The organism is Spirochaetota bacterium (assembly GCA_017999915.1).
In the GTDB taxonomy this organism is placed as follows: domain Bacteria; phylum Spirochaetota; class UBA4802; order UBA4802; family UBA5550; genus RBG-16-49-21.
In genome coordinates, this window is the sequence record JAGNKX010000001.1 from 692058 (window position 1) to 922743 (window position 230686).

Below are 230686 nucleotides of genomic sequence, written 5' to 3' on the forward strand. Positions count from 1 at the left end.
AAGGGATGTATATGAGTCGAAGGTGATCAAGATGACCGGCAACATCATGCCGGTGCAGTTCACCATAAAAACGGAATACGCGCCGAACCTTTTTGTCACGGCTACGATGCAGAGAAAGAGGGCCCTGTACACCTCCTCGGCGGGGATTTCACTGCCGGTCCATGATACGGCCCTCGCTATCTCCATCGAGCCTGACAAGCAGAAATACTTGCCTGGAGAGAAGGCTTCTGTGCTACTAAAGGCTGTGGATGGCAATGGCAAGCCGGCAAGGGCCGACCTCTCCCTGGCTGCGGTGGACGAGGCGATATTCCAGGTCAGGTATGACCACACGCCCCTCATGAGGGACTACTTCTATACCAAAATATCCAACTGGGTCCTCACCAGCTATTCCTATCCCATAACCATGCTGGCCGGCGCAGCAAAGGACGGCAAGGTAAAGGTGCGGGAAAAGTTCGAGGACACGGCATTCTGGTCAGCGAAGATCAGGACCGGGGAGGATGGCACTGCCCGGGTGAATTTTACCTTACCGGACAACCTGACGACCTGGCGCCTCACGGTCCGTGGCCACGACCAAGCCGGCAGGATGGGCGAGAAGAAGACCACCTTCCTGGTCACCCAGGATCTGATAGCGCGCATTGGAAAGCCGCGATTTATGGTGGAGGGGGACACCCTGAGCCTCATCGGCATCGTCAATAGCAATACTGAGCGGGGCCTAAAAAAGGTCGATACTATATTCAAGGCCGATGACAGGGTCCTTGAGGCGGACGAAGCAGTTACTATCAGTCTCCCGGCCTTCGGGTCCGCCAGAACCTATTATCCATACAAGGTGCCGAAAGACAGGAAAGAGGTAACGCTCCAGTACTCCGCCCGGTCGATCGGGGACGCCAGGGACGCGCTGAAATTGACCGTCCCGGTGGAGCGGCGCGGCACGCCCTTCAAGCTCTACGGCATCGGCGACATGGCCGTTAATAGAACGGTCACGGTAACGCCTCTTGCCGAGACCGATGACTTCAGCTTCGTGCCTGAATCGGTGACCGTGTCCCTCAGCCCGTCCCCCATCATACAGATGCTCAGGGCGACGAAATACCTGAGCGAGTATCCCTACGGGTGCATCGAGCAGACCCTGAACAGCTTCATCCCGAACCTGGCGCTGAACCGGATGCTCAAGCAGAAGGGATACGGCCGGTTCATTAACGAAAAGGCGAAGAAAAAGCTCGATGACAAGGTGAGCGCCGGCATCGACCGGATCCAGCGGTACCAGAATGATGACGGCACCTGGGGATGGTGGTCCGGGAGCCGCGGCAACGCCTTTGTTACCGGCTATGTGCTCTACTCCCTGCGGCTTGCCCAGGAGGCGGGATTCACCGTCGATAAACCGGTCGTCACCAGGGGGCTCACGGCGGTGCAGCGCTATTTTTCCAATCCGAAGCTGGAGGAGTGGGACGCCGTTGCGTACCTGATGTATATCAACGCCCTCTGGGGCAGATGGGACCATGAAATTTTCAAGAAGATCATCAAGGTCAAGGACCCGGGCACATACCGGACCGCATGCCTGGTGAAGGCCCTGGCACTGGCGCGGGCCCATCCAAAATTGACCGATGACATGAGGAGCGAAATAAACGCCATGGCGCCGCGCCTGGTTGATCTCCTCCTGCAATCGGCCAGGAAGGACGGCTGCGGCATCTACTGGGAGAGCCGGGGCAATGACCGCTGGAGCTGGCCCGGAGGCGACACCGAGATCACCGCCCATGTCCTCTCAGCCCTGATCGGCGCCGGGGACCGTTCGACGGTGCCGGCGCAGATCGTCCGCTCCCTGTGCAGCCGCTCACGGGGGGATGCGTGGAATTCCACCAAGGAAACAGCAACGGTCATGATTGCCCTGTGCGGATACCTTGAGGCCATGGGAGGCCCTGCCGTGACCAGGGGCGCCGTGAGGTTTTCCCTGGACGGCAAAAAAATAGCTGACATTTCCTACGATCTTGAGGATCCGAAGGTGATGGAAAATCTGACCCGCAAGATCCAGTTGGAAGGAGGAAATGCCCGAAACTCCTTCACTGTGACCGCCGAAGGGGAAGCGGGATCGGATGTGAGCTTTGACGTAGTCATAGGCGGCACCCTGTATTTCAAGGACAAGGGTGCCCTGTCCCTGATACGGTCCGAGGAGCGGGGCATCAGGTCCCTTTCAAACGGCATCTCCATCACCAGGACCTTCGCGTCCATTACGAGGGTGCGCGATTCGCGCAACAATGAATACATGGTGCCCCAGAGCCTGGCGGGCAAGAAGGTCATCCAGATCGGGGACGAACTCCTGGTGAAGGTGAAATTCCAGGCCCAGGACGACTTTCAATACCTGGTGCTGGAGGACTATCTTCCCTCGGGTTTCGAGGTGACGAAGAACAACGCCTATGATGAGTACACGCCCTTTGTCCATATCGAACGGTGGGACAACAGGATGGTTTATTTCTTTACGGATTTGAAAAAGAATGAGATCTACGAAGTGGCGTATATCGTCAGGGCCGAGCTGCCAGGAAATTTCATGGTGAAGCCGTCCCGGATGGAATGCATGTACGAGCCGTCCATCCAGGGATGGTCGGCACCGGTTGTGGTTGATGTGGAGAAGAAATAGGGAGACACCATGTCCCCGCCACTGAGGCGGGGACATGAAAAAAATATGGAGTACCGATGAAACCAAAAACTATCGCCATTATTGTTGGGACCATTTTGCTGACTATTCTGATATTCCAGAATACCCATTCAGTCGTGCTGAATATCTTCTTCTGGGAGCCGGATTTTCCCCTGATCGTTTTGATCGTCATCGTCCTGGGAATAGGTTTCGGACTCGGCTTTTTCGCGAAAAATATCAGCGCCGTGGCGCAGAAGAAAGGCGAAGATTATTAATTAATGTCCGATCCGGTGAGCCCCGGTTAAGCCGAGAACAGATATCCCAATGAACAAGTGCCCGGCCATATTCCTTTTGCTGTTTATCATGTTCCCGGTCTATCCGGCAGGAGCGGAAACTGATAATGATAAGCCTGTGACCATACAGATACTATCCAAGCAGGTCAGGCTGTTGAAAAGCGGCGCCATTAAAAGAATCTCCATTTCGGTAACGCATGGCGCCACGGTAAGGGATGAAAACCATAGGGTGATAGATGGGAAAACCATAAGTTGTTCCGTCACTGCCGGAATGGTTGGCTTGTTCATAGATGACAGGCCCCTGGCGGGATCCGGAAAACTGGATATCGCACCCGCTCCTGAAAAAGACGACATCGTGATCCATATCGACGGAGAGGCGAGAAGGTATCCTCTCCCCCTGTCGGTCCGTTTTGGCGATAACAGCCTGATATTCACTGTACAGGAGAATCTAAACCGGTACGTCGTTGATTCGTCCCTGGCAGAATACAGCGGCGATTATTGGAAAGAAAGGGAAGGTATCCTCGCCCTGGCCCAGGTGATACGGGCCCGATATCATTTCTCCAAAAAAAATCCCCGCCACGGCAACGCGGATTTCTGCGACCTCACCCACTGCCAGGTGTACAGGGGCAGGATGAACAGCGCCATTTCTTTCCATGACGACTGGGTCATCGATCATCAGAAGCTGCGGCACAACCTCTTCTTTCACTCCCGGTGCGGAGGGAGGACCTTCGACCCCGGCGTTTTCAGGGGGAAAGCGATTTCCGCCGGCAATAACAGCCCTGGCGTAAGGGACTGGCTCTACCGCAAGGGAACCCGGCTTTGTTCCGCCAAGGATTCCCGCTGGGAGCGCACCATAGGCAATGATGAATTGGCCGGGATACTTTTTCCCGGGAAAGTGAATGATGGCAACGCATCACTGTCGCTTCGATACGACAGGGACATCATGGTGGTTGAGGTCATCACGCCATCGGGAAAGACATCTTTCCCGGTTGAGACGTTCAGGCTTAAAATAAACAGGGTCAAGGGATGGAACTTTATCCGCAGTAACAGCTTTACCGTATCAGAGAAAACGACTGATAACGAGAGGCTTTTCCTTTTCAGGGGAGAGGGACTCGGTCATGGAACTGGCTTATGCCAGCATGGGGCCATGGCCCTTTCCCGGCTCGGATATAACAGGTACGAAATACTGGAACACTATTTTCCCGATCTTCAGTTTCAAAGCCCGGAAACAGAGGGGGAGTTGTCACCTTATTGCTCGTACTGTCTTTTTGATGTTTCCACGGGAAAGGTTTTAAAGTCAACTCAGGGCGAGGCCTTTTTGTCGAGAACCGTTCCGCCGGGATCGCTATTTAAGGTCATCGTCGCGCTGTATCTTGCCGCCGAGCGGCCCGATATATTTTCTGATTACGCCTATCCGTGCACAGGAAGGAATGTGAATGATCCGAACCTTCCCGACCGCTGCTGGAGGCCCAAAGGCCACGGGACGGTACGGCTCAAGGAGGCCCTGCCCAACTCATGTAACCTCTATTTCAGCTCACTCTATAAAAACATATCTCAAAAAAAATTCAGGGCATTTTATCAGAATTTCTGCGGGTCCCTGGGTATCAGGCAGCCCCTGCCGGAGACCGCAAACGACAGGCAATGGGCGGAGCTCCTGGCAGGTCTTGATTTCAGGATGTCATTTACCATTGGCGATTTGATCAAGCTGGCGCGCTACTGTTATTGCGGCAACGGTGAAGTGAGAGATCAATCAGTTCCAGGAATTCCTGTCCCCTATCAGGAAAGATTGAAGCTATTCCAGGGATTGCGGGATACCTTTGCCCATGGCACGGCTTCCGAACAGAAAAAACGCTCGGGCCCTTCCTGTAATTATATTTCTCTTGAAAACCCAAGTGAAAAAAAATCCAACATGCCTTTAACTGGTCTCTGGGGAAAAACAGCCACTGTCCTGGATGGCACCAATACGCCGTTGAGCTATGGCCTATTCATGGGCGGGAACGGCGCCACCGGCGTTATTGTTGTGTTGAGAAAAGGCACGGGCAACATGGCTTCCCGATGGGCGCGGAAAATCCTCGGCCAGGAAAAAAGAAACGACTGATGCAGTGCAATTCTCCGCTTTCCTCAGGCGGATAACAATTTCAGCGCGTCCTTGATTATGGATTCAACTGGACTGTCGGGCTTGTTTTTTAGCAGCTCTTCAACGATCTTGGATGATTTGGCGTCGTCAAAACCGAGTGTGACCAGGGCTTCGATGGCGTCATTTTTATGAGTTTGCGGGGCATCAATCTGCCCTGAAAGGGTTGTCAGCTTCTTTAATTTCCGCTTCAGCTCAAAAATGAGCTTTTCGGCTTTGGCGTTTCCTATGCCGGGAATCTTCGTCAGAAGGGCCGTGTTTTCCGATTGGACTGCGTCAACGAGGCGGTTTATGGTTATTCCTGACAGGATGGATATGGCCATGGCAGGCCCTATGCCGGTTATGTTCAGCAGAATTGAAAAACACTCCTTCTCGTTTTCCGTAAAAAAGCCAAATAGCTTGAGTTGGTCTTCCTTGTGATGTGTGTGGACGTATAGAACAACATCGGTATGGGACTGAATTTTTTCATAGGTTGATAGGGGAATGGTTAATCCATAGCCCACGCCCTGGACGTCCAGGATAACTTCTGTCGGCTTAAGCTCGTCTATGGTTCCGCGTATTTTTGATATCATATATGAATGTAAACCGTTTATGATAGATTTTCAGTTTTTTAAGAATTAACTAATATAGTTCTCTTATACAATAAAAAAAGAAATTTTTAGATTTTTTTTGATTTTTTCACAATTTCAGTGGCCAAATAAGTTAATATTTATTATATTTAACTAAACAGTTAGTTAAACTAAATAGTTAGTTAACAAGGTATAAATGGAAGATACGACTGAAAAAAAGATAAAAAATGCCGCCCTGCGCGAGTTTGCCCAACATGGTCTGGAAGGAGCCAGGGTGGACCGCATTGCCCAGAAAGCGAAAATAAACAAGGCCATGATCTATTATCATTTTAAAAGCAAGGAAGATCTGTATGAATCGATCTTGATAGAATTTTACAGTAAAATCTTTCCGCGGGTAGCAGGCAATATTTCAAAAGACAAGGGTGTTGAAGAACAGCTGGAATCCATCGTTACGTTTTTCATTGATTTCATCAAGGAAATGGATCAGGATTATATCAGGGTTATGCTCAGGGAGCTCTCCAGCGGCGGCAAGTATTTCAAAAAACTTATGCTCCCCAATGTCATCATCCCCATGATGGGGCTAGTTCAGGAGCTTTTTACCGCAGGCATCAAGCAGGGAACATTCAAAAATATCGTCCCCCATTTAACTTTTATCCAGATGCTCGGATCAATCGTTTTTACCAACGCCATCCGCATAACCCTCTCTGATACTGATTTCGGGAAAATGATATTCAATGATGATTTCTTTGAAGAGTATAAGAAGAACATGCTGACAGTGGTAAAGACCGGGATCATGGCATCGTAAGGAGGAATCAGGAATATGAAATATAAAGCCTTATCAATAATCGCATTGTTCGTTGGATTGGCACTATCAGATCCTATTCCCATCCGGGGTGAAGGGGCTCTTAAAAAGATCACCCTCGACGATGCCGTGTCCATCGCGAAAAAGAACAACCATGATTATAAAATCGCCCTTCAGCGGCACAAGGCTGAATCCGAGAAGGTCAACCAGGCGTGGGGCATGCTCCTGCCGGTCATTGAATCGGAAGCCTCATTGACAAGGCAGGGGGCCCAGTCCGGATTCATGAGCATGGCCGAAGGCCAGTATGATATCAAGATAGTGCAGGTCAAGTTCGGCATCAATCCTGGCATGTTTTATCATTCCCTGCAGATGTCACGAAAGGCCTACGCCGTTTCCACGGAGGAAATGAGGAAGGTGAAAAGCGATATAGAATTCAACGTGATCGAAAGTTATTTCAATCTCATCCTTGCCGAAGAGATGATATCGATACGAAAAGACACGATCAAGCTTCTTCAAGAGAATCTTAAAGATGTGACCAGCCTCTTCAAGACCGGCAGCGTGCCCCGGTACGAGCTCCTCCAGGCACAGGTACAGCTGAAAAGCCAGGAGCCTTTGCTTCTGGAAGCCGAGAACCGGTACCGCCTGGCCCTGGAGATGTTCAATTACCAGCTGGGTCTCGATGAACGGGTATATGCCGCTGACCGGAGCATCATTGAAAAAGACAACTACCGCGTGGCGGAGAAGGATATCGATTCATTCATCCAGCGCGTTGGCGCCATTGCCCTGAAAAACAGGCCGGAGATCATCCAGCTCAAGATGAAGAAGGAGATAGCCGGTCATGCCAAGAACATCACCGATTCCTATTACCTCTGGCCGACCTTCATGGCCGGGGGATACTACGGGTATAACATGCCGCTTACCACGGTCGGCGAAAAGCTTCTCCCCACTTCCAATGGAGGCGCTACGTACATGGACCTGTCGCAGATCGCGGGGGAGCGGAAATGGCAGCCCAACTGGATGATACGCGTCGCGGCCACGTACCGGTGGAGCGCCCTGCTTCCCGTTGATTCCACCCGCGCCCAGGGCCGGGAAGCCAGGGCGCGGGGCCTCGAAGCCGAAGAGGAGATCGCCAAGGTGAAGCGCCTGGTGACCATTTCCATAAAATCATCCTATTCCAATATACTGACTGCAAACCAGACCATATCGTCCCACCGGGAGAATGTCGACAAGGCCAAAGAGGGGCTTCGCATAGCCCGCGAAAGCTACCGTGCCGGCGTCATTAAAAACTCCGAACTCTTCGGAGCGCAGGTTGCCCTTACGCAGGCTCAGGCCGGGTATATAAACGCCGTCAACAGCTACTACCAGTCCCTGGCAAAACTGCGAAAGGATATCGGCACTGACGATGACAGCATAATTTTCGGAGGAGAAGAACATGAATAAAAAGAAGATCATTCCCATAGCCGTTGTGGCGGCGGTAGTAACGCTATCCATCCTGTATTTCGAGGTGTTCCGCCATATTGGGGAGGACGGAAAACGCATTGAAGGGTCCGGAACCATCGAGGTCACGGAGGTTGACATCAGCTCGAAGCTTGCCGGGAGGATCATCAGCATAGCCCGCGACGAGGGAGAGAGCGTCAAACACGGCGAGGTCCTGGTGAGGATCGCCTACGACGAGCTGGACGCCCAGCGCCTTTCAGTGATAGCGAACCTGAACAACGCCAAAAAAAACATGGACCGCGTCAGGGACCTTTACAGGAGCGGGTCTGTATCGAAAAAGGATTTTGACAACATGGAGACCATGTACCGCATGGCGAAGGCCGCCAATGAGCAGATCAACGCGGCCATAAGCAACGCGGTCATCGCATCGCCCGTCGACGGCGTGGTGCTGGAAAAAAACCTGGAGATAGGAGAGATCGCCTTCCCGGGAACGCCGGTGCTCACCGTGGCGGACATAAAGGATACCTGGATCAAGATATATGTCAATGAAAAGCAGCTGGGCCGCGTCAAGCTGGGTCAGAAGGCCGAGATCACCGTGGATTCATTCCCTGATAAGAAATTCATCGGCAAGGTCATATCCATATCGAACAAGGCCGAATTTACGCCCAAGACGATCCAGACCAAGGATGAGCGGGTCAAACTCATGTTTGCGGTGAAGATCGCCGTTCCCAATCCGGACCAGAAGCTGAAGCCGGGAATGCCCGCCGACGCCATAATACTTGCGGGGGACGTTAAGTGATAACGGTTGAGGGCCTGACCAAGAATTTCGGCGATATACGGGCGGTTGACTCCCTGTCCTTTACCGTCAACAAGGGGGAGATCTTCTGCATCGTGGGCCCCGACGGCTCGGGCAAGAGCACCCTCCTCAGGATGATATCGTCGATCCTGATACCCAACGGGGGGAGCATCACTATCAACGGCATCGATGTGAAGGAAAATCCAATTAAAATCAAGGAGAACCTGGCGTACATGCCCCAGCGTTTCGGCCTCTACGAGGACCTGACCGTTGAGGAAAACATCTTCTTCTTCGGCAGGCTCTATCTCCTGTCGCACCGCGAGATCAGGAAGAAGCTCGACGCCCTGTACGGCTTCAGCAGGCTGGGGCCTTTTAAGGACCGCCTGGCGGGGAAGCTGTCAGGGGGGATGAAGCAGAAGCTGGGCCTCGTCTGCAGCCTGGTGCATACGCCGGAGGTGATTCTCCTGGACGAGCCGACCAACGGCGTGGACCCGGTGTCTCGCCGTGAGTTCTGGGACATCCTGTACGAGCTCCTTGGCCAGGGAGTCACCATCGTCGTTACCACCGCTTATCTGGATGAGGCGGAACGAAGCAACAGGGTGGCCCTGATGTACCGAGGAAAATTCATACGCCTGGGTAAGCCGAAGTCGATACGGGACGAATTGCAGCAGAGGATGCTGCATATTATCGTCGATGACCCGCACGGGGCGGAGACCCTGCTGAAAGTTGATGGCGCCATGAAGATCGTCCGCACCGGAAATTCCATCAGGATTTTTACCGGGACAATGCAGAAGACAAGAAAGCAGGCGGAGCGGCTGTTGAAAGGGAAGGGCATCGGCATCCTCAAAAGTGAAGAGGTGATGCCGCGCCTTGAAGACAGCTTCATCGAGATTATAACAAGGGAGGAAGACCGGTGAAAGCCTTTGGTTCCCTCATACGAATGATCGCGATTGCGGACAAGGAATGGATCCAGATACGGCGTGACGGCCGGAGCTTTTTCCTGGCGCTGTTCATTCCGACCCTGCTGGTGCTGCTGTTCGGCTATGCCCTGGTATTTGACGTGAAGCATGTGAAGGTCGCCGTGTATGACCAGGACCGCAGTTATGCTTCCCGACAGTACCTTGAGCGGTTCAAGCATACAGAATATATCTCGATTGAGCGGTATGTCGATAATTACAAGGATATCGACGGGCTCATAAATTCAGGCGCAATCGCGATGGCCCTGGTGATCCCGCCCTCTTTTGAGCGAAAATTCAATTCCGGGAAGTACGCCGATATACAGGTACTGGTGGACGGGTCGGATTCCATGTCAGCCCTGATCGCCACCGGCTACGTGAAGGCCATAAGCTATGAATTTAACAGGGACTACCTGGAGAAGGCTTTGACCAAGAAAGGGCTGACATCGTTGCGGCAGCCTGTAGAGATTAAAAACAGGATATGGTATAATTCGGAGCTGAAGAGCCGCAATTTCATCATACCCGGCAACCTGGGCCTTATCCTGGCCATCATATCGGCCCTGATCACCTCCCTCACCATTTCCCGGGAATGGGAGCGGGGGACCATGGAGACACTCATAACAACGCCGGTGCGCGGACACGAAGTGGTGCTGGGGAAGCTCATCCCCTATATTTTCATAGGCCTTTTCGATGTGGTCTTCGCCCTGGTCGTCGGCTATTTCGTTTTCAACGTGCCCTTCAGGGGAAGCTTCCTTGAGCTGATGCTCATATCCATACTGTTCCTGGTGGGGACCAGCGGCCTGGGCATACTCATTTCCTCGATAACGCGGGTGCAGGTGCTCTCGGTGCAGGTTGCCATTGTCCTTACCTATCTGCCGTCCTTCATGCTCTCTGATTTTATATTTCCGATCAAGAACATGCCGTTGATCATCCAGGCCATCACGTACATCATTCCGGCAAAATACATGATCGTCGTGCTGAAGGGGATCATCCTGCGCGGCGTCGGGTATCCCGTGCTGATAATGCAGATAGTGTTTCTTTCAATATTCTGCATCCTGGTGCTTGCCCTGTGCATTAAAAAGTTCAGGGTCAGCCTCCCGGACAAGTGACAAAGAGGCATAGGCGACATGAAAGCATTCATCAGGCCAAAAGTACTTGTAAGCATGATAAAAAAGGAATTCGCCCAGGTGCTGCGCGATATCCGGATGCGGGGCGTTGTATTCGGGCCGCCGATAATCATGATCATCGTTTTCGGTTATGCCATCAACCTTGACGTTAATACCGTGAACCTGGCTGTCGTCGATGAGGATAAAACATCGATGAGCCGGGGATTGATTGAAAAGTTCACCGGCTCTGGGTATTTTAAGCTGCATTCATATCTGTACTCGGACGATGAATTGATGCCCCTGATGGACCGGGGAACGGTGGAAGCGTTTATCCATTTGAGGCGTGACCTGTCAAAAAACCTTAAAACCGGGAAGGTCTCGGAAATTCAGGTGATCATCGACGGGACTGATTCCAATAGGGGCGCGATCATCACCGCCTATGTCAACGAGATAATGCAGGGTTTTTTCATGGATGAGTACCTCGGAAGGGTCAAGGCGCAGATACTGTACCGCCTGTCGGGCCTTCCGGGCACGCAAACTGGCGAGTCTGCCGGAATGGTAATGCCCCGGGGGGTCCGCATCCTTGACAGGGCCTATTTCAATCCTACCCTCCTCAGCAAGAATTATTTTCTGCCCGGGGTCATAGGTTTCATCGTTTCCCTGATAACGGTCATGCTGACGTCGATGTCGATCGTCAAGGAGCGGGAGTCGGGGACCATGGAGCAGATCGTCGTGTCCCCCATCAAGCCGATGGAATTCATCATGGGGAAGACGATACCTTTCGCCATCATCGGCTTTATCGACATGCTGATCGTAACGATAATAACGATTTTCTGGTTCGGCGTTCCCTTCAACGGCAGTATCGCCTTCCTGTATTTTGCGGCATTTTTCTATATCCTCTGCTCCCTCGCGGTGGGTATATTCATTTCCACGATATCAAAGACACAGCAGCAGGCGATGATGTCATTCTTTCTGTATTTCATACCGGCGATTCTCTTTTCCGGCTTTGCCTTTCCCATCTACGCGATGCCGGAAACGATACAGTTCATCACCTACCTCAATCCGCTGATGTATTTCATGGTCATTATCCGGGGGGTGTTCCTGAAGGGTGTGGGCATAACGGTCCTGTGGAAGGAAGTGCTGATCCTCATGGTCATCGGAATTGTACTGCTGAACCTGAGCGCCCGCAGGCTGAGCAGGAGGATGGAATAATGGAAAAAGTCGTTGAGATCAGGAACCTTACCAAGACATTCGGCGATTTTACCGCGGTCAATAATATCAGCCTCTCGGTGGAGAAGGGGGAAATATTCGGTTTCCTGGGCCCCAACGGCGCGGGGAAGACGACCACCATCAAGATGCTCTGCGGCATCCTGATGCCGACCTCCGGTGAGGGCCGGGTATCGGGGTTCGATATCATCGCCGAGCAGGAGAAGATCAAGACCATCATCGGGTACATGTCCCAGCGATTCAGCCTGTATGAAGATCTCACGGTCGTGGAGAACCTGGAATTTTACGGCAGCATATACGGCCTCGAGGGGAGGAAACTGAAAGAGTCCATCGGCCGGGTGGTCGACATGGCGGGCATCGGCGACCGGAAAAATGACCTGGTGAAAAACCTGCCGGGCGGCATGAAGCAGCGCCTGGCCCTGGGCGGCGCCATACTCCATGATCCGCCGATCCTCTTCCTCGACGAGCCCACGTCAGGAGTGGATCCCCTCATGCGGCGGAACTTCTGGGACATCATATACCGGTTTTCCGAGGAGGGGCGCACCATCTTTGTCACCACCCACTACATGGACGAGGCGGAGCACTGCAACAGGATTGCCCTGGTCATCGCGGGACAGATCATCGCCCTTGATTCGCCGGAAGCCCTGAAAAAGAATTTTGACAATGCCGTATATTCCATCGTAACGGATAACTTTCTCGAGGTATTCGAGAAAATCAGGTACCTTGACTTTATCATTGAAGCGGCCATATTCGGCACCGACATCCATATCCTGTGCGGCAAGGATGTGCCGGCGAAGAAAAAAATAGCGGCTTTTTTCAAAGAGCAGGACATCTCCTCCTATGCGATCCATCGGATAACACCAAGCCTTGAGGACGTGTTCGTGAGCAATGCCAGGAAATACGCCCTCTGAGGCTTTGGGAAAGACTTTTCATTTTTTCCTTGAATTATGATTTAAATCATATGCTGATGGTTTCATGATCGGAAGGATGAAGCATTGGTTCGGTCGCGGAAATCTTCACCGCTGGGTTGAGCCGTTTCCGTTCCGATACGGCAATGAGAATTGATCGGAGTACTATGTCCCTGGCATTTTCAAAAGATGATTTCATGTTTTTCAAGGATCTCCTGATCGAGGCCGGCACAGCCGCGCGGAAATTACAGAAAGATACCATCACCGTCACGAGAAAATCAGACCGGTCCATTGTCACTCAGGCTGACCTCATGGTGCAGGATTTGCTGATGAAAAGGATATCAGCGCGCCATGGCGATTACATGTTTATCATGGAAGAAAACAATTCCGGCGCCTCACCCGATATTAGCGATGATACCGTCACGGTCGTAATCGATCCCATTGACGGCACGGCCATGTTCAGCATGCACCTTCCGGAATGGTGCGTTTCTGTGGGCATATTCAGGGGGAGAATGCCGGTTTACGGATTCGTGTATTCCCCGGGGTGCGACATGTTTTTTTACAATGACGACAACGGCGCCTACTTGAATGACCGGCCCGTGCGCGCGGACCGGACCATCTCGATCGACAATGAAACAAATATCTTCGTTGCATCCGAGGCCGGCAGCAGGTTCGACATTCTTTTTCCCGGTAAGATCAGGAACCTTGGGTCTACGGCGCTGCACGCCTGCCTTGCCGTAGATAATGTCCGCAACAGGACCCTTGCCTTTATCGGCAAGTCCCGCCTCTGGGACTGGGCCGGCGCAATGCCCATCATCCGTAAAGCCGGCTGCATGATGAAGTATATCAGCGGAGAGGATGTCGATGTTCAAGAAGTGATCCGCAATGATTACCGGCTTCTCGATTATGTCATTGTGTACAACTCGGATGATTTTGAATCCGTGCGGAGTATTTTCAGAAAACGACAATGACATACGACCAGGATTAATGCCTGCTGATCGTAGCGCACACAAAACATTATGCGACAAAATACCCTGCAGGATGCCGCGGGGTATTTTGTTATTGGCGATCGGCTTCTTATTCAAAAAAAACCAAATGAATTTTTCCTATTTATAAATTCCTGTTTCGTCCCTGAGAAAATAACTGGAAAAAGTGAAAAGTGTATATGGTCGATTAATATGTTGACATTAATATACAGCGGATTGATCCTGACCCAAGTTGAGTTTCTGTTTAGGATGAGAGTATGCCACGGCCCAGAATTTTCGGTTATTTAGCTGTATTGTTCGCACTGATACTTACGGGATTTTTCATATATTCCTTGATGGCTGTGATGAATGACAATATCAATTACAGCCATGTTGATTTGAACGCATTGAGTTCATTCACATTCTACGCCATCGCAGCCCCAATCGGATTAGTGTCTATGGTCGTCATCGGAACCGGATTCTGGATCGGCTGGACAATTCTCGCAATAAAGGTGGTGCCACCAATGCCTGAGATAGTTGAAAAAAAAGATTTTTCCAAGATCAAAGCCTTTTTCATGTGTATCATTACACTCGCTCTGGGAGTCCTTCTCATTTACGGCCTGTATATCAGGAACTTCTGGGCGCTGGCGATACCCGCAGCGGTCATTTGCATCGTGATACTTGGCGCAGTGTTATGGGTCGGGATCGCCATCATAACAACTCGTTCAACGCTGCCTGAAGAGAAGCAACAGTCTTAATTATTCATGAAGGTTTTGCTGTTATGCTACCGTGGCAGTCCCTTTTGCGGAGGCCTCGGTATTTATCTTTATTATCTGAGCCGCGAGCTGGCACGAATGGGTGTTGAAATCGATGTTGTCGTCGGGCCGCCCTATCCGGACCCTATGGAAGAATGGGCCGCGGTTCATAAAATCGAGAACCTAAATATCTGGATGGTGAAGACGAAGAAATTCGGGTACGATCGGCTGAAGCGCGTCTACTCACTTTGGAATTTCGTCGATTATATCCTGACCCGTTTTCATATTTTTCCTGAAATGGAAACATTCAGCATCAGGGCTTTTTTCAAGATTCGCCGGCTTTTAAAGAAGCGGACCTATGACATCATCCATGATGTCAACGGCCTTGGATGGGGCCTTCTGTTCATGAAGGGTTTCGGCATACCGGTCATATCCACCATACACCACCCCCTGACACGCGACCGCGATGCCGATTTGATGATGGACAAGGATTTCTGGGGACTGGTCACGACGGTGTTGTTCTATCCCCTGATGATGCAGCGCTTTGTCATCAATCGCCTCGACAGGATCATCACATCATCCAATGAGGGGATCGATGAACTGAAGCGGGCCTTCGGTTTGAGCAGAAAAAAGGTATCCGTCGTATATAACGGCATGGACGTGGAAAGCTTCAGGAACACCGGCGAAAAACGGGACACCAGCACCATACTCTTCGTGGGTAACACCGAGGATCATAAGAAAGGGATCCTCTTTCTGCTGGAGGCCCTTGCTGAGCTCCCCGAGGGCATAGGGCTGACCATCGTTGACGAGGGGCCGCCGCTGAAAAAGAACGCCGCTGAGCTGATACGGAAGGTCGGCGTGGAGAAGCGCGTGACCTTCACCGGCAAGGTGGACCAGAAGACGCTGGTGAGCCTTTATAGCAGGGCCGCGGTCCTGGTCATGTCGTCCCTGTACGAGGGTTTCGGTCTGCCGGCGGCCGAGGCCATGGCCTGTGAAACGCCGGTAGTCGTCACCAGGGCCGGCGCCCTTCCGGAAGTGGTGGACACGTCATGCGGGGTCCTGGTGGAGCCCGGCAACGCGAAGGCCCTCAGGGACGCCATCATGGGCGTTCTCAAGGACGCCGATGCACGAAGGCGGATGGGCAAGAACGGAAGGAAAAGAGCCGAGGATAATTTTTCCTGGCCCGTGGCGGCGAGGAACACTCTTGAAGTATACCGTGATGTTATCAACAAGTACAGGAGAGCATAATGAAAATATGTCTGTTAAGCTATCGTGGTAATCCGTATTGCGGCGGACAGGGAATCTATGTCATGTACATAGCGCGCGAGCTGGTGAAACTGGGACACGAAGTGCACGTCATTGCCGGTCCTCCCTATCCCTTTGACGAGGAAGGCGTTATCATTCACCGGGTGAGCAACCATAACTATTTCAATAAGAAAAAGGATTTCATAAAGCCCCATAAGCCCTTCGCGACCCTCCAGCCCCTGAATTTTTATGAATTCGTCGCCGCCAAGATGGGTATCTTTCCTGAAATTGAAACATTTTCCGTGCGCGCATTTTTTAAATTGAAAGAGCTTCTTAAAGAGCACAAGTATGATATCATTCACGACAACCAGTGTCTTGGATACGGGTTCCTCCTGATCCAGAGGCTGGGAGTTCCCTTTATATCAACGATACATCATCCCCTCTCCATTGACCGCTCCACCTGGTTCGAGTATCCCTCGGATTTCAATATCAAGATGAGGCGGATCCTGTACTATCCGTTGCTGATGCAGAAATTTGTCGCGAACCGGATGAATCGGATAATAACCGTCTCTCATAACGCGGCCCTGGAAATAAACAAGGCCTTCGGGGTCAACCAGAAGAAGATCAACGTCATTTACAACGGGATGGATTCGAGCCTTTTCTATCCCGTCAAGGGCGTGCAGAAGAAGAAAAACAGCATTATTTTCGTCGGCAATGTCGAGGACAGGAAGAAAGGCGTTATTTATCTCCTGAAAGCCATGACCCTGACCAAGCACAAGGTAAGCCTTACTATCGTCGACGGCGGGGCCCCCAACCGGAGCACGGTCCCGAACCTGATCGACAAGTTCGGCCTCAACGGCCGGGTGACCTTCACCGGAAAGATCCCCATTGACAAGCTGATACGTCTCTATTCCAGGAATGAGATAGCCGTCCTCCCGTCCCTCTACGAGGGGTTCGGTTTCCCGGCGGCCGAGGCCATGGCCTGCGAGCTTCCCGTTCTGACCACGACAGCGGGAGCCCTCCCTGAAGTGGTGGGGGAGCACATGAAGACCGGATACCTGGTGCCGCCCCGCGACGCCGAAGCCATAGCCGAGGGCATAGATTTTCTCCTGGATAACCCCGATCTCCGCAGGGAGATGGGCAAGGCTGCGCGGAAACGGGTCCTTGAAGTCTTTACCTGGGAGAACGCGGCCCATGAGCTGGTCGCCATGTACGAAGAGGTGATCAATGCTCACCGTGGACTTTGACAGGCTCACTGTCAGAAAGGGCGACATCGTTCTTGACGCGGGATGCGGATTCGGCCGGCATTCCCTGGAGTTTGTGTCCCGCGGCGCCACCGTGTACAGCATGGACATGGACATGGAGAGCCTCCGGAAGACCCGCTTTTCCCTGACCCAGATGAAAAAGCATGTCAAGGGCGGCGAGGTGCGCTACCTTGTCCATTCCGGTGACGCCCTGAAACTCCCCTTCAAGGACGAATCCTTCGACAGGATCATCTGTTCCGAGGTCATGGAGCATGTCAGGGATGACGACCTGGCCTGCCGGGAGCTGTCGCGCGTACTCAAGAAAAACGGCAGGATCGCCATAACCGTGCCGACTGTTTTCAGCGAGCACATGTATAATCTTCTCACCTATGAATACTATACCTCGCCGGGGGGCCATATTCGTAATTATTTTCCCGGCGACCTCGCGGCCATGATGAGGCGAAACGGCATGGAAGTGTATGCCATAGGGTTCAAGCACTCCTTCCATACCATCTGGTGGATGATCCGGTCCGTGGTGGGGCTTCACCTGAGCGACCATCCCCTGACAAGGGCCTACCACAAGTTTCTTCACCTGGGGCTTTATTCAAACATGGTCAGGAAAGCGGAGTCCTTCTTTGATTATTTTTTCCCTAAGAGCGTGGTCATCTACGCCTGGAAAAAATAGCGGCTCATCGCAGGCGCCGGACAACCAGTCAAAGGGTCTCTGTAAATAACAAAAAATAACTTGCTATGTGAATACGCTTCATCTATCTCTGTCTTAAAATTGAATTCCTCCAGACCATGGTATCAATGAAACGTATCGTTGTTGCAATTATTGTCTTGATGTGCTGGACCGCGTCGGAAGGGGCCAAGCCGTACCGGGGTAGAAAGATCAACCTTTTCGGCAATTCGGCTGAGTCCCTCGCCCGGGCCGGGACGGGTGTGACATCGTCAGGGACCGAGCAGTTTTATCTGAATCCCGCCTCCATCGCCGATTCCGAGCGGATCGGGGCAAGCTTCCAGTACGGGTCCCTTCCATTGCCCACGAAATACTACGATGGCGGATTTTCCCTGGCCGTACCGACCTCATACGGCGTATTCGGGGGTTTCTTCCGATACATGAAGTTCCCCGGCAGCGCCATTGATATCAAGGAAGGCTACAGCGTGAGCGTGGGAAGCGCCCGTGACCTGACGAGGCAGCTGATGCTGGGCTTTTCCCTGAATTTTGTATACGGGAAGAACGGCGGAAAATCGTTTTACACCGGCGGGAATCTCGGGTTCATTTATAAATTCCCCGGCACGGCAGCGCGCTACGGCTTCTGTATCCATGACCCGCGGATAGGTTTTTCTGTCAATTTCGGGTATCCCTTTGGCAGCCATCGCAGCTATGCGGATATGAATGCCATCACCCTCGGTTACAGCTTCAAGTTTTTCCATATCAAGCAGTTCTCGCTTGGATTATATAATGATTTCACGGTGCTCAATTATCGGGACTTCCCTCTTAAATTCGGCATTGAATCGGAGATCTTCAATATTCTTATCATCAGGGGGGGCTATGTGATCCCCCATGCCTATAACAGCGGAAACTTCACCACAGGATTCGGTCTGAAAATCGATACGGAGAGTTTCAAGGGCTCCCTGAATTATGCCCTCAACTTTTATCCAAACATGAAGTACACCCATTATATCGGCGTCAATTTTGAATATGGCAAACTGGACCGGGAACCTCCCGAAACGGAGATCGGGGCGGATAAAAACGATATCTCTCCCAATCATGACGGGTCGAAAGACTACGTCCTGTTCAATCTCAGCGTCTTTGACAGGAGCAGGATAAAGGGATGGAAGCTCCAGATCATGGATGCCGGATCCCAGATCATCAAGGATTATTCCATATCGGAACGGGACATCAGCGACCGGCTCTCCGCACAGGAATTTTTTAAAAGGCTTTTTAAAAAGCGTGAATCGATGGTCGTTCCCGAAAGGATTATCTGGGATGGCACCGATGTGAAAGGGAAAACCGTGCCCGACGGCAGATATGGCTATTCCTTTACGGCATGGGATGAAAAGGACAATATTGCGGCCACGAAATCAGGTTATGTCTATGTTGACAATACTCCACCCGAGGTTGTCCTGGAAAAAAGCGACGATCTGTTTTCGCCCAATAAGGATGGCAGGAAGGATATCTATACGATTGTGCAGAAAATAAAATCATCGCCCGAGGATGAATGGTCTGCCTGTTTTAAAGATTCACAGGGGAATGTGGTCAAGAAATACAGCTGGGCAGGCAATGCCGTGCCGGCCCGTGTCGTATGGGACGGGAAGACCGATTCAGGCGATGACGCTCCCGAGGGCCTGTACAGCTATTCCATCTCCTGCGCTGATAATGCCGGCAACAGGGCCCATGCGGACATCAACTCCATCACGCTTACCCGTAAATATGAGATCGCCGACATCACCCTGACACCGGAGTATTTTTCTTTCGCCAAAGAGACGCCCTTGAAAATATTCCCGGCCCTGTCAAGCACGCACGGCCTCGTGGAGTGGAAAATCCTCATACAGAATGCGGGAATGAAGATTATAAAAGAAATCAGCGGGACGAATTCGATCGACAAGATGCTGACCTATGATTGCACCGACAAGGACGGGGCGCGTCTCAATGACGGCGTGTATTATGTCAGGTTCATCGCCGTGTTCAAGAGCGGCAACACGCCTGAGTCCTTTAACAAGATGTTTACCGTGGACAGCACCCCGCCGAAGCTTTCGGTATCTCATTCGCCCTCCCTGTTTTCGCCTGACGGGGACCGTGAAAACGACCTGTTGAAGATTGAGCCATGGGCGAAAGACAGCACGGGGATTAAAAGCTGGAGGATCATCGTCTATGATTCATCCGGTGAATCCTTCAAGACATTCTCCGGCAACGGCGCCGTTCCCGGGGAGATTCTCTGGGACGGTCTCGGGGACACCCTGGACATCGTCGAATCAGCCGCTGATTACACCATCGTTCTCGAAGCCACGGACATGGCCGGGAACAGGGGGGTATCCTCTCCGGACCGTCTGGAAGTGGACGTGCTGGTCCTGGTAACCGAGCGGGGGCTGAAAATAAGAATCAGCAATATCGAATTTCCCTTCGGCAGCAATGAAATCAAGTACAAGGGAAAGGTGATCCTTGACCGGGTCTTTCAGATACTGCAGAAGTATGAGAGCTATGACGTCCTCATCGAGGGACATACCGACGACATCGGCAAGGAAGAGTACAACCTCGAGCTCTCGGAGCGAAGGGCAAAAGCGGTGAACGACTATCTTCTGGGAAGGGGTATACCTCCTGACCGGCTGAAATATGTGGGAATGGGGGAGACGGTGCCGCTCTATCCCAATGACAGCGATGAGCATCGGCGGCGCAACCGCCGTGTTGAATTCATGCTGATCAAAAGGGTCGCCGAATAATGTACCTGGTCTTTTCCGACCTGGACGGCACGCTTCTTGATCATGACACCTATGAGTATCATGGAGCCCGGGAAGGACTGGCCCTTTTGAAACGGCGCGCCGTTCCTCTCATCCTGGTTTCCAGTAAGACGCTGGTGGAGATGGAAACCCTGCACCATGAGTTGAATCTGGAGGGGCCCTTTATATTTGAAAACGGCGGCGGTATTGTGTGGCCCGAAGCAAGGAAAGACCCCGAATATATCGGGACGGCCGCTTCTGAGCTGAAGGAAAAGAGAACGGTCCTTGAAGCGCTCCTGGGAGAGACGGTCCTGTTCATCACGGACATGGACGTTGAAGAGATAATGAAATGTACCGGACTTTCCAGAGAAAGGGCGCTCCTGTCAAGGAAGCGATTGACATCCCTTCCCTTCCTTGTACCATCAGGAAGAAACATTTCCGGGGAAGATCTGGAGAGGATCAATGGCGATTTGATCAGGATGGGTTTGTCGATAACAAAGGGCGGCCGGTTCTACCATTTCCTCTCGGCAAGGTCGGACAAAGGATCGGCTATAATGCGGGTTATTGATTATTACAGGGATAGACATGTAGCCGGGATCGTGACAATCGGCATCGGGGACAACGAAAATGACGTTCCCATGTTCAGGGTCGTGGATATTCCCGTTGCGGTAAGACGAAAGGACGGAACAATAATCGGGACTGCCATGGACAATATCAGAAAAATGAAGGGAACGGGACCGGAAGGCTTCAGTAAGGCGATCCTGTCTATCATCGGCGATAATTGATGGTACGCGCATTTGTGACCGCATACCTGTCATGACGATGCAAAGGTAATAGTTACCCAATAATATTACGGAATAAAGGAAGATCCATGAAATCTCTCATAAACGCTCTCATTGGCGTAATCACATGGGTGTTCAATGTGTTAAGGCAACTGTGCCGCAAGCTGCTTGAACATTTCATGGAGATTAACATATGCGAAAAAGCGATAGTGATCAGCACCATCATCGCCTTTGCGGCCGTGGTCGCTCCCATGGCGCGGTACCGCATATTTGATGTTTATTTTTACATCAATAACCCGATTGCCCATTATATGGTGGGGATCGTTCTGGTCATGATCGTTACCGTATACATCCCGGGCCTTATTGCCATGGCAATTCGTGTCATCCTGAATATTCTGTACCTGGTTGATGTTATCTACCTTCAGGCAGCTCATGAAATCAGCAAGGCGCCCTACGAAGTGACAGTGGGGTATTATTTGAATATTATCATTGCCCTGGTCTATATCGTGCTTTCGCTGGGAAGCTTTTTTCTTTTTCGTGAATCTTAGTTATGAAGATATTCAATGTCTACAAGGGGCAGAACGCCGGTACCTTCTTCTTTTTACAGTTCCGTAAAATTTTTGTAACATGAAAAAAATCGACATTATCTGATAAATTAAATGGTAGATTTGATACAGTCGATCGGCATGTAGTATGGTAACCTGGTCATTTGGTTTATTTGAAATTTTGATGTGCATCATATTCCTGAGGTTTTATGTGTCATTTTCAGGAAATCGAACACTATAAAATATTCTTATATATTAAGGAGAATTCCATGACAAAACACAAATTTCAGACAGAGGTCAACCAGCTTCTGCATCTTATAATTCACTCTCTCTATTCGCACAAGGAGATATTCCTGCGCGAGCTCATTTCAAACGCTTCTGATGCCCTTGACCGGCTCAAATACCTGACCCTCACGGATGAGGCCTACAAGGGCATGGATTTTGAGCCCCGGATCGACATTTATTTCGAAGATAAAAAAGAAAAGACACTGACCATAGCCGATTCCGGCATCGGGATGAGCGACCATGACCTGGAGGAGAACCTGGGCACCATCGCCCGGTCCGGGACCAGGGGGTTCGTCGAGCAGCTCACCGGGGACGCCCGCAAGGATTCCAACCTGATAGGCCAATTTGGCGTCGGATTTTATTCCTCCTTCATGGTGGCCGATAAGGTGGAGGTCATCAGCAGAAAGGCGGGTGAGGACAAGGCGTACAAGTGGACCAGCGACGGGAAAGGCGAATATGATATCCAGGACGCGGAACGGGAAACCCAGGGAACGTCCGTCACCCTCTACCTGAACAAGGAAGGGGAGGAATACGCCAGCCGGTATCAGATAGACACGGTCATTAAGAAATATTCAAACCACATACCCTTCCCGATATTTCTGCACTATGAAAGCACGCGGTACGAAGGGGAAGACGACAAGAAAAAGGAAATAAAGGAGCCGAAGACCGACCAGATCAACGCGGCGTCGGCCCTATGGAAAAGGCCCAAGTCGGAGCTCAAGGACGACGATTACAACGAGTTTTACAAATCCATTTCCCACGACATGGACGAGCCGCTGCTTCGGATCCATACCCACGCAGAGGGAAAACTCGATTACACGACCCTGTTCTTCATACCGAAACACGCCCCCTTCGATCTCTTCAGGGCCGACTACCAGGCGGGAATTAAACTGTATGTGAAACGGGTATTCATCACCGACGATGACAAGGAGCTGATGCCGGTGTACCTCCGCTTCGTCCGGGGGGTGATCGATTCGGAGGACCTGCCGCTGAACGTCAGCAGGGAGATCCTCCAGCAGAACCGCGTGCTGGCGAAGATAAAGACCTCGTCGGTGAAGCGGATCCTGGATGAGCTGTCGAAGCTCCAGAAAAGCGATCGGGAAAAATACAATGAGTTCTACAGGGAATTCGGCATACCCGTCAAGGAAGGCCTCTACCAGGACATGGAAAACCGTGAAAAAATCCTGGAGCTGGTGATGTACAAGTCCACCTCGGTAGATGGGTACACGACCCTCGATGAGTACAAGGACCGGATGAAGCCGGACCAGGACGCCATCTACTATATTACCGGCGCCAAGGAGGGGAACCTGAGAAATTCACCGCTCCTGGAAATGTATAAGAACAAGGACATAGAAGTGCTCGTCATGGATGACGAGGTCGATGATATCATCATTGCCTCTGTGCCGAAATTCAAGGACATAAACCTCAAATCGGTGAACCGGAGCGACGCGGCCGAAAGCCTGAAGAGCGAGGAGGACAAGCAAAAAGAGAAGGAGATAGAGCCGCTCATCAAGAAGATCAAGGACGTCTTGGGAGAGGAGGTCAAGGACGTGAAGGCGAGCACGCGCCTCAGCGATTCCCCGTCCTGCATCGTGGCTGATGAAAGCGACCCGACCGTGCAGATGCAGCACCTGCTCAAGGCCATGGGGCAGAAGAACATGCCAGATTTCAAGCCGATACTGGAGATCAACCCGGAGCATGAGATAATAAAGAAGCTGGAAACCGCTGATGATAAGGCCGTCGTCGAGGACATCAGCCATCTCCTCCTCGAACAGGCCCTTCTCATCGAGGGGGTTGAATTGAAAAGCCCCAGCGAGTTCGTGAAGCGGCTGAACCGCGTCATGGGCAAGGCGCTATAACAAGTAACCGGTATTGAATTCAATGGTAAGTCTTTACGGATAGGGCTCAATAGCGTATATAACGAAAATAATAAAAAGATCAAGAGATAAAAAAAGACGGCCCAACGGGCCGTCTTTTTTTATCAATTTGTTTTTGATAGTTAGAAGGTGAAGGCAGCGGAAGTATGGTACCGGTGATCGATGGCGCTGCCAAGATCGCCTTTCCATTTGGTCTGGTGGCGGGCATATTCAAATCCGACCCAGACATAGTCATTGAGGAACCACTGTGCCGATCCATTGATTGTTTCGTTCCAGAGGATATTGCCGAAGGCGATATTCCTGGTGTTGCTTTTCATGCTTCCGCCGTAACCGGCTACCAGCAGGATCGGAATCGGGCCGATCTTTCTCAGGTCGAACTGAACCTGGGCATAGCCGCCCTGCATCTTTACGCCGAGAATTTTTGTGCTCGAGAGATTCTCAACAGTGCCCTGGCCAAGGCCGCAGGTGAAGGAGTCCATGTTGACGCCGCGCCAGTACGCGCCGACGAAGGTGACAAGGGATATTTGGATTTTTCCGAAAGCATGAGCCGCATAGGACCTTGTCAGCCGTGCCCATCTCTGGTTTAACAGCGCGGCTTGAACGGCAGTAATGGGAGCGCCGGTTCCCCAGAGATTCCTGTTTGCTATGTTGTTAAAAGTCAAGGGGTGTCTTTCCCACTGATAATGGCCGCTGCCTCCCAGTGTCATGCTGAATATATCGTTCGGCTTTATTGTGAAGTAGAGGCGGGCGCGACCGCCGGGGAGCTTGCTTGCCTCGCCGGGTCCGCGGTTGTCAGCCTGGCCGCCATTAACGCCGGGATACAGGTCGGTGGCTGTGCCGGTATCGGCGCCGCTCAAGACCCGCGCCGCGGCCAGGTCCAGCACTAAATTGTAATTGTCATTGCCGAATTTCTGGCCGAACCATATCATCGGCTCCCGGATAAAGATGTTGCCGTTCTCGCCGTAAGGAACGTAGGTCAGGGTTGCCGGCGCTGCCGGTATCGACATGGTCACACCCCAGGTCTGGCCGAAAACAAGGTACGCGGAATACATGTCGGTCTTCCAGTCGAGTTGTAAATAACCGTGGCGGATCATCGGTATCCCCTGGCGGGCGCCGGAACCGGAAACGGCTGTGCCGCCCCAGAAGTCTATTTCGACGTTTGCCTTTGTGTCAGCTCCGATCGCTTTGGGTCCGGTGAGGTTGAGGCCCAGGCGGGAGGTGCGCATGTCGATTACAAATGAACCGTCCCTTTGGGCTGCCGTCTTTTTCAATGAAATAAGAGGCGTTCCTACGGTACCGGTTGTTAATATGGCGGTAGGCGCAGTAGGATTCAGATAGAGCACCTGGTTCTCAACACGGAACGGTCCTGATTCATTGAAAACATCGTTTGAATTGTAAACCATGTCCATCTTGACAAAGCCATAGAGCTGAACTTTAAAATATTCGCCATTGAAGAGCATTATCTTCTCTTTGCCTTTCGGTTTTTCGGCTTTGACGGGTTCAATCAGTTCTACGCCTTTCTTGTCCTGGGCCTTCTTATCCTGCGGTTTTGCCTGCGCGAACAGGGCGGTTGTTGAAAAAATGAATGCCGCAAGGAGGAAAAGCCCGAAAATTCGGTTTTTAAGCATAAATAATCCTCCAAAAAATTTTTATATTTGATGTTCCAAATCAGCTAAAATAAATCAAACATTTTTTTGTAACAAACATTTTTATTTAAGCGGGATTATACATATCAATGCAAATAAGTAGACTTTGACAAAACCGTGCCAAAAGTGATATTTTGTGATAATACTACCGGGGAATCAATCTATGAAAAATAGCCCCTGCAGGGGCTATTTTTTTTCCGTTACCTCAAGGCATTTGTCAATTATGGGCATCCATTCTGAATCCCTGAAATATTTTTTTGTATTCAGGAGAAAATCATTTTCCTGATCCTTTGTGCGTTCAAAGGTGGAATACGTGCCGCAGTAAAAGGTCCCATACATGAAGGATTTCAGCAAATTGTAGTAGTGCAGCTGCGCCTTGTCGCCGTTCTGCTCGATGTTCTGGTAAAGATTCTTCATCCTGTTTTCAATGGAAAGCTTGCCGGCAAAGACGACCTGGTTGGAACCCACGTCTATGACGGTGCTCCTGATGATAGCGGCGTCATAGAAGCTGTTGTAGCTATTGTCGGTCTGGGTGAAAAATGACGCCACCGCCGCGTATTTTCCCGGCCGGGCGTTGATGAGATAGACATAGTCGCCCCGGGCGTAATTGGATGGTATGATCTTGTTTCCCAGGTTATTCTCGTCCTTTTCATCAAGCTTGACGAAATATACCGTTTCAGGCTTGTTGTTGAAAATCTTGAGCGTCAAAGTGCGGATTGAAATGCCGATGACCGAGCTGTCCTTCTCGTCGACGGACCTGAGGTTCTTGGGGAGGCCGCATCCGATCAGTGATAACGAAACGAGTATGAATACGATTTTTTTCATAGGTGCCATCCTTTCTTTATGAACGCAATATCACCCGATCGCCGGCCAGATCGATTGCCGATCCGATAATACGGGGGGATTCTCCCGATTGTTTCAGCTGCTCCACTGCCCTGTCCGCCTGTGACCTGTCAACGAAGATCATCATGCCGATCCCCATGTTGAAGGTAGTATACATCTCCCTGTCGCTGACACCGCCCTCTTTCCGGATCAATCTGAAAATGGGCGGCAATTCAAAGGACGAAAGGTCAATAGTGACGGCGACATTATCCGGCAGGATGCGGGGAATGTTTTCGTAGAAGCCGCCGCCGGTGATGTGGACCAGGCCCTTGAGCTCAACGCCGGAGGAGATACAGTCGATGATGCTGCGCGTATATATCCTCGTGGGAGTGAGAAGGGCAGAGCCGAGGTCGCTCCCCAGCTCGTCGATCCTGTCGGCGACACCGCATTTTTTCATGTCGAAGAAGAGCTTTCTCACCATGGAATATCCGTTGGAGTGTATTCCCGACGAGGGGAGGCCGATGATAACGTCGCCCGGCGCTATGGTCTTCCCGTTGATGATCTTCTTGCGGTCGACCACGCCCACCGCGAAGCCGGCGATGTCATAATCGTCCGGGGCCATGACATTGGGATGCTCGGCGGTCTCGCCTCCCACGAGGCTGCAGTCCGCCTGGCGGCATCCTTCGGCAAGGCCCTTCACGATGTCTACCATGACGTCTTCGATGAGGCTGCCGCAGGCGATATAGTCGAGGAAGAACAGGGGCTTCGCCCCGGATACGACGATGTCGTTGACGCACATGGCCACGGCATCGATGCCGATGGTGTCGTGCTTGCCCATCTGCTGGGCTATTTTCAGCTTCGTGCCCACGCCGTCGGTGCCGGAAACCAGGACCGGATCGGCGTATTCGGGAAAGGAGCCGGAAAAAAGGGCCCCGAAGCCGCCGATGTCGGTTATCACTCGCTTGGAAAAGGTGGACCGAACGATGGGGGCGATGCGCTTGACGAAATTGTTCCCCCCCTCGACATCAACGCCGGAATCCTTGTATGTTAGACCCATGGTGACCTCGCACAATAGTGTGGATTAATAATTGGAACGGGGAATTAAGGCAAGAATTATTTGAGTATTTTCTTCAGCGTTTTCTCGAGCCAGTCTATATGCTCGATGACGGAGGCCTTGGCGCCTTCGGCGTCTCCCCGCTCAATGGCCGTTATCATCTTCAGGTGCTGGGCATAGAAGTGCTCCGAGGCGCCGGCGACGCCGATCAGCTTCTGCCTGCTGTAGGGAAGGGCTCCCTTCAGCAGTGATGAGATGGATTTCATGAGGTGAGCGAAGATCGTGTTGTTGGTGGCGTCGGCAAGGTCGTCGTAGAAACGGGCGTAGAGCTTGCCTCCTTCCTTGGAAAGAAGAAGGGCGGCCATACCCATTTTATCAGCCTCGCTCTTGAAGCGCTTCAGGAGGGCGACCTGGCTCTTGGTCGCGTTCAGGGCCGCCATGCGCGCCGCCTCGGAGTCGATGAGACGCCGCACTGCGAGGAGCTCCCATATCTTGTTGTGGTCAACGGAAATGAGCTCGCCGATGGTCGTTTCCAGCGGCAGGCCGCCGGCGACTTTGACGAACTTTCCCCTGCGGCCGTGCGACTCGATATATCCCTTCGCCTCGAGGAGCTTCATCGCCTCCCTGAGGGAAATGCGGCTTATGCCGAATTTTTTCGTCATGTCATGTTCGGAGGGAAGCTTGTCTCCGGGCTTGAGCGCTCCCGAGATGATGTGCTCGATTATCTGTTTTGCCACCAGGCTCGGGAGATCGGGGGATTTTTCGATTCTATTCAGGACCATGTCGTTATCTCTGTCATTGGGCGTTATGAATATACACGGTTGAGGCGCGGCATCCAGGGGCAGCGCCCCATCAATCGTCAACTCGGTTACAATATGTTAATTAGTAGGCTCCAGCATCAACGATAAATTGTCATTAATTTGGTATTTTCTGCTGTTTTTTTATTGACTTATTGTATTACAAACATATATACTTTGTAATACTGTATGTCAATAATTTTTCCATTTTTTACATTCCGATATTTACCACGTTTGGAGGAGGCATGCCATGGCAGCTAAAGGGTCCCGTATCGCCATCATTGAAGGCTGCAGAACACCGTTCCAGAGATCCGGAACAGGATACCATGACATAATGGGATGGGAAATCGGACGATACGCGGTCAAGGGCCTCGTATCGAAGATCCCCATGGATGTCAATGAGATCGGCCATGTTATCATGGGCACGGTAGTGGCCGATGTAAAAACGACCAACGTGGCGCGGGAGATAATGCTCGGAGCGGGGCTCCCCTATACCATACCGGCCCATACCAATACCGTCGCCTGCATATCGGCCGGCCTGGCCATAGCCAACGCGGCCAATATGATCATCTGCGGCGACGCCGACGCGGTCATTGCCGGCGGGGTCGAGACCTTTTCCGATCCCCCGATCAAGGTTTCCGCGGCCTACCGGCGTTTCATACTGGACATGACCATGTTCAAGAGGCCGAAGACGCTGGGGGGAAAGCTCAAGCTTATCCGCAAAATGAAGCTCATGGATTTTGTGGTGCCGGAGCGTCCGGCCCTGGGGGAATATTCGACCGGCCTCATCATGGGGCAGAACGCCGACCGCCTTGCCAAAAGGCTCGGCATATCCCGGGAAGACCAGGACGCCTATGCGGCCATGTCCCACCGGAGGGCGTCGGAGGCGATGAAGAAGGGAAAATTCAAGGATGAAATTGTCCCTGTCGTGGTTCCGGGACAGGTGAAGGCGATCACCGGGGATAACGGTCCCCGCCCTGATGCGACCGCGGAAAGCCTTGCCAGGCTGAAAGGCGCCTTTGACCGGCGTTACGGCACGGTAACGGCGGCGAACTCGTCCTTTCTCACGGACGGGGCAGCGGCTGTTCTCCTCATGAGCGAAAAAAAGGCCAGGGCCCTGGGTCTCAAACCGAAAGCATACATGCACTCTCAGGCCATTACCGGCCAGGACCTGTGGGAGGAGCTTCTCCTGGGACCGGCCTTCGCCATACCGAAGGCGGTGAAGAAGGGAGGGATAAAACTTTCCGATATCGGCGTGTTCGAGATCCACGAGGCCTTTGCCGCGCAGATGCTGGCGGTCATTCGCAGCCTTGAGTCGGATTCCTTCGGCAGGGAGAAGCTGGGACTGCCGGGGAAAGCGGGCAGGATCAACATGGACAAGTTAAACAAGTACGGAGGGTCCCTTTCCATAGGCCATCCCTTCGGCGCCACCGGGGCAAGGCTTTTGACAACCTGCTGCAACAGGCTGATCGAATCAGGGGAAAAGTTCGGGGTCATCGCGGGCTGCGCCGCCGGCGCCATCGGGGGCGCCGTTGTTATCGAAAACGCCCGGTACTAATGACCGGACCAAGGAGAAAAGCCATGAAAAACATACATATGGAAATCACCCGGGAGCAGGTTGCGGTCATAACCATTGACTGCAAAGACTCGAAAGTGAACAAGGTCTCCAGTGCCCTGCTGGATGAAATAGCCGCCATGGTGGAAAAAATAGACCACGGAAAGGTCAAGGGAGTCGTCATCCTGAGCGGCAAGGAGGACAATTTCGTGGTCGGCGCCGATATCGATGAAGTTATCGCCATGAAGAAAGACAGCGAAATCAGGACATACATCAGCAGGGCCAATGACATCCTGAATCGCATCGATTCCCTTCCCCTGCCGGTGGTCTGCTGCATCCATGGCAACTGCCTGGGGGGCGGCCTCGAGGTGGCCCTGGCGTCGGATTACCGCATAGCCGCGGATTCTCCCAAGACCGTGATGGGACTCCCGGAAGTCATGCTGGGGCTCCTGCCCGCCGGGGGCGGCACCCAGCGCCTGCCGAGGCTCATCGGCCTCAGGGAATCGCTGCCCCTGATGCTGGCGGGGAAAAATGTCCGGATACGAAAGGCCAGGAAAATCGGCCTCATCGACGAGATCGTCGTTCCCTACGGCCTGAAAGAGATCGGCGTACAAAAGGCGATGGAGCTGGCGAAGAAGGGATTCAAGCGGAAGAGGAAGCGTTCCCTGGCGGACGCCTTCCTGGAATCCCCCTTCGGCCGCGGCATCGTGTTCAAGCAGGCCCGGCAGATGGTGATGCGGCAGACCAGGGGGCTCTATCCCGCACCCCTGGAGATCGTGGACTCCGTGGAGTTCGGCTGGCGCAAGGGTGTGCTGAAGGGCGTTGAGAAGGACATCGACCGCTTCGTGAAGCTGGTCTTGTCGCCGGAGGCAAAATCCCTCATGACGATATTCTTCGGCATAACCGATCTGAAAAAGAATCCCCACAAGGACAGGGCAAAGGACGTTAAAAAGCTCGCCATCCTCGGAACCGGATTCATGGGAAGCGGAATCGCCGCGGTATCGACCGGCATCTGCGATACCATTCTTATGAAGGACATGAGCGCCGACGCCGCCGCCCGGGGGATGAATGAGATATGGAAGGGCCTGCAAAAGCAGGTCCGGTCTGGAGCTTTACGGAAGTTTGAGGGCGACGTGCAGTACGGGAAATTGGTTCCCTGCGACGATTATTCGCGCTTCAAGGGGACGGACATAGTCATCGAGGCCGTTTTCGAGGACATCAGCCTGAAGCGGAAGATGGTGAAGGCCGTGGAGGAGGCAGCGGACAGGGACACCATCTTCGCGTCCAACACCTCGGCCCTTTCGATCAGATCCATCGCCCAGGGATGCAGGAGGCCGGAAAACGTGATCGGCATGCACTATTTTTCGCCGGTGCCGCGGATGCCGCTCCTTGAGATCATCAAGACGGAAAAAACCTCTCCCCGGGCGACCGCCACGGCCCTGGAGCTGGGCATCAGGCAGGGTAAGACCTGCATCATCGTCAGGGACGGCCCGGGGTTCTACACCACGCGCATACTGGGACCAATGTTGATGGAAAGCGTCCGCGTCGTTACCGAGGGAGGGGAATTTCCGGACATTGACAGGGCCATGCAGCAGTTCGGGTACCCGGTGGGGCCCATGACGCTCCTGGACGAGGTGGGCATGGACGTGGGGATCCACGTGGTCACGGAACTGAAGCCGGTACTGGAACCGCGGGGCATCGTCCCTCCCTTTGACTTTTCCGTGCTCGCCGAAAAAGGTTTTATCGGCCGCAAGGGCGGAAAGGGGCTGTACCGCTATGATATCCCGAAAAAGAAGGGGAAGAAGCCGGTCAATGAGGAGGCTTACGGCCTGGTCGGGGGCGGACCCAGGAAAAAAATAAACGTTGAGGAAGTTCAGAACCGGGTGAGCCTCATGATGGTTAACGAGGCGGTCACCTGCCTGGAAGAGGGGATCATCGCGTCGCCCCGCGACGGCGACATGGGGGCGATCCTCGGCCTGGGGTTCCCGCCCTTCCGGGGCGGCCCCTTCAGGTATGTGGATGCCCTCGGGGCGGGGACCGTGGTGAAGATCATGGAAGGGCTGGAAAAAACCTATGGGAAGCGTTTTACTCCGGCCCGGATGCTCCGGGACATGGCGTCGAAGGGAAAGAGATTTTATTCAAATAAATAATCAGCCCCCCGTCCCCCGGAGGGGGCGTGTATTAAAATGATGCTCTTTGATACATGTCATCGCGACAGGTTGAATCTTTATATTGTTATTTAAAACGATACGATCTTATTTTCTCAGGTGTTTTTTTCGTATTCGAGATAGAGTTGTAGCTTCAATACTCGCGATGACAGACATTAAATATAATATTACATGCCCCCTCAGGGGGTCAGGGGGGTCACCAGGAGAACTCTATGGATCGCACGATTCAATTCACCGAGGGGCACCAGATCTTCCGGGACACCTTCCGGAGATTCATCCAAAAGGAGATAGGTGACAACTATTCCCAGTGGGAGCAGGACGGCATCGTGCCGCGGGAAATATGGAAGAAGTTCGGCCATAACGGCTACCTGGTTCCCTGGGCGCCGGAAAAATACGGCGGGGCCGAGGCTGACTGGCTCTACTCGGTCATCATCACCGAGGAGCTGGCCCGGTACGGCGCCGGCGGCCTTTTCGTGCCGCTCCATAACGATATCGTCGCTCCCTACATCTATTCCTTCGGCACGGAGGAGCAGCGGGAGCGGTGGCTGCCGGGATGCGTCAGCGGCGACACGATCCTCGCCGTGGCCATGACGGAGCCGGAGGCGGGATCGGACCTGGCGTCGATCAGGACCACGGCGAAGCGCGACGGGAACTCCTGGGTGCTGAACGGCCAGAAGACCTTTATATCTAACGGGCACCTCTCCGACCTGGTCGTGGTGGCGGCCCGCACCGGCGACCAGGGCACGGCGCCGGCCCAGGCCATGAGCCTTTTCGTGGTGGAGCGCGGCGCCCCGGGCTTTTCCCGGGGTGAGCTTATCAAGAAAATCGGCCTGAAGGCGCAGGACACCTCCGAGCTCTTTTTCGACGACTGCCGTATACCGGCGGAAAATCTTCTCGGCGCGGAAGGACAGGGCTTTATCTATCTCATGCAGAAGCTCCAGCAGGAGCGCCTCGTCTGCGCCCTGGCGTCCCAGGCCGCGGCCGAGCGGGGACTTGAAATGACCATCGACTACGTGAAGGAGCGAAAGCTCTTCGGAAAGCCCCTGTCGAAGTTCCAGAACACCCAGTTCCTCCTGGCGGAGTTGGCGTCGGAGATAACCGCCGGGCGGTGCTTTGTGGATACCCTGATCAACAGCCATGTGGCGGGTAAAAACGTCACCGGGGAAACCTGCATGGCCAAGTACTGGGTCTGCGAGATGGCCATGAAGGTGGCGGACCGGTGCCTGCAGCTCTTCGGCGGGTATGGCTACTGCACGGAGTACCTTATATCGCGCTTCTTCGTGGACGCCCGGATCCAGACCATCTATGCGGGCACATCGGAGGTGATGAAACTGATCGTGTCGCGCTCTATGGGTCTCTAGAAAAGTTATTGACAGATAAATAATAAATCTATACATATGTTTAGTATAACCTGATGGAGGTATAATATGAAAAAAGTGATCATTATTCTGGCGGTTCTTATCGTGGCTATACTGGTCTTGATCGGCTATAGCGGGTTCTTTACCACTGTTACCATCACGGAAAAGGAAATAGGTCCCTTCACCATGGTATTAAAGAAGCATACCGGGAGCTATTATAAGACCGGCGCTATCTTTGATGAGGTTGAAGCGGTTTTGAAAAAGAAGCTCGATACAAAAAAATTGAAGGGCGTGGGCCTCTATTATGACGACCCGGCCAAGGTCAAAGAGGACCAGCTTCGCAGCGAATGCGGTTTTATCGTGGAAAAAGCGGACATTGAAAAGCTCGGAGCAATGCCGGAAGAATTATTAATCAAGGATTTCGATAAGACGCAATGCGCAGTGGCGGAATTCCCGATCAGGACTTTTCTTTCCTACATGATCGGGCCGTCCAGGGTATATCCGAAACTGGCGGAATACGGGAAGAAGAAAGCCTTTGCCGGGGATTTCGGCATGGAGATCTATGACAATCAGTCAAAGACAATCACCTATTGCATGCCGGTAAAAAAAGACTGATACCCTCCATAATTATTCGCCCATACAAAAATGCCCTGACTATCAGGGCATTTTTTATACAGGCTAAAATTAATTCGAACTGACCATGTCAAATCAGATCCTGTCAAAGGCCCTGTCCAGAAGGGCCTGGTCCGGCCTGGCCGTGACAAGGCTCACCAGTGGCACCACGATAAAGGGGACGATCATCGCGATGGTTGCGGCGATGGGGGAGTTGGCCGGTCCGAGATAGAAAAATAGAACTATGGACAGGATAAGGCCCGTGGCCATGCCCGCGGCTGCCCCGTACCTGGTGGTGCGCTTCCAGTACAGGCCGTACAGATAGGGCGCCATGAAGGAGCCGGCCACCGCTCCCCAGGAAAGGGACATGAGGGTGACGATGATTGCGAACTCATACCGGGCTATGAAGTAGGAAAGGGCGATGAATATGCCGCTCAGGAACCGCATCATGACCAGGGACCGCTCTTTTGAAATATCCGGGTTGACATGGCCCTTGTACAGGTCTATGGCGACCGATGACGACGATATGAGCACCAGGGAAGAAAGGGTCGACATCGACGCCGACAGGACCAGGAGTAGTATCAGGGCCATCAGGTACTCCGGAAGGTGCGTGGTCAGGAGGCCCGGAATGAGGCGGTCAAAGGCGGGCTTGCCGCCAACCAGGGGAACGCTGTCATAGAAGAAGTGGGACATGGCGCCGGTAAAATAGGCGGTCACGGTTATGATAAGGGAGAACACAAAGGTAACGATGGCCGCTTTTGTAATGACCGTTTCGCTTTTCACGGCGTAGAACTTCTGGACCATCTGGGGCAGGCCCCAGGTGCCCAGGGAGGTCATGAACACCAGCGACGCCAGCATGAGATAATTAGTCGGGGCGGTGATGTGCTCGCCGTATTTCTGTCCTATGGCCGCGATGCTTTCCGTTACGCCGCCGGCCTTTCCCACGAAGACGAAGAGCATGGCCAGGGCCCCGAAGATCATGACCGTGCCCTGGATGAAATCGGTCAGGGTGATGGCGAAGTAGCCCCCCAGGATCAGGTACACGCCGGTGATGAGGATCATGATGAGGAGGGCTATGTCATAGGATATGTGGAAATTGACCTCGAAAAGATGGCCGAGGCCCTTGAACACCGAGGCCGAGTAGGGCAGAAGAAAAATAAAGATGATCATGGCGGAAATGAACTTCATGTACCTGCCGCCGTATCGCTCCTGGAGGAATTCCGGCATGGTCATGACATCCAGGTTCTGGGTCATGATCCTGGTGCGGCGCCCCAGCACGAGCCAGGCCAAGAGGGCCCCGAAAAGGGAATTGCCCGCCGCGATCCAGAGGGCGTTCAGGCCGAACCCCCAGCCGAGTTTGCCGGCGAAGCCGATGAAAAGGACCGCCGAGAAGTAGGTGGTTCCGTATGCAAAAGCCGAGACCCAGGGGCCGATGGAGCGGCCGCCGAGAAAGAAATCGCCCAGGGTCGAGGTTTTCCTCATGCCCCATATCCCTACGGCAACCATGACAACCATGAAGATCGTGATAAGAATTATCGAGAACACGGTGGATTACTCTCCTTTGGTTAACTGTATCAAATGACTGACAGGTACAGGGTGATTTTTTAAATTGTTGATGTCAATGAATTAATGGCGCCCGTCAATGGCGACGCCCGGGGGATTCTTAACCGGTAATTTGGCGCCGCCATAGAACAATTTGGAATTGCAATATTAGGCAGCCTGTGGTTGGATGATGCCATCATGCAATGCGCGGTACGCCTGACGGCAGGGAGTGTCCCATGACCAAGCCCATCGAGGGGATGAAAATCCTTGATTTTACCTATCTTCTTCCCGGTCCTTTCTGCACCATGATGCTGGCCGACCTCGGCGCGGATATCATCAAGGTGGAGAACTGCGAAAGTCCCGATATCGTGCGTTTCCTGCCGCCCCACGTAGACGAAGTGAGCGCCCTGTACGCCCACCTGAACCGGGGCAAGAGATCTCTGGCCCTTAACCTGAAAAACAGCGAGGCACTTGAAATAGTGCACCGCCTGGTGAATGAGTATGACGTCGTAATCGAGCAGTTCAGGCCCGGGGCCATGGACCGTCTCGGGATCGGGTACGGAGAGCTCTCGAAAATAAATCCGTCAATAATATATTGCTCGATAACGGGGTACGGCCAGACCGGGTCCTACGCGGACAGGGCCGGCCATGACATCAATTACATGGCCCTTTCCGGCGTGGAGTCCATATCGGGCCGCAGGGACACCGGGCCGGTGCTCACGGGCATCCAGGTGGCTGACCTGGCCAGCGGCTCGAAGAACGCGGCCATAGGCCTGATGGCGGCATACATAAGCAGGATGCGCACCGGCAAAGGGGAATTCATCGACGTGTCCATCACGGACGGGGTCTTTTCCATGACCGTGTTCGCCGTGGCGGGATTCCTGGCCGGCGGACCCGAACCGGAACGGGGCGACCTTCTCTCCGGCGGCGCCCTCTACGATTTCTACGCCACCGCCGACGGCAGGTATCTGTCGGTGGGGCCCATTGAGCAGAAGTTCTTCGCCGCCTTTTGCGACTGCGTCGGGTGCGCCGACATGGCGGCTACCGGCATCATGAACTGGAACAACAAGGAGCGCCTGGCAAAGATCATAGCCGAAAAGCCCCTGTCCCACTGGACGGAACTGTTCAGGAAGTGCGACGCCTGCGTGGAGCCGGTCTATTCCATAGGCGAGGCCATATCGAATCCGCCCCTGTCGGAGCGGGACATGGTGGTGCCGGTAAAGACCGCGGCGGGCACGGAAGTTCGCCAGATAGGGAACCCGATCAAGTTCAGCTCCGGGCCCTGCTGCGCCCCCTTTGCCGGGGTCACCCTGGGATATCATAACGAGGAGATATTGTCGGGGCTGGGTTATTCCGCCAATGAAGTTCGGAGATTAAGGGAAATCGGCGTAGTGGGAGGTATACTATGAAAAGAACATTCATTGTTATCTTGGTGATTCTGAATTCATCGGCGTTTGCCGATGAAGCCTTCAAATCACGGGGAAATGTCGCATATCTTTTCGGGGAGATCTGTAAAATAAGGGAAAGCCCGTCCCTTGACGGCAGGATCATGGATCAGCTGACGATCGGCACCGCCGTGGAAATCATCAAGGCAACGGACGTAGAAAGCGAAATAGACGGCATGAAGGATTACTGGTTTGAAATCCGCGCGAAAAATCCGAAGGGTGTGACGGTCACCGGCGCAGTCTGGGGCGGCCTCTTATGCAGCCATTATCTTGAAAAAGACATCGATGGCGATGGAAAAAAGGAGATCCTGCTGGTCGGGAATACAGGAAACAGGAATGTAAAAAACAAAAAGAATGTAGAGATACGAATCGTCAAAAACGGCCGGATGGCTTCAAAGTTCGGCTTCAGCCTTTATACGCTCAATAAAATTGGGGCACTATCACCCATGGATTTTGATGATTACCGCATCGGCGATGCGAAACTCAAGGCACCGGGGCAGCTCGGTCCCGATGTGTGCCTTCTTGTATTGACCTATTCCTATGATCATGTAGCATATCCCGGCAGCGGCGAAGTTATCATCGCGCTAAAAGGGAAAGACCTGAAAGACGCCATATACACAGCCAGCTACAGCGGCGAGGCCCTTACCCAGCTGCCGTCGGTGATCTATCCCATTGATGAAGGCGGGAAGAAGGGTACGGTGATTGTATCCTATGCGTGCTCCACATGGGAAGGCCCCGGCACAGAGGCCCGGGACCGAGAATTGAAAGAAACCTATACCTGGAACGGGACCCGTTTCGTAAAAAAATAGCAAAGGAAGTCCGCCGGATAGTGAGATTCAGGGATGGCGGCGTGAAGTAATACTATTTGAAGCTTTGGAAATAATTTTAAAAAGTTAATTAATAATACAAGGAGCGCATTTCTATGAAAAAAACATTCGTAGTGGCATTGTCCGCTGTTCTGCTTCTGGGGATGGGCAAGTCCAGGGACCTGTCATCGGGCAACGAAAAGACCCAGAAGCTCTATTATCCGGACAAGTCCCTCCAGGCCGAAGGGCCGATGAAGGACGGAAAGAAGAACGGCACCTGGGTGTTCTATTACCAGAAGAAGAAAGAGCAGAAGACCAGCCTGCGCGAGGCCCAGGGTCTTTTCAGGGACGGGAAAAAGGAAGGGGTGTGGACGCGCTATTTTGAAAGCGGCAAGCCCATGATGGAGGGTTCCTACGAGGCGGACAAGCAGACAGGCCCATGGAAATATTTCTATGAAAGCGGCCGGGTGAAGGCCGAGGGCCCCTTCCGGGAGGGGCAGCGCGACGGCGAATGGGTGCAGTACGACGAGGAAGGGAACCTCATGGGAAAGATGACCTACGTGATAAAGGAAAAGCTGGTGGCCAACCAGAAGGTGATGGTGGGGGACGTGGACGGCGTGAAGACCATGTATTACAAGAACGGAAAGATAAGCTCCCAGGAGCGGTACAACCACGGCACCCTGGAGGGGGTGACGGAATGGTTCTATGATACGGGAAAGCTCAAAGAGACCTGCCAGTTCCGGAACAGCAAGCGAAGCGGCGCGGCCATTGAATACTGGCCCGAGGGGGCGAAAAAGGCCGAAGGCGCCTACCTTGACGGTTTCAAAAATGGCTCATGGCGGCATTATTATGCTTCCGGGAACATTTACAAGGCCGGCAATTACGTGAAGGTGCTGAAAGAAAGGATGGAAAAGGGCCTTGAGGGCCTGAAAAAGAAGAAACAAAAGGACGAGGGAGCCGGGGAAGAAGGAGCGGAAAAAGCGGATACAAAAGTGAAAGAAGGAGATCAAAAGAAAGAGGATTACATGGAAATATCGTCCACTGACGGCCACTGGATGTTCTATTCGCCGGAGGGCCAGGTGATGAAAGAGGGGAACTATGTAAAGGGGGTCCAGACGGGGAAATGGATGTTCTACGCCTATCCGGGCGGAACGAAGGTGCTCCTGATGAAGCTCCCCCTCCGGTCGGACATGGTGTCCGTGCCGCAAAAGGAGATCCCCCTTACGGGAGAGGAGCTGCAGAAGGCGATGCAGGAGGAGAATGTCCGGGCGGAGCGCGAAAAGAAGAAGGGGGCGCCCTATAAGAAAAGGACGAAGTTCGTCCGGTACGAGCCTGACATGACCATGGTCTGCGAGATATTCAACGATAAGGCGCAGCTCATCGGCAAGGGAGTCATGAGCAACAGGCCCAAGGCGATCTTCGAAATAATAAAAAACGGGTCCAAAACAGGACAGGTTTCCTATCCGGAACCGCCCTTTGTCACGGAGAAGGAGGGCGCGTCGCTGCGCTGGACAGGGAACTGGGAGCCGCCCCAGAGGAACGGCGCCTGGACAGAATATTTTCCCGGAACGAACAGCGTCAGGATCCAGGCGTCATATATTGCCGATAAGCCCAGTGGGGCATATAAGGAATATTTTCAGAACGGCAAAGTGAAGGCCGAGGGATCCTACATGATAGGCAAAAAGAACGGAGAATGGAAGGTCTACAATGCCGATGGGTCCCTCAATGAAAGTGAATCGGGAAAATTCATGAACGACAAAAAATTCGGCAAGTAGAGGCAACGGTAGCCGGGGGCCCGGGGTCCGGGCCCGCCGGTGTCGAACCAATTACAAAGCCCTCCGGAACCTTATACATCAAGGCAGCGCTTTCCAGCCTTTATCTCGATCCAGCCGATGAGCTGCTGGAGCCATACCGGCGGCCTGATCCAGATGCCGAAAAGGCGGTGGCAGATGAACTCGAGGATGAGTCCGGCCTCTTTCTCGGTGTCCATGTATGCGAACTCGATGCGGAGGGGCCCCACGCCGAGCCTCCCCCTGACATAAATGGGGAATCCTGCGTCTGCCAGCTTTTTTGCCCAGGCATCCACGTCGTTCACAAAAAACCCCAGGTGCTGGATCACGGGCCTTCCGCTTCTTTCGACGCTCCGGCGGTAGAAGTCGGAGCCGCTCCCGGGCTCCAGGAGCTCGATCTCTATGCCGTGGTGATATCCGAAGCCGAGCCTGCTCTTCATGGCCCCGTCGGCGCCCCGCTCTCTCCATGACCGGGCTGATCCGCCCATCAGCAGGAACGGCTTGATGCCTTTTGCTTCAAGGTCCGCCGCGGCTGCGACGACATCAGGCACCACCACGCCGAGCTGGCTAACCGGGGCGTCAATGCCCAATTTTTTTCGCGATTCCAGCGCGATGGACTGGACCCGGCTGGTAAAATCAGCGTCGGCCATGACATCGGATAGAAGCATAGGGGAGCCTCCACGGAAATTGTAAATGATGATAATTATTATCAATCACCGCAGGGGAAATATCAATTCTTTTCAGCCTGGGAAAAGAAAAAAAGAAACAAAAATGATTGAAACACCAAGGAGAAAAAACAGGCGCGGCTTTCAATGCCGTGCCTGTTTAATATGAGGCAATATTAATAGGGCCCCCTGGAGGCCGCCGTGATTCTTACTGCCGGATGATGCCGGCTGTGATGATAGGAAAAGGACCTGCCCCGCTCTTACATCAGCAGGGGTGCATCAATTGGCAAAAACACCCCGGTATGCCTTGAAAAAGCTCCTGTTCTGGAACGTGATGTAGGAGCCCCGGTGGATCTTTATGAGCTTTTTCTTTTTGTTGCCGGTGGCCACGACCAGGTCCTTGAGAAACTCGATCCTGGTGACCAGGTAATAGGGGACCCCCTCACGGTCCGCCCTTGTTCTCACCACCCGGACAAGGTTCCTTCTGTCAATGCCTCTCATTGGAAGCGATATAAACATGCCGTAAATTCTCCCCGTGCCCGGCATTGAATTGTAAACATCCTTGTGCTCGCCGCAGTATATGACCAGCTGCTGTTCATAAACGTCTGAATAATAGGAATCGAATAATTCAACGTAGTAGTGGCATGTCGCGGCCGAGTTCGTATAGAGAAGTGGAAAAAAGACCCGGGTGCTGGGCAGGCCCGTCGCCCCGCCGGCATGGCCCGAGAGAATGTAACGGGACGCGCCGGAGTAGGTCGCCACATGCTTCTGCCTGAGATAGTAATCCTCCCAGACTATGCGCCCGCCGGTCGGGGCCAGGCTCAGGACTTTATAACTGTTAAAGTATTCCAGGGCGTGCTTTTTCCCCATGTTATTGGCAAAAGCGGTAAAATTGAAGGGCTTCAGTTTTGTGGAGCCCCGGTAAACGGAATTCACCGAATTGACCGTCCTTCCGACGCAGCCGGCGCAGAGGGCGGCCGCAAGCAATAGGGCGGCGAAGGCGGACATTTTGTTTCCGGGCCGTGGCGCGGGATTCGGGGAACCCGTGGAGGGAATGTTTTGTTCGCGGGTTGCTGTTCCCCTGTTTATAAGTTTTGCCTTTGCAGTGGGATTCTTCATCGTAGCCTCTTTATGGTCGAGTTTTTTGAAAAATTGTAAGATCTCAGTTGGTCGCTTTTATTTTCCCAATAAATGTGCTACAGTCACGGCGGCCCGTACCCTGCCGCCTTGAAGAGCGGCAGGGATTGAACGCTCCTGACTGGTTGGCCGGACACATCACCGGATGATGCCGGTTGTGATGACTGAATCAGGACCATCTCCCGCAGTTACAGCAGTGCCGGCTGTGAGGGCACCGGTAGACTGATTTATTGTAAAAACTGAAATGCTATCACTGCCTTTATTAGCCGCATAGACAAACCGGCCAGAGGGGTCCACTGTGACAGAATATGGGGTAACTCCAGCAGCCACGTCAGTGCCTGCGGTCAAAGCCCCGGTGGACTGGTTAATTCTATAGACTGAGATATTGCCAGTGCCGATATTTGCCGCATAGGCAAATCGACCCGAGGGGTCCACTGTGACAGAATATGGCATATCTCCAGCAGCTATGGGAGAACCAACTGCGGTCAAAGCCCCGTCGGACTGGTTAATTCTATACACTGAGATATTGTCAGTGCCGTAGTTTGCCGCATAGGCAAATCGACCCGAGGGGTCCACTGTGACAGAATATGGCATATCTCCAGTAGCTATGGGAGAACCAACTGCGGTCAAAGCCCCGGTGGACTGGTTAATGGTATAGACTGAGATTGTGAAAGAGGCCATACTTGTCGCATAGGCAAATCGACCCGAGGGGTCCACAGTGACAGAATATGGGCCCGGTCCAGCAGCCATGGCAGTGCCTGCGGTCAAAGCCCCGGTGGACTGGTTAATGGTATAGACTGAGATATTGTCATTATTGCCATTTGCCGCATAGGCGAACATCGGAATGTATTCCACGGCGCTGGTCCCTCCCACGATGGCCATGCCTGTCGGGTCCTTCTGTGTAGACACGGTAGCGGTAAGGGTAAGTGTGCCGTCACCATTTCGTGTGTAGGTGGAGATGGTGTACGATATGTTGTTCACCGTGAAGACGAATTTCTGCGATGGGTCGGCCTGAACGACACTCGGCCCGTCTCCCGCCGCGGGCTGGGTCTCTATCGACAGCTGGCCCGTGGATCTGTCAATCGCGAGCACCGCCGTCATGTCGGTACCTTTGTTGGCCACGTAGGCGTAATCTCCCGAGGGGGATACCTGGATCGACATGGGGGTGCTGCCGCTGCCCAGGTCCAGGGGCGATCCGGCCAGGGGGGTGAGCTCACCGGTGGTCTTGTTTATCTGGTACATGGAAATGCTATCCGAGCCGGTATTTGCAGCGTACAGGTACATCCCGGAGGGATGGATCGCGATATAGCGCACATTTGTTCCTGCAGTCACTGGAGATCCCACGGCGGTGAGGTTCCCCGTCGTGGCATCGATGCTGTAGACCGTGATGTTGTTCGAGGTGAAATTCGTTGCGTAGGCAAATTTTCCATTGGGCTCGACGACAATGTGCGTTGTCTGGGTGCCGGGGCTGGTGATGCTGTTAACGTAGGTGAGGCCGCCCGTGGTCACGTCGACACGGTAGTTCCAGATCGTGTGGGGCATCGAGTTGGTCACGTATAGGAACATGCCCGAGGGATGCAACGTCACCATCATGGGCCCAGTTCCCGTGGCCACGGGGGACCCCACGGCCGTGAGCCTACCGTCACTACCGATGGAATAGACCGATATGGTGCTGTCGGAGTAATTGGGGACGTAGGCGTAAGTCCCGGCTGGGTTTACTGTGATCGAATAGGGATTAGCCCCAGTAAGCACGTATCCGTTATGTCGCAACTGACCAGTGGTTGCGTTCACCGTGTACATTGACACGGTGTTGTTGTTCAAGTTGGTCACATAGGCGAAGCGCGGCTTGATGGAGCTGCCGCCGCCAAAGAGCGCCAGAACGGCAAGAAGCGTGCTGTCATCGCTGCTGGATTTGGAACAGCCGGTACATCCGATCCCCAGGAATGGGCAAAGAATGATGAGGAAGCCGATGAGAATACGATTGAAGAGATTAAGTGGATGCATCATGAACCCCTGTTATTGAGGAATTACAAATTTTTTTGTTTATACAGCCATGATAATGAAATAAGGGTATATTTTCAACGATTAATATTAATTAACTACAAACCGGGCCGGGGCGCCATCGTGGGAATTACGTAGATGGGCACATTTTATTATTGACTCTTAAATTTTTTTGAATTTTATTGATGCCGACAGTGAAGTGATGATGCAAGATGAATGAGGTAATCCTCATCATGAGCGGTGCTTTCGCCAGCGGGCTTACGGCCGTGGTGGCCGGTATCTGCTCCGCCTCCTATTTTTTATTTCTGAATATATATTGCGTTCACGGCCCGGAAAGACGGGCGTTTCCGGTCCATGGCACAGTCGTTTTTATTTTCGGCTGCCTGATCCTTCAGTTACATAAAGGAGCACTGTCTTGTAGAACATTAGTTCTGGCGATATGGAGAAATATCAGGTCCAACCGGGTTAATCTGGAATATATAAACGAGGGGGTATTCACATGAAAAAATTTTTGCTGATTTTTATCTGTTGTGCCGTTTTGGGCTGCTACTCTGTGGACGTAAAGAAGGAGAACCCGAAAAAGCTTAATCTGGCCAAGTATAAAACGATACAGCTGGGATGGATAGATTTTCCCGCCGGCCTGTGGAAGCAGTTTCGGTTCAACAATCAAGGGGAATGGCAGAAGGCGATATATCAGCTCAACGCGGGCGATCTTAAAAAATATTTCACAAGGGCCCTTCCGGGAAGCAAAAAAATCCTGGGGCCGACGCGGGGCAATCCTATGCGCGGCGATCTGCTCATCAAATTCGATTATTTGAGCTATGAGGCTAACTTCGTCACAGGACAAACGGCCCCTGACCGGCTCAATCTCAGGGTGGAGATGTACGATGTTAAAAGGGGCAGGAAGATCTACAGCGCCCTCCTGGGCCTTGACTCCTACCGGCCGGGGCCCGGCGACTGGAGCGTATACCGCCTTGAGGGCCGGATCGCCATGGAGATACGGAACCTTGCCGATTTCATCGGCGACAAGTTTTGATTGAAGTGTAGGAAAACAGCATGCAAAAATACCCCGCAGCTCAATGCGGGGTATTTTGTCAGGATACGTATTTCGACACCCGGTCGCCGACCTCGGTCGTCGAAATTCCCATCTTGCCCGCTTCCATGGACTTCATGTCCTTTTCGATGACCTGCATCACGCCCTTTTCGATGCGGGACGCGGCGCTCCTTTCACCCAGGGTCTCCAGCATCATGGCCCCTGCCAGGATGGCCGCCAGGGGATTGATGGCGTTCTTGCCCGTCCACATCGGGGCCGTGCCGCCGATAGGCTCGAACATGCTCACGCCCTCCGGGTTGATGTTGCCGCCGGCGGCGACCCCCAGGCCGCCCTGGGTGATGGCCCCCAGGTCCGTGATGATGTCGCCGAACATGTTTTCCGTGACGATGACGTCGAACATCTCGGGGCTGCCGATCATGTAGAGGCAGGTGGCGTCAACGTGGTAGTACTCGCGCTTCACGTCCGGGTACTCGGCGCCGATCTCCGCGAAGACCCGGTTCCACAGCTCGTACATGTAAGTGAGGACGTTGGACTTTCCCACCAGGGCGAGCGTGTTCTCGGGGCCGACGCCCCGGGCCTTCTTGCCGTGGGTGCGGGCGTAGTCAAAGGCGTAGCGGAGGCACCGGGCCACCTGCTCGTAGGTGTAGACCATGTTCTGGATCGCCACTTCGTCCGCCGTGCCGGGACGGGAGAGGCCCCCCATGCCGGTGTACATGCCGCCGCTGTTTTCGCGGATGCAGCAGTAATCTATCTCCTTCGGGCCCTTCCCCTTGATGGGGCATTCGACGCCGGGATAGAGGCGCACGGGGCGGAGGTTTATGTACTGGTCCAGGGCAAAGCGGATCTTCAATAAAATGCCCTTTTCGAGGATGCCCGGCTTGACATCCGGATGGCCTATGGCCCCCAGGTAGATGGCGTCGAATTTTTTCAATTCCTCTATGGCGCCTTCCGGCAGCACCTCGCCGGTTTTCATGAAGCGTTCCCCGCCGAAATCGAAGGTCGTAAAATCGAGGGATATCTTTTCGACAGACGCCGCCGCCCTGGCCACCTTGAGGCCCTCGGCTATGACCTCGGGACCGGTGCCGTCGCCGGGAATGACCGCGATGTTGTATGACTGTGCCATGGGTGGACCCTCCGGATTTTTTCGGTATGGTGCTGTCGTTTAAACCATGAGGTTAAATTGTCAAGAGAAATCGCTGAAAATCAGGATGCATGGAATAGGCAGCGGTCGTAAATTAGGGGGGGGCATGGAGCCATGCCCGGCGAGCAGGCGACATGGATGTCGCCGATTCCGCCGAGTCAACATGGTGCGCTGGCCAGGAGGGCCGAGTGCAGAGCCGCGACAGGATGTCGCATTTGGCTCTGCTTATACGAGGCGGACGAGCGGGATGGCCCATGCCCCCCTAAAAATATACTGATGGAATATTTATATGTCAGAAGAATATTTTTTTCACCAGGAAGACGCCGAGAAGGAGAAGCACCAGCAGCGCCAGAAGCCGGATCGTGGCGGTATCATCCATGTCGCTCCCCTTCTCCATCATGAGAAAGATACGCGTTGAAAGGGTCGCCGTTATTGATATGAAAGCGGAAAAAAGGAGAATTGATATCGAAGTAAAAAGGACGCCTATGATGATGCCGCCCACGGCATGGGTCATGAGGAGGTTATCCAGCAGGGATTTATACAGGCCGGAATCGGAACCGATGATGGTCAGGTCCGATAACTGGAGCAGGGTTGACGGAATGGATGAAAATGTCTTCAGGCCCTCGTCCCCGAGAACCGTTTTTGACAGAAATATCGAGAGGGCAAAGGAACCGTAATGAAGCAGGTAGATCGCCCCGAAGGTCACCGCCGTGATTATGGTCATGAGCGGTATAATATAGACGAGGCTGAAGTTGCGCCTGCGGATAAAGCCCATAAGAGCAGTGATGGGCGATTCTCCCCGCGGGATGGAAACAGCAATGATGGGCGGATAAAACCAGAACCCGATGGCCAACAGGATGACGGCGCAGAGAGAGGTGAAATATATGGGGAAAAAAAGCAAGGCAAAAATGACCGGGCCTATGACCGGTATCTTACCGAAAAGTATGAAAACAAGATCAATGACGAGAAAAATAATGATGTTGGCCAGGAAAACAGGGACCAGCGACTCTGCCAGAAATCGGGAAATACGCGGCGGCGATGCCCCGGTTGCGATATGCATTGTATCCAGGGTCATGCGGGAAATGATGGACGCCCCCATGAGGTATAAGAATAAAAGGATGGCAAAGGGAATTATGGTGAGCAGGGATTTGACATATTCGTTGGCGCCAAGGTCCACAGCTCCAAGGGCCACGCCCACAAGCCAGTTCCCGATCAGCAGAAAGATGAAACCAATTACTATAACAATGGAAGCGGTGGCGAGCTTCGGCGCGGTAAAGGCGGTTCCGCAGATCGACAGAAGCCCTTCCAGTGTGAAATTCGAGGAGCGATTTTCCCCCGGAACAGGCCTGTCCCACGAAGGGGCGCGATCTTCCTTTTGGGAAAGCGCCGGCTCACCGGAATCATTCTTTTTGGAAGAGGATAAAAGCTTTTTGAAAAAGGATGGCTCCGGGGGCTTTTTCTTTTCCCGCTTCGGGGTGTCATCGGCTATGACGCCTTCCTTGATTACGGGAAATTCTATTTCAAATTCCCTGGAACAACGCTCGCAGGAAAGACGGTATTTCGTCTGCTGTGACGATGAAAATGTTATTGAATAATAGGATTTGCAGTGCGGACACGTGGTGATCTTGATATATTTATTACAGGCATTGCAGGGCAGTATGGAACTTGAAAGACCCAGTATCTGGTCCATGGTCAGGTTGTAGGATGTTTTGCAGCTGGCGCAGGTAATTTGCATTGTAATCCCGGTCGCTTAAATTAGTCGCAGTTCATTGTAATAATTATCATGGAATTAGAATATTCGATATATCAACATTGAAAAATTCTGTTTTTATACATTGAAAGTGCCCCCAAGGGAACATTCAAATTTGATTTTCAGGATCCATTATAGTATATATAGTTTATCGGAATAATATTCCATGAGTAAAAGAATTATCATTCATATTATATTTTATGGCAAATGCACCAAATCAGCATTGATTGTGTATTGAGATGAGGTTTATTATATTTTTGTGAAAATAATTATTCAATAGTAAAAACACTTGAAAAAATTGACATATTTATATTAATTGTAATAAATACACAAATGTTTACTTTATAAATTAAACTGTCATAGATGAAAAGGCATACATCATGGACGGTTCAATAATTCTCGGGGGGGAATTATGATCGTTTCGAAGACATCACAGATGGCCTCTGATTTCGATAAGGGCGAAACCATTGCGCTTTCTTTAAGCTACCATAATAAAGCGGTCATCCGCTTTATCAGCTCGGTCATCACCAAAATTCTGGCCAGGAACAACATGGTCTTCCTCCAGGACGCGGTCATTACCATTCTCAGGGAAATAATTGTCAACGCGGTCAAGGCGAATTCGAAGCGTCTCTATTTCAGATTCCAGAACCTTGATATGCTTGACGAAGAGGAATACCTGCAGGGGATGGAGGGCTTCAAGTCATTTATCATCGATAACCAGGGTTTCGTCGAAGACGAGCTGAAAAAGAGCGATTACAAAGTCGTCATCTACCTGAAAAAATTCGAGTCCGGCTTCAGCATCAATGTGCAGAACAACGCGCCGATCCATCCGGAGGAAATGAACAGGATAAAAACGCGCCTGCAGAAAGCAAAGTCCTACAACGATTTTTCCGAAGTGTATTGCGACGTGTCCGACGATACGGAAGGCGAGGGTCTCGGGCTGGTCCTCACGATCCTGTTCCTGAAAAATACGGGCATAGGGGTCAATTCGCTGCAAATATCCTCAAATGAGCGCATCACCGACACCTCCCTGGTGGTGCCGTTCCAGCTCAAGCCCGTGACCGTGATAAACAAGATCCAGCAGCAGATCCTAAACGAGGTGCGGGATCTGCCGACCTTTCCGGAGAATATCCTCGAGCTGGAAAAGCTGTGCACCAACCCTGAAGTCGATTACCGCATCATAGCCGAGAAAATATCGATCGACCCGTCCCTGTCAGTATCGGTGCTAAAGCTTTCGAATTCAGCGGCCTTCATCACAAGACGGCGCATCGAGACGATCATCGACGCCATAAGCCTGATCGGCATGAAAAATCTCAGGGCCATAATCATAGCGTCGAGCGCCCGCCGTATTCTGGACGAGCGCTATTCCTCCTTCCGCCAGGTCTGGGATCACTGCAACAAGACGGCGTTTTACGGCCGGCAGCTTGCCATGACCCTGGGGTACGGGAAGATCGCGCAGAACATATACCTCGCCTCGCTCCTCCATGACCTGGGGAAGATCGTTCTCCTTTCAACCAGCTCGGCGCTTTCGGAATGGATGTTCACCCTCGTGCACAACCGGGGCATGAGGACCTCAACGGTCATCGAGGAAGTATCCATCGGGATCAGCCATTCGAGCATAGGGGAGCAGATCGCGAAAAAATGGAACCTGCCGGATTACCTGGTTGAGGCGATCCAGTGGCACCACGCGCCCTTGAACTGCAAGAGCGAATTTCAGGATATCGTGTACATCACCTATCTCGCTAACAAGATGTGCAGCATTGAAGAGAAGAAATACGATTATTATTTTCTCGAGGAAGACGTTCTGCAAAAATACAAGCTCGATGACGAGAAGGCCTTCAATGCCCTCCATGAGCGAATGAAGGTCATGTATAACGACCAGAACGCGCCGAAACGATGATGCCGCTCGTTATGCCCTCGGCGTCACATTCCCCCGCTGCGCCGTACTATGGAGGCTTCGTCCCCGGGCAGTTACGGGCGCGCCGTTCAATGAGCGGGTGAAATCCGCCTCTGGGCAATTCTGCGATTTGCCGTTTCGATGACCCGAAGATCGCCGGGCGACAGCCTACGGTCCGGGATCTTCCGCCGCTCTACGAAGTTCTCTTTCAAGAAAGACAGTTCCGGACTTATTGTTTCCTCATACATTGAATCGATCACGTCATGATAATGATCGTTTATCGCGTTTCTCCGTATCTTTAACGTGGGGGTCAATTCATCGTTATCGATGGTGAACTCCGGCACTATGGTGAATTTCTTGATTGTCTCAAAGGAGGCGAGGGATCTGTTCTTTTGCTGAATTTCACCATGGATCAGCATGATGATCCGATCATTCTTTATCAAATCATCCATTGATCCATAGGGAATGCCGCTGCCAGCCGCATATTCCTTGATGTTTTCCTGGTCAAGGGTCACCAGGGCGGTGAGATAGTTGCGCCTGTCCCCGATCACGCAGCACTGGTTGATATATTTTGAGGTGATCATCAGTCCTTCGATGGCTGAGGGAGCGATGTTTTTTCCCCCGGACGTTATTATCAGGTCTTTCTTCCTGCCGGTTATTCTGAGGACCCCGGTGGAATCGATTTCACCGAGATCTCCGGTACGAAGCCAGCCGTCGGGGGTGATGGTCTCCATGGTCTCGGCCGGCATTTTGTAATAACCCATCATGACGTTCCTGCCCCTGACGAGGAATTCCCCGTCATCGGCTATGGACTGTTCGATACCTGCGCCGGGAGTGCCCACCCAGCCGAATCGGAAATTGTCTACCCGGTTGACATGGGAATAGGACATGTTCTCCGTCATGCCGATACCTTCCAGGATCAGAATCCCCGCTGCATGGAAAAACCTCGCGATGGACGGTTCCAGGGGCGCCGCGCCGCTGATGCAGAACCTGACCCGCCCGCCCAGGGCGTTTTTAAGCTTGCTGAATACGACCTTGTCTGCGATGAAATTTTTAAATGACAGCAGGGGCGGTATCGCATCGCCGGAAATTATTTTATCGCTCACCCTGTATCCTGTGGCAAAGGCCCATTTGAATATCCTGTACGCCAGGCCTCCTTTTGCCTCCGCGCCGCTGGTTACTTTCGAATACACCTTTTCATAAACCCGGGGGACACTGCAGAAAAAATGGGGCCTGGCGATTTTTATATCATCAATGATGGTATCCATGCTGCGGCAGAACGTGGTCGCTATGCCATGATAAATGCAGGTATAGGTTATCAGGCGGGCATAGATATGGGCCAGGGGAAGGAAAAGAAAGGTTTCCTCTCCTTTCTTCAGGTCGCTGCTCATGATGACCGACTGCACGGTAAAGGTTGCGTTGTCATGGGTCAGCATGGCCCCTTTGGGCACTCCGGTGGTCCCCGACGTATACACGATGGTGGCTAGGTCGTCGGGCTGCACCGCGTCGGCCATCCTCTGGAACATCCGGTCGGGGACGCTGTCGCCAAGTTTAAGAAACGAATCATAATTGATAATAAAATCGTCGTTGTCATAGGTCCCGTTCATGAGAATGATTTTCCTTACCCGGGGAATTTCATTTCGTATTTGCAGGATCTTCTTCAACTGGGTGATGTCTTCCACAAAGACGAGAACGGCGTCGGAATGATTGATAATATAGCCGCAATCCTTTGCCAGGTTCGTATGGTAGATGCCCACGGTGCAGGCGCCGATGCTCATGATGGCCTGGTCGGTCAGGAGCCATTTGTAGCTGGTGTAGCTGATGATGTTGACCTTGTCATCCTTCTGTACTCCCAGGGCAATGAGGCTTTTCGCCGCCTGCAGCACCTGGCTGTAAAACTCACGCCAGGTGACCGACTCGGTTTGGCCGGGCGAGGGGATCCACGCAAAAGCCTTTTCATCAGGGATCGCGGCCGTGGTCTCCCGAAGTAACTCATGGATATTTTGATAGTCTCTGAATTGCATATGATTCCTCCTTGCATGAATGTTCATAAAGAAAGAATAAACCGCACCGCGGGGACGGATGTAAAATAACTGTGGGAATGAGAATGATGTGTTTATAGTATATCGCAGGGTGAAGCTCAAATCAAAAAAAGGAACGGAAATTACCGCAAAAAATATGATGCGTTATTATTGTATAGACATTGATTGGGCAATTGTTTTCTTTTTTAAACGACGGCCCTGAGATGCAATTCACCTGGACTTTTTCACTTCACCATCAAAAATCTTTGATTTTTCTTTGATGAGCAGATCCCCTTTTTTCTTCCGCACCAGGTCGAAGATGCTTGTCATTTCGTCATGATCGGAATTGCACTTTTCACGCGGCTCGGTTCCGGCGATAAAAAACTCAGATTTAACGGGACAGCCTTCAACGGGGATTTTACCGGTCTTTCCGCAGATCGCGCGAACGGTGACACCGTCAGGCTGCGCCTTGAATCGTCCCGGCTTCCTGAAGGTATAGACCTGGCGCATGAAATTGCCCCATATCGGCGCCGATACCACGGCCGCGCTCTGGCCGCTGCCGAGGGAAAATTTCTGGGAATCACAGCCCATCCATACCGCCGCGACAAGGTCCGGCGTGAACCCGACGAACCAAGCATCTTTGAATTTTGTGGTGGTGCCTGTTTTCCCCCCGGCGGGGAGATTGAACCCGGCGGTTCCCCTGACGCCGCCGGTGGCCGTGCCGGAATCCACGACACTCCGGAGAAGGCTTGTCATGATAAAGGCCGTCTGCTCCGAAATGAGGCGCTTTCCGGCGCCCTCTGCTTTCGAGCCGCCGTACAATTTCTTTCCCTTTTTATCCGTAATGGACCGGATCGCGCGGGGTGTTACCTCTCGGCCGCCGTTGGCATAGACCGCGAATCCCCTGGCCATTTCCAGGGGCGAAACTTCAGATGTGCCGAGTGAAATGGTCGGATCAACGGCAAAACGGCTTCGTGGTATTCCCATGAGGCGGGAAGCATAGTCTGCCACCAGCTTCGGCTCGACTTCGTCGGCAACCAGTACCGAGATGATGTTAAGGGAAGCGGCAAGGGCGTTCCGGACGAGGACCCTGCCTTTGTATGTTTTTTCATAGTTGGAGGGCTTCCAGGTCGTTCGCGTGCCCTTGAACAGGACCGGCACGTCGTAATAGGCCGTGGCGGCGGTGATGCGCTTTGATTCTATGCCCGCGCCGTAGACAAAGGCCTTGAAGGCGGACCCGGGCTGGCGGGCCGACTGCACGGCGCGGTTGAGCTGGTTGGCGGCGTTGAAATCGCTTCCTCCGACCATGGCGGTAATATCGCCGGTGGACGGGTCAAGGGACACCAGGGCCCCCTCGACCCGCGAAGAGCGCTTGAGTTCTTCCTGCTGATTGAGGTATTTCATCAGGCTGCGTTCCAATCCCTCGACGCCGAAGAGCTGGGAGCAGAGCAGCAGGTCATCAATGGACCCGATACGGAAGGTGTCAAGAAATCGCATCCTTGTTTCCGCCTCTTTCCTTGATATCTTTTTGTCTTCTATCAGCTTCCGCGTCATGAGGCGGTCCGGTGAATCGTAGCTGGAGGCGTTGCGGGAAAGGGCGACCTGATTCTGCTCTTCGATGCCCTCGACCAGCGCATCTTCAGCCGCCTTCTGGTGGCGGAGGTCAAGGGTCGTATGTACCTCAAGACCACCCCGGTAAACAAGTTTTTCCCCGAACGTATCAATGAGATACTGCCGAATGAACTCGGTGAAGTAGGGAGCACGGTCAAAGCTGCTGCCGCGCACTCCCAGGGTGGGAAATTTTGTTTTTATCGCATCAAGATAGGATTCCCAGAAAGCGTTGAACTGGCGGGTAGCGTCGCCTTTTTCAATAGTGCCGGCGTCGATCATGGTATAAAGGACCTGCCTGCTCCGCCCAAAGGCGGCGCGGGGGTTTTTGAGGGGCGAAAAATGATTGGGGGCCGACGGTATCGACGCCAGCAGCGCCGCTTCAGGGACCGTTATGCCTTTCATCTCCTTGTCAAAAAAGAAGCGGGCAGCGGCCTGGACCCCATATACGCCATGGCCGAAATATATCTGGCTCAGATACATCTCAAGAATCCGGTCCTTGGTAAATTTTTTCTCGAACTCCCGGGCTATGAATATCTCTATGATCTTTCTATGTAACGTCTTCTCGCCCCTTGTGTAAAGCTGCTTGACCAGCTGCTGGGTTATGGTGGAGCCGCCCTGCCTGATATCGCCGCTCAGGACGTCGACGATCAGGGCCCGGACGATGCCGGGAATATCAAAACCGGAATGGAGATAAAAATTCCGGTCCTCCGCGGCGCAAAAGGCCTGTTTTACAACGAGGGGGATTGTGCCACCGGTGACGATGGTGCGGTTTTCCTCGAAGAGCTCCGATATCAGCTCGCCGTTGCAGTCGTAGATTTTCGTCGAAACGCTGGGATCGTAGGTGAGCTCCCCGGAAAGTATGGAGTAGCTGGAAGTATAGGCTGAGAGTATGTAGGCGAAGGGAAGGATGATTATCCCAATGAGCAGTAATTTTGCCGGCAATGCCCTGGTCAGTTTCATACAATGGCCGAAATAATTCTTGAAATATGGTCCGGTGAATAATTATATGTGAATGAGGCCTATTGTTCCAAGTAAAAGTAAAGTATTATTTGTCATTCCTGTCCTTCAGCGGATTGCGCTGGCTCAAGACAGGAACCCAAGATGAAGGCGGGTCCTGGCGATCATTGGAACAAATAATACAGCCATAATTATCAAGCATACCAGGGGACCGTTATTGAAAAAAATCGTATTGATAATCCCTCTTCTAGTGATGTGCTGTACGGCCCATTCATCGGCTAAAATATCGGAAAAAGCATTGGCGCAGTATAAATCGGCATTCATGGCCTGCGTGATTGAAGATAATCCGGATTATGAAAGCAGGATACGCAAATTCATGAAGGGGATGGTGCTGGACGGCCGCGTGGGTATAGCCCTCCTGGATAAATTCGGATTGTTCCTCCACAACATGGAAAAAAAGGGCATTGATATAACACGGATACGGTGCTACGGCAGGGATGATCTGTTCAGCCTGTTTTTTATCATGAGGGACCGCAATGACGACCAGCTCTATACCCTCTTTCTCGAGTATGAATACGGTAGAGGGGGGAGGTGCACGCTGAAGGACCTCTATTTTTCGATCGTCTTTGAGGATCGCATGAACGATATCAGGAGCTTTTTTGAAACCAGATGATATCCCTCCATGAATCAGTTTACATCATAGCGGACATTGAAGGCAGCTCCGGATGCTGGGATTACCGGTCATCTCAGTTCATGACCCCTGAATGGGCCGCAGCCTGTGTTGAAATGTCCAGGGACATGAACGCCGTTGTCACCGCCCTCTTCGACGCCGGTGTCAGGAACATATATATCAAGGATTTTCACCGCACCGGTTACAATCTCCTGCCTGAATGTATCGATGGTCGCGCGCGCATTATCCATGGATATCGAAGGGGACCGGTGCCCGGTATTGGAGGCACCTATGGGACGAAAGCCCTTCTCATGATCGGAATGCACGCCTCGTCGGGCAGCGGCGGGTTCCTGGCCCACACCTTCACGTCGAGGATAGCGCGCCTCGAGGTGAACGGCAGGCTCATGTGCGAGGCGGAGTTCTTCGCGTCGTCCGTGGCCGGTCAGGGGCTCCGGCCCCTTTTTCTCTCCGGATGTCCCGTGGCATGCTGGCAGGCGCGGGAGGCCATCACCGGGATAGAGACCTGCGTCATTGACAAGTCAGGGGCCGGGGAATCCTTTGATTACAGCGGGTGGAGAAACAGACTGTCCGATGGGGCCGTGCGGTCCCTTGGGAACGGATCGGCGGAGCCCCTCAGCATAAAGGGCCCCTTTAACGCCCTGGTGACCATGCGGGACGGCGAGGATGAGGCCCGAAGGATAGCGCGGCGATGGGGCATAGAATGCTCGGGGGACACCCTGCGCATCTCCGCTGGCACCATTGATGACCTGTACCTCTCCCTGATACGGATGTGTTATTTCACGCCGCTCATAGAAAAAATACTTCCCCTGGGGCTTGTTCTCTACAACGCCATGGGACGGGCCGGTCTGGCCTGGGCAAGGCATGGGGCGCATCGGTTGGATCCTTTAAATAATTGACATTGAGCCGGTTCTTGACATCATAGGTTTATAAATGAATGGAACAGGATACAGGATGGGCGCGTAACCTCTATGAAAAAACTGGAATCGACCAGAAAAATAATCAACGGAAGCGACATCAGGATATACAAAAAGGGCTTCGGGTATTCGAAGATCACCGTTATCGACTCCACCGATTATTACCTCGCGGCCATGGCCGACGATGACCTGTATCGCGCCATACGGGAAGGGGACCGGGTGGATTCCTACCTCTGGGTGGAGGACGTGGCGTCCTATGAATTCGAACTGGCCTATATCGGGAAGATCACATCGGGCCCGCCGATTATTTTTTTCGGTCATACCGATGCCATCACCAGGAGCCCTGACCGCAAGTGCCTCACCGCAACGGTAAAGATACCCTTTAAGTTCTTCATGTTCGATCCCGGCGACACCAAAAAGGGGATAACGTCGGAGCATATAGTGTATCATGAGGGGACCGTAGTTCTTCTTTCCGACCGTGAAGCGACCATCCAGACAAAAGAGAAAATCGGCGGCTCCAGGTTCCTCAAGGGACAGGTGGCGATTCAGGGCCAGGTCATCGAACTGGTGGGAATGGTGGATGAGTTGAATGAATCGAAGGGGATTTACAATGTCCTCTTTGCCGGAATGCATGAAAAAGAGAGAAAAGCGATTCTTGAATTCATATTTGCGACCTATCGGGAGTAAATGGCGATGGTCCCAGGCGTCACAAACCGAAGGGCAATGATTTTTGATGATTTCTAGACTCACCCCCCGATGATCCTTCTCTGATTATTTTATCATATTTTAGCCAATTTTAATAACAAAAGTCTCGTTTTATACCGAAATTGTTAAATAGATATATCTGTTTATAGCGCCTTACAGAGGATGCGTCATTTTCCCATGAAAAAAAGAAAAATAGTTCATGCCCTGATTCTGCCAGCGATGATCATGTTTTTTATCGGCCCGGCGCTTTCCGCCGTGTATGAACCAGACAAGTTCCGCGTTCACCTCAGGATGGACAAAAAAATATATTATGCCGATGAGGATGTGACGCTTCATATCCATGTGAAAAACATATCAGAGAAGAAGAATTATTTCGAGGTGTATGATTCGCTGGAAAATGAATCGTCCAATTATACGACCTTTCAGCCCCTTGTCTTCGACATGAAGGGCCGGGAAGCCGAGATAACCGTTCCCTACAGGATTGAGAAGAGAGACCTTGCCGATATCGTCAGGGGCCTTGAAAAGCGCATGGTGGAGCTTGCTCCGGGGGAATCCTTCGTCCATACCGTAAACCTCAAAGACCTGTTCACCGTAAATCTCAATACAACCTACCGTGTTCAGAGCCTGTTCTATCCCGCCTTTGAGGAAAACAGTATCATTAAAAGCGACAATGAACTCTCTTTTAAGATCGTGGAACAAAAAAGGTTGAACAAGCCCAGCGAGGTTGATTCGATCGAGCGGGGCATTTCACCTAAAGAAGTAATTTTGTTGACACTGAAGGCTGAAAAAGATAGGGATTGGGACAACTGGATCAAGTTCATTAATGTTGAAAAATATATCAACGCCTTCCCGGAATTTGTACAGAAGTATATCCGGGCCAACTATGAGGAAAAGTCTCAAATAGAAAAAGATTTTATAAAATATGTCACCAGGAACAGGGACGATTACCTGATAAATTACAGAATCGTGCGAGAGGCAGTTGAAAAGGAACGGAAAACTGCCTATGTTGATGTCATAGAGGAGCGGTTCGGAATCCGGTGGACCTACCGGTACAAATACCGGTTCACGCTGGAGCAATACAAAAACCTGTGGCTGATAACCGATGAAGAGGCCACGGTTATGAAGGGTGCCAGAAAATGACCGAAATCCTATCACAAGATGAAATTGATGCCCTATTGACCGCAATTTCAACGGGCGAGGTGGACACCACTGACTATTCTGCAGCCAAGGAGCAGAAGAAGGTCAAGATATACGATTTCCGCCGCCCGGACAAGTTCTCGAAAGACCACATCCGCACCCTCCAGATGATGCATGAAACCTTTGCCCGGTTGACCACGACGGCCCTTTCGGCCCAGCTCCGGGCCCTGGTGGGGGTTCACGTGGCCTCTGTCGACCAGCTTACCTACGAGGAATTCATACGGTCGATCCCAAACCCCACGACCCTGGCCGTCATCAACATGGATCCCCTGAAGGGTTCGGCGGTCCTTGAGATCGACCCGTCCATCACCTTTACGATCATAGACAAGCTCTTCGGCGGCATGGGAGAAGCCACGAAGATCAGCCGGGAGCTCACCGATATCGAGCTTTCGGTCATGGAAGGCATCATTGTCCGCATCCTGGGGAATCTCCGGGAGGCATGGTCGAACGTTATCGACCTCCGGCCGCGGCTCGGCAATATCGAGACGAACCCGCAATTCGCCCAGATCGTCCCTCCCAACGACATGGTCGTTCTCATCACCCTGGAAACCAAGGTCGGCGAGGTGGAAGGGATGACGAACCTCTGTATTCCCTACATCTCCATCGAGCCGGTGATCTCGAAGCTGTCGGCGCAGTACATGTATTCCAGCATCAGGAAGGGCGCCACGGACGAAAACCTTTCGGTCATCCAGAAACGGCTCGAAACCGTCATCCTTCCCGTGGTGGCCGAGCTCGGCGAGGTTCAGGTCGCCGTGCAGGAAGTGCTCCGCCTGAGCGTCGGCGACGTCATCAAGCTGCCGGACACCAAGGTCGGGTCCGACATGACCCTGAAGATCGGCGGCCGCAAGAAGTTCAAGTGCCGGCCCGGCGTGGTGTCAAGCCGCATGGCGATCAAGATCGGCGAGCGCATAGAGGAAGTGCCGGATGAACTGCTGATTTCGAAGAGAAGCGACGATGATTTTTAATTAATTTGAACTGTGCCATGTCACACACAAGGCCCATGGAGCACCATGGGCCTTGTTGCCTATTCAACTTCCCGGCGCAAACACTTTCCTCTGTCATTGCATTGTTTAAACCGATTGTGCAACCGCTGATCCTATGTCAATGCCCGAAGGATACGGTCAGGCAGGTCTTTTTCCGCCCTTGCGATATCGACAGCGGGATCACCGTCCAGCCAGCGCCGCGCCGTTTCTGCAGCCGGACCGATGATGATCATTTCGTACATGAATTCAGGGAGCTTTACAAATTGCCCCGTATCGGCCAGGGAATGGATTGCGGCTGCGATTGTTATCATGGATAAATTTCTTGCGGCTGCGATTTCGTCGGCATACTGGCGGACATAAGGCTGGAACGTGGACGCATGGATAAATCTTGCCTCGTCCGGATTCTTTCTTGTCCATGATAGATACGCCTTCACCAGGGACCGGATGACCAATTCCGGGGTATTTTGCCGTTGGACCGCCTTGGCGATGGTTTTGAGCAGGCCTGAGAGGGACCGTATATAGAGAGCCGCGGCAACGCCGTTCATGCATCCATAATGATGGTAGATGGATCCGGCAGTGGCTCCGGAACGTTCGCTCAGGTCCACCACGGGGATGCGGGTCGTGCCTGTTTCGCGGAAGATATCCATGGCGGTATCCAGGATTTTTGCCGCGGTTTCGTTTCCCCGTTCCTGTTTCCAGCCCATCGGTTATCTGCCGAATCCAAGTTTCATGGCCTGTTCCCGGAGTCCTTCATTGAAAGCGCCATCGAGGGCGATGGGCGCAAGATCCTTTTCCCTGAATCGATCAAAATATTTGCCGGTGACCCCGCTGAATTTCGCATTGTCCGCCAGCCTTAACGGCGCCCTGGCGCCTTCCTCGGGTGTAAGCTGCAGCAGTTTTGCGCAGCGCAAGAACAAGCCCAGGGCCCCGCCGGTGTCTCCCAGGCCGGTCCGTACAACGCCGGGATGGACCGCGTTAAAGGTTACGCCCTTCCCCTCCCAGAGCCGGGCGAATTGCATCGTGCATATCAGATTAAAGAGTTTTGTCGTGGCATAGGTTCTCAAAATGCTGAAGTTTGTGCCGGCGGCGGCAGCCTCGTAGTCCTTCATGCCGATCAGATAAAGCCCGGCGGAAACCTGGACCAGCCTGCAGCGGTTCGCGGTGAACAGATCCTCCAGGAGGATGTTTATGATAAAAGGTCCCAGGTGATTGGTGACAAAGGACTGTTCCAGGCCATCTTCGTTGAATTCCAGTTTCAGGGGCCACATACCGGCATTGTGGATGAATACCGATAGGTTTGGGCACTCTCTTTTAATCCGTTCCGCGGCATCCCTGGCGCCGGCTATTGAACCCAGATCACCCGCGATCCATTCGATGGATCCAATTCTCCTGGCAGCGGCTTCCTCGATAAAGGTCCGAGCACGCTCGCCGCTGCGGCACATAATTTTGACATGGTAGCCTCTTTCAGCCATTGCCAAGGCAATGGCCGCTCCTATCCCCCTGTTCCCGCCGGTCACCACCGCCACTCCTTTCATGGCCCCTCCGTAATTAGAAAACATTATTAGAAATATTTTCTAATTTTATAATACTCCAGCGGGGTGTCAACTTTTTTTACAATACCGAACGCGATTGCCTTTCACCTTTTGCGTGCCGATACGAGGCGATGCGATTTGTGTTGCTTGGCACTGTTCTTCATTGGAATATGACTCATCGCGTGTTCCGCCAGGGCTGTTATGGTGTGGCTTGGATTGACGCCCAGATTCGCCGTAATCATGGAGCCGTCGTCTTTTACGGAAAACCCTGATGCTGTCGTCCAGTGCCTGCGTGATGAGAAAAATGATGGTGCGTCTCGCCCATTTGAAGGGAATTGGACGGTATTCAAAATCCTTTAGTGAGAGCCCCTTTTCTCCGGAGATATCTCCCGGGGCCGAAAGGAGTTATGGTATTTGAATAACGATTACTGCCGTGATATCTTGTTCAGGTACGGCATGGGATCGACGAATTCGGTGCCGATGATGATCTCATAGTGGCAGATATAGCGCGCCGTCTTTCCGGTGCGTCCCACGTAGCCGATGACCTCTCCCTTGGCGACCTGCTGGTCCGGCTCTACCGATACCCGCTGGCAGTGGGAGTAGGCGGTGGTAAAACCGTATTTATGCTTCACTGAGACAACAAGCCCAAGGATCGGGTCCCAGCGGATTTCGCTTATCTTGCCCGGTGCCGTGGCCCGTATCTCTGAACCAGGGAATGCTTCGATATCGATCCCATTATGGTGCTCACTTTCGGCGGCGTTAACGGAATTGCGCTGTCCGAAACGGGAGATGATATAGCCGTTGACCGGCCATATTGACGGGGTGGTTTCGATTATTTTTTTTCGGTATTCCAGGAATACTTTTATTTTAGAAAGGACCTTCTTGGTCGTTTTCAGCTCCCGCTCGATTTCCTGGATGTTCAGGATCTCGATGGGCGGGGCGGTCACGCTGGTGTTTCCATTTTCGCCGCCATCACCGCTTTCAAAGGCCGGCGGGTCCGGATTGGGGACACCGCCCTTGGCCCATAATGAATCAATGTCGCTGCCGGGAGTAAGCGAATACAGGTGGGTGATTTCCGGCTTGAATTTCTGGAAGATGTCATAGAGTTCGTTGATCTCTTCCTTGTATTTTTTTATCTGGATCTTCGAATTGGAGCCGTATTTTTTCAGCTTGGAGACTTCCTTGATGGTCGACGAGTGATTGATGATCAACACGGACGTCACCGTGACCGTCGCCGTCACCGCTCCGGCTATAATGGCGATGGCGAATATGGATACGTGGAAGTTAATAATTCTCTTTTCGGAGTGGGGGATGAACATTATGGTGATGCGCTCATTTCCCTTGGTGACAAAGCGCTTCCACCAGTCTTTTAGCATCGCCTGTTTGGAGCTCAAATGGTCTGAGAGGAACTGCAGAATATTCTTCTGCAAATCATTCAGATTTGTTTCTTTAAAAGGATTCAGGTTCATGACCAGTTTGGTTTCGTCTGCTGTATAACTTGATTAATAAAAAGGCTTATTATTGCTATATTTATCGGTTTAATTGGAACTGAAAAATATTCAAAAAAAATTAATGGATAAAACCCTTTTGTATATAATATTTATTCGATATATTTATGTCAAGTTTTTCTTAATTATAATTAAAGTGAAGGACTTACAAAAATAATGGTTTTTACGGTATATTCATACTTCATAGTCAGTAGAAAATGGCGATGAAAAAGTTACAGGCGCTGGCCATTATGGTTACAGTTTGCCTGTTATGTCTCCCGCTGCCGTCGGTTTAAGCCCGGCCGGTGGATGCGGAGATGCCAGGTCCGCAATGATTTGGATTGCGGTGCGGAATTATTGTTTTATCCTACCCTTGCCGTGTCCGGGTACAGGTCCTTCCTTATCGGTGATACCGGAAAGAGTGATCCGGAACCGTACACTGAATGCTCAAGGAAAAATCCGGACCAGGTGGCGGGTGTTTGTATTGTATTTGGAACGTCACCGATGAATCCCGAGACAGTCAGCGGATGATAGGGGCTTTCAATGGAGTGCCCGCAGGGTTGTGGCGTTTATTCAAGGAATGCAGGGATATAAAGCTGATGTCATTCAGGAGAGTGATTTTTTTTACGTGTAATTAATTATTGACAGGTTCAGGGTATTGGATGGAGATACTTCTTCAGGCAATAGAGAGTTTTCAGTAGGGCATGCCTGTTAAATTCATATATTTTGGAGGGATTCCTGTGACTTTCTGGCAAGAGTGGGGCGGTTATATATTGATCGTTATAGTGCTGGCGGTCGTTGCCGCCGGGGTAGTTGTATATAGGATTCTTAAAAACAAGGTCAAGAAGAAGATGGATGACCAGCAGGAGCTGGTCAATCAGCACAAGGTCCCGGCGTCAATACTGGTGCTGGAAAAGAGAATGGATAAGATCGCCAATGCGAACATTCCGAAATCCGTTATTGAACAGATTCCAAAGGTCTATAAAATAAAAAAAGTTCCCATCGTAAAGGCAAAAATAGGAGCCCAGGTCATGGATCTCCTCTGCGATGAAGGTGTCTTTGAAAAGCTTCCTGAGAGGAAAACCGTACGGGTGGATCTGGCGGGTATATTCATCGCCGCCGTTAAACCGGGAAAAAAGTAGGCCGTGGAACGTTGCATCATTGTTTATTGCACTGTTCCATCCCAAGAAGTGGGAATGAAAATAGCCGGGGATCTGGTTTCAGGGGGATACGCCGCCTGCGTCAATATTGTTCCAGGCCTTACATCGGTTTATCGATGGAAAGGGGATATCTGTAAAGATAATGAATTGCTTTTAGTTATCAAGAGCCGGGGTTCGCTCTTCGATGCGATTTCTTCACGGATAAAGGCAATGCATCCCTATGAAGTGCCTGAAATAATCTGCTATGATATAACCGGGGGGAGTGAACCCTATATACAGTGGCTTATAGATAGTACTGCCTGTTTATAATACAAAATTGCATATAATTGTATTGAATGAACGTATTCCCCAAATGGTGTACAGAAATTTGATTCAGTGTAGAATTGCCAATTGTTTTACCGAATTATTCATTGAATTCATAAAAATTGAATTTTTTTAAAAAATTTATTGATAATTTGAAAAATTTATTTTTATTAAATATTATAAAACAGCGATAAGTAATTTATTCAATTTTGATTCCTTTTTATTTGGAAGGAGGAGAGGTATATTTTATTTCTGATTAAAAAAGTGCAAAATTAATGTTGATTATAGCAATTATCATAATTACATTATAAGGCGGGCGAAATGAACAGAATCACTAACAGCATTATTACCAATAAGTTTGTTAGGCTCATAGAGGAGAATCATCAGGAAATAATTGAACATTTCATGAACGATGTTCTCCGGAACAAAAAAACAGTCGCCTACCGGAAAATGGATCCCCATGAATTATATGACATAGGGATTCGGGTTTATAGGGAATTGTCTAGATGGGTCGAAAGGGGTTTGCCTAAGGAAGAAGTGAAGGAATATTATGCCAAATTAGGCAAAATCAGGCATAATGAAGGGGTTCCGGCTTCTCAATTTTTCCAGGCCCTGGTTCTTTTAAAACGTCACATGTGGCTCTTTGTTAAAGAGAAATTGGAAAATGAAATGACTGATTATAAGCAGGCATTGGAGGTAAGCGATCGGGTTATTCTTTTTTTTGATAGGGCGGCATATTATATGCTGACAGGCTATGAAGAAGAAAACTCTAAAAAATGGTAATTTTAAAAAAATTTAAAATAAAAAATTTTTTTTCGCAAAAACTCTTGACAAAATTTAGCATAAAAAATAATTTCACATTCTCACTGAGTGAGTGTAGCATATTGTTACATCACTTAATAAATCAAAGGGTTACTAAAACGGTTACCTAAAGATTTGAAATAATTAAGCGCCTGTGATCAGGCGAACTGATTGTTGAAAAATCTCCAAAAGCGACAAGGTTGGGGATTTTTTTGTCATATGTGATAGTTCTTTGAAAACTGGGTAGTATATAAAAACTACCTCTGTTAATTTCTTAAATTCAAAATTTGAACCAAATTATCTTTATGATAAATTATCATGGAGAGTTTGATTCTGGCTCAGAACGAACGCTGGCGGCGCGTCTTAAACATGCAAGTCGAACGAGAATCCCGATGCTTGCATTGGGAGGAGAGTGGCGAACGGGTGAGTAACACGTGGATAATCTGCCTCTAGGATTGGGATAACTACTCGAAAGGGTGGCTAATACCGAATAACATGGCACGCTACACAAGTAGTAGCCATTAAAGGTGGGGACCGCAAGGCCTACTACCTGGAGATGAGTCCGCGGCCCATTAGCTAGTTGGCGGGGTAATGGCCCACCAAGGCGACGATGGGTAGCCGGCCTGAGAGGGTGACCGGCCACATTGGGACTGAGATACGGCCCAGACTCCTACGGGAGGCAGCAGTTAAGAATCTTGCGCAATGGGGGAAACCCTGACGCAGCGACGCCGCGTGGACGATGAAGGCCTTCGGGTTGTAAAGTCCAATAAGCGGGGAAGAATAAGCAACGGGTAATATTCGTTGTGATGACGGTACCTGCCTAAAGCCCCGGCTAACTACGTGCCAGCAGCCGCGGTAATACGTATGGGGCTAGCGTTGTTCGGAATTATTGGGCGTAAAGGGCGTCTAGGCGGGGGATTAAGTTGGGTGTGAAATCCCTGGGCTCAACCCAGGAACTGCATCCAAAACTGGTTCTCTTGAGTTCGGGAGAGGAGAGCGGAATTCCCGGTGTAGCGGTGAAATGCGTAGATATCGGGAAGAACACCAGTGGCGAAGGCGGCTCTCTGGCCTAGAACTGACGCTGAAGCGCGAAAGCGTGGGGAGCGAACGGGATTAGATACCCCGGTAGTCCACGCTGTAAACGTTGTGTACTAGGTGTTAGTGACTTGTTCACTAGTGCCGACGCTAACGCATTAAGTACACCGCCTGGGGAGTACGGCCGCAAGGCTTAAACTCAAAGAAATTGACGGGGGCCCGCACAAGCGGTGGAGCATGTGGTTTAATTCGATGATACGCGAAAAACCTTACCTGGGCTTGAACTGTGCCTGACAGGTGTAGAGATACACCCTTCTTCGGACAGGTATAGAGGTGCTGCATGGCTGTCGTCAGCTCGTGTCGTGAGATGTTGGGTTAAGTCCCGCAACGAGCGCAACCCTTACCCCTTGTTGCTAACAGGTAACGCTGGGCACTCTAGGGGAACTGCCGGTGATAAACCGGAGGAAGGTGGGGATGACGTCAAGTCATCACGGCCCTTATGTCCAGGGCTACACACGTGCTACAATGGCCGGTACAAAGAGATGCAATGCCGCGAGGTGGAGCAAATCTCAAAAAACCGGTCTCAGTTCGGATTGGAGTCTGCAACTCGACTCTATGAAGCTGGAATCGCTAGTAATCGTAGATCAGCACGCTACGGTGAATACGTTCCCGGGCCTTGTACACACCGCCCGTCACACCATCTGAGTTGGCAGCACCCGAAGTGGCTGATCTAACCGCAAGGAGGAAGGTTACTAAGGTGAAGTCGGTGAAGAGGGTGAAGTCGTAACAAGGTAGCCGTATCGGAAGGTGCGGCTGGATCACCTCCTTTAAAAGGAAAGTCATATTTAACAGGGGAAATTTAATACTACCCAGTTTTGAGAGAACTGTCATACAAGCCTATTTATCCTATAGGCCTGAACATCATGAACCAGGGCCTGTAGCTCAGATGGTTAGAGCGTACGACTGATAATCGTAAGGTCGGTGGTTCGATTCCACTCAGGCCCAATGGGATGAAATAGGGGGTGTAGCTCAGTTGGGAGAGCGACTGCCTTGCACGCAGTAGGTCATCGGTTCGATCCCGTTCACCTCCAAATGCCTCTGGTAGCCCCGGGTTTAAACCCGGGGCTACCAGAGGCCCGGATCTTTTAAAACGGTTAAGCCAATTTTAATTACAGAAATCAGGTTTAACAATTTCGTCGAAAATCAAATGAGAACATGAGTGCCGAATGCTGACCAGCATTAGGATTCGTGAGGGAACGTTATGTACCCTCGCTCCGAAATTATGAAAATGCCTAAAGCATTTTCATGATAAAATAATATGGTCAAGCAAGTAAGGGCGTACGGTGGATGCCTTGGCATTGGTAGGCGATGAAGGTCGTGGCAAGCTGCGATAAGCCTCGGTGAGGAGCAAGCATCCTTTGACCCGGGGATCACCGAATCGGAAAACCGACTATGGGTGAACCCATAGTATCTGTAACTGAATTCATAGGTTGCAGAGGCTAACCTGGGGAATTGAAACATCTAAGTACCCAGTGGAAGAGAAAGCAATAGCGATTCCCTGAGTAGTGGCGAGCGAAACGGGAACAGCCTAAACCGGTCTTTACGTTACAGCCCAGGAGCGCTGTAGGATCGGGGTAATAGGGTGTGGACGGAGGGTGTCCTGGAACCTTCGGGAAGTTACAAAGTTTTAATCTAGTTGAAGCCGCTGGAAAGAGCGCCAAAGAGGGTGATAGCCCCGTAAACGAAAGATTAAGACCTTCCTGGTTCACACTCCTGAGTACCGCGGGACACGAGAAATCCTGTGGGAATTCACGAAGACCACTTCGTAAGGCTAAATACTCACCAATGACCGATAGTGGACAAGTACCGTGAGGGAAAGGTGAAAAGAACCCCGAGAGGGGAGTGAAATAGAACCTGAAACCGTATGCTTACAAGGTGTGGAAGGGCTATGCTTGCATGCCTGACCGCGTGCCTTTTGTAGAATGAGCCGGCGAGTTACTCTATATAGCGAGGTTAAGTGATAGTAATCACGGAGCCGGAGCGAAAGCGAGTCTGAATAGGGCGATTAGTTATATGGAGTAGACCCGAAACCGAGTGATCTAGCCATGACCAGGTTGAAGTACCGGTAAAACGGTATGGAGGACCGAACGGTTGTGTGTTGAAAAACGCTCCGATGAGTTGTGGCTAGGGGTGAAAGGCCAAACAAACTCGGCAATAGCTGGTTCTCCTCGAAATATCTTTAGGGATAGCCTCGTGTGTTTTGTTACGGAGGTAGGGCTCTGACTGGGCTAGGGGGTCAACAAACTTACCAACCCCATTTAAACTTCGAATGCCGTAACTTTAGAACACGGGAGTCAGACTACGGGGGCTAAGCTCCGTGGTCAAAAGGGAAATAGCCCAAACCAACAGCTAAGGTCCCGAAATGTATGCTAAGTGATAAAGGAGGTGGAGTTGCTTAGACAGCCAGGATGTTGGCTTAGAAGCAGCAACCATTCAAAGAGTGCGTAACAGCTCACTGGTCGAGTGACTCTGCGCCAAAAATGATTGGGGCTAAGCATACTACCGAAGCTTTGGACTCAGTAATGAGTGGTAGAGGAGCGTTCTATACGGGTTGAAGGTCGATCGTGAGGACGACTGGACTGTATAGAAGTGAGAATGCCGGCATGAGTAGCGATAAAACATGTGAAAAACATGTTCGCCGAAAGCCTAAGGTTTTCTGGGCAATGTTAATCAACTCAGAGTTAGTCGGCCCCTAAGGCGAGGCCGAAAGGCGTAGTCGATGGGAAGCAGGTTCATATTCCTGCACCACCCGGTGGAGGTTATCGTGATGGAGTAACGTAGAAAGATATGGGCGCAGGGCGTTGGTTGTCCCTGTTCTTAAGTGTAGGCTTGGGGTTCAGGCAAATCCGGATCCCTTTAAGCCGAGGCTGTAGGGGAGTGAGCCTTCGGGCGAGCGAAGGTCCAGAATCTAGGCTACCAAGAAAAACTTCTAAACGCGAAACTGGGTGACCGTACCACAAACCGACACAGGTAGGCGTGGAGAGAATCCTAAGGCGCTCGTGAGAATCCTCGTTAAGGAACTCGGCAAAATGGTCCCGTAACTTCGGAAGAAGGGACGCCTCACTAGTGTGACACCCCTGCGGGTGAAGCATGAAGAGGCCGCAGAGAAACGGATCAAGCGACTGTTTACCAAAAACACAGGACTCTGCTAAATCGTAAGATGATGTATAGGGTCTGACACCTGCCCGGTGCCGGAAGGTTAAGAGGAGGGGTTAGCCGCAAGGCGAAGCTCTGAATTGAAGCCCCGGTAAACGGCGGCCGTAACTATGACGGTCCTAAGGTAGCGAAATTCCTTGTCGGGTAAGTTCCGACCTGCACGAATGGTGTAACGATTTGATCACTGTCTCAACGAGGAGCTCGGCGAAATTGTAATGTTCGTGAAGATGCGGACTACCTGCAGAAGGACGGAAAGACCCCGTGAACCTTTACTGTAGCCTGACACTGTAGTTTGGTGCAGTATGTGTAGGATAGGTGGGAGACTTTGAAACCGGGACGCCAGTTTCGGTGGAGTCAACCTTGAAATACCACCCTTATTGTATTGGGCTACTAACCGGCACCCATTATCTGGGGCCGGGACACTGTCTGGTGGGCAGTTTGACTGGGGCGGTCGCCTCCTAAAGAGTAACGGAGGCGCCCAAAGGTTCCCTCAGCACGGACGGAAATCGTGCGCAGAGTGTAAACGCATAAGGGAGCTTGACTGTGAGACTTACAAGTCGAGCAGGTACGAAAGTAGGGGTTAGTGATCCGGTGGTCCCGTGTGGAAGGGCCATCGCTCAACGGATAAAAGGTACTCCGGGGATAACAGGCTTATAGCGCCCAAGAGTTCATATCGACGGCGCTGTTTGGCACCTCGATGTCGGCTCTTCGCATCCTGGGGCTGGAGAAGGTCCCAAGGGTTCGGCTGTTCGCCGATTAAAGCGGAACGCGAGCTGGGTTCAGAACGTCGTGAGACAGTTCGGTCTCTATCCTCTGCAGGCGTTGGAAATTTGAGGAGATCTGTCCCTAGTACGAGAGGACCGGGATGGACGAACCTCTGGTGTACCAGCTGTCGTGCCAACGGCACCGCTGGGTAGCTATGTTCGGAATGGATAACCGCTGAAAGCATCTAAGCGGGAAGCCAACTCCAAGATGAGATTTCCCTTGGCCTTCGGGCCACTGAAGACTCCTTGAAGACTACAAGGTTGATAGGCTGGAGGTGTAAGCGCAGTAATGTGTTCAGCCGACCAGTACTAATCAGTCGTGAGGCTTGACCATATTATAATACGCCCAAGGTGATAACCTTGGGCGTATTTTTTTGCATTTTTTGGAAAGGATAAGATAATGTTATTTTTTATGGAACATTTTTTATAGTAAAATGCTTGTTTTTATATATCGGATATATACATTATCAACATGTAGCTGATAGTTAAAAAAATGCTGGTTATAATTAATGGATATTCATTTCCGAGATTTGAAAGAACATAAAATAATCGAATTAAAGGGCGATATTGATTATTTTAGCGTCAGTGAATTGAAGAATGCTATATTTAAATTAATTCATGAAAAAACGCCCAGCATCATCCTGGACCTCCAAAAGGTTGAATACATGGATTCCTCAGGTCTTGGCTTGATTGTGACGGCGCACAGGGTCATGAGCAATTATGACGGAAAGATCAGCCTGGTTAATGTCTGCGATGATATACGCGTAATACTGAAACTTGCCACTGTCGATACGCTGTTAACGATATACAGCAATAATGCTGAAATAGAATAAATCCTAAAAAGCTTATTATTACTGAATAAGCGCACCCGGTAGCTTTTTCATAGGGAAGAGCCTGTAAGGCGGGAATATGAAGGCGCTGAAGTCCCTATGAGCAGGCCGGTTTGCTTGACAAACCGTATGTAAGGGAATTTGATGAAAATAAAATATAAGCTAATACTGATTTTCATACTAATCATTCTCTGTGCATCTCTGCCCATATCTCTATTTATACTCCACAAACAGGAAGAGGAAAAAATAGCCTCGGTTACTCACCAGGGTTATATATTCAGCAAGTTTTTTGCTCAATCAGTTTTGACCATAATTCTCGCCAATGGCGGTGATATTAAATCCACGCAGATAGACACGCAGGAAATGATGTCGGTGCTGAAAACACTGACCAGCGAGGGAATGGTCTATGCGGATGCCATTGTAATTTCTTCAAAAAAAGAATTTAACGGATTCATCCTTGCTTCGTACAAAATACGAGGGTATGGAATTCCGGTAAAAGCTGATAATGCCCGCATCAGTAACGAAGAAGTCGGGCTGCTTATATCGCAAAAAAAAATGAGCGAAATAACGATGGCAGGCACCGGTGATGTATGCTATATGTTCGCCGCAACAGGGTCACTGCCGGGTAAAAAGCCGCTCTGCATTGTCAGGCTCATATTCTCAAAAACGATCATCATCGCTCCTTTGCAGAAATTGCATCGCCTCATTTTCGGCGTTACAGCCATTGCCATCCTGATCGTTGGCATGGCAGGATATTTTTTCAGCAGGTTCATCTCGAGGCCCATTGATAATCTTGCCGCAGCCGCCCAGCGCATTGAGGATGGGGATATGGGGTTCCGTATCAATGTTTCGTCCCACGATGAAATCGGGCGCCTGTCGGATATGTTCAATCACATGGTGGGGATCATCAATCAGAAGATCCATGAACTGGAACGGACGAACCTTCGGCTGACGCAGCTTGATGTCCTCAAGGATGAATTTCTGGCTAATATATCCCATGAGCTGAGAACGCCCCTGGCGGGAATCATCGGTATTTCCGAATCTCTCATAAAGGGCGCCGCCGGACAGCTCAATAAAGAAGTGATACACGATCTTTCGCTGATCGCTGCCAGCGGCAGCCGCCTTGCGGGTCTTGTCCATGATATCCTCGACTTTTCCAAGCTCAAGCACGGTGACATATTGATAAACCGCGAGCCGGTGAACCTCTATGATGCGACACAAGTCGTTATTTCAATCACGCGTCCTCTTGTCGAAAAGAAGTCACTGGCCATCAGGAATTCCATCGATCCGCTGTCTATGATCGCCCTGGGTGATGAAAGCAGAATTCAGCAGGCGCTCCTTAACCTTGTCGGCAATGCCATACGCTTCACCGAGAAAGGCGGGATAACCATTAATGCGGTTGCCGGCGGCAATGACGATAATCTGATCACAGTATCCGTTGAAGATACGGGGGTTGGCATACCCCCTGATCAGAGGGAGCAAATTTTTGACACCTATGAAACGACCGCGCAGCCCGCGGTACGGCATCTTGCCGGTTCCGGGCTGGGTCTTGCCATTACCAAAAAAATCGTTGAGCTCCATGGCGGAACGATCCGGGTGGAATCGGAGCCGGGGAAAGGATCTCGGTTCTATTTTACCATTCAAAGAAGCAATGAAGAGAAAAGTATGAAGGCGTCGGAAAGCGTTATCATTCCCGTCTCGGAGGATATGGATTATTTTTCCGGAGCTGATGTCATGGTTCATCACCCTGCACAGCTTGATGCGGCGACGAACGAGCGCAAGAAAATACTGGTCGTCGATGATGAACCGGTGAACCTTCAGGTGATCATTAATCATCTGTCCGTTGAAGGATATGATGTCATCCCGGCGGAAAGCGGTTCAAAGCTTTTTGATGAACTTGACAGAAAAAATATTCCCGACCTGATACTGCTCGATATTATGCTTCCCGGGGATTCGGGATATGACGTATGCAGGAAGATCAGGGAGCGTTTTTCCATCCATGAGCTACCGATCATCATGCTAACCTCGCAGAGCAGTACCAGCGCTGTCGGGACCGGTCTCTCGGCCGGCGCAAACGACTATATCATGAAACCGGTCAACAGCGATGTGCTTATTGCAAGGGTACAGAGCCTGATTTCCATGAAGGAGTCATTCATGATGCAGAGTAAGTTCTGCATTCTGCAAAATGAGCTGGAGATCGCCATGGACATCCAGAAGACTATTGTTCCCCGTGAAATGCCGGAACTTAATAATATTCGTTTTGCCGTCAAATATGAAACATCAACGCAGGTGGGCGGCGATTATTACGATTATCATTTGATTGATGACAGGCATGTGGGCGTGCTGATAGCAGATGTGGCGGGCCACGGCATCCCTGCGGCGATAGTGGCAGCCATGATGCAGGTGGCCTTCACGTTCTATAAAATAGATTTTAAGGATCCTTCTCTGTTGTTTACAAAAATCAATTCTGTCATGGAAAAATATCCTCACGGCATATTCATGACCGCCTGCTGCGTCTACATCGATCTTGATAAAAAAAAGATATATCATTCGAATGCCGGACACCGGCCTCTCCTTATCTGGCGCAAAAAGAGCGATAAGATCATTTCCGACAAGATCTATGACCGTCCCATCGGTATCTTCCCTGATTCGAGATATTCATACAATGAAATTGAAATTTTCGATCATGACAGGATCATATTATATACTGATGGAATTGTTGAAGCGAGAAATCACACGAGGGAAATCTTCGGCGAAGAACGCCTGTATGACCTTATCCGAGATAACAATGAAAAGAATGGCGCAGACTTTACCGGAAGTATAGTCGATGCTGTGAAAAAATGGGCCGGAATCGCCGAAGGCCAGACGCTGGAAGACGATATTACACTGATTGTAATCGATATTATTCCCGACAGCGAGGCCGGCTGACGGCCGGTCCTAGCTGCTTTCTTTCGGTGGCCCCAGGGGAAAGCGGATGGAGAATTGAGTCCCGTTGCTGTCGGATTGAATGCCTACTGTCGCGTTGTGATCTTTCAATATCTTATTGCAGATTGAGAGGCCGATGCCGGTCCCATGGTCGCGTTTTTTCGTGGTAAAAAAAGGCGACCAGATTTTATTCATGATATCTTCCGATATGCCGCTTCCATTATCCTGAATGATCATCGTCACGGAATGTTCATCGGAAAAGGTGGTCATCTGTATGGTCCCGTTTTCCTCCGAGGAAGAAAATTGCTTTTCCAGTATCGCGTCCTTGGAGTTCATGATGATGTTGACGATAAGCTGCTCCAGGGAAAGCTTATCGCCGAGTATTGGTGGAATGGCGTCATCAAGGACGAATATCAGGTCAATACTGTTCTTTTTCAACTGAAACTGAATCAGATCGATCGCTTCGAGTATCACTTTATTCAGGTCAATCTGCTTGATCGAGAGGGTGCTCTTTTTCGAGAAGTTCCGTATGTGATCGATAATCAAAGAGGACTTGTCCACTAGAGCGCAAATTTTCATGAGCTCCGAGACGCCTTGGAGATTCTCGAATTCCTCAGCATTTATGTCGTCGATCATATTCTGCGATATGCCCTTGATGCCGGTCAGGGGCTGGGACAGCTCATGGGCTATACCGGTGGTAAGCTCGGCGAGGCTCGCGTGCCGCGCCATCTGGGAGAGCTCCAGGTCCTTTTCGAGGATGATCTTCCGGCATGAGTCGTTGCTCTGCTTCAACCGGGCCAGGCGGTGGTAGAGCTTGGTGTTAAGCTCGTTTATCATGTTGAACTGGTTGAGCAGGCTTACGATCCTGTTGCGCAGGGTGTACCCCAGGATAAATGTTACCGAGATATTCATGATACCGGCTGAGATGATAAAATGGATTTCATTCAGGGTATAGACCGTCACGGATATGTAAAAGAAATTCATGAACAGGATGGCCAGGAGGAGCACGGAGGTCAGCTCGTGCCTGCCGGGAAAAATGATGTACAGGATGTAGACATAGAATAAAAAATACGCAAGGTAAATGATCAGGCCATTGTAGCCAGGGAACACGATCAGCATGAAAAATGATGCCGCCGATAAAAGGCTGACCGGTACCAGCGATGTCTGGCTGTATTGAATATAATAATGCCGTATCATGACCGTAAGGGTGATGGGAAAGAGGCAGAGTCCGATCAATGTCGGGAATGACAGGGGAATGACTTCGATGATTTTATTATATTTCAGATAGAGCGGCGTTATGATGAGGAGCATTGAAAAGGAATTGAGGAGCAAACGCCTGGATAATCCCAAAAAAAAGAATAAGGCGCCGATAACAATCTGTATGATTATGACGTAAAATATGAGATTAATGAAGATTGAATATATCAGTTCCATGATCTGGCTGCAAGAAACCTCAGAAGATTATTGATTAATTAAAATTAATGAGTTTCATATAACTTCATTTGACATGGAAATCAAAAATTTATATCATGTCAATGTTTTATTATGGTACGGCACTTGGGGGGCATGTATAACCGATTTTCGGGGGCGTTAACCATTAACCACTATGTAATAGGAATTGTGTTATGAGCTTTTCCTGCGGAATTGTAGGGCTTCCGAATGTCGGAAAATCGACCATTTTTAACGCCCTCTCCGGAGCAGGGGCGCAGATGGCCAACTATCCCTTTTGCACCATTGAACCGAACAAGGGCATCGTCCCGGTCCCGGATGAGCGGCTGAGTAAAATTGGAGAGCTGCTCCACAAGGACAATCCGATCCCGACCAGGATAGAATTCATCGATGTGGCCGGACTGGTCAAGGGGGCTTCAAAGGGCGAGGGACTGGGGAACAAGTTCCTCGGACATATCCGGAATGTCGACGCCCTGGTCCAGGTTGTGCGCTGCTTTTCCAGCGAGGACGTTGTCCATGTGGCGGGCGATGTTGACCCGATCCGGGATATTGAAATTATAAACATGGAGCTCATTCTCTCCGATATCGAGATCCTTGAGCGGGGTCTTGAAAAGGAGAATAAGATGGTGCGCAGCGGCGATAAAAAAGCCAAGGCCCTGAGCGGCATCATCGAAGATATAATCAAGCATCTGAATGACGGCAAAACCCTCCGCACCTATCCAATGGGGGAGGAGGAGCGCCATCTCCTGGCCGACTTCGGCGTCATAACCGACAAGCCGGTCATCTACCTGGCCAATATCGATGAGGAAGAATCGTCCAAAAAACATCTCGATGCGATAGCTCGATACGCAGCGTCTCAGGGCGCCCAGTATCTGTACCTTGTAGGGAAACTTGAAGAGGAGATATCGGAGCTCTCGGCCGGGGAAAAGAAGGAATACCTTGAAGCAATGGGCTTGGCCGAATCAGGCCTGGACCGGCTCATCAGGACGGCCTACGGACTGCTCGACCTGATCACGTATTATACGGCAGCGACGGAACTGCAGGCCTGGACCCTGCTCACGGGGACCAACGCAGCCAGGGCCGCGGGCAAGATCCACACTGATTTTGAGCGGGGCTTTATCCGTGCCGAAGTGTTCCGGTATGATGATCTTGTGAAGTTCGGCTCTGAAAAGACTGTGCGGGAGCATGGGCTTCTGCGATCCGAGGGCAGGGAGTATATCGTGCAGGACGGTGATATCGTCAGGTTTCTCTTCAACGTGTAAGAAATCTGCTCTATGCCATGGGCAACACTTGTCCAGGAACAAAAAGACCATATAAAAAAATGAGGAAAGAAGTATGACCGAGTATCAAATCTACAGGATAATTCTTTTTGGTTTCATGGTCGTGGCGATCGTGACCTTCATATCGCTATTTTTCATCACGGCGCCGTACGGCAGACACGCGAAAAAAGGCTGGGGACCTCTGATACCGAACACGGCAGCGTGGATCATCATGGAGGCGCCGGCGTCGCTTCTCTTCTTCTTCTATTTTCTCGTATCGGATAAAACTATTACCATGACCCTTATCGTGCTCCAGGTCATATGGCAGATACATTATTTTCACCGTTCTTTTATTTTTCCTTTCATGCTGAAAAGCGATGAGAAGGTATCGCTGTCTATCATCGTATTCGGCATGATCTTCAATTCCATAAACACCTATATCCAGGGACGCTGGGTGTTCACCTTCGCGCCTGATAGCGCCTATACGGCGGCATGGCTGGCGGATCCGCGGTTCATCATCGGGGTTCTCATTTTTGCGACAGGCTTTTTTATCAACAAACAATCTGATGCAATTACAAGGAAGCTGTGGGACCCTCGGAATCCGGGTTACAAGATCCCTTACGGCGGGATGTACCGGTATCTTTCCTGCCCCAACTATTTCGGCGAGATCATAACCTGGATAGGCTGGGCTGTGATGACATGGTCCCTGGCTGGCCTTTTTTTCGTGGTCTGGACAGCGGCGAACCTGGTGCCGCGGGCCCGCTCCAACCACCGGTGGTATCTTGAGAAGTTTCCTGATTATCCGAAGGAGCGCAAGGCAATCATCCCGCTCCTGTTCTAAGGGGCGCTGAACGGCGTAGCGGTGCAGAATTATCCGGATGCCGAAAATTCCTTGAGTATCAGTGATTTGAGTTTTTTCCTGCTGCTTCGCGGCGATTGGGCCGGGTGTCCCATGGCTATGACAGCCATGAGCTCATGGTCCGGGCCGATGTCAAGGAGATCATTCACCTCGGTTTTGCGGTTTAAAATCTCCCCGAGCCATACCGATCCTATTTTCAGGGAATGGGCCGCAAGGAGCATGTTCTGGATGCAGGCGCCGATGCTCAGGATGTCCTTGTCGCGGTTATATCCTTCCGAAACGTCATAAAAAACGTATATACAGGCATTACATTCCTTAATGATGCGGCTGTATTCAGTAAGAGCCGACAGACTATTTCTAATGCCAGCGTCCTGTATCGTCACAAAAGACCAGGGCTGGTTATTCAATCCGGAGGGCGCCCACCGGCCGGCTTCAAGAATGGCTTCAATGCAGTCCCCGGTGATGGTGTCTTTTGTGTATTTTCTGATGGATCTTCTGGTTGATATGGCATTGATAATTGTATTGGTTTTCATAGGCGCCTCAAGGCAGGTCGGGATTAATATTTGATTTACATGGCGTGGGGCAATTGCAGGTTATTCAGTGACGCTGGCTTTTTTCTGAAATTTCTGATAGGTTGCCATAAGCTCATTCAGTTTCTGTTTCTTTGCCTTAACGCCGGTGCGGTAACCAGAGATGATCTTGCCGAAATCAATATCGCCCAGGATGATCTTTTTTCGTTCCGTTTCAATGAACCCGAGATCGGTGGTGATCTTTACCTGGCTTGCTTTTTCCGCATATTCCCTGGCCCTATCCCAGTAGGGAAGGGCCTCGGCGTAAGATTTTTCCGCCGTGTCAAGACTGTCGCTGATCTCCTTGGCGTAATCCCAGTGATAGAAGCGGATATTGTGCATATCGTACCGAGCTCCGATGCTCAGGTAGCTGCGCATGATGATGAGATTGATATGCATGAACAAGAGGTTGCGGTATTTCAGATATTCCGGTTCCGATTCGATTTTTACCAGGGCCTGGGAGGGGTGGCGGAACTTGCACTGGAGGGCCGTTTTCAGGCGCTCTATGTTGAGCCGGAGGGTGTTCTCGTTGTAGTACATCTTTAAACCGTACAGCTCGTAGTAATCCTCGAGATAATGAGGCACGGTCTGGTAATGGAGCCTGATCTGCGGGATATAATCTGAAAAGGGGACGTATTTGCCCCTGTCTTTTTTTTTGCTGAAATATTGGTATTGATAATCCTCACCGTGAAGATTAACGGCTGCCATCATAATCAGAAATGATGCTATAACAATACGGTTCATAATTGCCCGGGGTCTATAGTTTGGAGGCACTATAATTCTTCTTACATTATCGGTTTTGTTGTCACAATAATGAAGCACGATATGATTCAGTTTATGATCGTTTTGTATTGAAATGGTGAGCGTCAGGATTCAGAGAAAAATAGCTCCAGATATTTTTTCAACGACTGGGCATAGTCGAGTTTTATCCTGGTTTCAACCGCCCAGGTGGAATCGGGAAAGATCTTAAGATTAGCCAGGAATATCTTTTCGGCTTCGATAACATAGGTAAAGGCCATTTCTTTTTTAAAGTATCCCCGATTGTGACGGTCATAAAAGATTTCCCTATGCGCATCATGGAGATGCTCGTCACCCTTGCGGTAAATTCGGTATGATTCAACATCATATTGGTTGTTGTAGGAATCTATGATATTAAGACATTCAGAGGCCCGGTAGAAATGAAATATCATGGTCGAGAATACGTCAAAATGCTCAATTAATTCCATATCCTCGGTTTTCTCTTTCAATTGACGGATAGCATGGTAGTTTTTTCGCAAAGAAAAGACGATTTTATTGAACACAGCCCTGTTCGCTACTTTTTCCCTGTTCGGGATGTTATTCAAATTATATTGAAAATAACGGTACAGGGCGTCCTTCGCGGTTTCACGAAGATTGATAAACTGCTTGGTAAGAATTTCAGAATCGATAATGTCTTTGTGGGGCTTCCGCGGAGCCTTGGGTTGATCATGTCTTTTGTCCTGGGATTCGACAGTCGATTCATCCTTGAAGCGGTAGCTCATGACAGCGGAATAGGCGACATTGAGCTTTGTCATGGCATTGGTGGCCCATTCAACGCGGTGTGGGTTTTTGTCTGGATGAAATTGGAATGCCAGTTTTTTATATGCCGCTGATATTTGCTCATCCGATGCCGAAGGGCTTACGTTGAGAAAATTGTAGTAATCATTGATATTCATTTAATGATTCCAAAAAAAATCATGTTAGTATCTCTCAGGGATAAAAGAATGCATGGTTTCCGTTCTTTTTGAATAGCGTATTCGAGAGAAGAATAATTGTAAATAGCAAAAAAATGAATTTTTCCTTGACATATAAACTAATGTATGCTTATTTTATGTTTAGATTATAAAAAGAGGGGAACAATAATGACGCCGAAAGAATGTATAAGACAGCTTACATTAAAACAGGAAAAAATACTGGATTTTATCAAAGAGTCGATCAAAGAATCCGGGTTTCCCCCAACGGTTCGTGAAATTGGCGAAAAATTCAATATTACGGTTAAGGGCGCCTATGATCACGTCAAGGCCATTGAAAAAAAAGGCTATATCAAAACCGAGCAGAATAAATCTCGCGCCATAGTTGTTTTGAATGAAGAAGAGGAGGTGCCAGTTGATGCAATCAATATTCCCCTTCTTGGCCGAATTGCCGCAGGCTCCCCTATCCTGGCTGAAGAGAATATCGAAGAGTATTTGAGCTTTCCCAAGTCAATGTTTAAAAGCGGTGAATATTTTGCCCTTAACGTTAAAGGCGATTCGATGATCGATGGCGGCATTTATGACGGCGACGTAGCCATCATTAAAAAACAGAATACAGCCAATAACGGAGAGGTTATAGCAGCTCTGCTAACAGACGAGGCTACCTTGAAAAGGTTCAAGATGACTGGTAATAAAGTACAGCTCCTGCCGGACAATCCCGCCTATGAACCGATCGTTGCGGAAAATGTCGCAATACTCGGCAAGCTCATAGCGCTGTTCCGCAAGTATTGATCCGGACTTTTTTTAAAACTTCACTTTACTTTCTCCGCCATATATCATAAAGGTGTTCCATCAATAATTCACCTTGATAACAGGAATGAATGATGGTACAAAAAATTATCATCACAGCTCTGGTCGTGTGTTTTTCAGTTATAGGTGGAGCCAACCAGTGGCATGACGAAGCGGATAGATACTGGAATGAGGCGCAGAAATATAAAAAAGACCGCAATTATAAACAGGTAATCGAATACCTTAAACGCGCTGTCACAGCTGAAAGAAAAAATGAAATCCCCCGCACTGAAGAACTTATCGCCCAGCTCAATGAGTTGGGCCAAACCTATGATGTTCTCGGCGATTACAATAAGTCCCTCCATTATTACAAGCTGATGCTTTCAACCTGCAGGAAATACAAAGTCGCGGATCAGGAAGCGATGGCAGGCAATAGCATTGGCCAGGCCTATTTTCATCTGGATCGTTTTGATGAAGCAATGGCATCATACAGAGAGGCCCTTGAAATATCACGCAAAAATGCATTCAAGGACAGGATGGTGCTCGTGCTTAATAACATGGCACTGGCGCACAGGGTACAGAAGGATTTTATCGGGGCCAGGGAGTGTTATGATGAAGCTCTGAAATATGCCAGGGAATCGAAGATCGGCGATAATATGGCTGTCACAACCAGCAATGCCGGCACGATGTACTATTTCATGAAAGAATATGACAGGGCCCTTGAATTATACTCCGAAGCTCTGGCAATCGATCGGCTCCGCGGCAGTGACGAATATCTTTCAGTGGATCTAAGCAACATCGGCAGCGTGTACGCCGCATTGGGGAGGTATGGAGAAGCCCTTAATTATTTTGAAAAAGCACTTGAGATTGACGGGCGATACAAAAACGAGAAGAACATGGCGTCTCGCTATTACCGGATCGGTGATATATATTTCATGGTAGGCGACAATACCCGGGCCGTGGTATTCTATAACAAGTCCCTGGAAATCAATCTCAAGCTGAACAACACCATGAATGCCGCGCGGATCCAGAACAGCATAGGCCAGGTCTTTGATTCCATGGGCAAATACGAGAAGGCCCTGGATTATTATGTGAAAGCCCTTGCACTGAACAAAGATATCGAGCTCCAGGAAAATATAGCTCTTCGGCTATCTGATATTGGTCTACTCTATGAAATCAGGGAGCGCTATGGCGAAGCGGTCGACTACATCGAGAAAGCCCTCCAGCGCGATAAAGCGGCTGAAAAGAAGAACAGGATAGCTGATAACCTGAGCAACCTGGGAAGGGTCATGGTGTCACTCAAGCGACATGAGAAGGCCCTGGAATATTTCAACCAGGCTATGGAGATGTACCGCGAATTAAATGATACGGTATCACTGGCCGATGATTCAAAAAACTGCGGTATTGTCCATTACAACATGAAAGAATATGAGAAGGCCATTGAACTGTTCGAAAAAGCCAGGCAGATCATTGAGTCAGGGACAAAAAAACAGGGTTTTTCCATAACCGATGTCAGAAGCGATATATACCGGTGGCTTATAGCATCATACGCCAAGGCTGATAAACCTGAAAAGGCCTACGAGGCCAATGAGCTTTTTTGCATTGGAAAAATCAAATCTGTTCTGCCTGATTCCGCTTTACCGCTGCAGACGAAATCAGTGAGCTATGATAAACTCAAGAAGGAAATAGGGGATAAAACAGCGCTGGTCATTCTGGCCAATATCCTGTGGGACAATCCGTTCCTTATCTATATAGATTCTGAAACAGCCATGACCTACGAACTGGATAAGGCCGCGACAGTCAATACGCTGTACAATCTTCTTGGGAAAGAGATAGAACGTTTTGTCGGCAAGAAAAAGACTGATATCATTTTCAAGATATCTCAGAAGTCCCGCAAGGATTACTATTACATCGAATTTGAAAAGATCATCAATTATTACCGGTCGCTGCTGTCAAAAAAATATATCAGCGGCAGCGAATATGCCATTCAGAGGTCCATCAGCAAGGTCCTGTATCAATTCATCTTTCAAAAAATTGAAAGGAATATCAGCGGGAAGGATACATTGATAATTCAGCCCGACGGGGTGCTGAGCACCGTTCCTTTTGAAACACTGGCGACGCCTGACGGCAGGTTTTTGATCGAGAAGGCCGGGATCAAGTATACGTTTTCACAGACCTGCGACGCATATTTTTCAGAAAGATTGTACGGCGCCGGGAGAAAAACGATGCTTCTCGTGAACGGTATCAATGCATCGCCAAATCCGTCGGAAAAAAACATTGAATCTTCCCGTCATTTTGAAGTAATAGTGGAAGGAATAAACAACAAATTGCTGGAACATAAGAGCCTCCTGGAGATGTACGGTTTTTTCAGCGTCAATGATCTGTCAGGGCTGAAATCAAGCACAGCGGAAATGAATTCTCTCAAGGCAATTGCAAAGGATGGTGATGTCATAACGGGAGATCGGGTGACTGAAACCGCACTGACTGCCATGGCAAGGGCCGGATCACTGGCGACGTACAGGATAATTCACATCCTGTCGCGGGGCATAATCATTCCCGAGGTGCCCCAGCTCAGTTCACTCCTGGTTTCGTATAAAAAAGATGAGGAAGGCGGCAAGGACGGGATCCTCACCGTGAGAAAGATCGCTTCACTGGGCATACGCTCGGATGTCGTGCATATTTCGTCGGTCACGATTCCCATGGCGGGATACAGCCGCGGCGAGGGGTTATGGCATCTGTGCGGATCCTTCATGGCGGCCGGTTCACGGGGAGTTTCATTGTCTTTGTGGGAAGTGGACGAAGCGGAGCGGTCATATTTCATGAAACAGGTTTATGAAGCGGCAATTAACAAGAACGTTCCTTTCGAAGGCGCTTTTACCCAGGCGAAAAGAACTTTTATCCAGGGAAAAATCGATCAGAATAGCGCTGTGTCAACAGCCGCTGAAGGCGAATCCGGCATGAAAAAATCAAATCCCTATTTCTGGGGTTCATTCATTTATTATGGCCGCTGATAGGGTCGCTGCGCCTGGGAAAACTGTTCTCATCGATTCGTCATCGGCCATCATCATTTTTAAAGCAGGAATCATTGAGCATGTTATTGATTTTTATTCAGTTGCCATTGCGACATCTGTCTATCACGAATTGACCCGCGAAGGATATGCCGGAGCCGATGAGTTCAGAACATATTGCAATGAAAGTAAAATATGGGTCCTGAGTGATGCGCGTGAAATCAGAAATATCACAGAAAAACATGAGGCAATGGAAGGACTCGGAGCCGGAGAGAAGGATACAATCCTGCTCTATCAAAAAGGTTTTGGCGAATTTATAATCATAGATGACGGCAGGGGCGCTCAGTATTGCAAAAAAAACGGTATCCCGTATATTAATGCGCTGCTGGTGCCGCGATTGTTTTTCAAGGTCGGCTGGATCGATTTAGAAGAGAAGAATCGATTCATGGATGGAATAATCGAACACGGCAGATACGCATCATGGGTTATCGAGTATGCCCGTTCTTGCGATGACAAAGAGCTGGCGTACTTCGGATAACCGATCAGATCGATTTGATTATATCAGGGGTGATGTCTCCGATGGTCTGACACCCCGTCAGGATCATGGCCTTTTCAAGGTCTTTTTTCAGGTGATTGAGGTAGAATGATACCCCTTCAGCGCCCATGCCGACGGCTGCAATGGCTATGGGGCGGCCGATGAGAATTGCGGTCGCTCCCACGGCAAGTGCCTTAAGTATATCGACACCTTCCCGGAACCCGCCGTCCACCATTATCGTCAGGTTGTGCTTCACCTCGCGCACTATTTCATCGAGGACATCCATGGATCCCATCATCTCGTCCAGAACTCGTCCCCCGTGGTTGGATACTATGATGCCATTGGCGCCCGCTTCAACAGCCGCGGCTGCGTCTTTCACGTTCATGATGCCTTTAAGTATAAAGGGGAGCTTCGTGGAAGATATGAGGTCCTTCAACTCTGAGAAGCTTTTGGGACCTACAGATTGATTTTTCATGGCCATGGTTTTGAATACCACGGCGTCAATGTCCATTCCCACGGCCATGGCCCCGGCTTTTTCCGCCGCCTTTATGCGCATGATGATGTCTTTATTGTCGCTGCGGGGCTTGAAAATGGGTATTCCCATGCCGCTCGATTCTGTAATGGCCTGCAAGCCGATCTTGTACTTGTCCGGAGTGGCGCCGTCGCCGACGAAGGCAATGGTGCCGGCTTTCAAACATCCGTCGATCACGGCGCGGTTATAATCGAGCTCGTCGATGGCGCCGGCCATGTTGGTCACGGTCCCCGTGATGGGAGCGGCCAGCACCGGAAGGGACAGCTTCCGGTTCATGAACGCGGATGTCGTGTCAGGCTGCGTGACATCATGGATGAGCCTGGTGTTGATCTTATACTTTTTCAGCGACGCGATATTCCTGCGAAAAGACTCACCGGTGCCGGTCCCTCCCATGCCGGGGACGCCGGTAGGACAGTCCCGGCCGTCGCAGTTTTTGCAGACATAGCATATCTTTTTGAACTTTTCCTTTGCGGATATATGTATGGTCTCCATCGAGATTTCAGATTCCTCGATCATGTCGAATTTTATGATATCACGGCACTGCTCATAGTGCTGTACGGCTTCAGCGAGGGTCTTGCCGACGGAGATGATATGACCGGCCTTCTCAACATTCGACCGGGGCTGTATGACCTTGTCCCCCGGCTTTACGTTGAGAAAAATCTCCTTGATGCCGGGAACCTTCAGCGCTTCTTCGAGGCCGGAAATTTTTTTGACGATGCCGGGCTTGGTAATGATGGCGCGCTCAATGCAGAACCGGTTAATAACAGGCTCCAGGTTGCCCGGTTCCTGGCCAAGGGCAACTTCAACGGCTGCCTTCATTAAATCGACGCCGGACGAGTAGGGAAAGGTATAGGCGGACATGAAACCGCCAGAGAGCCTGGCGGCGAGCTCCCCGATCATGGGCCCGTCTTTTGTAATTTTGATGTCGCCCTTGGCGGCGCCGATATCCAGGCCCAGTGCGTGGATGCCGAGCTTCATGACATTACAGGCGGAGTCCTGGATTTCCCTGGACAGGCTTGAAGGCATATTATGGCCAGTTTCGATAAAGAAAGGCGGGTATTCAATGATTCGGTCAGCCACGCCGGTGAAGGTGATCTCACCATTGTAGATAATGGCATCGAGTGAAAGCTCGGGGCCTTCCATGAATTCTTCCATGATGAGTTCGCCGCTCGGGGACGCGCTCTTTGAAAATTTGAAGGCATCCGGCAGCTGGTTAAAGTTTTCAATGCGCATGACCCCGCGGGCGCCCATGTTGTCCGATGGCTTAATGACGACGGGGAATTTTAGAATCTTTCCGGCTTTTTTCGCGTCAGATAAAGACCATACGGGAAGAAAATTCGGCGAGGGTACGCCATGCTCCTTGAAGCGCATGCGCATTTTTATCTTATTGGTGGCAGCCTCCGCATCCTCAAACTTGATACCGGGTAGGTTTAGAGCGTTGGCTACAGCCGCCACGGCCATGGAGGCGTCGGTCCCCACGGTGAGGACACCGCTGATGGAGGTCAGCTCATTCTGCGCCTTGGCGACCCGTACGGATCCTTCTATATCGCGGGTGCTCATGACGATGGGAATGTCGGCATCCTTCATGCCGAGGGCATTGGGATTGTAATCGGTCACAATGACCTGAAGGCCCATCTTTTTTGCTGTCAGAATCACCGGCATCTGGAGTAGTCCGCCGCCGATAATCATAATTGTCTTTTTCAATTGGAGCTCCTTAATCAGTGGTTTTGTTAATGCCATTACGATGATTGTGCCATGGGAGTTACATGGCGTGATAGCAGATGCGCGGTGCCGTAACGGCGATTTAAGTCTCTGCCGGGTGTTCCGATTGCAAATTCGCAATAATAGAGCCAGGAACAGAACCCATGAGAGAATGAAAAACCTGATTTTGAAAGATCTATTATGTCACATTATACACCAATCTGTTTTATTAAGTCAATAATTTAATTTGACTTGTTGGATAACTGAATAGAATTACTCATATTTGCGGCGGCATTCCTCGGCGGCGGGGCAAATATCGTTAATTTTATTTCAATATGTCTATAATTATTAGACATCTGCTATGGGCTTATCTCTGGTTTTTATCAAAGAAAAAAATTAATGGTGTCAGATAACAATGATATGATTGACAATGTATTGAAAAGGAATTGAAATTGTATTTGAACAGATTTCTGTTATATCATACATCTGAAATCATGCCATACTGTTCATAGCGGGAGGAAACATGGATCGCAATCTTACCATCGAAGCAGTTCGCCTGACGGAAGCCGCGGCTCTCTATGCCAGCAGGCACATGGGGAAGGGTGATGAGGAATTGTCGTATCATACCGCTGCTGAAGCGATGAACAGGGTCTTTTCCACCATGGATATTGACGGGGAGGTGGTAATAGGCGCCGATAGTTCCGATACGGCCCTCCATGACGGCGCCTTGGTGGGGAGCAAGACCGGCGGGGCAGTCGACCTTGCCGTGAAGCCCCTTGACGGAAAAATGACCTGCGCCCGGGGCGGTCACAACGCCGTGTCAGTGGCGGCAGTTGGAACCAAGATGACGTTCATGCGCACCCCTTCCTTTCATATGGACAAGATCGCCGTTGGGAAGGAAGCGAAAAACCTGGTTGATATCAATCAACCTCCGGCGATCAATATAAAGCGGGTGGCCCGGGCCAAGGGCAAGTATATAGAGGACATAACCGTGTGCGTCCTTGATCGTAAAAGCAACGAACATCTGGTCAAGGAAATCCGTCAGACCGGGGCGAAGATCAAGCTGATTCGCGACGGCGACATAAGCGGAGCGGTCGCGACGGCCTTCCCGGAAAGTTATATCGATATACTTATGGGGATAGGCGGCGCAAAGGAGGCAATCCTCGCGGCGGCTGCGTTAAAGTGCATGGAGGGGGACATGCAGACACGCTATGTCGATCTGAGCGGCAAGGAAAAGGAACAGATCAGGGAATACGGCATTACCGATCCCGACGGAATATTCACGATTTCCGAAATGATCAGAGGAGACGAGGTCATTGTCTCCCTGACCGGCGTCACCGACGGAGTCCTTCTGCCAGGCGTGCAGTATATTTCGGGCGGAGCGAAAACGAGCTCCATCCTGTTCCGCCAGAAAACACACACCCTGCGTTATATAAACGCGATTCACCAGTTCGACTATAAGCCTATATTTTAGCGTATTTCAATTCATCAGACGGGAGCAACCGGTATAAAAGATAAAATCGACATATCAGTTATCAGGTCAATTAACGAAAAGATCAATTCCCGCATGTCTCTCGCAGAGTTGCTGAAATCGATCATGGATGCGGCCAAGGAACTGCTGCAATCTGAAGGGTGCTCGCTTCTTCTGGCGGATCAGAAAACCGGCGATCTTATCTTTGACGTGGTCATCGGCGACAAGGGGGATATCATCCGGGGGGAGCGCGTGCCGAAGGGGAAGGGGATCGCCGGGATTGTGGCGGGGACGCTGGATCCCATCATAGTGGATGACGCCCACAATGACGACCGGTGGTATCATGATATCGACCAGAAATTCCATTTCAATACCAGGAACCTCCTCTGCGTGCCGATGCAGGTCAAGGGGGATTTTGTCGGGGTGCTGGAGATCGTGAACTCTATCGGACGCGGGCGCTATGACGAGCATGACCTGGAACAGGCCAGGTATATAGCCAACCAGGCGGCGATCGCCATCAATAACCGCCGCCTCTATGACGAGCTTACCAACAGGATCAACGAGCTGACCGCCCTGTACGAGGTGGCCCAGGCAATATCCCTTTCGGGGCCGGATAATGATATAATAGACAATATCTGCTCATCCCTTGCCAAGTCCATGATGGTGCGACGGGTCTCCATCATATTTTTCGATGAAAAAGAGGGCCGCCTTGCCATTGAATCCGCCTTCGGGCTTCCACCGTCGGTGGTCAATTCCCATGATATCAGCCTGAACGGGTCCATCGCCGGCCATGTTTTCAGGAGCGGCGACCCGATGATGGTTTCCGATATCAGGAAGGAGATCCCCAATGAAATGATCTCCGGCGATCGCGGCTATACGACCGATTCCTTCATCTCGGTCCCGATCCTGTACAAGAATAACACCATCGGCGTACTTTCCTGCGCGGACAAGATCAACGGCAAGAATTTTGACTCTTTTGACCTGCGGATCGTGATGACGGTATGCAGCCAGGTATCTCAGGTTTACAACAATATACTGAATCAGAGGGTCGCCGAAACGCAGCGGTTACTGTCCCGCGACATCGATATTGCGGCTGAGATCCAGAGAAAGATTCTCAGGGGTATTCCAAATGAGTTCGGGAGGCACGTCCTGTCGGTTTTTAACAAGCCGGCGCGGTCCGTGGGCGGCGATTTCTATGATTTTTCCAGGTTGAACGAGAATAAGTATTCTATATTGGTTGCCGACATATCGGGGAAAGGGATTCCCGCCGCCCTCTTCATGGGATCGGCGCTGAACGTGGTTCGGGCCGAGCTGCGGGTTGACAGCTCGCCCTCTGGATTGCTGAAAAACGCGAACCGGTACATATTCAAGGATTCTGAGTATGGCATGTTCGTAACGCTTTTTTATGCCGTGATCGACGCCCACAACAACCTGATCACCTATGCCAGCGCGGGACACAACGACCAGATGCTGGTGAGGGCCAGGACGCGGGAAATAATCATGCTGAACGCCGAAGGGAAGGCCCTCGGCCTCGCCGATGAGGAGAGCTTTGAAGAGCGGGTTATACTATATGAACCGGGTGACCTGCTGGTCCTTTTCACCGATGGCGTTACGGAAAGCTTCGGCGGCGATCGGATGGATATAGAAAACGGAGAGCGGCGCCTCGCTGAGATCGCCCTTCGGTTTATTGATGCCGGTCCCCGGGAGTTCATTGGTTACTTGAAAGAATATTTTCACTCGATAAGCAAGAATGTTGATTTAATTGACGATATTACCCTTATCGCAATACAATTTTAATAAGAATATGAAACAATATGAATGATTTAGAAGAGCTTCTCAATACCATTTACGTGGATATTCGAAAAAAGAACACGGACCGCGGCCTCCAGGCCATACCGCAGTCCGATGATTTTTTCGAGTACCTGGCCGGAGCATATTCACTGATACCGTACGGCATCCCGAAGCTTATAAAGATCCTGGTCGACTCGCATAAAATATTTTCATTTATAATAGTCGAGGCGGACCGGAAAGAACGGGTCCGCCGCGTCGATGGCTTTGTCGTCGCCGAGGGTAACATCATAAAGACCCTCCTGGAGCGGTTCAGCGATGAAATGATACGGGCCTATTCGCATGAATTTTCGACAAAATATTCCGTAGAGAGAATTATCAAGGAATTCATACCCAAAATACAGGATTACAACAACAAACCCCTCGGGAAGATAGCCAATGTCGTCATCAATCTCATGAACATTCAATCGATACTCGAGCGGAATATCATGCTGTACGGGGTGAAGTGGCAGGAAAAACAGCTTAAGACCGAAATTGAAAACAGCGATCCCCTGAACTGTTTTATCGAATTAAAAGGCGCGGGGGCAGAGCCGGGACCGGATAAAGAGGGGCGGAAAGAACCGGGCGAAGGGGGCCGTCGCTCGGCCGATGCGGTAAAATACGAGGATATCAGCAAGTATTTAAGCAAGAATTCCATCGAAAAGACACTGGCGGTTTATGGTGTCGAATTCTATTCGCGATTGTGCTTCAGGGAATACCAGTTTCCCCTTGTCCAGAAACTGATCGAGGAAGGAATCATTCACCTTAAAGACGATCTCAAGCTGGTCAAAAAGATGCTCCAGAAGACCCGGGCCAATTCCGATCAGGACCTGAACCTGCAGAAATTCGCCAAAGACATCAACAGTCTTGAAAAGCTCATCAACGAGAAAATCAAGCAGAGCGAGGGACATTGAAACGGGTTGCCGTTATCGGCGGGGGCGCGTCGGGGCTCATGGCGGCGTGCTTTGCCGCCGGCGGCGGCAATGAGGTCGTCATCTTTGAAAAGCAGAAAAAAATCGGAAGAAAGGTCCTCGTCAGCGGAAACGGGCGGTGCAATATCACCAATCGTAACATTTCCGTTGAAAAATACCATGGCGGCAACACCCGCTTCGTGCACAACCTTTTCGCCCGCTTCGGCCTTGATGAAACGATTGAATTTTTCGCCTCCATCGGCCTGCCCCTCGTCGAGGAACAGAACGGAAAATTATTTCCAGCCTCGCTGCAGTCCGCAACGGTCGTCCGTCTCCTGGAATACGAGCTTGTCCGGCGCGGCGTTGACATCCGGACCCATCGAAAGATAGAGCTTATCGAACGAGCCGGCACGGGGTTCAAGGTCACGACAGCCGGCCATGAGGATGAGCTGTTCGACTCGGTTATCCTCGCCGCAGGGAGCTGCGCTTATTCTCCGGCCGGGGGGTCCCGGGACGGCTATGACCTGGCAGGGCAGCTGAGCCATACCGTTCATGAGCCTTTTCCCGCTATCCTGCCCGTTACGGTACCGCTGAAAATAGTACATCGCCTCCAGGGGATAAAATGGGACTGTGCGGTTTCGGTCAAACACAGGGGCTCCGTGATCGCGTCATCGGAGGGAGAGCTCCTGTTTACCGCCTACGGCATATCGGGTCCGGCGACCCTGGATGTTTCGAGGGCGGTGAACGAGATTCTGGTCAGAAAGAGCACACCGGAAATAATTATCGATCTGTATCCTTCGTACGGGGATCGGGAGCTCCTGGATCTCCTCGAATCGCTCTGGGCTGATAAAGCGAAAAGCGTTTCCTTCAGCCTGATCGGCATAATGAAGAATCCGATGCCCGATGTGCTGTGCCGCATTGCCGGCATTGATCCGGAAAAACCGGTAGGGAGGCTGTCATCTGAAGAAAAAATGAAGATCGCGGCCATTTTGAAAAATCTTAACATTGAACCGGGAAAACCCCGCGGTTTCAACGAGGCGGTCGTAGCGGCCGGCGGCGTGGATGTCGATGAAATTGATCCGACGACGATGGAATCGCGCCTGGCCAGGGGCCTGTTCATTACCGGGGAGCTTCTTGATATCGATGGCGAGAGCGGGGGGTACAACCTTCAGTTCGCGTGGAGCACCGGCGCCGTGGCCGGAATGGCCCAGCACTGACGGCACGGTCATATCATCATGATGAATCCCTCAATGGACGTGATGCGCGTGCAGACCTCGTTAAGGCGGGTTTCAGATTCGAATTCTGCCGTTATGGTGAAAGAGATGAACCTGCTGTTTTTGCTCGGCCGGTGGGTTACCTGACCGTCTATGCCGTGCTCTTCCAGGACAGCTTCAATAATCTCATGCAAGTCAGGGCTGTGGGAAAAAACAGATTTAAATGTAATTTCCGCCGGATACTGGATTTCCTTTTTCATTGGTCACGGATGCACGATGCCGTGGTATTTGTCAACACTATCTGGCGGTGGTCAGCGATCATATTAATCTTGACTGGACCGCAGCGAAGGGCCATGGTGTCAATGGTGATTCCGCATGGAAATGATAAATCTGACACTGCTTCAGCCGTTCATTATAGCCATATTCCTGGGGGCCCTCCTGGGATTTGAGCGATCCTACACCTCGCGCATGGAACATGAAGCCCTTGACTTCATCGGCGGCATCCGGACCTATGCCCTGGTGTCGCTCTTCGGCGCCCTCGCGTCTTTTTTGGGGGAGAAATACGTCCAGGAGCTTCTCCCCATAGCCTTCGGGGGAATCATCATCCTCGTGGCGGTATCCTATTTTATATCGTACTTCAAGCACGATGAGAGCGGCATCACCACCGAAATAAGCGTACTGATCTGCTTCTTCATAGGGGTGACGGTTCAGAGAAACCACCTGGTCCTGGCCCTGTTCATCGCCATCGTATCAACGGCGATACTCTATCTGAAGAGATACATGAACCGCCTCGGGGAAAAGGTTGAGAACGAGGACATACGGGGGACACTTCTCTTCGCCATCATAACTTTTATTATCCTTGTTTTCGATCCGGACTATAACTTCCATGTGAAGGATATCGGAGCCCTGGGAAGCGGCATCTTCGAGCAGTATCCTGAAGTGGCGGACGTGAAAGTGATCAATCCCTACACCGTGTGGCTCATGGTGGTGCTCATATCGGCCATCAGTTTTTCGGGCTACATCGCCATCAAGATACTGGGATCGCGGAAGGGCATAGGGCTTACCGGTTTCCTGGGCGGCCTTGCATCGAGCACCGCCACCACCGTGACTTTTTCAAAACGGAGCGCCGTGGCCGGCCATGAGAATCTGCATGTTCCCTACGCGCTGGCGGTGCTCCTGGCCTGTTCGACCATGTTCCCCCGGATCATCGTGGAGGTCCTTGTGGTAAACCCCAACCTGGCGCCCAAGCTTTTCATCGTCATGGGTCTCATGATGGTCGCGGGCTTTTCCTTCTGTTTTTTTCTCTGGAAGAAAAGCGGTGAAAAGAAAGCCAGCGATGTCACACTCACGAACCCCTTCAACATCATGCCGGCAGTGAAGTTCGGCGTGATCTTCGCCCTGATCATATTCATAGCCCGGATCACGGAGGTGCTCGCGGGAGACAGCGGGGTGTACGTTATAAGCGTGCTCACCGGATTATCCGACGTTGATCCCATCACCCTTACGATGAGCAAGATCTCGCGGGACGATCCTTCGAAGCTGAACCAGGCGACGGTAGCCATTACCCTGGCCGCCTTTTCCAACACCATCATGAAAGCGGGGATGGCGTTTTTTCTCGGTTCAAAGCAATTCAGAAAAACGGTTCTGATCGGCTTCAGCATCACCATCTGCGCCGGTATCGCCGGACTGGTACTGGTGTACCTGCTGTGACCTGCGCCGGGACCCCGGCGGGACGCTATTTCGGGATCTTCCCGTAATCCTCCAGGAACTTTTTCAAGCCGATATCCGTCAGCGGATGCTTTATTATCTTCTGGAAAACATCGAAGGGGATGGTGGCTATGTCCGCGCCGATCAGCGCCGCATGCTTGATGTGCAAAGGGTTTCGTATCGAGGCCACTATGATTTCCGTGGGAAAATCGTAGTTCGCGTAAATGGCGGCTATCTCCTCTATCACTTCCATTCCTTCTGAGGCAATGTCGTCCAGGCGGCCGATGAAGGGGGATATGAAGGTGGCTCCGGCTTTCGCCGCCATGAGGGCCTGTAATGAATTGAAGCAGAGGGTCACGTTGGTCTTAATTCCCTCGGAAGAGAGGGTCTTGACCGCCCGGAGGCCCTCCTCGATGAGGGGGATCTTGACATTTATATTGCTCCGTATCTTCGCCAGGTCCCGAGCTTCACGGACCATGCCGTCGTAATCGATCGATATTACCTCGGCCGATACGGGACCGTCCACTTCCTTGGCCACCTCGGTGAGCACGTCGCGGTAGGGCCTTCCGATCTTGCTTACCAGCGTCGGGTTCGTGGTTACGCCGTCCAGAATCCCCAACTCCTTGGCCCTGCGGATCTCCTTGATATCGGCGGTATCTATAAAAAACTTCATAAAGCACCTCTTTCCTGATTGTGAATGAAAAGGATATTCGTATAAACCCGGGATTATGTCAAATAGTTTCTCTATACAGCGGGACCTGTTGGATCAAATAATATTGACATAGGCGGTTGTTTTTACGACCATGCGCATGCCATGAAAGCGTTTATACGAAATTGCTGCCGTGAAATGTGCGGTATTGTCAAGTCACCGGCCGGATTCATCTATATCCTTATGCAGGCCCTATTGTTGGGAATTAATTGCTACAGCGCGTTGGAAAGCTACAGCCGTGGAAGCGCGCCCCTTGACAACGGCCTCGGGCCTGTTGCTTCTCTGGAGCCTTTAAGGGACTTCTTTGTCCCCATTCTTCGTTTCAGTTATTTGTATCCCTCGGTTCTTCTGCCGGTGGTTTTTTCAGGAATTATTTCCCGCCGGGATACGCCAGGGAGATTTAATTTCATAGGCCAGTTTCTCGGTATCGGCCGCACTCTGGGCGCAAAAATCATGGCCGGGATGCTGTTCTACCTGCTGCTCCTTGGCCTTTCCCTGCCGGTAGTCTATTACTGGATCATGGTGGGAGGCGAATGCTACCGGGAGGAGCTGGCTCTCCTCTATGGCGGCTACGTTTTATACGGATTCTTCCTGCTGGCCCTGACGATATTTTTTTCATCATTTATTAAAAATCGTTTCGTTGTATCTTTCATCGGCGCGGTAATTATAGGATTACTGTTAGGCCATGATTTTTTCGTGGAAATGACATCATCCAATTCCTACCTGAACGGGTGGACCCTGTCATCAATAATGGGCTTTTTCGAAAAAGGCGCACTTTTTTTGCCGGCAATGGCATATTTCGCAATCCCCTCGGTCATAATGTTTCTCCTTGGCAATGCCTTACTGATGATAGGCGGCAGGAAAAAAAATATAATACTTACACTGATCCTTTTCCTTGGGATCTTCGCAGTCGGCGGTGCGGTCACAGCCGTCAATCTGGGCATGGCCGGTGAAGCTATAGATGTTTCCAATCATGAACACATCGAGGCGGTTTCATGGGTTTCTCTCAATGGGGAACAACAGGCGGCCCAGTATCAGCCTTTTGCCGTAAATGTCACAGAATTTAAGGCAGTCATGCCGGAGCAGTATGGTCATCCCCTGGTCATTTCTGAGTCAGATCAGAGAGATATCCTTGTGCTTTACTGGGGGGTGATGCCGCTTCTATTCGTTTTTTTTCAACTGGTGAATATATTAAAGAAAACAGGCATATCCAGAACGGGGAAAAGGTTCATTGCGGCCCCGGCAACCTGGCTTGTCATCATGATTTCCCTGGCCCTGGTGCAGGATTTTTACATTAAAAACAGGCCATGGAAAATTTTTCCGTCAGCCAAGGAAGTGGTTCCCCGCACCGTCTATGACTTTGGTTCAAAATTCATTTTTTCCCGGGATATGTTATCAGAAAAGAAAGCACCCGTGGAAAAGACCGTATCAGGGAAAAGCGATCCCAATTATATATACGCGGGCAAGGAGTATCAGCACCTGCAGCGTTTCTTTAAAAAGCTTTCTGACCTGCAGGCGCACCGCCGCAATAAGGTCCATATCGTCCATTACGGCGATTCCCTGATCTGGGGCGACTGCTATACCAAGACCATGAAACGGCAATTCCAGAATGACTTCGGCGACGGCGGCAGGGGCGTGGTGCCTCCGGTCGAGACCATGGCCACGGCCCTCCATGACCATGTGAACAGGACGCGGGCCGGCGGATTTTCACAGCACGCCATCAGGCACGAGTTCCGCTACCTGGGAAGGTTTTACATACGGCCTCAGATGAATCCGCTGATCGGTTTTACCGGAGAGGGGACCTTTGTCAGGTCCCCGCAGTCGGAGATACGCATGGAGGCTCCGTCCGGATCGGCCCGGTGGAAAGAGGTGAGGCTTTTCCTGCGCAGCCCGGAGATCGCGGCCGGTCCGTCGGAATGTCGTGCCACCCTCGATTACGGCGGAGGCAAAGAAGAGAAAATCCTGAAATTGAATCCCGGCCTTACCGGCGCACTGGCATGGACGATGCCCGGATCTGAAAAAATCAGCATCAGTTTCAATGGAACGGCGGGGCCCCTTCCCTCGGTCGACGCCGTTTCCGTCGAAAGCGGCGGCGGCGTGGTATACAGCACCATCGTCAGGATGGGAATCCACATGGCCTGGATGAACGCGGTGCCGGAAAGCCACCTGAAGCCGCTGGCGGAGATAAAGCCTGACCTGCTCATTTTCCAGTTCGGCATCAACGAGGCCGCGTCTCTGGGGGCCTTCCCGGAGTTCACGAAGGAGGAGCTGCGGAGCCAGATGAGGGAATGGCTGGTGAAAATGAAACGGCTCCTGCCCGAGACGGACATCCTCCTCATAGGCCCGCCGGAGCGCCTCCAGAATTACCAGGGGGGCCTGGCTGTCATGAAGGAGACCCTGGCGGTGCGGGAGGTGCAGCGCGAGGAGGCTGAGCGCGCGGGCATCGCCTTTTTCGACACCTACGAGAGCCTGGGGGGCGAAGGCCACATGCTTACAATGGCGAACACCGGCCTGGCCATGAAGGACTATACGCATTTTACCATGAGGGGGGGCGATACTGCGGCGGAGGGGCTCTACACTTCCCTCATGAACGCGTTCAGGAAAAAGAGCGAGCGGCCGAAGATCGATTTCAAGGCCGAGGAGAAAACGGCGATTTTGTTCAACTCCGCCTCCTTCGCCTATTTTTTTGGCATTGTCATAATCGTCGCATTTCTCCTGAGGCGGTGGCCTGTGGCGCGCTTTGGCTTCCTCCTTGCCGTTTCATACTATTTTTACGCCACATGGAAGCTCTGGCCGCTGGCCTGCCTCGCTGCCACAACGGTGACCGACTATTCCATGGCGCGCCTGATAAACAGGTCCCGGGACCGGGGCGGCAGGGGCACGGCGTATCTGGCCGTCTCGGTGGCCGTCAACCTGGGTATACTGTTCACGCTGAAGTATTTCGATTTCTTTTCTGACCTTACCGGCAAGGCGGTGAATCTCCTGGGATATCAGATGTCGGTGCCGATCCTGAACATACTTCTCCCGGTGGGGATATCCTTCTACACGTTCCAGTCATTGTCCTACACCATCGACGTGTGGCGGGGCAATCTCAAGCCCGAAAAGAACATCATAACATACGCGCACTACGTGTCCTTATTCACCCAGCTCCTGGCGGGCCCCATCGTCAAGGCGCGGGATTTCCTCCCCGCCCTGAAAGACCGGGCCTCCCATTTCCTGGTGACCCATGAACAGGTGTCCACCGCCCTGTTCCTGATCCTGACGGGACTCCTTAAAAAGACCGGGGCCGACTGGCTGGCCGGATCGATTGTCGACAGGGTCTACGCGAGCCCCCACATGTTCCTTCCCCTGGAGACACTGACGGCCGTGTACGCCTACGGCCTGCAGATCTACGGTGATTTCTCGGGGTACAGCGACATGGCCATCGGGGCCGCCATGCTCCTGGGCTACAATCTCACCGAGAACTTCCGGAGGCCCTATGCCTCGTCGTCAGTGACGGAATTCTGGCAGCGGTGGCACATATCCCTGGGGGCCTGGCTCAGGGACTACCTCTACATCAGCCTGGGGGGCAACAGGAAGAGGACGCTCCTCAACATAGGGATCACCATGTTCCTGTGCGGGCTCTGGCACGGGGCCGCCATTCCCTTCGTCATATGGGGACTCTATCATGGCTTCTTTATGATCGTGGAGCGCATCTTCAAGCTGAATAAAATGAAAACCGCCAATCCGCTTTTTCACGGTGTGAGGGTCTTTATCACCCTCCACGCGGTCCTCTTCGGCTGGATCATCTTCAGGTCCGATTCCTGGGAAACCTTCACGGGCATTTTGAACTCGCTCGTGCGGATCAAGGCCGGAGCTCCCAACGTGGGTATCGTCCTGGTCCTGGTCATGGCCGCTTTTTATGCCATTCATTTTACGCCGGTTGCGTGGAAGGAAAGATTGAGATCGTCGTGGGCCGCGATGCCCGCCACGGTCCAGGGCCTGGCGGCGTCCTGCGTCACCTTTTTTATTTACAATATCGCCATTGCCGAGGTCAAGCCCTTCATCTACTTCCAGTTTTGAGGGATGCTTCCTGAACGGGAAGATTCCGGGCATTGCGGGGCTTTGCCGAAGGGGACATGGCGCCTTTCGAGTTTGAGGCGTTTTTCTGCGCGATATCAATATAACCGTATCCGCCCATGATGTCCATGTCCGTGTTGAGTCCGCGGCAGAGGTTCCTGATCAGGCCCAGGAACCCGTCAGCCTTTTTCCCATTAAGGATGAAAGGCTGGAACCGTATCTGCCTGTTCCGGCCCGCCAGGGGGACCACCTTGATGCTTTCAAGGGTCCTGTCATTATAGTACAGGCCCACCGCGATGTTGTCGCGCTCGATCGGGTTGATGTATCCGTTTATGAAATTGCCGAGGGAATAGACAATGGGCCTGCCGCGGTAGAGCTCTATTCCCTGGGGCCAGTGGGGATGGTGGCCGATGACGGCGTCCGCGCCCGCGTCAATGATGGCATGGGCGGTGGCAATCTGCTCTTTCTGCGGAACATGGGTCTGCTCGATCCCCCAGTGGAGGGAGATGACCACGATGGCGTTGTCACGCCTGTGGGCGGCGATATCTTCATGGATGAGCTCAAGGTCCAGGGGCGCTATGCCCGGATCGTCATCCGTGGCGTAGTATTCGTCCGGCGGCCTGTTGCAGTAGGCCAGGATTACAATGGACGTGGCGCCGTACCTGATGACGGCCGGCCTGCGCGCCTCGTCAAGGTTCCTGCCGCCGCCGGTGTGGCGGATGTTCAGATCGTCCAGGGTGGCGATGGTGTCCTCCATCCCTTCTGAATTGTAATCCATGAGGTGGTTGTTCGCGATGGAGACAACGTCGATCTTGAGGTCTTTGAGGCACACGGCGTCTTCGGGCTTAACCCGGAAGATGTAGGGCTTTTTCACGACGGGCGTGCCGCGCTTCATTATGGGGGATTCCATGTTGGCGAAAATGAAATCATATTTCAGGAGCTCTTCCTTGATTTTCCAGAAGGGATAATCGACGCCTTTTTTATGTATATGACGCTCAGCCTCGTTGGCGAGAAGGATGTCGCCGACGAAGAGTATCGAAAAGCGCTGGCTGTTTTTTGCCGGCACACTCTTGGTGATAAATAAAAGAGCGGCAAGAAGAAGCATCGAACAGGATAACACGGATAGGGCTCTTGATCTCATAGGATTATTATCCAATCGCATGGTCGCTCCGGTGTCAAATCTAATTGTTTCCTGAAAAACTCCCTCCGTGGATTTTTTCAGGGTCGGTTTTGAGAAGTGAATTCTCAAAACCTCATATTTTTCTCGGCTAAAGCCTCGAAAAATGTCGATACATCCTTGTATCGCTTAGCAGTTTGCAGTTTTTGAGCAAACTGCTAATATTACATCACGGACAAGGGCGGCAGCGGTCTCGCACTTGTCATTGTTCAGGGAAAAATATCCAGTTCAGGTACTTGCGGATTTCAGCCGGTCCCAGGCCTGTGCCGAGATAGGACCCGTCAATCCATATCTCGAAATGAAGATGGATGCCGTAATCCTTTCCCTCGGCTTCACCGGCCAGGCCGGAGTTCCCCGCCCAGCCGATACGGTCTCCCTGGGAGACACGGCCGCCGACCCGGATGGACCGGTCGATTTTTGAAAGATGTTCGTACACGGTGACAATGCCGTTCCGGTGATCGATCCATACTCCCCTGCCTCCGAAGGAGCGCTTCACGAAGGTCGTGGGGTGGGACATCTGGTGGGCGGAGCGCCTGTTCCAGTCGGACATGTCCGGGGCCCTGTAGTCCCGGTCGGCCTTGATCACGGTGCCCGCATCGGCGGCGTAAACGGGCGTATCCTTTGTCACCGGCAGCGGGGTATAGGAATTTTCACCGTGATGCCTGTAGATGTCGATGCCGGCGTGGCGGCCGCCGCGGTACGCCCGGGGGGCATTGGGATAGCAGTAGTCTTCCGCCGGGAGAAAGGCGTTTTTGACCGGGAGGCTGAGGCCCCTCAATCGCTCGTCGTAGCACCGGACCCTGGCCGAGCCGAGGTAGATCTCGATCTCGGCAATGGACGCGAAATTTCCCGCCAGCGCCTCGGGGGGAATGAAGATGCGGAAGGTGCTGGCGTCGACGCCGCCGAGATTGATTTCCACCGCGTCCTTATAAGACCAGGCGCCGCCTCTCCGCGAGGCCGTGTCAACAGCGGCGAAATCAAACCAGTCTCCGTCGAGGAACTGGAGCTTGAAATGCCTCAGGGTGTGATAACCGTCCTTCCTGCCGGGCCGTACGATGATAGAGGTCATGAGGCGCTTGGCGCCGAAATCCACGGATATCCAGTGGGGTCCGGGACCCTGGGCCGATATCCAGCAGGTGCCTGCTCCGTCGTCAAAGGCCTTGGCCGCCCTGTAGCTCGCGCTCAGTGCAGAGCTGGACCTGATAATGACTTTGCGCGCCGTATTCTGGCCGGCTATGATGTAATCTTCATCAATAGCGTTAAGGCCTGTAGTGGATGATAGGATCGATATCAGGAGAAATGGGACAAGTTTGAGCGACCGTGGCAAGATCATGGCGGCGATATTCATAACGATCTTTGTTTGATTGATCCCATTATCAGCGGTCTGCAGGAATTTTATATCAGCCGGTAACGGCCGCCGCCGGCTTCAGGGCCGGCGGCTCCGGTAAGATTCAGAATGGCATGTTTCGTATTATTTGGGAACGACCTGGAAGGTCACCCTTCTCTGCTCAGCGCCCTTTGGATCGGCACCCGAAAGAGGCTCCGAGGAGCCGACGCCGCGGTAGGTGAGCTTCGGGGAGGTTATACCGGCCTTGCCCAGGGAATCATACACGGCCTTGGCGCGGTCAGTGGATATCTTCGTGTTCCCCGGCTTGTTCCCCTCGGCCGATTCCGGGCCGCGTCCGTCGGTATGACCGCGCACTTCAAGGACATAGCCGTCGGGAAGCTGGGCGATAATGCCCTTCACCACCGGCGCCGCCACTTTCGCCCAGTTGTTCCATGACTGAGGGGGAACCTTCGAGCTCTTGTATCCGAACCCGGTAACCGGGTATTTCGCCAGCTGCTCGTTTGAAGAAGAGACCAGTGCTGAATTAGCGCCTACTTTATCAGGCTCTTTTACCTGTTCTTTCGCGCAGGATACAATGAAGACCGCTGATATGATAAGTGTGATTGCTATAAATACTTTTTTCATTGCAGTACTCCTTTTGTTTGTGATTGTTTGAATAGAATAGGATTAATCATATTTGTCAAATAGATTTTAACAATAATTTTTGGCATGGATTGTACCAAATAACCGGTATAATGTCGAAAACAACCTGTTTATTGGCATTCGAATGACTGTCGGGGGACTCTTCGCAATGAGGAAATGAATCAATAGTTAATAATTGCGAGGTGGCGCATGGTATCTGTGAATGATAAAAATCTAATTTTCCGCGAAGACCTTAAATGATTTGACAGGGCCGGATCGGAAAAGGTATATGCAAAAAGGTTTTACTTCATTATGAAAACGCGGACGCTGCAATCATATCAGATCACCAATGCCGTGGTGGACCTTATCTACAAGGCAAGCTTCATCCTTCCCTACGGAGTGGAGCGGCGCATTGACGAGATGCTGAAGAACGAGGATTCGGAGCTGGCGCGGACTACGCTGAAAATTCTTCAGGAAAACAGCGACATCGCCGGAACCGAGGGGCTTCCCCTGTGCCAGGACTGCGGTATGGCCATAGTCTTCATCGAAATCGGCCAATCGGTTCTCGTCGAAGGGAACTTAATCGCGGCGGTCAACAGCGGCGTGGAGGAGGCCTATCGAAAATTCAGCCTTCGCAAATCGATCGTTGCCGATCCTCTGAAACGACAGAACACCGGGACCAACGCCCCCGCCTTCATACATACCGATCTTGTTGAGGGGGACACATTCACGATCACCGTGTATCTCAAGGGCGGGGGGTCGGAGAACATGTCTGCCCTCAGGATGTTCAGGCCCACCGACGCCATGGAGGCGATCATTGATTATATTGCCGATACCGTGGTCGCGGCCGGGCCCAATCCGTGTCCGCCCCTGTTTCTCGGCGTGGGGATCGGCGGCACGGCGGATATGGCCATGGCCAACGCTAAAAAGGCGGTTTTACGGGAGGTGGGAACCCGCCACGGCGATCCGGTGTACGCGGATCTGGAAAAGCGCATAGAGGAACGGCTCAACGCCACCGGCGTGGGCCCCCTGGGCTTCGGCGGCAGGTCCACCGTGGCACAGGTGTTCATCAGGGAAGCTCCCACCCATATCGCCACGCTCCCGGTGGCCCTTAACCTGAACTGCCATTCATTGCGATACGGGACGGCCGAGTTATAATGAAAGAGTGGAATAAAATAAAGACTCCCTTTGACGCGTCGCTGATAGAGTCGCTCAGAAGCGGTGGCCGATTTCTTTTAACCGGCACTGTGTACGCCGCCCGGGACAAGGCGCACCAGCGGCTCTGCGCCATGGCCGCCCGGGGCGAAGAGCTTCCCTTTGATCCCGCGGGCCAGGTCATCTATTACATGGGGCCGAGCCCGGCGCCGCCGGGGAGGGTCATCGGATCGGCGGGGCCCACCACGTCGTCCCGGATGGACCCTTTCACCGCGGAAATCCTGAAACTCGGCGTCAAGGGGATGATCGGCAAGGGAAAGCGCGACGCCGCGACCCGGGCTTTGCTCCGGGAATACCGGGCGGTGTACTTCGCCACCTTCGGCGGAGCCGGCGCGTACCTGGCCAGGCGCATTACCGGATCGGACCTCGTGGCCTTCGAGGACCTCGGGGCCGAGGCCATATACCGGCTCCGCGTCGAGGACTTTCCCATAATCGTAGTCAATGATATTTACGGCGGCGACCTCTATGAAGATGCGATTCGAAAAAGACAGTGATTTCACCGAATTCAAGGAAGAGCTCCGGCGCCGTCTCGCGGCGCGGCCGAACCGCGACCTGGAGGAGAGCGGACTGAAGCATTCCGCGGTGATGATGCTTCTCATGAACAAGGGAAACGAGGCCCACGTGCTCCTCACGAGGCGCACGGACACGGTGTCCACCCACAAGGGGCAGGTGGCGTTTCCCGGCGGCGGCATGGACGACCATGACGATGACTACCGGGCCATCGCGTACCGCGAAACCCGGGAGGAGGTGGGCATCGGCCCCAAACAGATCGAATACCTGGGCCGGTTTGACGACTACATATCCATTTCCGGCTTCCACGTCACCTGCTTTGTCGGCGCCATAGGCTATCCCTACGGGTACACCCTGAACCGGGACGAGATCGAGAGCCATTTCGAGGCGCCCCTGTCCATGTTCGTTGACCAGAAGTACGACCGCTACGAGATATACAACTACAAGGGGACCGATTACCGGGTTTTCTTCTACTACCATGAGGGATACGAGATCTGGGGCCTCACAGCGCGGATCCTTACGGACTTCGGGGAGAAGATCTGCAGGGATTAACCCGGGGTTTAAACCCCGGGTTAGCGCAAAAAAAGTTTTTACGATACATCATCCCCGTTCGTATATGCTATAAAGGCATATGCCAATCATGAGCCACACGTACAGCACATTGATCTATCATCTTGTTTTCGTTGTCAAATATCGTTCGCCTTTGATTACGCCGGAGATACTTGAACGGCTGCGGGCATTGTTCGGGAAAAAGTCAGCTGAACTGGACAGCTTTATACACATAGTCAACGGCCACAGGGATCATGTCCATGTGCTGATATCATCATCGCCGAAGGCGAGCGTGTCCCATCTGGCGAAGCATTTGAAAGGCTATTCTTCGTTCATGATGAAGGATTTGCGATGGCAAAACGGATACGCTGCCTTTACCGTTGATGAGAGATCATTTCAAAGGGTGTTTGGATATATCAAGAACCAGGAGAAGCATCATGCGGCCCCCTGGCCCCGGGTTTAAACCCGGGGCCAGGGGTTTAAATCCGGGGCCAGGGGTTTAAATCCGGGGCCAGGGGTTTAAATCCGGGGCCAGGGGTTTAAACCCGGGGCTACGGATCTATCGGAGCCTAAAGATTAACGTTTGATTTTATACTTCCGAAGCTGCCGTTCTGTCCTGGTCTGTTCAATGAGATTGCTATCAAATAAATATCTATCCGAATAGACTCTCTCTACCAACCTGTTGCAGTCATGGACGAAAACATACCCCTTCGTTTTTACCAGATGTGAAGACATGTATATGCTGGACATCCTTCCCGGCGGTTCAACGCCATGCCGTCTGGTATAATTCGGATAATCGCCGGATGGCCCGTCGACCAGTATTACATCCCACTGCACACTTGTAATTTCAGGTGGAAGATTAATTGCCAGACGATCATGGTTATCTAGCAATTGCTCCCATTCAGATATGCGGGTATTATACGCAACCAGGTATGATTCCGCCCCGGGGCACAATTCCATGACTTTACTGTACCATTCGGCATTATCCTCTATGAAAGCAGTTCGTCCCCCTGAGTTAATATCCATCCAGAGGGATGTGTCGTTACCCATGCCGAAAACAAGGAAATTGCATGGGTGGAATTCCATTAATCCCTTTGCAATGAGCAATATTTCCGGCGGTTCGAGCAGTATTCCCGGGTGTTTTAGCAGCAAATTTCTAATGGCACCTATGTTCATCGAGCAATTTATTCAAAATCTAAATTCAATATGATTGATATCATTCATTGTTTGATATTTCATTAGTGTCAATACATATTAGGCTCATCATTCAGCAGGAGAGATTATCCGGTTTCAATAAAAAATTACATTGTAATCCAAATTTCATTTTTTATAATGGATCAATAAACAATCATTGCCGGTTTTCTTTGATAGCTATGAGTAAAAAAGTACTATTGATTCCTAATATGCCCGGATGGTCCCTGGAAAAAAACGCCAGGGATATTATCAATTTTAACCATTCAGACCTCTATTTTGAGATATGCCAGTTTGGTGATTTCATACATAATAGCGCCGACTTATACAACGAGTTTGATCTCATTTATCCAATGACGAATCGTCTTTTTGATGAATTCCTGATTCGGGGCCTGCCTGTTGACAAGGTCATCACGGGCATACGGTCCTTTGTTTCGTGGGATAAAGGCAAGACAGTGCCTCCGGGTTATAATGCGAAGCCTCCCGATGGATTCATCAGGCGCATGAAAAAAGCCCTCCTTGTCAATACCAACTGCCTCAAGCTCTGGTACATATTTTCGCGGCATCTGCCTGTGGTTTATACAAAATACACCTGTGACCTTGAAGTTTTTTATCCTGATAAGCGCAAAAGAGACACGGATAAACTGGTGGTCGGCTGGACCGGGAGCCTCACAAATAATGAGAATGAAAAAACACAGTACAGGGGCTTTCATGATATTATCAAGCCGGCCTGCGAAATGGTCGATGGAATCGAGCTGCGCCCCCAGATTGCCGAGATGGAATGGATCAGGGACGACCACAGGATGCGTGAATATTATAATTCAATCGATCTGTACATCTGCGCTTCAAAGAGCGAGAGCGGCCCACGGCCGGTCCTGGAGGCGGCTGCCTGCGGCGTTCCTTCACTCACAACCGATGTGGGACTGGTTCCGGAATTGATTGAAAACAACATAAACGGCATTGTTGTTGAAAGAAGTGTGGAAGCAATGGTGGAAAAGCTGAAATACCTTTCCGCCAACCGTGAACTTCTCCCATTGATGGGAAGAAAGGTTCGGCAAAAAATGGAGGAGGATTTTCAATGGAAAAAAATCATACCCCAGTGGATAGATTTTTTTCAAAGGGCTCTGAATTTACATGATATTAAAGAAAAATTAGCTATAAAATAATGAAGATTTACGTCCCGTAATAAAACTTAAAATAACCTGTCCCTGCAGACATGCTATATGAACCATAGGTTGTCCACCCATCTCCATTAATGTTGTCCATAGAAATCAGTTTATCAACATCAGCTGCATCATCGTCATCTATTATAGTAATTTTTCTATTCAGTATTGCCAGAAATCTTCTTGGTCCGTAAAACCAACCCTGAGTGGTATTGATGCTGGTTGTTCCATTTCCATATCCCTGAAGGAAATCCAAATTTTTATTAAACATTAAAATCCTGTATCCATTAGCTCCATTCAAGTTGGCCACATAAATATAGGGGTCTTTTATCAATACATGCCAGGGTGCATAAAGCTGTGTAGCGTTTACATAAGTGTTGATAACACTCAATGTATTGAGGCTGTACTTGAAAATGGCTTGTTGACCTGAATTATTGACCCCTGCCATGTAGAGCACATTTTCACTTCCATCAAAGGCCATACCCCTGATTGTTTGTATGGGTGCGGTTGCGGTATAAAGCGCGGTTGGTGTTTCACCGGTATTGCATCTGACCCGGTAGAGGGCGCTTGTTGTCGCTGAGGTGGCATAATAGAGATAATTATTGCTTCTGTCGATAGCAATGGCGTTCACACCCGTTGAGGAATTGACAATTATATCATAGGTCGAGCTGTCCATATTATTTATTCTTATCACCACGTAATTGTTAAGCCCTGGACTGTATCTGCCAATATATATTCTTCCTCTTGCATCGAAATCAACATCATAAAAGTTAGCATTAAAGCCATAACCGAGGGCGTTGATTTTCCAGGTGGCATTTCCAGTTTCAAGTGAATCTATTTGAACCAGTTGGGCCATGCGATAATCGGGAATAACTATTTTTGTCTCGTTCACGATCATGATCACCGGCACGGTCACGGTCTGGCCGGCAGCAAGGTCAAGCGTGGTTATACCCCTGAATGACAGGGCCGCGCTGGGATCGCCGGCGCTGACGTTTGCAATGACCTCAAATCTACGGGCGCTCCCGGCCGGCACGGTGAAGGTCAGGGTGTCGGTCGACGTAAAGGTTTGGGTCAGGATCGGAATCCCGGCGGCCGTTACGTTCACCGTATAAGAGCTGAAAGCGGCAGGCGCAGTCTGGGCCATGGCGTCACGGGTAAAAAAGCGTAATATGCGGTCTACCATGGATCTGTTCGTTGCTGTCTCTTCACCGGGAAGGCTTAATTGTATGACAACCGTTGCCGCATTCTTGCCGACATAGGGCAAATGCCGCTCGGAATCGGAGCAGGAGAAAGCCAGAGAAAAAATTATAGACAGCGCAAAAGGTAATACTGAAGAAACAGTACGCTTCATAGATATATCTCCGTCAGATGAAGGTTGTATATTTACTTATTATGATAGCATGATTTTTGTTTTCGATCAACTATTTTTTATCATATTGGCATGAAATGCTTAACACATGTTAGATAATATATATAATATTTTGGGAAAATTATTATAGATATACTGGTCTCCAAGCAATGATGATCATAATGACAAAATGATATTCGCCAGCTGGTCCGCGCCGTTTACATCGAAAGAAAAAGCTTCGCTTGCTTCTATCCTCAGTTTCTGGTCGCTGAAGTTTGCCTCCAGAATTTCAAAAAGGGCCTTCTTGCCGAAGAAGTTCGCTTCCCACACCTGGTTGTATCCGCCGCCGCATACAAGGAGATCCACTGCGTTGAAATAATCCACGACCGGGAACAGGCCCCCCTGGTAGGTCCCTGAATAGATCACGTCGTATCCTTCATTTTCGAGATAGGCGTACTTGTCTTTAAACCGCTCGAAGTATTCGGGTCGGCCGCTGAGTCCGTAGAAGGCCACGGGCTTTGTACCGTCAAGGCCGAAGCGCCGGAGGGCCGTTTCCCGGGGAAGGATTTCGTCGTGGTTTTTAAGGATAACAGGGTTGACGGTCTCCATGGGCACCGCGGATCGAAACGGCTCAATGGCGATCACTTTATCGTAGCTGCCCGGCTCAAAGGCAATGGCGCCCGAGGGGAGAGGGACCCTGAAGTGGCTGTCCAGGGCCTGGTCTGAAAGATAGATCTTTTTGCCGGGGAGCTCTTCAATGAAGTGGTGTACCATGAACCACTGGTGGTGAACGATGAGCAGGTCCGGTTTGAGCTTTCGCAGCGTCTTGTACAATACCGACCTGTGCCATTTTCCCGGCGCCAGGTCGTCCTCGGTTTCCACCGGCACCCACAGGGTGTTGAAGTTTTCGGCGAGATGTCCGAAGGGCGACGAATGTATGATCGTGTATTTACAGGAAACGCCCTTGCGTTTCAGGGCGTTTCCTATGGCCATTCCGGTCACCAGGCGTCCCACGCCGGTGGTGCTGGAGGTGTAGTATGCGACGCGCACGGACCTAGCAGGTGCTGTAGAACTTGAAGTACCCGGGGCCGCTCTGGGAACCTGACCATGATCCATAGGTCTGCCATCCCATGCCGGGAGTAATGCCGGTGGCCACCAGCTTGCAGAGCCAGTCTGTGGTAACACCCAATTTGTCATTGTCGATTATTATGAACTGGTCGTTGCGAAGGGCGACGAAGTTCTGGGCTCCATAGAACATGCCGTAGCTGTTATTAACGGCGCTATTGTTTTTGTTGCCGAAATGTCCGACGGGAACCAGTGATTCGCCCGATATCTGGAACGTTACTATCTGGTATCCGTCCGCAGGCGTTGCCCCGCTGGCGCCGTTGTAGTTAGCGACATAGATATAAGGATATCGAATATACAGATCAGTGGCCAAGTTAAGGCCGCCCAAATTTATCGTGGTTCTATATACGATTTGATCTGCATTGGGATCGTACTTTGTTATGGCATTGCCGGAAGAGGAAAGAAGGTATAGCATTCCTAAGCCATCAATATCTATGCCTGTCCTGTTATTCCATACCAGATTCGAGGCATCAAGACGCGTGGCGTTGCTTAGATCATCGAGGGAAGCTTTGTATAACCGCGTGGATGTAATGAAATAAAGCGTATTACTCTGCCTGTCTATAACCATACGGACAATATATCCAGCGCTTTGGCCGTTTGGGACGGAATTAAAAGCCTGGGCATTGGTTCCATTAATATCATCTATCCTGACGATATCGGCTATAGTTTCACCTCCTGTATAACCATTGCTGATATAAATTCTGCCTCTATTATCATAAGCAATATCACTGGGTTGAAAGGTGCCGGCCGTAATGCCCGTATATTTATAAGTTTTCCAATTGGTTCCGGCCATATCATCGATCATGACGACATCGCCTGAAACTCCATCCGGCACGACGAGTTTTGTCTCGTACAAATTCATGATAACCGGCACGTCCACGGTCTGGCCGACTGGGATATCCAGCGTGGTTGTGCCCCGGAATGACCGGGAAGCGGCGGGATCGGTCGCACTGGTATATGCTATTACTTCAAAACTCCGGGAACCTCCGGCAGGAACGGTGAGGCTTATGGTGCCGGAAGTAAAAATCTGATTTATTGTCAGCATGCCAAAAGCTTTAACGCTGACCGAGACCGAGCTGAAAGCCGCAGGCGCCGTCTGGGCCATGGCGTCACGGGTAAAGATGCGCAATATGCGGTCTATTAGGGACCTGCTTACCGCGGCTTGTTCATCGGGAAGGCCCAGTTTTATGACAACAGTTGCCGTATCCTTACTGGCGAATGGCAGCCGGTGCTCTGAATCGGAGCAGGAAAAAATAAAAAGGAATACAATAATTAAGATAGGAACATTAATGAAATAAGCAGGGCGTTTCATAATTGAAATCTCCCTCTGAATAATGTTATCCAGATTTTTTTTCTATGTTAATAATTGTCATTTAACCGGGCAACACTTTTTTTATGATCATCAAAATCGAGTCTGTATTTACAGACCATAACATGGTTAAATTTGAAATAATTGATGCTAATTTCAGGGAAAATTGTTTTAAATTGTCATAATTTATTGAAATAACAACATATTGATCGCTGTTATGTAATCAATGTTTTTAATTTTCATTTTGTCGTGCAAAACTTGGTCATTGAATTTGACAATGAAAGCTTTTTAAAGTTCTTAAATTAATTAAAAATAATCGTCTTTCAATTCGATATGGGCAATGCTATTAGTCTTATAGCATCAATGCCACGGTGACGAAATATTGGATTAATATATCACCGGCTAATCGGGTTTTTATAAAGTCTATCGTTGCACAGGGTTATTTTCTTTTGAATTACTTTGTCATCCGGAAAAACTTTTTGATATTTTTCGCAAGCACCAATGCATTCAAGTAGCTGAGAAGTTTCATAATACATGTCGATAAGGTCATGTATTTTAATTATGTCAGATTCTTCAAAGATATATTTCTGGATATTTGACTCCAATGGCAGGTCCACATTGTCGTCAGTGAATAAGGCCAGTACATATAGTCCGCTATGCCAGATATAACGTGCTTCTGCTTTGATAAAATCCTCGGCATCCCATCCGGACAGGTGGAGCATGTACTGGTTATAATATTCCCGCTGTAGTTTATAATAGATATTGGGGGTGTTGATGAAAAGCGTCCTGCACCGGTTCCTGCACAGCTTGATGAATTCCAGCCCTTTTTGCTTGGTGAAGTGTTCAAGGATGTCAATGGCTATGATCAAATCATAATAAAGATTGTTGTTTGATAAAATGTCAATCGCTTCACCGATAAACACATTGTTGTATATATAATCGTGTACGGGAGTAAGATATTTTTCGTTAGCCTCGATGCCGTCCAGCTGGATTGACCAGTCGTCATAACCCTTTTTTTTGTGGGGCCTTAAATCGAAATATTCGCGTATCAGCAGGCCCCATTTGCCAAAGCCGACTCCTATATCTAGAATTGAGCTGGCATTGACCTGTCGAATAGTTTCAATTATATCAAAAATGGAAGAAAGATTATTGCTTGGCATAAATGATTATGGACTGATTCAAAGGTTATAGATTAACCCAAAATATATTTTTCACAAGTTATGCTAACATTGGCTATACAATTTGAATTGGCTGGTTCCGGTGCCATAGGATCCAAATGCAGACCATGATGTGAATGACATATTACCGAATGAGACTATCTGGTCATAATCGGAACCTGCGCTTCCTTGTCCGCTGTCAGCTACGATAAGGATATCGTTCCGTATTGCAAGGAAGCGGCTTGCTCCATAAAAATTGCCGGGTGCCTGGGTTGTGCTTTTTGTCCCGTTACTGGCAACAAGAGAAAAAGAGCTTCCTGAAAAGGTCAGCTGAAGAATTTGGTAGCCCGCTGATCCGGCAAAATTGGCTACATAAACATAAGGGCTTCGATATAATACATCAGATATATTGATCGTACTTGGTGATGTAGTATTGGTTATACTATATGGAGAACCTATGATTTGTTGTAAAGTCGGATTATATCGTATTAATCGTGGAGGATTATTAAAAGTATCGTGGGGTCCCACAATATAGAGCATTCCTTCAGCATCCACATCGATACCTTTAATGTTATAGGTAGAGGAAGACTCAAAACCAGTGCCTGTCAATGACAATTGCTGTGTGCCTGTGCCATCGAGATTTGATCTGTAAAGAGCATTATCCAGGGCAAAATAAACCAGGCTGTTGGTACGATCCACTGCTATAGTGCGAATGAAGGTAAGAGCAGATCCTGTTCCAAAAATTGTGGCGCTGCTCTGAATAAAATTGGTGCCATTTATATCATCCATGCGAAATATTCCGGGTGTGCTGTAGTTTGCCACGTAGATCCTGCCCCTTGAATCGAAATCCACGTCAAAGGGTCTCAGGGTCCCGGTGAAACCGGTGAAGGTGGTCTTGGCAATCCATGTGGTTGACCCATCGGCTACGTTATTTATCATAACGATCCTTCCGGGAGATATAGCTGTATTACCTCCATCAGGGATAACTATCTTTGTCTCATTCAAATTCATTATAACCGGCACGGTTACTGTTGCGCCCCCTGCAAGGTCAATGGTGGTTATGCCACGGAAGGAAAGTGCGGCGCTGGCGGATGCTGGATCTACATTGGCGGTAACCTGAAATCGGCGTGCGTTTCCGACCGGTACCGCGAGGGTAAGAGTATCGGTTGCTGTAAAAGTCTGTGTCACTGCGCTCATGTCAAGGGCGGTTACGGTCACCGTATATCCGATGATTGTGGCCGGCGCAGTCTGGGCTATGGCATCCCTCGTTATGGAGCGGAGGATCCTGTCAATGATGGAGCTGCTTATCGTTGCCTGTTCATCCGGCATTGACAGTATTATCACAACAGTGGCGTTTTTTGAGATAAAGGGCAAACGCCGCTCCGAATCGGAACAGGAGAATATCAAGAGGGAAGACGTTAATAAACTGAAAACGATAACTATATGTGTAATGCGTTTCATGATAGTGTCTCCGTTGGATTAACGTTTACCTTGGATTAATAAATGATAGTTAATCTTCATGGAAGTAGCAACTTTTTTTTAGGAATTATCAGAATAGTACATGAGTATAATTTAACAACCGTTAATATGATTGATAATTTTTTAATGGTTTATACAATAATTATCATAAAGTCGTGATGATTTTCACCAGCTGGTCTGCGCCGTTCTCCTTGAATTTGAATCTTTTTGAATATCGGACCCTATCGGCGCTGTCCTGGAACCTGACCTTGATCGGCTCAAGGATCGCCTCCTTATTGAAGAAGCGCGCCTCCCAGAACTGTGTGTAGCTGGCGTTGCCCACGATCAGGTCAAAGGCGTTGTAGTAATCCACGGCTGGGAAGAGTCCCCCATGGTAATTGGACGAATAGACCATGTGAAAGCCCTCTGATTCAAGGTAGGAATATTTATTTTTTATTATTTCGAAGTCGCCGGGATTGGCGTTTATGGCAAGGAGGCAATTTTTTTTGCCATCTTCAAGGGCCAGTGCATTCAACGCCTCGCCGCGGGAAAGGATCTCGTCCCGGTTCCTGATGATTATTGGATTTATCTCATCGAAGGGTATTTTCGAGCGGAACGGCTCTATGGCGAAGACACGGTCATAATCCTCGTACCTGAACGTGAGGTCCCTGTCGGCAAGATGGATGGTGAAGAATGAATCGACCACCATGTGGGACAGGAATATCTTTTTACAGGGGAGGTCGCGGATGAAGCCCTGGAGGCTGAACCAGAGAAGGTCCACAATGATGATGTCCGGCTTCAGGGAGTCGATGGTCGTATACAGGGCCGATTCCTGATAACCCTTGTATAATAGCACTTCTTCGTTTTCAGCGGGAATCTCGACATGGCTGTGACCGAACCGGTCAGCAAGATGCGCAAAGGGCGACATATTGATGATGGTGTAATCCCAGTCAAGGTTCGCCCTGCGGATGGCATTGCCAATGGATATGCCCCCTATGAGCCTGCCTGTTCCTGTTGTCCCTGAGGTGTAGAATAAGACGCGCATTAACAAGCATAAAAAAATTGAAACTGGCCGGTGCTTTTTCCTTCGTCACCATAGGTTGCCCATCCGGTTCCGCTCATGTCCTGCATCGATACCAGTTTATCAAGATTGTAGTCGTAATGGTCGTCTATTACAATCAATACATCATTTCTAATGCCAACAAAGCGGCGAGGACCGTAGAAATATCCCTGATTCTTATTAACAATATCAGCTTGTATGCCATATCCGGCGGTATACTGCATTTGCATTGCAATGTTTAATTGTAATTGTAGTATTTTATAATTATCAGCACCTCTGAAGTTGGCAATATAAATATACGGCGATTTTACCATTATGTCTGAAGGATTATTAAGGTAGGTTTGATAATAAGAAATCACAGTTTCTGTTAATGGATTATAAAGAAATACGGCCGCTGCATTGCCTGTTGTTGTTCCAGATATATATAGCATCCCTGCCGCATCGACGTCAAGACCGGTTATTGATTCAATTATTGCTGCTCCTGCAATGGTTGCTAATTCTCTATCGTCAGTACCATCAAGATTGCATCTCTTAAGATGAATTGGGTTAGTAGCATAATAAAGGTAATTTCTAAATCTGTCAACGGCAATGGCACAAATAGCATTACTTGATCCTGTCCCTATTGTTTCACAAGAAGTATCATTAATATTGTCTAAGCGAATTACTACACAACTGCCATCTGTTGGAAAATTATTTGCTATATATATTTTACCTTGATTGTCGAAATCCACATCCCATGGCTGAAATGTACCGGAAAATCCTATATCAGAAGCTGTCTTTTCTATCCATCCGATATCACCGGCGAGGTTGTTAATTTGAATTAATCTGACTGTATAAGGAGGAATGCTTGCTGCTGGATCGGGAATAACAATCTTCGTCTCATGGAGATTCATGATTACCGGTACTGTCACGGTTTCACCGACAAGGTCCAGGGTGGTGATGCCGCGGAAGGAAAGAGCCGCGCTGGGGTCGCTCTGATCGACCGTGGCAGTCACCTCGAAGCGCCGCAGCAGTCCCCCGGACACGGTGAGAGTTATCGTCTCGGCGGGCCCGAAGGTTTGATCAATGGTGTCCATGTCCGACGAGGTGACCACGACCCTGATGGAACTGAAGGTGGCAGGCGCCGTCTGGGCAATGGCGTCGCGGGAAAAAAAGCGTAGAACGCGGTCTATGATGTTCATATGGGACAGGACCGCCTCATCGGGCAGGGTCATTTTAATCTTAACCGTGGCGTACCTGGAAACATAGGGAAGGCGCCGCTCCGAATCGGAACAGGACAGGAGGCTTGACACAAGTAGAATCGAGAAGATGACAATGAAATGCTTTTTCATGAATCGTTCCTTGATAGTTTTACTTAAAAATTTTTAATAGTGATACTATTAGACTTGTTGCGAAACTGCGTCTCGCCCTCGGGGGAGAGCCCCTGCGGGGGGCTTTTAAGGGGCTTCGCCCCTTAACCCCGATTATAAGATTCAGATTTGCAAAAACTCTATTAATAAATATATAATATATTTTCAAGTTTTAAAAGAAAATAAATTTATAACAATTGTTAATTTTAATTCTATTATGTGATATTTAGAGTCTTATTCATATATAAAAAAACCAAAAAAGATTTGCCAGATATCATAATAAAGCGTAATTTTGTGTATATCGTTAGGCGTTTTCCCGCCTTCTTTCCTGAGGAGGAAATCATGAAACGTTACACCATACCTATGATAGTAATCGCGATGATGCTCTTTTTTACCGGCGCATCCTTTGCAGAAATAAGGGTCGTGTCAGTCAAGGGGACGGCTTCGTATAAGGCCGGCGGATAGTGGGTGCCCCTGACGGCCGGCGCCGCCCTTGCGGTGGGAACGAAAGTGAGCACCGGGGTCAGGTCCCGCGTGGAGATCAAGGTGAACAAGCACACCGTGACCGTGGAGCCCCTGACCATCATGAAGATCAGCGAGAGCGTTGACACTGCCGCCAGCTCCACGACGCGCCTGGGCCTGCGGCGCGGCTTGGTGCGCACCAAGGTCGCCAGGGACGCCCGGATCAAGACCGTGTTCAAGGTCTCCACGCCGGTGGCCACGTCGTCCGTGCGCGGCACGGAGCAGATCGTGGTGTACAACCCCACCTTCGGCATGAGGATCTTCGTCATCAGCGGCACGGTGGAGGGCCAGGGCCTGAACGGCGGCGCCCAGCTCATATCCGGCAACCTCCAGTTCCTGCAGAACCTTGTCAGCGGCGCGTCCTCAAGCCCCATGGCGGGCATGCAGGATTACCTGACCAGCACGAATTCCAAGTTCATCACCGTTGATGAAGAGACGGCCACGAAGCTTTTCGGCGACGATTTCATCAATTACCAGGAGGGTTTCCAGGGCGTGCAGGGTTCACAGGGCACGATCGATGAATTATTAAAGGGGATACCGGTCAATACCACGGTCACCATTAACCTGGTGTGGCCGTAATTGTCGCAAGCCGCCTCGGCATGTTTTGACGCGAAGCGATCAATAGCCGTAGGCTGTTCACCCATAAACCTGTTCCGGCCCTTCGCGGTGCCGGAACGCCATGACATAGCATTAATCGAAGCGAGGGGGTTTCCATGAGACGCACGGTCATTATACTGCTTTTTCTTTTTATTTTTCCATTTTCCCTTGTATCGGCCCAGGAGATCAATTTCATCAATTCCCTGGCTGATAAGAAGATTGTCACCTTTGAAGACGGCGTTAAAATGTACCTCTACACCCTGGGTAAGGCGCCGGCCGGTTTCAACGCCGACGTGGCGACTCTGAAGGGGCTCAAGCTTCTCAAGGCCAAAGCCTATGACAAGGACAAGCCCCTTCGGCGGGGCATGCTGGCCCTCATGGTGGCGCGGCACCTGAAGCTGAAGGGCTCCTTTTTTTACCTCCTCTTCGACACGGAGCGTTACGCCCACCGCGCCTGCGTCGCGGAAAACATCATGACAGCCACGACGAGCGAGCTTGACAGGATGACCGGCGACGAGCTCCTTGAAACCATGGCAATTGTCGCGGAGCGGATGGAGGTAAAGAAATGAAATGGATAAGCGCGCTCCTTCTGGTGATGATCGTTGCGGCCGGCTTTGCCGGGTCCGCGTGGGCCGCGAAGGAAACGAAGAAAAGCGACCAGTACTATCCCGAGCTCCAGGGAGACGATGACATGCGTATACTGGAGTCGAAAAGGAACATGGTCTCCAGCGGCTTCCAGTACGGGGCGTGGATCACCCCGGTCTTCATTTACCAGGAAACCCCCCAGAAGACCCTTTCCACGTCGGTGACGACCTTCCGCGCCTGGCTCAAGACCTATCTCTGGAACAACAGCTTCCTCTACGTGAGGGGGAAGGACACCTACACCAAGGTCCTGTACCAGAAGGGCAGGCAGTTCACCAGGGACAAGAACGTGGCGGACCTGGATGTGGGTTATATCACCATGGCATCCGACCGCAAGGACGTCGATTTCTCCGTCGGCCGCAAGTATTTCCTTCTCGGTTCGGGGCTGGTCCTGGACGGACGGGGCGACGGCGCTGAATTCAATTATTACTCAAAATATGTCAATATCAAGGCCCTGGGCACCTGGACCGGCTGGCTTGCCAAGGATGACAATCCCTACGGCCTGAGCGACCGCGATATCGCCACCGGAGCGAAGCGGGTCTTCGCCGGCGGCAGGCTCTCATGGGATTTTTTCAACCAGACCCTGTACGCCTTCGGCCTGGCCCAGTTCGATTTCGGCGATCAGCTCTACAACAGGAAGCGCTGGGAAACCTGCGCCATCGGCGCGTTCTACGACGCCGCCGCGAGGTCGAATTACACCTACGCCATGATGCACTATCACCAGAAATCCCGCTATGAATCGCAGTATTACGGCGCGGGCCTTGACGGCGTCATCGTAAGCGGCCTCTCCTATTCAGGTGAATTCGTCATGGAGAGAGGAAAAAGCTATCTTGCCGGCAACATCTATCCGGGGCTGTTCGGGTATAATGTCAAGAAGGACATCCTGGCCTACGCCGCCCAGGCAAAGCTGAATTATTACATCAACGTGATCCTGAAGCCGGTGATCATGATCCACTATGCCTTCGGCTCCGGCGACGTGAACCGGAGCAATTACCGGAATCCCAACGGAAACGCCTGGGCCAAGGACCGGGGTTTCATGTATTTCGGGACCTTCGTGGGCGGTTACGCGCTGCGTCCTGTCCTGGCGAACCTGCATATGATAAGCGGCAGCGTCGCTTTCTCGCCCTTCTCATGGTCGAGCATCTATTCATTCAAAAACATGACCATTTCGGCAAAGTACATGTATTACTTAAAGCACAAGAACATGTCTCCCATCAACTCCGGCACCGACGCAAACAGGTATAACAAGCATATCGGCCAGGCCGTGGACCTCTCGCTCCGGTGGCTCATATTCTCCGACTTTTCGTTCTTCGTCAATTACGGGATCTTCATGCCGGGGAAGGCGTCGGGTTATCAGTATTATTATGATACCGCCTATCGTATGGTCATGTTCACGCATTCGTCGGTGCGGTACCGGCACTTCATGATGGGGGGCTTTAACGTAAGCTTTTAACAGAGGCCGGACATAGTGCGATTCGGCTCCTTCCCGGTCCTATCAAGGGCCCCCGGGGCATAGGGGAACCGGAAGAACCGGCCCCGCCATGGGAAATTCAAGGCCTGCGCGTCCAACGGCAGGCCATTGTACTATTGAGGTAGAGCTATGATAAAAAGATATCTTGAGCTGGCCAATAAATTCATTGATGAAAACAAGTTCTCCGGCGTCGCCGTGGCCGTCGTCTTTTACCTCCTGGTGGTTCTTTTCTGCTTTACCGTCGTGTACGAGCGGTTCGAGCTCAATCTCTACGACCTTCGCTTCAAGCTGCGGCCCTCGATCAAGGAATGGGAGCAGCTCTCCTTCCTGGATATCGACGAGAACAGCCTGACCACCGTGGGCCAATACCCCTGGCCGAGGAACCTCTACGCGGAGGGACTGGATACCCTGAAAGATATCGGCGTGTCGCAGGTGAGCTTTGACATGATGTTCCTCGACGCCACGCCGCGGACCCTTGACGACAGGGACTACGATACGCTCATGCGGAAGATCGGGAAGGGCAACCGGGTTTCCCTGGCCGAGCTTGAAGCGGCGGGCTGGAACAAGGATAAAATATTCGCCGACAGCATTGCCTCATGCGATCGGGCCGTTCTCTCCTACACCTTCACTGACGAGGCAGCCAACTATGATGTCCTGGAGCGTCAGAAAAAGGACTCTTTCAAAAAGGCGCAGAAACGGTTTCTGGAGCGCTCCTCGGTGAAGCTATCCGCAGCCGAATCTGAAAAGCTGAAGAGCCTGGACGACCCTACCACGAAAAGCATCTCCTATCCGATCCCCGAGTTCATGAACACGGCAAAGGGCTTCGGCTTCGTGAACCGGTACACCGATATCGACGGCACGGTGCGGAAGGTACAGCTGGTCAAGGTGTACCAGGGGAGGCTCTATTTTAACCTGGCCATGGTCATGCTCATGGACGTGTGCCGGGTGCCCTTCAACAGGGTCGCCGTAAACCCGGGCAACAGCGTTATTCTCAAGCAGGCCCTGAATCCTGTCACCCAGGCCACCGAGGACATAACGATACCCATAGATTCCAAGGGGATGATGTATGTCACCTGGGCCGGCTCCGGCCGGAACAAGGATGGCCGTTTTGAGAACACCTTCATGCACGTTCCCTTCTATGCCGTTCTTGAATATCCACGCCATGCCGACACGGTGAAAAAGGTCAATGACGAGGAGGACCAGATCAAGGCGGAACGGATACGGGGATTGACCGAGCAGCTGGAAGGCTTCACGGAGGAGTATAAGGAAGGCGATGCCGCGGCGAGAAAGAACATGGCAGCCAGCATTGCTGAAATAAAGAAGCAGCTGGGATCTTTGAAAAAGAACGGCCTGCTGGCAGACTTGAGGGAGCGGATGGCCGCCGCCCGCGCAGGGTATGCCGCCGCCGGCACCGCGTCTGAAAGGGAGAAAACGTGGAAAGAGGTCGCGGACCTAAAAAAAGAGACGAACAGAACGAAGCTTGAATATATCGGCAATTACGCCGCAGAAATTAAAAAGCTGAAAAAAGAAGTAAAAGACGGCGCCAAGAACAAGCGGGACGAGCTGAAACAGATGGAATTTTTAATGAAGGCGATGAACCTGGCGCTGCTGGTTGAAAACATGTCAGAAACCGTCGCCCTGTCGGGGCTCGTGGCGGCCGGGACGCAGGATATCGGCTCCATACCGCTCCACAACGTGTACGCCCGGGTCGGGACCTATCATAACACGATCAACACCGTTATACAGAAACAGTTCATTACGAGGGTGAATTGGCCGATTAACCTCCTTATCATGCTCCTGGTGGCGGTTGCCATGGGATTTGTCATCCAGCGTCTTGACGCCAAGAAATCGCTCATATACATGACAGTAACCTTCATTGTGCTCAATGTGGCGGTGATGCTTCTTTTTGTTCTGACCAACCTCTGGCTCCAGCAGGTGGGCATTACCCTGTCCATGTTCCTGCCCTCCATGGCCATTATCGCCATTAAGTTCATGAAGGAGGAAAGCCAGAAGCGGTTCATCAAGGGAGCATTCTCTTATTACCTGTCTCCGAGCGTTATTGACGAGATCATCAAGGACCCCGATTCCCTGGAGCTGGGGGGCGAAGACCGGGAGATCACCATTTATTTTTCGGATATAAGGGGATTCTCCACCATATCGGAGAAACTCTCCCCCAAGGAGCTGGTCGTGCGCCTGAACGAGTATCTCACGGAGATGACTGATATCATCCTGAACTACAACGGCACCGTGGACAAGTATATCGGGGACGCCATTATGGCCTTTTACGGCGCGCCCACGGTCATGCCCGATCACGCGGCCAAGGCGTGCCTTGCCGCCATCGATATGAAGAAGCGGCTCAGGGAGCTCCAGGAAAAATGGATGAGCATGGGCAAGGAGCCGATATACGCCAGGATGGGGATCAACACCGGCAAGTCGACGGTGGGCAACATGGGGTCCCGGACCAGGATGGATTACACCGCCATGGGAGACGCGGTCAACCTGGCGTCGCGCCTCGAGGGGGCCAACAAGTATTATGAGACCAGCGCCATGATAAGCGGGTCCACCTATGAAGGGGTGAAGGATGTTGTCGACGCCCGCCAGCTGGACGTGATACGCGTGGTGGGAAAAAGCGAGGCCGTGCCGATATACGAACTCATTGGCAAAAAGGGCTCCCTGCCGGACCGGATCTATGAAATGCTGGACAAATACAACCAGGGGAGGGAGCTCTTCCTCAACCGCGACTGGAAGCAGGCCAGGGTCCTCTTCAAGCAGGCCCTGAAGGTGGTCGATGACGACGGTCCCTCAAAAGTGTACGTTGAGCGCTGCGATACATACGCCAAGAACCCGCCGTCGCGGGGCTGGGACGGCGTCTATGTCATGAAAGGCAAATGACGGCGGAAGCGCGGATTCTCCCTTTCCGCGCTTGATTTATTTAACTTTTTTACTTTACAGTGTACACAGTACCTGTATACACCTACCCTAGCATTCATTGTACCGGAGATAATGATGTTTAAAAAAATGAAAGAGCGGCGCATCCACCTGCTGATACTGACCTTTCTTACCGGGCTGTTCATCGGCATCAATGTTTCCTTCCTGTCGTCGGCCACGGAACCGGCCCATAAATACCTCGACTATTTTCACCGGGTATACCAGCTCATTCTTACCGAATACGTCGACGAGGCGTCGCCGAAGGAGATGTTCTACGGCGCCATCCGCGGCATGATCAACTCCCTGAACGATCCCTTCTCGCGGTTCCTTGATGAAAAGTCCTTCGAGGAGCTAAAGGAGATGACCACCGGCAAGTTTCAGGGCGTCGGCATCGAGATAACGATCCAGGACGGGCAGGTCGTGGTGGTGACCCCCATCGAGGACTCTCCCGCCATGAAGGCCGGTATTCAGTCGGGGGATATCATCACCACGATAGACGGCAAGGCCGTCAAGGGGATGAAGCTCGAAAAAATCGTGAAGCTGATCCGGGGCCTGCCGAAGAGCACGGTGAAGCTGCAGGTGAAGCGCGACGGGTATGATGATCCCCTCGATTTCGAGCTTGAACGGGCGCCGGTCAAGATAACCAGCGTGGATTACGACATCATCAAGGAAAAAAATATCGGGTATCTGAAGATCAAGAATTTCGGCTCCGAAACGACCAGGGACGTGACCAAGGCCCTCAAGATTTTCAACACCAAGGGGATAAAAAAAATCATAATGGATGTGCGGAACAACCCCGGGGGTCTCCTGAATTCCTCCATTGAAATTTCGGAGCTCCTTCTGGACCGGGGCAAGATCATCGTGTCGACCCGGGGAAAAGAGGGGAGCGGCCGCGTCCAGGTCTTCAAGTCGCAGAGCGAGCCGATCTACCGGGGGGCCCTCATCGTGCTGGTGAACAACGGCTCCGCCTCGGCGTCGGAGATCCTTTCCGGCGCGATCAGGGACAACGGCAGGGGAAAGCTCCTGGGAGTCAAGACCTTCGGCAAGGGCTCGGTGCAGAAGTCCTTCAACCTGGACGATGACATCGGCGTGGCCATCACCGTGGCCAAGTATTACACGCCGTCGGGCGAGCTGATCCATAAAAAGGGAATCAAGCCCGACTTCGAGGTTCCCCTTGAAAAGCTCTCCGAAGGGGAAATGAAAAACCTGAAAGTCATCCGGGACAGGAAGCTCCTGGAACAGTTCGTGAAAAAAGACATGGATTATACCGTGGAAACGAAAGAAGCGTTCCGCCGGCTGCTGGCCAAGAACGGAGTGACCCTTTCGGACAAGACCGTCAATTTTATCCTGAAAGACTGGATCTATCGGTTCAGGAAAAAGCCCCTCTATGACCTGGAGTTCGACCAGCAGCTCAATGAGGCCATCAAGCATATCAGCAACGGGAAATAGGATGGCCCTCGGACTCGGTCTCGAAAGCTCCTGCGATGAAACCGCGGCCGCCGTGGTGCGGGACGGCAGGGTCGTTCTCTCGAACATCATTTCAAGCCAGATCGATCTTCACCGGGACTATTACGGCGTCGTGCCGGAAATAGCGTCGCGGGCCCACCTGGAAACCATCAACATTCTCATCGAGAAAGCGCTGGAGGAGTCAGGGGCCTCTTTCAAGGACCTGGACTACGTGGCGGCAACGAACAGGCCGGGCCTGGTGGGCTCCCTCCTCATCGCGCTTCTCTCCGCCAAGGTCATCTCCCGCACGATGGGCATCCCCCTCGTAGCCGTAAATCACCTCGAGGCGCACCTCTATGCCCCCTTTCTCGAAGGGCGGGAACAGGCGTTTCCCTATATCGGGCTCCTGGTCTCCGGCGGGAATACCGTCCTGTACCATGTCCGCGGCGTGGGGGATATGGAGATCATAGGCCGCACGGCCGATGACGCGGCCGGCGAAGCCTTTGACAAGATCGCGAAATACCTTGACCTGGGGTACCCCGGGGGACCGGTGATCGAGAAGCTGGCGCGCACCGCTGCGGGAAAAACGGTCAGGTTCCCGAAGATACTGCCGGAGCCGGGGGACACGAGGTTCTCCTACAGCGGCATCAAGACCGCGGTGATCAATTACGTGAAGCAAAACCCCGGGGCCGACCGGGCCGGCCTGGTCCATGGCTTCCAGGAGCGTGTCCTGGAGCTGCTGGTCCGGCGGGCCTTTGCCGCGGCCCGGTCGCGGGGCATCAGTTCCATCGTGGTCGCCGGCGGGGTGGCCGCCAACGGAAGGCTCCGGGAGATGCTCGACGGGGAGAAGCGCGGCAGCGAGGAAATCATCATCCCCTCGCCGGGTCTCTGCACCGATAACGCGGCCATGGTCGCCGGCATCGGGTTCCGATACTTTGACGCCGGCCGCTACGATTCATGCGCCGTTGACGTCCATGGGCGGGTATAATTTTACTTGATTAATTGGCCGTTCTCGGTAGAATATGAACCGCCCGGCCGGAAATGGCCGCGCCGGGCGGTATTATAGGCGGGGCCGAACAACAATGGCAAAAAAAGACGAGAGCTTCAACAATCTCATCGACGAATACCTGAAAATGGTGGAGGATCCGAACCATCCGGGCGGCGTCGGCGGACAATTCAACCGGCTTCTCACGGATTATTTTTTCATCAACGAGAAGAATGAAAACCGGACCTTGGAGCAGTTCCTCGAAAAGATAGAGCCCCCCGAATTTCTCGGTTCCGCCAAAAGCATCTTTGACATGGATATTGAAAATCTCAGGGGTTACGTGCGGGGCCCGTCGACCGGGGAATCCCTCGCGGGAAAGATCATGCTTTCCCAGCAATACCTGAAATCGTTCTACCCCCATCACGCGCCGGCGTTCAACAAGCTCCCCGAGGATGTCCGCTTTGAGCTGATGGACGCCATCAAGGATAAAAACGAGACCATCATCACGGCCTTTGAGAAAATGATGAGCGACCGGGACGCGGACCGGAAGAGGAAGGTGCTGACCCTCATCGCCCTGATCATCAAGAACATACACTACCGGAGCGGTATTCCCCTGAACAAGCTGCCAAAGAACGTGGAAGAGATCATACGGGAGACCTTCCTGGACACGGATGAAATCTTCACCGCGAGCCAGAAACAGATGGCGGACCTCCTGGACAACACGAAGATCAAGCAGCTGGTGAAGACTTTTTTCATGGTCAAGCAGTTCAAGGACATCACCGGCATTGCCGAGATGTTCATTGCCGAGCTGGAGCGCTATCGGAAACGCACGATAGCGGCCCGGATATAAAGGGAGAGCATGGCCCATGACCGAGAAATTTGAAGGGTTCCCCAGGGAGTGCCTTGCCTTCTACCGCGGCCTTGGCAGGAACAACACGAAGCAGTGGTTCGAAGAGCACCGGCGCGACTATGACGACCATGTCCTGGCCCCGGCCCGGCGGTTCGTCGAGGCCATGGGCGACGCCTTTGCCCGGCGGTCCCCCGGGATACACGCCGACCCGCGCACGGATAAATCGATATTCAGGATCCACCGGGATATCCGTTTTTCCCGGGACAAGCGCCCCTTCAAGACGCACCTCGCCCTCTGGTTCTGGGAGGGCAACGGGCCGCGGATGGAGTGCTCCGGGTATTATTTCCACCTGGAGCCGGGTACGCTCATGCTGGGGGCGGGGATATACATGTTTCCAAAGCACATGCTGAAGGAGTACCGCGACTCGGCGGTGCACCGGAAATACGGACCGGAGCTGGACAGGGCGGTGAAGCGCGTATTGAACAAGGGCCCCTATGGCCTGGGCGGCTCCTTCTACAAGAAGGTGCCCCGGGGATACCCCGCGGACCATGGCAACGCGGAGTACCTCCTCTACAACGGCCTCTGGGCCGGAATGGAGGTGCCGGTGCCGAAGGAGGTCCATTCATCCGGCCTTGTCGCGTACTGCATGAGGCGGTACGCCGACATGGCGCCGCTCCATGAATGGCTCTATGCCTTGACAACGAGGGTTTCAGGATAGATGAACTTCATCGAAGAAAAAACGCCGAAGGGGTATCTCCTGAAGATCTTCTTCGACAAATGGCAGTATCTCGCCTTTGACAAGAAAGGCAAATCGATCTATGGGGACAAGGAATGCAGGAGCCTGCTCCACCAGGTCCCGGTCATCATTTTTGTCGGCGCCACCTTCGATATCAGGAGGGAATATGACCGGGGCTACATGTTGCTGAAGATCCGGAACGGGGAGATCGTGGTTCCCTACCGCGATCAGCGGGACCTGAAGACCAAGTTCTTTTTCCTTTCCACCGACAAGGAAATGGACGCGGTCCCGGCGCGCATGATGCACGTCTCCGACGTGGCGCAAATGGTCAGGGACATCGACGTGACCGTGCAGCCCGATTACGTGGTGGTGGACGACGCGGTCACGCCCAACGACGTCATCATAATAAAGAACCGGTACAAGGTTAACGAGATCGTATACGTGGAGCTGTCGAACAACGTGTTCCTGGCGGAACGGCTCCAGATACCGGATTCAGACCGCGTGATGAACATCAACATGATGTCGTCGAATCCGGTGTTCCTGGCGCGTATCCATCTCCGGACGATGGACCTGGCCAAGATCAACCAGCTCCTGCTCGACTTCGAGATAACGGCCCTCGATACGGAGTATATCCTCAGCTTCATCCAGGACCTTCTTGATAGAGAGGAAAGCGATACCACGGTGCAGAAGAACAAGGCCATGCTCCTTGACCTGCTCAATTCGTTCAAATTCTATCACAGCCTGCTCAAGAAGGACGAGGAGAGCATCACGAAGATGATAGAATCCACCACGGACATCAAGAAATTGACGCCCTTCAGGACACTGGTGTCGAAGGTGAAGGCCATGTATCCCGGCGCGGAGGAGCAGAAGCTCTACACCGTGTATGAGAATATCCTCTACGACAAGCTGGAAGAGCTCAAATCCGGGATACAGGTAAGATGAGCGGGATATGGATTAACGCCCCGGTACCCCCGGAAGCCGGTCTTATGCCGGCTTTTTTTAATTAATCGGGGGGATGTTCGTTATACCCTGTGAAGGGCTTTTTTAAAGTGCATCCCGGGTTTCGGGATGCGCTCTTATTAATGCTTCGATGACGCAGTGATATAAGGAAAACATATGCTGAATAAGATGGTAAGAACATTTTTTCTGGTCATTCTTCTGGTCGCGGCGATTCCGGCCGGAGGCGACGGGAAAGGCTGGTGGCAGCTCTATTTTACCGCGCCCGGGAAAGCGGCTTTTCTCTCTAACACGGTGAACCCTGAAACGGGGCTGGTATCGATCATCGGGAAGGCGGAAAAATTCTTTTACGGCGCTTTTTACGAGATTTCCTCGCCGAAGGTCGTGGACGCCCTTGTGGCGGCGCGGCGGCGCGGCGTGGACGTCAAGCTCGTGTGTGAATACGATACCATGGGAAGAAAAAAAGGGAGGGGGAGCCGTTTCATGAAAAAGCTGGAAGATTCCGGCATAACGGTGATCGCCGACCCCCCGCGACGGCGCGGCCTCATGCACAATAAATTCGCCGTCATAGACGGCGCCTACCTCTGGACCGGGTCCTATAACGCCACGGTAAATGATTCGGTGAAAAACAACAATAACGCCCTATTGATATCTTCACCGCTCCTGGCAGATATCTATAAAAAAGAATTCCTGGAAATGTTCGACGAGGAAATATTCGGAAACCGGAAGGAGCGGGGCCCCTTCGCGGAGCTCAGGAAGAGCTATTATGTGAAAATAGAGGACACGGACATAAACGCCTATTTCGCTCCGGAAGACAACGTTGAGCGGATCATTCTCAAGCGCCTGGAAAAGGCGAAGACGTCGATCCATTTCATGGCTTTTTCCTTCACCAGCGCAGGCATAGGGGAAATGATGATAAAGAAATCCAGGTCCGGGGTCGCCGTGGAGGGCATATTCGAACGGCGCGGCGCCAAAACCGGTCATTCCCAGTACGTGAAGATGAAGCTGGAAGGAATTCCCGTCAGGCTGGACCGCAACCGCGGGGCCATGCACCACAAGGTCATAATCATTGACGGCGAACGGGTGATCATGGGATCGTACAACTATTCCCGGAACGCCAACAGGTCCAATGACGAGAATATCCTCATTATCGACAATAAAAAGATCGCCTCCGAATACCTTGCGGAGTTCAAGCGGTTATGGTGAGGAGGGCGTGAACGGATACGCCTGTATTGAACGGGATACCCGTCATCGCGGATCGGTCATATGCGCTTTTTCCCGTAAATTTTTTATTTTTTTTGCATCCATTCGTTTATCTACATATGGAACAGAACATAAATAACAATACGGTTTTTGAGCACTATCTCCTGCCGGTGCAGAAGTGCCGGGAAGGTGCGGACATCAGGGTCCTTTCGGACCATGAGCTCCTTGCCGTCATGGTGGGAACCGGGACAAAGGGCCATGACGTGGTCGACCTTTCCACGGAAATGCTGAAGAGCTTCGGGAGCCTCGGGGGCCTGGCCTCGGCGGGCATCAGGGAAATAGCCCGGCTCCGGGGCATCGGCTTCACCAAGGCCGTGCGGATCCACGCGGCCTTCGAAATGGGGCGGCGCGCCGTGGCCAGGCCCGGCGCGTCCCGCCATCTCGATTCGCCGGGAGCGGTATGGGAGGTCCTCCTGCCCCACATGGCCTGCCTCGACCGGGAGGAGTTTCGGGTCCTCATCCTGAACAACAAGAACAGGCTCCTGAAAAACACTATGATATCGGCCGGCACCATATCGGAGGCGATCGTACACCCGCGGGAGGTGTTCAGGGACGCCATTCGCGAGGGCGGGGCAGCGGTGATCGTGGCCCACAATCATCCGACGGGGGAGCTCACGCCGTCGCGGGAGGACATCCACACCACGCAGCGCCTGGTGGACGCGGGAAAGATCGTGGGTATCCCGGTGCTGGACCATGTCATTGTCACCAACGCCTCCTATTACAGCTTCAAGGAAGGCGGGTATATTTAAACCGGAAGGGTTTCGCTATATGATGAAATACCGGGCCCCGGGATGGTGGACGATGAAGGCGCTGGTGGATTGCTCAGGCACCATCCCGCCGCTTTCCACCGTGGTTATGCCGATGCGGTCGGCCCCGAGGATATCCAAAAGCGTCCTGTTGTCGTCAAGGCTCGGGCAGGAGGGATAGCCGAAGGAATAGCGCAGTCCCCGTCCCGCGGGAGTGGATGGCTCGCTGCTGCGTAAACCCAGCTCTGAGCCGATCCTGGCGTTCACCATCTCGGCCATGGCCTCCGCCAGCTCCACGCCGAGGCCGTGGTAGAAGAGGTAATCACGGTATTCCCCGGCCTCGTAAAGACCATGGACCAGCGCGTCCAGGCCGGGGCCGATGGTCACCGCCTGCAGGGCGACCAGGTCGGTGACACCGCTCCCTTTCGGCAGGAAGTAATCCGCAATGGATCGGAAGGGCGGTCTTTTCTGCCGGGGAAAATGGAACAGCCCAATTGTCGAAGCACTGTCAGCCGGGTCCAGGACCCGTACCGTGTCGCCGTCGGACAGGCAGGGCCAGTAGCCATATGCCGCCCGGGGCGAGAGGATCTTTTCCCTGAGAAGGCGCTCCTTCATCTCCTCGAGTGCCGGAACCGCCTCTTTCCTTATAAGAGCATCAAAATCATCCGGTTCAAGGCCGCGGCTGCGGAAGCTCCATCGCGCCCTGAAAAGCGCACGTTCGTTCAGGTACGGAAAGATCGATTCGGTCGTGATCGAGTCCAGCACCACGCCTCCCCGGAAGGGGGGTTTCGGTATGGATGGGGCCGGCGCCAGGGTATCCGCATCCTCCGAGGCAACCTGACGGGGCGGCCTCACCGTTGAGGCGTAACGGATTTTTTCAGCCTCGCCGTATTCAGCCAGCTTCCCCTCCTTCAGCAGGGTCATGGCGCGGAAACCCTTGAAGGCGTCCTCGCAGTAGAGGACCGGCGACTCCAGGATCGGATCGCAGGTTTCCATCACATAGCTCCGGGTCAGGGCGGCACCGCCCAGGAGCACCGGGATATCGAGGCCCTGGGCCTTCATGAATTCAAGGTTTTCCCTCATGACCTGGGTCGATTTTACCAGGAGCCCGCTCATGCCGATGGCGTCGGCGCCCGTTTCCCTGGCCTTGTTTATTATCTCCTCGATATCGACCCGGATGCCCAGGTTGTGGACCTGGAACCCGTTGTTCGACAGGATGATGTCCACCAGGTTCTTTCCTATGTCATGGACGTCGCCCTTCACCGTGGCCAGGACGATGCTGCTTTTCCGCGTTGATTCGATCTTGTCCATGCGGGGGGTCAGGTAGTCCACGGACCGTTTCATGACCTCGGCGGACTGCAGCACAAAGGGAAGCTGCATCCTGCCGCTGCCGAAGAGCTCTCCCACCTGCTTCATGGCCGGCACCAGGATGGCGTTGATGATTTCAGCCGGAGGGATGGCGCCAAGGAGACGCTCCAGCAGCTCTTCAAGGCCGGCCCTGGAGCCTTCGATGAGGCGCTTCCGCAACAGGTCCTCCGGGCGCAACGATTCTTCAGACGCTCTGTCGTTATCCTCGATGACGGCGGTCCGACTTTCGAAATGCCCTATGAATTCGAGAAGGGGATTGCCCGGACCGGCGTTGTCGATTAGGTTCAGCGCCATTTTCAGATCGGCCTCGTCGATGCGGTTCACCGGAATGATCTGGGCCACATTGACAATGGCCAGGTCCAGGCCGGCCTGGACGGCGCGGTAGAGAAACACCGAGTTCAGTATCTGCCGCGACCGCGGGTTCAGGCCGAAGGATATATTGGAAAGGCCAAGGAGTGTGAACACGCCGGGAAGGGCTTCCTTGATGAGCCCGATCCCCCGGAGCGTTTCGATGGCCGCTGTTTTCAGCGTTTCGTCGCCGCTACCCAGGGTAAAGGTCAGGGGGTCGAAGATCAGGTCGGACGGCGCGAGGCCTTCTTCCGTGGCTATGTTAAAAAGCCTCCGGGCCACGGCGAGCTTCTTTTCCGCGGTTTTGGCCATGCCCTCCTCGTCTATGGTAAGGGCGATGACGGCCGCTCCGTAGCGCCGCGCCAGTGCGCAGACGCGGCGGGTCCTTTCTTCCCCTTCCTCCAGGTTTATGGAATTGATGATGGCGCGGCCGCCGTAGCGCTTGAGGGCCGCCTCGATGACGGCCGGGCTTGTGGAGTCGATGACCAGGGGCAGCGGCACCTCCAGGGCGAAGCGGGGCGCCATCCTGACGATATCGGCAATTTCATCGCGGCCGGCGTAGGCCACGCAGAGGTCCACGGCGTGGGCCCCTGACCGGACCTGGTTTTTCCCGATCTCTACCATGCCGTCCCAGTTCTCGGCCAGGAGATATTCGCGGAACTGCCTGCTGCCGTTGGTGTTGGCGCGCTCTCCCACGAAAAAAGGCGCCGGCTCCTGGCGGAGCTCCTGGAAGCGGTAGAGGCTCGCCACGCCGGGAACTGATTCCATCGCGCGGCCCGCCGGACGGACGCCGGCAAGGGCTTTTTTCAGGGCCCTGATATGGTCGGGGGAGGTTCCGCAGCAGCCTCCGACGAGGCTCACGCCGTACTGTGTGACGAACTTCCGGAGCTCTTCTGCGAAGGCCTCCGGCTCCAGGGTATAGACCAGGGAGCCGTTGACGTTCGTTGGAAGGCCGGCGTTGGGCATGACCAGGACCGGCCCGGGGAAGGTCCGGCAGAGCTCCTGCACGTGGGGCGCCATCTGGGACGGTCCGGTGGCGCAGTTGATGCCGAGGATATCGACCGGGAGCGCCGCCAGGATCGCCACTGCGGCCAGTACCTCGGTGCCGACGAGGAGCGTTCCCGTGGTCTCAACGGTGACGCTGGCCGCCACGGGAATATTCAGGCGCCGCTCAGACTGGGCGTCCCTGATGGCGCAGAGGCAGGCCTTGATCTGGAGCGGGTCCTGGCAGGTCTCGAGAAGAAAAAGATCTATGCCGCCGTCAAGTAAACCCTGGATGGCCGGAAGGTATGCGTCATAGATCCCGTCGAAGTCCGTGTGGCCCAATGAGGGAAGTTTCGTCCCCGGACCGAGTGAGCCTGCGACGAAGCATGGACGTTCCTTTATGTCGGCCGCCGCTTCGCGTGCGATCGTCGCCGCCGCCCGGGCCACGGCCCGGGCCTCGGCGCCGAGGCCGTATTCCGAGAGAACCGCCGCTGATGCGCCGAAGGTGTTGGTCTCTATGACATCGGCCCCTGCCGCCAGATAGGCGCGGTGAATATTCCTGATGGCGTCCGGCGCGGACAGGTTCAGGGCCTCGTTGCAGCCCGGGCGCCCTCCCCAGGCGCTGTCGGCGAGGGAGAGCTCCTGTATCTCGGTGCCCATGGCTCCGTCCAGTACCAGGACCGCGCGCTCCCCGAGATATTGAAGAAATGCAGTGCCGCCGCTCATCGCTTTACCCCTTCAGCACGTCAAGGGCGTACTGGACGCGGCCGAAGGGGGCCGATATCTGCACCCCCTGTATCATGCCTCTCATGTCATCCAGCAGTTCCCGCGCTATGGCGATCCCCTCTTTGACCGCCTCAGGTCCCGTTCCGGCCCTGCGCATCCTTTCGAGGATGGACTGCGGCACTACGACCCCCGGCACTTCGTTGTTCATGAACTCGGCGTTTCGGTGGGACACCAGGGGCCAGAGCCCCGCTATCACCGGGATGCCGAGGCCGTCGATGCTCTTCATGAAGGCTTCGAACTGGGCGATATCAAAGACCGGCTGGGTGATCACAAACTCCGCGCCCGCTTCCTTTTTCTGGAAGAGACGCTCGATCTCCCTTTTCTGGTCCTCGAAGCCGGGGTTGGCGCCCACGCCTATCAGGAAGCCCGTGGGTGTGCCGATGGGATGGCGGCCGATATCATGGCCGTGGTTGAGGTCCCGGACCACTCTGACCAGTCCGATGGAGTCGAGGTCGAACACCGCCGTCGCGTTCGGGTAATCCCCGAGCTTCGGCGGGTCACCGGTAATAATGAGGACGTTCCTGAGGCCCGCGGCGTAGGCTCCGAGAAAATCGGACTGCATGCCGATGATGTTACGGTCCCGGCAGGTATAGTGGAGCACGGTCTCTATCCCCGCCTCGCGCTCCAGCAGTATCGCCAGGGGCATGGGCGCCAGCCGCGCGGATGCGCGGGGGCCGTCGGGGATGTTCACGGCGTCGATGCCGTTCTGCTTCAGGAGCTTCGCTGAATCGACCACCGCGGCCGCGTCGCAGCCCCGGGGCGGCGTTATCTCAACGGAGACCACGAATTCCCCCCGGGCGAGCTTGGCCCCCAGGGCGGACTTTTTCTCTAGGGGGATTGTTTCCACCGTGTCGCGGCCGGATGTTTCCTCCACCACCGTATCCCGCTTCTCAGGGTATCGGGACTTTATGGCCTGCTTCATGGCCCGTATGTGTTTCGGCGTGGTGCCGCAGCATCCGCCGATGATGCTGGCGCCGCTATTCAGGAACTGCACCGCGTATTCGGACAGGTATTCGGGGGTGGTCATGTAGATGTTGCGGCCCCCGACGTGGCGGGGATAGCCCGCGTTGGGCTGGACCGATACGGGCTTGTCCGTCAGGCGGACCATTTTTTTAAGAAGATCGAGCATGGGAGCGGGACCGACGGTGCAGTTCAGGCCAATGACGTCGGCATCGGTCCCGTTCAGGAACCGGACCGCCTGCTCCAGGGAGGTGCCGTAGGTGGTCCTGCCGTCCTCGTTGACCGATACCTGGGTGATGACGGGCACTTTTTTTCCCGGGAGGACCGCACCAAGGGCTGCTTCGAGCATATCCAGCTGGTCAAAGGTCTCAAGGATGAGAAGGTCCACTCCGCCCTCTATAAGGGCCTCCGCCTGCTCGCGGTATGCCTCCTCAGCCTCGGTACAGGTCACCGCGCCCAGGGGCTCCACATTGGTCGACAGGGGTCCCATGGAACCGGCCACCAGTACGGCGGAACCCGCGGCGGAGCGGGCAATTCCGGCGCCGGCGATATTGATGTCGCGGACCCTGTCGGCCAGGGCGTACTTGGCCAGGTTCACCCTGTTGGCGCCGAAGGTGTTGGTCTCCACCACGTCGCAGCCGGCCTTGACGTATTCCTCGTGAATTTCCTTAATAAGGCCCGTCTGAGTCAGGTTGAGGTTGTCGAAGCACTGGTTTATGTATATCCCCTTGTCGTAGATCATGGTGCCCATGGCGCCGTCGAAGAGGATCGCTTTACCCTGCGTGAGCATTGATAAAAATGGATTCATGGCCTGTTACCGCCTGCTAATAAGTTATGTTTCAACAGTAATAACAATGATCGGCACGTTCAATTCATGATAGTGCAGGTGGTTAAGAAAATGCAAATGTTTCTTGCCTACCGGTTTTATAGTGTGACGCACTGTATAATATTACTATATCAATATATATAGATATAGTAATATAAATGATGTTTAAAGTCAATATTTTTTTAATTTTTCCCGGGCAATAATTAGGGCCGAAGTATTTATATATTTGAGTCAGGCTTTGTTACTAAATATAATATTAGCGAATTTGATATCACATTTTTTTCTCGTTTCGTTTGTCAGTTATTGATGTCGATTGTTTTGCTGCGGAAGGTCCATCGTGGACCATCCTCGCTTCACGCAAAAGCAGAGCCTTTTTGCGACTTCCTGTCGCGGCTCTGCACTCGATCATCCTGATCAGCGCACCTTGTTTTGCTCGTTTTTGAGCAAATTCAGGCAATTTATTATTTATCACGTCGAAAAAATGAGATGTCAAATTCGTTGTTAATTTATATGAAAAACATCTGACTCAAGTTGTCTTTTTATGTAAGATTGACTGGATGAGAGAGGATTCATCAATCCTATAAATACTTCTTGAAAAAAATGCCCCGAAGCATTCCTGTAACTCCATCATCTAGCTTGTACCGGTAACGAGGTGCCCACCGTGAAACACACACTTTTTTTTTCAATTATTTTAATCATGGCCATTTCCTCTTTGTCCGCAGGAAAAGAGGAAAAATCCCCCTATGACATAAAACCGGGACGGTGGCTTCGGAACGTTAAAGTCGAATATGAAGAAGGCTCGGTCAAGGGCCGGGGCCTCGTCCAGATCTATTTTCCGAAGAATTATACAGGCGGCTCAAAGGCCCGGACCCTTATTGTGCTCCACGGCTACCGGCAGCAGCCGAGCGACTGGGAAAACGGCACGCCCGTTACCGAGTACGCGGACCGCTACGGCTTTGTCCTGGCCTGTCCAGCCATGACCACGACACTGTACGAGTCACGGTATTTCCCGGAGACGGTGAACAGGTGGGCGCCCCAGCCGGGAGGGGTATTCATATCAAAGACCCTGATCGAATTTCTGAAGAAGAATTTCGGCCTCGCCAAGGACCGCGGCACCACCGGCATATTCGGCATATCCACCGGCGCCCGGGGGGCCGTTCTCCTGGCTGCCCAGCACAGGAAAATATTCGGGGCGGCCGCGGGCCTCTCCGGGGACTACGATTCAGAATCGATAAAGAACGACCGGCTCCTCATTTCCGTATACGGATATTATGAGTCCAATAAAGAGCGCTGGGAGGAGGAAGTCAATATCATCAAGCTGGCGGAAAATCTCAAAAAAACGCCGGTATTCCTCGGGCATGGGACCAATGACGGGGTGGTGCCGCCGCCGCAGACAACAATGCTGGCAGACCGCCTGATGCAGCTCGCCGCAGACAAGGGCGGGTATGAAGTTGTCGTGGACAGTGAGAAAAGCAAGGGCGCCGGCCATGACTGGAAGTACTGGGGCAGCCTGGTGCCGGAGGTTTTCGCCTTTTTCGATAAAAAGCTCGGGAAATAGCCTACAACTTTTTACCTTTTTTTGTAAAAAGTCTCTCCCAGAAAGAAATCTCCTCGTCTGACACGGCGGGATTGTCCTCCTTTTCGGGCAGGACCTCGGCGTAATGATCTTCAATGGTCTTCGTGAGGAAATCGGCGAACTTTTCGCTCGTCATGGTCTGCGCCTTGAACCGGTTGACGTAAAAGAGGATGTCCTTGTCGGAGGTCACCACGGTGCTCATCTTCGGGTTCGGGTCTTTCTTGATGAATTCCTTGATGAGAAAGTCGGCGGAATAATCGAGGGAGTAGTACACGTCGATAGTGGCGACCCGCTCGCTGCGGACATTGTGGGAGGGGTTTTTCTTCCCGTCAAAGACCACCCGTATCCTGGATTTCCTGATTTTCTGGAATTCCTTCAGCCGGTCCAGGAGGCCCGCCCGGGCCTCGTTGAGCTGCCCGAGGAGCATCTTCTCCTCCAGGTCCGGGAACTTGTACATCAGGTTGAAGCCGTCAATCAGCAGTACCATGGCCGGTCATTTCAGGCTTTTCGCGAACCGCTCGATCCGCGTCATCGCCTCCCTGAGGTTATCCATTGACGTGGCGTAGGAGCAGCGGACATGGCGTTCGCCGCACTCGCCGAAGGCCCTGCCGGGCACCACGGCGACCTTTTCCGCGGCCAGGAGCTGCAGCGCGAAATCCCTGCCCGAAAGGCCGGTGCCCGAAACGTCGGGAAAGACATAGAAGGCCCCCTCCGGGACAAGGCAGTCAAGGCCGATCTCGTTGAACCTGCCCGATATGAAGTTCCTCCGCTTCAGGTACTCCTTCCTCATGGCGGTAACGTCTTTCTCTCCTTTCCGGAGCGCCTCGATGGCGGCGTATTGGGCCATGGACGACGCGCAGAGGGCCGTGTACTGGTGGATCTTCATCATTATATCGATGAGGAACTTCGGCCCCCCCACATAGCCGAGGCGCCACCCCGTCATGGCATGGGACTTTGAAAAGCCGTTCAGGTAGATGGTGCGCGATTTCATCTCCGGAATGGAGGCTATGGAAAAGTGGTCGCGGTCGTAGGAGAGGGCGCAGTATATCTCGTCGCTGAGGACTATGAGGTTACGGCTCATGGCCAGCTCCGCCACCTGCTCAAGGGTGGCCCGGTCAATGGTGGATCCCGTTGGATTTGACGGGTAGTTGAGCATGATTGCCTTTGTTTTAGGGGTGACGCTTTTTTTCAGGAGGTCCAGGTCGATCTTGAAGCGGTCCTTCTGGTAGGTCGGTATGATGACCGGCTTCGCGTGCAGGAGCGACACGTTGGCGGTATAGGAGACATAGCAGGGCTCGAAGATTATCACCTCGTCGCCGGGATTCAGGATGCTCCGCAGGGCGAGGTCGAGGCCCTGGCTAACGCCCATGGTGACGATGAGCTCCGTGTCCGGGTCGTAATTGACCTTGTAGTGCGCGGCGATGTACTCGACAATGAGGTCGCGCAGGTCCGGCAGGCCGCGGTTCGGGGTGTAATGGGTGTTGCCGTCCTTGATGGCGAAGATGCCGCTGTCCGATATGCGCCAGGGCGTGACAAAATCCGGCTCCCCCACGCCCAGGGAAATGCAGTCCGGCGTGGAATAGACGATATCAAAGAACTCGCGTATCCCCGAGGGGGGGACGGCGCTGCCCACCTGGGAGACCAGGGACTCGGGATTGTTTTTTTCTACCAGTTTCAGCTTCATGGCGCTACCCGCGGCGCCGGCTTCGCCGGGCGCCTCTTTTTTTTATTGGTTTCCAAAAAATCGATTGCCGCCTCCCGTGCGGAAAAGGCGTCACTCATGATCATTTCGGTAAAAAGTTCTCCATAATTATAAATCGATTTGATTCAGTAAAGCCAAAATTCCGGTAATACTCGATTAATTCGGAATTTCCTTCGGGAAGGGCGATTAATATTTTTTCGATATGCCTTCCGGCGAGTAATGATTTGAATTCCCTGAGCAAGCCCTCCATCAGGCCGGCCGGCCTTGACGGGTCGGCGCAGAGCCACCGGATCGTGGCGGTTTGAACGCCGTCTCCCTCGTCGAGGGATGCGATGAGAAAGCCGGCGACGCTCTTCTTTGTCACGGCTACCAGGCCGAGCCCCCGGTTCCCGGCAAGGCAATCGGCAAGGCTGGTCTCGTTCCAGTCCTGGAGGATCGGCGAGTGGCGACGGGTGAAGAATTCGCGGCCCAGGAGAAAGACCTTCCTCAGGTCGTCGATCCGCACCGGCCTTATCTCGACAGGACCCTTCATTCAGGACCGTTCCAGCTTCAGGAGCCTCGGCTCATGGTCGGCCTGGAGGACTACATTGACCTGTCGCTTCCCCGGGAGGGGATGGTCCGAATTGTAATGGAGGCCGATGCTGTCCTTCCGGGCCAGGGCGCTTCGTATGATGAGCTTGGCCACGGTGGCGAGGTTGCGGAGCTCCACGATGCGGGATGAAATGGTGCTCTTCTTGTAGTAATCGTGGATATCGTCGGCGAGCATCAGGATGCGCTTGTGCGCCTTCTGGAGACGCTTGTCGGACCGGACGATCCCCACGTAGTCCCACATGAGGCGCTTCACGTCCTCGATGTCGTGCTGCACCAGGACCCACTCCTCGAGGTCAAAGGTCCCGGCCTTGTTCCAGTTGGGGAATTCCGGGATAACGCGCTTCTTGTCGAATTGCCCGAGGTGCTCCTCTGCCCGCAGAAAGGCCCGGTGGGAAAAGACGATCCCCTCCAGGAGGGAATTGCTGGCCAGGCGGTTGGCGCCATGGACGCCGGTGCAGGACGATTCGCCGGACACGTAGAGGTTTTCGATCGATGTTTTGCCGTCGTAGTCGCTCACAACGCCGCCGCAGAGGTAATGGGCCGCCGGCACCACCGGTACCGGCTCCTTCGACATGTCGATCCCCTCTTCAAGGCACTGGGCGTAGATGTGGGGGAACCGCTGCATGAGGAACTTCTTGCTCTTGCTCGTGATGTCGAGATAGACGTTGGTGACACCGTGCTTCTTCAGCTCCATATCTATGGCGCGGGCCACGATGTCCCGGGGCGCCAGGTCCCTGAGGGGATGGATCTGCTCCATGAATCGCTCCCCCCGCCTGTTGACGAGGATCGCCCCTTCCCCGCGGACCGCCTCGCTGATGAGAAAACAGGGGCCGCTCTGCTTTGTGCTGTAGAGGGCGGTGGGATGGAACTGGATGAATTCCATGTCCGCGATGAGGGCCCCGGCACGGTAGGCCATGGCTATGCCGTCGCCGGTGGCGATCTCCGGGTTCGTGGTGTGGAGGTAGACCTGGCCCACGCCTCCCGTGGCGAGGAGGGTCATCTTTGCGTTGAAGGTGTTCACCATGCCGGTGGTGTTGTCGAGAATGTAGGCCCCGTAGCAGTGGATGGCGGCCCGTTTCGAAGGCTTCACCTTCAGCTGGTGCTCGGTCAGAAGGTCAACGCCGGTATGGTCCTCAAAGAGCTGGATATTCTTTATCTCGGAAACTTTCTGCAACAGGGCCCGCTCCACTTCCTGGCCGGTGAGGTCCTGGGCGTGGACGATGCGGTTTTTGGAATGGCCCCCTTCCCGGCCGAGGTCAAGGATCGTGCCGCCGGGGCCGTCTTTCTCTGAAAACTGGGTGCCCCATTCCATCAGCTCCCTGATCCGTTCCGGGCCGGACCGCACCAGGATCTCGATGGTCTTGCGATCGCCGAGGCCCGCGCCCGCTTTTATCGTGTCTTCAATGTGCTTTTCGAAGGAGTCTTCCGGGGAGAGAACCGAGGCGATTCCCCCCTGGGCGTAGTTGGTGTTGGAATCGAAGTCCTTTTTTTTCGTTACGATGTTCACCGATCCGAAGCGCGATGCCTTGATGGCGAAGGCAAGGCCCGCGATGCCGCTTCCGATCACCAGGAAATCAGATTTGAACTTTTTTGGCCTCATGGTTCAGTAACTCCGTTACATTTTTTTGCGCGGCCTCCGCGATGCTCTCTACGGGCTCGCCGCGCAGCTCGGCGATGAACCGGTATGTATGAATGATGTAATCCGGCCTGTTCTGCTTTCCCCGCAGCGGCACCGGCGTCAGGAAAGGGGCGTCGGTCTCGACAAGGAGCCGGTCCAGGGGTACATAGGCGGCCGCGTCATGAAGATTCACCGCGGCCCGGTAGGTGACATTGCCCGCGAAGGAGATGTAGAAGCCCAGGTCCATGCATTGCCTGGCGGAGTCCCTGTCGCCGGAAAAGCAGTGGATGACGCCGCCGGTTCTGCACGATTCCCGGAGGATGGCCAGGGTTTCCTCCATGGCGTCGCGGGAGTGCACGATCAGGGGCATCCCCAGTCTGTTCGCCAGGCCGATCTGGAAGCGGAATGATCGCTCCTGCTCCTCCTTCGGCCGGCGCATCCGGTAGAAATCGAGGCCGCATTCGCCGATGCCGAAAAGCAGCTTTGCGTCAGGGCCGTTAAGTATTGAAACGGCAAGTTTTTCCAGTTCCTCGAGTTCCGCGACAGGGGCAGGGGAAGAGGGGTGTATGCCAACGGTAAATACCATGCCATTGGAGGACCGGCGCACGGCGAAGTCGCGGGACCACCGGGAACTGGCCATGTCGATGGAGGCCTGCACCACCCGGGAAATACTGTTTTCGCCCAGATGCTTCATGAGAGCGTTTTCATCAATCGGCGAGTCTTCAAGGATCAGGTCAAAATGTGCGTGGGAATCGATATACATGACGTTTCTCGAAGGATTGTCCTGGTGTCGTTGTACCGGTATGAGCGTCATAATTGCAAGTATAAAATAATTGATGAATAATTGGTTGAATTTTTTATATATCGAGTCATACTATCCCACATATGAAAATACTAGCCATCGCCGATATCCATGGAGATATGAAATACTTTGACGATGCCGCTGATCTGATCAGGTCGGCCGATCTCGTTGTCATCTGCGGCGATCTCGGCAAGGGAGGAGACTGGAAATCGGCGGAAGATGTCCTTTCCCGAATCGAGCGATATACGGGAAACATCGTGGGCGTTCACGGGAACTGGGACAGGAGGGAGGTTTGCTCATTGCTGGAAGGGAGGGGATACAGTCTTCATGGAAGGGGACGGATCATCGGCGGCATCGGCTTCTTCGGAGTCGGAGGGTCGAACCAGACGCCGATGAACACGGCCAGTGAATATTCCGAGGAAGAATACAATGACTTGCTGACAGCGGGGTTCCGGCAGATTGCGGGGGCGTCCGCGTCGGTTCTCGTGTCCCATGCCCCGCCGCATCGCCTGCGGGACAGGACCTTCATAGGCATCAGGGGAGGAAGCAGGGCTATCAGGGCATTTATCGAACAAAACAGGGTCGATCTCTGTCTTGCGGGCCATATCCATGAAGCCTACGGCGTGGAGCGCTTCAATGATTGCCTGGTGGCAAATTCCGGATCATTTAAAAAGGGGAGATACTCGTTGATAGACATGGGAAGCCCCATTACCGTGGACCAGGGCAGGCTGTAATAGCATCGGGGTTAAAAAAATATTGCCACAGCGATAAATAATTTGACAATTTTGCCCTGTGCATTAACTATCAGGTTTTAATATGAATTCCCTCAAGCGTAAAGATCTCCTTGATATTCAATCGTTATCTGTAGAGGAGATTCTTCTTATCTGCAGGTCTGCCAAGTATTTCAAGGATATTTTTACCCGGTCAGTGAAGAGCGTTCCCGTATTACGGGGGAAATCGGTCTGTACCCTCTTTTACGAGCCGTCGACGAGGACGCGGCTGAGCTTTGATCTTGCCGCCAAGCGGCTCTCGGCCGACCTGATCAATTTCGCGGTGTCGACCTCGAGCGTCGTAAAGGGAGAGTCCCTCATCGACACGGTCCATACCTTAGAGGCCATGAAGGTGGATTACATTGTAATGAGACATGCGGCGTCAATGGCGCCGCATTTTTTATCCCGTAACATCAAGGCTTCGGTCATCAACGCCGGCGACGGGTTCCACGCCCACCCGACTCAGGGGCTGCTCGACGCCTATTCCATCATGGAACAACTGGGCATCCTGGAACAGGGAACCATGGAGGGGCTTCATATCGGCGTCATCGGCGACATCAAGCACTCCCGCGTGGCCCGCTCGGACGTGGAGGTGTTCAAGAAGCTCGGGGCGAAGGTCACCCTCTGCGGCCCGCCGACCCTGATCCCGGATGTTTTCAAGCACTATGGCGTCGAGATCAGCTATAATCTGGACTCCCTCCTGCCGGAGCTTGACGTCGTCAACCTGCTCCGGATCCAGAAGGAGCGGCAGAAGGGCTCACACTTCCCGTCGCTGCGGGAGTATCACCGGCAGTTCGCCCTCACCGACGAGCGTTTCCGGCGGTGCAGAAACGACGTCATCGTGATGCATCCGGGCCCGGTGAACAGGGGCATTGAGATCGACGACGCCGTCATGAGCAGCCCCAAGACAATAATCAACGAGCAGGTCACCAACGGGGTGGCGGTGCGGATGGCGATATTCTATCTCCTGGCGGGAGGGGCGCCCCTGGAGGAAATGAGCGAGGAATGAGGTTCCCTTGAAAATAGCAATTAAAAACGGCCGTGTCATCGACCCCGCCTCACGGACCGATGACACGCTGGACATACTCATCGAAGACGAGACCATCGCGGACATTTCCCGCGGCATTGCCGTACGTGACGATTACGGCGTCATCGACGCCGGCGGCTGCCTGGTGCTGCCGGGCCTCATCGACATGCACGTGCATTTCCGGGAGCCGGGGCGCGAGGACGTCGAAACCATTTACAGCGGGTCGAAGGTCGCGGCCAAGGGCGGATTCACGTCGGTCTGCACCATGCCCAATACCGATCCCGTCATCGACAACCAGGCCCTGGTGCGGTTCATCAAGCTGGAAGCTGAAAAGGGACCGATCAATGTTTTCCCTGCGGCGACCATCACCAAGGGCCTGAAGGGCGAGGAAATATCGGAGATGGGCGAGCTGATCAACGCCGGCGCCGTGGGTTTCACCGACGACGGCCTGCCGGTCAGGAGCTCGAACCTCATGCGCCGCGCCCTCGAGTATTCCCGCATGTTCGACGTGCCCATCATGACCCATTCGGAGGACCTCGACCTTACCGACGACGGCATCATGAACGAAGGGAAAAATTCGATGTTCCTGGGCCTCAAGGGAATTCCCCGGGAGGCGGAAGAGGTGATGATCGCGCGGGACGTGATCCTCACCCGCCTGGCGGGGGGACGCCTCCATGTCGCCCACGTCTCATCGGGGGGGTCGGTCGAGATCATACGGCGCGCCAAGAGCGACGGCATCAGGGTAACCTGCGAGACGGCGCCGCACTACTTTTCCCTCACCGATGCGGCCGTGGCGGAATACCTCTCCATGGCGAAGATGAAGCCCCCCCTCAGGACCGAGGATGACCGGAAGGCCATTATCGCTGGGCTCAAGAGGGGAATCATCGACGTCATCGCGTCGGACCATGCTCCCCATTCTCCCAATGAGAAGATGCAGGAGCTCGAGTACGCTCCCTTCGGCATCGTCGGCCTTGAAACGACGGTGCCCCTCATTATCTCCGTCCTGGTAAGGGACAACGGATTTTCCTATTTTGAGGCCTTTGAAAAGGTGACCGTCAATCCGGCGCGTATTCTGAAGATCAACCGCGGAGAGTTGAAAATCGGCGGCATCGCCGATGTGACGATAATCGACCCGGAAAAGAAGGTAATGATAAACGAGGAATTCATGCTCTCAAAGTGCAAGAATTCCCCCTTCCTCGGAAAGGAGCTGTTCGGGTCCGTGGAATATACCATCTGCAACGGTAACGTGGTCTATTCAAATAAATAACCGCCATGACGCGCCGGAGAGCCTTCAGGGTCACGGATTTATCCTTGACATAATACAAACAGTAGCCATACCTATTGTCACAGGGCGGCGCCGTTCCATGCCGCGTGGAATTTATACATCAGTTTACCGAGGAGGCTGTATGCGGTTTTTCAAGATACTACTTATCATGATGGTGGTTTCAGTTCTTGCCGTATCATGTACCATGAAGAAGGAAATGAGCCTGGAAGACTACGCCAAAATTGAGCTGGAAATCAATCTGCCCAATCCGGAGCTTGACAAGGCCAAGGTCGAGGAAGTGGCGAAAAAGTACGGATACACCTACCAGCAGTACAAGGACATGTTCGAAAAGGTGGAAAAGGATACGAAGCTGAAAGAGAAACTGGGTGAGATGAGGCTGCAGGACCAGAAAGAAGGGAAAAAGTAGGCTTTCTCCAAAACCGTCTTTTTTTACGATTCTGCACTCCTCGGGATCACGGGGCAGTGCGGTGTCATAGAATCTTCAGCAAACGGGCGGCATTCCTTCCCAGAATGTCCGCCTTTATTTCTTCATCGGAAATCCCGCAATCTATGGCCTCCAGGTATCTCCGGTAGGGGATAAGGGGATAATCGCTGCCGAAGAGTATTTTCCGCGGATCGGTGATCTGCCGGGCGATCCCGTAAATATCGTTCGTATATATGAAGGGCGAGGCGGCCGTGTCATAGCGGCAGCGGGACAGCGCCTTCGATACTTCCGGCATGAGCTCGTAAAAGATCATGCCGCCCCCCCAGTGCGAGAGTATCACGTCGACGTCAGGGAATTCCGAGAGGGCGGCGTAAAGGTCCCGCAGGTTGGGCTCGTATTTTCCGTTGTAGGGATGTCCCACCGGCTCGTTGACATGGATGCAGAGGGGGAGCGAACAGGCCCCGGCCGCCCCAAGGAGCTCTCTCAGATAGTCAAGGCCCCACCTCCCGAGTCCGTGACGGTACCATGCAACTTCGCCGATTCCCCGCAGTCCCATCTCCCGAATCTCGCGCGCCCATCGGCCCACATCAACGCCGGGGCGCACCGGGATCGACCCGAAGGGAATGATGGCTCCGCCGGATTGGTCCATCGCGGTGCGAAGATATTCATTCTGGGCAGCGCACAGGTCCTCTTTCTCCCAGGAAAAGCCGAGGGCCACGGCGTAATCGACGCCGGCGTCTTCCATGGCGGCCATGAGGCCCCGGTGATCGATCAGCTTCGATTTTTCCGAGCCATAGATCGAGCTGAACTGGCCGTCCCCGAGGCCCCCCGACCTGTCGCGGCACAGGTCGCCGCTGAATATATGGGTGTGAACATCAATGATCATGGTCAAAAAGGATACGGCGGGAACTGATTTGTAGCAATAAATTTTTATTTGACTTTTAAAATAATTACCCTATCATAAACGGCGCATGGGCTATGCAGGGATTTCACATGAAAAATAACATAATAATTGTTTTTCTCGCCACCCTTTCACTGTGGCTCTGTGCCGGAGCGCGGGCCGAGGCATCCGCCATATCCATGGGGCAGATCCAAACCGTCGCTTCAGACGGGTCCCTTGATGTTCTCAGAAATCCTTCGCTTCTCACGGCCCAGAGCACGGATAACGCACTGGGGGTCCTCTTCCTCTCCACGGCCTTTTCAGACCGCCGCTATTCCTACAGCGGGGCTACAATAAGCTCCACCGTCTCGCGGCCCCGCTACGGCACCTCGAAATATCTGGCGGGAAGCCTGTTCCTGTCATACAGCAGAAGGACCTCCGGCGGCACGGTGGGCATCGGGATTGATGCCGGCAATCCCTTCCAGGCCATGAAAGAAAGAAATGGCCGCAATTACTACGGCATCAACACCTCCAGTTACGCTATCGAGTATCTGAGCGCGCATTCCGACAGGAATTCGATATCGCCGCGCCTCGTCATATCCTACGGCCTTGTCGTTTCCGGAAACCATGCCATCGGCCTCCAATGGGCCCTGGGCTATGGGCAGGCCAGGGAAAAGGATGATTTTGTGCAGACCTATGGCACCACCGTTGTCGGACAGCACTGGGTGACGAAAAAAACCGAAGATATCAACGCGGAAATGTCACTGGGATATTCATTCAAAAAGGAAGGGTCCCAGGCCGGATTGATGGTGCGGTCCGGCAGGTTCAACTGGGAACGGACATACCTGCGTTTCGGCCACGGGGATTTCGGGAAGGGGCTGGTTTTCTCGGGATCGGTCAGGGAGAACTATTATCTCCAGTATGACCGCGGGTTGCGTATCATGGCGGGCGGATATCAGAGGCTGGGATCATTCTTTGCCGTTGCCCTTGAGGGGGCATACGGAATACCCTTTAGCTATAATTATAAGGATGTCCGGTACGACGAGGTAACGTCCTTTTACGGCATGTCGAACAATATGACGATTCGTAAATCCGGGCTCTATTCCCTCAGCGCAGGCTTTGAAATACTTCCCTCCGGACCGGCCACGATAAGCCTGGGAGGGAACCTGAGTTCCACCAGGGAGAGGCGGACCAATGGCAAGATAAAGGAAACCATGAACGTTGACACCTATGCGGGTTCCCTGGGCGTCGATATCAGGGCAATAGACGCCCTGCTCATCATGGTGGGGTCCAGCCTGACCTATACCCATAGACGTACCGGCGTATCCTCAAATATTAATTACTTAGGATCGGTTTCGATCGGCGGCCTCACCCGCGCATTGCAGGTTGACCTGTTTCTCGGCCTGTCAGGCGGATTTTAAATCATGGCGGGGAATCCCTGCCGGTTAATCGAGGTGATCTCATGGATATTGTAACCGTTCTGGGAATCACATGGCGCAAGGCTTCGATGGGAGATCTCTCCATCGTGTTTGCGATTTTAATGATCCCCGTAAGCCTTTACTTCATTCTCAGAATTATCCAGGCCGTGAGGAACAGGAAGGTCCACGAGGAGCAGCTGTTCCTGTTCAGGCTCAAACGGCTCGGCCTGTCCAATTTCCAGATCAGGATCGTCAACAACCTCATTGATATGCTCGGTCTTCCCAGGCCGATGCAGTTCATGGAAAATCCGGAATTGTTCGAAAAGGCCATCGGCAGGTTCCTTACCCATACCCGGGGCATGGGGGAAACAGAGGAGTCCCAATTGTTGATCTGCAAGGATCTGACATCCATCTATGACAAGCTCTATTTCCACATGAAGGCCAAGAAGCCTCTGAAGGGCATAGGTGATGTGGATGAAGAACAGCTTATCTATTTTTTACCTGTTCCCGGCAAGGTGTTCCTGGGAAAAATCACATCACGGGACGCCGCGAATCTTATTATAAGGATATTCGGAAATCCGGGGGACATCGGCGCGGTTCCGGACGACAAACCGGTGACCTTCCATGTGTTCCGGGTCGGCGACGCGGAATACGATTTCACCTCCGCCATACGCGGCCGCGAGGGGACCGCCATCAAGGTCGGCCTTCCTTCAGAGATTGTCAAGCGCGAGGAATCCCGGCACCCTTATATAGACGTGATCGTGCCGGCCCTTATCTCCAGGGAGGAAACGGCCCCGAAGGAAAAGGAGCTCAGGGAGCTTGACGCGATCATTGAAAAAAATGAAGGGAAAGCCGAGCTCTCCGAGGAAGAGGGGATGATCATAGACGAGGCCCAGGAAGAGAAGCTGCCCTGCACCATCTACAAGCTCAATGATTACGAGGCGGTGATCCGCCTGCCGCAGAAACTCGATTTCAATTCCCGGTACATGCTCGATTTCCAGGCGATGGATTTCAATTTCAGGATCTTCGTCCGGATCATCGCGAGTAAAACGGTCGACGAGGGCAGCACCATGTATTATACGGTCAAGTTCGACGAGATGTCTCCCATCTCAAACAGCGTCCTGAAAAAGTTCGTGTACGAGCACCTGTGATGCCTCAGAAATGCTCGGGCAGGATCGCCTTCAATTTTTCTATCTGATCCCTGGCCCGCCTGTCTCCGGCCGTTATTATGGCGTACTTCGACGCTTCAACGCACCCGCAGTCCCGCTTCTCGCCGAGCCGATCGAGTATGCGCTTCAGGAGCTGTTTCGCGTGGCCGGCATTAGTGGTGAGGTTCCGGATGACCATGTCGATGGTGACGTGCTCCTCGGTCTCATGCCAGCAGTCGTAGTCGGTGCTCATGCAGATGACGGCATAGCAGATCTCCGCCTCCCGGGCCAGCTTCGCTTCCGGCAGGGTGCTCATGTTGATCACACCGGCTCCCCAGGAGCGGTACAGGTTGCTCTCCGCCTTGGTGGAAAAAGCGGGCCCCTCCATGCAGATGAGGGTTTCGCCGGCATGCATGGTCAGATCCATCTCGTCCGCGGCGGCCTTGATGTGGCCGTGGAGCCTCCCGCAAAAGGGGTGGCCGAAGGATACGTGGGCCGCCACGCCGTTGCCGAAGAACGAGCTGGGCCTGGCCTTTGTCCGGTCGATCACCTGGTCGGGCAGGACGAAGTCAAGGGGCTTGATCTCCTCCTTGAGGCTTCCCACGGCTGAAAAGGCTATGATCTCCCGGACCCCGATCATCTTCAAGGCCGCGATATTGGCCCGCGCGTTCACCTCGTGGGGGAGATAAACGTGGCCCTTCCCATGGCGCGGCAGAAAGGCGGCGCGATGCCCCTCTATTTCAGATATCACGATTGAATCAGAAGGCTTTCCCCAGGGCGTTTCAATCGATAACTCTTCGATGGTTTTGGCCCCGTTTATTTCGTAGAGTCCCGAGCCGCCGATGACGCCTATAGTGGCCTTGTTCATGCCGCACCTCTCGCTGTTGATTGATCAGGGACGGCCTACACTGTGCCGCCCCGGTCCATTATAGCCGATTTAGAGGCACGGCGCTTTTTATCGCAAGGAAAAAAGCTCAATTCGATGGCGGCATTGGGGCATGCAGGAATGTGTAAATCATGGAAAAAATATTGCCAAATGCATAATTTATATTATTATAGTCTCAATATCAATATGGATGATAATAGAGATTTGCATCATGTCATTTTAAAATATTAAGGGAGGTCCCATGAACATTTCAAAGGTTATTGCGCTATCCATGATTACGGTGCTGCTCTTCTGGGCCGGATCGACAAGGGCGCGGCAGACAGATATACCGGTAGACCAGGTCCCGGCGGATGTCATCGAGGTGCTGAACAGGTATCTCCGGATATTATCGACCAGCACGTCCCTGGACGCCTGCGCCATGGAAGTGGCGAAAATATCCGGAGGGCATATGCTCTCACAATCCGGGGCTATCTCCCGGGACGTCCTGCCCTACAGCCTGAAAAAAGACTATGAAAACGTGAAATTCTACAAGGTGCCGGCTGTCATCACGAGGGTTGCCTATTCCGAGGACGACTATGACGGATTCGGTCCCACGCTGATCCAGGGGGCGCGCTATAAGATCTGGATAGCCAAGAAGGACGGTGTCGCGGGACTTCCGGCCCCCATTCCCATCATAAAACCGAAGGACGGGAAGCCGAAGATCGTTACCGTTATCGGCAGCCTCTAATACAGGGGCCCGCATCGGACCGGGACAGGGCTGATGCGGGCGCCGCTGTTATCGTCGATTATTTCCAGTACCCGGGAAGGTATATGTCGTAGACCGGCTCGAGGGTCAGGTCCGGGGCATTGATGAGCTTTCCCACGAACACGGTGACATAGCCGGTGCCGCCGTACTTCTCGATGTATTTAGCGCGATCGAAATTCTTAGGCGACCTGAGCTGCACCATCATGAAATCGGGCATGAGCCCTCCTTCGCCGAAAATAAGATTCAGTGAGGCGTTATCGTTGAAGGGATTGGGATTGGCCTGTGCGGCGAACAGGATATACTTTCCCTTCGCTTTTTTCATGAAGAGCTTGACCCGGTCCTCTTTTTTTCGTATGTTCTTCTCCCTGATCTCCTGCACGATCTCGTTGCCGTCAATGAACCCCTTCGTCTCGGGAATCCCCGCTTCTATGGCAGCCCTGCGCTCGGGTGTAAGTTTCCAGTCCATTGCCCTGGTGACTTCATAGGGCGTTTTCTTTTTAGCCTGTTGGGCCGAGATGCCGTCCTTTACTAATACCGCCATGAACGCTGCGATCATGGCGGGAATAATTATAAAGGCCCGTGATGCCGATCCGGTCTGTCTCATATCCTCTCTCCTTGGTCTATTTTATTTGAACGGTTCTCCCTATTCATGTCGGAGCCTGCTCTTAGGAAAATGCATGGATCAAAAAAAAGCAATAATAAAATGACCTGTGATCAACGGTATTTTTCAGGGAGGCCCCGGGCAGTGATTCTCGGCGGGGCTTGCTTCTGTCAGGATATTATTTTGTCCGGGTTCAGTATTCCCTTCGGGTCGAAGGCCTTTTTAATCCGCCTGAGCAGGTCGACCTCCCCGGGGGAGAGGGCCAGGCCGAGGTAATCCCTGCGGATGTATCCCACACCGTGCTCGCCCGTGATGGTGCCTCCCAGGGCGATGGCGCGCCGGTATATCTCGCGCTTCAGGTCGGGCAGCATGGCTTTCCACCGATCGTAGTCAATATCCCCTTTCAGCACATCGATGTGCACATTGCCGTCGCCGGCATGGCCGAACATGACGGAACGGAGCGACCGGGATTCAAAGTGCGATTTCAGGGCCGTGAGAAATTCCGGGATGCGGGAACGGGGGACCACGCAGTCCTCCGCCAGGAACACGGGACTCTCCGCGTGGATCGCCTCGCGAATGGTGCGCCGGGCCTTCCAGAGACGCTCCCGCTGGAGCGGGGACTGGGCCACCATGATCGAATCCCGGTCGGCGACAACGACCCTTCCGATCGTTTCAACGTCTTCCAAGACCGCCTCATCGGAATTACCGTTGACCTGGATGAGGAGATGGGCCCCGGCGTCGGGGAAGTGGATGTCCCTGTTCAGAAACTTCCCGACGAGGGTGATGGCGTCGTGCTCCATGAATTCGATCGCGCAGGGGATGATCCTGTTGACCAGGATCGCGTGGACGGCTTCGGCAGCTTCCTTGAGGGACGGGAAGGGGATGAGGATATCCACCGTGTGGAGCGGCGCCGGTATAAGGCGCAGAAATATCTTCGTGATGACGGCCAGGGTCCCCTCCGAGCCGATCAGTATGCCGGTCAGATTGTAACCGGTGACGTTCTTGACTATCTTTCCCCCGGTGGTGATCACGGTCCCGTCCGGGAGCACGAACTCCAGGCCCAGGATATAGTCCTTGGTGACGCCGTACTTGACGGCCCGTGGACCGCCGGCGTTTTCCGCCACGTTCCCGCCGATGGAGCATGACTCGAGGCTGGCCGGGTCCGGGGGGTACAGGAGCCCTTCCTCCAGGGCGGCGTCCTGTATCGCCCGGGTGACAGCGCCCGGCTCCACCACCGCCACCATGTTCTCCCGGTCGATTTCGATGATGCGGTTCATCTTTTCAAGGGAAAGTACCACGCCGCCCCTGACCGGCACAGCGCCGCCGGTGACTCCCGTGCCGGCTCCCCGGGGAACGACCGGCACGCCGCGCTCGTTGCACAGCCTCAGCGTGGCGCTTACGTCGCCCGCAGAGGAGGCCCTCACCAGGATGTCGGGCATGGCGGCCAGGTCGGAGGTCTCGTCCCTGGAGTAGCTCTCCAGTATCTCGGGGTCGGCGACCACTTTTTTCGCGCCGAGGAGGCGCGATAATTCTTCAGCCAGTGATTGGTATGATGTCATGGGCCATCTCTTTATTGTCACAGGTAATGGCCCTTTGATCATAAAGTCAAGGATTTACTGCATGGTGAAAAACCGTTAACAATCAAATTATTTCAAAATGTGTCTCGCTATTTCTGATAATTTGAGTTGCTGCAAATTAGTCGTTTCGACGAATTTCGGGATGAGGAGATATGAATTAATCCTTGATTTATTCAAATTGAATTGATAGAAGGATATATATAAAAAAAGCGGGTATCCGTTCCACAGAACACCTGTACAGCCACCGCCGTGGCCGATACTGATTTGTCATGGAGGGTCCTATGCGACAATGCCACAATTGCCGTCAGCAGATAAATGACGACAGCGCCTTGTATTGCAGCAAGTGCGGAACGCGCCTGTTGAATGCGCAGACCGCACCAGGCTCGCCGGCGCCGGGGAGCGGAATGCCGCAGATGCCCGGGCAGGGTCCGGCAACGAAGAAAAGAAATATAAAAGTAACGGCGTTCATTGCCATCGCCATAAATCTTGTCATGGTGGGAGGATTCTTTTTTATGTCCAGGGGCTGTTCCAGCGTCACCGGTACCCTGGTGGCCAGGGGCGAGCCCCTTGGCACGTTCACCTTCGTGCCGAAACAGTGTCGTTCGGGCCAGCGCATGAATTTTTTCGGGTCCGTGATCCTGGGCGAGGGCCAGCAGGACGGGGCAGTGGTCGCCATCATCGATCCGGTCAAAGGAAAAGTGGTGAAGGTCGAGGTGCCCGGTTCCTGCCTGCCCCCGGACTATGAGAAATGCAAGGAAGTCATCATAGATCCGCAATACTGCTCCCGCTATGACGTGACGGTTGATAAAATACCGGTCATGATCAACAACATAGTTATGGTCGGCGGGCGCTTGAATCTCGATTGCGCCTTTCCAGGCGGCGGCACCGCAAAAGGAGAAATAAAGTTTACACGGTGCAATTGATCCATGAAAATCGTGCAATCTCATCCATGGTTCAGTGAACGGAGATAGTCGTTCAGCGCGGCCGGGTCCTTCTGCCGAAGCACCGCCTCCGTGCCCACCACGTAGCCGTCCCCGATGGAGAGGGCCCGCCTCGCGTCATCGGCGGTCTTGATGCCGAAGCCGATGATGATCTTTTTGCCGGTATGCTTTTTTATCATGCGGATTTTGTCCAGCAGCTCCGGGGACGTGAAATCCGATTGCGATCCGGTAATGCCCCGTACGCCAATAAAGTAAATGATCTCGCTTTTCGACCTGTTCATCATTTCGATATCCGATTCGCGGGACTCAAGGGTGGCGAAGGGAACGATGGGGATGCCGAAACCCTCGTCATAAAAGAGCCGCGCCATCCTGTTGGGGAGGTCCGGGATGATCACCCCGTCGAGGGAGCCCGCCATCCTGTCAGAGAATTTTTTTATGCCATGGGAATATATGATGTTCGCGTAGGTCATGACATATTTTTTTATGTATGTATCCTTCAGGGCGACGATGGCATCCACCATGGCGTCAGGGGTTATGCCTCTCTCAATCGTGGAGTGAATGGCCCGGGCGATGACGGGGCCGTCGGCAATGGGATCATTGAAGGGGATGCCGATCTCGATAAAATCAAATCTGTTATTGGCTACCGCGTGGAAGCACTCATTAAATGTGCCCATATCCGGGTAACCGCCGGTGAGATATATCCCTTTCATAATTCCTCCCTGTTCTGTTGCTCGATGATGCCAAGGTCCTTGTCCCCGCGGCCCGACAGATTTACCAGCACCCGCCTGCCCCGCAGCTCGCCGGCATGGTCAATGGCCCAGGCCAGGGCATGGGATGATTCCAGGGCCGGTATGATACCCTCCAGCCTGGTGAGCTCGTGAAAGGCCCTGAGAGCCTCCTTGTCGAAAACATGATCGTACCTGACCCTGCCGGTGTCTTTCAGGTATGAATGCTGGGGCCCTATGCCGGCATAGTCGAGGCCCGCTGAGACAGAATGCACATCCCGGACCTGGCAGTTTTCGTCCTGAAGAAGGTATGAGAGGGCACCCTGGAAAATGCCCTTGCTTCCCAGGGAAAGGGTGGCGGCATTGTCGCCGGGACCGAGGGAGCGGCCCCCGGCCTCGACGCCGACGAGACGCACCTCCGGCAGGTCCAGGAACCCCTGGAAGATCCCCATGGCGTTGCTCCCGCCTCCCACGCAGGCGATGACGCAGTCCGGGAGGAATCCTTTTCCGCGGAAATAATCAATCGCTTCCCTGCCGGTCACCGCATGGAAGAAGGCTACCATTTCAGGAAAGGGATGGGGTCCGGCAACCGTGCCCATGAGGTAGTGGGTGCCGGTGACGTTGGTGACCCAATCCTTGAGGGAGGCGCTGATGGCGTCTTTCAGGGTGCGGAGCCCCTCGTCGACCGGCACGACTTCCGCGCCGAGAAGCTTCATTTTTTTTACATTGGGCATCTGCCGCTCCACATCGAGGCTCCCCATGTAGATGCGGCACCGGAGGCCGAAGAGGGCGGCCGCCGTGGCGGTGGCCACGCCGTGCTGACCGGCTCCCGTTTCCGCTATGACGCGGCCTTTCCCCATGTGCTTCGCCAGCAGCGCCTGGCCTATGGTGTTGTTGATCTTATGGGCGCCGGTGTGGAGCAGGTCCTCACGCTTGAGATAGAGATTGAAGCCGTATTTTTCCGACAGGTTCTTCGCATGGTATACCGGCGTCGGCCGTCCGGCGAAATCATCAAGGTAGCGGTTGAATTCTTCCATCGATGAGGCGCTGGCGGCAAATTCACGGAATGCCCGCTCCACCTCGTCCAGGGCCGGGATTAAAAGCTCCGGAACGAACTGCCCGCCGTAGGGCCCGTAAAATCCTTTATCTGAGAGCATTGTGTACCTCGGTAATGAATTGTTTCATCAGATTGTAATCCTTGATCCCCCGCCGGGACTCGACCCCGCTGGACACGTCCACGCCGAAGGGGCGATATTCCCGTATGACCCCGGCGACGGTTCCTGCCCGGAGGCCGCCGGAAATGATGAGCCGATAGCTCACATCATGGAGCCACGGGGGAAGCTCCTTCTCCTCGCCGCTGCCCCTGCTCGCGTCATACAGGAAGAGGGCGCCCTCGCGGGACCGCTCCTCGGTGTCGCCGGCGGATATGAGACGGTCTGCCGGGCAGTTCTCATAGACCTGGACGAGATCGAAATCATGGTAGCAATCGGCCACCTCCTCGAAGGTTACTCCCACCGCTATGGTCGATACTCTGCCCCGGCCGTACAGCGCCAGCTTTCGGGCATAATCGGCGTTACAATGCCTGACGCTCCCGGGGTGGAGCACGATCCCCACGGCCGAGTATCCCAGGTCGACGGCCCAATCGATCTGCTCCAATGACGTGATGCCGCATACTTTTACGAACATGGCCGCACCAGGGCATTGTGGAATTCCTTCAGCTTTGCCGCCGGGTCGCCGGCGGTCATGAGGGCGGTGCCGATCAGGTAGGCGTCGGCCCCGGCTTTCCTGAAGCGTATGATGTCGTCGGCGGTTTCAATGCCGCTTTCGGCTATTTTCATGAAATCGCCGTTGAGAGAGCCGATCGTTCCCATGGCCTTTTCCTTGTTTATGGCGAAGGTCTTCAGGTCCCGTGAATTGACGCCCACCATCTCCGGGTCCAGGGCCTTGATTTTTCTGAATTCCTCGGCCTCGTGGATCTCATAGAGTACCTTCATCGAATAGTGATGCGCGCGCCGGGTCAGAAAATAGAGTTCCCTGACGTTCAGGATAGACGCGATGAGAAGTATGAAATCCGCCCCGTGGGCAAAGGCATTGTCGATCTGGATCTCGCTTATGATGAAGTCCTTGCACAGGAGGGGTGTCTTCACCGCCCCGGCAATCTCCGTCAGAAATCCGTAACTTCCCTGGAAATAGCGGGCGTCCGTGAGGACGCTCACCGCCCCGGCGCCGCCCCGCTCGTAGAGCCGGGCCTGGCCGACGATGTCCACCGCCTGGTTGATGGCGCCCCGGGACGGAGAGGCCTTCTTTATCTCGCAGATAAAGGGCTTCTCCCTGAGATGGTCCAGGGGATCGAGGACCGCCCTGGTACGGCTCTGCGCCGAAGGGATCAGGCCCTTTATTTCATTCCGTTTGTGCTCGATTATTTCATTCAGATACATGGTCCTATCCCTGCATTGCCTCTTTAAGTGAAACAGAGCCGCCCGTCAGCTCCTCAAGCTTGACCATGGCTTTCCCCTCGGCGATGTGGTTTTTTACCAGAAGGAAACCGTCGCGCATGCCGCAGCGGTTCATGGTGCGGAGTGCAAGGGCGGTGTTCAGTGAAAAGATGTTGGACACCTCCTCGTTTGTTCCGGAAAGGCCCCCGAGGAAAAGCCGCTTCGCCTCGACGCGGTCCCTGACCACTGGCATGGGAAAGGGCTCGAAGAAATCCGACGGGTCAATGGAAAAGCGGCGGTCGTTACCATCCCCGATATGGATGCATTCGGTGGGCTCCCGGGATGATACTTCGTCGTACCCGTCCTTTGAGGCGTACACGGTAATGTTGCTTTTTCCCACCTTGTGTATAACCTGTGCGATGAATTCCAGGCGGTCTCTTCTGCTGATGCCTATGACCTGGTAGGCCGGGTCTGCCGGGTTAATGAGGGGCCCCACGAAGTTAAATATTGTGGGGACCTTCAGCTCCCTTCGGATCGCGCCAATTCCTTTCAGGGCAGGATGGTATTGGGGCGCCACCATGAACACGTACCGGTGACGGTTGAAGTATTCCTCGGGAGAGGTGCCGCCATAGGCAAGGTCCATACCCAGCTCCGACAGGATATCGGCGGAGCCGACCACGCCGCTCTGGGCCGTGTTGCCGTGCTTGACCACGGAGCAGCCGAGGGACGCCAGGAGGATGCTCACCGCGGTGGATACGTTGACCGTGGATTTGCCGTCGCCGCCGGTGCCACAGGTGTCGATCGTATCGTTTCCGGGGGCCTCAAACCTTCGCTTGTGGCGGTCGAGGGTCGCAGCCAGGGCCGCCACTTCATCAACGGTCTCCCGGCGGAACTTCATCGCGATGAGGGATGAGGCCACCTGGGAATCCGAGAGCCGCCCCTGGATCATGGCCTCGAAGAAAGTCCGGGCATCGTCAAAGCTGAGCCGTTCCCCGGAGTTGATCTTTTTTACCATTGCATCCATATCAAGCCCCCACTTTTTGAATTTCTCTCTGCGACGCGTCTCTGGCCGCGAAGTCGAGGAAGTTCGTGACGATCCTTCCACCGAACTCGCTTAAAATCGATTCGGGATGGAACTGAACACCGAAGATTTTCCGTTCATCGTCCTCGATGGACATCACGGTGCCGTCCTTTTGGGAGCGGGACGTGACATGGCGGCCGTCCATGGCCACGGCTAGGGAATGATAGCGCACCGCGGAAAAGGTTTCCGGCACATCGGTAAAGAGCACTGACCCGCCTGTCACCTCGATCCGGTCCACCTTGCCGTGCTGTATGGTGCCGGCCCTGACGATATCATACCCGAGGGTATAGGCGATGGCCTGCATGCCCAGGCACACCCCGAAGATCGGCTTCCGGCCCAGGTAATCGCCGATATAGCGGAGGGTGGTGCCGGAATTCTTCGGCGATGACGGCCCCGGGGATAGGATGATGCCTTCGTATTCTTCGGCCGGGACAAACCTGTCGTTCTTGACGACGGCGACATCGGCGCCACATTCGTTGAAAAGGGCCTTCAGGTTGTAGGTAAAGGAATCGTAGTTATCGATCATTAAATACATTACGTTTCTCCAGCGTGTTGATTGTCTGTATAGCCTGGAACAGGGCGCCCAGCTTGTTGCCCACCTCATGGTATTCCTTTTCCGGATCGCTGTCATAGACGATGCCGGCCCCGGCCCGAAGGATGACCCGGTCACGCTTGACGTAGGCGCTCCGGATGACGATGCAGGTGTCGATGACCTGGCTGTAGGAGAAATAGCCGGCGCACCCGGCGTAGAAGCCCCGGGGCGATTTCTCGTACCGGTCAATGAGCTCCATGGCCCGGACCTTGGGGGCGCCCGAAACGGTCCCTGCCGGGAAGGTGTTGCAGAAGAGCCGCAGGGGCGACATGTCGTCCCTCATTGTCCCCTGGACCTCGGAGACGATGTGGATCAGGTGGGAATAGACTTCGGGCTCGAAGGAGCTGACCACGGCGACGCTCTCCGGCGCGCACCCGGTGTAGAGGTCGTTCCGCGCCAGGTCCAGGAGCATGAGGTGCTCGGCCCGCTCCTTTTCGTCGGCCAGGAGCCTCGCTGAAATCTCGCCGATGGGGCGTCCGTCGATGCGGTAGGTCCCGGCTATCGGCTTCAGGGTCGCCGTGCGGTCCTGTATCTTCAGGTGCACCTCCGGGGAGGTGCCGCAGAGCACCTCGTCCCCGACCTTGATGTAGAACATGTAGGGGGACGGATTGATGTTGCGGAGCAGCCGGTACAGGTCAATGGGATTGATGGCGCAGGCGATCTCGTACTTGTTGGACAGGACCGTCTGGATGCATTCGCCGGCGATGATCTCCTCCTTGAGGGCGCGAACCGCCTCCATGTAGGAGTCCCGGTCGAATTCCTGGCGCTGCTCCGGCTCGTTGCCGGGGAGAAAGAATTTTTTATGGCTGTGCAGTATCTCTGCCGCCATTTCCAGGGTCCGATCCGAGGCCCTGGCATAGGCGTCCCGGGGGTCTTCGCCCGAGCCGGTGAGGACCGAGGAGGCCGCATAGAGCTTGCCCATGTGGTTGTCGAAAACGTAAAATTCATCGACCTGGAAAAACGCCATGGTGAGGCTTTCCGCGTCCTCCCGGACCTTTTCCCGGAGGGTCCCCATGTAATTGGCCATGTCGTATCCCATGAAGCCGACGTATCCGCCGCAGAAATTGCCCATGGCGGCGTTTTTGTTCGAATTCTCGCCGGCGAGCTCGCCGACCAGGTATTCGATCGGATTGGTATCCAGGCGCTCAACGCCCCGCTCCCGGGATTCGACGGTCAGTGCCCCCTTCCGGAAGGTGATGACCCTCCGGGGACGGATGCCGAAGAAGGTGTAGCGGGAAAAACTCTTGTCGAGGTTTGCGCTTTCCAGAAGGAACAGGTTGCCGGCGTTGGAGAAATTGAAGAGGAGGCTGATGGGAGTTATCATGTCGCCGGCTATTTCCCGGTACAGGACCACGCGCCGATGGCGGCCGGAAAGTTCCGTGAATTGCTGTAGTGTAGGATAAAGCATATTGTCACCTTGCTTATAACGTTCTGAGAAAATAAAAAAAGTGCGGCAGGCTGCCGCACTTTTTGCATAAAAACACAAATGACACGCCGCCAGCCTATCGGAAGGTTCTTGCGCGCCACCACCATATGGTTTTGTTAATTGATGTTATCCTGCCCATGTCCGGGTCCATGTAATAGTAACTATGTTTCTATTTATAGAAACATAGTTACTATGTATAGAAACACGGTCGTTGCGTCAAGATAAATAATAATTTTTTTTAAAAATAAGCGTTTTTTATTTGCCGCAGTTTTCAATGGACCGGAAGGGACAGGAGGCGCACGCATCGGGAGAGCAGGGCAAATGGCCGGTTTTCGGCTTAAAGAAACGGTACAATTTCACAGCTGTTGATACAACTGCAAGGGCAATGATGATGATGACTATTGTTGTTTGTGCCATAATAATCACCCCATCAGCCTGCCAATATGGTGGATCAGGAACGCCGCTGTCCAGGCCAGTGAAATGGTGAAAAGAGCGGAAAAAGCCGGCCATTTCCACGATCCTGATTCTCTTTTCATGGCGGCCAGCGTGGCCACGCAGGGGACATAGAGGAGCATGAAAACCATGTAACCCAGCGCAGTGACGGGATCAAAAATGGGCATCCCTGCTTCGGGCCCCGAGCTGTACCGCTGTTCTTTAATACCGGCTATCAGGGACCGGCCGCCATCGGGAGAGTCCGTATCGGCATGATAGAGAATGCCCATGGTGCTCACGGCAATCTCCTTTGCCGCAAGGCCGGTGATGATGCTCACGCCCATCTTCCAGTCGAAGCCAAGGGGCCGCAGGGCCGGCTCGAACATTCTCCCGACCATCCCAATATAGGATTTTTCAAGGCGGTCCTCGGCTTTGCTGCGTTCCAGGGATCGTATGTCCGCATCCATACGTTTTTTGATCGAGGCCGTTGATGCAGCGCCGCGCAGACCGGCTGTCTCAATCTCCGCCTGATAGCGCTGCTGTGTGCCGGCTATTTTCGCCTCATAAGAGCCGGCGGCGCCTCCATGATCGGGAAAGCGTCCCAGTGCCCATATGAGGATGGAGGCGACGAGGACAATGCCGCCGATCTTTTTCACGTACTCCTTGCCCTTGTCCCACATGTGGCGGGTGGTGTTTTTCATGCGGGGAGAGCGGTATGGCGGCAGCTCCATGACAAAGGGCGCTTCGACCTTTCGGAAAAAGGTTTTTTTCATGACCATGGCGGAGATCACCGCCGCCGCGATGCCGGCCATGTAAAGCCCGAAGAGAACAGTGCCGGCATGGGCGGGGAAAAAGGCGCTGATAAAAAGAACGTATATGGGGAGACGAGCGCTGCAGGACATGAAAGGAATGATGAGCATGGTCAGTATCCGGTCCTTCCTGCTTTCAAGGGTGCGGGTCGCCATGATGGCGGGCACGTTGCACCCGAATCCCATGACCAGGGGTATGAAGGACTTGCCGTGGAGTCCCAGGGCGTGCATGAGCCGGTCCATGATGAAGGCGGCCCGGGCCATGTAGCCGGTGTCCTCCATGAGGGAGATCATGAAAAAAAGTATCAGTATGCTCGGGATGAAGACTATGACGCCGCCGACGCCGGCGATGACGCCGTCGGTCAGCAGCTCCCGCAGCAGGCCGGGCTGCAGGGAGGCCGTGATGAACCTTGAAAAAGCGGAGGTTCCGGCCTCGATCCATTCCATGGGATACTTCCCCGCGGCAAAGGTGAGCTGGAACGTGATCCACATGAAAAGGAGGAAAATGGGGAATCCCAGGATCTGGTGGGTCAGAATCCGGTCTATTTTTTCGCTTATGGTGACCTCAGGGCGCGGTCCCGGCCGGTATGTCTCACGGAGGGCGCCGGAAACGAAGCCGTACCGCGCGTCGGCGATCAGGGTTTCGCTGTCCTCCTTCAGCTCCGATTCCAGGAAGCGGATTTCCTTCTCGGCCTGCCGGAACAGGGCCTCTGCGTTATCGTCAGTGCAGGTCAGGTGTCGCTTAGTATCCGCGTCCTTTTCAAGGAGTTTGACCGCCGTGTATCGGGTCGGGACCGGGGATGGCGTTTTGCCCGAGTCGGCCAGCCGCTTCCGCAGCGAGGCAATGGCCTTTTCTATATCCGCGCCGTAATTGATGGTGACGTCCCGGACGGCGGGTTCTCGCTTTTCATGGACCGCTATGACCGTGTCAAAGAGATCATCGATGCCTTTGCCCGTGGAACCCACGGTAGGTACAAAGGGCATTCCCAGGAGCTTGCCCAGGGCCTCATGGTCAAGGAGGTCGCCCTTCTTTTCAAGCTCGTCGTACATGTTCAGGGCGACCACCACCGGCACGCCCATTTCAATGAGCTGCGAGGTAAGATAGAGGTTGCGCTCGAGGTTGGAGGCGTCAACGACATTGATGACCAGATCCGGCCCGTTCTCAAGGATATGCCTTCTCACGCAGAGCTCCTCCGGCGAATAGGCTGAAATCGAATAGGTGCCCGGGAGGTCGGTTATGATAAAGGTGTGCTCTCCGTGCCTGAACCGGGCCTCTCTCGATTCCACGGTCACGCCGCTGTAATTGCCGACCCGCTCCCTCGAGCCGGAGGCGTGATTGAAGATCGTTGTCTTTCCGCTGTTGGGATTACCCACCAGGGCCACATGGATCGTCCTTGAATCATCGCCGGAATTGAACGGCTCCCCGTGAGCCTGATGGTTGCCGAGGCGGCGCCTGTATCTTCGTGCCGAATGATCCGAATCAAAGCATTGGCCTCTTATTTCAGCGTTCAGGCGGGTTTGCCCGACATCGAAGTATCGGGGAAATTCCACTTCAATCAGGCGGGCTTCGGACCGGCGGAGGGAAATGTTTGAATCCATCAGCCTGTATTCGATGGGGTCTTTCATGGGGGCATTTTTTATAACGGTCACGGATTTCCCTTTGACGAATCCCATTTCAGTGATTCTCTTGCGGAAGGGGCCCTGGCCGCGGACGTTGGTTATTATCCCCCGTTCCCCCTTTGTTAATTCAGATAATTTCATGTTTATAAAAACTCGTTAATAACACTTACATTAAGGCCTTGATTATTAATGTATCGTTGAATAATGTTAGTGTCAACTAATTTTAGTAGATATATCTATTTTTTTTGTTATGATAGGGAAAAATGTGTTAACTCCAAAGACATGACCAAAATTGTAATCATCCACCGGGTAATTCTGCCGTTGAAAAATTCGATAATGGGTCGATAATAATATCATAATATGGATACTGGGAAGATTACATACGAGATCATCAAGACCGGACAGGACCTGGACACCATCCTGGTCAGATCCGGCGGCAGGGAAGTGCCGCTCCACAGCAGGGTAAATCCCGAGAGGGATTCCGATCTCCTGAAGGATAAATTCGATCCCTCCCGCTATGATTTCCTCGTCATCCTGGGCGTGGGCCTTGGATATCACTGCCTTCCTTTGAAAAACCTTATCGACCGGTACAGGCGCGTGATCCTCGTTGACATACTGGATGGAATTGAGGCGGCCATTGCCGCCAACAGGATCACCTCGTTTCTGCTGAAGGATACCCGCATCACCCTGGTGGCGGGAAAGACGGCGGCAGAGGCGGAGCGCATTGTTGCGGAAAATCTGGACATGGATGACGTGCGGGGCATTTCGGTGCTGGAACATCCCGCGTCAATGAGGATATTCGGCGATTATTATGATTCAATAAAAAAGTCCATTGATAAGATAATCGCCATCAAGGCGGGAAACAAGGCCACGCGGCAGGCCTTTGGCATCCGCTATCTTCGCAACGTGTTGTTGAATTTTACCATGATAAAAAAGGCCCGTCCCGTGCGGTCGCTCTTCAATGCCTTTGCCGGGTATCCGGTCATTATCGCCGGGTCCGGGCCGTCCCTGGACGACGGTAGCGCGATGATAGGGCGGTACCAGGACAGGTTTTTCATCATTGCCGTTGATTCAACCCTGCCGGTGCTGGAACAGAAGGGGATACGTCCCGACATCGTCATCACCATCGACCCGCAGCCCTACGCGCGGGAGCATTTCCTCGGGTGCGGCACCGACGGCGTCCTGGCCGTGTATTCCATCTCGTCCCATCCTTCCCTGGTGCGGGGCCTGAGAGGTTTCGTGTCTTTCAACTCCCATCCCTTTTCGCAGCTTGCGTCGGAGGTGTACGGCGGGCAGGTAGGATCCATTGATTCCGGCACGGGCAATGTCTCCGGGGACGCGGTGAGCCTCGCGGTCAAATGCGGGTTTTCATCCATCGGCATTACGGGCCTCGATTTTTCGTTTTCCAGGTTCGCCGTGTATGCCCGGGGGACCGCGTACCAGAAGCGGTACGGCGCCTTCTTCCAGGATCGATTTTCCACCGTGGAAGGATTGAACATGAGGTATATCATGACCTCCAGCGGCGGAACCAAGCACGGAGGCATATTCACCCGGAAATCCTTTTTGCATTATCATCATGCCCTGGAGGACTATATCCGGGACAATGCCCTGTCATCGATAATCGCCCTCAATGGCCGCGGGATCCCCCTGGCCGGCGCGGTCCCCATGGACATGGAGAGTTATATCAGGCTCCATTGCCCGAAGATCATAGATAAAAAAAGGGTCCTTGAAGCAATAGATTCATCGGCGCGGGAAATCGACGCCGCCCCTCTGGCGGATGCCCTTGGGAGGATCGTGAATAATGTCCTTTTCGATGAGCTCCTGGAGGCGTCTCTGGGAGGGAGGGTCGATGATACCGTTAAAAATCGATACCGGACCATGGCGCGTATCGCCTCCTCGCCCGGATAACCGCCGACACCTGAAAAACGGCTTCTTGCAAAGACATCATGACGCCAAATTTTAATTAAGCATGGGCCATGTTCCGGCCGATCATGGTAGTGTACTCACAGCCGTTTATTATTTCTGAAAGGCAGGTCGTATTATGGACATGGATCAATTCAATATACCTCACCAGAAAGTGAAGGAAAAAAGCGTGTATATGCTCCACCTGGACACGGCCCGGATCATTCTGATATCGGCGGCCGTCATCGGCATTATTATTGTTTCATTTCTTCTGGGCATGAATTTCTTCAAGGGGAGCGACGGGGCCAAGGCCCTGGAAACCACAAGCGATATATTTGACGGCCGGAAAGAGCTTGATATGCTGAAGAGCAACATCCCGGATTCTCCTGAGGAAGAAGATCTGTCCAAGCCGATGGACGACAAGCTGGCCGCCTCCGAAAAGGATGACAAGGGCCAGGTGCGGGAGAAAAAGGAGATGGACGCCATTGTCGGGGACAAGGAAGACGCTCCGGCCATATCAAAAAATGAGTCATCGGACCTGCTGACCGGCGATAATATCGACAAGGCGGTCCCCAGGGCCCACAAGATGAAGAACCAGAAGAAAAAAAGAGCAGCTGTGACCGATGAGGACAGGAGCATTTCCCGGTCTTCGGACAATGACATGGATGACAAGCCGGTCAGGAAGGCCACGGTAAAAAGCGACCCGAAGAAAAAGAAGCGGGCCAAATCAAAAGTGGTCGCAGTGGCGGTCGACAGGGTCGAGGAAAATAAATCGCTTCATTCAGGGGAATACGCCATACAGATCGCATCGTTTGATAAAAAGTCGAAGGCCCAGACGGAAGTGAGGGCCCTTAAGGACCGTAACTATGACGCTTTCCTCGATGAATCCCAGGTCAAGGGAAAGCAGTATTACCGGGTAAGGATAGGGCCGATCGCGTCGAAGAAAAAGGCCCTGGAACTGCTCAAGGATATACAGGGAAACGAAAAATACCAGGAAAGCTACATGGTGCGCCAATAGGGCGCACTATTAAAGGCTGTCCCGCCGGATGGCCTTTTTTATTTCCTGCAGAACTGTAAACAGCAAAAAACCCCATTCCGTCATATCGGGATGGGGTTTTATATCACAGGCCATTGCCGCGCCTTAGAGGACTTCCTCAATCCTCCGTATGCCGTTCCTGTTCAGGATGATCCTGAAGCGGCGGAGATACTCCATGTCATCGACTATGAAACAGGTGATCATGTTGATGTGGTAGACCCGCATGCCATAGGCTTTCCGGTAGCCTGATTGCGTGGGAATGAATATCTTTTTTTCCGGATTGTCCATGCTCCTGAGAAAATGCTGGATGTTGAAGCGCATGATGTCAATGACGTCGTTGGCGGAGTGGCGCTGCTTGATCTTTTTGAATTGCCTGGAGCTGAGGCGGATGTACTTGCGGTACAGGATGACATTCTCGCCGGTCATGCTGTTGTTGATGTCGGTGATGCTGTCGCGCGACCGGTACTCCATTATTTTTGCCGGGACGGCGCTGTCGGTGATGATGTTGAAGCTTTCCCTGCAGGTGCCGATCTTTTCATCGAAGCTGTGGTAGATGTTCCGCCGGCGGTCGTAGAGCCGCTTGTGAAGGGCCACGTTCAGATAGAGGCGGAGGGATTCCTTCATGCGGTCCTTGAACATGTAGCTGATCACCAGGGCGATGAAGAAGGGAAGGGAGAGGCTTCCGTACCAGCTCTGCCCGATGAACGCCACCAATGTGGCGAAGACCATGGCGATGCCCGCGGCGACGCTATAGACGGCCTGCTCCAGGTATTTGCCCCCCCTTTCGACGCGGGTCTCCAGGTAGAGGATATTGCTCAGGAACTTTTTCAGCGCCCCCTGGCGGAACACGTATTTTTCGTTATCGCCCTCCTGCATCGGGATGGAGGGATAGCCGCTCTCCATGCGGTATGACGTTTCGCCGTTGATGATGTTCATGAGGCGGCGCTTGTATTTCCTATGCAGCCGCGGGTGACGCTCCTTCAGGATCTCCATGAGGCTGCATGAGTGCGTTTCTGTCTTTATGCTGATGTATTCGTCGGCAAAGAGGTACACCGTCTGCAGCTTCCCGGGAAGGCTGTTGGCGGTGATCATCGGTTTCAGCTCCCTGAACCGCCCGATGAGGGCGCCGGCCCCGGAGATGAATTCGGACACCAGGTGTTCGGCTTCCTTCATCCGATCGGATTTCTTCAGAAACCGCAGCTGCACCCCAATCGATTTTTTATACACGAGGCAAAACATCTTGATATGGTATTCGTAGCTGGAAATGTTCTTCCTGCTTCTCGACGCGAGAAGGTCCTCGATGCTTTTCCGCATGCGGTCCGTGAGGTCGATATCGGCTGCGAGTTTTTTCAGAAGGAACGCCGGCGTTTGAAGGCGAATGGTGGCGCGCAGGTCCTTGTAGAAGTCCCCGCTCGAATAGGTCTCCCGGTTGATGTTGAGATTGTTCGGAATAAAAAAGTAGGTCTGCACGAAATAGGAGTTCGTCGTCCTGCTGTCCAGGGAAAGGTTGTAGGCCTGCTTTATCTCGAACTGATAGTTATCGTGTATCTTGATCGTCTCTTTTATGTGGGAACATGGTTGCGATGAAAGGGCCATGGTATATATGTCGGAAAAAAAGAGCGAAATAATAACAGAAAGGCCTGGTTTTTGGACCAGGCCCTGCGGGTCATTCCATGGAGCAGGCGGATGTCAGTAGATGTTGTCTTTTATAAGGATCTCTTCCAACTCGTCGGCCTTGGCCGCGATGAAAGAAAGAGATTTCATGAACCGGAGGGGATCGCAGTCTTTGAGAAGTATGCTGTTCCTCAGTATCATGGTATCGCTCAGGAGGGCGATGGAGCCGTAATCCAGGGTCGTGTTGAGCTGGAGGCAGTACTTGTAGAGCTCGCACAGGTCTTTTTTAATCTTTCCGATGATCGAGTAGTAATTGATGATCCGGTCCCCCGACTCGTCCTTGGCCAGGGTGATAAGCACTTCCTGGGAGCGCCCGTTATCGAATTCTATATGCGTGGTGTAGCTGCCCTGGGCGTCCTTATGGAACCGGATCTTGAATTCGCTGGCAATGGCTGATATGAAACCGTCAAAAACTTCCATGGTGGCGCCTCTTATAATAGGGTATGGCGTCGATCGGGCAGCGGCCCCGGGGTGCCGCCCCGATACATACAGGAGTATGGATCAATAATCAATTAAGTCAAGAAATAACTTTGAAAAATCCTTGAAAAATAACCGTTTAAAGGCTGTAGTGTCGGTAATCGCAAGAAGGATCTCCATCAATGATAGCGCTCTTATCCCCCGACTCCCGTGAGAAAAAAAACGTTAAAAAAAATACCCGGGAAATAATCCGCCATCTTTCCGTTGATATCGGGGAGCGGACCATACGAAAATACGACAACCTGGAGCGGACGAGGCGGTATATTATCGAGTATTTCACCCGGTACGGATATCCCCCCTGGGAGGAGCCCTATGAGGCGGGCGGTCACAGCGTGTACAATATCGTGACCGAGATCCCCGGGACCGAGAAGCCGGATACCATCATAGTCGTCGGCGCTCATTACGACACCATCGAGGACACGCCCGGCGCGGACGACAACGCGTCGGGCATCGCCGGGCTTCTGGAGCTCTACCGGCTGCTCTCGCCGCTGCGGTTCAGAAAAACGGTCCGCTTCGTGGCCTTCACCCTGGAGGAGCCGCCCTTCTTTTCAACGGAGCTAATGGGAAGCATGGTCTACGCCAAAAGCTGCCGCAAGCGGAAAGAGAACATCGAGCTGATGGTGTGCCTCGAAATGATCGGGTACGGATCGAGACGATGCCACCAGGATTACCCCCTGAACCACAACCTGAAGGAGTTCCCGATCCATGGGAATTACATGAGCGTGATATCGCTCCCGTCCAACGCGCCCTACGTGTATCTATGGAAAAAGATCTACAATGACCGTGCCCGGTGGAAAATTTACGAATACATCGGCCCCGCGTCGATCCCGGGCATGGACCTGTCCGATCACATGTCCTTCATCCGCTCCGGGTACCGGGCCATCATGATATCGGACACCGGTTTCTATCGCAACAAGAACTACCATTCGCCGGACGACACCTTTGAGACGATCAACTTCAGGCTCCTGGCGGAAACCGTCTTCGACTCCCACGTGGCGTTGAAGGAGATCCTGGACATGGACATCAAAATCTGACGTCCCCGCTGCGCGGCCGCAACACGCAGAACAGCTCAACGTGGGGGGTCTGGGGGAACATGTCAAAGGCCTCCACCGATTCCACCCTGTAATTTTCCAGCATCAGAACATCGTCGCGGAAGGTCTTCGGATTGCACGACATGTACAGGATCGTTCCGGCGTTCATGCGATCGATGCGCTCCATGACGGCCCGCTGCATGCCCGTCCGGGGCGGGTCCATGACGATGGTATCGTAGGCGCCCGGCCCGGTCCCGAGAAACTCCGCGGCGTCCGCACAGACGAATTCCGCGTTGTTGATCCCGTTGATCTCCCTGTTGGCGCCGGCGATTTCAACGGCCTCCGGGTTCAGCTCGACCCCGGTGACCCTTTCGGCAGCGCCTGCGATGAAGAGCGAGATGCTGCCGACCCCGGCGCAGAGGTCCAGGACCCTGCCGCGGGCATGGTCCCTGATGCGGCGGTACATTTGCACCGCGATCCCGGCATTGGACTGGAAAAAGGAGTTCGGGGTGATGCGGTAGCGGACGCCCTCAAAGGACTCTTCTATGTATCCTCCCTTGACCGTTTCCATGATATCGCCATAGCTCAGGTCCGCGCGGCCGCCGTGATGGATGATAGAGATCGAATCGACGTCGTCGCGGACGGCGTCGATCACGGAGGAGAGCCTGTTCTCCTTTTCCGCCACCACGAAATTCAGCATCACCTGGCCGGTATAGCGGGCCTCCCGGAGCACCGCGTACCGGAGATATCCCTGGTGGCGGAGATAATCGTATCCCTCGATATTTTCCAGAAAGGGGCGCGCCTTCCGGTACAGGTTGTCCGTCTTTTCCCGCATGATCTGGCAGCCTGTCACGTCCACAACGGCGCGGAAGCTCCCGCGGCGGCGGAGGCCTATCCTGCCGAAGGCCGTCACCATGTCCATGCGGCTCCGGTACCGGTAGGGGTCCGACGGATGGACGGAGTCGACCGCCGCGATGCCCTGGAGGATGTCGTTCACCATCTCCCGCTTCAGGGCAAGCTGGTCGCCGTAGTCCATGTCCTGGAAGAGGCATCCGCCGCACTGGCCGAAGTGTGGGCAGGGCGGGGCTGTTCCGGCGCCGCGGTATTTTTCAATAAGCTGGCTTATGTATTGCTTTTCTTTTTTTTTCAATTTTGATTACCTTGTGACGTTCAGGCATTTTTAATTATAATAGTATATTAGCGAATTTAACATCTCATTTTTTGCTCGTTTTCGAGCAAATCTATACCTGTTGTCGTTTATTACGTCGAAAAAATGAGATGTCAAATTCGTTGCTATTTTAATAATAAACAAACGGCTGATTCGATTTTTTCTCCGGTGATCTTTCAAAGCTTCAACATGATTACCCTTTTATCCGGAAGAAAGATGGCCACTGCCGCGCCCCCCATGTGCCGCAGCCTGAATTCATCCGATCGAGGTTCAAAGAAAAGGGACCTTTTCAGGTCCGACAGATCGAAGCGGATACCACCATCCATGGCCGGCCCTTTTCCGGCAAGGCCTTTATAATGGGAAAAGATTTTCTTTTTCAATTCGGAAAGGCCTTCAGGCTTGATCAGGTTCGGAAAATACAAAGACCGTGATCGGGCGCACCAATCCCACTCCATGGCGTCGAGAAAAAATTGTTTATCTCCGGGGAACCGCGAGTCAATAAACGCCATGAGAAACCGCGCCCCCGATTCCCAGCCCCTGTCCATGGAGGCTTCGCTTCCATCCCTGAACAGCGTCAGCTCGCGGAACATCGCGAAGGGCGATGCAAAGCGGCCGAGCAGCACCGACAGAAATGTCTCAAACCGTCCGGTGTTGTAGAGGCGGTCCACGAGGAACGCCATTCGATCGAGGAGAGCAAGGTCCTCTCCGCTTACCCACCGGTTTTCAAGAACCCGGTAGGGAGCTTTTTCTGAATAGACAATGCTGTACCGGCCGGCGTCATACATCATCTCCGTGCCCGGAAGGACCTTGAGGAAGCCCAGCTGGAGATGGTCGGGCCGCAGATGGTAACAATCGTTGAAAGACCCCTCGATCGACGCCATGTCATCAAAGGGAAGTCCGGCGATGAGATCACAGTGGACCCGGATGGTCCCGAGAGCGAGGAGCCGCTCCAGCGCCGCCCGTTCCCCGGGCCACTGGCCGGCACGCTTCACCGCCGCTACCGTTTCCGGGTTCGTGGACTGGACCCCGACCTCGAACTGGAACAGGCCCTCTGGGCATTGTGAGAGGATCTCAAAATCCTCCTCTTCCAGGAGATGGGGGTGCACTTCAAAATGAAAGGTCGTGGGGCCGTCACCATACTTATCCTTAAGATAGCGCCACAGGGCGCGGCTGTGATTCTTTGCCGCGTTAAAGGTGCGGTCAACGAACTTGACCAGCCGCGGACCGTCGCGAAGAATGAAATCCAGCTCCTTTTTTACGGTTTCTATGTCCTTCATTTCCAATTTATGGTCTGACCGGGATGAGAGGCAATAGGTGCACCGGTAAGGACATCCCCTGGATGATTCATAATAGACATACCTGGTGCGGAGACCTTCCAGGTCTTCTTCCGTATAGGGGATAGGCATGTCGCCAAAGGGAGGATTGGGAACGGCGATGATTTTTTCTTCGTTCCTGAATCCTTTTTCAGCCAGGGTCCTGAAGCCTTCTTCGCCATGGCCGGTGACAATAAAATCTATGAAAGGGAAGGCCTCCAGCCAGGAGGCCGGATTATAGCTCACTTCCGGTCCGCCCAGGACCAGGAGGACGCCCCCGCATTTTTCGTGGAGGGCGGGAATGAGCTCGCGGACCAGCCCGGAGTTCCAGATGTACACGGATAGGGCGATGACGTCGGCCTTTTCAGAGGCTATCTCCTTCATGATCTCCCCGGCATTACGGTTGATGGAAAAATCCCGCACCACGGTCTCAACGTCAAGGCCGCGCAAAGCTGACTTCAAACAGTACAGTGCGAGGCAGGAATGGGTATAGCGCGCATTAATGCCGGCGAGGATTATTTTTTTCATCGATCATTCCAGTCATCGGGGGCGACGGTGATTACTTCCCGGTAATTATATAAGGGGCCTTTCACCGGCGGCTGTTGCGGGCATGGATCAGCGCTGCTTCATTCAACGGCGCCGCCTTCCCTGAGCAATTTGGCTATCACGGCATTTTCGAATTTGAGGGCCACCGAGAGGGGCGTGGTCCCCTGGGGAAAGAGAGAGCCGCCGATGGCGCAGCAGGACCCGGTACGGGGGCTTGCCGCGGCGCCCTTCTGAAGCAGGAGGCGCACAAGGTCGGGGTCGCCCGCCGCCGCCATGTGAAGGGGGGTTATGCCATTCTCGTCAGAGGCGTTGATGTCGGCCCCCCGGTCTATCAGGAGGCGGGATAGGGCGGCGCTTTTCGCGGCGGCCTCGATGAGGGGCGTCCGTCCGTCTCTGTTGCGGGCGTTCACGGCCGCTTTTTCTGAGAGCAGCGCCTCGATGATGCCCCGGGCAATGGCGTGCTGCGTTTCAATGATAATTTTGCCGTTGATGAATTCGATCGGGTTCATGAGGGCGCCGTTCAGGCGGACCTCGTAATGGCAGTGGTCTCCGCTGGCCGCCCCGGTCATGCCGACATAGCCGATGACGGCTCCGCGGCGCACGGGGGAGTTCTTCCTGACAGCAAAGAGGTGACAGTGGCCGTATACGGACTGGTACCCGTTCCGGTGCTGGAGGATTATAAAATTACCCAGGGTCTGGCTCACGCCGGTGAGGGCAACGACGCCGTTTGCCGTGGCGTGAACGGGGGTCCCGTTTTTTGCCGCGATATCGATGGCGCGGTGATAGTCGCTGTTGTTGTCAAAAGGGGACCCTCTCCATCCGAACCGGGAGGATATCCGCCCCTCCACGGGAGGGATGGACGGAACGTCGGGCGATACGGTCTGCAGGGAGCCGAGGATTATATGGAGCGGCGTGTTCCCGTCAGCGGCCTTCATGTTGACGTCGCCCCCTTTATCGGCGAGGAGGGCCATCATGTCGCGGGCCTGTTTCGTTTCGGCGTCGGTTTTCTGAGTTTTTGTAAAGATGCCGGTTTTATTGCTGCCGGTGTCGAAGCATAGATTCATGACCCTGGTGTAGTCCCACCGCGCGGCAATATGGAGGAGGGTCCACCCGTCAACAAAGCGGTGGTTCGGATTGAAGCCGCGCGAAAGAATATGGCGCACTTCCTCAACCTCGTTGCCGGCGACGGCGCCGGTGATGCCGCCGTAGATCTCATCCTTATCCTGGATGGAGGCGCACCGGATCCCGTTCGGCAGGATTATTAACAAGGCGAGTATGAGTGTAATTCTTTTCATAGTAATACCCAGATAACCGCGCAGTCTTGTTCCGGAATCAGCGGGTATCGCGGCCGCCATGTCCCGGCTGTGACACTATTGTCACCGGCAAACATCACAGACGCGGCTATACATTACATCATGGAGAGATTTTTGATGCGCGCCCGGCAGGATTCGAACCTGCGACCTACGGATTCGTAGTTCATCCAGCCCTCCCGAGACCGATGCTTCTATATGAGAAAGAATGTTTTTTCGTGGAGAAAGTGCAAGTATTTTTTCATTTTTTGTGTTAAGTGGTGTGGAGTAATGGGGAGTGATGGGATATGATTTGCTACAAATTTGCTACAGTACAATATTTATTTTGTTTTACATGCATAAAAAATTGATACAAATTTGAATAGCAAAAAATGTTGACATAATTTGCTGCGCATATTAATTTATGATAAGTTGAAAGGTGATGGTGACCGATTAATTATTAAACATTGAAGAGCTAACAACGACCCTGCTTAACCGAAGCCTGACGTTATGCGTCAGATATTGATGTAGGTTAAGTGGGGTTTTTTATTTTTTACCGCGCTTTGTAAGATCATGATTATAATCTGAATGATTTGGAACAAACCGCCAGTGCATATAAGGGGAATTCCATGCGTTTATATTGTTTCCCTGAAGACCCGTTGAGACACCGATGTTAAAATTTTTATGAATTTTTCGTATTTCTTGTAAAATCACTTTGTATAAGGCCTCTTTCGCTTTAGTTCGACTACCTCTCCTTTTTTTACCAGGAATTTTTTCTTTATGTTTATCGTTAAGCCTGAATGAAATTGAACCCAATAATATATCAATGCACTGCGCAAGCACATGGTCATGAGAACGTATTTCTGTTATGTCTTCTTTGTGCATTACTACGTTTGCCACCTTTAGTTTAGAATTTTTTTGAAGGCCGAGTATATACCCTTTAAATCGTTCAATTTTTTCCGCTGTGTCAGGCAATTTATCCAGATATATTCGAATCCTGGTCCCTGGTGATGTATGATTGATAAATTCTAATCCAAAAGCGTGTTTTAGAAATTGGTAATACAACAGAAAATATTCCTGTTCAGTCTGTTCACGTGAAAGGCCAACCGGAACATAGGCATTTTGACGAAACATTATCCTGATTTTAATATTGTTTTCCGAAATTTCATCGAACAAAACTTTTATAAATTCTATGTATTTTTGAAGATATCGTTCTGTAACTTTATTCCACTTGATTTCACCATGAAAATTGAGTTGAGTTTTCAATACATTTAATCTGTTGGTAATCCTTTGATATTGTGAAGCACCGACGATAAGCCCACCATAGAAATTTGAATAATATTTTCCTCTGGAATCTGATTCATCGCAAAAAATTATATATTCTTTTTCTGGCTTCACTCTACCCGTGCCTCATCGATCTTCGACTTGATTTTATTCTTAATGCCTGTCATGCTGTAACCGGTTGTTGATATAGGTATTTTTGAAACCCGCTGAATATCTTTCCGATCAATTCCGGTTTGCCAAGATCGGCCACAGCATCGGCAATGGAGTCGTGATATTTTAGACGGAGCAGCGGCGTCAGCTTTTCTTGGGCAAGTTCATCAACCCCGACAGTCACATAATGTGACAGCACGAAGTCGAGGAAGGTCTGCTGTTTTGTGGAGAAATGGGTGCTGATAACGATTTTAGCCCTGGCAGCTCGTTCTTCCCGAGTCAATGGTGGCAATGCATAGGCCACATGGGCTAATACATCAAAAAGGTCACTCTTCTCGGCATCAATGATCTTTTGCATTTCGGCCAACTGGTCTTTGCCAAACCCCTTGTCCGCGAGCCCATCCAGTAGTTTCTTGCGGGTATCCGGCACACTCCATAAGGCACGCAACTCGGCTTCATCCTTGAAAAACTCCGGTAGCTTGCCGAACAACATTTCCATGAACTGCTGCGCAGACATGGGCGTACCGTCCGGATGCCAGAACGTAGTACACATCATATGCTGAATCGATCGCTCTTTACCATCAGCGAGTTTGACCTTCGCCGGCTTTCTCTTTCTTTTGACACATACACACGGCCTCTTCCCGCATATCCGGCAAGGACATTCACAAGGTTGCTTACCGCATGTCGGACAAGGTTGAGGTGGTTGCTTTTCGCATTGGCATGGGTATAATCCACATTTGGGGCATGTTTCAGGCTCCAACGGCTCTCCATCCCATTCTGGATCGCTAAAATGATGATGTGCCTTTACAAAGTCATATATTGTAAAGTAATCCTTACCGTCATAGAGTCGTGTCCCACGGCCAATTATCTGTTTAAACTCAATTATAGAGTTAATTGGGCGCATTAACACAATATTTCTGATATTGCGGGCATCCACGCCGGTGGAGAGTTTCTGCGAGGAAGTCAGGATCGTCGGGATGGTTTTCTCGTTATCCTGAAAGTCGCGGAGATGTTGCTCACCCAACTCCCCATCGTTAGCAGTGACCCGCTGGCAATAGTTCGGGTCCTTGATTTTTTTCAATTGGTTAACGAGGTCACGCACAGCTAAAGCGTGGTTCTGGGTTGCGCAGAAAATAAGGGTTTTCTCCCGCTGGTCGATCTGGGACATGAAAATCTCGACCCGCTTTTTCTCTCGCTCTTTGATCTCTATGATCTTATTGAAGTCGTCTTCCGTATATAATTTCCCGACCTCAATCTCACCTTCAACCAGTTTGTCATCAGGTGTGTAAACGTACTCGTCAAGCGTAGTAGAGATTTGCTTTACTTTAAATGGCGTCAGGAATCCGTCATTGATACCATCCTTAAGCGAATAGATATACACCGGCTCGCCGAAATAGGCGTATGTGTCCACGTTGTCCTTGCGCTTGGGCGTAGCGGTCAGGCCGAGCTGTACGGCAGGCTCGAAATATTCCATGATGCCACGCCAGTTGCTTTCGTCGTTCGCACCGCCTCGATGACACTCGTCGATTATAATGAAATCGAAGAAATCAGGTGGATACTCGCCAAAATACGGGCTGGGCTTGCCATCCTTGGGCGGTCCGCTCATAAAGGTCTGAAATATTGTAAAGAACAGGCTGCCATTCTTGGGAACCTTTCCTTTCTTCTTGATGTCCTCCGGTGATACCCGCACCATCGCGTCTTCAGGGAAGGAGGAAAAGGCGTTATAGGCCTGATTTGCGAGTATGTTGCGATCTGCCAGAAATAAAATGCGGGGACGTCGCGAGGGTTCACGGCTTAAATTCCAGCGTGAATAAAACAACTTCCATGCAATCTGAAAGGCGATAAATGTCTTCCCCGTGCCAGTAGCAAGCGTGAGCAGGATGCGCTGCTGGTTTGCGGCGATAGCTTCCATTACTCGCTCAATAGCAATATCTTGATAATAGCGACTCGGATGTGACCCGCCCTTATCTTCGAATGGTACGGCAGCAAAGCGATCACGCCAGGTGTTTTGCTCCACGAAGGTTTTATTCCAGAGTTCCTCCGGTGTTGGGAAATGCGTGATTTCCTCCTCATGGCTGGTCTCCATATCTATGCTATAGATCCCCTGTCCATTACTGGAATAAGTGAAACGAATGGCCAGCTTTCCAGCATAATTCTTTGCCTGCGCCACACCCTCGGTCAATTCCTCATCCCATGCTTTGGCCTCGATTACCGCCAACTTTGTATTATGATATTCCAGCACGTAATCAGCGGAGAGAGCTTTCCCTCTCCGACCAAGACCTTCGATGCGGCCCGGCGTGATCGGATATTCACGTCGTACACGGCTGCCATCTACTACCCCCCAGCCCGCCTCTGCAAGTGCAGGATCAATATGCTCGGCTCTGGTTTCGGCTTCGTTCATGATTATTGTCTCAATTTTGTTTATTTGTGCAATTTATATTATAACTGAGTCTCTATTGGTTAAAAAGCTAATTGCATTCGAAGCATCATCAAATTTATCTTTCCTCTCCGATTGATCCACATAATGGTACGAGACAAACCTTAAACCGTCTTGTTCTACACGGCTGTAAAAATAACAGGCATTCTTTGCTGAATTGGGAGATGGTCCTATGTTCACCAGAGGTAACAGTAAAAGAGGCCGATCGCTTTCGTTGGAAATCAAGTAAAGCCGTTCAACATCAAGCCATGATGACATTGGCCGAGTCTCCTTTAAAAACTCACTATTACTGCCTTTTAAAATGGCAACTTCATTATCAAATTTACCTCGACGAGGTTTACAGCCAAGGCATTGGATCATTTCTATTCGAGTCCAACTATCTGCCATAATGTCACGAAGTTTATGGACTTCGGATAGCAACTTTTCATTTCTTAACTTTGCTTCTGATTCGCCTACAATACCACCATGTCCACTCCAATCGTTACGCATCTTATTGCCCGCAGATATTATGGCTGCCAGTTCTTGATTTGACAGCATTTGAGCAAAATCAAGAGATGGATCAGCAAAGATTTCGGCACAGAGACTTCGTTTATCTTTTTCAGCAGATAAAAGATTTCTCGTTTGTTTACCGAGGTATTCTACAGCGATCTTCCATGTTCCGAATGATGCTCTTTCGAGACTTATATTCTGTTTCTTCCATGCAGTTATGAGTTTTGTACGGTGTTCAGAAAAAAATTCGATGTTTGATGAAAAAGCACTTAATAAAATAACACTAATAAACTCAGCGGCTGCTTCGAAAAAGTGCAACAGATGTTCATATCTGGTCTTATAATCCAGGCTTGATGTGGCCTGCCATGCTCGGAGTATAGATGCAAGTGGGAAAGGAAGTGTTTCAAACCACTGATCCAGCGAAATGGCAGCCTGTGGCATGATATCTACTGATAGTCGTTTTGATAATTTATTTAAATGTGAATCTACTTCCGACATACTTTTTGGATTGGACCAGAGTTCGCGTCTCATTGATGCAAGGTCATTCTGCAGGCTGAGAAGAGTATTTTTTTCGGTCTCCAATTTTGTTTCGATTTCAAGAATTTTATTCTGAGTTCCAAGGTTCGGGATGAAAACTTGTATTCCCTTTAAACCTGTAGTGTTGAGTTTTTGTATTGTAACTCCAGACTTTTGCATCTCTCGCATCGAGCGTCCGAGTTCAGAGTTTAAAAAATGAGCCACAAACCGAGCATCTGATCGTTCTTTATCAATAACGACTTGTGCATAGTTTTGCTTTTTGAGAGTCATATCATCTATTGTTTCAATGACGTCGCTTAATCCAATCAATGGGATATATAAAGCATTTTGAGCATCCGGGAAATTGAAATCATCGCCTGGTCGGCCAAGTTTTATCGATTTGGACAATTCATCCAAAGACATAGCAGGTACACTATATCGATCTTCTGTCTTTCGAAATTGTTCATTTAATCGTAATGGTTCAATACCTCGAAAATCTGTTGGTTTTACAAGTCGCCCAAGTTCCAATGTTCCGTCAACCCTCTGTTCTATCATGTTCGAGATAATTTGCTGATTTGTCCGGATATCTTGTGAGAGTTGAGCAACAAACATCTCTGAAATCACCTGCTTCTTCACGACAATAAGGTATGTAGGGATGCTTGTATATGGAGAAAAACTGCCCGCGGGCAATGCCAACGCTGCTTCAATTCCAAGCCCATATTTAGGAAGATCATGCAGAGTGGATCTCTGGGTGAAAAAGAAACTTGGTGGTACAACAAAAAGGCCAATACCATCTGAAGATAACCTCATGGAAGCAGTCACCAGAATGATTTGGCCCAAATCACCGTTAAATCTTTCTTCAGTACCAGAGATAGATTCTCCAAAAAGATTCTTAATTGCCACATCCCGAGAAATACGCATTCCAAACGGCAACACAGACGCGACTACATCAAGTGTCTCAGTTAATCCGTTAATAAATTCGAGGGGATCACCAGTATGCCAATCCAAGTGTGGAGACAGCACTCGTGCAAGTGCAGAATTACCGTAGTTTGTATTACATGCAAGTGTCCTTTTTGCCTGAACGAATTTTTGGACTGTTGAAGCCAAGACACCGAATCCAGCCCATGGATCAACCACGATGTTAGCAGAACGTCCTTCAATAATTAACGAAATTACATCAATAAGAAATGATGGTACGAAATGCTCACCTGAACTATGAAAACCTCGCATCAGCTCAGTCGCAAACCATTGGATATCATCGGGTGGAATGGATATCCCAAGATCATGTATCCGTTTCGCTAAAGCTTCAGGTTGATGAATACCATGTGCTATCTCGTTCCGTAGGGTTCGAAGTGATAGTATAAGATTGTCATTCATGGTGCATTCCCTTTGTTTGACTGTTAAAAAATCTGGTGTATGATGAATTTCCAAATTTATATTTCAGATTCAACATCGACGTTTTCGATGCTTGCGTACGATAGCTCTAAGCTTTGTAATGTCGTCACGTTTGCCATCCATTCGATGAAGCATGCGATGACAGTTGGCACATACGGTTCGTAGATCTTCTATGCGGGTTTGTACGTTATCCCGCAATTGACTCAGTGGTACAATGTGGTGTGCTTCGGCGAAATCAATGCCAAGCTTGCCGTAGAGGTCCTTAAAACGAAGTCGACAAACCTGGCACTCATAATTGTCCTTGTTCTTTCGTGTTGTCGCGAGCAATCGGCTCCGCTCTCGGCGTAGATGCGAGTCAACGAGTTTCCTATTCTCGCACTGTGGATAGATCTCTCGGCTATAATCTTCCGGAGTGGTGTAAGGCAGTGTTCGAGCAACAGATTCAAAGAATACTATCGCATGATCAATAAAGCGGCGTGATACCAGGCGTGAGGAGCTTTTTGTCAGATCGTAAAGCCCATAGTATGTCGTGCCTTCACTGTATTTCTCAAGGATTGGCAGGTTGAACTCAGACCTGAGAAGTCGGATAGCAAGCGAAAGTTGTGTATTTTCTCCAATGTCATTCTCCGTAATGGTTCGAACCGGAACGAGCTTTTTTTCGACTAATTTTGTTATATTGGTTAATTGGCGTCGATTTTCTGAGTGGAAACAAACCCAGAGTTTCCGATCATCATACCCGGAGAAACGATCAAACCAGATCTCAAGCCGGGGACGGTTCTTACCAAGATCGCCGATCACAGCGCTCCAACCATCTGTATTCATTTCGGTAACACGGCTGGGAACTCGAATCCGGATTGGTGTCCCCTCGATCCGAGACCTTAGTTCGATGGCTACAGCTCTGGCAATTGCCAGTAGCCACTTCTTGCCCTTTCGTTTCTTAGCCTTCATGTCATAATTCTCCGCTGAAAGCCTGATGCAACAGCGACTTTTTCAATTCGTCGAGCGCTGTGAGCTTTCGTTGGTATATGGATTTGAGGCATTGTGTCTCGGCTGACATTTCCTCAAGTTTCTTAACGACTTCCAACTGTTTGGGTAGTGGCGGTATGTTTATTGGAAAGTCCCTTAAATAACCGAGACCAACGAATTTTTGTGTTGTACCCTTCGCCTCTTTCATCATTTTAGAAACAACCCAGCTTGAAGCTAAATAGTGTTTCAAGAATGGGCCGCTCTGGTTATGTGGAATTTTAAAGAGCGCGACGTTTTTGATTGCAAAATTAGGTTTCACTGTAACGATCGTTGGATTGCCAATTGTACCAATCATCGCGAACAGCACATCGCCTTTGTGGACGACACTTCGCTGATTAATTTTTATAAAGTCTTGCTCATTGATCAAATTGACATTTTCAAAGGACAGTCCTTCTTTTTTCAAGTTTTTTGATGTAATAAGGGGAAAGCCTGTTGTGTGATACTTTGGTGAATCGTGTGTTCCATCACGAACGTCATAAACTTCACCTAATCGCTTCTCTTCCCACCCTTGCCCCTGCTGGGTGAAAACGCTCTGTAAATAGCTTTCAAACAGCTCGCGGGCATTCTGGAGGTTCTTTTCAGTGTTGGATTTGGCAGTGGCAATGCCATCAAACGCCTTGTCAAGGATGCCGACGATACGCCGCTGTTCAGGTAAGGGGGGGATGGGTACCGGATATGACTCGATGAATTCTTTTGCTACACGTTTATGGCCGACAGCTCCATTCATACGCGCTGTGCCTTCTTCTCTGAATGATTCACGTGAGAGAACGTAGTAGATCCATTCCTTGTTTACAAACTTATTTGGACGAAAGACAATATATTCGCTCGATCCAAAACCAATACCATTGGTTAGGTTTGCAGCAATCCCCAGTTTTCCATTTTCAAAGCAAGGTGTGATTTTTGCTAATAGCACATCGCCGTCAGCAAAGTAGGTGTAGCTGCCATCTACATCACCCAGCGGTTTCGTTTGGATTGGCACGAGGATTTTCTGATCAATACCCAAATCCTCCATCGGGACAAACGATACCATATCCGTTGCAGAGAGCCTGCAGCGAGCTTCCGCCTTCGGTGGCTTAATCTGGCATACTTCAGCCAGTGTTTTTATTTGCCACCCTGTTTTCACAGCAGCCCCCGGATAGTTTTCAGCACTTTCGCGCTCTCGGCATCGAGTGTTGCAATCTCATCCATGATTTGTTTCGGGCTGCGATGCATCACTTCTTCGCCACCATTGGGGTTCTTTACCGAGAGGTCAAAGGTCGTCTGGTCGATGCTTTTAGCGTCCACACTCCAACTTTTGGGCGAGTCAACAAGGGTCTTTTGCAGTTTTACGAACTCGGCCAGGTCATCGTCATTGAGTGGATTTGTCTTGCCCAGGTTGCGCCCAGGATCGAGCTGATAGAACCAGATTTTACGCGTAGGCGCGCCCTTCTCAAAGAATAGTACCACGGTCTTTACACCCGCACCCTGAAAGGTGCCGCCGGGGCAATCCAGCACGGTGTACAAGTTGCAGCTTTCCAGTAGTAGCTGCCGAAGGCTCACTGAGGCGTTGTCGGTATTAGATAGGAAGGTGTTCTTAATGACTACACCAGCTCGTCCGCCGGCTTTGAGCATCTTAATGAAGTGCTGCAGGAACAGGAACGCCGTCTCGCTGGTGCGTATAGGAAAGTTCTGCTGGACCTCCTTGCGCTCCTTTCCGCCGAAAGGTGGGTTGGCAAGGATCACGTCCAAGCGGTCCTTCTCTTGGATGTCGGCAAGATTTTCAGTGAGTGTATTGGTGTGCAGGATGTTTGGTGCCTCGATGCCGTGTAGGATCATATTCATAATCGCTATAACATAGGCAAGGGACTTCTTTTCTTTGCCGTAGAAGGTACGCTCCTGCAGTGTCTTGAGGTCCTTTGTCGTTAGGTTTTTATTTGCCTTCATAAAATCGAACGATTCGCACAAGAAACCAGCCGATCCGCAAGCACCATCATAGACGCGCTCGCCGATCTTGGGTTTCACGACCTTTACGATGGCACGGATGAGAGGTCGTGGGGTGTAATACTCGCCACCATTACGTCCGGCATTGCCCATATTCTTGATCTTGGCTTCGTAAAGGTGTGACAACTCGTGTTTCTCGGTCTGTGAGCGAAAGCGAAGCTCATCGATATGATCGATGATCTCGCGCATATTGTATCCGCTCTGGATCTTGTTTTTAATCTCGCCAAATATCTCGCCAATCTTATATTCAATAGTGTTCGGTCCGCTGGCCTTCTGTTTAAAGCCATGCAGATAAGGGAAGAGCTTCTGGTTTACGAAATCGCGCAGGTCGTCGCCAGTCATAGCTTTGTTATGATCGAGCTTTCCGTCCTTGCCCTTGGGAGCGGCCCAGCTTTCCCACCTGTAGGGCTTGTCGAGGAAGAAGGTGTATTTCTTCCCCTCCAACTCGGCTTCCATCGCCTTATCCTGTTCCAGACCGTCAAGATATTTCAGGAATAGTAGCCAGGAGGTCTGCTCGGTGTAATCGAGTTCAGTGGTACAACCGGCCTCTTTCCATAGGACGTCGTCTATGTTTTTGAATGCTTGCTCGAACATGGGAACCTTTTTGGGATGAATGATTTATTGGGATTAAGATTGTAGATATACCTCTGAAAAATCAATCAAAATTGAATAGAGATTATTTTATTGTATGACTATAAAGTAATGGGGTTTCATTTTCATGAAAAAAGCGGGGTTGAACAAAGTATATACTGTGTTATGTTATAATAGTTATCCACAAGTATTAACATTTTATTAAGAATTAATAAAAAATTAAATGTGACATAATCTTTTTAATTGTAATTAATTATTGAATGTGAATTGATGTAGTTAATGGTTTTAAATTTTATTCAAAAGGAGGAAGGCCCATGAGTGTAATTGTCTTATTAGAAATAATAAGGGCAATAGTCTTGCTCACTATCGCCCTTGTTAACTTGGCCAGATTGTTTCTGTAGTTACAAACCTGAACCTGGGAGATATATAACCATGTATGTCTTCCAGGTTCAAATCTTTTTTAGATTAATTTAAATATTTTATAAGATCGTGTTCCGGATCCAGATGCCTATCAGGCTTCACCGTTGCCCCTGTATTGCGTTTTATTTCGGTTGGTAGGGGAATGGGTGGGTAAATCCATGGCTATCGCAGATATTATATGATAGTTAGTGTTCTATGCAATAATATACCAGCGAGGATCGCCGGTGTAAACATAAATAAAGGGCGGCTATTTGCCCCCCCTTCATAGTCAATAATCAGCCGATATAGGGCTGATAAATAAGAGATCCCCATGCATCCTTGGCCGGTAGGTTCTTCGGGGGCTATTAATACCCCGGTGGGGGATGACGGGATCTCAAGCTATTACATAGCAGCAAAGATTGCTATAAATGTCAAGCAAACATATGCTGCAGATCGCTCTCCAGTATAGCAGCCATCGAATAGAGATTCTTTTCTGTAATCTCCAAATCTTGTGCTTGGCACATAGAGACGAGTTGGTCCCGCAGCCGATCCTCTGTGTACCGCATTGTTAACTGCGGAAATCGTTTCGGGTCCAGTGTTAGATTGATATTGTCCATTAAATTCCTCGTTGCATTATAGTTGTAATAGCCTTTCAGACTTCACCATTGGCCTTGTGGCGCGTTTTATTTGAGAGGGTAGTGTCTCTCTCTGTTATTCATTTATCACATCCAAACCTTTGAGATAATTTTGCGTGATTGTGACATTGCTATGCCCCAGCAGTTTGGAAACCCTGTAAATATCATGGTCCCTTGAATATTCGGTCACGGCAAAATAATGCCGCAGGTCGTGGACGCTGTATTCTGCCTGAATGGTCCCAGTCTTAATGAGGACCTTGATCCCGTATCGGAAAGACTCCGCTATCCCGCCGGCAGTGCGATCGGCAAAGGGCCGCCCCCCCAAGGGCTTGAGGGCTTTTAGGATCTCCGGGGTCAGTTTTCCCTTTTGCTCCCTGCCCTTTGTCTCACAGGTGTATCGTCCCTCCCTGATCGTTAGGCTGGGCAAGGACCCTACCCGCAGGCCTGCGCCGGACATCGTTATAACCGCTGCCCTGGTGGATCCGGAAAAATAATCAATGATGGCGTCCATTTCCTTTGCGTCGGGGATCCGGACGGTTTTCGTTGCCATGCGTTTGGGCCGCGCCCGTGTCCCCCGGAAGGGATTGGTAATAAACGAGTACCGCCGATCGAGCCAAGTAAAATAAGCCGATACCGCCGCCACATCTCGCCTGATCGATGCCGCTGCCATCCTCTCTGCTTTTAACGCATATATAAAATCATCCGCTGCAGCTGGGGTCAGAGTAACGGGTTGGTGTCCATTCGATTGGCACCAGCCATCAAACCGATCCAAGGCGGAACGATAGGCCCGCCGTGTGTGTTTGGAAACCAATGTTGTCAAATAGTGTTCACGTTCCTTTGGATAATTGACTTTTTCTGCATCTACCAATTTCTGTATCGTTGCCTTGTATTCATCCGCAAGAGCTGCGCTTGCTATTTTCTGCTGCAGCTCCTCGGGTAGATCATTAAAATCAGGTTTCTCGTGGGCGAGATATTTAACGATCTTGTTTAATACATCCCCGTTTAATTTGGTTACTTCCATTGGGATTATCCCTTGTCATTTTGTGTCTATTTGATAATATAAGATTATCAAATAGATTGGTCAAGTTATTATCTGAAAAAATTGGACATGAGATTATGTAGCAATTTAATAAATGCAAGCTCGACCGATTGTTTTATTATTTTGCATTATATTTGCCTGGATGCCTTGGCTCGGGTTGATAATCGGCGGGGTAATTGACTTTCAATAGGGGGTTTGATATCTTGCCGGTTAGGAGTTGTTAAGGGGAGTTATAGAGCCTTGGACCCGTGTAGTTAGGCACTATTTGTAATATAAATTCATAAAAAATCACTGATCTATTATCAGATATCTCAAATATAAGTTAAAGTAATTTATTATTTTAAATTTTTCATATATTCTGCTTGTATTTCCGGATCAAGCTCGGGGTGATATTTATATTCAGTTGAATTTTCCCAACATTTAAAATCTGGTTCATAAAAATACCATATATTATTTTCGAATTTATACACACCGGCATATTTATTAAAATCAAGTTTATCTAATTCGATATTTTTCAGCAGATTCATTGATTTAAGAAATGATTCCACAACCTTTACAGTCTTTAAATTATCTCGTAAATAAAAAACATCAACCTCTTTGCCGATATCTTTCGAATATACTTTTCCGTTGCAAAATATTATTGTGTCCATAAATATGACCGAAATATTATTCTCAAACTTTAATAATACTTATAGAATATTTTAAAGAACCTAATTCTAAAGCACTTAAAGGTCTTTTTCATATCCGAGTTGAAAGCAACCAATATATTCATAAACAATTATAATACCAGTAAGCATTAAGACTTGATACTATTTAAGGTCACATAATTTTAACCAGACAGAATTTGAAATATATTTAATGGTTCATTTAACAATTAAACAAATCATTTTTTTGTCATTCAAAACAATGACTAAAGAATTTAGAAAGGAAGTTTTCCAATGATAGTACCTAATATTCCTATAGTCAATCCCCAAAATGCAAGTTTGTAGGAAATTCTCACTTGGTCATCTAAATGATTGAAATAGTAATAATGCCGATATAAAATACTCATTCCAGTAAATATCTCGATTTCAAATATCCCAAATTTATCAATATCAATATTTAATTGATTTAACGATCTAAAATTCAGCATAGCATGGCCTCTTTTAATACCCATACTGCTGGCACCATAAGCAATTCTATAAATCGAATGTTTTTCTATTTTATTAGTAATTTTTACAATCCTGTATTTCCATGGCTTTAAATTGAAATCCTTATTATTCCCTTTTATTAACTGGCATAAATCTTCATTATTGAGATATACCAAGTTGTTTGATAAATGTGAATCATTTTTATTGCTCTTTATTTTTAAAGGCTTAACAAGTTGAAAAGTATTTCCACCATATTTATTCATCAATTTCCTCTTTCTGTTATGTTCAATAAATAAATTTCTCATATTATTGTAGGCTTAGTTCTTTTCTGAAAAATATGTGATAGAATAAATAGTGAATTGTCAAATGATATTAAAAATTATCTGGATAATAATGAAAATTCCAACATGCTATCTTTCTATTTATTGTTAGCGGATGTAAAATTATACTCATAAACAATATTAATGTTAGTAGCTCATTTCTTGACACATTGGTGTATTAATGACTAATGATGCAAAAAGCTTGACAAAGAGATTAATTTTAAGTTTTATAAAGACTCAGTATTATGTGGGTTTATTGTTTCTTGATAGAGCATTTATATTTTAAGTGATAATTGATTATAACCGAAGTTTTGTTTGCATTTATTAATCAATAAAAAATTTAAGAGGTATATTTATAATGTCATTAAATGATAATAATCTTGTTCAATTTTATAATATCTATAATATTCAACGGACAGCCCGGGCCACAAATGCTACTGCGATGATGACCCTTGATATTGCAAAATCAAACAGAGAGATAGCACATTATGCACAGCAGTCTTTCGAATTAGATCAAATGCGTGCAACAGTTGAAGTCGAAATGGCAATGACGGCTGCGGAAAACAATAAACAATTGAAAGCTATCAGTAATGATTTGACGGAAATTGGTTTTTCTATTTATAAAATGACCAATCGCCTTGACGCCGGTCTGGGAAAAGTAAAAGACGCAATTAAAGACCAAACTGAAATTCATAAAAAGCATTATGATAAATTAGAAAGAGAAAAAGTTTTAAAAGAAATTTTATATAACATGAAGAAATATCAAGATTACTGTGAGAGTATGGGCGATCAGTTGCAATTAGGTTTTGGCGGAAAAATATTATTAAATCTTGTTAAAAACTACAACTTTGAGACAAAGGATTTAGCAGATATAAAAGATAAAGAATATTATGATAAAATCATAAGTAATGCTGAAAAGTCATGGAAAAGCCTAAATAAAGAATCCAGAGAAGAATTTGAGAATTTTGAAAACGTATACTATACTTATAAGGAATTATATAAAATAAATATACATGAAACTGTCACCAGATTGTTTCCGATTGATATAAAAAAGGAAGACAAAGAAAAAGATCAAATAATAAAAAAACAGAAACAGTATATAGAAAAGCACATAACAATTTTGGAAAATATAGAAGAACATATAAATACTTTTCTGGCACATCATCCAAAGGTACGTGAATATTATCCGTATGTATCCGAATATGTTGGGGATTACAAAGATGACAAAAAACATGGACAGGGGACTAATACATGGTTTGATGGAAGTAAGTATACCGGGGAATGGAAAGATGGTGAAATAAATGGACAGGGGACGCATACATGGCCCGATGGAAGTAAGTATGTCGGGGAATGGAAAAATGGTGAAATAAATGGACAGGGGACCTATACATGGCCCGATGGAAGTAAGTATGTCGGGGAATGGAATGATATTAAACAAAACGGGCAGGGAACCAAGACGTGGCTCGATGGAAGTAAGTATGTCGGGGAATGGAAAGATGGAAAAGTAAATGGACAGGGGACTAAGACGTGGTCTGATGGAAGGAAGTATGTCGGGGAATGGGTAGATGGTAAAATAAATGGACAGGGGACCTATACATGGCCCGATGGAAGTAAGTATGTCGGGGAATGGAAAGATAATAAACAAGACGGGCAGGGGACCAATACGGAGCCCGATGGAAGTAAGTATATCGGGGAATGGAAAGATGGTAAAATAAATGGACAGGGGACCCATACATGGCCTGATGGAAGGAAGTATGTCGGGGAATGGGTAGATGGTAAAATAAATGGACAGGGGACTATGACATGGCCTGATGGAAGTAAGTATGTCGGGGAATGGTGGGCTGGCTATAGAGATGGGCAGGGGGCCTACACGGAGCCCGATGGTACTAAGCATGTCGGAGAGTTTACTAAAAATATTTTAGAGAAGGGAATAATTTACAAACCTAACGGAGAAGAAATAAATATATACTAAGGTCGAAGAATCGATCGGTATTTCTGGTGCCGCCCTAACGGTGTCGCTTCTAATTGGGAGTGGATCTTGGCCGAGAGTTAGCGGTGAGCGAGCATCCACAAGGCTCCCCGAAGGGGTAGTTAGATGAGTGTCCGAAGTCGGCCTGATTAGTCGGTGTATGGCAAGATCAGACTGCCCTTTTTTATTTACTTGTAAAATGTCCGATTATGTTATCAAATAAATATATCAAGTTGTTATCTGATAATAAGATCTTAACATTTAAATCTGCATATTAACAACAAGTCGAATTATTTCTGATATTATTGTATTTAATTTTCCCTATAGCCTCCCATAATTCATCACAACAAGTAAAGCAGATATACCTCTCATATTGACCACCAGCTATACTTTTAAATTGACGATCCCAAATTTTAAATGGAACACGTACGTTAAATAAAAGTTCATTTAAACGACCACAAAAATCACATTTGCCATATTTTTCCACATTCAACTCCTTTAATAATTTTATTAAGCCCTTGATTTATAATCTTATTTTCCATTACCCATTATTACACTGGGAAATCGCTTTTTGATCTCATTTAATTTCTGATTAAAAAAATCCGGATCAGATGGTAGAGGGTTTATTCGTCGTTGCTCTTGTATTGTCTCTTTGTAATCCGATTTTAAAATCACACCAGGTGTTTTATTAACAACGTAACGCTCAATTATACCTGCAAGAGAGTCTGGGGCGTCATCATGTCGGGCTAACTCGTTATAATCTAAAACCTGCTGTAGATATGCCCCGGTCACATTCGATGAAAATCGGATCTTATCCCAGTTTTTAAGTACAAGATCAGTGATGCGTAAAAATTTATTGGTGGTTGCTTTCTTCTCTCGGACATAGAGCTTCCGCCGGCGCAGCTCGTGGGCAATAGCTCCCTCGTCTTTGTTGGTTTCCACGGTTAGGCTTTGCACGGTATAAGTTTTACACAGGGTTTCGATTTTCTCATAGTAAGCCTCATCCACGATCTTTTTCCAGACAAAACCACCGACTATATAGATCAGGCCCTCATGTTCTCCCCCAATAGTTAAAGCTGAATAATCCCCGCTGGACTCCTCGGAATAGGCTGGATCAAAATATGCAATGACTTTCAGGCCCTCCGGCGGTTCCGCATAGATCGGCTCCGGGAATATCCGGCTAATCTGATCCGTGGGTCTTTGTTGGTACTGTGCGGCCCATATCCGCGCATCAACCTCCCGCTTGGTGCGTGCAAGAGCCTCTGATGAATACTCTGTTGGCCATAAGGCCTCGCCTGCCTTACGTCCACAAGGATCCGGCTTATCCTCGGTAGGATCCGCAAGGGCGGGTAACTCTAAAACCGTCCAGTCACCATATTCTTGATCCCGCTCCATGATACGGGCCGCAAGATCCCGAGTACCCCAGCGGTGCATACAGAGGACCACAGCACCGCCTTTATGCAACCTTGTGATAAATCCCTGATACCATTCCCATAAATGTTCGAGCTGGGCCTCGGAACGAGCAACCTCCCAGTTTTTAATAGGGTCATCAATGATACCGATATCGGCACCGCGGCCATAGATCGGGCCGCCAACACCGCAGGCTACCAGCATCCCGCCGGCGTCTGTCTGGTATCGCTGCTGTGATCGCGCGCTCTTGTTCAACCGGGTTTGAAATACATGTTTGTATTCAGCGGTTTCCATTAGGTTCAGTTGATAGCGAGAAAAGTCCTCGGCAAGATCTGCACCATAAGATGCCAGGATGATATTGCGGGCAGGGTTCCTGCCGAATAGCCAGGGGGTAAATAAACGTGATACGGTATAGCTTTTCCCATGGCGTGGGGGCATGGCAACAAAAAGCCGTTTGATTGCTCCCCGTTCGACCCCTTCAAGGTGCCGGGTAATGATCTCGACATGCTTTGTCCCCAGGGGGAATTTGGCCCGGAATATTGGGTCAACGTATCGGCCAAACATCGCCAGGTCCTGGCCGCATACGTCCTGAATATATGCCGGCAGGTTTTCATCAAGAATAGAGCTGTAATCCATCTTGATCACTGCTGCCTCGCAATAAACAATGCCACGAGTTCCTTTTTTACCGCCATCGGGATCTCATGAGTTGTGATATGCTGTAAGGGCTTGTCTGGATCGCCCTGGATCCGGGTTGTTTCCGGAATATCATAACAGGCAAATACTCCCCGGCGAGCCTCATTATATGCCCGGGTGAGGGCTGCAATATCCTTCGGGTCCGTAGTGACCTGCAGAGTCTTGAGGATTACCGTGGCCAATTTCTGATTCCCTTTAGCGTATTGGTCTTTGATCTCCAACTGCCTTGATACAAGCTTCTCTGTGTATTTTTCAATCTGCTTTTGAGTGGTTTTTCGGTCAGTTTCGGTTTTAGCCATCCGCCATTTTTCAGTTTTAATATGTGACCGTATCGTTTCATACGGCACATTAAATTGTTCCGATAACTGCTGTGGCTTGGTCCCGGATAGATAGGCAGCCCGTATTGTAGGCCAATCGACTGTACTCATGCATTAACCTCTTGCCTTATTGTCTTTCTTGGGGGATCCAGCGGGTTTAAGGCCCGCTGATCCCCCCCTTATAAAAGATTTAAATCTTTTATATCTTTTACTAAATGGGGATGAAACGATGCTGAAACACCCCAAAACAAGGGGTAAGACCATGCTGCAATGTGGGGGAAATGATGCTGCAATGGGGAGGAAACGATGCTGTAAATTGATCATGCTGCCTTATCTGCCTTAATAAAGACTATTTGCGGATACTCTTTAGGAAATTCTGCTCCCTGCTCTATTGCTGGAATAAGCACCTCCCCCTTTTCTACGAGATTGCCAAAGATCCCCAGGGCTTTCATCGCATGATGGAAATACTGTCCCGAAAGGGCCACGGCCTCGGAGAATTGTTTGTATCGGATATAGCCTTGGTTATCTATCGCCGAGGGATATAGATCCCCCACTGCTCCCCGGCGCAGGGATATATTGATGCGTCCTGATTTGTTTTCCTTTACTATATCCGGAGCAAAATACCGCAGTTCGTATGCTGCCTGTGCGGCCAGAATGATCTTACGGGCTGTTGTCACATCGATACTGCCGGCTTTCTTCCCAGCCCGGTGTATCTTTGCTCCTAATTGTAAAAATGATGTCAAACCAGCAACCTGGTGGATATACAAGTCCGAGGCCTGCAATGCCGTGCCTTTTTCGATGGCTGGAAAAAAGAAATAGTCCAGATCAATTATGAGTGCGTCCTTTGCCCCAGATGATTTTCGATATACACGGATTGGTTCTCCCTCAATGACGGCAACAATAGATTCTCCGGTTTTAGGATCATGCTTCTGAATACTTGCATACGCCCGTGGCATGGGAACCTTGCCGTCTATGATGGGCATAATCTTATCTTTCGCTGCCTCTACGATATCCCCTGCGCCATGGATTGCCCGCCCGTTGTGGTTTACCAGTGCGCCAAATGCTGCCTTATATAGAGTTTCCAGACTAATAATAACCCGCGCCCCTACCCGGTCCTCTTTTCTGTTGAGATCGCGTGTGATTATTTCCCGGAAGTCATATAAGCCTTTCCCTTGGGTGGTGATCATGGTATAAATGCCCGCCCCAATGTCCGATATAAAGGCGTTATTCACCGAATATTTATAGCGGGCTAAAGATCCAGCTACAAGCAGAGCGTCCGCCTCATGTTTAATAAGGCCCTTGACGCCCTCCAGCTCAAAGGCATTATTGATAGAATAAGGTTTTCTTGTCCCGTTTTTTACATCCTCGGCAATCCTGCTCCGGCCCGTTTCAGGGTGTATATTCCTTGTTGGCACTATTGAAGTTATTTGCCGTGGAATGTTCTCTTTTGATTTATCAAAATTTAGCAGGATATGCTCTGCAGTTTCGTTTTTCATCTTAACCTCTTACCAATGGTGTCGTCATAATCCGACTCATCGATTGCTGCACTGCTGTCCGTTTCCTGGATCATGGAAAGGGGGGTAAAATTAAAAGCCGCATTTATCTTTGTCTCCCAGCGGCGGCCCTTCGGTCCGAGCTTGTTTTTTGATGCCTTGATACGCCGGGTAGGATCCTCCATGGCAGGAATGACTTGGGGTTTCCCGGTGTCTGGATCTTTGATAACTTTCATTTTGCCTGAAATATCGAAAGCAACGTCAGCCACGTTTTCGATCTCGCTGGTTTCTCTGTACCGAAATGTTGTGCTGTTGGTATCCCTATTCAGTTGACTGATAAGAAATATTATACAGCCGTCGGCTGCCAATGCTTTTTGTATGTCCTTCAAATTACTTACAGCGGCATTGAGGGCCTCTCGTTTTAGCGCATCTACCGGCGTCGGTACTACCTGCAGGTAATCGATGCAAATAATGATCTTTTTGCAGCCGCACTGCTCTTTGACCTTTTCTGCCTCTATTTGCAGGGTTGCCAGGTCGAGTTTTTCTTTAATTACAATTCGACCAAGTATTTTATTATGCTCCGTGTTCAATGACTCGATGTCGAATGTAGTGTTAAATTGGTTCATCCCTGTCATTTGCGAAAGGATGCGCTTGGCGGATACAAATAGGCTATCGTCAAGGCTATAAAACAGTACTACCGTATCGTCGTTGTTCTGTAAAATTTCCAGTACCAGGGCCGTGACTATTGACGTTTTCGCGCTTGATGATTCACCGCCAATGACGTTTAGACCGTCTCGAACAAGAGGCGAATAATCCGGCGAGTTTAAATCCTTAAACACATTGCCCAGACGATACGGTCGGATTTGATAGTTAGCTATCTCTTTTATTTGGTCTAACAGCGTGGTTATGACAAATTCGTTATTCCACTCGTTACTTGCCTCGCCCACGATCCTCTGAAGTTTATCCGGTAGTGCTGCATCATTGACTGCATCTTCATTATTGATGAGTGGGCGAACTCGGGCAAGAATGTCGCTGTTTCTATCCCATACGGTATCTGTTCGTAATGCATAATCATCACTCATAATATAACCCCCTGAAATGTTTTTTTAATTTTGTGTATTCCCTGCCGCTCTGCCAGTGTAATATCCACCAGCCGCTCCAGTTCGTGTGCTGTGTATTTTATACCATCATTGAATGGCGTTTGCTGCTTGCGGATGTTATCATGATGTCCGTAGTCCGCTTGTCGGGCAATATCGTTCAGGTCCTTGACGGCCCCGCTGATATTGTATTCAGTTTTAAGACGATTAAAATCAATGGCATAGACTTCCTTGCCACGTTTCAGAAATTCCTTTTTTACCCGGAGATAAAAGGCCCGGCCCGCGGCGTCTTGGTCACTGGCAATGACAAGCCTGTATGGAGCAAGAATATCAAAATACTCGGGCTTGAAATTATTAACGCCGGCGATCCCGATGGGAGTGTCAAGACCGAGTTGCAGGGCCGAGAGTACGTCAATAGCTCCCTCGCATAGATAGATGGTTGCGCCTGGTGCGAGATCCTTCAGTTTCTGCTGGGTGTACATTGGGACAGCGATCTCGGATAAAAATCGGTATTTGGCCCCGCTACCGCCGTCTATGTCACGGCCCTGCAGATTTATAATGTTTCCCTCGGTGTCATGGTAGGGGATGATAATACGGTGATGGATAAAGACAAAATAAGGCCTCCCAGTACTGCCCATTGCGACGATCCCGGCGTCTTGTAGCCGCTCCATGCCGTATTTGTCGTTCAAGGCCTTTTTAATAGCGTTCATAGCCTTGGGGATAGACTTTATTCCAGCCCGTTCGATGATGTTACGGCGAATCCCCCGGCCCTCCAGGTAGATTGCGGCTCCTTCCGGATCCAGCATGTCCAAGAGATCCTGGTATATATACGAAAATTCTCTCCCATCCTTTTTCGAAGACTGTTCGATTGCTTTGTAGACTTTATCGTTGCCCCTGTGTAACGATTTAGCGGGCCGGGCAGGGGTTGTGGTCTTCTGTTTGGGATCGAGATTGTATTGTTGCTTTATCACTTTTATTGCTTCCCGGGTCGGGATTTTCAATTTTTCTTTAACAAGGTCTATACTGCTACCCCCGATCCCGCATCCAAAACAGAAAAAAGAATTTGTATGCGGATACAATTTACACGATGCTTTGGTGTCATGCCCGTTAAAACACAACACCATGCCATGTCGGTCCGGCTTTATCCCAAGCCGAGTTGCAATGTCTGCAATTGGTATTCGTTTTATTTCGTCGATAATCACGATTTATATACCTCGCACATTCTCAGAGCCGGGCTTATTCATTCCTCTATCTGCACTTTTTCTGTTACAGTTTTTTCCAATCGCGTAGATTTGCCGTGACGAATTATCGTCAATGTGATATTGCCATATTCGACCCGATTGATTTGGTCTTGCAACCACGCGGTCGCTTTTATAATTTGTAGGTCCATTATTGATCCTCCCCAATATTTTCAGATTGTTCTCTAACAAATCTGACGACTTCCTCCGGAATAAAACGAATTGATCTGCCTCCAAATATACGTATGAAAAGTTTTTTGGGTATTACCCCGGCGCACATATCGTGCCGGGCTTTATCCTCGGAAATACCAAGGTACTCGGCAAATTGCTTGTATCGCCATAGGGGTTGGAATTGGACAGGTGTTTCAACCACCTGGCCGTCAATTTTAATTGGATGATTGTGCATAACATCACTCCAGGGTGTATTTTTCTTTATCTTTATTGATTAAAGTGTAATATACAGAAGTGATTTCTGCAAAAACAGAAATGTTTATTATTGTTAATGGTGTTTATGTGGTAGGTATTTTTAAAACTTTTTCAAAATAATGCATTGATTCATGATAGAAGCGGTCGGCTTTTCTTCCTCTTGAATATTGGGAAGCCAAACTCCCGGGATCATACTCATTGTCATTGTTTTGTCTGGGTTCTTTTGGTTTAAATATCTTGCAAATTCTATCAGCATGTAGCTTGCCTTTCTTTTGGTAGTCATGAATAAATCCATGGTTTTGCAATGTTTGCATAAATCCCAACAGGTCAACATCATCACGATTCCAGATAATTTTTTTTTCACCGGACAAAACCTTAGACCAGTCATTAACAGTGATGCCTTTAGTTCGTTCCATTGCGATGAGGCCATTGTATAATTGTTGATGATTCTTTATTGTTTCAAAATTGACGAATAACTGTTTAGTCTCCAATGCTAATGGTATAGTAATGTTATTATCTATATTGTTGTTACCTTGAATGGTCTCAATTTCATTAATAATTCCATAAAGTTGAGCCATAAACCATATGCAAACGTCAAGGTCTTCGCAGCTGTCATTTCTCTCATAATAGACTTTATAGTATTCATTATCATCAGTTATTAAATGACAACCACAAGCTTTTTCAAAATAGCATTTAATACGAATTTTTAAATAATTTACAATGCCACCCGCCTTTTGAATGTTATCATCGATTTGCTCCATTATTAAACTTTTTAGATTATGACCAGCTTTATCTTTCTTTATAGCGGATGATTCTATGTCTTTGATTTCTTTTAACGCAGATTGATCAAGATATAAATAAAACTTAATCCAAGGATTCTCGTTAATATAAAACTGTAAATATTGCATTTTGTGTTTCGGATAACCTCTAAGATCTTCTTTTATTTTTTTTATCTCATCATCAAAAGATTTTGCCGAGGGTGGTGTTTGTGTGCAATATTGTTGAAAATCATCCAGAGTTACTGCTATATACATTTCAATACTCCCGTAGTATTATTTCCCGAAAAAATGTGGGAAAGCCATCGGGAATGGCCTTATCGATCAAGATAGCTGGTCCTGATCTATCCCTATATTTGACTCAATAAAATAATTAAATTAGTCAATATATTTATTGCAGTTTGGAAATATCTGCCTCCATCGATTTTGTAATATGTGCAATCAACCTGCCAATCTGATTAACAACATGGTTGTCGTAATCCAGGCCGATCATCTTGTAATTTTCCAAAGAACGACCAAGTGCATAAATTGTTGAATGGTTCAAGGTTAGATTGTCAATTGCATCTAACCTCGCGGTACTTAACCCCGTTTTTTCTGCGAAATTTTTCATTGTACTCCTCCTGTAGTATTATTTGTTCATTGTAGTGGTGGGTTGGTTAATACTAAAAAGTGAGTCCTGAACCACTTTTAAGACGTCGCTCATCTCGTCGGGATGATAATAATGCTGTGTCATTTCATTCGTCAGATGGCCGGTAAGACTTTGTATCTTTTGTAATGGTATTCTGGCATTAATCAATAGAGAATTAAACCAATGGCGCCAGCTGTGAAATGTTATATTACGCTCTATTCTCTCTTTATTGCCAATGCCAATTTGTCTTAAAGCTCTATATAGGTCTTTTGATATAATCTTGCCTTCGATGGGCTTGCTCTCGATACTTGAAAAAAACAAAAAAGAGTCCGGCTTGCCCCAGGGATTAATCTGAATTAAGCGCTCAATTTCTGATTGGAGATTGGTTGGTATTATTATTGTCCGGCTTCGGCCAGTTTTTGTGGTTTCATTTAATACGCCAAATGCCTCATCCCATGAGCGGGAAATGGTTATATAATTATCATGGACCTCCTGTAGGGTCAGAGCAAGTAATTCACCGCGGCGCAAGCCGGTACTGGCAGCCATGAGATTCATTACATAGGCTCGATAATCAAGCCAGTCGATGGAAAAAATCTGTCGCACCTCATCAACGGTCAGGATACCCCGTAGTTTAGGCCTGTTAGCAGCTCGCTCCACTTTTGGCACATATTGGATCAGGGATTTGTCTTCTGCAGCTTCAAGGATGGTTTTAAGACATGAGAGAGCCTTGTTGATTGTTGATCCAGCATACCCTTTTTGGTATAGATCATTCCTGAAAATTTTAATGCATGTTTTGTCAATGCTGGTTAATCGCATTTTCCCAAAGTCCGGGAGCAGGCGATTATTCAGGATTGCCATATTTTCACGGCATTGCCGAATGGTGATTCGTTTGCCTGTGGCCTTTTTATCAGTGGCCCAGGGTCCGGTCCAGGAAAAGAAGTCTTTCGAAAATTCGGCAAAGGATACATTACTTCTACGGACAATTTGCCCGGCAGATAGATAATCAAAAGCCCATCGTTCGGCTTTTCCTTTTGATGTCTGCCCGGTGCTTTTAGCCGCGCCCCACTGGTTGTTAGGTTGTTTAAAACGGACGTAGTAAATGCGGTTTCTGCGATAAAGGGAGTAGGGTTTTCCTTGAAGCATGGTGAACCTCCTAAAATCGTGCTGCATGTAAGTGAGCGTTTGTGCTACACTTATGCTACACTTGATAATTTTAAGAAGCACCAGCTGTCTGGAAGCCTCGAAATGATCGCTTTTCAGATCATTTTAAGTCGTTTTGAGGGGGTTGATGCGCGCCCGGCAGGATTCGAACCTGCGACCTACGGATTCGTAGTCCGGCGCTCTATCCAACTGAGCTACGGACGCGTGTTAGACTATATGCAGTATACTTTTTCCCACCCTGTGCGGCAACAAGAAAAAGCATAATGTGCGGAGAAATCAGACATCGATCTTTTTTGCGTACTTGATGAGGACCGGGAAGTCGTACAGCTCGGTCGCCTTCACCTTCATGAACCCGTAGGCGCACAGGGCGAAATAGGCCAGGTGGGAAAGATATACCAGCACGACGACGATCAGCTTCAGTACGCGGAACGAGATCGGTATAAAAACGGTCGAAAATGTCAGGACGATGGGCAGCGCGGTGAACGCCAGGGCCATGACAAAGGCCTGCTTTCCGTGGTGCATGGCGAAGCTGTCCTCTTTCCTGAAAATAAACGGATAGGTCCACCCGATGAACGGGAAATAGGTGAACCATATCAGGGGCACGTCGAAATCGACGTTGAACCGCTTGATTGTTACATTGATACTTTCTTTCATCGCTCGTTAACGTATTCGGAGAAGGAGGGATTCGAACCCTCGGTACCGTTACCAGTACAACGGTTTAGCAAACCGTCCCCTTCGGCCTCTCGGGCACCTCTCCATTGATAAGGGCACAAGCCATTGTGCGCTTATCAATGACCGGTTCGGAGAGTGAGGGATTCGAACCCCCGGTACCTTGCGGTACAACGGTTTTCAAGACCGCCTCCATCGGCCACTCGGACAACTCTCCGGGAGCAAAATTATTGAAACGCTGATGATTGTCAAATAAAAAAGATGGAATCGGGGATGGATGCAATCCTGCGGTTAAAAATTTGCATAAAATCCCGCGAAGGGACGGTCAAATATCCACATTAATGCCGAATTTGATGGATATTTCCCCGGTAACCGGGAGCGGCTTGTAATTGAATCCCCACACCTTTATTTTTTGACCGGTCACCATGACATCAAGGGCGAGGCATGGCTCGATAAAGAGGTTGTTGTAGAACTTCCAGATATATCCGCCCTCGATGGTTACAAAGGGAGCGATGGAGTTTCCCTTCCTGTTGAAATACCTGTGGCTGACCATGTTGTTACACACGCCGACGCCGGCACCGACGGTGAAGCCGTCGAAGTTGCTCCCGAAGCAATATTCGAGAACAAGGGAAAAGGTGTTGGCGCTGTTTTTATGAAAATACCTGGTGCCCACCAGGGACTCGGGGATCCGCATGTGGGTGATGTTCAGGCGCAGCTTGAACCGGTCTATGCCGAACCAGGGCTGGATCGACAGGCCGAATTCGCCATCCACCGCGCTCAGCACGGTGGGAAAAAAATCAAGGTTCACGCCAAGTCCCAGACGGAGCTGTTTTGCCGGCGCCATGGAATCGCCAGCGGTCTTGTCTTCTATTACTTCGAAGGGAATTTTTTTATTGGGATTCTCCTGTCCCAGGGCCGGCTGATTGAACAGGCACAGTGCGGCGACGACGGCTCCGGAAAGGAAAACCGATAATGTGAGTTCAGTTTTTATTATCATTGCCAACTATTGTTTAACTTTATAATTAGACGAGTCACGCGTTTTTCATTAGCAAATTCGCTAATACTATATTAAAGCATAAAAGGCTTACTATCGAAATTATTTTTATATCATCAAGGATTTCATTAACAACATTACCGATCACTGGCATACCATATCAAGTGAATCGATTTTTTCAACTCATTTATTGGCTGTCCCATATAAAGCAGTAGCGTCTATTCTGCATCGGCGGCGGCGCGGGCCATGATGTCGTTTATTATCATTCCCGCCAGCATAAACCCGAAGGTGCCGGTGACGTGCGCCAGGGCGCCGTTGATCTGCTTTTTCATGCCGCACCAGTCGATGGGCGCCTCGTCATGGTCGGCGCAGAATTTGGCCCGGTCTCTTGCGCAGGGACAGTCGCCGGAGCCGCAGACCGTTTCGGCCGCCGGCTGCACCGGGAGCTCCTCGCTGTACACGCAGGGGATGTCGGTGGAGGCGCTGTCCTGGCGGAGCCTTCGCCGGACGGTCCGCGCCAGGGGACAGTTCTTTGTCCTGGACAAGAGGTCTATCCGTATTTTGGACGGGTCCGATTTAGCCCCGGCTCCCATGGATGAGTAAATGGTGACTCCCTTCTCAAGGCATTGCTCTATCAGCAACACCTTGTTCTTGATGGAGTCGATGGCGTCGATGACGTAGTCGAAGGATTTCAGGTCAAAGCTGTCGCAGCTCTTTTCATCGTAGGCCCCGTGGCGGGCCGTGATCGCAGCGGAGGGATTGATCTCAAGGAGCCGCTTTTTCATCTCCTCCACCTTTGACTCGCCCACGTTCCGGGCCAGGGCCTGGGCCTGGCGGTTGATGTTGGTGGGGCACACGATATCGGAATCGACCATGGTGAGGTTCAAGAGGCCGGAGCGGACCAGGCTTTCGGCGCACCAGCTACCGACGCCGCCGACACCGAAGATTATCACCGAAGCCGTGCCAAGCCGGTCCAGGGCTTTTTGACCGATGACCATCAGGGTGCGATGGGTCATGTTTTCGTAGAAAGAGTTCATGGTGTGTTGTCCTTCCCCAAGAAGGATTTCTTCGACCCCCGAATGTCAATACTATTTTTTAGCCCCCTGTGTGAAGACAGTCATGGAACCTGCCTTGATGCAATGGAAATACGGTTGACTCCTTATGAGCCCTGTGATTGTTATATCACCATGAAAAACGCAATTCGATTGCTGATTGTCTTTGTTTGCGCTGCCGCGATGCTCTCCGGAAATCTGGAGGCGCGGCGGATTTCCAGGGACAACGCTGTTTACATCACGGCCCTGGAAATAAAGGACCTTGAGAGAAAAGGGCTTCTCATTCCCGCCGGAAGAGACGCCTGGAAGACCAGGTCCGGCCTTCTCATAGCAGGGCGGGACCCGGAAGGACGCACCAGGCTCGAGCATATCATGCGCCACGGCGCTGACAGCCCCGGAAGGCCCAGGCATGGCGTGTTTTCCCTTACGAAAGCCGGTATCATCGAGCTCCTGGACGAGGCGTGGAACAGGATCAGGGCCGGCGGTATCACAAGTAAGGAGGGGGGCGCCAAGGCGGCCTATACCGTGAAGATGGGAAGGTCCATCGGATATCTCGGCGGCCGAATGGGCCGGGAGCGGGGGAACCCGAGGCTTGAATCGGTCCGCCTGGTTGTTAAAAAGGACAAGGGCGCGGTGATTACTTTTTTTCCGATGTAGTTGAAAGCGAGGAGTCGGAACCTCGCTTTCACGAAAACATGATTGTCGATTGAAATACGGGGGATACTCATGAAAGGCAACGACGATCTTATCTGCCCCTTCTGCGAGGAAGGGACCCTGAAAAAAATCACGTGCAAAAAGTGCGGGAAGCCCTTTCTCATCTGCGACGAGTGCGAGTCCATTTACAAGGATACCGGTTCCCTCGATGAGGATGGCTGGGCTGAATGCCCCTATTGCGGGACCCACGTCGAATGATGAGAGATGGCCCCGGCGGCGATCCCGTTCGCCGCTTTTCATGAGGAAACGGATCAGCCGTTGACTATCTCGGTGCCGATGCCCGCCTGCGTGAAGATCTCCAGCAACACGGCGTGTTCGACGCGGCCGTCTATGATGTGGGCCTTGGCGACGCCGCCAGCCACCGCGTCGCAGCAGCAGTTTACTTTTGGAATCATGCCACCGGTGATCTGGCCCTTCTCGATGTGAGCCTGGATCTTCTTCACCTTGAGGGTTGAAACGAGCTTGTCCTCCAGCATGACCCCTTCAATGTCGGTGAGCAGGATCAGTTTTTCCGCCTTCAGCGCCTCGGCGATCTTCCCGGCCGCCAGGTCCGCGTTGATGTTATAGGTGGTCCCCTCCTCGTCCACGCCGATGGGGGCTATGACCAGTATGAAGCGGTCCCGGTCCAGGGTGTCCAGGACCGCCGGATTGATCGACTTGACCGTGCCCACCTGGCCGATGTCCACCCGCTCGTTCGTTTTGGTAACGTGATACATTTTCTGCGCCGTGATCAGGTTCCCGTCCTTGCCGCAGAGGCCCACGGCCTTGCCGCCGGTCTGGTTGATGTTGTTGACGATCTCCTTGTTGATCTTTCCCGTCAGCACCATTTCCACGACGTCCATGGTCTCCCGGTCCGTGACGCGCATGCCGTCCACGAAATCGCTTTTTTTGCCGATCTGCTTCAGGAGGTCGTTGATCTGGGGACCGCCGCCGTGGACGATCACCGGGTTCATGCCCGTGAGCTTCAGGAGCACCATGTCCCGGGCGAAGGACTTCTGGAGGGCGTCGTCCACCATGGCGTGGCCACCGTATTTCACGACAATGGTTTTCCCGTAGAATTCCCGTATGTAGGGAAGCGATTCCAGAAGGGTGTTCACTGTATCGATATATTTTTTCATGGAGGACCGCCCGGCGATGGATTATTGACAGGGCGGGGTTTGCACAAAATCCCGTATCTGTCTGGTGAAAAACAAGGATCAATTGCACCATAACGTCAATAATATTTTTACATTCACGAGGTAATATTCTTGATATAATAGGCCCCGCGAAATTATCGTACCTTTTGATGACAGAGTCTGAAACATCTCCGGCCAAATCGCGCACCCGGTGGCACGCCTTCCTGGTGGCCAGCGGCATCATGCTGAGCCGCCTCGCGGGCCTCATCCGCGAAAGCGTCTTCGCCTACTTCTTCGGCAACTCCGAGGCGGCCGACGCCCTGAAGGCGGCCTTCCGCATCCCCAATCTTCTCCAGAACCTCTTCGGCGAGGGAGTGCTTTCGGCGTCCTTCATCCCGGTCTACGCGAACCTCCTGGCGCGGGGCGAGAAGGAGGAGGCAGACCGGGTGGCCGGCGCCATCGCCGCCCTGCTGATGGCGGCCACGTCGGTCCTGGTGCTGGTCGGGGTCCTCGCCACGCCCTGGATCATCAACCTGGTGACACCGGGGTTCGAGGGCCCGAAGCGGGAGCTCTGCATCGTGCTGGTGCGGATACTCTTTCCCGGGGCCGGGCTCCTGGTCTGGTCCGCCTGGTGCCTGGGGATACTGAACAGCCACGGCAAGTTCTTCCTCTCCTACACCGCGCCGGTGCTCTGGAACTTCGTGATCATCGCGACCCTGGTCGTCTTCGGGGGGAGCACCGGCCTGGAGAGCCTCGCCGAATGGGTCGCCTGGGGGTCCGTGGCGGGGAGCGGGGCGCAGCTGCTTATCCAGCTCCCGGCGGTGCTTCGCCTCCTGACGAGGCTGCGCCTTTCCCTCGATCGCCGCACGAGCCACGTGCGCGCGGTGGTGCGGAATTTCGTGCCGGTTTTTTTCAGCCGCGGCGTGGTCCAGATCAGCTCCTACATAGACGCCATGCTGGCCAGCTTCCTCCCCACCGGGGCGGTGGCCGCTTTCACCTATGCCCAGATTCTCTACGTCCTGCCGGTGAGCCTTTTCGGCATGTCCGTGTCAGCCGCGGAGCTCCCCGCCATGTCCCGGGCGACCGGGAGCGAGACGGAGATAGCCGAGTATCTCCGGAAGCGCCTCAACGCGGGCCTGCGGCAGATCGCCTTCTTCATCGTCCCGTCGGCCATGGCCTTTTTCGCCCTCGGCGACATCATCACCGCAGCCCTGTACCAGCGGGGGAAGTTCACCGCTTCCGATTCAGTGTACGTGTGGGCCATCCTGGCCGGGGCCTCCGTGGGTCTCCTTGCCTCCACCATGGGCCGCCTCTACTCGTCGACCTTCTACGCCCTCCGGGACACGAGGACGCCACTCCGCTTCGCGGTGGTGCGGGTGACCCTCGCGGCCGCCATGGGGTTCCTGGCGTCGCAGTATCTTCCAGGATTGATCGGCATTGAGCGGCGCTGGGGCGCCGCGGGCATCACCGTGGCTTCGGGCCTGGCGGGCTGGATCGAATTCACGCTCCTGCGCCGCAGCCTGAACAGGCGAATCGGGAAAAGCGGCATTGAATTTTCATTCACCGCGAAGCTCTGGGTCGCCGCCTGCGCCGGCGCGGCCGCCGCCTGGGCGGTGAAGCTGGCAATGCGCGAGCTCCACCCGATCCTCCAGGCCCTGCTGGTCCTCGGCCCCTACGGGATCGTCTACTTCGCCATGGCCTTCATCATGAAGCTGCCCGAGGTCCAGTTCATCAGGCGGATCGCCGGGCGGTTCATACCCTTTCTGAAAAAATAACACTGATTGAATGAATTGCCCTGTGATTGCAGCGTTAACTCCTTCACTTGATCTCTTCTATCAAATAACCGAAAAAAATTCTTGTTCTGTGTTCCTGATTGCATATATGTGTTATATTGTAATATGCGGGATCGTATGGCGGCGGCCCGGGAATCAGGACTTTGGCGAAAAGCCGCCATTGATGGAATAGTCATACTGTCCCGGTGCTGATGGTCCCATCGAATAAACACTCATAAAAAAGGAGGCTATTTGATATGGCAGATGCAGCAACACCCAATCAACCCGCAGGCAAGGGCCTGGTCATCGCAGGTTACATATTCGCCGTCCTGGGCGGGCTCATCGGACTCGTTATCGGCGCCCATATGAAGTGGGGAAAGGTCACGGATGCGTCCGGGGCCAAGGTGCTCAAATATGACGAGGCTTCACAGAAGAAGGGACTGATCATTTTCATAATAGGACTGGTGTCGATGATATTCTGGAACGTCGTGCGTACGGCCATGAGATAGCATTGCCGTGCTGTTGAGCGGCGGGGCAATGCCGGCCCGCTGACCAGGGTGGAATAATCCCGCCGCTTGAATTTCATGAATAATGTTTTAATGATTCGTGATGCCGCAGTGAATTCACGGAGTTTAGTGTATACAAACGCCATTATGAACATAAAAGGGATGTTTTTTAGAAGTTTATTTTGCGATGATAAATAATTATATTGACACCTTTCATCGAAGTAGCTATATTATCTTCAACTGAATAGTTTCAAAAATCCTTCAATTGTCTTACCCTCGAGTTTAATCCTGGCTTAAGTAATTGCGGTTTTTATGAGTCTTATTCTTCGGGTGGAACCCGTAACATTTTTAACAGGAGTTTTTTAATGGCTAAAGGAACAGTCAAATGGTTCAACGAAAAAAAAGGTTTTGGATTCTTGTCTCACGATGACGGAACGGACCTCTTCGTCCATCACACCGGCATTGCCGGCAACGGATTCAAGACGCTTTACGAAGGCGACAGGGTTGAATTCGAAGTTGAAAAGGGCGAAAAGGGCCCCCGGGCGGTCTCTGTCAGGACCGTTCAATAGTATTTCACACCATGAAATTGAAAAAACCTGGCCGGAAGCGGCCAGGTTTTTTATTATATGGCGCTCTGGTCTATACGAGGGGCAGGAAGGACCCCCAATCTTCTTCATGATATAACGCGCCGCCAAAGGAAAGGGTTTTATCATTGAAAAAATTTTCGTCCATGCTATGTTTGATTGAAACAGGGCTGAAGTTCCCGGCAAAAAGATCTGAAGACTTTTCCCATGAAATAAAAATGCAACCCGAAACCCGGGATGCACTCTAAGTGAATTATATGAAAAAAACCGGTTTCCTGTGTGTCATTGTTATATGTGCGATCCTGGGCAATTCCTGCGCGGTGAGCGAAAGAAAGCTGCGGCACTACTCGTCCGAATGCGCTGCGGCGGAACGCGCTTATAAAACCATATACAGCGAGGCATTGCCCAAGGAGCTCTATTTCGCTGAATACGAAGGATGGATCGGGGACAGCCGGTCCTTTCAGCTTCGGCGCCCGGTATTTGTGAAAATTCGCTTCGGCGGCCATGGAGAGGGATATTATCGTCTCCGGAAAGAGGAGGGAGACAAACATCCCTTCACCATGAAGATCGACAGGAATAATAACATCGAATTGACGGGGAGCGGCGGCAAGGGGAACATGATCCATGTCTTCCGGGGCAAGGAAAAAGACGGAACCATCAAGGGGGTCTGGAGAAATGGACGGGGCGCGGAAGCCTTTGCCTTCTATGTCACTGTTAAAAGACGTTATGGTCCCCTGTCCCGCCGGTGATCGACCGTCGCATCGATCTTGCTTCGACGCCAAGCAGCGCGGCATTATTATGATTTACAGGTCACAGCTAATAAATATGAAAAGATACCATGGCATGAAACTGTTCCAACATAAGGGCAGGCGCTGTTTTCGGGCAGCGGCGGTTGCCGTCATTGCCGCGTCCCTTATCATGGCCGGTTCGCCTCTCATGGCCGGGGAGCCGTCATTCGCGGAAGAAGTGCTCACCATTATTCGGGCGAAGATGAATGAGCGCCAGAACAGGCGGAACATGCGCAAAGGGGCCGTGCTAGAGGCCTTCTTTTCCCGGACAGAGCCCTCGCCTGAAATATGGACTATGGACCATCCGTCTCACCGCAGGCGCCTGGCGCAGTTCAGCGAGAAGCTGCGCGGCACCCCCCGAAGCGACACCATAGCCTTCGGGGACTCGCTCCTGGACATGACGAGAATCAGGCTGCGCTCGGTGCCGGACCGGATGAATTTTTCGACCAGCGGCACCTGGGCCCATCACATGGCCCGGATGGCGGCGGATATCCGTCCGGAACTGATGCGCGACGGCCATTATCAATCGGTAAAATATGTCGTGGTGGGGAGCCTGGGCGGGAATCCCCTGCTGATGCGCCAGCCCGTGGACGTGACGATAACCCGCAGCTGCGCCGCCCTGGACTCGATCCGGAGCCTCTACCTCGGAGCGCGCATAATCGTGTTCGGACTGCCCCCCACGGTGAGCCTCTATGTCAACATGAACGCCATTCCCTTCGAGGCTGCCCTGTACCAGTGGGTCCTGGCGGACCGTGACGCGGTCCTGCTCCCCCTTCAGCGGCATTTCGCCGGATCCATGGGGATCTTCCCCAGGGCAGACATGACCGTGGACGGCGTGCATTTCTCCGAACGGGGCGCCCTTGAATTTGACAGGCTCATCGAACGGGCCAAGAAGGCCCCATCGAGGTCTGTCATTGACTGATCTTCCAGGGCCGTGCCGCGGCTTCAGAAAATCTTTAACCCCAAAATTTTTTAGTTGATGATCATTTCATTATTGATTATTAATAATAGTATCCCATGGAGGCCCTGCAGCAACAGGCTGATTGGAATAATGCGTTGAATTAGGCTGTAACAGGGAGGATCATATTGAATATGGCGTTGTTCATGAAACTGTATCTGATCACAATACCGGTTTTTTTCGCCATCGATATCATCTGGCTGGCCGCCGTAGCCAGGGGCTTTTACAACACCCACCTGGGATATATCATGGCCGAGTCGGTCCGATGGCCCGCTGCGATCATATTTTATCTGCTCTACATTGCCGGCCTCGTCCTGTTCGTCATCATGCCCGCTTTTGAGAAGCAGTCGTTGCTCAGGGCCCTGGCGCTGGGAGCCCTGCTGGGCCTTGTCTCCTACGCCACCTATGATCTCACCAATTACGCGACCATACGGGACTGGCCCCTGGTGGTGGTTATCGTTGACATGGCCTGGGGAACGGCGCTGTCCGCCGGCGTATCGGCGATCAGCTGCCTGATCGCCCTTCGGTGGCTCTAAGACCGGGAGGCCCATGGATCGCATCCTGCGTGTTCTGTATCAGCCCTATAAATGGCTCGTCTTTTTTCCTCTTTTTTTCATTATCACCTGCATCCTGGTCCTGATCGGCATTGTTGTATTGATCTTCCTTGACGACTACGCGGCCAACAGGACCACCGGCGTCTGGTGGGCCCGCCTGACCGGATACATCACGCCGATGAGAGTGAGAGTGACCGGTCGCGAGCATATCGTAAAAGGCCAGTCCTATGTCATTGTTTCCAATCATCAGAGCATGTACGACGTGCTGGTGCTGTACGGATGGCTCGGCCTTGACTTGAAGTGGGTGATAAAAAAAGAGCTCCGGAAGGTCCCGATCATCGGATTTGCGGCTGAAAAGGGGGGCAATGTTTTCATAGACCGGTCCAATCCCCGCGGGGCCTACCAATCCCTGGAAGCGGCGAAAAAAAAGATAATTAACGGCACCTCCATCATTATCCTTCCGGAGGGGACAAGGAGCAGGACCGGAGAATTGGGGGAATTCAGGAAAGGCGCCTTCTGGCTGGCCCGGGAGCTGAAGCTGCCGATACTGCCGGTGTCGATCGCCAATACCAGGGCCATCCTTCCGCCGCGAACCTTTGACCTGTTCCCCGGCACTGCATACATGAAGATCCATCAGCCCATCGATACCGCTTCCCATGACGAGTCGGCCTTTGACAATCTCATCGGCAGGGTTCGGGAGGTGATACGGTCCGGTCTTGACAAATGAACAAGCACCGGCCTCATCGTCCCCCTGTGTCCGAAAAATGGACGGGTTAACCGATGAAGCCCCTCCGGGGACCGCTTACCAGAGGCTGAAGGGAAAATAAGCGGTCCAGACCAGGGCATCAAGGAGAGCCGTCTGGATTGCGAATGCGGCGGCGCCGGCCACGGCAAGGCGGAAGGCCCATGAACCGAGACGCGGCCGCGTCAGCATCAGGGCTGCGATTATGCCGATGGAGCCGAGTCCCACTACCGCCAGAACAAGGCGGATCGCTATCCAGAGCCCCGGTGACGGCTCCCGGACCATGGCAACGGTCAGGGGCATCCAGAGGGCCGACGGCGCCAGAATGGCTCCGTAGAGAACATGGAACAGCCGGTGCCGGTAACGGCCGGCGATGATCGCCTCATCGGGATTGACCTTGAAAAGAATGAAAAACGTGAATAGCAGATACCCGATCGCTGCTGTTATCATCGAGGCGGTATACAACGGAATGAGCCCTTCCGGCACATTTCCCCACAGGGCCTTTGCCGAAGTTCCGTCCGCGGTGAGGCCATAGCCGTAGCTGGCCAGCACAGCGCCGCCGCAGACCAGGTTTATCAGGATGAGCTCGATTTTTTGCCGGTGTAACATAGGGACCCTCCTTATATTAATCAGTACCGCTGCGCGGCCATGTTATCTTTTCTTCTGGAGCAGGGTTTCGATCCTCTGCATCATGGATTCCGGAATGACGACACCGGAGGTCCTGAGACGGGTGATGTACTTTTCGAAGGATTTCCCGGTGTCGGATGAGGCGGCCAGGACGCGGAGATAGGATCTCATGTTTTCCTCCACCTCCTTCCGGAAGGATATGTTCCTGTTCAGGAGGTCTTCCGCCGGTGCCAGGACCCGGTAATTCACGGGCCTGCAGAAAGAGCGGTACACGGCAAAGCGCTGGGTCATGTCGCAGTCCGCCTTGCCGGCGTTGATGCTTGCCATGACATGGTCCAGGTTGATGAAGTCGATGACCTGGAAGCCGTGGCGGTCCGCCAGGATATCTGTTATCCTGGCCGCCACGTCCTTGGCGAAATCGCAGGAGCCGAAATCCAGGCCGCATGTTTGCTGGTCCTTAATGTAGAGGACCGCGTCAACGTCCGATGAATCCTGCGCCATGCCCATGTTTACCGATCCCACCAGGTCCAGGGCGATGTGGTCGCCCAGGTCGCCCAGGGACCGGAGGGCATGTTCAAGGTTCCGCACGCGCTCCTCGCTCTGTTTCGTCTGGTAAATCCTGAAAAAGTTCCGAATGTCCCTGAATATCCGGATCTCCGGCACCAGGCTGTAGCGTTCGATGTTCTCATCAATGACCGAGATCTCTTTGAGGGCCCGGAAGCGCGCCGGGTCGATAAGGGATTCATGATACCGGGATCCCGCATTCCGGTATTCGGCAATGTCGTATACCCGAGTATCAACGATTTTTTTCAGCTGCACGAGAGGGATGGCGCCGCCTTCAACGGTGATCTCGAAGAAAAAGCCACCTTCGGAAATGTCGCCGCGGGACGTCATCACCTCGCCGAAATTCGAGGGGTTCAGGTAGAGGGTGCCTTCGGCATGGCGCAATCCCCAGCTTTCGTGGACATGGCCGGTGAGGCAGGCCATGACGTCGTGGGTGTCGCAGTAGGTCCTGAGGGAGGGGGAGCCCCATGACCCGAGGGAGCCTATGGAATCGAGCATCCCCTGGGCAGGATGGTGGGCCACGATGATGTCGGGCCGGGCACGGTCAAGGAAGCGGTAGAGCTCGCTGTCGGTGTCCTTCAGCGACCTGCCGCCGTAGCGTACCATCCATGTTTCGGGAAACCCGGGGGTGCGAACATCGGCGCCGCCGTATCCGGCCAGGGTGAGGCCGCCGACCTCCACCGACCTGAGATGGAGGCTGCGCCCCTCGAGGGGGGTGCCTGCGGGGTCCATGTCGTAATTTCCCGGGATGGTCACGATCATGGCGTCGCCGCCGGCGTTGAAGATGTTTTCAAGTATCTGGTATTTTTTGAGCATCACCTCCCGGGCTTTGTCCGTGGCGTCAAGATAGAAGCGCGCTTTGTCTGCCATTTCGCCGGCCAGGCTTTCCCCTTCAAGGAGGGATCGGACATACTCTTCGAGGATGATGTGCTGTTCCTTCGATTCCCGCCGCATGGCATGGAAAAAATTCTGCGTATCGGCGTATTCTATGGATTGGCCCAGGGTATAGAAGGGGAGGTCGATAAGGTCGCCGGCAATGATGTACAGGTCGGCGACGGTCTCCTTGAGGAGATTGTAGACCCGGGAAAAGCTGCCATGGATGTCGGTGCAGTGGATTATTTTCATGGCGATCAGACGGATCGGCGCGAAGGCGTCCAAAGCCCGGCGCCCTGTCGGAACCGTCGGTTAAGTAAGCCCCGCTGCGGGCGGTTTGTCAAATCATTTGCCTGTGCCGGGCCTTTGCGCCCCGGCACAGAGCCGCGGGGACGTTATTTCCCGATTCCCCTGTTGCGGCCCATCAGCATCATCTGGGCGAGGGCGTTCTCCGGGAGCGGTTTCCGGTCGCTTTCATCTTTCGCCTTGAGGGCGATGGCCGCTGCCGGGCAATTGGGCACGCACACGCCGCATCCGATGCAGCGGTCGCGGTCTATCTCCGCAATGCCGTCGCCGTTCAGGGCAATGGCCTCCATGGGACACCACGACAGGCAGGCGCCGCATCCCGTGCAGGATTCCGGTTTGACCGTGGAAAAATGGTTGGAGTATACGATTTCAGCGGGCCGCGGATGGCTCTTCATGGAGCCCAGGACCCCGCAGCAGTCTTTGCAGCAGTTGCACAACCCGTTCGGGTTTCGCGAGGTCGAGGGCTGCGTCACCAGGCCGGCTTTCTGCGCCTTCCGGATGATCTCGAAGGCTTCCTCCGCGGTGACCCTTCGCCCCATGTCGTTGTCAAGGTAGTACCGTGCCATGGATCCGAACATGAAGCACGCCTCCATGGGCGCGTCGCACCCCCGGTGGAGGATCTTCTTGGTCTTGCGGCAGATGCAGTCGGTGACGACAATCGTGTCGATTCCCTGGAGGATTTTCCCCACGTCGTCGAGGGCCGCGATGTTCAGCTCAGGGGTGATGGACTCGTTCACCGGTATCGTGCGCAGGAAGGCCCCCTTCACGTCGGCAAAGACCCTTTTAAATCCCTCGTCAGAATATCTCTGGAACATGGCCGAGAGCTTCTCATTCAGCCTGTTGACCTGGAACTCGAACAATCCGTGCACGAAGGGGATCGCGCCAAACCGTGACGATCCGTCCTTTGTAAGCCTGAAGAGGAGTCCCCGGGAGGCCATGGTCTCGAGCCGTGCGGCCGTTTCCTCAGGGGGGCGGCCGGTGCGCTTCGCCACTGACTCGGGCGTCTCGACCATGGGGCTCATGTCGAGGAAGAGCTCCGCCTCGTCCCGGCTGAAGAGCTCCTTGAGGATCTCGATCTCGATCCCAGATTCAGTGGGAGGAAACCCCACGGAAAAGGAATCAAGCTTTTTCTGGATGGCCCTGTAGACGTCTTCTTTCATTGCCGGTGCTCCTTTTTCGGGTTATTCCGAAGCGATAGTATCAGGCGTTCAACGCCGTCGATTCCGTTGGTGAAATACTCATTGGAGCCGGTGCCCTTGGCCAGCACCGCCGCCCCTTCGATGAGGGTGATGATCGTAAGGGCCGTCGCGTCCGCATCGATCCCGGGATCGAACTCGCCGGCGCTCTGTCCCTTTTGTATCAGCCTGCGAATGGTCTTCCTCCATTCGGCAAGGACCTTCATCGCGGCCATGCATAAAGGGCCGTGGGTGTCATCCGCGTCAGCCAGGGTGTTGGCAAGGGGACATCCGCCGGTGGCGACTATCTCATCCCGAAGGAGGCGGTAGACCTTCGGATAAACGAGCATTTTGCCGAGGTATGTCTTCTGCCGCGCCATCTCTTCGGAAAAGGCGCCGATGATGCGGCTGACTCTATGATCAAAGGCGCGGAGGGCCACCTCGTCCTTGTTTTTAAAATTACCGTAGATGCTCCCCTTGGTAAGGCCGGTCGCCCCGGTCATGTCCGAAAGGGACGTGCCGGCGAATCCCTTCCTGTTGAAAACGGGGGACACCCGTTCAATGATATATTTTTTCGTGCGTTCTGTTTTCCCTTCCGGTGCGGAACCTTTCATGGGAAAAAAATACCGATCGGTATATTATTGTCAAGATGAAAAAATGAACCTGTGTCAACTGACAGGTTGTCACCGCCGTTTATCGCGGGTATAATCCTCGCCCCTCCTGTCCCCCCTCCCTCTCTCCGTAAAGCGGAGAGGGAGGTATATTTTCGATTTATGTTTTGAATAACACATTAAAATAATAATTGATCAATACCCCTGCGTTTGATACGGTGCTGTCATGCCACATTGATGTTGCAGGAGGAGCCATGATTACTTTTCCCGGCTATGAAGCTGTGATCAAAAGAGTCTATGACAGCGGGCAGGACCATGTGTTCGAATACTGGAGCGGGCTCAATGACCATGAAAAAAAGGAGCTCCTTGACGATCTGGCCGATGTCGATTTTGGCCTGCTGGGGAAGCTCTATTCCTCCAAGGAAGCCCTGGCGGACACCAACTTCGAACCGGCGCCATACATACCGGTGCCGAAAAATGATAGGGAAATGAAGGAATACCGGGTGGCCCATGATGCCGGAGTCGATCACGTGCGGAGCGGTAAAACGGCGGCCTTCGTGGTCGCCGGCGGGCAGGGATCGCGCCTCGGCTATGACGGCCCCAAGGGGAAGTTTCCGGTGGGCCCGGTCTCAGGGAAGACCCTGTTCCAGATACACGCTGAAAAGATCGTGAAATACTCGCGCAAGTACGGCGTCGCGATCCCCTTTCTCATCATGACCTCGAGAGCCAACCACGACGAGACCAATGCCTTCTTCCGCGAGAACGGCTACTTCGGCCTCGGCCCGGAGAACGTCTTCATCTTTCCCCAGAACATGATTCCGTCCCTGGACACGAAGGGGAGGCTCATCATGGAAACGAAAAAAAACGTATTCAAAAACCCGGACGGCCACGGGGGTAGCCTCACGGCTCTTTATACCTCGGGCGTGATCGGGGAAATGAAAAAAAGGGGTGTCGAGACCATCTCCTATTTCCAGGTGGACAACCCCCTGGTGAGGATAATCGACCCGGTCTTCATCGGCTTTCAGGTCCTCCGGGGGGCCGATGTTTCCAGCAAGGCCGTGAAGAAGGCCTACCCGGAGGAAAAGGTGGGCGTCTTCGTCCGCTTCAGCAACAGCACCATCGGCATCGTGGAATACTCGGACCTTCCCGAGGAGAAGACCCGCAGCACCGATGAACGGGGCGAGTTGCGCTATTCCTCCGGAAGTATCGCCATCCACCTGTTCCGGAGGGAATTCATCGAGCGGCTAACGGCCGGGACCGAGATATCGCTTCCCTTTCACACGGCGCGGAAGAAGATCAGGGCTTTCCAGGGCGGCGCAGCCCGCGAGATCGAGGGATTCAAGTTCGAGAAATTCGTCTTCGACGCCCTTCCCCTGACGGAAAAAAACATCGTTTTTGAAACGCTCCGCGAGGAGGAGTTCGCCCCCGTCAAGAATCCCTCCGGGGTGGATTCGGTGGAGTCGGCCCAGAAGATGATGGATGACCAGTTCCGGTCATGGCTCGTCAGCAGGGGGGTGAGGGTCCCCGCTTCGGTCAGGGCCATCGAGATCTCCCCCCTGGCCGCGGTGGAGGCCGATGATATCGATCCTGCCATGGCTGTCCCTGATAAAGAAGCGGTTTATCTTTCCTGACGGGTTATGAATAAAATGAATCGAACAAAAAAATACGCCCTTGCCGCCGCGGTTCTGCTCCTCATGGCGGTTCTTCCCGGCCGGCTGGCTTTATCGAAGCCTGCGGAGCGGATCCTGGTGCTGGGCTTCGACAGCACGCTCATCAACAATATCCAGGACCGCCTATTACGGGAGACGATCATGAGGGAACTGCGTAACGCGGGATATCCCATCGTACCGGTCATGGAAGTCGAATCCATCTTCCACGAGGGCCCTGAGCGGCAGATACGGAAGCTCTCCCGGGAAGAGATAATGGGCCTGTGCAGGGACATGAAGGCAGGCTACGCCTGCTGCGGATCAATCGTTCCTGAGGGTGGAAAGGCCAGTGATGCCATAAAGGCCGGGAACAGGTATGCCTGCGTCGTGACCCTGTACAATAGGGAGAAGAATAAATTCGAGGAAATACGCCTATCCATTGGAGGGGAGGACAACCTGTACCGGTTCTATGAAGCCCTGTCTAAGATGATCGCAGCGGAGATCGGCAAGCGGTTGTAGCGAACAGGGTCTTCTTTACGCGTTCAGTATGAACTTGTTCACCAGGAAGTCGGTCTGCTTCGGGTCCAGGTCGAACTTCTGGGCCGCCTCTTCGATCAGTTTCGACTTGTCTGCTTTCGGGTTCGTCTTAAGCTCGCCGCTTAAAAAGCGGAACGCGTCTTCCATCTGTTTATCCATGGCGTCTCTCCATCGTATCGTGAAATGCGGGGGCGCGGCGTGCCGCGCCCTTACAATGCCCTCATATGCTCGGGCTTGAGGAGCTTTTCGTCCCTCTTCTTCAGCACCTGGTCGAGGAGCTCCAGGATCTCCTTTTTCTGGTCAGGCAGGACCGCGCGCAGGGGGAGGTAATTGGAGGCGTGGTTCGACGTGAACAGGCACTGGCTCTTCACGTCCATGTTCTCCACGATTACCTTCAGCTCCTCCAGAAGACCGAACTTGTCCGGGAGCCGGAACGTGCCGGCCCGGTGGGCCTTGTAGAGTTCCGTGTTGGGGAGGATCATCACCGTGAGGGCGGAGGCGAAATCCGGCGACATCTCGCCCAGGAGCTTCCCCGTGTCGCGGGCGTGTTCCATGGACATTTCGGTGCCGCCGATGCCCAGGAGAACGGTCTGGGATAGGAGGATGCCCGATTCCTTGATCCTGGCGGCCGCCTCCTTCATGTTGACCGGGAAGGCCCCCTTCTTGATCTTCCGCAAAACTTCTTTATTGCCCGATTCGATCCCCTGGTACGCTATGCCGATGCCGGCCTCCCTGAGCTCCTTCAGTTCGGCCGGGGTTTTTTTAAGAATGGCCTTGGTATTGGCGTACACGCCGAAGCGCTCCACCCGGGGGTTCTTTTTCTTTATATAATTGATGATCTCCAGGAGCGTGGCCGTGGGCAGGATAAGGACATCGCCGTCAGCGAGAAAGACGCGGTCGAACTGGTACCGCGACGCTTCCTCGATGTCGCGCTTGATGGTGTCCATGTCCTTGAGGCGGAACTTCTCGCCCTTGTAGGCGCCGCAGAAGGTGCACATGTTGTGGGAGCACCCCACGGTCACCTGGATGATCATGCTGTAGGCCTCGCTGGGAGGCCGAATGACGTGTCCTACGTAGTCCATTGCAATAACCTTGCTGTATCGTATAATCCCTCCCCCTCGATGGGGGAGGCTGGGTGGGGGTGGTCAAGATTATGTTCACCCTCCCCCTGCCCCTCCCATCAAGGGAGGGGGAAAATATTTCATATGAAATCTTAATCCCGCTCCGGTTACACCTTCCCGGGAGGGTGTATTTTTAGCAATAATAATTTCTATTTACCCGGCGCGTCCGGGCCCCAGAGAATCTTGTGGATCTGAAGGTTGAGCCGTACCGGAAGACGTTCTTTTACGATCAGGTCCGCCAGGACTGCGGCGGACATGGCGCCGGCGGCGGGAGAAAAGTTGATGACGATGCCCTTTTTCGCGAGATATTTTCCTGTGAAATCCTTTGAGAATTCGTAATCCGCCATGTCGGATATGACGAATTTTATCTCATCCCTGTCGTTGAGATATTTAAGGTTCCTCATTTCAAAGGAGTCGGCTTCGCCGCTGGAGGGCGTTTTAACATCGACGATTTTTCGCACCTTTTCAGGGACGTCTTTCAGAAGGATGCTCCCGTTCGTTTCCATCTGGCATTTCCATCCCCGGTCCAGTATCCGCTTTAACAGGACCAGGGTGCTGGTCTGGAGCATCGGCTCGCCCCCGGTGACGGTCACGTGGTCGGCGGAAGGATATTTTTCTATTCCCAGGATAATGGCGTCCATCTCCATGGCAGTGCCGATGTCCCGGGCGTACCGGGTATCGCAGTAGGCGCAGTCCAGATTGCATCCGGCGAGGCGCACGAAAACCGAGGAAAATCCCGCGGTCGTGGTTTCGCCCTGGATGGAGTAGAAAATTTCATTCACAATGAGGCTCATGGATCAATTCTATCATATGAGAGGAATAAGTCAATGGTCATTTTTCAAATGTGGAAGGAGGGACCCGGCGACCCCGCCCATCCTCCCGCGGTTCTGCCCGGGACAGGCGGGGTTCTCTTTTTATTCGCGGAACGTAGCCGCAGCCTCGGCTATAATGCGCTCGGCAGCGTCCGCCTTCATGTCCGCCTGCCACTGGAAACCGAGGGCCACGGAGGATCCGTTTTTCAGGGGCACCAGATAGACCTCGGCGGTCACGGGCCGGGGTATCTTTTTGGCGAATCGCTCGCCCCTGGCGGCCCTGGGCCCGAATTTTTTCTTGATCGCGGTCCCCGCGACGACTGAGCCCATGAAGGTCGAGCGTGTGTATTCGATCAGGTCAATCTTGGCTTTATCCAGCTCTTTTTTCTGTTCCCTGTCGTAGAGCACCGCCATGATGCTCATGCCCTCCTTGCCGGGAGAGCTGTTTTTCGGATAAACCAGAAGAAGGGCGTTGAGACCGGCCTTTTGTGGCGCCGAGAATTCGACGCCGGTTGTAAAGCCGATGCCGTGTACCGTCACCGGGTATTTCGGCTCCGCTGGAGCGACGGCAGAAAGAGCGATGAGAATCGCCGCAACGCTCATGATAAAAAAGGCTGTTTGTTTCATGGAAAACCCTCTCGTTGTTTTGTTGTATGCCTGAGGCCGGCTGACGCGGTATTCAGCGTCACGGACTCAGTAATGGTAGTACAGTAGTCCTGGCCGCTGAACTACGTTCAGTTTACGGTATCATATGAAAAACGGCCAAGAAATTTCAATACTATTATTATACTGACAGTTTGCTGTTTTTCAGCAAATTGCCAGTTGCGTAACTTTATAATCGACTATATTCGCCCCCGCCGCCTTCCATGTACGCTTTACGGAAGCGATTGACAATGCCCAGGAGCCGTTCGTCAAGAACCGAAAGGGCCCTTTCCTGAACAGGGAGAGGTATTTCCCGGTAAAAAGCCTCGGCGATGGCGCCGGCGATACAGGCAATGGTATCGCTGTCGCCGCCCAGGGATATGGCGTTCCTGACGGCATCCACGAAGTCGCTCGATTCCAGGAATGCGATGATCGCCTCCGGCACCGAGCCCTGACAGCTCACGTCGAACCGGTAGCCGGGCCGGATGGCGTCAAGGGTCCTGGCCATATCGTACCCGAACATATCTCCCGCGCAGGAGCGGATATCGCTTTTGGACGCGCCCTGCCGCGCCATGAAAATAGCCGCTGCAACAGCCTGGGCGCCCCTGATCCCCTCCGGATGATTGTGCGTCACTTCGGCGCTCCTTTTGGCTTCATCCAGCGTCTCTTCAAGGGTGCCTGATGTGTAACCGACGGGGCTCACCCTCATGGCCGAGCCGTTGCCGTGGCTCCGGTACGGACCAGCGGAGTCCGACCGGGCCCACTGCCTGAACCCTCCCCCGAACCCGGCGTCGGGATACAAACGGTAGTATTCCCTTAGCTTCGTCTCATAGGGAACGCCGTCGAGTATGGCGTGGGCCACCGCAACGGTGAGCACGGTATCGTCTGTAAAGCGGCACCGTGGCCCGAACAGCGGGAAGTCCTTGGTCTTGATGTTGTGCCTTTCGTATATGGAGCCAATGATGTCGCCGATTATCGCGCCTATCATAATGGATTTTTCCTTGGTTTTACTTGTGCAGAGTCTCTTTATGTATCTGAACTGTTTTGTGCCATGAAACAGGTTATTATTCAGGGACATGCTTCCTGTTAACGGCCGGTAGTCAGGGCATTGTACCCTGCCTATGGTTACAGTCAAGGAGAACAACGGAAATAGTTGAATGATAAAAATATTTACATTATTTTCAATTATCAATATCTTGACAAAGGTCAATTGATGATGCTGTTGTATTTCGATAATCCGGATTGATAGGTATGGCTGGCAGGATCACGCTAAAAGTGAAATGCTATTCAGGCGCCAGGGCCAATGAGAGGCCGGTCAGCTTCCTCCTGGGGGAAAAGCTTTATGGCGTATCGGACATTGTTGACCGGTGGTACGGCCCGGACTACCTCTATTTCAAGGTCCGCGCCGATGACGGCAATATTTATATCTTGCGGTGCGATGAAAGTCTGGACCAATGGGAGCTGGAAATGTTCCAAAAATCAGGGGAATCCCGATGACTATTATAAAAACTATCATAAAGGAGATATGGGACCATCTCCCGGTCTGGTTCATCTTCTATATTACAGCCTATACCGTATTCGGTTATAGCGCATTGCTGAAAGGGCCAAGGCCTGACTATGCCCTCACCTTTGTCTTTCCCTACGGGTGGTTCATCTTTTATTATTTCGCGCGGTTCAATGCCGATGGCGGTCTTGACGCTCAGGGGATTATGCGCAGGTACCTGGCCGTTGCCGCCATCACCGCTGTCGTTCTCGCAGCGGTGGCTGCCGTCGCCAGGCCGGTAAGGTTAGGCCCTGACTGGCCCTCGCATGTTGACGCGTCCCTCTGGTACTATGAAACAGCGAATGTCCTCTGGACCCTGCTCATCGCCCTCCATTGCCTCGTCTTCCGGGGATGGAAAAAATTACTTCTCTTCTTCGGCGTCGCCTTTGTCTACGGCATGGTCCTGGAAAGCTCCGGGGTGACCATGGGCTTTTTCTTCGAGGACCATTATCACCTGTACGTGCCGGGTTTCAGCGCCCCGGTAGCCACCATGTTCGGATGGAGCATGGTCTTTTATCCCTGCGTCTTTCTTCTCGACGGCCTCCGCAAAGGGATCCCCGCAATCGGAAGCAGGTCGTTCCCGTGGCAGGGTCTCCTTGTGGCCCTGATAGCGGTGTCCCTCGACGCCCTCATCGATCCCTTTGCCACTGATTTCGGGTTATGGACATGGAACGGGGACTACAACAGGGGAAACAGCCTCTACTGGTTCGGGGTTCCCCTGGTGAATTTCGTGTCATGGTTCACCGCCGTGTTCTCCTTCGGGGTCGCCTATTATTTCTTTGAACTGAAAAAAGCGGGATGGGACCAGATCAAAAGAACCGCAGCCATGGCATGCTCCCTTCCCCTGGTCCTGGCCGTGGCCGGCGTCATCGAATTTACCGCCCTGGGGCTCGTTGAAGGATTTAACGGACCAAGCTGGTCCATTCTCAGGAAGTATATCAGCGACGGCATGCCCCTCACCAGGGAGCCGAAGAAAGGGAAGATCGGTGAAAACCATGATGGAAGGTGAATCCCATGACATGTTTTGAACTGGGCCCCATCAGGCCCCCCAGCGAGGCCCAGAGCATCCTGCTCCGGCTGACCCGCAATTGCCACTGGAACAAGTGCGCCTTCTGCCCCGTGTATAAAAACAGGCAATTCTCCATGAGGAAAACCGACGAGGTGAAGCGCGACATCGATGTGATGGCGGCCATAGCCGGCGCGATCTACCGGGAGCTGAACCGGCTCTACCCGGACCGCAGGGACAACACCGCCGTGGTCCATGTCATCGACACCGTCGATTTCGGGGACGACATCGACCAGGGATGCGCGCGCCAGGTAGCCTTCTGGATGTTCCACGGCATGAAGAGCCTTTTCCTGCAGGACGCCGACGCCCTGGTATTCCGGACCCCGGACCTCCTGGAGATACTGAATTACATAAGAGAAAAGTTTCCCACCATAGAGCGTATCACCACCTATTCACGGGCCCAGACCATCAGCCGGAAAACACCGGAGGAGCTCCAATCCCTCCGCCGGGCCGGGCTAAACCGCATCCATATCGGCATGGAAACCGGATCGGACGCCGTCCTTTCCATGGTGAACAAGGGCGTGACTCAGGAGGAGCAGATACGGGCGGGGCAAAACGTGGTGGCCGCCGGGTTCGAGCTTTCCGAGTATTTCATGCCGGGCCTGGGCGGCGCTGAGCATTCCGAGGAGAACGCCGTTGAATCCGCCAGGGTCCTGAGCGCGGTCAATCCCACGTTCATCCGTATCCGCAGCACCATCCCGGTGCCCGGGACGCCCCTCCATGACATGATGACCGCGGGATCGTGGACGCCCCTCACGGAGGAGGAAAAGGTCAGGGAGATCAGGCTTTTCATCGAGCGCCTGGAGGGTATCACAAGCACCGTGCAGAGCGACCACATCATGAACCTCCTGGAGGATGTGGAAGGCGCCCTGCCCGGCGACAAGGCCGCCATGACGGGTGTCATAGACCGCTTCCTCGCCATGGCCCCCGACGACAGGGAATCCTTCATCGTGGGCCGGAGGATCGGCCGGTATCGATATCTTTCGGATTATGTCCGATTGCCCGATGTGGAGAACATCAAGGCCGAGATCCTGCGCCAGTTCGGTTCCATCGACAGGGGCATGCTGGAGATCCTGACGAATTTTATTTAATTGAGAGCTGACATCTTCCCCGTGATGATACGCGCTGAGCCATGGCGGTTGAAATTAATTCCCGTGAACAGTATTTGCTCTTGACATATTGTCCAGCTTTTGTTCTTTATTTTTTAATATGATCGGCTCAGTCGAGCGGAGACACTCTGGTTTCAGATCTGCCTGGGACTCTTATGAAGATAAAAAGCACCATTGATGATTCTATAGCGATCCTGGAAATTGAAGGATCTCTTTCGTCGGACATGAAGGTTGAATTCGACGCCGAGATAAACCGCTATCTGGCCAAGTCGATCCATGTCATCCTCGATCTCTCAAAGGTCGCCTTTGTCGACAGCTCCACTCTCGGTTCGATCATCAAGTATTACTCGATGTTCAAAAAGAACGGCAGGCACCTGCTTCTCTCCGGAATCAACCAGAAAATTTACGACGTGTTCAGACTGACCGGGATCACCAAGCAGATTAACATATTCGAGTCCACCGGGAACGCGGTGGATTACATACGTGAAAACGGCTGATCTGCAGCGGTACGGAGACACGGACAATGTTTGTCATCGCCTGCCTGGGGAATCCCGGCAAAAAGTATTCAAAGAACAGGCATAACATCGGCTTTATCATGGGCGATTACATAGCCGAGAGGTACGGTATTCAGGTAAGCGCATCCTCCTTCGATTCGGTTTCAGGGAAGGGGACCATTGACGGTATCGAGGCGCTGCTCCTCATGCCGCAGACATACATGAACAACAGCGGCGGGCCGGTGCGGCAGGCCCTGGCGTTCTACAAGGTGCCGCCGGAGTTCCTCGTGGCGATCCATGACGACATCGAGCTTCCCTTCGGCGAGTGCCGGTCGAAGTTCGGCGGCGGCCACAAGGGGCAGAACGGAATCAGGTCGATCATCCAGGAGCTCGGGACCCCTGATTTTCACCGGATCCGTTTCGGCGTCGGCCGACCGGAGAACCCCGAGGTGGCGGTGGCGGACCACGTGCTGTCGAATTTCAGCGGCGAGGAGCTTTCCCGGATACGGGACAACGCGCCCGCCGTCATGGACATGGTGGTTTCAATAATGAAGGCCCGGTGACCGGGCGGAGGATCATCAGTGAAACGATTTTTCATTCTTTTCCTTATCGGCACGGCGATATTCGCCGCGCTGGTGCGGTTTACGCTCCTCGGGTTCCTCCTTTCTTCCGTTGCGGGGATCGTCGGCATGATGCTGATCGGCTCCGTTTTCAAGATCTATGACCGCGCGTCCAGGAAGCGGGAGGAAGCCAAGCCGGCCCCGGACAAGGCGGCCGCCGACCTGGTGCGGGAGGGCATGGAGAAGCTCCGGCAGATCAGCAACACCACCCGGATGATCCAGAGCAACGAGGTCGCCGCCAAGATCAGGGAATGCTGCAAGGTGGGAGTGGATATATTCGACTACATCAAGAAGAACCCGAACAAGATCAACAAGGTCAAGCAGTTCGCCAATTACTATCTTGACGCGACGAAGAAGATCATCGAGCAGTACGTCGAGCTCTCCGGCAGGCCCAACAGGACGCCGGAAATAGAGCAGGCCATCCAGAAAGTCGAAGGGATGCTCGACCTGATCAAGCAGACCTTCGACCGGCAGATGGCGAACCTGCTCGAGGACAACCTGCTGGACATCAACACCGAGCTTACGGTCTTGAAAAATACCATGAAGATGGAAGGATAGTGGCCGATACCGGCGCCTGCTGCGCCGGTATCGGCTTAAATAATTGAAAAATGATTATGGATTTTTTTTGCTCGCTCCGCCTGGTATTTGCATCCTGCAAGACTCGGCTGCCAGCGGCATCCGTGCCGCTTGCTCGCAATAACAAATCCATAATCGTGGAATAATATGCTGAAAAAATGCAGAGGAGGAGGATGCCATGGATTTGCAAAACGTTGACGCCCAGGCGGCGCAGCCGCTCGAGGTGAAGGAGCTGACGCTGGCCGACTTGAAGGAAGACGAGAAGAAAAAGGTGGAGCAGATTCAGAAAGAGCTGGACGTGGATAACTCCCAGAGCGTCATCCAGTTCGGCGTCGGGTCCCAGAGCGGGATTTCGAACTTTTCCGATACCATCCTGAGCGAGATCAGGGCGCGGGACAGCGGCTATGTGGGCAACATCCTCACGGACCTGATGCTCAAGGTGAAAAGCATGGACATGGGAGACCTCACGGCGGGGGAAAGCGGCCTCTCGAAGATCCCCATCATCGGCAGCCTGATCGGCAGCGCCAAGAAGTCATTTGCCAGCTTTGAAAAGCTCTCCGATCAGATCGAGAAGATCGTGGACGAGCTCACCAAGGCGCGGATGCAGCTCCTGAAGGACATCACCATGTTCGATTCTCTCTATGAGAAGAACATACAGTACATCCGGGAGCTGGACCTCTACATCCTGGCGGGAAAGCTGAAGCTGAAAGAAGTCGGGGACAAGGTCATTCCCGAGCTCAAGGCCAAGGCCGACCAGACCAAGGACACCCTGGACGCACAGAAGGTCCAGGACATGACCCAGGCGCAGAACCGCCTCGAGAAGAAGATCTATGACCTGCAGCTCTCGCGCATGGTGGCCCTGCAGACCAATCCCCAGGTGAGGCTCATCCAGAGCGGCGACCAGGTGCTGGTGGAGAAGATCCAGAGCTCGATCCTCAATACCATCCCTCTCTGGAAAAACCAGGTGGTCATCGCCCTCGGCATCGTCCGCCAGAAGAAGGCCCTGGAGGCTCAGAAGGAGGTCTCCAAGACCACCAACGAGCTGTTGCAGAAGAACGCGGAGATGCTGAAAACCGGGACCATCGAAGTGGCCCGGGAATCGGAGAAGGGGATCGTCGAGATGGAGACCCTGAAAAAGGTGCATGACAACCTGATCTCGACCATCGAAGAGACTCTGAAGATCCAGCAGGAGGGCAGGACGAAGCGCCAGCAGGCCGAAGGGGAGCTTGCCAAACTCGAGGGCGAGCTGAAGACCAAGCTCAAGGAGGCCGGTTCTTCCAGCCCGGGGATGAAGCTGACTTAAAGGGTTTGAGGCGGGGCGGCGGATTGGCGCGCCGTTGTTTCCGCGCGGCCCCGTCCCTTCCATGCGTTATGACATCATTATCGGGAGTGTGCCATGAATGCGATTGTTCCCCTCGCTGAAGGGTTTGAGGAAATTGAGGCGGTGACGATTATCGATGTCCTGAGAAGGGCCGGGGTCGCGGTGACCTCCGCGTCGCTGAAAAAAAATCCCGTCACGGGCTCACATGCCATAGCGATAACGGCCGATAAGAGTATAGACGATATTAAGGCGTCAGATTTCGACTGCATAGTTCTTCCCGGCGGCATGCCGGGCAGCAACAATCTCAAGGAAGACCCGAGGATCATAGCCCTTGTCAGGGATTTCAGCGGGGCCGGAAAGATCACGGCGGCCCTGTGCGCCGCGCCGCTGGTGCTGGGCCACGCGGGGGTCCTCAGGGGGAAACGGGCCACCTGCTATCCGGGGTTCGAGGAGCAGATGACCGGGGCGACGCCCCTTCCCGACCCGGTGGTCCGGGACGGAACGGTGATCACCGGCAGGGGGCCCGGGTGCGCCATTCCCTTTGCCCTTGAGCTGGTGGCGTCCCTTGCCGGAGAGGACGCGGCGAAATCCCTTAAAGAGAACATGCAGGTGTACTGGATGTGATTACATGAGTGAATACAACAAGAGGCTCTTCAAGGCCGGCGCCTACATCTACATTGAAGGGGACGAGGATGTCGATGAGGTCTACATCGTGGAGAAGGGCCTCGTCGAGTTTAAAAGCAGCAACCAGCGGGTCCGCACCCACGGGGAAAACGCCGCTCCCGGGGACGTCTTCGGCTTCATCTCGTCCCTGAGCCAGCGGCCTCGCATGGAAACGGCCTTCGCCAAGGTGAACTCCTCGGTCATCGTCTTCGACCGGGAACGGTTCCTTTCCCTTCTCAAGAAAAATTCGGAGATCGCCATCAAGCTTCTCAATTCCTATGCCGACGAATTGCGTCTCTACGACACGATGATATTCCCCCTGGTCGGCGTCAAGGGGACTTTCCAGCCCGAAGAAACCCAGCTCTACGGCCTGGGCCTCTATTACTACAACTTGAAAATGCACTCGAACGCCTATTATGTCCTGAGCCGGTACACGCAGCTTTTCCCCAACGGGGCCAGCCGGGCCAGCGCGCGAAAAACCATCGCTGAAATAGAAAAGACCGGCATCAGGAGGATTCCCGAGCCGGTGCCGGACGGCATCTACCGCCAGTACGCGGACAAGCAGATCATATTCTGCGAGCATGAGCCGGGCAACGAGCTTTTCATCATAAAAAGCGGGCGGGTCAAGATCGTCAAGTACCACGGCGACAGCGAGATCATTCTATCGGTGCTCAAGGAGGGGGAGATATTCGGCGAGCTCGCCATAGTATCGGACAAGCCGCGTAACGCGACGGCCGTAAGCTTCGGCACCGCTGTCCTTCTCCCGATAGACAAGGATTCCCTCCTGAAGCTGATCCAGAAGTCCTCGGACCTGCTGAAGAGGATATTCACCGCCATAAGCCAGCGGGTATGGTTCACCTTTATCCGCACCGAGTCGAAATTCTACCAGAAGCCGATCACCAGGATCTACGCCTTCCTGGAGAACAAGCTCATCGAGGACAATGTTTCGCTGAAGAACAGGGAGCCCCATATATTCAACTTCGGTATCGACGAGCTCCTTAAAATGAACAGCATCCCCGCCGACCAGGTGGCCACCGCCATGGCGGAGCTGTCCCAGGACCATAATCTGAATTTTTACATGGGACAGACCGTGATCGATAACCCGAGCGTGGTTTCTTCCAAGGCGCGTTACCACCGCTCGCGGGACCATCTGTATGAAGCCAATGAAGAGAGCGCCGCCGCGCAACCGCGCGGGGAGGTTCAGCCCCGGGAAGAGGTCCTGGAGCCCGCCGGACTGGAAGAGGATGTCGCCGAGGATCTTGCCGACATGAGGATTCCCCATCGTGAAGCGGAAGAAACGGTCCCCGGTTCGGCCGGGACCCTCTTTGATGAGCTCGACCAGGAATTGCGAAAAAACGGCCAGTGACTGCCGCCCCTGTGATGGCGCAGCCGGGCTTGTAAAATATGCCTCCGGAGCGGCCCGCCCGGCGGATTTTTTTATTGACTCGCAAAGGAATAACGCAATATATATCATCATTCGCCATACCTGGCTGAGGCAGCGGTTTTTTACATCCGGCAATCCGATCGTGGAGGAACAGCATGAGATATACGGTGGTTAAGCAATTTTCAAACGGGGTTATTGATAATATTTTCAGTTTTATCTTCAAATGGGTCGACTGCGGGAAGATGTTCGTTGAATTCCTCTGGTCCTTTCTTGAGATATGGATCGCGTTTTTCCTTATATTCTACAATGCCTTCATGTACGTGTATTACCTGTTCCTGTTCTTCATAGACCGGGGGGCCGAGTCGAGCGCCGGCATGTTCAGGCTCAGGGGATCCTACAGCGGTTCGTCGACGATACCGAAGTTCGAGATTACCCGCGCTCCCAGCTCGGTGCCGCCGCAGTACGGCTCCCAGGTCGTTACAAAAACGGCCGAAGCGGTGGGCAAAACCGCCGGAGCGGTGGCCACTAAAACCGCCGAGGCCGCGTCGCAGACCCTGAACGCCTTCAGGTCCGGCGGGTCCGCCGCCGCCCGGGGCGTGAAGCAGTCCTTCTTCAAGGAACTTCTGAGCGCGCTGGTCGATTTTTTCAAGTTCATCGGCGGCATCCTGGCAATGCCCTTCAAAAAGCTGGTGCTTCTCTTCGATCGCGGCAAGGAAAAGCGGAACATGCGGCAAGCCGAATCGGATTCCAGCAAGAGCCTCATAGACGAATACATCAAGGAATACGAGCAGAAGCGGCGGTAATCAGTATACCAGCTGGACCACGATCTCTCTCTTGCGCGGCCTGGTGTCGCAGTCGATGAGCACGACCTGCTGCCAGGTCCCGAGGGATGGCTCTCCCCGCACCACGGGCACCGTCACCGACGGCCCGATAAGCGCCGCCTGCAGGTGGGCGGAACCGTTGTCATCATGCCAGGTGTCGTGATGATGGTAGTGCCCCCCGTAGGGAACAATCCTCTCCAGAAAGATGTCGATATCCTTCTTCAGTCCCGGCTCATATTCAATGGTGGTGATGCCGGCCGTTGACCCGGCCGAAAAGACCGTGGCGATACCATCGGTGACGCCGCTCCTGCTTATTATCTTTCTCAGCTCGGAGGTCAGGTCCACAACATCGCGATTGCCCCTCGTGGAAACCGCTATGTAATCAGTTTTCACAGTCATCTCATTCCACCTCCTGTGCGGTACATATAGAAAAGTCTTCCGATCGCCGAATGTCAAATCTATTTCGACCTGACGCGGTGCAGGCGTCGGCCGGCGGCGGCGCGCTGTTCCGCCGAAAAATATTACGCAACTTTTTGAAAATGTCCATGTTCCCGGAGCCAGGGGAGGTCGGCACATTTAAAAATTGAACTGACATGTCATTCTTATCATTTATGGCTTGAAATAATCCAAAGATAAATCATAACTGTCACCCGATATCATTCACGGCAGGGTGAACATGAAAAATCTCGAAGGGCTTTTTAACCCGAAAAGCATCGCCGTCGTGGGCGCGACCGAAGGAAGGTTCAAGTGGGGGGCCACGGTGCTCTCGAACATACTCGACGGCGGCTTCAAGGGCCCGGTTTACCCCGTGTCATCGTCCAGGGACACGGTGTACGGCCTCAGGGCCTACAAAACCCTGGGTGATATACCGGAGCCGGTGGACCTGGTTTTCGTGGCAACCCCCGCTCACACGGTCCTTTCCGTTCTCCGGGAGTGCGTGGAGAAGAAGATCCATAATGCGGTGGTCATATCGTCGGGCTTCAGCGAAGCGGGGGGCGAAGGCATACGCCATGAAAAGGAACTGGCCGATTTCGCGCAGAAGCATGAGATTGTCATTGTCGGACCGAACACCATGGGTATGTCAAACATCAGCCGCGGCCTTAACGGCACCGGCGCCCATCCGCGGCCGAAACCAGGAAGGATATCCATCATCGCCCAGAGCGGCAACGTGGGGAACCAGATCATGCTCTGGGCGGAGATCGAGGGGTTCGGCATCAGCAAGTTCGTCGGCTCCGGCAACGAGGCGGTCGTCAAGGTCGAGGATTATCTGGAATATTTCAACAGCGATCCCGACACGTCGGTCATACTGATATACCTCGAAGGGGTCGATGACGGCAGGAAGTTCATCGATATCGCCAGGAACACGTCGCTGAAGAAGCCGGTCATCGCGCTGAAGGCGGGGAGGACCGCCGGGGGGAGCAGGGCCGCACAGTCCCACACCGGGGCGATGGCCGGCTCCTTCCAGATATTCGAGAGCGTGATGAAGCAGACCGGCATCATGATCGCCATGAACCCGACGGAGCTCCTGGCGCTTTCCGCGGCCTTTGACAGCTATCCATTGCCGAAGGGGAACAGGGTCGGCATCGTGACCCTCGGGGGCGGCTGGGGCGTCATTACCGCCGACGAATGCGAGGAGCGGGGCCTCGTCCTGCCGCCTCTCCCGGACGACATCACCAAAAAGCTCGATGAGAGGCTTCCGACCTTCTGGAGCAGGGCGAACCCGGTGGACCTGGTAGGCCAGCCCGACGCCAATCTCTTCAAGGAATCGATTGAGATCATGGTTTCCTCTGACGCCTTTGACGCGATCATCGTGCTGGGCCTTATCGGTTCGGCCCCCTTCGGCATACGTCCCCTCCAGGCCGCGAACCGCCTTGGATGCCTTCCTGAAGAAGAGCTGCGCATGTTCGAGGAGGGCGCCAGGGTCGTCGATTATTTCATCCTCGAGACCATCGTGACCATGATGCAGCAGTATCACAAACCCATCTATCCGGTGTCCCTGGCCGCGTTTCCCGGCGATAAAATCATCCACGAACGCGAGGGGAGTCCCTATAAAGCGATCGTGTACAAGACGCCGGAAATGGCCGTCCTCTGCCTGTCGAAGCAATATCTGTACAGCAAGTATATCCAGATGCGCGGAAACGGCCGTCCCTGACGGTCGGGTGTGCCAAAATAACTTGACTTTTTCCAACTCTTCCACTATGAACAATGGTCTAGTATCGGGGGTTGTACGTGAATGAAGTGATTTTCATGGGCGCGCTTGTGCTGCTGATGGTCCTCCTCGGCGCGGCCGAATACGTCTATCATATCAAGAACCTCCGATCGATCCCCATCAGGATCCATGTGAACGGAACGCGGGGAAAGTCGTCGGTGACCAGGCTCATCGCCGCGGGCCTCCGCGAGGGAGGCATCAGGACCTTCGCCAAGACCACCGGAACGCTCCCGCGCATGATCATCCACGACGGCACCGAATACCCGGTGTACCGGCAGGCCAAGGCCAATATCATCGAGCAGGTCCGGATCGTCGCCTTCGCCGCGCGGAACCAGGCGGAGGCCCTCGTCATAGAATGCATGGCCATCCAGCCCTACCTGCAGAGCCTGTGCGAAAGGAAGCTCGTGCAGTCGACCCACGGCGTTATAACCAACGTGCGGGAGGACCACCTTGACGTGATGGGACCGGGGGAGCGGGACGTGGCCCTGGCCCTGCTCGGGTCGACGCCGCCCGGCAAAGAGCTCTTTACCTGCGAGAGGGACTACCCCCATGAGTTTGAATCGGTGTGCCGCGACCGCGGCACCCGTCTTGCCGTCATCGGCGACGCCGAAATGGAAGCGGTCAGCGACCGGGACCTGAAGGATTTCCGCTACGTCGAGCACCGGGACAATATCGCCCTGGCCCTGAAGGTGTGCCGCGCCGTCGGCGTGCCCGGCGATGTCGCCCTCCGGGGCATGAAGAAGGCCGAGCCGGATGTCGGTGCCATGAGCGACCTGAAACTTGATTTTTTCGGGCGGCGGATCCATTTCATCAACGGCTTTGCCGCCAATGACCCGGAATCGACCGGGATGATCTGGCGCATGGCCCTGGAAAAGCACCCGGACGTGCAGCGGCGGGTCATGATCATCAACAGCCGCATCGACCGCCCGGACCGGTCCCGCCAGATCGGGGAGGCCCTGGCCGGCTGGGATCGCGCCGACCGCTATATCCTCATCGGCTCCGGCTCCTATTTCCTGGTGCGGTACGCGGTCAAGGCCGGCCTTGACGCCCGCGTTTTTACCAACGCTGAGGACCTTGAAACCGAGATCATCTTCGAGGAAGTGCTGAAGTATTGCAAAAAGACGACCCTGGTGATGGGCGCCGGCAACATAGCCGGTCCCGGCCTTGAGCTGCTGACTTTTTTTCGGAACAGGTCGGAGGAAATGCTGGTGTAAGGATTGGGCCCCGTACGGGGAAGGGGAAACGAACTATGGAAAACATCATTACGTTCTCGATCGGCCTGGGCCTCTGCGTGAGCCTCCTCTTTTCCGAATTCTTCGGGATCGCGGCGGGGGGGATGGTGGTGCCCGGCTATATAGCGCTCTACCTTAACAAGCCCCTGATGATTCTCTCCACCGTGGTGGTGAGTCTGCTCACCTATTTCATCGTCAATTCCCTGGGCACCTTCATGATCATCTACGGACGGCGGCGCACGGTGCTGATGATCCTCCTGGGATTCCTTCTCGGCTGGCTGGTGAGGATGCTGGAGCCGATCCCCCTGGGTCCCCAGGCGCTGGAGCTCTCCGTGGTGGGATATATCATACCGGGGCTCATCGCCATATGGATCGACCGTCAGGGCATCATAGAGACCGCCGCGGCCCTGGTGACGTCCAGCACCATCGTGCGCCTGATCCTGATACTCCTCTTCGGCAGGGAGATGCTGGTATGAAGAAGCTGATCTGGAAACCGAGCACCGTATCGTGGCAGATACACCTGGTCATAGCCATCATGTCCATCATCGGGGTGGTCATTGTCGAGTCCTTCAAGATCAACGTCAAGCAGCCGTATTACAAGGAGAAGGTCCTCGCGGCCCGGTATATGCTCAAGGGAATGGAAATACTCAAGCGGCACCGCCTGGAGAAGGTGGGACCCATCAACAAGGTCATCGACCCGCTGCGGTCCGGCCTGATCGGCGTCCTCACGACGCCCATAACCAGCACCACCGTGGACATCGATTCGAAGCTCACCAGCGTCAATCCGAACTGGGCGGCGGTGATCGTTTCCATGCTGAAGGAGGCGAAGGTGAAAAACGGCAGCACCGTGGCCGTTTCCCTGACCGGCTCTTTCCCTGCGATGAACCTTGCTGTGTTCTCGGCCGCCCGGGCCCTGAACCTGCGGCTCATCATCATTACCAGCGTATCCGCGTCCACCTGGGGGGCCAACATACCCGGCTTTACCTGGCTCGATATGGAAGACATCCTTGTCAGGGAGGGATTTGCTCCCTACCGCTCCGTTGCCGCGTCCCTCGGGGGGGTCCAGGACAAGGGACTGGGCATGTCGGAGGAGGGGAAAGGGATCCTGCGCACGACGATCCGGAAGTATGACATTACCCTGCTGGAATTCGACGACATGAAGCGAAGCATCAACGCGCGCATGGACATGTACTATGACCTTGCAAAGGAAACCCAGATCGCGGCCTACATAAACGTGGGGGGAGGGACAGTGGCCATCGGATCCTTCATCGGCAAGATGCGGTACAGGTCCGGGCTTAACCTCAAGCCGTCGCAGAAGGCGATGCGGATCGAAAGCGTCATGAGCAGGTTCGCCCGCAATAACATTCCCATATTGAACATCAATTACTTGAAGACCCTGGCGCAGAACTACAAAGTCCCCATCGGCCCGAAAAAAATTCCGAAGATCGGCCAGGGCGAGATTTATTACCGCCTGGAATACAACAAGCAGGTGGTTGCCGCCGTGCTGGTCTCCCTTGTGATCTTTCTGTTTCTGTTCATGAAACTCGGGATCGGGTACCGGATCTTCATTCCGCAGAAAAAGACGCTCAAGGCGCGGCCCCCCGAGCACATGGTGTAAGGAACCGGCTGCCGCGGCCGATTATTATAACATTCATCCAGTGGAAGGTAAAGCCTGTTGAAAATGAAAAGGGCCATCATATTCGGCGCCAGCTCAGGCATAGGCCGCGAAATGGCGAAGATACTGTCCCGGGAAGGATATCTCCTCGGCCTTGCGGCGCGGAGGGAAGACCTCTTGAAGGGCCTGAGGGAGGAGCTGCCCGGGGAATCCCATGTCAGGGTGTGCGATATCGCCAGCGACGATCACTGCGAGGCCGCCTTCAACGGATTTATCTCAGACATGGGCGGATGCGACCTGGTGGTGATATCGTCCGGCACCGGTTTTATCAATGAGGAATTGGAGTGGCAAAAGGAGAAGGAAACCATTGATGTCAACGTGACCGGTTTCGCCCGCCTGGCCGTCCTTGCGGCCCGGTATTTTCTCGACAGGGGGGCGGGGCACCTTGTGGGCATCTCATCCATAGGGGCGCTGCGGGGCGGCCGCGACGCGCCGGCCTACAGCGCCTCAAAGGCCTTCGTGTCCAATTACCTGGAGGGACTCCGGTGCAGGATGAAACGGCTTGCGCCGGGGATCACCGTCACGGATATCATGCCGGGCTTTGTCGATACGGCTATGGCCAAGGGAGAGGGTCTTTTCTGGGTGGCCCCGGCGGAAGTCGCGGCCCGGCAGATATGCCGGGCCATAGGGAAGAAAAAGGAAAAGGTGATAATTACCCGGAGATGGCGTCTTGTGGCCCTTGCGCTGAAGCTCATGCCGGATCGGCTCTATTGGAGATTGTAATCAATTATCGGGTCCCCCCTGACCACCTGAGGGGCGCACGAAATATTATTTATGCCTGTCATCGCGAGGAGTGAAACGACGAAGCGATCTGGTGACAGAGGATATTGTATTTTGAACAGAACAGGACTGCAATCATGACAATAAAAAAAAATTTTGCCGACGTGCCGAAGGGATACGAGGAGTATGCCAGGGCCAGGATCGTAGTGGTGCCGGTTCCCTACGATGAAACATCCACCTGGATGAAGGGCGCCGACCGGGGGCCCGATGCCATCATCGACGCGTCGTATAACATGTACCAGTACGATATAGACACCGACTCTGACGTCACCAGGATGGGGATTCACACCGATGATCCGGTCACGGAAAAATCGTCGCCGGAGACGATGGTCGAGGCCGTAAGGGCGAGGATCGCCCGTCACCTGGACGCAGGCAAGTTCACGGTGACCCTGGGGGGGGAGCACTCGGTCACGGTCGGAGCGGTGAAGGCCCACGCGGAGCGGTATCCAAACCTGTCGGTGCTGCAGCTGGACGCCCATGGAGACCTCCAGGAGGAATTTCACGGGTCCCGGTACAATCATGCCTGCGTGATGGCGCGCGTGCGCCAGTGGTGCCCTGCCGTCCAGGTGGGGATCCGGAGCCTGGACGGTGCTGAGCGGGCCTCGGCCGATCCGGAACGGCTGTTCCTGGCCGAGGATATCCAGGGCAGGAGCGGCTGGATTGACCGCGCCGTGTCCCTTCTTACCGATGAAGTTTACGTAACCATTGACCTTGACGCCTTTGACATATCCATCATGGCCGCAACGGGAACGCCGGAACCAGGGGGTCTCGGGTGGTATGACGTGATAAACCTTTTAAAAAAGGTATCGAAAGAAAAGAAGATCGTCGGATTTGACGTGGTGGAGCTCTGCCCCAATCCCTACGCGAAGCACTGCGATTATCTGGCTGCGAAGCTGGTGTATCGGCTCCTGAGCTATATCTTCAAGGAATGAAATCAGCCAAGAACTGATACGGGTTGAGATGCTTTTTCAGCGGTCCGGTCCGATCCTTTTCAGGATGTAGGGCATCACCACGTTCAGGTCGATATACTTCTTTTTAACATCCCCGGGCAGATGCTTGAAATCCCGCACCGTTCCGCGGCAGGCCGCATCCCCGCAGAGGCACTCCATTTCCCAGCAGTCCTCGTCCATGGTGGTCGAATAGTCGAAGGAAAGCTCTTCGTCTTTCCTGATGTCGCGGATGGCGATGTAGAGGATTTTGCCGTCCCTGCAGGTGAGGCCGCCGTTGGGGTTGCAGGAATGGTTGATGAGGTCGTCGGCGTTGCCGGAGGGGCCCATGAAGCTATCTTCATCGATCTGGAGGAAATGGTTGTTCTCCGGGTCATGGAGCTCCAGGTACTGGGCCATGGTGTAGGTAGGGCCCGTGAACTCGCACACGACTTCGCCTCTGGCGATGTCTGAGCCGGCAAAGACTGCCTTTCCTTTTTCCGTTTCCCGTATCACGAGGCGGCTGTTTTCCATGGCGGTTGTTCGTCTCCAGCTATGCAAAGAATGTGCCGGCGGCAAGGGCCGGGTACGCCTCCGCCGGTTCTGACAGGCATAGATGGCCATCGGGGGTTTTTATGCAATATTTTTTTTACCGGCAGTGAATTGACTGCTGCGGCTGTCGGATTATTGTCCGGGCCGCCATGAGTCCGTGATTCCTCCCTGGATGGGTCATTTTTTTGCGGCCGGTAGTTTCAATTTTTGTCCCGGGAATATCATCGTGGGGCTCTGTATGATATCCCTGTTGGCGTTGTACAGTTCGATCCACCGGGAGTAGTCTCCCAAAACTTTTTCGCTGATCGATATCAGGTCATCCTTCACCTGTACCGTATAATAATCCCCTTCCTCCGCCGGTTTTGCCGGTTCCTTTGGCTGCGTTTCCGGCGTCATGCTCTGCTGTTTTACAGCCGGCGTTTTTGTGTCGGTCGCCTCGCGCTGCTGCTCCGGTGCCGTTATGAGCCGGGTAATCCTGCTTTTCAATGCCTCACGGGTTCCCGGGATCAGCAGCAGAAATATTAAAACAAGGATGATGACGA

General features: G+C 52.2%; 200 protein-coding genes, 5 tRNA genes and 2 rRNA genes (2 of these 207 only partly in view). 110 read left to right on the top strand and 97 right to left on the bottom strand.

The genetic code is table 11. The features are described from left to right. The 3 genes in view from KA369_02895 to KA369_02905 are tightly spaced (at most 56 nt apart) and all read left to right on the top strand, a layout consistent with a single transcriptional unit that may run on beyond the window. A protein-coding gene (locus KA369_02895) for a carboxypeptidase regulatory-like domain-containing protein (GenBank protein ID MBP7734900.1) crosses the window boundary here: on the top strand, nucleotides 1-2626 show its 3' portion. Its footprint begins 2750 nt before the window's first position; only the last 2626 of its 5376 coding nucleotides appear in the window; its start codon lies beyond the left edge, outside the window; its stop codon occupies nucleotides 2624-2626. A gap of 56 nt (nucleotides 2627-2682) precedes the next feature. Next, nucleotides 2683-2898 (top strand): LapA family protein, encoded by a 216-nt coding sequence (locus KA369_02900; GenBank protein MBP7734901.1) that lies wholly within the window; start codon nucleotides 2683-2685, stop codon nucleotides 2896-2898. Nucleotides 2899-2947: 49 nt separating this feature from the next. Then, nucleotides 2948-5014: a hypothetical protein gene (locus KA369_02905; protein ID MBP7734902.1), complete on the top strand. Its 2067-nt coding sequence runs from the start codon at nucleotides 2948-2950 to the stop codon at nucleotides 5012-5014. A 23-nt stretch (nucleotides 5015-5037) separates the two neighbouring features. Here the strand turns inward: KA369_02905 and ruvA are convergent, their stop codons facing one another. Further along, entirely contained in the window at nucleotides 5038-5622 is a 585-nt protein-coding gene (ruvA, locus tag KA369_02910) for a Holliday junction branch migration protein RuvA (protein MBP7734903.1), read from the bottom strand. Between the two features lie 193 nt (nucleotides 5623-5815). Here ruvA and KA369_02915 point away from each other — a divergent pair, with 193 nt between their 5' ends. The 7 genes from KA369_02915 to KA369_02945 are packed head-to-tail and all read left to right on the top strand — an operon-like array spanning nucleotide 5816 to nucleotide 12854. After that, entirely contained in the window at nucleotides 5816-6424 is a 609-nt protein-coding gene (locus tag KA369_02915) for a TetR/AcrR family transcriptional regulator (protein MBP7734904.1), read from the top strand. Between the two features lie 15 nt (nucleotides 6425-6439). Further along, a complete protein-coding gene (locus KA369_02920) occupies nucleotides 6440-7861 on the top strand; it encodes a TolC family protein (protein MBP7734905.1) in 1422 nt (473 codons plus the stop codon). Then, nucleotides 7854-8657: an efflux RND transporter periplasmic adaptor subunit gene (locus tag KA369_02925; GenBank protein MBP7734906.1), complete on the top strand. Its 804-nt coding sequence runs from the start codon at nucleotides 7854-7856 to the stop codon at nucleotides 8655-8657. The genes KA369_02920 and KA369_02925 overlap by 8 nt, the downstream gene beginning before the upstream one ends. Continuing rightward, nucleotides 8654-9571, top strand: a complete 918-nt coding sequence (locus KA369_02930) for an ABC transporter ATP-binding protein (GenBank protein ID MBP7734907.1) — start codon at nucleotides 8654-8656, stop codon at nucleotides 9569-9571. The genes KA369_02925 and KA369_02930 overlap by 4 nt, the downstream gene beginning before the upstream one ends. Then, complete coding sequence (locus KA369_02935; GenBank protein MBP7734908.1) at nucleotides 9568-10719, top strand: ABC transporter permease; 1152 nt, start codon at nucleotides 9568-9570, stop codon at nucleotides 10717-10719. The genes KA369_02930 and KA369_02935 overlap by 4 nt, the downstream gene beginning before the upstream one ends. Before the next feature lie 18 nt (nucleotides 10720-10737). Further along, a complete protein-coding gene (locus tag KA369_02940) occupies nucleotides 10738-11928 on the top strand; it encodes an ABC transporter permease (GenBank protein MBP7734909.1) in 1191 nt (396 codons plus the stop codon). Beyond that, complete coding sequence (locus tag KA369_02945) at nucleotides 11928-12854, top strand: ABC transporter ATP-binding protein (GenBank protein ID MBP7734910.1); 927 nt, start codon at nucleotides 11928-11930, stop codon at nucleotides 12852-12854. Before KA369_02940 ends, KA369_02945 begins: the two co-directional genes overlap by 1 nt. A gap of 46 nt (nucleotides 12855-12900) precedes the next feature. Here KA369_02945 and KA369_02950 read toward each other — a convergent pair whose 3' ends face one another. Beyond that, entirely contained in the window at nucleotides 12901-13050 is a 150-nt protein-coding gene (locus tag KA369_02950) for a hypothetical protein (GenBank protein MBP7734911.1), read from the bottom strand. On the opposite strand from KA369_02950, the gene KA369_02955 reads away from it, so the two are divergent. From KA369_02955 to htpG, 9 genes are all read left to right on the top strand, one after another. Beyond that, nucleotides 13049-13822 (top strand): hypothetical protein, encoded by a 774-nt coding sequence (locus tag KA369_02955; protein ID MBP7734912.1) that lies wholly within the window; start codon nucleotides 13049-13051, stop codon nucleotides 13820-13822. The two genes, KA369_02950 and KA369_02955, sit on opposite strands and share 2 nt — an antisense overlap. Nucleotides 13823-14094: 272 nt before the next feature. Beyond that, nucleotides 14095-14574: a hypothetical protein gene (locus KA369_02960; GenBank protein ID MBP7734913.1), complete on the top strand. Its 480-nt coding sequence runs from the start codon at nucleotides 14095-14097 to the stop codon at nucleotides 14572-14574. Nucleotides 14575-14580: 6 nt separating this feature from the next. Next, nucleotides 14581-15819 (top strand): glycosyltransferase family 4 protein, encoded by a 1239-nt coding sequence (locus KA369_02965; protein MBP7734914.1) that lies wholly within the window; start codon nucleotides 14581-14583, stop codon nucleotides 15817-15819. After that, nucleotides 15819-17063, top strand: a complete 1245-nt coding sequence (locus KA369_02970) for a glycosyltransferase family 4 protein (protein MBP7734915.1) — start codon at nucleotides 15819-15821, stop codon at nucleotides 17061-17063. The genes KA369_02965 and KA369_02970 overlap by 1 nt, the downstream gene beginning before the upstream one ends. After that, a complete protein-coding gene (locus KA369_02975) occupies nucleotides 17044-17745 on the top strand; it encodes a class I SAM-dependent methyltransferase (protein MBP7734916.1) in 702 nt (233 codons plus the stop codon). The genes KA369_02970 and KA369_02975 overlap by 20 nt, the downstream gene beginning before the upstream one ends. Nucleotides 17746-17870: 125 nt before the next feature. Beyond that, on the top strand, nucleotides 17871-20504 hold the full coding sequence (locus KA369_02980) for an OmpA family protein (GenBank protein MBP7734917.1): 2634 nt from the start codon (nucleotides 17871-17873) through the stop codon (nucleotides 20502-20504). Then, nucleotides 20504-21286, top strand: coding sequence for an HAD-IIB family hydrolase (locus KA369_02985; protein ID MBP7734918.1), 783 nt, complete (start codon nucleotides 20504-20506; stop codon nucleotides 21284-21286). The genes KA369_02980 and KA369_02985 overlap by 1 nt, the downstream gene beginning before the upstream one ends. 176 nt (nucleotides 21287-21462) lie before the next feature. Then, nucleotides 21463-21831, top strand: coding sequence for a hypothetical protein (locus KA369_02990; protein MBP7734919.1), 369 nt, complete (start codon nucleotides 21463-21465; stop codon nucleotides 21829-21831). Between the two features lie 266 nt (nucleotides 21832-22097). Further along, nucleotides 22098-23972, top strand: coding sequence for a molecular chaperone HtpG (gene htpG, locus KA369_02995; protein ID MBP7734920.1), 1875 nt, complete (start codon nucleotides 22098-22100; stop codon nucleotides 23970-23972). Between the two features lie 140 nt (nucleotides 23973-24112). Here htpG and KA369_03000 read toward each other — a convergent pair whose 3' ends face one another. From KA369_03000 to KA369_03015, 4 genes are all read right to left on the bottom strand, one after another. Continuing rightward, a complete protein-coding gene (locus KA369_03000) occupies nucleotides 24113-25618 on the bottom strand; it encodes a hypothetical protein (protein ID MBP7734921.1) in 1506 nt (501 codons plus the stop codon). A gap of 204 nt (nucleotides 25619-25822) precedes the next feature. Continuing rightward, a complete protein-coding gene (locus tag KA369_03005) occupies nucleotides 25823-26461 on the bottom strand; it encodes a hypothetical protein (GenBank protein ID MBP7734922.1) in 639 nt (212 codons plus the stop codon). 16 nt (nucleotides 26462-26477) lie between these two features. Further along, nucleotides 26478-27515 carry a phosphoribosylformylglycinamidine cyclo-ligase gene (locus tag KA369_03010; GenBank protein ID MBP7734923.1) on the bottom strand — a complete coding sequence of 346 codons (1038 nt, stop codon included), beginning with the start codon at nucleotides 27513-27515 and terminating at the stop codon, nucleotides 26478-26480. A gap of 56 nt (nucleotides 27516-27571) precedes the next feature. Next, complete coding sequence (locus KA369_03015) at nucleotides 27572-28294, bottom strand: FadR family transcriptional regulator (GenBank protein ID MBP7734924.1); 723 nt, start codon at nucleotides 28292-28294, stop codon at nucleotides 27572-27574. A gap of 265 nt (nucleotides 28295-28559) precedes the next feature. On the opposite strand from KA369_03015, the gene KA369_03020 reads away from it, so the two are divergent. The 4 genes from KA369_03020 to KA369_03035 all read left to right on the top strand — a co-directional run bounded on the left by KA369_03020 (nucleotide 28560) and on the right by KA369_03035 (nucleotide 34005). Then, complete coding sequence (locus KA369_03020; protein ID MBP7734925.1) at nucleotides 28560-29867, top strand: acetyl-CoA C-acyltransferase; 1308 nt, start codon at nucleotides 28560-28562, stop codon at nucleotides 29865-29867. 23 nt (nucleotides 29868-29890) lie between these two features. After that, on the top strand, nucleotides 29891-32014 hold the full coding sequence (locus KA369_03025) for an enoyl-CoA hydratase/isomerase family protein (GenBank protein ID MBP7734926.1): 2124 nt from the start codon (nucleotides 29891-29893) through the stop codon (nucleotides 32012-32014). A gap of 230 nt (nucleotides 32015-32244) precedes the next feature. After that, nucleotides 32245-33393 carry an acyl-CoA dehydrogenase family protein gene (locus KA369_03030; protein ID MBP7734927.1) on the top strand — a complete coding sequence of 383 codons (1149 nt, stop codon included), beginning with the start codon at nucleotides 32245-32247 and terminating at the stop codon, nucleotides 33391-33393. A gap of 66 nt (nucleotides 33394-33459) precedes the next feature. Beyond that, nucleotides 33460-34005 (top strand): GyrI-like domain-containing protein, encoded by a 546-nt coding sequence (locus KA369_03035; GenBank protein ID MBP7734928.1) that lies wholly within the window; start codon nucleotides 33460-33462, stop codon nucleotides 34003-34005. A gap of 93 nt (nucleotides 34006-34098) precedes the next feature. Here KA369_03035 and KA369_03040 read toward each other — a convergent pair whose 3' ends face one another. Beyond that, nucleotides 34099-35547 carry a sodium/solute symporter gene (locus KA369_03040; GenBank protein ID MBP7734929.1) on the bottom strand — a complete coding sequence of 483 codons (1449 nt, stop codon included), beginning with the start codon at nucleotides 35545-35547 and terminating at the stop codon, nucleotides 34099-34101. Nucleotides 35548-35780: 233 nt separating this feature from the next. On the opposite strand from KA369_03040, the gene KA369_03045 reads away from it, so the two are divergent. The 3 genes from KA369_03045 to KA369_03055 all read left to right on the top strand — a co-directional run bounded on the left by KA369_03045 (nucleotide 35781) and on the right by KA369_03055 (nucleotide 39570). Then, nucleotides 35781-36953: a CoA transferase gene (locus KA369_03045; protein ID MBP7734930.1), complete on the top strand. Its 1173-nt coding sequence runs from the start codon at nucleotides 35781-35783 to the stop codon at nucleotides 36951-36953. Continuing rightward, the gene (locus KA369_03050) at nucleotides 36950-37798 is read left to right on the top strand and encodes a hypothetical protein (protein MBP7734931.1); all 849 of its coding nucleotides are present in this window, start codon (nucleotides 36950-36952) and stop codon (nucleotides 37796-37798) included. Before KA369_03045 ends, KA369_03050 begins: the two co-directional genes overlap by 4 nt. 113 nt (nucleotides 37799-37911) lie before the next feature. Next, nucleotides 37912-39570, top strand: a complete 1659-nt coding sequence (locus KA369_03055) for a hypothetical protein (protein MBP7734932.1) — start codon at nucleotides 37912-37914, stop codon at nucleotides 39568-39570. A gap of 71 nt (nucleotides 39571-39641) precedes the next feature. Here the strand turns inward: KA369_03055 and KA369_03060 are convergent, their stop codons facing one another. From KA369_03060 to KA369_03070, 3 genes are all read right to left on the bottom strand, one after another. Then, complete coding sequence (locus tag KA369_03060; GenBank protein ID MBP7734933.1) at nucleotides 39642-40253, bottom strand: VOC family protein; 612 nt, start codon at nucleotides 40251-40253, stop codon at nucleotides 39642-39644. 276 nt (nucleotides 40254-40529) lie between these two features. Continuing rightward, nucleotides 40530-41369, bottom strand: coding sequence for a hypothetical protein (locus KA369_03065; protein ID MBP7734934.1), 840 nt, complete (start codon nucleotides 41367-41369; stop codon nucleotides 40530-40532). A gap of 156 nt (nucleotides 41370-41525) precedes the next feature. Continuing rightward, nucleotides 41526-43394, bottom strand: a complete 1869-nt coding sequence (locus KA369_03070) for a beta-propeller fold lactonase family protein (protein ID MBP7734935.1) — start codon at nucleotides 43392-43394, stop codon at nucleotides 41526-41528. Between the two features lie 493 nt (nucleotides 43395-43887). On the opposite strand from KA369_03070, the gene KA369_03075 reads away from it, so the two are divergent. Continuing rightward, nucleotides 43888-44424 (top strand): hypothetical protein, encoded by a 537-nt coding sequence (locus tag KA369_03075; protein ID MBP7734936.1) that lies wholly within the window; start codon nucleotides 43888-43890, stop codon nucleotides 44422-44424. A gap of 58 nt (nucleotides 44425-44482) precedes the next feature. Here the strand turns inward: KA369_03075 and KA369_03080 are convergent, their stop codons facing one another. Both KA369_03080 and KA369_03085 read right to left on the bottom strand, forming a co-directional pair. After that, on the bottom strand, nucleotides 44483-45565 hold the full coding sequence (locus KA369_03080) for a 3-isopropylmalate dehydrogenase (protein MBP7734937.1): 1083 nt from the start codon (nucleotides 45563-45565) through the stop codon (nucleotides 44483-44485). A 310-nt stretch (nucleotides 45566-45875) separates the two neighbouring features. Next, complete coding sequence (locus KA369_03085; protein MBP7734938.1) at nucleotides 45876-47318, bottom strand: hypothetical protein; 1443 nt, start codon at nucleotides 47316-47318, stop codon at nucleotides 45876-45878. A gap of 427 nt (nucleotides 47319-47745) precedes the next feature. Between KA369_03085 and KA369_03090 the strand changes: the two genes are divergently transcribed. Then, nucleotides 47746-49233, top strand: coding sequence for an HDOD domain-containing protein (locus KA369_03090; GenBank protein MBP7734939.1), 1488 nt, complete (start codon nucleotides 47746-47748; stop codon nucleotides 49231-49233). An 86-nt stretch (nucleotides 49234-49319) separates the two neighbouring features. On the opposite strand, the gene KA369_03095 is transcribed toward KA369_03090, so the two are convergent. Then, a complete protein-coding gene (locus tag KA369_03095; protein MBP7734940.1) occupies nucleotides 49320-51254 on the bottom strand; it encodes a long-chain fatty acid--CoA ligase in 1935 nt (644 codons plus the stop codon). 228 nt (nucleotides 51255-51482) lie between these two features. Then, the gene (locus KA369_03100; GenBank protein ID MBP7734941.1) at nucleotides 51483-53822 is read right to left on the bottom strand and encodes a PBP1A family penicillin-binding protein; all 2340 of its coding nucleotides are present in this window, start codon (nucleotides 53820-53822) and stop codon (nucleotides 51483-51485) included. A 214-nt stretch (nucleotides 53823-54036) separates the two neighbouring features. Between KA369_03100 and KA369_03105 the strand changes: the two genes are divergently transcribed. The 5 genes from KA369_03105 (at nucleotide 54037) to fliM (ending at nucleotide 58291) form a co-directional block, all read left to right on the top strand. Further along, nucleotides 54037-54492: a hypothetical protein gene (locus tag KA369_03105; protein ID MBP7734942.1), complete on the top strand. Its 456-nt coding sequence runs from the start codon at nucleotides 54037-54039 to the stop codon at nucleotides 54490-54492. Then, nucleotides 54489-55406, top strand: coding sequence for a M55 family metallopeptidase (locus KA369_03110; protein MBP7734943.1), 918 nt, complete (start codon nucleotides 54489-54491; stop codon nucleotides 55404-55406). The genes KA369_03105 and KA369_03110 overlap by 4 nt, the downstream gene beginning before the upstream one ends. Nucleotides 55407-55478: 72 nt before the next feature. Beyond that, on the top strand, nucleotides 55479-56111 hold the full coding sequence (locus KA369_03115; protein MBP7734944.1) for a hypothetical protein: 633 nt from the start codon (nucleotides 55479-55481) through the stop codon (nucleotides 56109-56111). Between the two features lie 195 nt (nucleotides 56112-56306). Next, nucleotides 56307-57269: a hypothetical protein gene (locus tag KA369_03120; GenBank protein ID MBP7734945.1), complete on the top strand. Its 963-nt coding sequence runs from the start codon at nucleotides 56307-56309 to the stop codon at nucleotides 57267-57269. Continuing rightward, nucleotides 57266-58291, top strand: a complete 1026-nt coding sequence (gene fliM / locus KA369_03125; protein MBP7734946.1) for a flagellar motor switch protein FliM — start codon at nucleotides 57266-57268, stop codon at nucleotides 58289-58291. The genes KA369_03120 and fliM overlap by 4 nt, the downstream gene beginning before the upstream one ends. Before the next feature lie 131 nt (nucleotides 58292-58422). Here fliM and KA369_03130 read toward each other — a convergent pair whose 3' ends face one another. From KA369_03130 to KA369_03140, 3 genes are all read right to left on the bottom strand, one after another. Beyond that, nucleotides 58423-59013: a TetR/AcrR family transcriptional regulator gene (locus tag KA369_03130; GenBank protein ID MBP7734947.1), complete on the bottom strand. Its 591-nt coding sequence runs from the start codon at nucleotides 59011-59013 to the stop codon at nucleotides 58423-58425. Between the two features lie 3 nt (nucleotides 59014-59016). After that, nucleotides 59017-59844, bottom strand: a complete 828-nt coding sequence (locus tag KA369_03135) for an SDR family NAD(P)-dependent oxidoreductase (protein MBP7734948.1) — start codon at nucleotides 59842-59844, stop codon at nucleotides 59017-59019. 422 nt (nucleotides 59845-60266) lie between these two features. Further along, nucleotides 60267-61310, bottom strand: a complete 1044-nt coding sequence (locus KA369_03140) for a M23 family metallopeptidase (protein MBP7734949.1) — start codon at nucleotides 61308-61310, stop codon at nucleotides 60267-60269. Between the two features lie 758 nt (nucleotides 61311-62068). On the opposite strand from KA369_03140, the gene KA369_03145 reads away from it, so the two are divergent. The 9 genes from KA369_03145 (at nucleotide 62069) to KA369_03185 (ending at nucleotide 72365) form a co-directional block, all read left to right on the top strand. After that, nucleotides 62069-62470, top strand: coding sequence for a hypothetical protein (locus tag KA369_03145; GenBank protein ID MBP7734950.1), 402 nt, complete (start codon nucleotides 62069-62071; stop codon nucleotides 62468-62470). Nucleotides 62471-62524: 54 nt separating this feature from the next. After that, nucleotides 62525-62797: a divalent-cation tolerance protein CutA gene (locus KA369_03150; GenBank protein ID MBP7734951.1), complete on the top strand. Its 273-nt coding sequence runs from the start codon at nucleotides 62525-62527 to the stop codon at nucleotides 62795-62797. Nucleotides 62798-63112: 315 nt separating this feature from the next. Next, nucleotides 63113-63574: a hypothetical protein gene (locus KA369_03155; protein MBP7734952.1), complete on the top strand. Its 462-nt coding sequence runs from the start codon at nucleotides 63113-63115 to the stop codon at nucleotides 63572-63574. A 333-nt stretch (nucleotides 63575-63907) separates the two neighbouring features. Then, a 16S ribosomal RNA gene (locus tag KA369_03160) occupies nucleotides 63908-65456 on the top strand. 102 nt (nucleotides 65457-65558) lie between these two features. Next, nucleotides 65559-65632 (top strand) — tRNA-Ile (locus KA369_03165). A 13-nt stretch (nucleotides 65633-65645) separates the two neighbouring features. Next, nucleotides 65646-65718: transfer RNA gene (locus tag KA369_03170), tRNA-Ala, on the top strand. A gap of 229 nt (nucleotides 65719-65947) precedes the next feature. Beyond that, a 23S ribosomal RNA gene (locus KA369_03175) occupies nucleotides 65948-68941 on the top strand. Together the 16S and 23S rRNA genes with 2 tRNA genes alongside form the textbook arrangement of a ribosomal RNA operon. Before the next feature lie 196 nt (nucleotides 68942-69137). Further along, nucleotides 69138-69440 carry an STAS domain-containing protein gene (locus KA369_03180; protein ID MBP7734953.1) on the top strand — a complete coding sequence of 101 codons (303 nt, stop codon included), beginning with the start codon at nucleotides 69138-69140 and terminating at the stop codon, nucleotides 69438-69440. A gap of 552 nt (nucleotides 69441-69992) precedes the next feature. Next, entirely contained in the window at nucleotides 69993-72365 is a 2373-nt protein-coding gene (locus tag KA369_03185; GenBank protein ID MBP7734954.1) for a SpoIIE family protein phosphatase, read from the top strand. A gap of 9 nt (nucleotides 72366-72374) precedes the next feature. Here the strand turns inward: KA369_03185 and KA369_03190 are convergent, their stop codons facing one another. Then, nucleotides 72375-73796 (bottom strand): GHKL domain-containing protein, encoded by a 1422-nt coding sequence (locus KA369_03190; protein MBP7734955.1) that lies wholly within the window; start codon nucleotides 73794-73796, stop codon nucleotides 72375-72377. Nucleotides 73797-73987: 191 nt separating this feature from the next. Here KA369_03190 and ychF point away from each other — a divergent pair, with 191 nt between their 5' ends. Together ychF and KA369_03200 are read left to right on the top strand one after the other, a co-directional pair. Then, complete coding sequence (gene ychF / locus KA369_03195; GenBank protein ID MBP7734956.1) at nucleotides 73988-75073, top strand: redox-regulated ATPase YchF; 1086 nt, start codon at nucleotides 73988-73990, stop codon at nucleotides 75071-75073. Between the two features lie 73 nt (nucleotides 75074-75146). Continuing rightward, nucleotides 75147-75911, top strand: a complete 765-nt coding sequence (locus KA369_03200; GenBank protein ID MBP7734957.1) for a DUF1295 domain-containing protein — start codon at nucleotides 75147-75149, stop codon at nucleotides 75909-75911. Nucleotides 75912-75940: 29 nt separating this feature from the next. On the opposite strand, the gene KA369_03205 is transcribed toward KA369_03200, so the two are convergent. From KA369_03205 to KA369_03215, 3 genes are all read right to left on the bottom strand, one after another. Continuing rightward, nucleotides 75941-76462, bottom strand: a complete 522-nt coding sequence (locus KA369_03205; GenBank protein ID MBP7734958.1) for a nitroreductase — start codon at nucleotides 76460-76462, stop codon at nucleotides 75941-75943. Nucleotides 76463-76522: 60 nt separating this feature from the next. After that, the gene (locus KA369_03210; GenBank protein MBP7734959.1) at nucleotides 76523-77209 is read right to left on the bottom strand and encodes a hypothetical protein; all 687 of its coding nucleotides are present in this window, start codon (nucleotides 77207-77209) and stop codon (nucleotides 76523-76525) included. A gap of 155 nt (nucleotides 77210-77364) precedes the next feature. Beyond that, a complete protein-coding gene (locus tag KA369_03215) occupies nucleotides 77365-78192 on the bottom strand; it encodes a J domain-containing protein (GenBank protein ID MBP7734960.1) in 828 nt (275 codons plus the stop codon). A 204-nt stretch (nucleotides 78193-78396) separates the two neighbouring features. Here KA369_03215 and lexA point away from each other — a divergent pair, with 204 nt between their 5' ends. The 3 genes from lexA to KA369_03230 all read left to right on the top strand — a co-directional run bounded on the left by lexA (nucleotide 78397) and on the right by KA369_03230 (nucleotide 82542). Further along, the gene (gene lexA, locus KA369_03220; GenBank protein ID MBP7734961.1) at nucleotides 78397-78999 is read left to right on the top strand and encodes a transcriptional repressor LexA; all 603 of its coding nucleotides are present in this window, start codon (nucleotides 78397-78399) and stop codon (nucleotides 78997-78999) included. Nucleotides 79000-79088: 89 nt separating this feature from the next. Further along, the gene (locus KA369_03225; GenBank protein MBP7734962.1) at nucleotides 79089-82007 is read left to right on the top strand and encodes a tetratricopeptide repeat protein; all 2919 of its coding nucleotides are present in this window, start codon (nucleotides 79089-79091) and stop codon (nucleotides 82005-82007) included. Beyond that, a complete protein-coding gene (locus KA369_03230; GenBank protein MBP7734963.1) occupies nucleotides 81997-82542 on the top strand; it encodes a hypothetical protein in 546 nt (181 codons plus the stop codon). The genes KA369_03225 and KA369_03230 overlap by 11 nt, the downstream gene beginning before the upstream one ends. A gap of 4 nt (nucleotides 82543-82546) precedes the next feature. Here KA369_03230 and KA369_03235 read toward each other — a convergent pair whose 3' ends face one another. Then, a complete protein-coding gene (locus tag KA369_03235; GenBank protein MBP7734964.1) occupies nucleotides 82547-84811 on the bottom strand; it encodes an alpha-hydroxy-acid oxidizing protein in 2265 nt (754 codons plus the stop codon). A 484-nt stretch (nucleotides 84812-85295) separates the two neighbouring features. Here KA369_03235 and glpX point away from each other — a divergent pair, with 484 nt between their 5' ends. From glpX to KA369_03255, 4 genes are all read left to right on the top strand, one after another. Next, a complete protein-coding gene (glpX, locus tag KA369_03240) occupies nucleotides 85296-86246 on the top strand; it encodes a class II fructose-bisphosphatase (protein MBP7734965.1) in 951 nt (316 codons plus the stop codon). A 93-nt stretch (nucleotides 86247-86339) separates the two neighbouring features. Further along, nucleotides 86340-88040 (top strand): SpoIIE family protein phosphatase, encoded by a 1701-nt coding sequence (locus tag KA369_03245; protein ID MBP7734966.1) that lies wholly within the window; start codon nucleotides 86340-86342, stop codon nucleotides 88038-88040. A 17-nt stretch (nucleotides 88041-88057) separates the two neighbouring features. Then, entirely contained in the window at nucleotides 88058-88984 is a 927-nt protein-coding gene (locus KA369_03250; GenBank protein MBP7734967.1) for a hypothetical protein, read from the top strand. Continuing rightward, the gene (locus KA369_03255; protein MBP7734968.1) at nucleotides 88981-90198 is read left to right on the top strand and encodes an NAD(P)/FAD-dependent oxidoreductase; all 1218 of its coding nucleotides are present in this window, start codon (nucleotides 88981-88983) and stop codon (nucleotides 90196-90198) included. The genes KA369_03250 and KA369_03255 overlap by 4 nt, the downstream gene beginning before the upstream one ends. Nucleotides 90199-90206: 8 nt before the next feature. Here KA369_03255 and KA369_03260 read toward each other — a convergent pair whose 3' ends face one another. Further along, complete coding sequence (locus tag KA369_03260; protein ID MBP7734969.1) at nucleotides 90207-90455, bottom strand: DUF493 domain-containing protein; 249 nt, start codon at nucleotides 90453-90455, stop codon at nucleotides 90207-90209. Between the two features lie 115 nt (nucleotides 90456-90570). Between KA369_03260 and KA369_03265 the strand changes: the two genes are divergently transcribed. Continuing rightward, entirely contained in the window at nucleotides 90571-91905 is a 1335-nt protein-coding gene (locus KA369_03265) for an MgtC/SapB family protein (protein MBP7734970.1), read from the top strand. A 25-nt stretch (nucleotides 91906-91930) separates the two neighbouring features. Here KA369_03265 and fsa read toward each other — a convergent pair whose 3' ends face one another. After that, a complete protein-coding gene (gene fsa, locus KA369_03270; protein ID MBP7734971.1) occupies nucleotides 91931-92575 on the bottom strand; it encodes a fructose-6-phosphate aldolase in 645 nt (214 codons plus the stop codon). 231 nt (nucleotides 92576-92806) lie between these two features. Here fsa and KA369_03275 point away from each other — a divergent pair, with 231 nt between their 5' ends. Next, nucleotides 92807-96673, top strand: a complete 3867-nt coding sequence (locus KA369_03275; protein ID MBP7734972.1) for a hypothetical protein — start codon at nucleotides 92807-92809, stop codon at nucleotides 96671-96673. On the opposite strand, the gene KA369_03280 is transcribed toward KA369_03275, so the two are convergent. The 3 genes from KA369_03280 to KA369_03290 form a co-directional block, all read right to left on the bottom strand. After that, nucleotides 96654-97811 carry a CapA family protein gene (locus tag KA369_03280; GenBank protein ID MBP7734973.1) on the bottom strand — a complete coding sequence of 386 codons (1158 nt, stop codon included), beginning with the start codon at nucleotides 97809-97811 and terminating at the stop codon, nucleotides 96654-96656. The two genes, KA369_03275 and KA369_03280, sit on opposite strands and share 20 nt — an antisense overlap. 238 nt (nucleotides 97812-98049) lie before the next feature. Continuing rightward, nucleotides 98050-99195, bottom strand: a complete 1146-nt coding sequence (locus KA369_03285; protein MBP7734974.1) for a M23 family metallopeptidase — start codon at nucleotides 99193-99195, stop codon at nucleotides 98050-98052. A gap of 123 nt (nucleotides 99196-99318) precedes the next feature. Next, entirely contained in the window at nucleotides 99319-99819 is a 501-nt protein-coding gene (locus KA369_03290; protein MBP7734975.1) for an OmpA family protein, read from the bottom strand. Between the two features lie 309 nt (nucleotides 99820-100128). On the opposite strand from KA369_03290, the gene KA369_03295 reads away from it, so the two are divergent. The 4 genes from KA369_03295 (at nucleotide 100129) to tnpA (ending at nucleotide 102553) form a co-directional block, all read left to right on the top strand. Then, a complete protein-coding gene (locus tag KA369_03295) occupies nucleotides 100129-100974 on the top strand; it encodes a fumarate hydratase (protein ID MBP7734976.1) in 846 nt (281 codons plus the stop codon). Then, complete coding sequence (locus KA369_03300; GenBank protein MBP7734977.1) at nucleotides 100974-101525, top strand: fumarate hydratase C-terminal domain-containing protein; 552 nt, start codon at nucleotides 100974-100976, stop codon at nucleotides 101523-101525. The genes KA369_03295 and KA369_03300 overlap by 1 nt, the downstream gene beginning before the upstream one ends. After that, nucleotides 101497-102093 (top strand): CoA pyrophosphatase, encoded by a 597-nt coding sequence (locus KA369_03305; GenBank protein MBP7734978.1) that lies wholly within the window; start codon nucleotides 101497-101499, stop codon nucleotides 102091-102093. The genes KA369_03300 and KA369_03305 overlap by 29 nt, the downstream gene beginning before the upstream one ends. 88 nt (nucleotides 102094-102181) lie before the next feature. Then, nucleotides 102182-102553 carry an IS200/IS605 family transposase gene (gene tnpA, locus KA369_03310; GenBank protein ID MBP7734979.1) on the top strand — a complete coding sequence of 124 codons (372 nt, stop codon included), beginning with the start codon at nucleotides 102182-102184 and terminating at the stop codon, nucleotides 102551-102553. Between the two features lie 113 nt (nucleotides 102554-102666). Here tnpA and KA369_03315 read toward each other — a convergent pair whose 3' ends face one another. Then, nucleotides 102667-103266, bottom strand: a complete 600-nt coding sequence (locus KA369_03315) for a hypothetical protein (protein MBP7734980.1) — start codon at nucleotides 103264-103266, stop codon at nucleotides 102667-102669. 65 nt (nucleotides 103267-103331) lie between these two features. Between KA369_03315 and KA369_03320 the strand changes: the two genes are divergently transcribed. Further along, nucleotides 103332-104447 carry a glycosyltransferase family 4 protein gene (locus tag KA369_03320; GenBank protein MBP7734981.1) on the top strand — a complete coding sequence of 372 codons (1116 nt, stop codon included), beginning with the start codon at nucleotides 103332-103334 and terminating at the stop codon, nucleotides 104445-104447. Nucleotides 104448-104454: 7 nt separating this feature from the next. Here the strand turns inward: KA369_03320 and KA369_03325 are convergent, their stop codons facing one another. From KA369_03325 to KA369_03355, 7 genes are all read right to left on the bottom strand, one after another. Continuing rightward, entirely contained in the window at nucleotides 104455-105795 is a 1341-nt protein-coding gene (locus KA369_03325) for a hypothetical protein (GenBank protein ID MBP7734982.1), read from the bottom strand. A 174-nt stretch (nucleotides 105796-105969) separates the two neighbouring features. Further along, a complete protein-coding gene (locus KA369_03330; protein MBP7734983.1) occupies nucleotides 105970-106842 on the bottom strand; it encodes a hypothetical protein in 873 nt (290 codons plus the stop codon). 4 nt (nucleotides 106843-106846) lie between these two features. After that, entirely contained in the window at nucleotides 106847-108229 is a 1383-nt protein-coding gene (locus KA369_03335) for a hypothetical protein (GenBank protein ID MBP7734984.1), read from the bottom strand. 392 nt (nucleotides 108230-108621) lie between these two features. Then, the gene (locus tag KA369_03340; protein ID MBP7734985.1) at nucleotides 108622-109386 is read right to left on the bottom strand and encodes a hypothetical protein; all 765 of its coding nucleotides are present in this window, start codon (nucleotides 109384-109386) and stop codon (nucleotides 108622-108624) included. Nucleotides 109387-109449: 63 nt separating this feature from the next. Next, the gene (locus KA369_03345; GenBank protein ID MBP7734986.1) at nucleotides 109450-110844 is read right to left on the bottom strand and encodes a hypothetical protein; all 1395 of its coding nucleotides are present in this window, start codon (nucleotides 110842-110844) and stop codon (nucleotides 109450-109452) included. 163 nt (nucleotides 110845-111007) lie between these two features. Continuing rightward, entirely contained in the window at nucleotides 111008-111886 is an 879-nt protein-coding gene (locus KA369_03350) for a hypothetical protein (protein MBP7734987.1), read from the bottom strand. Beyond that, nucleotides 111886-112977 (bottom strand): hypothetical protein, encoded by a 1092-nt coding sequence (locus tag KA369_03355; protein ID MBP7734988.1) that lies wholly within the window; start codon nucleotides 112975-112977, stop codon nucleotides 111886-111888. The genes KA369_03350 and KA369_03355 overlap by 1 nt, the downstream gene beginning before the upstream one ends. Between KA369_03355 and KA369_03360 the strand changes: the two genes are divergently transcribed. The 12 genes from KA369_03360 (at nucleotide 112967) to radC (ending at nucleotide 126396) form a co-directional block, all read left to right on the top strand. Next, the gene (locus KA369_03360; GenBank protein MBP7734989.1) at nucleotides 112967-113149 is read left to right on the top strand and encodes a hypothetical protein; all 183 of its coding nucleotides are present in this window, start codon (nucleotides 112967-112969) and stop codon (nucleotides 113147-113149) included. The genes KA369_03355 and KA369_03360 overlap by 11 nt on opposite strands. A 569-nt stretch (nucleotides 113150-113718) precedes the next feature. Beyond that, the gene (locus KA369_03365) at nucleotides 113719-114351 is read left to right on the top strand and encodes a FecR domain-containing protein (GenBank protein ID MBP7734990.1); all 633 of its coding nucleotides are present in this window, start codon (nucleotides 113719-113721) and stop codon (nucleotides 114349-114351) included. A gap of 134 nt (nucleotides 114352-114485) precedes the next feature. Continuing rightward, nucleotides 114486-114938: a hypothetical protein gene (locus KA369_03370; protein ID MBP7734991.1), complete on the top strand. Its 453-nt coding sequence runs from the start codon at nucleotides 114486-114488 to the stop codon at nucleotides 114936-114938. After that, nucleotides 114935-116464: an alginate export family protein gene (locus tag KA369_03375; protein ID MBP7734992.1), complete on the top strand. Its 1530-nt coding sequence runs from the start codon at nucleotides 114935-114937 to the stop codon at nucleotides 116462-116464. The genes KA369_03370 and KA369_03375 overlap by 4 nt, the downstream gene beginning before the upstream one ends. A gap of 147 nt (nucleotides 116465-116611) precedes the next feature. Continuing rightward, nucleotides 116612-119374 (top strand): CHASE2 domain-containing protein, encoded by a 2763-nt coding sequence (locus KA369_03380; GenBank protein MBP7734993.1) that lies wholly within the window; start codon nucleotides 116612-116614, stop codon nucleotides 119372-119374. Nucleotides 119375-119488: 114 nt separating this feature from the next. Continuing rightward, nucleotides 119489-120859 (top strand): S41 family peptidase, encoded by a 1371-nt coding sequence (locus KA369_03385; GenBank protein ID MBP7734994.1) that lies wholly within the window; start codon nucleotides 119489-119491, stop codon nucleotides 120857-120859. A gap of 1 nt (nucleotide 120860) precedes the next feature. Further along, on the top strand, nucleotides 120861-121844 hold the full coding sequence (gene tsaD, locus KA369_03390; GenBank protein MBP7734995.1) for a tRNA (adenosine(37)-N6)-threonylcarbamoyltransferase complex transferase subunit TsaD: 984 nt from the start codon (nucleotides 120861-120863) through the stop codon (nucleotides 121842-121844). A 94-nt stretch (nucleotides 121845-121938) separates the two neighbouring features. After that, a complete protein-coding gene (locus tag KA369_03395; protein MBP7734996.1) occupies nucleotides 121939-122691 on the top strand; it encodes a hypothetical protein in 753 nt (250 codons plus the stop codon). Between the two features lie 16 nt (nucleotides 122692-122707). Further along, nucleotides 122708-123409, top strand: a complete 702-nt coding sequence (locus tag KA369_03400; GenBank protein MBP7734997.1) for a DUF2461 domain-containing protein — start codon at nucleotides 122708-122710, stop codon at nucleotides 123407-123409. Beyond that, nucleotides 123410-124369 (top strand): hypothetical protein, encoded by a 960-nt coding sequence (locus KA369_03405; protein ID MBP7734998.1) that lies wholly within the window; start codon nucleotides 123410-123412, stop codon nucleotides 124367-124369. It begins immediately after the preceding gene. A 174-nt stretch (nucleotides 124370-124543) separates the two neighbouring features. Continuing rightward, nucleotides 124544-125590, top strand: coding sequence for a DUF1669 domain-containing protein (locus KA369_03410; GenBank protein ID MBP7734999.1), 1047 nt, complete (start codon nucleotides 124544-124546; stop codon nucleotides 125588-125590). Between the two features lie 116 nt (nucleotides 125591-125706). Continuing rightward, a complete protein-coding gene (gene radC, locus KA369_03415; GenBank protein MBP7735000.1) occupies nucleotides 125707-126396 on the top strand; it encodes a DNA repair protein RadC in 690 nt (229 codons plus the stop codon). A gap of 15 nt (nucleotides 126397-126411) precedes the next feature. Here the strand turns inward: radC and metH are convergent, their stop codons facing one another. Together metH and KA369_03425 are read right to left on the bottom strand one after the other, a co-directional pair. After that, a complete protein-coding gene (gene metH, locus KA369_03420) occupies nucleotides 126412-129819 on the bottom strand; it encodes a methionine synthase (protein MBP7735001.1) in 3408 nt (1135 codons plus the stop codon). 4 nt (nucleotides 129820-129823) lie between these two features. Next, entirely contained in the window at nucleotides 129824-131647 is a 1824-nt protein-coding gene (locus tag KA369_03425) for a bifunctional homocysteine S-methyltransferase/methylenetetrahydrofolate reductase (protein ID MBP7735002.1), read from the bottom strand. 679 nt (nucleotides 131648-132326) lie between these two features. Between KA369_03425 and KA369_03430 the strand changes: the two genes are divergently transcribed. After that, nucleotides 132327-133223 carry a prolyl oligopeptidase family serine peptidase gene (locus KA369_03430; GenBank protein MBP7735003.1) on the top strand — a complete coding sequence of 299 codons (897 nt, stop codon included), beginning with the start codon at nucleotides 132327-132329 and terminating at the stop codon, nucleotides 133221-133223. A gap of 1 nt (nucleotide 133224) precedes the next feature. On the opposite strand, the gene KA369_03435 is transcribed toward KA369_03430, so the two are convergent. From KA369_03435 to KA369_03455, 5 genes are all read right to left on the bottom strand, one after another. Continuing rightward, nucleotides 133225-133728 carry an NYN domain-containing protein gene (locus KA369_03435; protein MBP7735004.1) on the bottom strand — a complete coding sequence of 168 codons (504 nt, stop codon included), beginning with the start codon at nucleotides 133726-133728 and terminating at the stop codon, nucleotides 133225-133227. A gap of 6 nt (nucleotides 133729-133734) precedes the next feature. Next, nucleotides 133735-134925, bottom strand: a complete 1191-nt coding sequence (locus tag KA369_03440) for an aminotransferase class I/II-fold pyridoxal phosphate-dependent enzyme (protein ID MBP7735005.1) — start codon at nucleotides 134923-134925, stop codon at nucleotides 133735-133737. A 100-nt stretch (nucleotides 134926-135025) separates the two neighbouring features. Continuing rightward, complete coding sequence (locus KA369_03445; GenBank protein ID MBP7735006.1) at nucleotides 135026-135475, bottom strand: hypothetical protein; 450 nt, start codon at nucleotides 135473-135475, stop codon at nucleotides 135026-135028. Continuing rightward, nucleotides 135476-137134, bottom strand: coding sequence for an L-aspartate oxidase (gene nadB / locus KA369_03450; GenBank protein ID MBP7735007.1), 1659 nt, complete (start codon nucleotides 137132-137134; stop codon nucleotides 135476-135478). It lies immediately after the preceding gene. Then, entirely contained in the window at nucleotides 137109-137915 is an 807-nt protein-coding gene (locus KA369_03455) for a TatD family hydrolase (GenBank protein MBP7735008.1), read from the bottom strand. The genes nadB and KA369_03455 overlap by 26 nt, the downstream gene beginning before the upstream one ends. Before the next feature lie 158 nt (nucleotides 137916-138073). On the opposite strand from KA369_03455, the gene KA369_03460 reads away from it, so the two are divergent. The 4 genes from KA369_03460 to KA369_03475 all read left to right on the top strand — a co-directional run bounded on the left by KA369_03460 (nucleotide 138074) and on the right by KA369_03475 (nucleotide 141442). Next, entirely contained in the window at nucleotides 138074-138688 is a 615-nt protein-coding gene (locus KA369_03460; protein ID MBP7735009.1) for a metallophosphoesterase family protein, read from the top strand. Between the two features lie 82 nt (nucleotides 138689-138770). Further along, the gene (locus KA369_03465) at nucleotides 138771-139733 is read left to right on the top strand and encodes an aspartate carbamoyltransferase catalytic subunit (protein ID MBP7735010.1); all 963 of its coding nucleotides are present in this window, start codon (nucleotides 138771-138773) and stop codon (nucleotides 139731-139733) included. Nucleotides 139734-139740: 7 nt separating this feature from the next. Continuing rightward, nucleotides 139741-141018: a dihydroorotase gene (locus KA369_03470; GenBank protein ID MBP7735011.1), complete on the top strand. Its 1278-nt coding sequence runs from the start codon at nucleotides 139741-139743 to the stop codon at nucleotides 141016-141018. A gap of 139 nt (nucleotides 141019-141157) precedes the next feature. Continuing rightward, nucleotides 141158-141442, top strand: a complete 285-nt coding sequence (locus tag KA369_03475) for a hypothetical protein (GenBank protein MBP7735012.1) — start codon at nucleotides 141158-141160, stop codon at nucleotides 141440-141442. A gap of 64 nt (nucleotides 141443-141506) precedes the next feature. Here KA369_03475 and KA369_03480 read toward each other — a convergent pair whose 3' ends face one another. After that, the gene (locus KA369_03480) at nucleotides 141507-142346 is read right to left on the bottom strand and encodes an amidohydrolase family protein (GenBank protein MBP7735013.1); all 840 of its coding nucleotides are present in this window, start codon (nucleotides 142344-142346) and stop codon (nucleotides 141507-141509) included. Between the two features lie 107 nt (nucleotides 142347-142453). Between KA369_03480 and KA369_03485 the strand changes: the two genes are divergently transcribed. Continuing rightward, a complete protein-coding gene (locus tag KA369_03485) occupies nucleotides 142454-143761 on the top strand; it encodes a hypothetical protein (GenBank protein ID MBP7735014.1) in 1308 nt (435 codons plus the stop codon). A 41-nt stretch (nucleotides 143762-143802) separates the two neighbouring features. Then, nucleotides 143803-144909 carry a hypothetical protein gene (locus KA369_03490; protein ID MBP7735015.1) on the top strand — a complete coding sequence of 369 codons (1107 nt, stop codon included), beginning with the start codon at nucleotides 143803-143805 and terminating at the stop codon, nucleotides 144907-144909. A 4-nt stretch (nucleotides 144910-144913) separates the two neighbouring features. Here the strand turns inward: KA369_03490 and mtnP are convergent, their stop codons facing one another. After that, on the bottom strand, nucleotides 144914-145774 hold the full coding sequence (gene mtnP, locus KA369_03495) for an S-methyl-5'-thioadenosine phosphorylase (protein MBP7735016.1): 861 nt from the start codon (nucleotides 145772-145774) through the stop codon (nucleotides 144914-144916). A 259-nt stretch (nucleotides 145775-146033) separates the two neighbouring features. Between mtnP and KA369_03500 the strand changes: the two genes are divergently transcribed. After that, nucleotides 146034-146519, top strand: a complete 486-nt coding sequence (locus KA369_03500) for a hypothetical protein (protein ID MBP7735017.1) — start codon at nucleotides 146034-146036, stop codon at nucleotides 146517-146519. 58 nt (nucleotides 146520-146577) lie between these two features. Here KA369_03500 and KA369_03505 read toward each other — a convergent pair whose 3' ends face one another. Further along, nucleotides 146578-147141: a hypothetical protein gene (locus KA369_03505; GenBank protein ID MBP7735018.1), complete on the bottom strand. Its 564-nt coding sequence runs from the start codon at nucleotides 147139-147141 to the stop codon at nucleotides 146578-146580. A 167-nt stretch (nucleotides 147142-147308) separates the two neighbouring features. After that, complete coding sequence (locus KA369_03510) at nucleotides 147309-148697, bottom strand: FAD-binding oxidoreductase (GenBank protein MBP7735019.1); 1389 nt, start codon at nucleotides 148695-148697, stop codon at nucleotides 147309-147311. A 299-nt stretch (nucleotides 148698-148996) separates the two neighbouring features. Here KA369_03510 and KA369_03515 point away from each other — a divergent pair, with 299 nt between their 5' ends. After that, nucleotides 148997-149638 (top strand): hypothetical protein, encoded by a 642-nt coding sequence (locus tag KA369_03515; GenBank protein ID MBP7735020.1) that lies wholly within the window; start codon nucleotides 148997-148999, stop codon nucleotides 149636-149638. Between the two features lie 20 nt (nucleotides 149639-149658). Here KA369_03515 and trpA read toward each other — a convergent pair whose 3' ends face one another. The 9 genes from trpA to feoB all read right to left on the bottom strand — a co-directional run bounded on the left by trpA (nucleotide 149659) and on the right by feoB (nucleotide 158917). After that, the gene (trpA, locus tag KA369_03520; GenBank protein MBP7735021.1) at nucleotides 149659-150366 is read right to left on the bottom strand and encodes a tryptophan synthase subunit alpha; all 708 of its coding nucleotides are present in this window, start codon (nucleotides 150364-150366) and stop codon (nucleotides 149659-149661) included. Then, complete coding sequence (gene trpB / locus KA369_03525) at nucleotides 150363-151538, bottom strand: tryptophan synthase subunit beta (protein ID MBP7735022.1); 1176 nt, start codon at nucleotides 151536-151538, stop codon at nucleotides 150363-150365. The genes trpA and trpB overlap by 4 nt, the downstream gene beginning before the upstream one ends. After that, a complete protein-coding gene (locus tag KA369_03530; GenBank protein ID MBP7735023.1) occupies nucleotides 151525-152067 on the bottom strand; it encodes a phosphoribosylanthranilate isomerase in 543 nt (180 codons plus the stop codon). Before KA369_03530 ends, trpB begins: the two co-directional genes overlap by 14 nt. Further along, nucleotides 152058-152819: an indole-3-glycerol-phosphate synthase gene (locus tag KA369_03535; GenBank protein ID MBP7735024.1), complete on the bottom strand. Its 762-nt coding sequence runs from the start codon at nucleotides 152817-152819 to the stop codon at nucleotides 152058-152060. The genes KA369_03530 and KA369_03535 overlap by 10 nt, the downstream gene beginning before the upstream one ends. 4 nt (nucleotides 152820-152823) lie before the next feature. Continuing rightward, nucleotides 152824-153840 (bottom strand): anthranilate phosphoribosyltransferase, encoded by a 1017-nt coding sequence (gene trpD, locus KA369_03540; GenBank protein ID MBP7735025.1) that lies wholly within the window; start codon nucleotides 153838-153840, stop codon nucleotides 152824-152826. Nucleotide 153841: 1 nt separating this feature from the next. Then, nucleotides 153842-154432, bottom strand: coding sequence for an aminodeoxychorismate/anthranilate synthase component II (locus tag KA369_03545; GenBank protein MBP7735026.1), 591 nt, complete (start codon nucleotides 154430-154432; stop codon nucleotides 153842-153844). Beyond that, the gene (locus KA369_03550) at nucleotides 154413-155897 is read right to left on the bottom strand and encodes an anthranilate synthase component I family protein (protein ID MBP7735027.1); all 1485 of its coding nucleotides are present in this window, start codon (nucleotides 155895-155897) and stop codon (nucleotides 154413-154415) included. The genes KA369_03545 and KA369_03550 overlap by 20 nt, the downstream gene beginning before the upstream one ends. Before the next feature lie 273 nt (nucleotides 155898-156170). Continuing rightward, nucleotides 156171-156332, bottom strand: a complete 162-nt coding sequence (locus KA369_03555; protein ID MBP7735028.1) for a hypothetical protein — start codon at nucleotides 156330-156332, stop codon at nucleotides 156171-156173. A 5-nt stretch (nucleotides 156333-156337) separates the two neighbouring features. Next, nucleotides 156338-158917, bottom strand: a complete 2580-nt coding sequence (gene feoB, locus KA369_03560; GenBank protein ID MBP7735029.1) for a ferrous iron transport protein B — start codon at nucleotides 158915-158917, stop codon at nucleotides 156338-156340. A gap of 219 nt (nucleotides 158918-159136) precedes the next feature. Here feoB and KA369_03565 point away from each other — a divergent pair, with 219 nt between their 5' ends. Both KA369_03565 and KA369_03570 read left to right on the top strand, forming a co-directional pair. Beyond that, on the top strand, nucleotides 159137-160684 hold the full coding sequence (locus tag KA369_03565) for a motility associated factor glycosyltransferase family protein (GenBank protein ID MBP7735030.1): 1548 nt from the start codon (nucleotides 159137-159139) through the stop codon (nucleotides 160682-160684). A gap of 133 nt (nucleotides 160685-160817) precedes the next feature. Continuing rightward, nucleotides 160818-161696, top strand: a complete 879-nt coding sequence (locus tag KA369_03570; GenBank protein MBP7735031.1) for an SPOR domain-containing protein — start codon at nucleotides 160818-160820, stop codon at nucleotides 161694-161696. A gap of 123 nt (nucleotides 161697-161819) precedes the next feature. Here the strand turns inward: KA369_03570 and KA369_03575 are convergent, their stop codons facing one another. Together KA369_03575 and KA369_03580 are read right to left on the bottom strand one after the other, a co-directional pair. Then, a complete protein-coding gene (locus KA369_03575; GenBank protein ID MBP7735032.1) occupies nucleotides 161820-163310 on the bottom strand; it encodes a hypothetical protein in 1491 nt (496 codons plus the stop codon). A 93-nt stretch (nucleotides 163311-163403) separates the two neighbouring features. Next, the gene (locus KA369_03580; protein MBP7735033.1) at nucleotides 163404-163808 is read right to left on the bottom strand and encodes a hypothetical protein; all 405 of its coding nucleotides are present in this window, start codon (nucleotides 163806-163808) and stop codon (nucleotides 163404-163406) included. Between the two features lie 179 nt (nucleotides 163809-163987). On the opposite strand from KA369_03580, the gene KA369_03585 reads away from it, so the two are divergent. After that, nucleotides 163988-164899: a M28 family peptidase gene (locus KA369_03585; GenBank protein MBP7735034.1), complete on the top strand. Its 912-nt coding sequence runs from the start codon at nucleotides 163988-163990 to the stop codon at nucleotides 164897-164899. On the opposite strand, the gene rlmD is transcribed toward KA369_03585, so the two are convergent. The 12 genes from rlmD to KA369_03645 all read right to left on the bottom strand — a co-directional run bounded on the left by rlmD (nucleotide 164889) and on the right by KA369_03645 (nucleotide 182546). Then, nucleotides 164889-166046 (bottom strand): 23S rRNA (uracil(1939)-C(5))-methyltransferase RlmD, encoded by a 1158-nt coding sequence (rlmD, locus tag KA369_03590; GenBank protein MBP7735035.1) that lies wholly within the window; start codon nucleotides 166044-166046, stop codon nucleotides 164889-164891. The two genes, KA369_03585 and rlmD, sit on opposite strands and share 11 nt — an antisense overlap. 194 nt (nucleotides 166047-166240) lie before the next feature. After that, nucleotides 166241-167905: a DUF4080 domain-containing protein gene (locus KA369_03595; GenBank protein MBP7735036.1), complete on the bottom strand. Its 1665-nt coding sequence runs from the start codon at nucleotides 167903-167905 to the stop codon at nucleotides 166241-166243. Nucleotides 167906-168003: 98 nt separating this feature from the next. Beyond that, a complete protein-coding gene (locus KA369_03600) occupies nucleotides 168004-169218 on the bottom strand; it encodes an ankyrin repeat domain-containing protein (GenBank protein MBP7735037.1) in 1215 nt (404 codons plus the stop codon). A 540-nt stretch (nucleotides 169219-169758) separates the two neighbouring features. Next, nucleotides 169759-170610, bottom strand: coding sequence for a DUF3800 domain-containing protein (locus KA369_03605; GenBank protein ID MBP7735038.1), 852 nt, complete (start codon nucleotides 170608-170610; stop codon nucleotides 169759-169761). 49 nt (nucleotides 170611-170659) lie between these two features. Further along, nucleotides 170660-173047, bottom strand: a complete 2388-nt coding sequence (locus KA369_03610; protein ID MBP7735039.1) for a DEAD/DEAH box helicase family protein — start codon at nucleotides 173045-173047, stop codon at nucleotides 170660-170662. A 33-nt stretch (nucleotides 173048-173080) separates the two neighbouring features. Then, nucleotides 173081-175465 (bottom strand): restriction endonuclease subunit S, encoded by a 2385-nt coding sequence (locus KA369_03615; GenBank protein ID MBP7735040.1) that lies wholly within the window; start codon nucleotides 175463-175465, stop codon nucleotides 173081-173083. A 69-nt stretch (nucleotides 175466-175534) separates the two neighbouring features. Further along, complete coding sequence (locus KA369_03620) at nucleotides 175535-176431, bottom strand: HNH endonuclease (protein MBP7735041.1); 897 nt, start codon at nucleotides 176429-176431, stop codon at nucleotides 175535-175537. A 1-nt stretch (nucleotide 176432) separates the two neighbouring features. Then, nucleotides 176433-177632, bottom strand: a complete 1200-nt coding sequence (locus KA369_03625; GenBank protein ID MBP7735042.1) for a restriction endonuclease subunit S — start codon at nucleotides 177630-177632, stop codon at nucleotides 176433-176435. Then, nucleotides 177629-179083, bottom strand: coding sequence for an N-6 DNA methylase (locus tag KA369_03630; protein ID MBP7735043.1), 1455 nt, complete (start codon nucleotides 179081-179083; stop codon nucleotides 177629-177631). Before KA369_03630 ends, KA369_03625 begins: the two co-directional genes overlap by 4 nt. Before the next feature lie 1107 nt (nucleotides 179084-180190). Then, a complete protein-coding gene (locus tag KA369_03635) occupies nucleotides 180191-181135 on the bottom strand; it encodes a site-specific integrase (GenBank protein ID MBP7735044.1) in 945 nt (314 codons plus the stop codon). A 353-nt stretch (nucleotides 181136-181488) separates the two neighbouring features. After that, the gene (locus KA369_03640) at nucleotides 181489-181803 is read right to left on the bottom strand and encodes a hypothetical protein (GenBank protein ID MBP7735045.1); all 315 of its coding nucleotides are present in this window, start codon (nucleotides 181801-181803) and stop codon (nucleotides 181489-181491) included. Nucleotides 181804-182072: 269 nt separating this feature from the next. Continuing rightward, nucleotides 182073-182546 carry a hypothetical protein gene (locus KA369_03645; protein MBP7735046.1) on the bottom strand — a complete coding sequence of 158 codons (474 nt, stop codon included), beginning with the start codon at nucleotides 182544-182546 and terminating at the stop codon, nucleotides 182073-182075. A gap of 838 nt (nucleotides 182547-183384) precedes the next feature. Between KA369_03645 and KA369_03650 the strand changes: the two genes are divergently transcribed. Continuing rightward, nucleotides 183385-184575 carry a hypothetical protein gene (locus KA369_03650; GenBank protein ID MBP7735047.1) on the top strand — a complete coding sequence of 397 codons (1191 nt, stop codon included), beginning with the start codon at nucleotides 183385-183387 and terminating at the stop codon, nucleotides 184573-184575. 271 nt (nucleotides 184576-184846) lie between these two features. Here the strand turns inward: KA369_03650 and KA369_03655 are convergent, their stop codons facing one another. The 15 genes from KA369_03655 to KA369_03725 all read right to left on the bottom strand — a co-directional run bounded on the left by KA369_03655 (nucleotide 184847) and on the right by KA369_03725 (nucleotide 196511). After that, nucleotides 184847-185059 (bottom strand): hypothetical protein, encoded by a 213-nt coding sequence (locus KA369_03655; GenBank protein MBP7735048.1) that lies wholly within the window; start codon nucleotides 185057-185059, stop codon nucleotides 184847-184849. 44 nt (nucleotides 185060-185103) lie between these two features. Continuing rightward, on the bottom strand, nucleotides 185104-186627 hold the full coding sequence (locus tag KA369_03660; GenBank protein ID MBP7735049.1) for a terminase family protein: 1524 nt from the start codon (nucleotides 186625-186627) through the stop codon (nucleotides 185104-185106). Then, nucleotides 186624-186974 carry a hypothetical protein gene (locus KA369_03665; GenBank protein ID MBP7735050.1) on the bottom strand — a complete coding sequence of 117 codons (351 nt, stop codon included), beginning with the start codon at nucleotides 186972-186974 and terminating at the stop codon, nucleotides 186624-186626. Before KA369_03665 ends, KA369_03660 begins: the two co-directional genes overlap by 4 nt. 338 nt (nucleotides 186975-187312) lie before the next feature. Further along, nucleotides 187313-188488 carry a hypothetical protein gene (locus KA369_03670; GenBank protein ID MBP7735051.1) on the bottom strand — a complete coding sequence of 392 codons (1176 nt, stop codon included), beginning with the start codon at nucleotides 188486-188488 and terminating at the stop codon, nucleotides 187313-187315. Then, nucleotides 188485-189567 carry a hypothetical protein gene (locus tag KA369_03675; protein MBP7735052.1) on the bottom strand — a complete coding sequence of 361 codons (1083 nt, stop codon included), beginning with the start codon at nucleotides 189565-189567 and terminating at the stop codon, nucleotides 188485-188487. Before KA369_03675 ends, KA369_03670 begins: the two co-directional genes overlap by 4 nt. After that, nucleotides 189564-190784: a toprim domain-containing protein gene (locus tag KA369_03680; GenBank protein MBP7735053.1), complete on the bottom strand. Its 1221-nt coding sequence runs from the start codon at nucleotides 190782-190784 to the stop codon at nucleotides 189564-189566. The genes KA369_03675 and KA369_03680 overlap by 4 nt, the downstream gene beginning before the upstream one ends. A gap of 545 nt (nucleotides 190785-191329) precedes the next feature. After that, nucleotides 191330-192280: a hypothetical protein gene (locus KA369_03685; GenBank protein MBP7735054.1), complete on the bottom strand. Its 951-nt coding sequence runs from the start codon at nucleotides 192278-192280 to the stop codon at nucleotides 191330-191332. Nucleotides 192281-192413: 133 nt separating this feature from the next. Further along, a complete protein-coding gene (locus tag KA369_03690; GenBank protein ID MBP7735055.1) occupies nucleotides 192414-192632 on the bottom strand; it encodes a hypothetical protein in 219 nt (72 codons plus the stop codon). An 18-nt stretch (nucleotides 192633-192650) separates the two neighbouring features. After that, a complete protein-coding gene (locus tag KA369_03695; protein MBP7735056.1) occupies nucleotides 192651-193793 on the bottom strand; it encodes a site-specific integrase in 1143 nt (380 codons plus the stop codon). Between the two features lie 148 nt (nucleotides 193794-193941). Then, a tRNA-Arg gene (locus KA369_03700) sits at nucleotides 193942-194015 on the bottom strand. Nucleotides 194016-194087: 72 nt separating this feature from the next. Beyond that, nucleotides 194088-194465, bottom strand: coding sequence for a DUF4870 domain-containing protein (locus KA369_03705; protein MBP7735057.1), 378 nt, complete (start codon nucleotides 194463-194465; stop codon nucleotides 194088-194090). 16 nt (nucleotides 194466-194481) lie between these two features. Continuing rightward, nucleotides 194482-194568: transfer RNA gene (locus KA369_03710), tRNA-Ser, on the bottom strand. Between the two features lie 44 nt (nucleotides 194569-194612). Then, nucleotides 194613-194697 (bottom strand) — tRNA-Ser (locus KA369_03715). A 108-nt stretch (nucleotides 194698-194805) separates the two neighbouring features. Continuing rightward, nucleotides 194806-195477, bottom strand: a complete 672-nt coding sequence (locus KA369_03720) for a hypothetical protein (GenBank protein MBP7735058.1) — start codon at nucleotides 195475-195477, stop codon at nucleotides 194806-194808. A 215-nt stretch (nucleotides 195478-195692) separates the two neighbouring features. Then, nucleotides 195693-196511: a tRNA threonylcarbamoyladenosine dehydratase gene (locus KA369_03725; GenBank protein ID MBP7735059.1), complete on the bottom strand. Its 819-nt coding sequence runs from the start codon at nucleotides 196509-196511 to the stop codon at nucleotides 195693-195695. A gap of 150 nt (nucleotides 196512-196661) precedes the next feature. Between KA369_03725 and KA369_03730 the strand changes: the two genes are divergently transcribed. After that, nucleotides 196662-197183 (top strand): hypothetical protein, encoded by a 522-nt coding sequence (locus tag KA369_03730; protein MBP7735060.1) that lies wholly within the window; start codon nucleotides 196662-196664, stop codon nucleotides 197181-197183. A 69-nt stretch (nucleotides 197184-197252) separates the two neighbouring features. Next, a complete protein-coding gene (locus tag KA369_03735; protein ID MBP7735061.1) occupies nucleotides 197253-197438 on the top strand; it encodes a hypothetical protein in 186 nt (61 codons plus the stop codon). A 53-nt stretch (nucleotides 197439-197491) separates the two neighbouring features. On the opposite strand, the gene argB is transcribed toward KA369_03735, so the two are convergent. Then, the gene (gene argB, locus KA369_03740; GenBank protein ID MBP7735062.1) at nucleotides 197492-198358 is read right to left on the bottom strand and encodes an acetylglutamate kinase; all 867 of its coding nucleotides are present in this window, start codon (nucleotides 198356-198358) and stop codon (nucleotides 197492-197494) included. Between the two features lie 167 nt (nucleotides 198359-198525). Here argB and murJ point away from each other — a divergent pair, with 167 nt between their 5' ends. From murJ to KA369_03775, 7 genes are all read left to right on the top strand, one after another. Next, nucleotides 198526-200130, top strand: a complete 1605-nt coding sequence (murJ, locus tag KA369_03745) for a murein biosynthesis integral membrane protein MurJ (protein ID MBP7735063.1) — start codon at nucleotides 198526-198528, stop codon at nucleotides 200128-200130. 254 nt (nucleotides 200131-200384) lie between these two features. Beyond that, nucleotides 200385-200636 carry a hypothetical protein gene (locus KA369_03750; GenBank protein MBP7735064.1) on the top strand — a complete coding sequence of 84 codons (252 nt, stop codon included), beginning with the start codon at nucleotides 200385-200387 and terminating at the stop codon, nucleotides 200634-200636. Between the two features lie 362 nt (nucleotides 200637-200998). Next, nucleotides 200999-201202 carry a cold-shock protein gene (locus KA369_03755; GenBank protein ID MBP7735065.1) on the top strand — a complete coding sequence of 68 codons (204 nt, stop codon included), beginning with the start codon at nucleotides 200999-201001 and terminating at the stop codon, nucleotides 201200-201202. 272 nt (nucleotides 201203-201474) lie between these two features. Beyond that, nucleotides 201475-201966, top strand: coding sequence for a hypothetical protein (locus KA369_03760; protein ID MBP7735066.1), 492 nt, complete (start codon nucleotides 201475-201477; stop codon nucleotides 201964-201966). A 94-nt stretch (nucleotides 201967-202060) separates the two neighbouring features. Further along, entirely contained in the window at nucleotides 202061-202927 is an 867-nt protein-coding gene (locus tag KA369_03765) for a hypothetical protein (protein ID MBP7735067.1), read from the top strand. A 164-nt stretch (nucleotides 202928-203091) separates the two neighbouring features. Then, nucleotides 203092-203499, top strand: coding sequence for a DUF2177 family protein (locus KA369_03770; protein MBP7735068.1), 408 nt, complete (start codon nucleotides 203092-203094; stop codon nucleotides 203497-203499). A 13-nt stretch (nucleotides 203500-203512) separates the two neighbouring features. Continuing rightward, nucleotides 203513-204244 carry a 1-acyl-sn-glycerol-3-phosphate acyltransferase gene (locus KA369_03775; GenBank protein ID MBP7735069.1) on the top strand — a complete coding sequence of 244 codons (732 nt, stop codon included), beginning with the start codon at nucleotides 203513-203515 and terminating at the stop codon, nucleotides 204242-204244. Nucleotides 204245-204319: 75 nt separating this feature from the next. Here KA369_03775 and KA369_03780 read toward each other — a convergent pair whose 3' ends face one another. The 4 genes from KA369_03780 to KA369_03795 all read right to left on the bottom strand — a co-directional run bounded on the left by KA369_03780 (nucleotide 204320) and on the right by KA369_03795 (nucleotide 208418). Then, nucleotides 204320-204868: a hypothetical protein gene (locus KA369_03780; GenBank protein MBP7735070.1), complete on the bottom strand. Its 549-nt coding sequence runs from the start codon at nucleotides 204866-204868 to the stop codon at nucleotides 204320-204322. Nucleotides 204869-204910: 42 nt separating this feature from the next. Continuing rightward, nucleotides 204911-206608 (bottom strand): metallophosphoesterase, encoded by a 1698-nt coding sequence (locus tag KA369_03785; GenBank protein ID MBP7735071.1) that lies wholly within the window; start codon nucleotides 206606-206608, stop codon nucleotides 204911-204913. Nucleotides 206609-206718: 110 nt separating this feature from the next. Next, a complete protein-coding gene (locus KA369_03790) occupies nucleotides 206719-207789 on the bottom strand; it encodes a 4Fe-4S dicluster domain-containing protein (GenBank protein MBP7735072.1) in 1071 nt (356 codons plus the stop codon). Beyond that, nucleotides 207786-208418: a TetR/AcrR family transcriptional regulator gene (locus KA369_03795; protein ID MBP7735073.1), complete on the bottom strand. Its 633-nt coding sequence runs from the start codon at nucleotides 208416-208418 to the stop codon at nucleotides 207786-207788. Before KA369_03795 ends, KA369_03790 begins: the two co-directional genes overlap by 4 nt. A 251-nt stretch (nucleotides 208419-208669) precedes the next feature. On the opposite strand from KA369_03795, the gene KA369_03800 reads away from it, so the two are divergent. Both KA369_03800 and KA369_03805 read left to right on the top strand, forming a co-directional pair. Next, nucleotides 208670-210046, top strand: a complete 1377-nt coding sequence (locus tag KA369_03800; GenBank protein MBP7735074.1) for a UDPGP type 1 family protein — start codon at nucleotides 208670-208672, stop codon at nucleotides 210044-210046. Between the two features lie 15 nt (nucleotides 210047-210061). After that, nucleotides 210062-210580 (top strand): hypothetical protein, encoded by a 519-nt coding sequence (locus tag KA369_03805; GenBank protein MBP7735075.1) that lies wholly within the window; start codon nucleotides 210062-210064, stop codon nucleotides 210578-210580. Nucleotides 210581-210595: 15 nt separating this feature from the next. On the opposite strand, the gene KA369_03810 is transcribed toward KA369_03805, so the two are convergent. The 5 genes from KA369_03810 to KA369_03830 all read right to left on the bottom strand — a co-directional run bounded on the left by KA369_03810 (nucleotide 210596) and on the right by KA369_03830 (nucleotide 214161). After that, the gene (locus tag KA369_03810) at nucleotides 210596-210757 is read right to left on the bottom strand and encodes a hypothetical protein (protein ID MBP7735076.1); all 162 of its coding nucleotides are present in this window, start codon (nucleotides 210755-210757) and stop codon (nucleotides 210596-210598) included. A 50-nt stretch (nucleotides 210758-210807) separates the two neighbouring features. After that, nucleotides 210808-211680 (bottom strand): radical SAM protein, encoded by an 873-nt coding sequence (locus KA369_03815; protein ID MBP7735077.1) that lies wholly within the window; start codon nucleotides 211678-211680, stop codon nucleotides 210808-210810. A gap of 188 nt (nucleotides 211681-211868) precedes the next feature. After that, nucleotides 211869-212501: a radical SAM protein gene (locus tag KA369_03820; GenBank protein MBP7735078.1), complete on the bottom strand. Its 633-nt coding sequence runs from the start codon at nucleotides 212499-212501 to the stop codon at nucleotides 211869-211871. Between the two features lie 132 nt (nucleotides 212502-212633). Next, on the bottom strand, nucleotides 212634-213158 hold the full coding sequence (locus KA369_03825; GenBank protein ID MBP7735079.1) for a hypothetical protein: 525 nt from the start codon (nucleotides 213156-213158) through the stop codon (nucleotides 212634-212636). Nucleotides 213159-213363: 205 nt separating this feature from the next. Continuing rightward, nucleotides 213364-214161 (bottom strand): ADP-ribosylglycohydrolase family protein, encoded by a 798-nt coding sequence (locus KA369_03830; GenBank protein MBP7735080.1) that lies wholly within the window; start codon nucleotides 214159-214161, stop codon nucleotides 213364-213366. A 263-nt stretch (nucleotides 214162-214424) separates the two neighbouring features. On the opposite strand from KA369_03830, the gene KA369_03835 reads away from it, so the two are divergent. The 10 genes from KA369_03835 to KA369_03880 all read left to right on the top strand — a co-directional run bounded on the left by KA369_03835 (nucleotide 214425) and on the right by KA369_03880 (nucleotide 222752). Next, a complete protein-coding gene (locus KA369_03835) occupies nucleotides 214425-214670 on the top strand; it encodes a hypothetical protein (protein ID MBP7735081.1) in 246 nt (81 codons plus the stop codon). Next, the gene (locus tag KA369_03840; protein MBP7735082.1) at nucleotides 214667-215725 is read left to right on the top strand and encodes a carotenoid biosynthesis protein; all 1059 of its coding nucleotides are present in this window, start codon (nucleotides 214667-214669) and stop codon (nucleotides 215723-215725) included. Before KA369_03835 ends, KA369_03840 begins: the two co-directional genes overlap by 4 nt. A 5-nt stretch (nucleotides 215726-215730) precedes the next feature. Beyond that, nucleotides 215731-216873 (top strand): radical SAM protein, encoded by a 1143-nt coding sequence (locus KA369_03845; protein ID MBP7735083.1) that lies wholly within the window; start codon nucleotides 215731-215733, stop codon nucleotides 216871-216873. Nucleotides 216874-217046: 173 nt separating this feature from the next. Then, nucleotides 217047-217388, top strand: a complete 342-nt coding sequence (locus KA369_03850) for an STAS domain-containing protein (protein ID MBP7735084.1) — start codon at nucleotides 217047-217049, stop codon at nucleotides 217386-217388. 26 nt (nucleotides 217389-217414) lie between these two features. Beyond that, entirely contained in the window at nucleotides 217415-217948 is a 534-nt protein-coding gene (locus tag KA369_03855) for an aminoacyl-tRNA hydrolase (GenBank protein ID MBP7735085.1), read from the top strand. 18 nt (nucleotides 217949-217966) lie between these two features. After that, the gene (locus tag KA369_03860; protein MBP7735086.1) at nucleotides 217967-218563 is read left to right on the top strand and encodes a 5-bromo-4-chloroindolyl phosphate hydrolysis family protein; all 597 of its coding nucleotides are present in this window, start codon (nucleotides 217967-217969) and stop codon (nucleotides 218561-218563) included. Nucleotides 218564-218759: 196 nt separating this feature from the next. Beyond that, a complete protein-coding gene (locus tag KA369_03865) occupies nucleotides 218760-219884 on the top strand; it encodes a toxic anion resistance protein (GenBank protein ID MBP7735087.1) in 1125 nt (374 codons plus the stop codon). A 93-nt stretch (nucleotides 219885-219977) separates the two neighbouring features. Then, complete coding sequence (locus KA369_03870) at nucleotides 219978-220526, top strand: DJ-1/PfpI family protein (protein MBP7735088.1); 549 nt, start codon at nucleotides 219978-219980, stop codon at nucleotides 220524-220526. A gap of 4 nt (nucleotides 220527-220530) precedes the next feature. Continuing rightward, a complete protein-coding gene (locus tag KA369_03875) occupies nucleotides 220531-221931 on the top strand; it encodes a cyclic nucleotide-binding domain-containing protein (GenBank protein ID MBP7735089.1) in 1401 nt (466 codons plus the stop codon). Between the two features lie 173 nt (nucleotides 221932-222104). Continuing rightward, nucleotides 222105-222752 (top strand): hypothetical protein, encoded by a 648-nt coding sequence (locus KA369_03880; protein MBP7735090.1) that lies wholly within the window; start codon nucleotides 222105-222107, stop codon nucleotides 222750-222752. On the opposite strand, the gene KA369_03885 is transcribed toward KA369_03880, so the two are convergent. After that, nucleotides 222753-223169 carry a secondary thiamine-phosphate synthase enzyme YjbQ gene (locus KA369_03885; GenBank protein MBP7735091.1) on the bottom strand — a complete coding sequence of 139 codons (417 nt, stop codon included), beginning with the start codon at nucleotides 223167-223169 and terminating at the stop codon, nucleotides 222753-222755. It lies immediately after the preceding gene. Between the two features lie 277 nt (nucleotides 223170-223446). Between KA369_03885 and KA369_03890 the strand changes: the two genes are divergently transcribed. The 6 genes from KA369_03890 to speB all read left to right on the top strand — a co-directional run bounded on the left by KA369_03890 (nucleotide 223447) and on the right by speB (nucleotide 229598). Beyond that, complete coding sequence (locus tag KA369_03890) at nucleotides 223447-224922, top strand: CoA-binding protein (GenBank protein ID MBP7735092.1); 1476 nt, start codon at nucleotides 223447-223449, stop codon at nucleotides 224920-224922. A gap of 95 nt (nucleotides 224923-225017) precedes the next feature. Next, nucleotides 225018-226193, top strand: a complete 1176-nt coding sequence (gene pgsB / locus KA369_03895; GenBank protein MBP7735093.1) for a poly-gamma-glutamate synthase PgsB — start codon at nucleotides 225018-225020, stop codon at nucleotides 226191-226193. Between the two features lie 35 nt (nucleotides 226194-226228). After that, a complete protein-coding gene (gene pgsC, locus KA369_03900; GenBank protein ID MBP7735094.1) occupies nucleotides 226229-226687 on the top strand; it encodes a poly-gamma-glutamate biosynthesis protein PgsC in 459 nt (152 codons plus the stop codon). Continuing rightward, the gene (gene pgsW / locus KA369_03905; protein ID MBP7735095.1) at nucleotides 226684-227829 is read left to right on the top strand and encodes a poly-gamma-glutamate system protein; all 1146 of its coding nucleotides are present in this window, start codon (nucleotides 226684-226686) and stop codon (nucleotides 227827-227829) included. The genes pgsC and pgsW overlap by 4 nt, the downstream gene beginning before the upstream one ends. A 63-nt stretch (nucleotides 227830-227892) precedes the next feature. Continuing rightward, nucleotides 227893-228609: an SDR family NAD(P)-dependent oxidoreductase gene (locus tag KA369_03910; GenBank protein MBP7735096.1), complete on the top strand. Its 717-nt coding sequence runs from the start codon at nucleotides 227893-227895 to the stop codon at nucleotides 228607-228609. Between the two features lie 134 nt (nucleotides 228610-228743). Next, nucleotides 228744-229598: an agmatinase gene (speB, locus tag KA369_03915; GenBank protein MBP7735097.1), complete on the top strand. Its 855-nt coding sequence runs from the start codon at nucleotides 228744-228746 to the stop codon at nucleotides 229596-229598. A gap of 36 nt (nucleotides 229599-229634) precedes the next feature. Here the strand turns inward: speB and KA369_03920 are convergent, their stop codons facing one another. Both KA369_03920 and KA369_03925 read right to left on the bottom strand, forming a co-directional pair. After that, nucleotides 229635-230126: an SET domain-containing protein gene (locus tag KA369_03920; protein MBP7735098.1), complete on the bottom strand. Its 492-nt coding sequence runs from the start codon at nucleotides 230124-230126 to the stop codon at nucleotides 229635-229637. 195 nt (nucleotides 230127-230321) lie between these two features. Further along, nucleotides 230322-230686, bottom strand: partial view of a LysM peptidoglycan-binding domain-containing protein gene (locus tag KA369_03925; GenBank protein MBP7735099.1) — the end only. It continues 448 nt past the right edge of the window; 365 of the gene's 813 nt are visible here — the last part of the coding sequence; the start codon falls outside the window, past its right edge; its stop codon occupies nucleotides 230322-230324.

What these genes read in the sequence shown, in the direction of transcription:
- ruvA (MBP7734903.1), bottom strand. Translation starts at nt 5,622, where the DNA reads ATGATATCAAAAATACGCGGAACCATAGACGAGCTTAAGCCGACAGAA.
- KA369_03075 (MBP7734936.1), top strand. Translation starts at nt 43,888, where the DNA reads ATGAAAAAATTTTTGCTGATTTTTATCTGTTGTGCCGTTTTGGGCTGC.
- mtnP (MBP7735016.1), bottom strand. Translation starts at nt 145,774, where the DNA reads ATGAACAAGGCCACTATAGGCGTCATCGGCGGCTCGGGACTCTACGAA.
- KA369_03825 (MBP7735079.1), bottom strand. Translation starts at nt 213,158, where the DNA reads ATGAAACAAACAGCCTTTTTTATCATGAGCGTTGCGGCGATTCTCATC.
- KA369_03550 (MBP7735027.1), bottom strand. Translation starts at nt 155,897, where the DNA reads ATGCTTTATCCTACACTACAGCAATTCACGGAACTTTCCGGCCGCCAT.
- KA369_03565 (MBP7735030.1), top strand. Translation starts at nt 159,137, where the DNA reads ATGGATACTGGGAAGATTACATACGAGATCATCAAGACCGGACAGGAC.
- KA369_03120 (MBP7734945.1), top strand. Translation starts at nt 56,307, where the DNA reads ATGAAAAAAAGAAAAATAGTTCATGCCCTGATTCTGCCAGCGATGATC.
- KA369_03765 (MBP7735067.1), top strand. Translation starts at nt 202,061, where the DNA reads ATGAAACTGTTCCAACATAAGGGCAGGCGCTGTTTTCGGGCAGCGGCG.
- KA369_03215 (MBP7734960.1), bottom strand. Translation starts at nt 78,192, where the DNA reads ATGAATATCAATGATTACTACAATTTTCTCAACGTAAGCCCTTCGGCA.
- pgsB (MBP7735093.1), top strand. Translation starts at nt 225,018, where the DNA reads ATGGGCGCGCTTGTGCTGCTGATGGTCCTCCTCGGCGCGGCCGAATAC.
- KA369_02985 (MBP7734918.1), top strand. Translation starts at nt 20,504, where the DNA reads ATGTACCTGGTCTTTTCCGACCTGGACGGCACGCTTCTTGATCATGAC.
- KA369_03370 (MBP7734991.1), top strand. Translation starts at nt 114,486, where the DNA reads ATGAGACGCACGGTCATTATACTGCTTTTTCTTTTTATTTTTCCATTT.
- KA369_02900 (MBP7734901.1), top strand. Translation starts at nt 2,683, where the DNA reads ATGAAACCAAAAACTATCGCCATTATTGTTGGGACCATTTTGCTGACT.
- KA369_02955 (MBP7734912.1), top strand. Translation starts at nt 13,049, where the DNA reads ATGTTTTTCAAGGATCTCCTGATCGAGGCCGGCACAGCCGCGCGGAAA.
- trpB (MBP7735022.1), bottom strand. Translation starts at nt 151,538, where the DNA reads ATGCTCTCAGATAAAGGATTTTACGGGCCCTACGGCGGGCAGTTCGTT.
- KA369_03265 (MBP7734970.1), top strand. Translation starts at nt 90,571, where the DNA reads ATGGAAATGATAAATCTGACACTGCTTCAGCCGTTCATTATAGCCATA.
- KA369_03535 (MBP7735024.1), bottom strand. Translation starts at nt 152,819, where the DNA reads ATGTATCTGAATGAAATAATCGAGCACAAACGGAATGAAATAAAGGGC.
- KA369_03230 (MBP7734963.1), top strand. Translation starts at nt 81,997, where the DNA reads ATGGCCGCTGATAGGGTCGCTGCGCCTGGGAAAACTGTTCTCATCGAT.
- KA369_03455 (MBP7735008.1), bottom strand. Translation starts at nt 137,915, where the DNA reads ATGTATATCGATTCCCACGCACATTTTGACCTGATCCTTGAAGACTCG.
- KA369_03335 (MBP7734984.1), bottom strand. Translation starts at nt 108,229, where the DNA reads ATGAAACGCCCTGCTTATTTCATTAATGTTCCTATCTTAATTATTGTA.
- KA369_03045 (MBP7734930.1), top strand. Translation starts at nt 35,781, where the DNA reads ATGACCAAGCCCATCGAGGGGATGAAAATCCTTGATTTTACCTATCTT.
- KA369_02960 (MBP7734913.1), top strand. Translation starts at nt 14,095, where the DNA reads ATGCCACGGCCCAGAATTTTCGGTTATTTAGCTGTATTGTTCGCACTG.
- KA369_03285 (MBP7734974.1), bottom strand. Translation starts at nt 99,195, where the DNA reads ATGAATATCGCCGCCATGATCTTGCCACGGTCGCTCAAACTTGTCCCA.
- KA369_03300 (MBP7734977.1), top strand. Translation starts at nt 100,974, where the DNA reads ATGAAAGAGTGGAATAAAATAAAGACTCCCTTTGACGCGTCGCTGATA.
- KA369_03000 (MBP7734921.1), bottom strand. Translation starts at nt 25,618, where the DNA reads ATGCTTAAAAACCGAATTTTCGGGCTTTTCCTCCTTGCGGCATTCATT.
- KA369_03260 (MBP7734969.1), bottom strand. Translation starts at nt 90,455, where the DNA reads ATGAAAAAGGAAATCCAGTATCCGGCGGAAATTACATTTAAATCTGTT.
- KA369_03155 (MBP7734952.1), top strand. Translation starts at nt 63,113, where the DNA reads ATGAACAGAATCACTAACAGCATTATTACCAATAAGTTTGTTAGGCTC.
- KA369_03870 (MBP7735088.1), top strand. Translation starts at nt 219,978, where the DNA reads ATGAATGCGATTGTTCCCCTCGCTGAAGGGTTTGAGGAAATTGAGGCG.
- KA369_03575 (MBP7735032.1), bottom strand. Translation starts at nt 163,310, where the DNA reads ATGGCCCTTTCATCGCAACCATGTTCCCACATAAAAGAGACGATCAAG.
- KA369_03445 (MBP7735006.1), bottom strand. Translation starts at nt 135,475, where the DNA reads ATGAAGGGTCCTGTCGAGATAAGGCCGGTGCGGATCGACGACCTGAGG.
- tsaD (MBP7734995.1), top strand. Translation starts at nt 120,861, where the DNA reads ATGGCCCTCGGACTCGGTCTCGAAAGCTCCTGCGATGAAACCGCGGCC.
- KA369_03480 (MBP7735013.1), bottom strand. Translation starts at nt 142,346, where the DNA reads ATGATCATTGATGTTCACACCCATATATTCAGCGGCGACCTGTGCCGC.
- tnpA (MBP7734979.1), top strand. Translation starts at nt 102,182, where the DNA reads ATGAGCCACACGTACAGCACATTGATCTATCATCTTGTTTTCGTTGTC.
- KA369_03855 (MBP7735085.1), top strand. Translation starts at nt 217,415, where the DNA reads ATGTTTGTCATCGCCTGCCTGGGGAATCCCGGCAAAAAGTATTCAAAG.
- KA369_03095 (MBP7734940.1), bottom strand. Translation starts at nt 51,254, where the DNA reads ATGCAATTCAGAGACTATCAAAATATCCATGAGTTACTTCGGGAGACC.
- KA369_03350 (MBP7734987.1), bottom strand. Translation starts at nt 111,886, where the DNA reads ATGCGCGTCTTATTCTACACCTCAGGGACAACAGGAACAGGCAGGCTC.
- KA369_03920 (MBP7735098.1), bottom strand. Translation starts at nt 230,126, where the DNA reads ATGGAAAACAGCCGCCTCGTGATACGGGAAACGGAAAAAGGAAAGGCA.
- KA369_03725 (MBP7735059.1), bottom strand. Translation starts at nt 196,511, where the DNA reads ATGAACTCTTTCTACGAAAACATGACCCATCGCACCCTGATGGTCATC.
- KA369_02920 (MBP7734905.1), top strand. Translation starts at nt 6,440, where the DNA reads ATGAAATATAAAGCCTTATCAATAATCGCATTGTTCGTTGGATTGGCA.
- KA369_03210 (MBP7734959.1), bottom strand. Translation starts at nt 77,209, where the DNA reads ATGATGGCAGCCGTTAATCTTCACGGTGAGGATTATCAATACCAATAT.
- argB (MBP7735062.1), bottom strand. Translation starts at nt 198,358, where the DNA reads ATGAAAAAATATATCGATACAGTGAACACCCTTCTGGAATCGCTTCCC.
- speB (MBP7735097.1), top strand. Translation starts at nt 228,744, where the DNA reads ATGACAATAAAAAAAAATTTTGCCGACGTGCCGAAGGGATACGAGGAG.
- KA369_03025 (MBP7734926.1), top strand. Translation starts at nt 29,891, where the DNA reads ATGAAAAACATACATATGGAAATCACCCGGGAGCAGGTTGCGGTCATA.
- KA369_03080 (MBP7734937.1), bottom strand. Translation starts at nt 45,565, where the DNA reads ATGGCACAGTCATACAACATCGCGGTCATTCCCGGCGACGGCACCGGT.
- nadB (MBP7735007.1), bottom strand. Translation starts at nt 137,134, where the DNA reads ATGAGGCCAAAAAAGTTCAAATCTGATTTCCTGGTGATCGGAAGCGGC.
- KA369_02970 (MBP7734915.1), top strand. Translation starts at nt 15,819, where the DNA reads ATGAAAATATGTCTGTTAAGCTATCGTGGTAATCCGTATTGCGGCGGA.
- KA369_03065 (MBP7734934.1), bottom strand. Translation starts at nt 41,369, where the DNA reads ATGAAGAATCCCACTGCAAAGGCAAAACTTATAAACAGGGGAACAGCA.
- feoB (MBP7735029.1), bottom strand. Translation starts at nt 158,917, where the DNA reads ATGAAATTATCTGAATTAACAAAGGGGGAACGGGGGATAATAACCAAC.
- KA369_03100 (MBP7734941.1), bottom strand. Translation starts at nt 53,822, where the DNA reads ATGAAACTGACCAGGGCATTGCCGGCAAAATTACTGCTCATTGGGATA.
- KA369_03245 (MBP7734966.1), top strand. Translation starts at nt 86,340, where the DNA reads ATGTCTCTCGCAGAGTTGCTGAAATCGATCATGGATGCGGCCAAGGAA.
- KA369_03805 (MBP7735075.1), top strand. Translation starts at nt 210,062, where the DNA reads ATGAATCGAACAAAAAAATACGCCCTTGCCGCCGCGGTTCTGCTCCTC.
- KA369_03190 (MBP7734955.1), bottom strand. Translation starts at nt 73,796, where the DNA reads ATGGAACTGATATATTCAATCTTCATTAATCTCATATTTTACGTCATA.
- KA369_03670 (MBP7735051.1), bottom strand. Translation starts at nt 188,488, where the DNA reads ATGAAAAACGAAACTGCAGAGCATATCCTGCTAAATTTTGATAAATCA.
- KA369_03205 (MBP7734958.1), bottom strand. Translation starts at nt 76,462, where the DNA reads ATGAAAACCAATACAATTATCAATGCCATATCAACCAGAAGATCCATC.
- KA369_03735 (MBP7735061.1), top strand. Translation starts at nt 197,253, where the DNA reads ATGAAAGGCAACGACGATCTTATCTGCCCCTTCTGCGAGGAAGGGACC.
- KA369_03835 (MBP7735081.1), top strand. Translation starts at nt 214,425, where the DNA reads ATGGCTGGCAGGATCACGCTAAAAGTGAAATGCTATTCAGGCGCCAGG.
- KA369_03750 (MBP7735064.1), top strand. Translation starts at nt 200,385, where the DNA reads ATGGCAGATGCAGCAACACCCAATCAACCCGCAGGCAAGGGCCTGGTC.
- KA369_03830 (MBP7735080.1), bottom strand. Translation starts at nt 214,161, where the DNA reads ATGATAGGCGCGATAATCGGCGACATCATTGGCTCCATATACGAAAGG.
- KA369_03460 (MBP7735009.1), top strand. Translation starts at nt 138,074, where the DNA reads ATGAAATACTTTGACGATGCCGCTGATCTGATCAGGTCGGCCGATCTC.
- KA369_03150 (MBP7734951.1), top strand. Translation starts at nt 62,525, where the DNA reads ATGAAAATAGCCGGGGATCTGGTTTCAGGGGGATACGCCGCCTGCGTC.
- glpX (MBP7734965.1), top strand. Translation starts at nt 85,296, where the DNA reads ATGGATCGCAATCTTACCATCGAAGCAGTTCGCCTGACGGAAGCCGCG.
- KA369_03200 (MBP7734957.1), top strand. Translation starts at nt 75,147, where the DNA reads ATGACCGAGTATCAAATCTACAGGATAATTCTTTTTGGTTTCATGGTC.
- KA369_03620 (MBP7735041.1), bottom strand. Translation starts at nt 176,431, where the DNA reads ATGAAGGCTAAGAAACGAAAGGGCAAGAAGTGGCTACTGGCAATTGCC.
- KA369_03800 (MBP7735074.1), top strand. Translation starts at nt 208,670, where the DNA reads ATGATTACTTTTCCCGGCTATGAAGCTGTGATCAAAAGAGTCTATGAC.
- KA369_03280 (MBP7734973.1), bottom strand. Translation starts at nt 97,811, where the DNA reads ATGAGATCAAGAGCCCTATCCGTGTTATCCTGTTCGATGCTTCTTCTT.
- KA369_03840 (MBP7735082.1), top strand. Translation starts at nt 214,667, where the DNA reads ATGACTATTATAAAAACTATCATAAAGGAGATATGGGACCATCTCCCG.
- KA369_03035 (MBP7734928.1), top strand. Translation starts at nt 33,460, where the DNA reads ATGAAAAAAGTGATCATTATTCTGGCGGTTCTTATCGTGGCTATACTG.
- murJ (MBP7735063.1), top strand. Translation starts at nt 198,526, where the DNA reads ATGACAGAGTCTGAAACATCTCCGGCCAAATCGCGCACCCGGTGGCAC.
- radC (MBP7735000.1), top strand. Translation starts at nt 125,707, where the DNA reads ATGGAACAGAACATAAATAACAATACGGTTTTTGAGCACTATCTCCTG.
- KA369_02940 (MBP7734909.1), top strand. Translation starts at nt 10,738, where the DNA reads ATGAAAGCATTCATCAGGCCAAAAGTACTTGTAAGCATGATAAAAAAG.
- fliM (MBP7734946.1), top strand. Translation starts at nt 57,266, where the DNA reads ATGACCGAAATCCTATCACAAGATGAAATTGATGCCCTATTGACCGCA.
- KA369_03425 (MBP7735002.1), bottom strand. Translation starts at nt 131,647, where the DNA reads ATGAATCCATTTTTATCAATGCTCACGCAGGGTAAAGCGATCCTCTTC.
- KA369_03490 (MBP7735015.1), top strand. Translation starts at nt 143,803, where the DNA reads ATGGATATTGTAACCGTTCTGGGAATCACATGGCGCAAGGCTTCGATG.
- KA369_03515 (MBP7735020.1), top strand. Translation starts at nt 148,997, where the DNA reads ATGCGACAATGCCACAATTGCCGTCAGCAGATAAATGACGACAGCGCC.
- metH (MBP7735001.1), bottom strand. Translation starts at nt 129,819, where the DNA reads ATGAGCGGCGGCACTGCATTTCTTCAATATCTCGGGGAGCGCGCGGTC.
- KA369_03530 (MBP7735023.1), bottom strand. Translation starts at nt 152,067, where the DNA reads ATGTTCGTAAAAGTATGCGGCATCACGTCATTGGAGCAGATCGATTGG.
- KA369_03465 (MBP7735010.1), top strand. Translation starts at nt 138,771, where the DNA reads ATGAATTCCCTCAAGCGTAAAGATCTCCTTGATATTCAATCGTTATCT.
- KA369_03685 (MBP7735054.1), bottom strand. Translation starts at nt 192,280, where the DNA reads ATGTATATAGCAGTAACTCTGGATGATTTTCAACAATATTGCACACAA.
- KA369_03705 (MBP7735057.1), bottom strand. Translation starts at nt 194,465, where the DNA reads ATGAAAGAAAGTATCAATGTAACAATCAAGCGGTTCAACGTCGATTTC.
- KA369_03355 (MBP7734988.1), bottom strand. Translation starts at nt 112,977, where the DNA reads ATGGACACCATTGATCAAACCTTCGGGCCCGCCGAGACGATAACTCTC.
- KA369_03315 (MBP7734980.1), bottom strand. Translation starts at nt 103,266, where the DNA reads ATGAACATAGGTGCCATTAGAAATTTGCTGCTAAAACACCCGGGAATA.
- KA369_03555 (MBP7735028.1), bottom strand. Translation starts at nt 156,332, where the DNA reads ATGGCACAAACAACAATAGTCATCATCATCATTGCCCTTGCAGTTGTA.
- KA369_03720 (MBP7735058.1), bottom strand. Translation starts at nt 195,477, where the DNA reads ATGATAATAAAAACTGAACTCACATTATCGGTTTTCCTTTCCGGAGCC.
- KA369_03600 (MBP7735037.1), bottom strand. Translation starts at nt 169,218, where the DNA reads ATGAAAAGAATTACACTCATACTCGCCTTGTTAATAATCCTGCCGAAC.
- KA369_03250 (MBP7734967.1), top strand. Translation starts at nt 88,058, where the DNA reads ATGAATGATTTAGAAGAGCTTCTCAATACCATTTACGTGGATATTCGA.
- KA369_02980 (MBP7734917.1), top strand. Translation starts at nt 17,871, where the DNA reads ATGAAACGTATCGTTGTTGCAATTATTGTCTTGATGTGCTGGACCGCG.
- KA369_02915 (MBP7734904.1), top strand. Translation starts at nt 5,816, where the DNA reads ATGGAAGATACGACTGAAAAAAAGATAAAAAATGCCGCCCTGCGCGAG.
- KA369_03435 (MBP7735004.1), bottom strand. Translation starts at nt 133,728, where the DNA reads ATGGTACTGCTGATTGACGGCTTCAACCTGATGTACAAGTTCCCGGAC.
- KA369_03295 (MBP7734976.1), top strand. Translation starts at nt 100,129, where the DNA reads ATGAAAACGCGGACGCTGCAATCATATCAGATCACCAATGCCGTGGTG.
- KA369_03505 (MBP7735018.1), bottom strand. Translation starts at nt 147,141, where the DNA reads ATGAGACAGACCGGATCGGCATCACGGGCCTTTATAATTATTCCCGCC.
- KA369_03400 (MBP7734997.1), top strand. Translation starts at nt 122,708, where the DNA reads ATGACCGAGAAATTTGAAGGGTTCCCCAGGGAGTGCCTTGCCTTCTAC.
- KA369_03635 (MBP7735044.1), bottom strand. Translation starts at nt 181,135, where the DNA reads ATGGAAGTAACCAAATTAAACGGGGATGTATTAAACAAGATCGTTAAA.
- KA369_03010 (MBP7734923.1), bottom strand. Translation starts at nt 27,515, where the DNA reads ATGGGTCTAACATACAAGGATTCCGGCGTTGATGTCGAGGGGGGGAAC.
- KA369_03580 (MBP7735033.1), bottom strand. Translation starts at nt 163,808, where the DNA reads ATGGAAGTTTTTGACGGTTTCATATCAGCCATTGCCAGCGAATTCAAG.
- KA369_03115 (MBP7734944.1), top strand. Translation starts at nt 55,479, where the DNA reads ATGAAAAAACTGGAATCGACCAGAAAAATAATCAACGGAAGCGACATC.
- KA369_03865 (MBP7735087.1), top strand. Translation starts at nt 218,760, where the DNA reads ATGGATTTGCAAAACGTTGACGCCCAGGCGGCGCAGCCGCTCGAGGTG.
- KA369_03030 (MBP7734927.1), top strand. Translation starts at nt 32,245, where the DNA reads ATGGATCGCACGATTCAATTCACCGAGGGGCACCAGATCTTCCGGGAC.
- KA369_03775 (MBP7735069.1), top strand. Translation starts at nt 203,513, where the DNA reads ATGGATCGCATCCTGCGTGTTCTGTATCAGCCCTATAAATGGCTCGTC.
- KA369_03085 (MBP7734938.1), bottom strand. Translation starts at nt 47,318, where the DNA reads ATGCAAATTACCTGCGCCAGCTGCAAAACATCCTACAACCTGACCATG.
- KA369_02945 (MBP7734910.1), top strand. Translation starts at nt 11,928, where the DNA reads ATGGAAAAAGTCGTTGAGATCAGGAACCTTACCAAGACATTCGGCGAT.
- KA369_03440 (MBP7735005.1), bottom strand. Translation starts at nt 134,925, where the DNA reads ATGAAGCTGAAACTGGTAGAAAAAAACAATCCCGAGTCCCTGGTCTCC.
- KA369_03675 (MBP7735052.1), bottom strand. Translation starts at nt 189,567, where the DNA reads ATGAGTGATGATTATGCATTACGAACAGATACCGTATGGGATAGAAAC.
- KA369_03135 (MBP7734948.1), bottom strand. Translation starts at nt 59,844, where the DNA reads ATGAAAGGAGTGGCGGTGGTGACCGGCGGGAACAGGGGGATAGGAGCG.
- KA369_03060 (MBP7734933.1), bottom strand. Translation starts at nt 40,253, where the DNA reads ATGCTTCTATCCGATGTCATGGCCGACGCTGATTTTACCAGCCGGGTC.
- KA369_03485 (MBP7735014.1), top strand. Translation starts at nt 142,454, where the DNA reads ATGAAAAATAACATAATAATTGTTTTTCTCGCCACCCTTTCACTGTGG.
- KA369_03880 (MBP7735090.1), top strand. Translation starts at nt 222,105, where the DNA reads ATGAGATATACGGTGGTTAAGCAATTTTCAAACGGGGTTATTGATAAT.
- KA369_03070 (MBP7734935.1), bottom strand. Translation starts at nt 43,394, where the DNA reads ATGATGCATCCACTTAATCTCTTCAATCGTATTCTCATCGGCTTCCTC.
- KA369_03630 (MBP7735043.1), bottom strand. Translation starts at nt 179,083, where the DNA reads ATGTTCGAGCAAGCATTCAAAAACATAGACGACGTCCTATGGAAAGAG.
- KA369_03645 (MBP7735046.1), bottom strand. Translation starts at nt 182,546, where the DNA reads ATGAATAAATATGGTGGAAATACTTTTCAACTTGTTAAGCCTTTAAAA.
- pgsC (MBP7735094.1), top strand. Translation starts at nt 226,229, where the DNA reads ATGGAAAACATCATTACGTTCTCGATCGGCCTGGGCCTCTGCGTGAGC.
- KA369_03140 (MBP7734949.1), bottom strand. Translation starts at nt 61,310, where the DNA reads ATGAACCTGAATCCTTTTAAAGAAACAAATCTGAATGATTTGCAGAAG.
- KA369_02950 (MBP7734911.1), bottom strand. Translation starts at nt 13,050, where the DNA reads ATGAAATCATCTTTTGAAAATGCCAGGGACATAGTACTCCGATCAATT.
- KA369_03410 (MBP7734999.1), top strand. Translation starts at nt 124,544, where the DNA reads ATGCTGAATAAGATGGTAAGAACATTTTTTCTGGTCATTCTTCTGGTC.
- KA369_03910 (MBP7735096.1), top strand. Translation starts at nt 227,893, where the DNA reads ATGAAAAGGGCCATCATATTCGGCGCCAGCTCAGGCATAGGCCGCGAA.
- KA369_02925 (MBP7734906.1), top strand. Translation starts at nt 7,854, where the DNA reads ATGAATAAAAAGAAGATCATTCCCATAGCCGTTGTGGCGGCGGTAGTA.
- KA369_03890 (MBP7735092.1), top strand. Translation starts at nt 223,447, where the DNA reads ATGAAAAATCTCGAAGGGCTTTTTAACCCGAAAAGCATCGCCGTCGTG.
- KA369_03475 (MBP7735012.1), top strand. Translation starts at nt 141,158, where the DNA reads ATGCGGTTTTTCAAGATACTACTTATCATGATGGTGGTTTCAGTTCTT.
- KA369_02965 (MBP7734914.1), top strand. Translation starts at nt 14,581, where the DNA reads ATGAAGGTTTTGCTGTTATGCTACCGTGGCAGTCCCTTTTGCGGAGGC.
- KA369_03545 (MBP7735026.1), bottom strand. Translation starts at nt 154,432, where the DNA reads ATGTATTTAATGATCGATAACTACGATTCCTTTACCTACAACCTGAAG.
- KA369_02975 (MBP7734916.1), top strand. Translation starts at nt 17,044, where the DNA reads ATGCTCACCGTGGACTTTGACAGGCTCACTGTCAGAAAGGGCGACATC.
- fsa (MBP7734971.1), bottom strand. Translation starts at nt 92,575, where the DNA reads ATGAAGTTTTTTATAGATACCGCCGATATCAAGGAGATCCGCAGGGCC.
- KA369_03110 (MBP7734943.1), top strand. Translation starts at nt 54,489, where the DNA reads ATGATATCCCTCCATGAATCAGTTTACATCATAGCGGACATTGAAGGC.
- KA369_03815 (MBP7735077.1), bottom strand. Translation starts at nt 211,680, where the DNA reads ATGGACTACGTAGGACACGTCATTCGGCCTCCCAGCGAGGCCTACAGC.
- KA369_03610 (MBP7735039.1), bottom strand. Translation starts at nt 173,047, where the DNA reads ATGAACGAAGCCGAAACCAGAGCCGAGCATATTGATCCTGCACTTGCA.
- KA369_03380 (MBP7734993.1), top strand. Translation starts at nt 116,612, where the DNA reads ATGATAAAAAGATATCTTGAGCTGGCCAATAAATTCATTGATGAAAAC.
- KA369_03395 (MBP7734996.1), top strand. Translation starts at nt 121,939, where the DNA reads ATGGCAAAAAAAGACGAGAGCTTCAACAATCTCATCGACGAATACCTG.
- KA369_03385 (MBP7734994.1), top strand. Translation starts at nt 119,489, where the DNA reads ATGTTTAAAAAAATGAAAGAGCGGCGCATCCACCTGCTGATACTGACC.
- KA369_03615 (MBP7735040.1), bottom strand. Translation starts at nt 175,465, where the DNA reads ATGAATGACAATCTTATACTATCACTTCGAACCCTACGGAACGAGATA.
- KA369_03500 (MBP7735017.1), top strand. Translation starts at nt 146,034, where the DNA reads ATGAACATTTCAAAGGTTATTGCGCTATCCATGATTACGGTGCTGCTC.
- KA369_03690 (MBP7735055.1), bottom strand. Translation starts at nt 192,632, where the DNA reads ATGAAAAATTTCGCAGAAAAAACGGGGTTAAGTACCGCGAGGTTAGAT.
- KA369_03695 (MBP7735056.1), bottom strand. Translation starts at nt 193,793, where the DNA reads ATGCTTCAAGGAAAACCCTACTCCCTTTATCGCAGAAACCGCATTTAC.
- KA369_03595 (MBP7735036.1), bottom strand. Translation starts at nt 167,905, where the DNA reads ATGAAAAAAATAATCCTCGCCGGCATTAATGCGCGCTATACCCATTCC.
- KA369_03730 (MBP7735060.1), top strand. Translation starts at nt 196,662, where the DNA reads ATGAAAAACGCAATTCGATTGCTGATTGTCTTTGTTTGCGCTGCCGCG.
- KA369_02990 (MBP7734919.1), top strand. Translation starts at nt 21,463, where the DNA reads ATGGAGATTAACATATGCGAAAAAGCGATAGTGATCAGCACCATCATC.
- KA369_03795 (MBP7735073.1), bottom strand. Translation starts at nt 208,418, where the DNA reads ATGAAAGGTTCCGCACCGGAAGGGAAAACAGAACGCACGAAAAAATAT.
- KA369_03570 (MBP7735031.1), top strand. Translation starts at nt 160,818, where the DNA reads ATGGACATGGATCAATTCAATATACCTCACCAGAAAGTGAAGGAAAAA.
- KA369_03845 (MBP7735083.1), top strand. Translation starts at nt 215,731, where the DNA reads ATGACATGTTTTGAACTGGGCCCCATCAGGCCCCCCAGCGAGGCCCAG.
- KA369_03015 (MBP7734924.1), bottom strand. Translation starts at nt 28,294, where the DNA reads ATGGTCCTGAATAGAATCGAAAAATCCCCCGATCTCCCGAGCCTGGTG.
- KA369_03790 (MBP7735072.1), bottom strand. Translation starts at nt 207,789, where the DNA reads ATGAAAGAAGACGTCTACAGGGCCATCCAGAAAAAGCTTGATTCCTTT.
- KA369_03130 (MBP7734947.1), bottom strand. Translation starts at nt 59,013, where the DNA reads ATGGGCTGGAAACAGGAACGGGGAAACGAAACCGCGGCAAAAATCCTG.
- KA369_03780 (MBP7735070.1), bottom strand. Translation starts at nt 204,868, where the DNA reads ATGTTACACCGGCAAAAAATCGAGCTCATCCTGATAAACCTGGTCTGC.
- KA369_03340 (MBP7734985.1), bottom strand. Translation starts at nt 109,386, where the DNA reads ATGCCAAGCAATAATCTTTCTTCCATTTTTGATATAATTGAAACTATT.
- KA369_03760 (MBP7735066.1), top strand. Translation starts at nt 201,475, where the DNA reads ATGAAAAAAACCGGTTTCCTGTGTGTCATTGTTATATGTGCGATCCTG.
- KA369_03640 (MBP7735045.1), bottom strand. Translation starts at nt 181,803, where the DNA reads ATGGACACAATAATATTTTGCAACGGAAAAGTATATTCGAAAGATATC.
- KA369_03235 (MBP7734964.1), bottom strand. Translation starts at nt 84,811, where the DNA reads ATGGCATTAACAAAACCACTGATTAAGGAGCTCCAATTGAAAAAGACA.
- KA369_03290 (MBP7734975.1), bottom strand. Translation starts at nt 99,819, where the DNA reads ATGAAAAAAGTATTTATAGCAATCACACTTATCATATCAGCGGTCTTC.
- KA369_02905 (MBP7734902.1), top strand. Translation starts at nt 2,948, where the DNA reads ATGAACAAGTGCCCGGCCATATTCCTTTTGCTGTTTATCATGTTCCCG.
- KA369_03405 (MBP7734998.1), top strand. Translation starts at nt 123,410, where the DNA reads ATGAACTTCATCGAAGAAAAAACGCCGAAGGGGTATCTCCTGAAGATC.
- KA369_03665 (MBP7735050.1), bottom strand. Translation starts at nt 186,974, where the DNA reads ATGGCTAAAACCGAAACTGACCGAAAAACCACTCAAAAGCAGATTGAA.
- KA369_03055 (MBP7734932.1), top strand. Translation starts at nt 37,912, where the DNA reads ATGAAAAAAACATTCGTAGTGGCATTGTCCGCTGTTCTGCTTCTGGGG.
- pgsW (MBP7735095.1), top strand. Translation starts at nt 226,684, where the DNA reads ATGAAGAAGCTGATCTGGAAACCGAGCACCGTATCGTGGCAGATACAC.
- KA369_03755 (MBP7735065.1), top strand. Translation starts at nt 200,999, where the DNA reads ATGGCTAAAGGAACAGTCAAATGGTTCAACGAAAAAAAAGGTTTTGGA.
- KA369_03850 (MBP7735084.1), top strand. Translation starts at nt 217,047, where the DNA reads ATGAAGATAAAAAGCACCATTGATGATTCTATAGCGATCCTGGAAATT.
- KA369_03050 (MBP7734931.1), top strand. Translation starts at nt 36,950, where the DNA reads ATGAAAAGAACATTCATTGTTATCTTGGTGATTCTGAATTCATCGGCG.
- KA369_03325 (MBP7734982.1), bottom strand. Translation starts at nt 105,795, where the DNA reads ATGAAGCGTACTGTTTCTTCAGTATTACCTTTTGCGCTGTCTATAATT.
- KA369_03185 (MBP7734954.1), top strand. Translation starts at nt 69,993, where the DNA reads ATGAGCGAAATAACGATGGCAGGCACCGGTGATGTATGCTATATGTTC.
- trpD (MBP7735025.1), bottom strand. Translation starts at nt 153,840, where the DNA reads ATGGATGCAATGGTAAAAAAGATCAACTCCGGGGAACGGCTCAGCTTT.
- KA369_03585 (MBP7735034.1), top strand. Translation starts at nt 163,988, where the DNA reads ATGATAGCGCTCTTATCCCCCGACTCCCGTGAGAAAAAAAACGTTAAA.
- KA369_03020 (MBP7734925.1), top strand. Translation starts at nt 28,560, where the DNA reads ATGGCAGCTAAAGGGTCCCGTATCGCCATCATTGAAGGCTGCAGAACA.
- KA369_03305 (MBP7734978.1), top strand. Translation starts at nt 101,497, where the DNA reads ATGAAGATGCGATTCGAAAAAGACAGTGATTTCACCGAATTCAAGGAA.
- htpG (MBP7734920.1), top strand. Translation starts at nt 22,098, where the DNA reads ATGACAAAACACAAATTTCAGACAGAGGTCAACCAGCTTCTGCATCTT.
- KA369_03090 (MBP7734939.1), top strand. Translation starts at nt 47,746, where the DNA reads ATGATCGTTTCGAAGACATCACAGATGGCCTCTGATTTCGATAAGGGC.
- KA369_03005 (MBP7734922.1), bottom strand. Translation starts at nt 26,461, where the DNA reads ATGAAAAAAATCGTATTCATACTCGTTTCGTTATCACTGATCGGATGC.
- KA369_03810 (MBP7735076.1), bottom strand. Translation starts at nt 210,757, where the DNA reads ATGGATAAACAGATGGAAGACGCGTTCCGCTTTTTAAGCGGCGAGCTT.
- KA369_03650 (MBP7735047.1), top strand. Translation starts at nt 183,385, where the DNA reads ATGGGCGATCAGTTGCAATTAGGTTTTGGCGGAAAAATATTATTAAAT.
- KA369_03375 (MBP7734992.1), top strand. Translation starts at nt 114,935, where the DNA reads ATGAAATGGATAAGCGCGCTCCTTCTGGTGATGATCGTTGCGGCCGGC.
- KA369_03360 (MBP7734989.1), top strand. Translation starts at nt 112,967, where the DNA reads ATGGTGTCCATGTCCGACGAGGTGACCACGACCCTGATGGAACTGAAG.
- ychF (MBP7734956.1), top strand. Translation starts at nt 73,988, where the DNA reads ATGAGCTTTTCCTGCGGAATTGTAGGGCTTCCGAATGTCGGAAAATCG.
- KA369_03225 (MBP7734962.1), top strand. Translation starts at nt 79,089, where the DNA reads ATGATGGTACAAAAAATTATCATCACAGCTCTGGTCGTGTGTTTTTCA.
- KA369_03345 (MBP7734986.1), bottom strand. Translation starts at nt 110,844, where the DNA reads ATGAAACGCATTACACATATAGTTATCGTTTTCAGTTTATTAACGTCT.
- KA369_03885 (MBP7735091.1), bottom strand. Translation starts at nt 223,169, where the DNA reads ATGACTGTGAAAACTGATTACATAGCGGTTTCCACGAGGGGCAATCGC.
- trpA (MBP7735021.1), bottom strand. Translation starts at nt 150,366, where the DNA reads ATGAAAGGGATATATCTCACCGGCGGTTACCCGGATATGGGCACATTT.
- KA369_03510 (MBP7735019.1), bottom strand. Translation starts at nt 148,697, where the DNA reads ATGACATCATACCAATCACTGGCTGAAGAATTATCGCGCCTCCTCGGC.
- KA369_03875 (MBP7735089.1), top strand. Translation starts at nt 220,531, where the DNA reads ATGAGTGAATACAACAAGAGGCTCTTCAAGGCCGGCGCCTACATCTAC.